The sequence below is a fragment of the Streptomyces sp. NPDC008092 genome (genome assembly GCF_042957285.1).
Taxonomy (GTDB): Bacteria; Actinomycetota; Actinomycetes; order Streptomycetales; family Streptomycetaceae; genus Streptomyces.
The window spans coordinates 1-227,963 of sequence record NZ_JBIBHY010000015.1 but is presented as its reverse complement, the minus strand read 5'-3'; the positions used below and the strand labels follow the sequence as shown (position 1 = coordinate 227,963).

Sequence of the window (227,963 nt, the reverse complement as noted above, 5' to 3'; positions counted from 1 at the left end):
TCCTTCCGTGAGACGCGGAGAATTTGTCTGCCATGGGCACGGGAACCTAGGGGCGCCGCCTGTGATTCACGTGTCACCGGACCGTGGTTTCGCAGGGTGCCGCGGCCCCGCCCCGGCCCCGGCCCGCGTGGCCCCGCCAACTTTCCTGCCCCGCACCAGGCTTGGATCCGCCATGTGCGGGGCAGAGCCCTCCTACCGGACAGCAGGCACCGGTCAGGGCTCGGCAAGAGGAGGGCGTCATGGACGGTCGGATCCGCGTACGCGTTGTTCGTCGGCCCGCTCCCCGCGGGCAGGAGATCGACCGCAGGACGCCTTCCGGGCGCATCCTGCCGTACTAGCACCGGCGCGCGGGCGGGCCGGTACGCGCCGTCCGCCCCCGCCCCCTTGCCCCTCCCCGCGCACCGACCCGCAGGCGATCACCGACGCCCACACCACCACGCGTCAGGCCGACGCCGAACCGGACCGGGACAGCCACGCCCCCGCCCTCCGCCCCGGCCGCGTCGCCGCCCGCCGCAACCGACCCCTGCCGCCGAGTTGGTCCGCGTGCACACCGGGAGCCGAGGGGACGACGTCGCGGTGCCGGCTCGCGCGCCGGGCCACCGGTCGGCCGCACCCGGCCGAGGCGCCCGTACCGCCAAGCGGGCCTTGGCAACCCCCGTTGACCTGGTCATTCGTTTCGCGGTGCAGCGCCGCGGGCACATGTCGTCAACGTGGTCCCGGCCACGGGCCCAGGAGGAGGGCGCGGCAGTGCTTGACCAGGTACGGACCGCGAGCGGGCGGCGGTTGAGGGTGGAGGTCTCGGGTGATCCTCAGGGGCGGCCGGTGTTTCTCCTGCACGGCACGCCCGGCAGCCGGGTGGGTCCGCGGCCCCGGCCCGTGCTTCTTCACCAGCGGAAGGTCAGACTCATCAGCTTCGACCGCCCCGGATACGGCGGTTCGGATCGCAGGGCCGGCCGACGGGTGGCGGATGCAGTCGAGGACGTGGCGGCGGTGGCGGACGCCCTCGAAGTGGACCGGTTCGCCGTGGCCGGCCGGTCCGGCGGCGGACCGCACGCCCTCGCCTGCGCCGCCCTGCTGCCGGACCGGGTGACGCGGGCGGCCGCCCTGGTGGGACTCGCGCCGCCGGACGCCGAAGGGCTCGACTGGTTCGCCGGGATGGCACCGTTCAACGTCCAGGAGCTCCGTACGGCCGCCACCGATCCGGAGCGGTACGCGGCCCGGATCGTCACGCGCTCGGCGGTCATCCGCCGCGACCCGGCGCGGATGCTGGAGGACCTGCGTTCGGACCTGACCGAGGAGGACCGGCGGATCGTCTCCGACAGCGGCACCCTGTCGATGCTGCTGCACAACTACCGTGAGGCGCTGCGCTCGCCGTACGGCTGGATCGACGACGTGTTCGCGCTGACCAGCCCGTGGGGCTTCGACCCGGCGCACATCGGGGTGCCGGTGCTGTTGTGGCACGGGGCGAAGGACAGGTTCTCGCCCGCCTCCCACTTCTCCTGGCTGGCCGCCCGCATTCCGCGGGCCGAGGCCGTGCTGGAGCCGGAGGCCGCCCACTTCGCGTCGCTGCGTGCCCTGCCCGGTGTGCTGGACTGGCTGCTGGCGAGCACGCTGACGGGCTGACGGGCTGACGGGCGGACGGCGCGGGACCTACGGCGTGCCGTCCGCCGCGTGCGCTCACACGGCGAGCGGCTCCAGGTCCCGGTACACCCTGCGTTCCTCCAGCGCGGAGCGGGTGATGCCGTTGCTCTCGCCGAGCTGGTGGCGCAGCCCCCGCAGCGTCCCGAGGGCCTCCTCGCGCAGCGTGCGGGCCTCGTCCAGGCGGCCGAGGGCGGCCAGCGTGAGGGCGCCGTTGCCGATGACGGCCAGGGTCTCGGGATGCTGGGCGCCGAGGGCGGCGCGCAGCGCGTCGGCACAGCGCCGCTCCCGCTCCCAGGCCTCCTCCGGCCGGCCGGTCCCGGCGAGCACGATCGCGTAGTTGGCGGAGCAGAACTGGGTGTGCGGGTGGTGGGCGCCGAGCAGACCGGTCATGCGGTCCAGCACCTTCAGGAACAGCTCCTCCGCCTGCTCCGCGGCACCGCAGCCCCACTGGAACACACCGAGGTTGTTCATCGCGGCCTGGGTGTACGGGTGCGCCTCGCCCGGCTTCTTCAGGTACTCGGCGAGCACCTTCCGGGCGACGTCGCGCGCGGCCTCGGGGTCCTCGGCCGCGAACAGGTCGGCGGCCAGGTTGAGTTCGCAGGCGAGGGAGTCCGGGGTGGAGACCGTGTACTGCTCCCGGTACCGGTCCAGGGTCGCGGAGGTCAGCCGCCGGGCGTCCTCCAGCCGGCCCGCCCTGCGCAGCGACACCGCGAGCGACTTCGCACACCGCAGGGTGCCGGGGAACTCCTTGCCCAGCAGCCGCTTGTGCTGGTCGTACGCCCGGGACAGCACGGTCACGGACTCGGTGTACCGGCCGACCTCGCGCAGGTCGCGGCCGAGGTTCTCCGCGGACGACAGGGTGTAGATGTGATCGGCGCCGTCGACCTGGGTGCGGCGGGCGAGGGTGCGTTCGTCGATCTGCCGGGCATCGGCGTACCGGCCGACCATGCGCAGCGCCAGGGCGAGGTTGTTGGCCGCTTTCAGCGTGCGCGGATGGGCCTCGTAGAAGAGGTCGCCGAAGCCGTCGTGCGCCTCCTTCGCGAGCTCCACCGCCCGGTCGTACTCGCCCAGTGCCGCGAGGTCGCTGGAGAGGCCGGAGGTGGTGATGAACGTGTGCGGGTGCCGGTCGCCGAGCAGCCGGCGCTGCCGCCTGAGCACGTCCTCGTCCAGCTTCCGCGCCTCGACGTACAGCCCCTGGGTGCGCAGTACGTTGGCGAGCTGGCAGCGCAGGTACAGGTACTGCTCGTCGTCCTCGCCGAGGGGTTCCTTCCAGTGGTCGAGGAGTTCCTCGGCGAGCCGCCGCGCCCGCGGGAGCTCGCCGCGCTTCCACAGGTAGCGGACGCGGTCGACGAGCAGCCGGCGCGGCTCCGGCTCGGTGCAGCTGCGGACGTCGGAGGCGGTCAGATGCGGCCAGATGATGTCGAACTGCGGCCAGTTCTCGCGGTTGTCGGTGGGTTCGTCGCCCTTGGGGCGGGCCCCTCTGAGGATCTCGTGCACCGCGTGCCGGGCCGTGCGCTGCTCCTCTTCCGGCATCCGGGAGCGGATCACCGCCTGCACGAGCCGGTGCACCTGGATCGAGCGGGAGATCTGGTCGACCTTGGCGAGGGCGAGCCGGCCGATCTCCCGCACCAGCCGGCCGACGAGCAGGCTCTCCGTCAGGCCCAGGGCGGTGAGCATCTCGTCGCTGTCGTAGAGCAGCTCGGAGGAGATCGGCTCGGCGGAGAGGAAGGCGCACAGCTGCAGCAGCCGTACCGAGGCGGGTGACCGTTCCTGCAGCCGCTCGATGGAGATGTTCCAGGTGGCGGCCACCGTACCGGGGTAGTCGGCGGGGTGGTTGAGCCCCATCACCGCGGCCGTCTCCTCGGTGAGGCGGTGCAGGTACTCGGCCGCCGGCATGGCGGTCTCGGCCAGCCAGGCCCCGGCCTGCTCTACCGCGAGCGGCAGGTCGCCGACGGCCTCCGCGACCCGGTCGGCCTCTGCCGGGCCGAGCCCCGGGGCGCGCCGGGACAGGTGGTCGACGCTCTCCTGCCGCCGGAAGACGTCGACCGGGAGCGTCTCGCCCTTGTCCGACCACGCCTGGTTCCGCGAGGTGACCAGGATGTGCCCGCCGCCCGCGGTGGGCAGGTACCCGGCGAGGCCGTCCGGGTCGTCGGCGTTGTCGAAGACGAGGAGCCACCGGTTGGTGGGGTTGCCCCGGGAGAGCATGCGCACGGTCTCCCTGCTGGCCAGTGCCATGTCCTCGCCGCCGGGCGCGCCGATGCGGGAGCCGAGTTCGGCGAGCGCGGCCACCACGTTGTCGATGTTCTCGGCCGGCACCCACCACACCAGGTCGTAGTCCGCCTTGAAGCGGTGCACGTACTCCAGCGCGATCTGCGTCTTGCCGACCCCGCCCATGCCGAACAGCGCCTGGGGCCGGGGCAGTACGGCGGTCATGCCGCTGCACAGCTGTTCCCGCACCCTGTCGAGGAGGTGACCCCGCCCGGTGAAGGCGCTGTTGCGCTGCGGCACGTTCCAGTGGGCCGGGACGTGGCCGGGGAACCGGGGCGCCGCCGGTCCGCCCCTCGGCACCTGCCGGGGCAGTTCGAGCGCGCCGAGCAGCGCCTCCTCGCAGCCGGCCTCGTCGAGTCCGTACAGGTCGACGAGGCCGGCCCGGCGCTGGTACGAGTCCGGCGGCCGGCCCTCGTCCACCCGCACCGGCACCAGCGGTCCCGGTGGCCCGTCACCGTCACCGTCACCGTCGGCGACCGGGCCGGGCAGGCTCCCGTCGTGCCGGGAGGCGTACAGCGCCTCGGACCACAGGAGCAGGGCGCGGGTGCCGGGGGCGGGAGCGCCGGGCGGTCCGGTGACCAGGTCGTGCAGTGTCACGGTGCAGCCCGCCCGCTTCAGCAGCGACTCGATCCAGTCGGCCCACATCCGGTTCTCCGCCGCGTGGACGACCGTCACCCGCATGCCGCTGTCCTGCGGCCGGCGCCGGATGAACGCGTCCCGGCTGCGCAGCCGCACCGGTTCCGGGATCGGCGGCAGCGCGGTGACCTCGTTGCCGGACACGAACGCGGTGAGCCTCTCGTAGGCGGACAGCAGCGACCCGGGGTCGCCCTTCCTGTCCCCGACGACGGCGAGGGTCTCTTCGTACGAGTAGTAGGGCTTGTACGGTACTTCGACGGCATTCCAGTAGGCGGTGACCTCCTCGGTGCTCAGCCGCTCCCCTCGCGGTCCGGTCGGGAGGCCGGCGAACTTCCGCCGGGCCGCCGCGCGGCCCGCCTCCGCCTTGTCCTCCTCCTCGTCGTCCACGCGCATCGGCACGGGCAGCACCCGGATACGCCGCTTGCGGTGTTCGTCGCCGACGCTGTACGCGACGTCGGCGGCGCCGTCCAGGGACTGGTCGTTGAACGTGAAGCAGTCGACGAGGACGTCGGGCATCTGCAGGGTGCAGATGTCGGCGGTGTCCGACCGCCCGGTGCGCGAGTCGATCAGGACGTAGTCGTACGAACGTTTCATGCTGTCGCGCAGCGCCTCCAGGAACATGCCGCCGCCGAGGCGGTCGTAGAAGTTGTCCCAGTCCAGGAAGGAGGCCGTGCCCGCGTAGGCCGGGAACTGGCGGCCCGCGGAGAGGAAGTCGAGCGAGCCGCCGCGCTCGAATCCGAGTCCCTGCCGCTCGGGGGCGAGCGAGACGGCATGCTGCTCCACGTCCGCGAACTCCAGGTGCCAGGGCCCCGTGCGGTCGATTCCGTCCGTCGCTGCCCAGGCGTAGTCCTGAAGGATGTTGACGATGCCCCCGGTGGCGGTGAGCACGTCGGGATCCAGGAACGGGTGGAAGAAGCGGTCCAGTCCCGGGGCTTCGAGGTCCCAGTCCACGGCGAGGACGCGTTTGCCGTTGGCGGCGAGAATCCAGGCCACGTTGGCCAGCGCCATGGTCCGTCCGGTGCCGCCCTTGTACGAGTAGAAGGTGATGATGCGTCCGTCCTCCGAGGCAGTCATGCCTCTCCTCCGGGTGCGTCTTTCGGGTCTGGGCGGGGCGGGCGGTAGGGGTCGGCCAGAACAGGCCTGGGTATGTGCGGGCCCGGGGGCAGCCGGACCTCCTGGCTCTTCAGGAACTGCCGGGTCGTGTAGGCCACGAGTCCGGGCAGTACCTTCGTGAAGGACGTCAGTGTGGGTACGCCGTTGACGGCATACCGGTAGTCGCTGCGCCGCACCCGGTCGAGGACGGCCGGCATCACCCGCTCCAGTTCCTCCGCGAGCCGGCGTCCCTCCTCCCCGTGGTTCTGCAGGTCCGTCCGGCAGCGCGGCACGATCGCGTTCACCCACGGACGGGACCAGGCGTCGAACATCTTCAGCCTGTTCCGGTGTCTCTCGTCGGTCAGCGCCCACTGGTCCATGAGGAGGATGCCGGGCTGCGTGTCCCCCGGCTCGCCCGACTCCTGCGGCTCGTCGCCGGGATTCTCGTCGTCGAGGGCGACGACCGTCACCCGGTAGTCCAGGGAGCGGATCAGTTCCTCGGCATGCGAGGACAGCGCTCGTGTCGACTCGGTGTGGTACGGGTTCCAGTCCAGCGCGTCGTCGCCGTAGGGCTGGGCGTCGCGGTGCCGCGGGACGGAGTCACGGGTCGGCGCGGCCACGGTCAGCCGGATGCGCCGGGGCCCCGTGCCGCGCGGTTTGAAGGCGCTCGGCGTGCTCTCGTAGTCCCGGGGGCGTCCGGGAGGCAGCCGGGACTCCCGGGCCGCCTGCACGATGCGCTCGGCGAGGCCGAACACGGTCTCGTCGTACTCGTCACGCAGCCGGCTGAGCTTGATCAGCCCGTAGATCCCGTTGCTGAGGTACCGCCCGCCCGACGACACGTCCTCGACATGGATGTGCCGTACGGAGTCCGGGAGTTCGCGCATGTCGACGCGTGTCCACAGGGCGGGTACGACGGCTGGGACGGTGGCCGTCCCGGTGGTCCTGGCGTTCAGTATCCGCTCGTGGAACGCGTACCATTCGCGGCCGCACATCTCGCTGGAGAAGTAGCGCGGCGAGAACAGCGGTACGAACACCCGGCAGGCGGCGAGGTTCTCGCTCAGCTTCTCGGGCCAGCCCTCACCCGAACGCATCTGCCGGTCCATGAAGCCGGCGGGCGACCCGGCGGGCAGGTCGGTGAGCGCCATGATGTGGCTGCACAGGTCGTTGAACAGGACGCGCACCCAGTGGTCCGGATCCCCGCTCTCCGGGCCCCACGGCGGAGTGTGCGCGTACGAAAGGAAGAAATAGGGCCGGTTGTCCGGGGTCCGGTCCGCCACGCGATCCGCTGTGCCCACAAGCCCCCCTGCCGGCCGTCGGACCGATGGACCGCCCCGCCGACGGTTGCTCTACGGCCGAACCAACAATGTGCCCGAAGCCACACCCCGGAGTTGGCTGCTTTCAGGTCAAAGGTCGGCGATATCCGGACATCTGGATCTTCGCGTGCGCGACCAGGTCCCGCATGGCGCACAGCACGACGGGCTTCGCCCCCCACTCGGCCTCGGCGAGCAGTTCGCGCGGCAGCCGCGAGCCGATCTCCCCGAAGTCGCTGTCGTCCAGGGAGAGGTCCCGGTACGAGACCCAGTTCCCCTGCGCGTTCACCACGCACCGGTACGTGCGCCGGGGCGGCCTCGGCCGCATCAGGTACTCGGCGTAGTGGAACGCGCTGCACACCTCGAACCCGACCCGCAGCAGCAGGATCTGGGCGCCGGCGGCGTACAGCCTCGCCATCGGGGAGAGCCGGCCCAGGTGGCTGCGCATCGGGTGCCGGCGCAGCAACCTCCCTGCCGCGGGCCCGAGTCCGGCGAAGGAGGTCTGCGGATGCGTGCTGCGCACCGCGCCGGGCGTCGACCGCACGCACTCGGCGAGCGCCCCCATCGTCGGGCACCCGGTGGTGTCCGGTTCGAACGGCGGCATCGCCCCGCGGTACGCGGCCGCCTCGGCTTCGCTCAGGCCCGCGACGGCCTCCCGGTGGGCCCGGGAGGTGTCGGAGTTCTCCGGCGTGAACGCGGGCACGATCAGGGTGCCCTCGGGACCGAGCGCGGCCAGCAGTTCGTCCCGGACGAGTTCCGGGCCGGCCCCGCTGCCGCTCAGCGAGGCGTGCACCATCAGCACCCCGCCCCGCCGGACACCCAACGAGCCCAGTACGCGTCCCAGTTCCGTCGATTCGCTCATGACCCCTCGCCCGTACTCGTCCACTGTGACCACATGCGGGCCACCAACACGGCCCCGGTCGGCGTCAGTTCGGACTCCGGCAGCAGGGTGAGGGCGGTGAGCGCGCGTGCCGCCTCCTCCCGGGCCCGCCGTCCCAGCTCTTCGTCCGCCCGGTCCAGCAGGGCGCCGGCCGGGCTGCCCGGCCGGTGCAGGTCGGCCGTCTCGCGCAACGCGGTGCGGCGGGCCCGGCGGCCGATGCGCGGGAGTTCCCGGGCGAACTCCTCGGGGGTCACGTCGACCGCCACGCCCAGCGCCCCGAAGCCGTGGCCGCCCAGCACCAGACCGCTGCCCGCCGCCAGCGGGGTGAGGACGGTGGGCCGGAACGCGTCCGGGTCGGCGTACCGGTCCGGTGCTTGCCCGGCCGCCAACTCGTAGGCCCGGGCCATCCGTTCGGCGAACCCGCCGCACTCCTGCGGTGAAGCCACGGGGAAGGGATAGCAGTCGCGGTAGGGGTCGGCGTCGTCGATCAGCGGGCCGTCCCGGACCGGCAGCCGGCCGACGGGGCGCCAGCGCGCGGAGACGGACACCTCGCCGGGGCGCACCCAGCTCCCACCGGACCCGCGGTCCTCGCGTACCCGGAAGGCGTCCGGTGCCACGGTGACCTCGACGCGGCCGGGGGCGTCCAGGCGGTAGGTGCCCCAGGTGGGCAGGTGCAGCCGGGTGCCGGGCTGGTCCCAGGAGAGCGTGGCCGGTGACCCTGCCCGCAGGGCCGCCGCGATGGCCAGCGCCATGAACCGGGCCGTGTCGGCGGGGCCGCGCAGGGAGCGCTGGAGGCTCGTGCGCACGTAGGGATGCGCGAGGACCTCGTCCAGCCCCGGGGCGGTGCCGGGGCCGGCGTCCAGGGCGAGCAGCAGCCGCCAGGCGTCCGCCCAGTCCGGCTCGGCCGCCGGCTGCTCCTGGGCCCGGCGCAGCAGCACCCGGTCCAGCTCCAGCTGGGCCCAGGAGAGATGCGCCGACCCCAGGACCGCGGGTGAGAACGTGCGGTCGGTCACCCGGTCGGCGATCCCCTCGACCAGGGAGCGCAGGTCGCCGCAGAAGACACTGGGGTTGTCGAAGCCGTTCCCCGAGCGGTACCGGTGCCCGTACAGGCCGCCGCCGCAGGACCGCACCACCGGGCAGCTGCGGCAGGTGTCGCTGAGTCCGTCGACACCCTGCTGCCGGGCCTGCACACCGGGGTGCGCGGCGAACTCCGCGAAACCGTGCCGGAAGACGTCGTAACCCGTCTCCGGGGCGCCGGCGTAGGCGGTCTTCAGCCAGTCGGCCTGCTCGAAGGTGCCGTCCGTCTCGATCACGGCGAGGTCGCTGGGCGCCAGCCCCAGCGACTCGGTCAGGGGCGGCCCGCCGTGCAGCGTGCTCAGCACCGAGTCGAAGGTCCGCACCGGCATCGGGCGGCCCTGCTGCTCCCAGCGGTCGAAGACCGCGAGCAGCCAGTCGGCATACGGTGTGGTCGTCCCGGCCGGGTTGGGCGGCGGGCGGTCCCAGGTGGAGTGCGGGAGCAGGTAGTCGATCCGCGGCGGGGCCAGTTCGGTGAGGGCGTCGTGCACGGCGACCGGGTCGTTCGCCACGTCCACCGTGCACAGCACTCCGCTGAACAGGTCGCGGTACTCGGGTTCCTGGAGCAGCCGGATGCCGCGGACCACGCGGTCGTGGCTGCTGCGGCCCCTGCGGTCGAGCCGGTGCCGGTCGTTGGCCGCACGGTCGCCGTCGAGCGACACACCGACCCGGACCCCGAACTCCCGGCAGACGTCCAGGTGCCGCCGGTTCAGGGTGACCGCGTTGGTGTGCATGCGCAGGTCGAGCGCGGTCAACGGGGAGAGGGTGCGGGTGAGTTCCGCGCAGATGTCCCGCAGCCGGGCCGGCCCGACCAGCAGCGGCTCGCCGCCGTGCAGGATCACTGAGACGGACTCGACGGCCCGGGATCCGACGTGCTCGGCCAGCCGGGCGGCGACGGCGCGCACGGTCTCCGGGCGGATGAAGGTCGGGCGGTTCCGCCAGCTCCGGTCGGCGTGCTGATACACGTAACAGTGGTCACAGAGCAGATCACACCTGCTGTGGATCTTGAGGACCAGCTGTCTCAGAGGCGGGTCTTCGGGCGACTGGCTCGTCACCGGAGGGAGTTTGTCAGACTCCCCGCGCCCGAGGCGCCCCAAAACACTTTACCGGTGGGCGCATTGATGCCCATCGACGCACGGACGCGGGCGCGGGCGGCACGCCTGCCCGGCGGGCGCACCCACGTCCGTGCGAACGTTCCCGTGTCGTCCTTCAGGTCAGATCGCCGAGTCGAACGTCACCGTGGCCGGACGGCGGACGCCGAAGTCGATCACGCGGCGTGCGGCGTTCGCCGCGGCGACCCCGAACGGGTCGATGGCCGTCAGCGGTTTGCGCGGTGCGACCGGTTCTGCGGGCTGAACGGCGTGCCTCTTGGGCGTGTTGCTGGGGTTCATGATTCTCATGGCTCCCGTTCGCGTGCATGGAACCGAGTCCGGTCCCGATGGTGCGGAACCTACACCAGGAATGCCCGGCGGCCCTCTTGTGCACGGGGCTGCTTTCCCCACTCATTGTGTTCTTAGGCCATCTTGTCGGGGGGCGCGCAAGTCTTCGAGAGCGCGCGGCGAATTCGGGGGGCGTTCAAATGGGGGCCGCTACCACTCCTGTACCGGGCACCACACTGGGCGAACAGGACCTGCCGCCACTGTTCCGGATGAGCGACCAGTGGGCGCTACGCCACCAGAGCGACTCGTTCCGGGCGGTGCGTACGCATCTGATCCTGCTTCTGCTGGCCACCACGGCCGCCGTCCTGACCGAGCAGGCGTCGGGCCACGTCATGACGGTGCTCGCCGCCGTGCTCTACGGGCTGACGATAGCCCTCGGTCTGAGCACCTCGCGGCGCCGGTCCCGCGCCCACTGGCAGGCGCACCGGGCGGCCGCCGAGCTGCTCAAGTCGCTGGCCTGGGAGTACATGGTGCACGGCGGCGCCCTCCACTCCCAAGTCGCCGATCCGGACGCGGTGTTCGCCGAGCGGCTTGAGCAACGCCTGCGCGAGCTGCGCAAATGCGGCTGGGAGGACTCCCGTGACCCCGCGGAACGGGGGAAGGGGCAGATAACGCCGCGGATGCGCGCGGAGCGGGCCAAGTCCTACGCGGCCCGCCGGGACCTGTACCTGCGCGACCGGCTCCTGGAGCAGGCGGTCTGGTACAAGAACCGGGCCGTCCGCGCGCACCGCGCCGCCGCCCGCTGGTCCTCCGTCACCGCGGCGCTGACCCTGTGCGCCCTCGCGGCCGCCCTGCTGCGGACCGTCGGCATGCTCGGCGGCGCCGACCTGGCCGGGCTGCTCAGCGCGGCCGCCGCGGCCGGTGTCGCCTGGCAGGAGGTCCGCCGGCACGGTCCGCTGACGCAGGCCCACTCCCTCATCGAACAGGATCTGGAGACCACCCGGATCGCCATGACCACGACGGTGACGGAGGCGGGCTGGGCCGAGGCGGTGGAGGAGGCGGAGCGCCTGATGTCCCCGGCGCACACGGAGTGGCTGGTGCGCTTCGGCACCTGAGCCGGGTCCGCCGCGCCCCGTCAGTCGCGCAGCGCCCCGTCCGGCCACAGCACGGTCACCGGCACCCCGATGCGCCGCGCGTAGGCCACCACGTCACCGGTGCCGCCCAGACCGCGTGCCGGACGGCCGTCCCACACGGCGACCAGCTCGTCGGAGCGCTCCGCGATCCACTGGCCCGCCGCGAAGTACGCCTGCTCGTGGGTGGGCTGGACCGGGAGCTCGACCCGGTGGGCGCAGCGCTGCAGGATCCTGCGGTACGACGCCCGCGCCGCGTCGTCGCCCAGGTGGGCCTCGTAGTCCATGCCCGGGATCACGGCCGTCACCGGGACGCCCTGCGCCAGGGCGAGGTCCGCGAACAGCTGGTCCGTGCCGGCCGCGAGGCAGCTGAGCGCCTCCAGTGCCACGTCGGTACGGCTGAGCTGCCGCTGCAGCGCGGAGCGCACGAAGGGCAGGACGGACGGCGGGATCGCACGGTGTCCGGTCACGCCGATACGGGTGACCGTGAGACTGGGGACCGCTGCCGCTTTGGCCGGGCGGTCGGCGATATTGACTGTCACGGAGCGTCCCCTTCCGTCACCATCGGTGAGTCCACCCTAATCGAGGGGCGCCAAGGTGCGCAGGGGGCGCGTCGGTTCACGTCGGTGCCCGGGCGCGGGGAGCGGGGTGTTCCCTGTGTTCAGGCGGCCAGCGGGTCCAGCACCAGCGGCTCGATCCGGCCCTCCAGCATCGCCCCGATGCCCTGGACGGCGCACACGTCCGGCCGCTCCGCGATGTGCACCGGCATGCCGGTGGCCTCCCGCAGCAACTGGTCGAAGCCGGGCAGCAGCGCCGAGCCGCCGACCATCATGATGCCCCGGTCGGCGAGATCGGCGACCAGGTCGGGCGGGCAGTCGCGGAGCACCTTGCCGATCCCGTCCAGGACGGACATGAGGGGCGTCTGGATGGCGTCCCGGACGGCCGCGGTGTCGACCCGCACGCTTCGGGCCAGCCCGGTGGCCACGTCCCGCCCGTGGATCTCGGTGGAGGCCGGGCCGTACGGGGTGAGGCCGTTGCCGTCCAGGGCCAGCTGCAGGGGCCGCACCGACTGGTTCGGCAGCATCAGCGCGTGCTCGTGCCGCAGGTGCTGCACGATCGCTTGGTCGACGGCCTCCCCGCCGACGGGCATCCGCTCGGCGCACACGATCGACCCGAGGGAGAGCACGGCGACCTGCGTCGCGGCGGCCCCGCAGACGAGGATCATGCTCGCTTCCGGCCGCTCGACCGGCAGCCCGCACCCCACCGCCGCGGCGATCAGCGTGTCGACCAGCTCCACCCGTCGCGCCCCCAGCCCCACCAGCGTCTCGATGGTCGCCCGCTGGGCCAGCGGGTCGGCGTCGTGCAGGGTGCAGGCCGCCGCCCGCAGCCGGGGCTTGCGGCGCAGCGACCGGCGGATCTTGTCGCCGAGCAGCTGGCGCAGCATGCGCTGGGCGATCTCGATGTCGACGATGGTCCCGCCGGAGACGGGCCGCACGACGCGGATGTAGTCGGGGGTACGGCCCGTCATCTTCTCCGCGAACTCGCCGACCGCGATCAGGGCGCCGGTGCGCGTGTTCATCGCGGCGACGGAAGGCTGGTCGACGACCAGGCCCATGCCCTTCACGTACACCCGGGTGCGGGAGGCCCCCAGATCGACGGCGAAATGGCAGCGGCGCAACTGCTCCAGACTGACGGTCACGGCAGATCCTCCCGGTGCGCGGGCCGTGTGGGGTGACACCGCCGGTCGGCGGCCTGCTTCGCATCCTCCGGGGGATCGGAGCGGCGCGCCTGCGGGGAGGGGCCGGGCGGGGCGCGGCTGAATGGGGGGTTTCGCGCCCGATCGGCCGCCCGGGAGGTCGGTCGGCGGCCCGGCAGGTCAGTCCGGCGGTGCGGGTGCCGCGAGGCCGTCCGGGCAGTGGCCCACGATGCCCCGCACCACCCCCAGCTCCACCAGGTCCTGGGGCCGGATGCGCAGCTGGCCGGCGGTGGTCTCGGTCTCCTCCGGGGGGCGTTTCAGGATCGCCGCCGCCAGTTCCGGGGCGATGACGGAGAAGTAGCTGTCCGGGGTGGCCCACGTGTCGCCCGGCGCGGCCAGGGCGAGCGCGCCGCCCGAGCCGCCCTCCCCGATGACGAGGGTGGTGATCGGCGTCCGGGCCGCCGCGACCTCGCCGAACAGCTCCGCGATCGCGGCGCCCGCGCCCTGCCGCTCGGCCTCGGCGTCGTTGGCGGCGCCCGGGGTGTCGACGAGGGTCAGCACGGGGATCCCCAGCCGGTCCGCGAGCCGTATCAGGCGGGCGGCGGTGCGGTACCCGGCGGGCCTGGTCGCCGTCCCGGTCTGCGCCGCGAAGGCGACCGAACGGCCGTCCCGCTCGCCGAAGCCGCAGAGCATCCCGCCCGGGTCCGCGCCGCCGCACCGGTCGCCGACGAGGGCGACCCGGCGGGTGAAGTACGCGTCCAGGTAGGCCTCGGCCCGCGGGCGGTGCGGGGCGCGGGCGCGGGTGACGGCCTCCCAGCCGGTGGCGGGCAGCGCGCTGCCGCCGAGGGCGAGCGGCGGGTCGGCGGGTGTCGGGGCGGGCGCGGTCAGCAGCCGCAGCCACAGCCCGAGCGAGGCCTTCAGCTCCGCCAGGGGCACCACGGCGTCGGCCGCCCCCGCCGCGAACTGCGCCTCGGCCGTGTACGCGGCCGGGTCGGCGTCCGGCGGCCGGACCCGGGAGCCGGCGAAGCCCACCTGGGCACCGGGCAGCGCCAGGACCACGTCGGCGCCGGCGCCCAGGGTGGCCCAGCCGCCGCCGGTCGTCGGGTCGCGCAGGACCGCGACCTGCGGCAGCCCCGCCTCCCGGGTGAGCGCCGACTGGCGGGCCACGCGCTGCAGCTGGGACAGGGCGAGCATGCCCTCCTGCATCCGGCTGCCGCCGGTGGCGACCAGCGGCACGACCGGGAGCCGGTGGGCGCGGGCGTGGACGTAGGCCGCCTCCAGCCGGTCCCCGGTCCGCTCGCCCAGCGAGCCGCCGAGGAAGCCGAACTCGAAGGCGACCAGCACGGCGGCCGTGCCCTCGACCCGCGCGGTGCCGACGACCACGGACTCCTCCTCGCCGGTGCGCTCGGCGGCGCGGGCGCGCGCGGCGTCGTACCCCTGCCAGCCGAGCGGGCCGTCGGGCGGCGACCGCCGCGCCGGGTGCGGGAGTTCGGCGAAGGTGCCGGGGTCGGCGACGAGGCCGAGGACCCGGCGGGCCGAGAGCCGCGCGGGCGTCGATCCGGGCGCCGGCTCAGACACCGAGGGACCGCTTCATGATCTTCCCCATGTCGTTGCGGGGGAGGGCCTCCAGGTAGTGGACGACACGCGGCCGCTTGTGCGGGGCGAGCCGCCCGGCGACGTGGTCCGCCAGCTCCTTCGCGGACGGCGGCGCCTGCGGGTCGGCCGGCACGATCCAGGCGACGATCCGCTCGCCAAGGTCCGCGTCCGGCTCCCCGGTGACCGCGGCCTCCCGCACCCCCGGATGCTCCAGCAGCGCGTTCTCGATCTCCCCGGCCCCGATCTTGTAACCCCCGCTCTTGATCAGGTCGGTGGCCTTGCGCCCGACGATCCGCACATAGCCGTCCGGCTCCCGCACCGCCATGTCCCCGGTGCGGAACCAGCCGTCGGCGGTGAAGGCGGCGGCGGTCGCGTCGGGCCGGTTGAGGTACTCGGTGAACAGGTTCGGGCCGCGCACCTGGATCTCGCCGACGGTCTCCCCGTCGTACGCCGCGATCGCCGTCCCGTCCTCCTCCACCAGCCGCAGCTCCACCCCCGGCAGCGGCACCCCCACGGTCCCCGCCCGGGCCTCGCCGTCGGCCCTGACGCTGGTGTTCATCAGGGTCTCCGTCATGCCGTACCGCTCGACGACCCGCCGCCCGGTCGCCGCCGCGATCCGCTCGTGGTCGTGGACGGGCAGCGCGGCCGAGCCGGAGACCAGCAGCCGGGCCCGGCCGAGCGCCTTCGCCAGCCCGGGGTCGCCGGGCAGGGCCTCGGCGATGCGGTGGTACATGGTCGGGACGCCGAAGAGCATGGTCGCCCCGTCGTTCAGCTCGCGCGCGACCCCGTCGGTGTCGAACCGCCCGAGGTGCCGGACCGATCCGCCGCGCCGCAGCGGCCCGAGGATCCCCAGCACGAGGCCGTGCACATGGAACAGCGGCAGGCCGTGGACGAGGACGTCCTCCCCGGTCCACTGCCAGGCGTCGGCGAGCGCGTCCAGGGTGGCGGCGAGCGCCCGGCGCGGGATGACGGCGCCCTTGGGCGGGCCCGTGGTGCCGGAGGTGTAGACGACGAGGGCGGGGTCGGACTCGGCGGTGCGGTCCTCGGGCAGCGGCCCCACGGCCGCCGCGTCCACGTCGATCCGCTCCAACCCGGCGAGCGCGGCGGGGAGTTCGGCGCCGGGCGCGGCCAGGACGGCGGACGGCGCGCTGTCGGCGAGGATGTGCGCGAGTTCCTTCCCGCCGGACCTGGGGTTGAGCGGCACGGCCGCCCGCCCGGCGAGCAGGGTGCCGACGACGGCCACCGCCGTCTCCAGCTCCGGCGTCGCCCACACCGCGACCCGCTCGGCCTCCCCGACCCGGCCGGCGAGGGCGCCGGCCGCGGCGGCGAGCTGCCCGTACGTCAACGACCGTGCCCCGAACCGCAGGGCGACCCTCCCGCGGCCCCCGTCCGGGGGGACCCCCATCTCGCTGCGCTCGCCCGGACCGTTCACCAGCGCCGGAAACAGAAACGACACGCGACGACTCCTCACCGGTCGGAACCTCGACAGCCTCTTCCTACACCAGCCGCCACCCTCCGGGGGCACCCCACTCGCGCTCCGCACCACGACCTTGATCACACCGCCGGGCCGTCACAGCCGCCGGGTCCCGACGACCGCACACAGATCGGGCGCGAGCCGCACCTCCACCGCCCGCAGCGCGGGATGCTCCAGCCAGTGCAGCCGCGCCCGGTCGACGTCCCCGCCGAACCGGGGCGGCCACCGGCCGGACGGGGTGAAGTCGTCGACGACGACGGTGCCGCCGGGCACCAGCAGCCGCTCGACGTCGGCCGCCGGGTCCCCGGGCACCTTCCCCTGCCCGCCCCCGTCGAGCACGAGCAGATCGAAGGGCCCGTACGCCGCGATGTCCTGCCACTCCCCGTGGACCACGGCGGTCTCCGGCCGGTCGTGGAACACCCCGGCGGCCGCCCGGGCCCGCTCCGGCTCCCGCTCCACACTGACGAGCCGCACACCGTCCCGGGCCCCCGACGCGAGCCATGCGAGCCCCACCCCCATCCCGGTCCCGGTCTCCCCGATCCGCCCGCCGGGCCCGCCGACCCCGCCGGCCAGCAGCTGGAGCAGCCGCCCCTGCTCGGGCCGGCACGAGTAGGGGAACGACCGGGACCGGGCGGCGTCGAGGGCACGCCGGACGAGGGGAGGAAGACCGGCGAGGCCGGTGTAGGCGTCGGTGCCGTCGAGTGTCATGGCGCACTTTCTACCGGGCCGGGCGGAGCCCGCTCGTGCCGAGCCTCCTGTCCGGCTGATCCGGCCGAGCCTCCTATCCGGCTGATCCGGCTGATCCGGCTGATCCGGCTGATCCGGCTGATCCGGGTGGGCCGGTGGGTGACACGACGTCGGCCACCACCGCGCTCACGTTGTCGGCCCCGCCCGCCGCATTGGCCGCCTCGGCGAGCACCCGTACCGCGTCCTCCGGCTCGCCCCCGCCCAGCAGCTCCCGGATCCGCTCGTCGGAGACCTCCCGGGTCAGCCCGTCCGAGCAGACCAGGTAGCGGTCGCCTGCCCGCGCCTCGTGCAGTTTCAGGTCCGGGGTGTCGGCGGCGCCTCCCAGGGCCTTCGCCAGCAGCATCCGCTGCGGATGACTGCCGGCCTCCTCCGGCGTCAGCCGGCCCTCGTCGATCAGCGCCTGCACCACACTGTGGTCGTGGGTGATCCGGAACAGCTCCCCGTCCCGCAGCAGATACGCCCGCGAGTCCCCGATGTGCACGAGGGCCAGCCGGGACCCGGTCCACAGCAGCGCGGTGAGTGTCGTACCCACGTCCGCACTGCCCTCCGCCACCCCCTGTACGGCCTCGGCCGCCGAACGCACCGCGTCCTCCAGGAGGTTCAGCACGTTCCCCGCCGAAAGCTCCGTGTCCTCCAGGGGCTTGAGCGCCGCCACGGCGGCGGCACTGGCCGACGCCCCGGCCGGCCCGCACCCGTCGGCGACGGCCAGCAGCCGGCGCCCCGCGTACGCGGTGTCCTGGTTGGACGGCCGGACGTGCCCCCGGTCCGAGTGGGCGGCATAACGCAGTTCCAGCATGTTCGTCGTATCCCTTCTCGATTCTCCGGACAGGTGGTCGACGAGGAACACGGCCAGGTCCCGCCGTACGGCGGTGTCCGCCTCCACGCGGGCCCAGTACGCCCGTATCTCCCGGGCGGCCCGGTCGGCCGGCAGCGCGCACACCTCGCGGATCCGCGCCAGCGGCATGCCGAGCCGCCGCAGCCAGGCCACCAGCCGGGCGCGTTCCAGCTGTGCGCTCGCGTAGTACCGGTAGCCGGTCTCCGGGTCGACCCGGGCGGGCTTCAGCAGATCCAGCTCGTCGTACAGCCGCAACGCCTTCGGCGACAGCCGGCAGGCCTTCGCGAAGGCTCCGATGGTCAGCAACTCCATGCCGCCTCCATGCCGCTCCCATGCCGTCGCCATGCCGTCTCCGTACCGGTCGGACCTCGCGTTCCCCGACGTCCGCCACCGATGCTGGGGCTTCACCGAGGGGGAAGGTCAACAGTGTTCCCGGGTTAGCCTGCCGGAGGACGGAACGCCGACGCCGACAGCCAAGGGAGCCCCGCCGTGCCCCGCATAGCCCTCGCCACCTACGACCCCGGCACGGAACCGAGCAAGGACCGGGACCTGCCGGTGCTGCTGGAGGCGCTGACCGCCGCGGGGGCGGAAGCCGTCGCCCGGCCGTGGGACGACCCCGAGGCCGAGTGGGGCGGGCACGACCTGGTCGTCATCCGTTCGACCTGGGACTACGCCTGGCGGACGGACGAGTTCCTGCCGTGGGTGGAGCGGGTGGGGAAGGCGACCCGGATCGCGAACCCGGCCGAGGTCGTGCGCTGGAACACCGACAAGCGGTATCTCGGCGACCTCGCGGCGGCCGGTGTGCCGGTGGTGCCGACCCGGTACCTGGCCCCCGGCGACCCGACCGCCGGACTGCCCGCCGACCGCGACTTCGTCGTCAAGCCCACCTACGGCGCCGGCGCCCGGTTCGCCGCCCGCTACACGCCGGGCGAGCACGGGACGGCCGTACGGCACCTGGCCCGGATGCACGAGGAGGGGCTGACCGCGATGGTCCAGCCCTACGTCTCCGGGATCGACGTCAGCGGCGAGCGGGCGCTGCAGTTCTTCGGCGGGCGGCTGCTGCACGCCAGCCGCAAGCGGGCCGTGCTCACGCCGGGCACGGCGTACGACGCGGACAAGGTCGCCCACCCGGACCTGGCGGTCTGGACCCCGACTCCGGCCGAACTCGCCGTGGCGGAGCGCGCGTTGGCCGCCGTACCGGACGCGCCGGAGCTGCTGTACGCCCGGGTGGACCTGGTCGACGGCGCGGACGGGCGGCCGCAGGTGATGGAGCTGGAGCTGGTCGAGCCGAACCTCTTCCTGTTCCTGCACCCGGGATCGGTGGCCGGGGTGGCGGAGGCGATCATCGGCGCGGCTCGTCGATGACCGCGGTGCGCTGCAGCAGGCCCCAGGTGAACTCGGCGACCACCTGACGGCCGTCGGGCACCTGGAAGGTGAGCCCCCAGCGGGTCGGGGCCGTGCCCTCCAGGGGGCGGGCCGGGGCGAAGGCGCGGGCGGCCTCGTCGACCGTGCAGGACCAGGGGGTGAGGTCGTCGTAGCTCTCCAGTCTCGGGGCGGGGGCGCCGGGGGCGCGGACCAGCCACTCGTTCCAGACCGCGCCGCCGGGGCCGACCATGACCTCGAAGCACAGGGTCGGCCACAGCGGGAGCGGCCACTGCCAGGCCGCGCACTCCAGGTCGCCGACGGTGCGCTTGGTCTCCCGTTCGGGCGGTCCGAGGACGGAGCGGTAGCGGGCCGCCGCCGAGCGGGACCGGGGCGAGCGGGCCATCGCCTGCCAGCGCTTGTTGGCCTCCCGCATGTCCGCGATCGAGGCGCCCAGCGTGCGCCGGGCGTCCTCCACCAGGTCCGGGTTGTGGTCGGCCATGCGGCGCAGCAGCACCAGCTGGAAGTCCAGTTGCATGCACCCATCGTGCATGTGCCGGTACTCGGCTGGTTCCCGGCCATTGCCCACGGAATCCCCGATGGTTAGCCTGTGTTCGTCATGCCGATCGCCTGTTGATATCTCGAACGGCTCCGCTGCTGAGACGCGCGCCGCACCGATATCCGGCGCCTAGACCCAAGGGAGGGGGCCGGACGTGGGACGCCTCGTGCCTGCCGTGACCCGGGCTCTCGACATTCTTGAGCTCTTCCTGGACGGGGACGGGACTCTCTCCGCCCCCGACATAGTGCGCAGACTCCAGCTGCCGCGGACCACCGTGCACGAGCTGGTGACCACGCTCTCCGCCCGGTCGTACATCGTGCCCGTACCCGGACAGCCCGGACGTTACCGGCTCGGTGTCCGTCCGTACCAGCTCGGCAGCCGGTACGCCGAGCAGCTCGACCTCGCCGCCGAGGGCCAGCAGGTCGCCCGGTCCGTCGCCGAGACCTGCGACGAGACCGTCCACGTGGCGATCCTCGAAGGCACCGACGTCATCTACATCGCCAAGGTCGACTCCACGCACGCGGTCCGCATGGTCTCCGCCGCCGGCCGCCGGCTGCCCGCCCACTGCACCTCGGTCGGCAAGATGCTGCTGGCCTCGCTGCCGGAGCCGGAGCTGACCGCGCGCATCCCGGACGACGCCGACCTCGTCGCGATGACCCCGAACAGCATCACCGAGCCGGGCGCGCTGCGCGAGGCCCTCACGGAGATCCGCGCCCGCGGCATCGCCGTGGAGAGCCGCGAGTCCAACCCGGACGTCTCCTGCGTCGCCGCGCCGGTCCGCGACCGCACCGGCCAGGTCGTCGCGGCGCTGTCCATCTCCGTCCCGATGATCCGCTGGAGCGACGAGCGCCGCGTCGAACTGGAGCAGCTCGCGGCCAAGGGCGCCGCCGAACTCTCCGAGCGCCTCGGCCACCGGAGCGTGGCATGACGACGAAGGCGACGAAGGCGACGAAGGTGACGACGGCGTACGAGGTCGCGGTCGCCACGGAGGCGACGCTCGGCGAGGGCCCCACCTGGGACCCGGCCACCGGCCGCCTGATATGGATCGACGTCCTCGGATCACGGATCCACACGTACGACCCGGCCACCGGGCGCCGCACGATCCGCACGACGGACCAGCACGTCGGCGCGGTCAAACCGCGCGCGGGCGGCGGCCTGGTCCTCAACCTCCGGGACGGCGTCGGCCTCCTCGACCCCGACGACACGTTCCGCTGGCTGCACCGCGAGCCGGTCCCGGGCCGCCGCGCCAACGACGCGGCCGTCGCCCCCGACGGCTCCCTGTGGGCCGGCACGATGCGCTACGACGAGGCGACCGGGGGCGGCACGCTCTCCCGGGTGTCGCCCGACGGCACGGCGACGACGCTGCTGCCGGACGTCACGGTCAGCAACGGCATCGGCTGGAGCCCGGACGGCCGCCGCGTCTACTACGTCGACACGCCGACCCGCCGGGTGGACGTCTTCGACTGCGCCGACGGACTCCCGGTCGGCCGCCGCCCGTTGGTGACGATCGAGGAGGAGGCCGGCTTCCCGGACGGCCTGACGGTCGACGCGGACGGCTGTGTGTGGGTGGCGCTGTGGGGCGGGGCGGCGGTGCGCCGCTACACGCCTGACGGCGAGCTGGACCGGGTGATCAACCTGCCGGCCACGCTCACGACGGCCTGCGCGTTCGGCGGCGCCGACCTCACCGACCTGTACGTCACGACGGCGCGGGTGGGCCTCGACCGCCCGCACCCGACGGCGGGTTCACTGCTGGTCGTCCCGGACGCGGGCAAGGGCGTCGCCCAACCTGCCTTCCAGGGCTGACCGACCTTTCGACAGCGCCCTGTCAGGGGCGCTGGGGTACCCCCAGCGCCCCTGACGGGCCGCTCAGCTCGCGGTCTTGTCCAGCTCGTCCAGGACCTTTCGTTCCGTCGGGGTCAGCGGCGGCCCCGCGAGCGGCGGCAGCAGCGGGCCGTTGAGCGCGGCCAGGATCGCGGTGGGGTGCAGCAGCCGTGCCGGGCCCGTTTCCAGGCTGCTCACGTCCCACAGGGCCGCCGCCGCCCGGTAGGAACCCGTCGCTGCCTTCAGCAGGCGGCGCGAGTAGCGGGTGACCAGGCGGTCCGTCGCGTTCGGCGTGCCGCCGCGGGTCTCGGGGTACCAGACGTCCTGGCCCACCGCCGTGGCCCAGGGGCCCTCCACGACGGTGGCGACCCCGCGCTGCACGCGGCGGGACAGGCCGGGCGCGGTGAGGCCGGAGCGGTCCAGTTCGCGGGAGAGGGTCCGGGCGCCCTGGGCCGCCACCGACATGCCCTGCCCGTAGGCCGGGTTGAAGGTGGCCAGGGCGTCACCGAGGACGACGAGGCCCTCCGGCCAGGTCCGGGCCTTCTCCAGGTAGCGGCGGGCGTTGTGCGTGCTGTGGCTGGTGTGGATGCCGGTCAGGGGTTCGGCGCCGGAGACGAGGCGGGCGAGGATGGGGTCCGGCAGCGTGCGGATGTACTCCAGGAAGCCCTCCGGGTCGGCCGGCGGTTCGCCGCCCCGGGTGCCGGCCAGGCTGACCATCCAGCGGTCGCCCTCGATGGGCAGGACCATGCCGCTGCGGCCCGGCCGCGACGCGTACGGGTCGGCGTGCAGCACCGTGAGGGGGAAGTGCTCGGCGCCCTCGGGCCTGCGGTAGATCCGGGTCGCGTTGACGAGGCCGGAGTCGACGGTCCGTTCGGGGATGCCGGTCACCCCGAACTCCTCCAGCCAGCGCACGACACGCGAGCCGCGACCACTGGCGTCGACCACGAAGTCCGCGTCGAGCACCGTCTCCCCGGCGGCGGCCGATGCGGTGGCCGATGTGGTGGCCGTGGTCCCGGTCGAGGCCTCGGCCGCGGCGCCGGTCGCGGCCTTCGAGGAGATGCGGACGCCCGTCACGCGGTGCGCGGTGCCGGTCAGGGACAGGGCCTGTGCCGTGCGGATCTCAGTCCTGGAGTGGGCGGCGAGCACCTCCGTGCGGACCACCCAGTCCAGCAGCGCCCGGCTGCAGGTGATCATCCGGGGGCCGTCCTGCTGCCAACGGCGCATCCAGCCTTCCGGCGTCAGCGCCAACATGCCCGAGCCGAGGGGTATCTCGTGGGCGCCGGCGGAGAGCAGCCGCTCGCGCATGCTCACGCCGGGCACGAGGTCCTCCATGGCGGCCAGACCGCCGGACATCAGCAGATGGGCGTGGCGGCCCTGCGGGAGACCCCTGCGGTGCTCGGGCCCGTCGGGCAGCTCGTCCCGGTCCAGTACGACCACTTCGTCCACGTGGCCGGACAGCGCGGCCGCGGCCAGCATGCCGGCCAGTCCGGCACCGATGACGACAGCTCTCCGCGGCATGGGGCTCCTTGGGTCCGTTCAGGGGTGTGCGGTCGGGGGACTGCGGTGCGGACGGGCGGGTCGAATGCCCGTGTTCCAGAGGGCGTTCACCCCGGGGTGGCCCTCACCGTATCCTCCGGCACCGCGGCGGTGCGGCGTGACCGGGTGAGCGCCCGCGCCAGCTCGACCAGCCCGCCCGTGCCGGCCACCTCCGTGGCGTGGAGCCGGTACGTGCTCGGGGTGGTCCGGGGCTCCTCGTGGGCGGCCGCGCGGCGGGCCGCGTCGCTCACCATGGCAGCCTCGGCCGCGACGCGGGCCTCGTGCGCGGAGCGGCCCTCGTGCAGGGCGGCGTCCCGGGCGCGCTCGCGCACCCCGTCGTCGAAGTAGGGGGCCAGCGCCAGCAGGCCGTCGTGGATGGAGACCTCCCGCCAGTGCAGGCGTACCCGGGGCGGCTGCCAGACGGCGATCGGAGGCTTCGGCGCGAGGGAGGCGAACCGCACCTCCGACCACAACGGGCCGAGGCCGCGCAGGTCGTCGAGGTCGCGCCGGCAGGCCCGCGCCGCCGGCAGCAGCCTCGGCAGGACGAAGCCCACCGAACACGCCAGGGCGCCCAGCGAGGCCATCGGCGGGGCGACACCGGTGGACAGGAAGTCGAGGTCGTGACCGGACCAACGGGCCACGAGCGCGGTGTACTTGGCAAGCTGGAAGCCCACCACGTCCAGCAGCGTCCCGGCCAGGATCAGCCGCAGCCCGGTCCTGAGCAGGCCGGTGACCTCACGGCCCCAGGCGACGCAGACGGCGCACATCACCAGGGTGGCCGCGCTGTGCCCGAGCAGGTAGAGCACGATCATCTCGCGCATGTACGGCGTGTTCGCGTAGTAGGTGTCGAGGTCGGTGAGCCGCTCGGTGCCCGGGCCGGCCAGCGCGAACAGCACGACGATGGCGACGATCAGCGCGCCGTAGGCGGCCATGCTGCGCAGCACCAGGCAGCGGATCCGGGCCGGGGGTCCGCCCCGCCAGTTGATCAGCAGGACGAGCAGGGAGCAGCTGTACGCCGAGAGCATCCCGTAGGTGAGGGGGGCGCCGAAGTTCGTGATCCCCGTCAGGCGGTTGACGGCGGACAGGGTCAGCGGGGCCGAGCAGACGAAGACCAGGGCGCCCAGGACGATCGCCGCGCAGGTGGACACGGTCAGCGGGTTGCGCGGGGCCGTCAGGGGGCTGCGGAGCAGGACGAGGCAGGAGAGCCCGAAGACGGCGCCCGCGAGGTACACCACGAGACTCATGCCCGCGAACTCCCTTCCGTCGTACCGGTGCGGAGCCGGGCGGCCGCGACGAGCGGGGACAGCGCGACGGCGTCGGCCACCCGTACGAGCAGGGCGGGAGCGGGGGTCCGGTCCGCGAACCGGTCCGGTCCGGCGGCGGGCGCGAGCCGGTGGCCCGGGTCGCGCTCCTCCACCACGGCCGCGGCGATCACCGTCGCCCACGCGGTGGCCTCGGCCCACTCCTGGTCGTCCGTGGTCCGGGCCGCGGTCTCCAGCGTCCGTTCGTACAGGCCCCGGTCGAGGAACGCGTCCAGGTGGCCGAGCGCGTTGTGGATGCTCGTCTGCCGCCACACCAGCCGGGTGGTGGCGGAGGACCAGCGCGGCCGGGGCAGCCGCAGCGCGCGCCGGGTGAGGAGTTCGTCCAGTTCCCGTTCCAGCGGCTCCAGGCGGGCGAAGGTCCGCCGTGCCCGCCACCGCTGGGTCAGCCGGGGCCCGGTCAGCGGGGTCAGCACGCCGACGACGGTGAGCAGCGCGCTGACTCCGGCGGCGGCCGGCGACACGGTCGTGCTGACCCATGACCAGTCGAGGCCGCACCAGCGCGCGACCACGGCGGCGAGCTTGGGCAGGCTGTACCCGGCGCCGCACAGCGAGCCGACGCCCAGCACGACCAGGCCCGCCCGCAGCCAGCCGTGCACCTGCCGGGCCCAGCGCAGCGACGACACCGTGGTGACGCTGACGGCGGCGAGGTGCCCGGCCAGGTACAGCACGATCATCTCGGCGATGAACGGGGTGGTCGCGTAGTAGGTGTCCAGGTCGGTGCGGCGCTCCACGGGCGTGTGGCCCAGCGCGAACATCACCGCGATGCCGACGAGGACCAAGGCGTAGCCCGTGATCCAGCGGCGGGCCGTGCGGTGCACGTTCGGTCCGCCGCGCCAGTAGACGATCAGGACCTGGGAGGAGGCGCTGTACGCGGTGATCGACGCGTAGGTCAGCGGGGCGGCGAGGTTCGGGACGCCGCTGAGCCGGTTGACGGCCCCGACGGTGGGCGGGGCCCCGAGGAAGAAGCAGGTGCCGGCCAGGCCCAGCACCACGCAGATGACACGCAGGTAGGGGTCGCGCCAGTGACGTATCAGGTCGGGGGCCTTCACCAGCAGGCCCAGCCACAGCAGAGCGCAGCTGACGTAGTTGATCAGGCCGTTCATCTTCCCGGTCCGTCTCCTGATCCGCTTCCTGATCCGCTTCCCGATCCGCCTCCCGGACCGTTTCCGGGGCCGCTGCCCGGACCGCCGCTCGTGCCGCGGTAGTTGAGGGCGGCGCCGATGCGCCCGGCGAGGCCCTGGTCGCCGTCCCCGGCCGCCGTGCCGTCCCGGGCGGCGGAGCCCGCAGCGGCCTCCAGCCAGGGGCGCAGCCGCCCGCTCATCAACATGCCGAAGCGGTCGGCCTCCTGCTCGTCGGCGAGGCTGAAGTCGGTGCGTGCGGCGACGGGCCGGGGGCTGCCGTCGGCGGCCGGCGCGGGCGAGGGGTGGGCGTCGCGCTGGTGCATGTGCCACACCTCGTGGCAGAAGATCACGATCTGGTGCCAGACGGCGGCCCGTCTGTCCACGACGACGACGTCGTACGTGTCGCCCTCCAGCCACAGCCCGCTCGCGGTGTGGGGCGGGAACACCTCGCGCCGGACGACGACTTCACGTCCCCGCCAGCGGCAGACGGAGTCGACCAGCGCGTCGAACAGGGCCTCGGGGTCGGCGGGGACCGGAACGCGCATGGGCTCGACGAGGGCGCCGGCGAGCCGGCGCATCTCCTTCTTCGTGCGCACCGCTGCAATATGCCAGGACATAAGCCGCCTCAGCCACCTCACCGTCGACGCGGCAGGAAGGAACCGGCCGCCTCCGCCGAACGGACCACATCTGCCGAACGGTCCGCCTCCGCCGAACGGGCCGCCTCCGCCGTACCGGCAGCTTCCGCAGCCCCGGCCGCCTCCGCCGCACCGGCCTCCTCCGGCCGGGGCGGGCCCGCCGCCACGCGTACCGCGTCGATCACGTCGGGATGGCGCAACTCCCGTGAGACCGCCCCGATCTCCCGGAGCAGCTCCGTCGTGTCGGGGTGGCTCGCCGCACCGTCACGGTGCGCGGGGCGCTCCCCGTCGGCCACGGCATCCAGGATCGCCACCGCCGCGGCGAGCGCCCTCGCCCGGGCCGGCGGGAACCCCAGCCGCAGTGCCGCGCGGTACGCCCGGGTGCGCAGTCCGTCGTCGAGGTGCCGGGCGAGCGGGAGCAGCACGTCGCGGATGTACGTCTCCCGCCGGACCAGGCGCAGTTCGGGGGTGGCCCGGAGCAGGAACAGGAAGGGGAGGCCGTCGCCGTCGACGGTCCGCAGCAGCCGGTACAGCGGCCGCAGTTCGCGGTGGGCGAGCCGCACCCGTCGGCGGTCGTGCAGGTACTGGCCGGCGTGCGGCAGGATGAAGCCGACGGCGATCAGGATGGCGGACAGACAGGCCACCGGCGGGGCGACGTCCGTGCTCAGCCGGTCCAGGTCGTGCCCGGTCCAACGGGCCGTCACGGCGGTGAACTTGGCGAGGTCGAAGACGAGGTTCAGGCCGTAGCCGACCGCCAGGAACGTCAGCCCGCAGCGCAGCCGGGTGCCGAGGCCGTCGGCGCGCACCCAGTTCCACACGAGCGACGAGGTGATCGCCACGGCCACCGTGTGGGCGAGCAGGTAGAGCAGGATCTCCTCGCGCATGAATGGCGTGTTGGCGTAGTACGTGTCGAGGTCCCGCAGCCGCTCCACGGGCACGTCCGCGAGGGCGAACAGCACCCACAGCGCCACGATCACGCCCGAGTAGACGGAGATCACCCAGCGCCTGGCGCGCCGGGTCGCGGCCGAGCGGTCGGCCGGGCCGCCCCGCCAGGCGATGATCAGCAGCAGTCCCGAGCCGCTGAACGCGGTCAGCAGCGAGTAGACCCAGGGCGCCGAGATGTTGGGAACGCCCGTGACCCGGTTGGTCCAGGCGATCGTGGACGGCGTCACGGACACGAACACGGCGCAGGCGAGCAGCAGCAGCCCGCCGACCGCGCGCAGCAGCGGGTCGTGCCAGAGCCGCAGGATGGTCGGAAGCCTGAGCACGAGGGCGGCGACGAGGATCGCGGTGGGGATCCACACGAACGACGTGTACAGCTCGCCGAGGAAGTTCATCACCACGTCGTGCGCTCCCCCTTTCCCCGCCGTCCGCCGCACAGCCGGTCCGAGGTTACGCGCCCGGAACTGGCCCCGTCATGTCCTCCGATGGCCGTTGTGGGACCGGGAACGACTGCTGTGTCCGGAAATCGCCGTCGCGAAAGCAGGGAGAGGGCGCGGACCGAAATCCGTTGAAGCCTGTTCAACCCATTGACGCGCAAGCGCTTCGATTTTACGGTCCCGTTCGAAGTTACGAGCGCTATACGAGATTTCGAACATCTTGGGACTTCTACAGTAAGGGCAGGGCATGGGACGACCTGGCCTGAACCGCAGGCAACTACTGGGCACGGCAGGGGGGCTGGCGGTCGCGGGCAGCCTCGGCTTCGCCGCGCTCGGGACCGGCGCCGACGCGCTCGCCTCCGGCGCGGACACCCGGGTGCGCTACTGGAACCTCTTCAGCGGCGGCGACGGCGCCAACATGATCGCGATGCTGGACGCCTTCCGCGGCGAACACCCCGGCATCGACGTGAAGGACTCCACCCTCCAGTGGGGCAACCCCTTCTACACCAAACTCGCCATGGCCGCCGCCGGCAACCGCGCCCCCGAGCTCGGCGTCATGCACATGGGCCGGGTGGCCGGCTTCTCCCCGGGCCGCCTCCTCGACCCGTGGGACCTGGACCTCCTCGCCAAGTACGGCGTCCGCAAGGCCGACTACAGCCCCGCGCTGTGGAACCGCGGTGTCATCGACGGCAGGCTCTACGCCCTCCCGCTCGACATCCACGTACAGCTCTGCTTCTACCGCAGGGACGTCCTGAGGAAGGCCGGCCTGCTCGGCGACGACGGCCTGATGGTCCCGGTCACCTCCACCGACGAGTGGTTCGACGTCCTGAAGAAGGCCAGGGCGGTCCAGAAGAAGGGCCTGCAGACCATCGGCCTGTGGACCAACGACCAGAACTTCCAGTGGTGGTTCTTCGTCGCCTTCTACACCCAGCTCGGCGGCACGTGGTTCGACGCCGGCGACACCGAGGTCCTCTTCGACACCGACAAGGCCACCGAGGTCCTGGAGTTCTTCCGCAAACACGTCACCGACGGATACGTCATCCCGGGCGCGCCGACCGGCGAACAGTTCGTCAACGGCGCCCCCTTCACCTGGGAGGGCAACTGGTCGGTGCCCGTCTTCTCCGGCGCCGGGCTGGACTACGGCGCGACCCCGCTGCCGCCCGTCTTCGGACAGCAGGCCACGCACGCCGAGTCGCACTCCTTCGTGCTGCCACACCAGTCGGACCGCGGCGGCGCCACGAACGAGGCCGCGCACGAACTGGCCGCGTACGTCGTCACCCACGCCCTCCAGTGGGCGGCCGGCGGCCACATCCCCGCGTACACGCCGACGCTCTCCACCGCCGCCTACAAGAAGCTCACCCCGCAGCGCGAGTACGTCTCCGCGATGTACCACCAGGCCACCGAGCCGAAGGTGTGGTTCGCGGGCTCCACCGGCGTCCTCGCCCAGGACCTCGGCCCGCTGGTCGTCTCCTCGACGACGGGCTCGGCCGAGCCGTCCGCCGTCGCGCGGACGATGCGGAAACACCTCGTCAAGCTCCTCGCCTCGAAGAACCCGATGGACGGCAGGACCGCCGCACAGGGAGGTACCGCCGCATGACGACCAGTGCAGGGACCGTCGCCGCACCGGTACGGGCGCGGACCGCCGCCGCCTCCGCGACCGTCCGCCGCAGGCAGGGCTTCCAGCACGGGGGCTGGTTCGTCGCCCCGTTCCTGGCGCTCTTCACGCTGTTCGTCCTCTGGCCGCTGCTGCGCGGCGTCTACCTCAGCCTCACCGACGCCAACATCTCCGGCGACGGCGCGAACTTCATCGGCCTCGACAACTACCGCGAGGCGCTGCACGACCGGGCGATGTGGGACGCGCTCGGGCACAGCGCCTACTTCACGCTGCTCGTCGTCCCGTCCATCACGGTGCTCGCCTTCCTGCTCGCGATGCTCGCCCACCACATCGAGCGCGGCAAGTGGCTGTGGCGCCTGTGCTTCTTCGCCCCCTTCCTGCTGCCCTCCACGGTCGCCGGCAACATGTGGCAGTGGCTGTTCACCCAGGGCATCGGCCTCTTCGACGAGACCTTCGGACTCACCACCCCCTGGCTGACCGACAAGTCGTACGCGATGCTCGCCATCGTCATCGAGACCCTGTGGTGGACGGTCGGCTTCTCCTTCCTCCTCTACCTCGCCGCCCTCCAGGGCATACCCGGCCACCTCTACGAGGCCGCCAAACTGGACGGCGCGAACGCCTGGCACCGGACGGTCCACATCACCCTGCCGATGCTGCGCCACATCACCGGCCTGGTGATCGCGCTCCAGGCCCTCGCCTCGCTGCAGCTCTTCGACCAGGCGGTCGTGATGATGGACTTCGGCCCCGGCCCCGAACTCGCCACCCGCGGCTTCGTCCAGTACACCCTCGAACAGGGCTTCACCAGCTACCGCGTGGGCTACGCCTCCGCGATGTCCGTCATCTTCTTCGTGATCATCGCGGCCGTCGCCCTCGGACGGACGGCGCTGCTGCGCAACCGTGCGGAGGGCACCCGATGAGCACCCCCCAGCCGCGCCCGAGGCCCCGCCGCAGGCCGTGGACGCCGAGCCAGATCGTCCTGACCCTCCTCGGCGCCGCCGTCTCCGCCGTCTTCGTGGCGCCGATCGCCGCGGCCCTGTTCACCTCGCTCAAGTCCGAGGCCGAGGCCGCCGAGATCCCGCCGCACTGGCTGCCCAAGGCATGGACCGGCCAGGCCTGGAAGGCGCTGTGGGCGACCGGCAACATCACGAACTGGTTCGTCAACTCGCTCGTGGTGTCGATCCTGGTGACCGCTGTCGTGGTCACCGTCGCCGCCCTCGCCGGATACGGCTTCGCCCGCACCGAGTTCAGGGGCCGGGCCGTCCTGATGGGCCTGGTGATGACGGGCCTGATGATCTCCCCGGCGGTCCTCGGCGTCCCCCTGTTCACCACCGTCCAGCAGCTGGGCATGGTCGACACCTACTGGGGCATGATCCTGCCGCAGTGCGCTCCCGCGGCCATGGTCTACATCCTCTACAAGTTCTTCCAGGGCATCCCGCGCGAACTGGAGGAGGCCGCCTTCATCGACGGCGCCGGCCGCTGGCGGATCTTCCTCACCGTCGTCGTCCCGCTCTCCCGCCCCTCCCTCGCCGCGGTCGGCATCTTCACCTTCATCGCCTCGTGGAACAACTTCCTGTGGCCGTACCTGGTGACCAACGACCCCGACCTGATGACCATGCCCAACGGCATCGCGACCGTCATGAACTCCTACGGCATCCAGTGGGCCCAGCTCATGGCCGGCGGCCTCATGGCGGGCCTGCCGCTGATCGTCGTCTTCGTCTTCTTCCAGCGGCAGATCGTGGCGGGCGTCGCCCACACGGGATTGGCGGGCCAGTGAGAGCACGCAGAGCACGCAGAGCGCTGACGGCCGTGGCGGCCGCCGTCTTCCTGGCCTTCCTCCCCAACACGGCCCAGGCGGCGGAGAGTTACCCCGACCCGCAGCCCGTCACCGGCCAGCAGGTCATCCACGACCCCACCGTCATCCGCCTCAAGTCCGGCGGCTACGTGGCCTATTCGACGGGCGGCGTCATCGGCGCCCGCACCTCGAAGGACCGCGTGCAGTGGGACGACGCGGGCAACGCCTTCGCGACGCCGCCGAACTGGTGGTACGACTACAACCCCACCGGCGACCCCTGGGCACCGGACATCTCCTACCGCGCCGGCCGCTACTGGCTCTACTATGCGGTCTCCTCCTGGGGCACCAACCACAGCGCGACAGGTGTGGCCACGTCCCCCACCGGCCTCCCCGGCAGCTGGACCGACCACGGCCCCGCGTTCACCTCCGACACGACCGACTCCTGGAACGCCATCGACCCGGCGGTCATCCGGGCCGACGGCAAGCTGTGGATGGCGTTCGGCTCGTACTGGACGGGCATCCGCATGGTCCGGCTCGACCCGCACACAGGCAAGGCGGTCCCCGGCACGACGGTCGAACACCTGGCGACCCGCCCGGACACCCCGTACGCGGTGGAGGGCGCCTACATCGTCCACCACGGCCGCTACTACTACCTCTTCGCCTCCTACGACGCCTGCTGCGCCGGGGTGGACTCCACCTACAAGATCAGGGTCGGCCGTTCGACGTCGGTGACCGGCCCCTACGCGGACAGCACGGGCACCCCGATGCTGGAGGGCGGCGGGGACCTGCTGCTGGCGAGCCACGGCAGGTTCGTCGGTCCGGGCGGCGAGTCGGTCTTCAGGGACAGGGGCAGGGACGTCCTCGCGTACCACTACTACGACGCGGACGACGCCGGCACGCCGAAGCTGGGCCTGAACACCCTCTACTGGACAGAAGACAGCTGGCCTACCCTTTAGCAAGCGCTTTCCGAAAGGATCCCATGAGCACCCGCACCGCCCGCTTCACCCTCGACCCCGCCTTCACCGTCGGCGAAGTCGACCCCCGCCTCTTCGGCTCCTTCGTCGAGCACCTGGGCCGCTGCGTCTACACCGGCATCTTCGAACCCGGCCACCCCGAGGCCGACGCCGAAGGCCTGCGCACCGACGTCCTCGGCCTGGTCCGCGAACTCGGTGTCACCACCCTGCGCTACCCCGGCGGCAACTTCGTCTCCGGCTACAAGTGGGAGGACTCGGTCGGCCCGGTCGAGGACCGCCCCCGCCGCCTCGACCTCGCCTGGCGGTCGACGGAGACCAACCGGTTCGGCCTCTCCGAGTACATCGCCTTCCTGAAGAAGGTCGGCCCGCAGGCCGAGCCCATGATGGCGATCAACCTCGGCACGCGAGGCGTGGCGGAGGCCCTGGAACTCCAGGAGTACGCCAACCAGCCCTCCGGCACCGCCCTGTCCGACCTGCGCGCCGCCCACGGCGACAAGGACCCCTTCGGCATCAGGCTCTGGTGCCTGGGCAACGAGATGGACGGCCCCTGGCAGACCGGCCACAAGACCGCCGCGGAGTACGGCCGCGTCGCCGCCGAGACCGCCCGCGCCATGCGCCAGATGGACCCGTCCGTGGAACTGGTCGCCTGCGGTTCCTCCAGCCAGTCCATGCCGACCTTCGCCGAGTGGGAGGCGACGGTCCTCGCGGAGACGTACGACCTGGTCGACTACATCTCCCTGCACGCCTACTACGAGCCCCAGGACGGCGATCTCGACTCCTTCCTGGCCTCCGCCGTCGACATGGAGTCCTTCATCGAGAACGTGGTCGCCACCTGCGACCACGTGGGCGCCAGGCTGAAGTCCCCGAAGAAGATCAACCTCTCCTTCGACGAGTGGAACGTCTGGTACACGTCGAGGTGGCACGAGATCGAGAACTCCGACGCGCGGGACTGGCCCGAGGCCCCCCGCCTCCTGGAGGACAACTACAGCGTCCTGGACGCCGTGGTCTTCGGCTCCCTCCTCATCGCCCTGCTCCGCCACGCCGACCGCGTCACGGTCGCCTGCCTGGCCCAGCTGGTCAACGTCATCGCCCCGATCATGACCGAGCCCGGCGGCCCGGCCTGGCGCCAGACGACGTTCTTCCCCTTCGCCCAGGCCTCCCGTCACGGCCGGGGCCAGGTCCTGGACGTACGCGTGGACTCGCCGACGTACGACACGAAGAAGTACGGCGAGACCGACCTGCTGCACGCCACGGCGGTCAGGGCCGAGGACGGCACGGTCACCGTCTTCGCCGTGAACCGCAGCCGGACGGAGCCGCTGCCGCTGGAGGTCGCCCTGAGCGGCCTCGGTCTGACGTCCGTGGCGGAGCACAACGTCCTGTCCGACGCGGACCCGGACGCCCGCAACACCCTGGAGGAACCCGAGCGGGTGACTCCTCATCCGGCCGAGGGCACATCCCTCAGCGACGGCACTCTGAGCGCCGTCCTCGAACCCCTCTCCTGGAATGTGATCCGACTGACCTAGGGGTCAACGCGTCCCTTGGGGGCGCGGGGAACTGCGCGACCAGCCCCCACCGGCCCGCAGTCAACGGCCGGGGGAGTCCACCGCAGTCAGTGGAACTCCTCCGACCGCACTCCCCAGCAACTCCAGCCGCACAACCCCCGGCCCGAACTCGCTCGTCCCGTCCGAAAGCACAGCCAGCGCCAGCGTGTTCGCCCCCCGGGTCCGCAGAATCCCGTTCGGCAGCACGAACGTGTGCTGCGGCCCCACGTCGTTGACGTACTGCCCGAGGTTCCACCCGTTCAGGAAGATCTGCACCCGGTAGGCCCGCGCCGGATCGTCCTCCAGCACCAGCCCCACCGACGCGTCCACCCCGCCCGGCACGGACAGCCGGAACCCGGTCCGGTACCAGGTGACCCCCATCCCCTTGTCGGAGCGGGGAAGCACGGCCGGCTCCCACCCGCCGTCCGCGAACCCGGGCAGGTGCCACCCCTCCCGCTCCCCGTACAGCCCGCCGTTGTTCTGCGGTCCCCGCACCGGATCCGGGGCGGCGGCCCCCTGGATCCGCCAGCTCACCTTCGGCGAGACCCCCTTGAAGGAGACGGCGGTCAGTCCGCGTGCCACCTTGTGGGTGTCCAGCGACCCGCCGTCCATGTCGTGCTGCATCCGCCGCACCAGCACGGACAGCACGTGCCCCGGCTTCTTCCGCTGCTTCTTCTTGAGCTTCTTCCTCAGCCCGTCGGCGGAGAACTCGGCCGTGGCCGCCCAGCTCCCCTTCCGTACCGTCTTCGCGTCCGGCACCGGCATCCGGTGCGAGCCCAGCGGCACCCCGTCCAGCCAGGCCATCAGCATGCCCTGGGTGCCCGTGCTGTAGGCGAGGGCGACCGACTCCAGGTCCTCGATGCTGCCCTCCACCCGCCCCCGGTACCAGACGTCCCCGTAGTGGAAGCCGTAGTCGTCGGCGAAGAGCACCGGCTGACCCGCCGGGACGGCCGTGGTGCTGAACGACGTCTTCCGGTCGGCGGCCGGCCACGCCGAGTCGTCGAAGCCGGTCGCGGCCTCGGGGTTCTCGGCCTTCCGCCGCCAGCCGGTGAGCACCGGCAGCGCCGGCCGCGGTGCCGCCGGCATCTGTGCCAGGGCGACCAGGCTCTCCGAGGTGGTCACCCGGGTCGGTACCGGCTGCCCGTTCCAGGTGACCGAGGCGATGCCGCGGGGCCCCCAGACCTCCACGCCGCTCGACCCGACGATGTCCCCGGTGAGCCGGACGGCCGACCCGTCGAGCTTCGCGTGGCGCAGCAGCGCCGGGCCGTAGACCAGGAGCGTGCCGGACGGGGTGTCGTACGGGAACAGCCGTACGGAGGTCGCGTCGTCGGCGAAGAGGAGGAGCAGCGGGGTGTCGGACTCGCCGCGCTGCACCAGGACCCGGGTGAGTCCGCCCTGCCCGAGCGGTGCGGTGACGTGCAGGACGCCCTGGTCGTAGACCCAGGCCGCCTCGGCGTCGAGGCGCTGGACCAGCGGCTCGGCCGGGCACTCCAGGACGAGGTGTGCCATCTCGCCGTAGCGGCCGGTGAACAGGGCGATGTCCTGGCGTCCCGCGGTGAGCACGAACATCGGCTGGGCCGTGCAGTAGCGCAGCTTCCGCCTGCCGAGGGAGAGGCCGGTGGTGACGAGCCGGGCGTCGTGGGCCGCGACGGTCAGCTCGACGTCGTCGCCGTCGGCGGTCCGGAGCGTGGAGGTGACCTCCTCGGCGCCGTCGTTGCGCAGGACGTAGACGTGCGCCTGGGTGTCGGGGTTGGTGAGGTGGTACGTCTTCAGGCCGTCCAGGTGGACGTCGGCCGCGCGGTCCAGCTTGGCGAAGTCCGGGACGCGTTGCAGGAGGTGGCCGAGCTGGTGCATCGGCGCGATCTTCGTGGTGACGTTGCGGGCCTCGTCGATGGCGGCGCCGTAGTCGTACGACGTGTAGACGACCGGTGCCGGCAGCCAGCCCCAGGTGGTGCCGCCGTAGGTCATGTAGACGTTGTGGAGGGTGAGGCCGTTGGCGAGGTTGGTGAGGTAGAAGCGGCGTTCGTAGGCCGCGTCCCGGGTGCGCCGGGACTCCGCGTACCCCTTGCCGCCGAACTCGACGCCGCCCCACGGGTCGAACCAGCCGCCCCCGTACTCCGGGACGAACCCGGGCGTGCGCGGGCTCGCGGTCGCGCCGCCCTTGAGGCCGCCGATCCCGAAGTGGCCCCAGTCCGGCGGGGGCTGGGAGGGCGAGGGGTAGCCGTCGAAGCCGTACAGCCACTTGCCCCGCTCGCCGCCCGTGTCGAAGGAGCCGGGGATCCAGTAGCCGTTGCGGCCCTTGTCGTTGTGGAAGAGGGGGACGTCGATGCCGTCGGCCCGCACCTTCCGGTAGAGGTGGGACATGTAGGCGGGGCCGCTCGGGTCGGTGACGTGGCCGTCGTACTCGTTCTCGATCTGGTAGAGGAGGACGGTTCCGCCGCCGTCCGTGTGCTGGTGGCGGCGGACGATGCGGTTGACGGCCGTCAGCCACTGGTCGACGTGGCCGAGGTAGGTCGGGTCGGTGCCCCGGGCGGCGCCCTCGGTGGCGGTGAGCCAGCCGGGGAAGCCGCCGGCGTCGACCTCGGCGTTGATGTAGGGGCCGGGGCGGAGGATCACGTACAGCCCGGTCTCGGCCGCCGTGCGGAGGAAGAGATCGAGGTCGCGTACGCCGGTGAAGTCGTACGTCCCGGGCGCGGCGGAGTGGTAGTTCCACGCCACGTAGATGCTGACGGTGTTGTAGCCGTGCGCCCGCATCTTCTCCAGGACGTCCCGCCACAGGGACGGGCTCGGGAGGCGGAAGGGGTGCAGCTCGCCGGACCAGACCACCAGCCGCCGCCCGTCCACGACGAGGGAGTAGTGGTCGTAGCCGATGGTGTGCCGCTGCCCGTCGGCTCCCGGCGCGGCCGGTGCCGGGCCGGTCGGCACGCTGCGTGCCGCGTAGGCCGCGGGCGCCCCGGGGCCGCCGCTGCCGCCCAGGGCGAAGCCGAGCGCGGTCGAGCCGGCGAGGGCACTGAAGGTACGTCTGCTGAGCGCCAAGGGATCCTCCCGGGCGATCTTACGGGGCGCGGGTGCGGCCATTGTCCACGGGAGGACGCCCCACAATGGACGCATGAGGATCTCGGCACGAGCGGATTACGCGGTACGGGCGGTACTGGAGCTCGCCGTACGGCAGGGCGAGGGCCCCGTGAAGGCGGAGGAGATCGCCGGCGCCCAGGACATCCCGCACAAGTTCCTGGAGGGCATTCTGGGTGACCTCCGGCGCGCCGGGATCGTCGACAGCCGGCGTGGCGGGGGCGGCGGCTACCGGCTGGCGCGGGAGGCGTCCGCGATCACGGTGGCCGACCTGATCCGCGCGGTGGACGGCCCGATCGTCTCGGTGCGCGGCGAACGCCCGACGGGTCTGGCCTACACCGGCACCGCCCAGCCGCTGCTGCCCCTGTGGATCGCGCTGCGCGCCAACGTCCGCAGGATCCTCGAAGGCGTCACGGTGGCGGACATCGCGGCGGACGCCCTGCCGGAGCCGGTACGGGCGCTGGCGGCGGAACCGGCGGCCTGGGAGAACCCCTGAGCCGTGGGAGAGGTGTGAAATCCGGGACTGTGAATGGCCGGAGTTCGCCCTGACCGGTTCGCGTGGGGGTTCCTACGATTCGAGCGCCCCGGCCTTCACAGGAAACTCACAGTTCCTTCAAAAGTGAACTCTCCAAAAGTGAACTACGGACGGCCGCGGGTGCAACCCCCCACTCGATCACCGAACCGGAGAAACCATGGGATCCAGGAGACACGGACTCCTGCTCGGCGGAGCGCTCACCGCGCTGCTCACCGCCGGGCTGCCCGCTCAGGCCCAGGCCTCGTCGTCGCCCGTCTTCGACGACCCGCCGCCGGACAAGATCGTCATCAACGTCGCCACGGTGAACGGCTCCGGCTGTCCGCAGGGGACCACGGCGGTCGCCGTGTCCGAGGACAACGAGGCCTTCACCGTCACCTACAGCGCCTACCTCGCGCAGGCCGGCGGCAACTCCGACCCCACCGCCTTCCGGCGCAACTGCCAGCTCAACCTCGTCGTCCACGTGCCGGGCGGCTTCACCTACGCCATCGCCAGCGCCGACTACCGCGGCTTCGCCTCGCTCCAGCCCGGCGCCGCCGGCACCCAGCGCGCCTCGTACTACTTCCAGGGCTCCTCGAACACCGCCTCCGCCAACCACCCCTTCACCGGCCCCTACAACGACAACTGGCAGGCCACCGACACCACCGACTGGGCCCAGCTGGTCTGGGCGCCCTGCGGGGTCCAGCGCAACTTCAACATCAACACCGAGCTGCGGGTGAGCGCCGGCAGCGCGAACCCCGGCAAGGTCAGCTTCATGACCATGGACTCCACCGACGGCGAGATCAGCACCGTCTACCACCTGGCCTGGAAGCAGTGCCCGGCCAAGTAGCCCGGCACGCCGGCCGGGCAGCCGATGGCGGGTGCCCGGCCGGTCACAGGCTCCCGGGCCGGACCAGACCGGTCCGCTTGACCCCGCTCAGGATCGGCGTGACCTCCATCGTGGAGACGTGTTCCAGGGCGCCGACCGTGTCGCTCAGGAAGCGGTAGAGCGCGTCGAGGTCGGTCGCCGCGACGGCCACGAGCAGGTTGGCCGAGCCGGTGGTGGCCGAGGCGAACCGCACCTGCGGATGGCGGCTCAGCCGCCGGCCGGTCTCCTCCAGACGGCCGGGGGCGACCGTCATCCACAGCAGCGCCTCGGTGCGGATGCCGAGCCGGGCGAGATCGACCTCGGTCGCGAGCCTGAGGACCAGGCCGCCCGCCAGCGCCGCCAGGCGCCGGCGGGCGGTCAGCGCGCTGATGTCGGCGCGGCGGCCGAGCTCCGTGTAGGAGGCCCGCCCGTCCTCGACCAGCCCGGCGACCAGCTGGTGGTCGGCGGGGGTGAGCGCGGGGCGCGGACCGGCCTCCGGCAGGTCCGGGCGCAGACTGGCCAGCTCGTCCTCCGTCAGCAGGCCGCCGCTCCAGTCGAAACCGGCCGGGAAGACCCGCAGCAGCGCGTGCGAGGTCCACGACTGCACCGCCGCGGTGGCCGGCAGGTCGCGCAGCAGCAGGTTGTTGCGCGCGTCCGGCCCGTCCAGGAACAGGATCGTGCAGATCTCGTCGCCGCCGCCGAGCACGTCCACCCAGACCGTGTCGGGGCGGCGGGCCAGGGTGGCGGCGATGGCGCTGATCCGGTTGGGCTTGCACCGGATGCGCAGGGTCAGCGGGATCAGGTCGGGGAAGCACACCGGGTTGCGGACGGCCGTGGCCCGCAGCGTGCCGTCGTGGTAGAGCGGCGCCGCCCGCCGCACCACGGTCCGCTCCGAGATCCCGAGGACCCGGCCGACCGTGCGCCAGGAGGCACGCGGGGAGGCCAGCATCGCGGCGGCGATCCGGCTGTCGGTCTCGTCCAGGCGATGACGTGCTTTCTCCATATCCATGGATGATATGGCGCGACTTCTCGATTGCCGGCCAGCTTTCTGGCTCATCTCCGCACCCCCGGTGAGGATCGGTGACATCGCATCGGTGACATCGCAACCGAACCGAGAGAGGTGAGCATCATGGCGGACATCGAGAACCCGGTCGTGGCCACGGAGCGGGGCAGGGTCCAGGGGATCGCGGCAGGCGGGGCGGTCTCCTTCCGGGGCATCCCGTACGCCGCTTCGCCGGTCGGCGAGCTGCGGTTCGCCGCGCCGCGGCCGCACCCGGGCTGGACGGGGGTCCGGCAGGCGGTGCAGGCCGGGCCGTCCGTTCCGCAGGGTCCGTCCCGCCTGGAGCAGGTGATGGGACACCGGGAGCCCGACTGGGACGAGGACGGCAGCCTCACCGTCAACGTCTTCGCGCCACGCGGGGCCCTGACCGACGGCACGCCCCGCCCGGTCCTCGTCTGGTGGCACGGCGGCGGCTTCACCAGCGGCTCCGGCGGCTGGGACTGGTACGACGGCGGCCGCCTCGCCGCCGTCGGCGACCTCGTGGTCGTCACCGCCAACTACCGGGTGGGGCCCCTGGGTTACCTCTACCTCCCGGAGATCGGCGCCGCCAACCTCGGCCCCCAGGACCAGGCCGCCGTGCTGCGCTGGGTGCGGGACAACATCGCCTCCTTCGGCGGCGACCCGCGCGAGGTCACCGTCGGCGGCCAGTCGGCCGGCGCCTACTCCGCCCTGTCCCTGGCGCTCGACCCGCAGACCTCCGGCCTCGTCTCCCAGGTGCTCGTGCAGAGCGGCCCCTTCGGCCTCGCCCCGCAGGACCCCGGGGACGCGGCCGCCAACGCCGAGGCCTACCTGCGCCTGCTCGGCGTCCCGTCCGGCACCGGCACCGCGAAGGCCCTGCGCGCCCTGCCCGCCGGACAGCTGCTGTCCGCCTACCGGCAGCTGGCGGTCCAGGCGGCCCGCCCCGGCAACGCCGCCCCGCCGATGTACCCGGTGCTCGGCGGCCCCGGCATGCCCCGCACCTGGCAGCGGGCGCTCGCCGACGGCGCCCTGGAGGGCAAGCCGCTGCTCATCGGCACCACCGCCGACGAGGCCACGTCCTTCTTCGCCTTCGACCCGGCCGTCCGGCACCTCACCCCCACCGGCGCCCTGGACCTCCTGTCCACCCAGGCCGGCGACCAGGCCCAGGCGATCTACGACGCGTACGCCGCCCGGCTCCCGCAGGCCACCCCCGCGCAGATCTTCACCGCCATCGGCACGGACACCCTCTTCCGCGACGGCTCGCTGGAGATCGCCGACCACCACGCGGCCGGCGGCAACGCGACCCACGTCTACGAGTTCGACTACCGTCCGGCCGAGGACCCGCACGCCCTCGGCGCCGCCCACTGCGCCGAACTACCCTTCCTCTTCAACACGTTCGACGCCTACCCGGACAGCCCGATGCTCGGCAGGGTCGGGGACGCCCAGCGCGCCCTGGGCCACGAGTTCGCCGCCGCCGTCGCCGAGTTCGTCAGGACCGGCACGGTCCACGACTGGCTCCCGTACGCCCCCGGGACGGCCGCCCGCGTCCGCCACTTCGGCTGAACCGGGACGACCGGGCCCGCTCAGACCCTGTCGGCCGCCGTGGCCCGGAACGTGTTCCGGTAGGCCTGCGGGGAGACGCCGATCGCCGCGTGCAGGTGCTGCCGCAGCGACGTGCCCGTGGCGAAGCCGACCTCGGCGGCGATCCGGTCGACCGACAGCTCGCTCGTCTCCAGGAGGTCGCGGGCCCGCCGTACCCGCTGCTGGATCAGCCAGCGCCCGGGACTCGTCCCCGTCTCCTCCTGGAACCGGCGGGCGAAGGTGCGCCGGCTCATCCGGGCATGGTCGGCCAGCTCCCGCAGCGCGAGCGGCCGTTCCAGGTTCTCCAGGGCCCACGCCCGGGTGGCCGCCGTGCCCGTGGCGCCCTCGTCCGGCACCGGCAGCTCGATGTACTGTGCCTGGCCGCCGTCCCGCCACGGCGGTACGACACACTGCCGGGCCACGCTGTTGGCGACCGCGCTGCCGTGGTCGGAGCGCACGATGTGCAGGCACACGTCGACACCGGAGGCCGCCCCGGCCGAGGTCAGCACGTCGCCGTCGTCGATGAACAGCACGTCCGGATCCAGCGCCACCCGCGGGAACATCCGCCGGAACCGCGGCGCCAGCGCCCAGTGCGTCGTCGCCGGGCGCCCGTCGAGCATCCCGGCCGCCGCGAGCGCGAACGCCCCCGTGCAGATGGAGACGATCCGGGCCCCGGGCCGGATCCGCGCCAGCGCGGCGGCGACGGGCCCGGGCAGCTCCTCCGCGATCCGCGCCATGTCGTACGGCGGTACGACCACCGTGTCCGCACGCTCCAGCGCCTCGGGCCCGTGCCCGACGGTGATGGTGAAGTCGGCGTTGGTCGCCACCGTACGGTCCTCGCTCGCCGCGCAGGTCACCACGTCGTAGGCGCCGGGCACACAGGTGAAGACCCGGTTCGGGATCCCCAGCTCGAAGGGGTAGACCCCGTCGAGGGCGAGCACGACGACCCGGTGCGGGCGGGTGGGCAGGAAGTCGATGTCGGCGGACATGGCACGATTCTATCGCCTACGCACTATCCTGCCAGCGGACGGTGACCCTACCTCGCGGGGGCGTGATGAAGCTGCTGCTCACCGATTCCGGTGTCAGGAACGCAAGCATGACGGCGGCGCTGGTCGACCTCCTCGGCAAACCGGTCGCCGAGGCCGACGCCCTCTGCATCCCCACCGCCGGGTACGGCGGCCCGTACGGGGATCCGGCCGGCCCGTGGCGCTTCATCAGCGGACAGTCGCCCAGCCCCATGACCGGGCTGGGGTGGCGGTCGGTGGGCGTGCTGGAGCTCACCGCACTGCCCGGCATCGACAGGGAGCGCTGGGTCTCCTGGGTCCGGGCGGCCGACGCCCTGCTGGTGAACGGCGGCGACGCGCTGTACCTGTGCCACTGGATGCGGGAGTCCGGACTGGCCGACCTCCTCCCGTCACTCCCCGACACGGTCTACGTGGGCCTCAGCGCCGGGAGCATGGCGCTGACCCCCCGCGTAGGCGAGTTCTTCGTCGGCTGGGAACCGCCCGCCGGCGGCGACAGCGCGCTGGGAGTCGTCGACTTCTCCCTCTTCCCGCACCTGGGCAGCCCGGAGAACACCATGGCCGAGGCGGAACGGTGGGCCGCCGGGATGGACGGTCCGGCGTACGCCATCGACGCCCAGACCGCCATCAAGGTGACCGACGACGGCGTCGAGGTCGTCTCCGAGGGGAACTGGCGGCTGTTCGAACCGGGGGTGTGAACGCGGGATCTCGACCCGCGGCGCCGAGATCAGGACAGCCGTCGGGAGGACGTGTGTCCGGCCGGGGTCCGGCAGTTGATCAAGAACTGCGCACCCCGCTCGCCGATGACAACTGTCCGCATGCGCGTCATCTCCCGGCCGGCGCGGGGGCTTGGGGAAGGCAGAGCCGGAAGCACGCTCCGAGGGTCCGGGGGGTGAGGGTGAGGGTGCCTCCGTGGCGGTGGGCCAGGTCGCGGGCGATGGCGAGGCCCAGGCCGGTGCCGCCGTGGTCGCGGGAGCGGGCGTCGTCGAGCCGGACGAAGCGTTCGAAGATGCGCTCGGCGTCCTCGGCGGGCACGCCCGGTCCGTCGTCGTGCACCGTGAGGACGATCCAGGCGTCCTGGATGCGGACGGTGATCTGGATGCGGTGGGCGGCGTGCCGGGCGGCGTTGTCGACGAGGTTGCGCAGGAGCCGTTCGTATGCGTCGGGGTTCCCGTGTGCGTGTGCGGGGGCGGTGCTGTCGCAGGTGAGGGTCAACGGCCCGTCGGCGAGCGGGTATTGCTCGGTCAGCCGGGAGGCGAGGGCCGCCAGGTCGACGAGTTCGGGACCCGCTGGGGGAGTGCGGGTGTCGAGGCGGGCCAGGAGCAGCAGGTCTTCGGCGAGCGCCTGGAGGCGGCGGGTCTGGCGCGCGGCGGTGGTGGCCGCGGCGGGCCAGTCGGTGCGGTCCGGGTAGGCGAGCGCGACCTCCAGGCTGGCCAGCAGGGTGGTGAGGGGGCTGCGCAGTTCGTGGGCGGCGTCCGCGACGAAGCGGCGTTGCCGGGCGGCCGCGTCGTCGAGGCGTTGGAGGGTGGTGTTGATGGTGGTGGCCAGGGCGGTGATCTCGTGTCCCGTGGCGGGGACGGTGACGCGCTCGCGGGGGTCGTGCGCGGTGACCGAGGCGGTGAGGACGCGGATGGCCTCGACCGGCCGCAGCGCGACGCGGACGGCGAAGTAGGTGGCGGCGGCGATCAGTACGAGGCCGACGAGCCCGGCGCGCAGCAGCAGGTGGTCGGTGGTCGTGGCGATGGCCTCGGCGGTGTTGGGGAGCACCACCACGTAGACCCGCAGCGCGGCGTCGGCGGTGACGCCCAGAGCGGCGGCTTCGGCGCTGCTCAGTTCACCGGCCCGGATGTCGGCCGTGACGACCTGCTGGGTCCCGCCGGCCACGGAGAGCTTGTCACTGGGGTCGTAGTCGGGGTTCGCGGGCAGGCGGACGCTGGTGATGATCTCGGCCCGCAGGGCTTTCGGCGGGGCGGGCATCACGTGGTGGGTGCCGGGATCGAAGTCGTCCATGCCTCCGCCGTAGGCGACAGCGGTGCGCCGGCCGGTGGCGACGACCTCGTACGGCACGGTGCTGGTGGAGTCGGGGACGACACCCTGGCGCAACTGATCGCAGAGGGACCAGAGTTGTTCCTTCGCCTGGTCTTCGGCGATCTGCGTGCTCCGGTGGTAGAGATCGTGGTGCAGCCACCAGCCGATGCCGAGCAGGATGACGGCGGCGGTCAAGGCGGCGGCCAGCGCCGTGCGGGCCCGTACCGAACGCGGCCACCAGCGGCGTCGCGGCTCAGTCGCGGTCACGGTCGTCCACCAGCCGGTAGCCGGAACCCCGTACGGTCTGCAGGGACTGCCGGTCGAACGCGGCGTCCACCTTCTTGCGCAGCGCGCTGACGCGCGCCTCCACCAGGTTGGGATCCCATGCCTCGTCGGGCCACGCGTGATACAGCAGATCCGCTTTGGAGACCGCCTGGCCCGCCCGGCGGGCCAGCAGTTCGAGGACGGCGAACTCCCGGGGCGTGAGGTCCACCCGGGTCCCGGCCCGGCGGCAGACCCGGCCGGCGACGTCCAGCGAGAGGTCGCCCACGGCAAGGACGGGCGGGACGACCGTGGCGGCTCGTCTGACCAGGGCCCGCAGCCGTGCGACGAGCACCAGGTAGGAGAAGGGCTTGGCCAGGTAGTCGTCGGCCCCCGTGTCCAGGGCCTCGGCCTGGTCCCACTCCCCGTCCTTGGCGGTGAGTACCAGGATGGGGGTCGCGTTGCCCTCCCGGCGCAACTGGGCGCAGACCTTGTAGCCGTTGAGTCCGGGCAGCATCAAGTCCAGTACGACCAGGGCGTATTCACCGGTCCGGGCCATCCACAGTCCCTGCCTGCCGTCATGGGCGAGGTCCACGCTGTAGCCCTCGGCGGTCAGACCGGTGTGCAGGGTCCGGGCCAGGTCCACCTCGTCTTCGACCACCAGGATGCGCATGCGGTGCAGCCTCGCACAGCGCCGGCCCGCCTTCCTGATCGGCCGGTCAGGTCGGGTCAGCGTCCGGTCAACGAGGTCCCGGCACGGTGACGGAGTTCCCTCGCCCCTGCTGAAAGGCCCTGTCACCGATGTCCGTTGCCGCACGCGTCCCCACCGTGGCCAGGGCGGAATCCCCTCCCGTACCCGCCCGTCGGCCGTCACCGAGCCCGGCCCGAGTCGTCGTCATCGCACCCCTGTCGCTGACCCTCGCTCTCGGGCTCTGGGGCATCCGCAGGCAGAACACCATGTGGGGGGACGAGTCCGTCACCTTTCAACTCGCGCACCGCGATCTTTCGCAGATATGGCACACTGCCCAGCACGTCGATCTGGTCCATGCCCTCTACTACGCCGTGATGCACGAGATCTTCGGTCTCCTCGGCGGCGGGCTGCTGACGCTGCGGCTGCCGTCCGTGCTGGCGATGTCCCTGGCGGCGAGCGGAGTCGGGCTGCTGGGGCTGCGCCTGGCGGGACCCCGTGCCGGGCTGCTGGCCGGGCTGGTGTTCGCGCTCCTTCCCCAGGTGCAGAAGTACGCCCAGGAAGGCCGCTCGTACGCCATGGTCTGCGCCCTGGTCACCTGGGCCACGTATGCGCTCGTGACCGGCGTCCCGCATCGCGCCCGGTGGCGGTGGGCGGTCTACGGCTCCACCATGCTGCTGGCCTGTCTGCTCCATGAGTTCGCGGTCCTCGCCCTGGTCGCACACGGCGTCACCCTGGTCGTCTCCCGTGTTCCACGACCGGTCCTGAAGGCGTGGAGCGCGGCTGCCGCGGGCGTCGTGGCCGGGCTGTTGCCGCTGGCGATCCGCAGTGCGGGGCAGTCGGAGCAGGTGTCCTGGATCAGCGGACCGGTGCGGCTTGGCTATTTCCTGGTAGCGGCGGTCGTGGGCGTGCTGTGTGCCCGAGTGCCCCTGGGGACGAGGGGGCCCGTGCGGCTTTCCGCGCTGGCCGTGCCGATTCTCGTGCTCCCCGGCCTGCTGCTGCTCATCGCCTCACTGGCCAAGCCCCTTTTCGTCGACCGGTACGTGCTCTACGGCAACATCGGGATCGCCCTGCTGCTGGGCGCCTGGCTGGATCACTTCCACCGGCGGCAGCGGTCTTCCCGCACCGAGTGGATCGCGGCGGTCGCCGTACTGGCCGCGCTCGTCCCGACGAGCGTTTCGCTGCGGACGCCACAGAGCCGGAGCAATGACGTCACCGCCATCGCCGCCGCCGTACGCGAGGATGGCCGCCCCGGCGACGGGCTGCTCTATCTCCCCGGCCAGCACCGGGCCTGGACCGCGGCCAACCCCGAGGACACCCGTTCTCTGACCGATCTCGCCCTGGCACAGGACCCCGTTTCGTCGGACACACTCGCAGGCGTCGAGCTTCCCGCCCGGGCCATCGCGGCACGCATGCTGGAATTCGACCGGATCGTCGTGGTCCGCGCCCCGGCGGGTGCGCACGCGCCGACCGACCCGCGGGAGGAGGCGAAGACAAGCACCCTGCGGCGCCACTTCCGCGCGTACCGGACAACCCGTGTCAACGGGGCGCGAGTCACCGTCTACGTCCGGGACGGCCGTTTCAGAGAGGCTTGCCCAGGCGGATCCGGGTGTCGCAGCCGAGATCCTGGTGGTGTGTGGCGGAGCCCTGCCGGTACGTGAAGCGGCAGTCGGTCAGGTCCCCGTGCACGGCTGCGGTCACCTTGACCCGGGCCTCGTAGTAGAGGTCCGACTGGCTGTGCGCCGCGACCCGGATCGGACCGGTCCTGACGTCGTCCGTGGCGGTGACAGGTGACGACCCGATGAGGTAACCGCCGGAGCCGGCACTGTCCTCCACCCGGTAACCCGTGACGCGCAGCCCGGCCGGCACATGGACGATCTCCGCGTCGAGGACGGTGAGAGGCTTCCCCGTTTTGTTCGACAACGGCGGCATGGCCACCCAGTACTCGTCGCCGACCTGGGCGTGGTCGTACCCGGCGACACCGGCCGCTTGCGAACTGCCGTCCAGGGCCGTGTCCCCGCCACCGGAGCACGAGGTGAGGAGGCCGACCGTCAGGAGGGCGAACAGGGCCCGTCTTCGATGTCTCATGCGGCGATCATCGCACCGCCGACGTGGGTGATGATGGGCAGGTGGCAAGGGGGGAAGCAGTGCTTGATCCGGTCCGGTACGCACGGGCGCTCGGCGGTGCCTTCGCGCTCCTCGCCGCCTTGTCCGGGTGCGCGGGGAACGCGGTACCGTGCGCCGGTGTCGGTGTGGTGGCCCACGTCGACGTGCTCCTCGCGCAGGACGGCTACGACGGTCTCGCCGGCGCCTCCGTCCGACTCTGCGCGCACGACAGGTGCGTCGAGGACCGGATACCGGCCGAGGACGTCACGAGCGTCAGCCTGCCGCTGCCGGACGACATCGGCCCCGACCTCGGCACGGTCCGCTTCCAGGTCACCCGCAAGGGCAGCACGAAGCCCCTCATCGACGCGTCCGCCGACAAGAGGCTCAGCCACCAGTCCGACGGCTGTGGCGGCGGCGCCTACAACGGGGCACTCGCCTTCACCAAGGAGGACGGCCTCACCGCCACGATTCCCAAGGCCGTGTCGGACGCCTGGGCCAAGCAGATCAGGACGGCCGCTTCCCGGCGTGCGTGAGGAAGCCGGCCCACGCGGTGGGGGGAGAGGGGCAACTGGGGCCCGCTTGCACCTCGACGAGGACGGCCGGATCAGCTCCGTCACGGTCTTCCTGGACCGGGCACCCGAGGGGTTCGACCCCGCGGCGCACAACTGGACCGGCCCTACGCCTCGCGCCCTAGTCCCGCCGCCGGATGTGACCGGGAGCGTCCCGGCATAGCCTCGCCGCATGGCATCAGTTGACTCTCGCCCAGGCGAACCCCGAAGCCAGGAGCAGCGCAAGCGCGAGGCCCTGGAGCGGCTCGCGCGGGACAACGACGTATGGGTCGCCACGGCCGACGGCACCGGTGAGCCGTGCCTCGTTCCGCTCGCCTTCTGGTGGGACGGCGAGAGCGTGTGGCTGGCCACCCGCGACACCAACCCGACCGGGCGCAACCTCCGCGCCTCGGGCCGGGTCCGGCTCTCCTTCGGCCATACCCGGGACGTGGTCCTGGTCCACGGCACCGCGCGCATGCTGACCCGCGAGGAGCTGCCGGCCGGGGTGGGCGACGCCTTCGCCGCCAAGGACGGCTGGGACCCGCGCGAGGACCACCCGTCGTACGTCTTCTTCCAGGTCACCCCACAGGTGCTGCAAGCATGGGGAACGGTACCGGAGTTGGCCGGCCGGACCCTGATGCGCGACGGGGAGTGGCTGGTCTAGCAGTTCACCCGGAGGCCCGCCGGTGCGCACGCCCGTTGGAGAAGGACCGTGGGGCCACCCGCTTCTCCGGCCAGTGTCGTGCTTCCGCGCACCGAGTAAAGGGCGCTGCGCGTCGCCTTCGGCGATGGGCCTACGGCCCACCCTTGACTAGGCGCGCTCCAGCACGGGAGAGAAGCGTGCGGGCGGCCGGAGAGGAACGGGGGGCCGACCGGGGTGTTCCCACCCGTAGGCCAAGTACGCACCGGGGCAGGGGACGCGACTGCGCCTCGCCAGCACGCCGGGCGGGCATAGCGGCGAACGGCCGGTGGGGGAGGGGCGGGCGGCGGATGATCGGTGATTCGGAGGATTCGTGCCATCCGCGGCCCGATCCATCCCCGCTTCACCTGGCAAACCTCAACTGGCGAGCATCCCCTGCCTGGCACATTTCCTCCAATCACCGCTCCGGAAGGTGCGGGAGGGGGTGGGGCCGGTGCGGAGCTGATGGCTCCGGCCTCGGCTCTGGCCAGGGTCGTCGGCCACCCCCACCCACCACCGGCCGTTCGCCGCTTGGCCGTCCCGGCGTGCTGGCGAGGCGCGGTCGCGCCCCTTCACGCCGGATGCGTGCGCAGCCGACCGTGGGGCCTGTCTGCCTGAGCCGGCCACTTTCTTCGGGCTGCCCGCTCGCTTCTACCCCGTGCCGGAGCGAGCTGTGTCAAGGGTGGGCCGCAGGCCCATCGCCGCAGGCGACGCGCAGCGCCCTTGACTCGGGTCGCGGAGGCACGACCATGAAGGAGAAGCGGGCGGCCCCACGGTCACTTTCCGGCGTGCGTGAGGAAGTTGGCCCAGGCGGCGGGGGAGAGGGCGAGCTGGGGGCCCCGGCGGTTCTTGGAGTCGCGGATGTGGATGGTGGTGAGGCAGGGGGCGACCTCGACGCAGTCGCCGTCGCTTCCGCTGTAGCTCGACTTGTGCCAGGAGAGGGCGACTTCGATGCAGTTGTCGCCGGATCCGCTGCTGTAGCTGCTCTTGAACCAGGCCAAGCCGGACATGCTCATAGGTCCCCTCGCATCCGTTGCAGCAGGCTCACGGAGTCCTGGATGGTGAGAGCCTGTGAACGAATCCTGGCATACCTGCCCTGCAGCACGCTGACCACTTGCGGGTTGGCGATCATCTGGCCGTTCTCCTGCCCTTCGCTGTAGCCGAACCACTTGTGTTCGGGAGTCTCCAGCAGGGCGATTGGCCCGTGCAGCCCGGCGTGTGACCTCTGAATCAGCGGCATGACCTGGATCTCGATGTTCCGCAACTGGGCCATTTCCAGCAGGCGTTCGATGACCTTGCGCGTCACCTCCGCTCCGCCGGTCTGGCGCAGGAGTGCGTGCTCTTCCAGGATGAAGCTGAAGGCGGTGTTCGGCCGTTCCCGCAGCTGGAGTTGCCGTTCGGCTCGTGCCGTCCAACTGACCTCGATCTGCTCGTCGGACAGCGGGGGAAGCTCGTCGGTAAATAGCTGCCGGGCGTAAGCCTCTGTCTGCAACAGCCCCGGGACCATCCTGCACTCGTAGTTGAACAGGCTGATCGCAGACTTCTCCATCCGCGCCCACCGCCGAAACCAAGCCGCCAACCCCGGCTGCCGGGCCACATGCCCCGCCGCCCGCCGTAAGGCCCCCGTGTTGCCCAGGGCCTCCTCCGCCGCCTCCACGAAGGACTCGTCCGGCATGCGGCGGCCCAGCTCCACCGACGCCACCGTGTGTTTCGAGAACCGCACCCGTTCGCCGAACTCCTCCCTGCTCAGCCCCGCGTGTTCGCGCAGGGCCTGGACCACCGCCCCGAAGGTCCGCAGACTGTCCGACGACTCCGGCTCCGCTCCATCGCCCACGTAGGCCACCTCCCGACCTCATGGTGACGGCGAGTCACCGGTACGGTCCAGTCCGTGACCGTGTACGCGGGACCGGCGTACGCGGCTCTCACCTGGAGAACTGCTGGTGCCGGGCGGGATATTGGCGGCATGGACGCTCCCCCCACCACCGTCACCGTCAGTCGAACACTCGCCCAGCGGCTCAGTGGCACCCCGCGGGGTGCCCGGCTCGCGCGGCATCTCGCCGTTGCCCAACTCCACGCGTGGGGTGGCCGGTTCGCGGCGGCGGAGGTGATCGACAGGGTGGAGGTGATCGTCGCCGAGCTGGCTGCCAACGCCGTGACGCACGGGCGCGTGCCCGGGCGGGACTTCGAGCTGCGGCTCTCGGTGGTGACGGGGAGCGTGCGGGTCGAGGTCACCGACACCCGGGCCGAACGGCGGCCGCCCGGCCCCCGGGACGTACGGCCGAGTGGACCGCTGGACGCCGGTGGGCGCGGGCTCGTGCTCGTGGCCGCGCTGGCCGATCGGTGGGAGGTGCTGGAACGGGACTGCGACGGCGCACCGGGCAAGACCGTACGGGCCGAGGTGGACCTGCCGCTTCGTCGCAGACCCTGAGCGGGCCCCGGGGGAGGTGCCCCCGGGGCCCGGGCGTCGTCAGGTGGAGACGCCCAGGGTGAGCGTGCCGGTGTAGCCGGCGGTGGTGGAGCCGGTGACGGTCATGAGGCCGGACGTGGCGCCCCCGTCGTCGTAGATCGAGTCCTGCGCGAGGGTGGTGCGGGTGGTCGTGTTGGTCGAGTAGGGCGAGACCTTGGCGACCGCCGTGGTGATGGTCTCGTTGATGAAGAGCTGGCCGGTGTGCACGGTCGTACCGCCGGTGAAGGAGCCGTTGGACGTCAGGGTGACGCCGGTGTGGACCTTCACGTGGATGTGGATGCAGCGGCCCCGGTACCAGCCCGGGTAGATGGTGGTGATGTTGGCGACGCCGCTGGAGTTGGTGAGGACGCCGCCGCGCAGGAAGGTGCCGTCGTCGGCCTCGCTGTGGCCGTTGTTGCCGACGTAGCCGGAGTACTCGCCGAGCGCGTCGGTGTGCCAGACCTCGACGAGGGCGTTGGGGATGACGGTGCAGGCGGAGTTGACGACGGTGAGGGCCAGCTTGAGGGAGATGCCGGCCTTGCCCTCGGTGATGTCGGTGCGGACCAGCGCGCCGTCGAGGTAGTAGGGGCCCTCGGTCAGTTCCTCCGTGAGGGTGCAGACCGCCGCCGCGGCGGCCGGCTGGAGGGCGGGGGCGGCGGCTGCCGCGGGGGCCTCGGTCGAGAGCGCTGCGCCTACGGCCAGGGCAGCGGCGGTCGTCCCGGTGGCGACGAGTACGGTACGGCGCCCGACGGAGCGGGCGTCATCTGAGGTGTCTGTCATGGACACGGCACCGTAGGAACGGCACCTGAAGGCCAGCTGTCAGTTTCGCAAAGTGGGCAGCCGTCAAGTCCGGAGTTGAGACAGCCGAATCGGCCGCAGTGTTCGGCATCGCGGACAATGTGTGGGCAAAGGGGCCATTAGGGTAGTTCGCCGCGACCAGGGCACCCCTTGACCGGCGAGGGCTCGCGGGAATCGGCGCGGGATCCGGGTCTAATCGCGGCGGAGAACCGAGCCTTGTCCCGCAGTGCTGGAGGAACATTTCCATGGGTGCCACCCCGCTCCTGCCGACGCCGTCCGGTCCCTACCTGGGCAAAGGGCTGCTCCCCGCCGACTTCTATTCCTTCGAGGAACTGCTGACGGACAGCGAGCGGGAGAAGATCGAGCGCGTCCGCGAATTCCTCGCCACGCAGGCGGCTCCCCTCGTCGACGACTACTGGGCCCGGGCCGAGTTCCCCTTTCAGCTGGTGGCGGGATTCGGCGGGCTCGGGCTCGTGGACTGGGCGGACCCGGACTCGGCGGAATCCAAGCCGAGCAATCTCCTCTCGGGATTCCTCGCGCTGGAATTCGCGCACGCCGACGCGTCCTTGGCGACCTTCTCCGGCGTGCACACCGGGCTCGCCATGGGCTCGATCCTCGCCTGCGGCTCCGAGGAGCAGAAGCGGCGGTGGCTGCCGGCGATGAGCCGCTTCGAGAAGATCGGAGCCTTCGGGCTGACCGAGCCGCACGGCGGTTCCGACGTGGCCGGCGGCCTGCGGACGACCGCGCGCCGGGACGGCGACGGCTGGGTCCTCGACGGGGCCAAGCGGTGGATCGGCAACGCGACCTTCGCCGACCTGGTCGTGATCTGGGCACGGGACACCGAGACCAACCACGTGCTGGGCTTCGTCGTGGAGAAGGACACCCCCGGGTTCACCGCGACGAAGATCGAGAACAAGATGGCGCTGCGGATCGTGCAGAACGCCGACATCGTGCTCGACGGCTGCCGCGTTCCGGAGGCCAACCGGCTGCAGAACGCGAACTCGTTCAAGGACACCGCGGGCATCCTGCGCCAGACGCGCAGCGGGGTGGCCTGGCAGGCCGTGGGGACGATGTTCGGCGCCTACGAGATCGCGTTGCAGTACGCGAAGGAGCGCGAGCAGTTCGGGCGGCCCATCGGAGGCTTCCAGCTCGTCCAGGACCTGCTGGTGAAGATGCTCGGCAACGCCACGGCCTCGTGCGGGATGGTGACGCGCCTGGCCCAGCTGCAGGACGCCGGGATCTTCAAGGACGAGCACTCTGCCCTGGCGAAGGCGTACTGCACCGTGCGGATGCGGGAGAGCGTCGGGTGGGCCCGGGAGCTGCTGGCCGGCAACGGCATCATCCTCGACTACAAGGTCGGCCGCTTCGTCGCCGACGCCGAGGCCCTCTACTCGTACGAGGGCACGCGGGAGATCCAGACCCTGATCGTGGGACGCGCCGTCACCGACGGCCTCAGCGCCTTCGTGAAGTGACGGCGATGGCCACCGAATCCGTGAACCCCGAATCCTCGGCCGTCGAATCCGTCTTCACCGGCCTGAAGGTCCTCGACGCGTCCTCGTTCATCGCCGCACCGGCCGCGGCCACCGTGCTCTCCGACTTCGGAGCGGACGTCATCAAGATCGAGCCGCCGGGGACCGGCGACCCCCAGCGGCGGCTGAGTTCCGTGCCGCCCAGTCCGCAGGCGGAGGCGAACTACAGCTGGCACCTCGCCAACCGCAACAAGCGCGGCATGGCGCTGGACCTGAAGTCGCCGGCGGCCGTCGAGGTCCTCAAGCGGCTCGTCGAGTGGGCCGACGTGGTCATCACCAACTTCCCGCACGGCACGCGCGAGAAGCTGCACCTCGGCTACGAGGAGGTCTCGTGCTGGAACCCGAGGGTCGTCTACGCCGACCTCACCGGCTTCGGGGACAGCGGCCCCGACGCCCGGCAGCCGGGCTTCGACCTGACCGCCTACTGGTCGCGCAGCGGCCTGCTGGCCTCCACCCGCGACGCGGGCGCCCCGCCGACCGTGCCGGTCTGGGGCAGCGGCGACTACACGACGGCGATCGCCGTCTACGCGGCGATCACGACCGCGCTCTACCGCCGCGAGCGGACGGGGCAGGGGGCCGACGTCGGGACGTCACTGCTCGCCGCGGGCGTCTGGGCCACCGGCACCCTGGTGGCCGCCGCCCTCGCCGACGGCACACCCTTCGAGCTGCACGACCGGAAGGCACCGGCGAACCCGCTGAACAACCCCTACCGGACCGCGGACGGCGAGTGGCTGATGCTGGTCGCCTCACCCGCGCGCTGGCAGGGGCTGGCACGCGCCGTCGGACACCCCGAACTGCTCGACGATCCCCGGTTCTCCGGACTGGAGGGCCTGGTCGAGCACTCCACCGAGCTGGCCGAGCTGCTCGACACCGCGTTCCGCTCGCGGCCCTTCGCCCACTGGAAGGAGGCGCTGGACCGGGAACGCATCACGTACAGCCTCATCCAGACACCGGAAGAGGCCGCGCGGGACCCGCAGTTGCGGGAGAACGGCATCGTCGTGCCGCTGGCCGGAGTCAGCGGGCTGGCGGAGACCGTCGGCAGCCCGGTCAACCTCCGAGGGGTGCCGAAGGTGCCGGCGAGACGGGCGCCGGAGCTGGGCGAGCACAACGACGAGATCCTCGCCGAGCTGGGATTCGGCCCCGCGGAGATCGCCGGACTGCACGCCACGGGAGCGGTCCCCGAAGCCCCGGGAGCGGAGCCGCCGCCGCGCTGAGCACGGCCGGGGCGGGGGCGCGGGCCGGAACGTCCGCCCCCGCTCCGTCTCCTCTCCGCCCCCGCTCCGTCTCTTCATCTCCGCTTCGCCCGGAAATCATCCGGGCGAAGCGGTCCGGCCGGTCGGCGTTCTCCGGGTGGCACAGGGGCCGTTGGTAGCGTCCTCGTATCCCGTGCCGTTCGACCGAGAGAGACCTGATGTCCCCGACGATCCGCAGGGCCGTGATCCCCGCCGCCGGACTGGGCTCCCGCCTGCTGCCCCTGACCAAGGCCACGCCGAAGGAGATGCTCCCCGTCGGTGACAAGCCGGTGATCGAGCACACCGTGCGGGAGCTGGTGGACTCCGGGATCACCGACATCACCATCGTCGTCTCGGGCGGGAAGAGCCTGATCCAGGACCACTTCCGGCCCAACCCCGCGCTCGTCGAGCAGCTGCGCCACGACGGGAAGACCGCCTACGCGGACGCCGTCGAGGAGGTCGCCGAGCTCGCCCGCAAGGGGCACATCACCTACCTCGACCAGTACGGCCCGTACGGCAACGGCACGCCCGTGCTGAACGCCGCCCGCTCCTTCGGCGACGAGCCCGTCCTCGTGCTCTGGCCCGACGACGTGTTCGTCGCCGAGGTGCCCCGCGCCCAGCAGCTGATCCGCGCCTACGAGCAGACCGGCTGCCCGGTGCTGGCCCTGCTCCCGATGGACCCCGCCGACTCCCAGCGCTACGGCGTGCCCATCGTCAAAGAGGATCTTGGCGACGGCCAGTTGCGCATCACCGGCCTGGTGGAGAAGCCCGCGCCGGCCGACGCGCCGTCGCCGTACGCGGCCATCGGCGGCTACGTCGTCACCCCCGGCATCATCGACGAACTGCGCGAGCAGACCCGCCGCTGGTACGAACACCGCACCGGCGAGGTGTACCTGACCGACGCCATCAACGCCTACGCCAGCAGCCGGGCCGTGTACGGGCAGGTCATCCAGGGCCGTTGGTACGACACCGGCAACCCGGCCGACTACCTGGTCGCGCAGATGGCCTTCGCCCTCGCCCACCCCGAGTACGGGCCCGTGCTGCGCGGTCTGGTCAGCAAGCTCGACGAGAGCGAGAGCGCGGGCGAAAGCGTGGGTGGGAGCGTGGGCGAGGTGCTGGGGGACGTGCAGCGTACGGTATGATCGTTACAGAGCTGGTCGCCGTAACTCGCGGTGGCTGGTGCTGCGTTGGTGGTCCAAGGAAAGACGCCCCGCTTCCTGCGGGGAAATGCAGGTGCAAGGCCTGCCCGGCGCTCGATCCGGTGCCCGTTCGCATTCGATGCGGACGGGCACCGTGCCGTTTCCCCCTGCCTCTTGGCAGCTCTCGTCACCCCAGGCAACCCTTTAGGGGTAATTAGTCCGCTTCTTCCCCTTATGTAAGGGATGCGGCTGATATGAACCTTCTGGACAGAGGGCAACTCCAGGGGCGGGGAATGACAACAGCACAGGTCGGTGTAGTGATCCTCGGCGCCGGCCCGGCAGGGCTCGTACTGGGGAACCTGCTGCTGGACCGCGGCATCGACTGCGTGATCCTGGAGCGGCGCGACCGCGCCGCGGTGGAGGGCAGGGCCCGGGCCGGATTCCTCGCGGCCCACTCCGTGCGCGTGCTGACGGAACACGGCCTGGCAGCCGGCCTGCTGGCCCGCGGAAAGACCCACACCACCTGCCTGTTCCGCAGCGACCGCGGCGAATTCACCCTGGACTACGGCAAGTTGGGCCTCGGTGAGCCGCACACCGTCTACCCGCAGCAGGAACTCGTACGGGACCTGATCGCCGAGTACCTGCGGCGCGGCGGGGAGATCCGGTTCGGCGCCGAGGCGGCGGAAGTGGCCGAGGAGGCCCCGGCGGCCCGGGTACGGGTGCGGGTGCACGGCGGCGCGGACGTCACCGGGCGGTACGTCGCCGGCTGCGACGGGCACCGGGGGACCGGCCGCCCCGCACTGACGGCCCGCGGCACCCGGACCGCCCGCCGCGACCACGGGGTCTCCTGGCTGGCCGTGCTGGTCGCGGCCCCGCCCAGCCTGGAAGCCGTCGGATACGCCCTGCACGAGCGCGGGTTCGCCGGCCACATGGCACGGACGGACACCGTCACCCGGTACTACCTGCAGTGCCCGCGCGGCACCGCTCCCGCCGACTGGAGCGAGGACCGGATCTGGACGGAGCTGGCGACCCGGCTGCGGACCGCCGAGTTCGGGCCGCTGCGCGACGGCCCCGTCCTGGAGAAGGCGGTCGTCGACCTGCGCTCCGACGTCCTGGAGTCCCCGGGCACCGGACGGCTGTGGCTGGCCGGCGACGCCGCCGGACTCATCAGCCCCTCGGCGGCCAAGGGCGCCAATCTCGCCGTTCTCCAGGCCGAGTTGCTGGCCCGCGCCCTCGAAACGGCGCTGGCACACGGCGACGCAACCGGCCTCGCCCGGTACGCCGCCGACTGCCTGCCCCACGTCTGGCGGGCCCACGAGTTCTCGCACTGGATGAGCGGCCTGCTGCACGGCCCGGCCGGCCAGGACGACGAGGCCCGCTACGGGCGTGCGCTGCAGTACGCCCGCCTGGAGAGCCTGCGCACCTCCCGCGCCCACCAGGACTTCTTCGCCGAGAACTACACCGGCATCTGACCCCCGGGGCCGGCCCGGCCGTCCCCGGTTCTCCCTGCCCCACGATCATCGGGAACACTTCATGAACCTCTCCGTCGTACAGGCATGTCTGACGGAAACCGACCTGGACCGGATCCGGCGCGCGGCCGACCACGTCCGCGACCACGACACGGACCAGGTCCTCGCCGGGCTGCTGCCCGGTCTGACGGCCGACGAGCGGGCCGACGCCGCCCGCCACCTCGGCTACGACCACACCGCCGTACTGGTCTTCCCGGCCTCCCTGGACGGGCTCCGCGACGAACTGCGGAGCGCCGGCCTCGACCCGGGCCCCGTCACCCCGAGCGTGGTGGTGCGCGGGCGGCTGGCCCGGCGTTACGGCGCGGCCGTCGCCGACGGCGCGGTCGGGATCGTGCACGTGCCGGTGGCCGGGCGGACCGTGGAGATCTTCGCGCTGCCCGTGCCGCCCGGCTCCCCGCTGGAGACGGTCGCCGCCGACGAGCGGGCCAACGGCCACGAGTCGCACCACGCCTTCGCCGTGACGGCGCCGGGCCGGGTGATCCCCGCCGGACTGCGCACCCTGCTGACGGAACGCGGCGGCGCGGTCCCGGACGGCGGCGGCTACAACAACCACGAGAACGTCACCGTCCTCTACTTCCGCACCACCGGCCACCGCCGCTTCGAACTCCGCCTCCCCGGCCGCCAGGAACCCCTCCCCGACCCCACCCTCGCCCTCCTCCGCGTCATGACCGGCGCCTGGGCCACCCAGGCCGTCCGCACCATGGCCGAACTGGGCATCGCCGACCACCTCGCCGCCCGCCCCGCCCTGGACACCACCACCCTCGCCACCCTCACCGGCACCGACCCCGACGCCCTGCACCGCCTCCTGCGCTACCTCGCCACCCTGGGCCTGCTCACCTCGTCCCCCGACGGCACCCACCACCTCACCGCTCTCGGCGAACCCCTGCGCACGAGCACGGACCACTCCCTGCACCCCCTCGCACTGCTCTACGGCGGCCCGTTCTACGACTCCTTCGCCGGGCTCCCGTACGCCGTCAGCACTGGGAAGGAAGCTTTCGCCCACCGCCACGGCGAGCACCACTTCCGCTACTTCGCCGCCCGCCCCGAACTCGGCGACCTCTTCCACCGGTCGATGGCGGCGAGCGCGGAGATGTTCACACCGGTACCGGACCTCGTCGACTTCTCCGCCGCCCGCCGCGTGGTCGACGTCGGCGGCGGCAACGGCGCCCTGCTCGGCCGCGTCCTCCGCGCCCACGGCCACCTGGAGGGGGTGCTGCTGGAACGCCCGGAGGCAGAGGAGGCGGCCCGGTCGGAACTGGCCGACGTGACGGGCCGCTACTCCTTCGTCGCCGGGGACTTCACGGAGTCCGTCCCCTCCGGCGGCGACATCTATCTGCTGTCCCGCGTCCTGCACGACTGGGACGACGAACGCTGCCTGACCATCCTGCGCCGCTGCGCGGAGGCGATGCGCGCGGGCGCCGAACTCCTCGTCGTGGAACGCCTGCTGCCCAGCGACACGGCCGCGGCCTGGGACATCCACATGCTGTGCAACGTGGGCGGCAGAGAGAGGGAGCAGGCCCACTACGGGCGCCTGCTGGAGCAGGCAGGCCTCAGGCAGCTGACCTGCCACACGTTGCCTCTGGGAGCGTCGCTTCTGCACGCCGTGCGAGGCTGACCGCTCCGCCTGCGGGCCGGTGGGGGCTGGTCGCGCAGTTCCCCGCGCCCCTTACGGGGCGTCAGGCCAGGCGGCCCTGAAAGGGGCGCGGGGAACTGCGCGACCAGCCACGGCGGCGCCGCACCCGGCAACGCGCCCACCGCCTACGGCGACTAACCGGCCTGCCCCATGCCCGCCGCGTTCGGCCAGCTCTGGGCGTTCGGCCAGCCGGTGGCCGGGGCGGGGGCCAGGTTCGGGACCGGCGGGGCGGGCGCCGTCATGCCTCGGACCTGCGCCGCCGTCAGGCCGCCGCGCGCCGGCACCCCGGGCGGCGTGGGCCCGGCCGGCATGGGCGCGGGCGCCGGGGCCGGAGCGGGGGCCTGCATCTGCATGGGCATCGGGGCCGGAGCGGGCGCCGGGGCCATCGGCATGGTCATCACCGGTGCCATCATCGGCTGCTGCTGGGGCTGCTGCATCTGCATGGCTGCCGCCGGCATCGGCATCCCGACGCCGCCCTGCTGCGCGGCGACGGGGAGCGGCATGCCGACGCCGGCGGCGGGAGCGGCGGCGAGTCCCGGAACGGGCCCCGCGCCGACGGCCTGCGCGAGCTGGATGCCCGCCCCGTTGGTCTCGCTCACCAGCCGGTCCACCGCCGCCGTACCCGAGCTGTAGCTGGTCCCATTGCCCAGCTCGGGCACGGCGGCTCCCCTCCTGGTCCCGTAGAGCACCTGTTCCATGGCGGACACCAGGCGACGCACGTCCACCTCGGGGCGCACCACGAGACGCAGGAAGCGGCTGGAAGACCCGATCTTGTTGCCGCACTCGCGGACCAGGATCCGGTGCTCGGTGAGCATCCGGTCCCGCACCACGGTGCCCTCGGCGCCGACGGGAAGGCGCACGAAGAGGAAGTTCCCCTGCGAGGGGTAGACCGTCAGGCCGGGCAGGGTGGCGAGCTGGCTGGCCATCTCCAGGCGGTCCTTGCGGACCTGGAGCAGGCTCTGCGCGTACTCGGCGCCGTGCTCCTTGAGCATGAAGACGACGTACTCGGCGAACGCGTTGAGGTTCCACTTGGGCAGCATCGAGCGGACCTTGCCGGCCAGGGCGGGGTTGGCGACCATGTAGCCGAACCGGATGCCGTGCAGGCCGAAGTTCTTGCCGAGGCTGCGCAGCACGATGACGTTCGGCCGGAGCATCGCCTCCTGGACGACGCTGGGCTCGGCCTCGGCGTCGGCGAACTCCAGGAACGACTCGTCGATGACGACCAGGTCCAGGTCGGCCATGGCGTCCATGAACTGCACCAGCGCCTGCTTGTGCAGGAAGCCGCCGTCGGGGTTGTTGGGGTTGCAGATGACGGCGACCCTGGTGCCCCGCTTGCGGATGAACTCGGCGTACTGCGCGAGGTCGAGCGCGAAGCCGTTGGACTCCTGGAGCGGGAACATGTCGACGCGCTTGCCGGTCTCCATCGGCTGGTCGGTCCAGCGGCCGAAGGTGGGGACGGGGATGGCGAGGGACTCGCGGACCAGCAGGTGGTCGATCCAGGTGATCAGCTCGGTGGAGCCGTTGCCCATGGCCACGGCCTGCGGCGGGAGCTGGAGGAGCTGGCACAGCTCGGCGGTGATGGTGTCGGCGCTGCTCGGGTAGAAGGTGATGATGTCCTTCAGCCGGGCCGCCATCGTTTCCATCATGGCCGGGGTGGGGAAGTAGGGGTTACAGGGGATGCAGAAGTCGACTGGGCCGGTTCCGTCGCCTCCCTCGCGTGCCAGCGCCGCCATCGACGGGCTGTGAGCGCCGCTGCGGAACAACGAGGTGACGTTGCCGGCCATTTAACCTCCGTATGAGGCGGGCCCGATGGGGACGTCCGGGCCCGTCGTCTTGGGCGGCCCGCGCGGGGGAGCACGGGCCGCCCTTGAGTACGGGGACGGGAGCGGCGCTGTTCAACCCGTGTGAAAAAAGTGTGAGTTTACGTTTCTTCCCCGACGTGGGCGTGACCAGCCCCTTACCGGCCACGCCCACGCGTCTCAGGCGTCGAACGTGTGGACCGTCCGCGTCCGGTAGACCTGCCCCGGCCGGAGCACCGTCGACGGGAAATTGGCGTGGTTCGGCGAGTCGGGGAAGTGCTGTGTCTCCAGGCACAGCGCGTCACCCTGCCGGTAGGTCCGACCGCCCGTCCCCGTCAGCGTGCCGTCGAGGAAGTTGCCGGAGTAGAACTGCAGCCCCGGCTGGTCGGTGGCGATCTTCAGCGTGCGGCCGGAGCGCGGGTCGCGCAGCGTGGCCACGTGCTCGGGCTTCGCGGTGATGCCCTTGTCCAGGGCCCAGTTGTGGTCGAAGCCCTTGGCCTGCACCTGCTGGACGTGCCCGGCGCGGATGTCCCGCCCGATCGTCTTCGTCTCGCGGAAGTCGAACGGGGTGCCGCGGACGGTGGCCAGCTCACCGGTGGGGATCAGCCCGGAGTCCGTCGGCGTGTACTTGCCCGCGGCGATGGTCAGCTCGTGGTCCTCGATGGTCCCGCTGCCCTCGCCGGCCAGGTTCCAGTAGACGTGGCTGGTGAGGTTGACCACCGTGGCCTTGTCGGTGGTGGCCTCGTAGTCGATGATCCACTCGCCGCGCCTGGTGAGGGTGTACGTCACCTTCACCTTGAGCGTGCCGGGGTAGCCCATCTCGCCGTCGACGCTGGTGTAGTGCAGGTGCAGCCCGACGTCCGAGCCCTTCACGAACGGCTCGACGTCCCAGACGTGCTTGTCGAAGCCCTGGGTGCCGCCGTGCAGGCTGTTCACGCCGTCGTTGACGGAGAGCTGGTAGCTCTTGCCGTCGAGGGTGAACTGGCCCTTGGCGATGCGGTTGCCGTAGCGGCCGATCAGGGCGCCGAAGTACGGGGTCTTGGCGACGTAGTCGTCGATGTTGTCGAAGCCCAGGGAGACGTTGGCGTAGTGGCCTCGGCGGTCCGGGATCTCCAGGGTCTGGACGACGCCGCCCCAGTTGAGGACCTTCAGCCGGGTGCCGCCGTTCTCCAGCGACCAGCGGTAGATCTTCGTGCCGTCGGCGAGTTTCCCGAAGGACTCCTTCACCGGCTTCCTGCCTCCCGAGGCGGCCTCGGCGGTGCCTGTGCCGAGGGTGGTGGCGGCGATACCCGCCGCCGCGGCTCCTGCGATGACCGTGCGTCTGTTCAGTTCCATGTGCGGCTCCCACAAAGGTGGGGCCCCGCCTTCCGGCGGGGCCCGAGCTGACTTACGAACCGGACTTGCGCTTGTTCCACACGTCGAAGCCGACCGCCGCGAGGAGGGCGAGGCCCTTGATGACCTGTTGCCAGTCGGTGCCGACGCTGAGGAGGTTCATGCCGTTGTTCAGCACGCCGAGGACGAGGCCGCCGATGATGGCACCGAGGATGGTGCCGACACCGCCGCTCATGGAGGCGCCGCCGATGAACGAGGAGGCGATCGCCTCCAGTTCGAAGCCGTCGCCAGCCTTCGGCGAGGCCGCGTTCAGCCGGGCCGCTACCACCAGGCCGGCCAGGGCCGCGAGCACGCCCATGTTCAGGAAGACGTAGAAGGAGACCTTCTTGTCCTTGACGCCGGACAGCTTGGCCGCCGGCAGGTTGCCGCCGATCGCGTAGATGTGCCGGCCGAAGACCGCGTTGCGCATCACGTAGCCGTAGCCGACGACCAGCGCGCCCAGGACGATCAGGATGATCGGCGCACCCTTGTAGCTGGCGAGCAGCATGGTCAGGACGAGGATCGCGGCGACCAGTGCGGTCAGCTTCAGCAGGAAGAGCCGGGTGGGCGGCACCTCCAGGGCGAACTCCTGCTGGCGGCGCCGGTCCCGGAACTCCTGCCAGACCACGGCGGCGATCAGCACGATCCCCAGCAGCAGCGTGATGTTGTGGTAGTTGGTGTCCGGGCCCACCTCGGGGAGGAAGCCGTTGCCGAGGTTCTGCAGCCCGTTCGGGAACGGGCCGATCGTCTGGCCCTGGAGCAGGATCTCGGTGAGGCCGCGGAAGAGCAGCATCCCGGCGAGGGTGACGATGAACGACGGTATGCCGAGATAGGCGATCAGGAACCCTTGGAGGGAGCCGGCCACCGCGCCCATCAGCAGGCAGAGGATCAGCGCGACCGGCCACGGCACGCCGTGGTTGACCGTCAGGACGGCCGCGAAGGCGCCCACGAACGCGGTCAGCGAGCCGACCGACAGGTCGATGTGCCCGGCGATGATCACCATCATCATGCCGATGGCCAGGATCAGGATGTAGCTGTTCTGCAGGACCAGGTTGGAGACGTTGCGCGGCAGCAGCAGGTCGCCGTCGGTCCACACCGCGAACAGGGCGACGATCAGGCCGAGCGCGATCAGCATGCCGTACTGGCGCATGTTGCGGCGCAGCCCGTCCAGGACCAGCCGGAGCAGGTTCCCGTCGGCGGCCGATCCGCTCCCGCCCGGCGGCGCGGGCGCCGGGCTCTTGGCGGTGACATCCGTGCTCATCGCGTTACCTCTTTGTCCTTCGCCTTGTCTTTCGTCATATGGCGCATCAGCACTTCCTGCGTGGCCTCGGCCCGGGGCACCTCACCGGTCAGGCGGCCCGCGGCCATGGTGTAGATGCGGTCGCACATGCCGAGCAGTTCGGGCAGTTCGGAGGAGATGAAGACGACCGCCTTGCCCTGGGCGGCGAGCTGGTCGATGACCGTGTAGATCTCGTACTTGGCGCCGACGTCGATGCCGCGGGTCGGCTCGTCGAGGATCAGCACGTCCGGGCCCGCGAAGATCCACTTGCTGAGGACGACCTTCTGCTGGTTGCCGCCCGACAGCTTGCCCACCGGTTCGAAGACCGTCGGCGCCTTGATGTTCATGGACGTGCGGTAGCCCTCGGAGACCTGCCGCTCCTCGTGCTCGTCCACGATCCCGCGCCGCGCGACCTTGTTCAGCGCGGTCAGCGAGATGTTGCGGTTGATGGTGTCGATGAGGTTGAGGCCGTAGTGCTTGCGGTCCTCGGTGACGTACGCGATGCCGTGTCCGACCGCCTCGGCGACCGACTTGGTACGGATCTCCGTGCCGTCCTTGCGGACCGTGCCGCCGGCGTAGCGGCCGTAGGTCCGCCCGAAGACGCTCATCGCGAGTTCGGTGCGGCCGGCGCCCATCAGCCCCGCGATGCCGACGATCTCGCCGCGCCGGACGTGGATCGACACGTCGTCGACGACCTTGCGCTCCTGGTCGATCGGGTGCCGCACGGTCCAGTTGCGGATCTCCAGGGCCGGCGCCGCGTCCTTCTCGCCCTCGTAGGAGGTGCGTTCGGGGAAGCGGTGGTCGAGGTCGCGGCCGACCATGCCGGCGATGATCCGCTCCTCCGTGGTCTCCTTCGACTTCACGTCGAGGGTCTCGATGGAGTGGCCGTCCCGGATGATCGTCACCGAGTCGGCGACCTTGCGGATCTCGTTGAGCTTGTGCGAGATGATGATCGAGGTGATGCCCTGGTTCTTCAGCTCCAGGATGAGATCGAGGAGTTTGCCGCTGTCCTCGTCGTTCAGCGCCGCCGTCGGCTCGTCCAGGATGAGCAGCTTCACCTTCTTCGACAGCGCCTTGGCGATCTCCACCAGCTGCTGCTTGCCCACGCCGATGTCGGTGACGCGGGTCTCCGGGTGGTCGTCCAGACCCACCCGGCGCAGCAGTTCGGTGGCGTGCCGCAGGGTCTCCCGCCAGTCGATGAACCCGCCCCTGGCGTGTTCGTTGCCGAGGAAGATGTTCTCCGCCAGCGAGAGGTACGGCGACAGCGCCAGCTCCTGGTGGATGATGACGATGCCGCGCTGCTCGCTCGCCCGGATGTCACCGAACTTGCACAGCTCGCCCTCGAAGAGGATGTCCCCCTCGTAACTGCCGTGCGGGTGGACGCCGGAGAGGACCTTCATCAGGGTCGACTTGCCGGCGCCGTTCTCCCCGCAGATGGCGTGGACCTCGCCCTGGCGGACGGTCAGCGTGACGTCCGACAGCGCCTTGACGCCGGGAAAGGTCTTGACGATCGAGCGCATTTCCAGGACGGGTCCCGCCATGGTCGTGCCTTCCAATCAGTAGGACAACTAGTGGGGGACCGGGATCACTTGAGCTCGGCGTCGGTGTAGTAGCCGCCCTTGACGAGGACTTCCTCGTAGTTGGACTTGTCGACGCTCACCGGCTGCAGCAGGTATGCCGGGACGACCTTGGAGCCGTTGTCGTACGTCTTGGTGTCGTTCGTCTCCGGCGTCTTCTTGTTCAGGACGTCGTCGACCATGGTCGCGGCGACCTTGGCGAGCTGCCGGGTGTCCTTGTAGACGGTCTGCGTCTGCTCGCCCGCGATGATCGACTTCACCGAGGCCAGCTCGGCGTCCTGGCCGGTGATGACGGGCAGCGGCTGGCTGCCGGAGCCGTAGCCGTCCGACTTCAGCGCGGCGATGATGCCGATCGAGATGCCGTCGTACGGCGAGAGCACCGCGTCGACCTTGGCGGACTTGTAGGAGGAGGTGAGGATGTCCTCCATCCGCGACTGGGCGGTCGCGCCGTCCCAGCGCAGGGTGGTGACCTTGTTCAGCGCGGTCTGGCCGGACTTGACCACCAGCTGCTTCTTGTCGATGTACGGCTGGAGCACGCTCATCGCGCCCTGGAAGAAGTACTTGGTGTTGTTGTCGTCGTTGGAGCCGGCGAACAGCTCGATGTTGAACGGGCCCTTCTTGCCGCTGTCCAGGCCCAGCTTGTGCACGATGTACGTGCCCTGCTCGACACCGACCTTCGTGTTGTCGAAGGACGCGTAGTAGTCGACGTTCTTGGTGCCGAGGATCAGCCGGTCGTAGGCGATGACCGGGATGTTGGCGTCCGCGGCCTCCTGGAGCACGTTGTTCAGGGACTTGTTGTCGATGGCCGCGATGATCAGGCCCTTGACGCCCTGCGTGATCAGGTTCTCGATCTGCGAGACCTGCTGGTCCGGGTCGTCCTCGCCGTAGACCAGCTTGGTCTTGTAGCCCTTGGACTCCAGGTCCTTGACGACGTTCTTGCCGTCCGCGATCCAACGCTCGGAGGACTTGGTCGGCATCGCGATGCCGATCGTGCCGCCCTTGGCACTGCCCCCCTCCTCCTTGCTGCCGCCCTCACTGCTCTGCCCGCACGCGGACAGCGTCAGAGCGAGCGAGGCGGCCCCGGCTATGAGGGTGAGGGCGCTTCTACGAGTGCGCATGGTGATCGTCCCTGTTCTTCTCGTCGTTGAGATGCGTAAGGCAAGGTTTTGAAGCGCCCCGAGGGGCAGCGCCCCGTAAGGGGCGCGGGGGACTGCGCGACCAGCCACCGACGTCCCGCAGTCCCCGACGTTCATCAGGCGGAACCCTCGACGGGGAACCGGTGCAGAGAACCCGGCAGCCGAGACCCCAGCGGAGCCATGTCCCCGTCCGCCCCGTGCCGGGCGAGCAGGTCCAGCGCGAGCCGCCCCCTCCGCACCCGCTCCCGCGCGGTGTCCAGGGTCACGTCCCGCAGATGCGTGCCCCACGGGTAGATGCCGGGCGCCTTGGACAGCCCGAACTTCAGGTAGATCGGCGCACCGCGCCGGATCAGCTCGGCGACCTCGTACATCCGGATGTAGCCGCCGAGGTCGTCGGGAGCCTCGATGTACATGTCCATGGGGGTGCCGGACACCCGGCGGATCTCGGTGAGGTGATCGAGCGTCAGGTCGCTCGGCACGTTGATGGAGTCGGCGCCGAGGTGCTCGAAGACGGAGTACGAGGCCGGGTTGACGGGACCGACCAGCGCCGAGACCTTCAGGGTCGTGTCGGCCGGGATGATCCCCGCCTGCCGGGCCCGGTGCAGCGTCCACAGCACGCCCTCGTCGGCGACCAGCAGGCACTTGACGCCCAGCTCCGTCGCCCGGACCGCGTCCTCGACGCACCCGGCGACCGCGTCGTGGCCGCGGGCACGCAGTCCGGCCCCCCGCGAGTCGGAGCGCACCGAGCCGCCGATGTCCCAGGTGCCGCGCGGCCCGGTGAACAGGCAGAGCTCGATGTCCCGTTCGTTCGTCGCGTCGACCATCTCGGTGATCTCGGCGTCGGTGAGCATCCACACGCCGCTGCCCTGGCTGATCCGGTGGATCGGCACGTCCAGCCGCGAGGACTCCTTGAGGACGACGGCCAGCGCCTCGGGACCCTCGCAGGAGGGGATCTCGGTGCGCCACTTGCCGCCGCCCGGGAAGCTGTGGGCGGAGGCGTCGGCGGGATCGAGGGCGGGCGCGCCCAGGCCGAGGGCGGCGAGCGCCTGCTCACCGGGTCGGCGGGCCGCCGTAACGGAAGCGTCGGTCGTCACAAGCTGTCCTTCGTGTTCGGTATTTCGGACAAGGTTCGCGGCTCGGGGCAGAAAAAGGCTTTGGTGGTACGCCGGCCACGGCGAGGTCAGGGCACGCCGCGGCCGGCGTACGACTAGGGGCGGAGCAGCACCTTGCCCACCTTCGGATCACCGGCCCCCACCAGCTCGATGGCGTGCGGGAACTCGGTCAGCGGCAGCTCGTGCGTGACCAGCGGCAACGGGTCGAGGAGTCCGGCCGCGAAGACGCGGACCGTGTGCGCCCAGGCGTCCGGCGGCGCCCCGAAGACGGTGTGCACCTCCAGTTGCCGTACGACGAGGTCGGTCGGGTCCAGGCCGTCGGCGCCGGCGGCCGGGATCCCGGTCAGGACCAGGCGTCCGCCGCGCCTGAGCAGGGAGGCGGCGGTGCGCGCGGCGGACGCGGACCCGGCGGTCTCGATGACGACGTCGAAGTCGTCGGGCAGTTCCTGGTCCCTGGTGCGGAAGTCGGTGGCCCCGAACGACCGGGAGAGCGCCTCACGGTCGTTCCGGGTCCCCACCACCAGCAGCTCGCCCGGCGAGATCGCGCGCAGGAACTGCACGGCGAACATGCCCAGGGTGCCGGTGCCGACCACCGCGACCCGCTCGCCCGGCTGGGCGTTGCCCTTGAGCGCGGCGGCCGCGATGCAGGCGGCGGGCTCCAGGAGCGCGGCCGCCGTGAGGTCGGCGTCGTCCGGCAGGGCGTGCAGCAGGCGGGCCGGGAGGGTGAGGGTGGCGGCCATGGCGCCCGGCTGGGTGAAGCCGGTCTCCTCGTAGCCGTCGGTGCACAGGGTGGTCTCCCCGGCGTGACAGCGGTCGCAGACCTGGCAGTTGCGGAACCCCTCGCCGACCACCTTGCGGCCGACGAGCGAGGCGGGCACGCCGGCGCCGACCGCCCGTACCGTCCCCGACCACTCGTGGCCGGGCGTGAGCGGGTAGCGCACGTACCCCTCGGGCCGGTTCCCCTGGTACACCTCGCGGTCGCTTCCGCAAATCCCGACCGCGTGCACGGCCACCAGCGCCTCGCCGGGACCGGGCTCGCGGGGCGTGTGCTCCTCGACCCGGTGCGCCCCCGGCGCCTCGACGACGACCTGCGAACCGGAGACGGCGGCCGGGCTCACTTCGTGCCCTTCGGCTTGCGCTGCTCCCAGCCCTCGGCCCACAGGTCGAACCGGGCCTGCTGCTGCGGGAACTCGGCGGCCGCGTCGGCGTCGAACTCGACCCCGAGCCCCGGCGCGTCCGACAGGTGGAAGTACCCGTCCACGACCTCCGGCGCGCCCTTGACGACCTTCTTGATCTCGGCGTCGGCGAAGTCGTTGAAGTGCTCCAGGATCTTGAAGTTCGGGGAGGTGAACCCGACCTGGAGGGAGGCGGCGGTCAGCACGGACCCGCCGACGTTGTGCGGGGCGACCAGGACGTAGTGGGTCTCGGCGGTCGCGGCGAGCTTGCGGGTCTCCCAGATTCCACCGATATGGCCGACGTCCGGCTGGATGACGTCCACGGCCTGGCTCTCGAAGAGCTCGCGGAACTCGATGCGGTCGTGGATGCGCTCGCCGGTGGCGACCGGGATGTCCACCTTGGCGGCGACCTTCTCCAGCGCCTTCAGGTTCTCCGGCGGGCAGGGCTCCTCCAGCCAGGCCGGCTTGAAGGGCGCGAGTTCGTGCGCGAGCCGGACAGCGGTGGCGGGCGAGAAGCGGCCGTGCATCTCCAGCATCAGCTCGGCGTCCGGCCCGATGGCGTCCCGCACGGCCTCGATGAGCGACACGGCGTACAGGGTCTGCTCGTGGTCCAGCTCGAAGTGCCCGGTGCCGAACGGGTCGATCTTCAGCGCCTTGTACCCGCGCTCCATCACCCCCTGGGCGGCCTTGTGGTAGGCCTCCGGCGTCCGCTCGGTGGTGTACCAGCCGTTGGCGTACGCCTTGACCTTGTCGGTCACCTTCCCGCCGAGCAGCTGCCACACCGGCACGCCCAGCGCCTTGCCCTTGATGTCCCAGCAGGCCATCTCGACGACGGCGATGCCGGACATGACGATCTCACCCGCCCGGCCGTAGTCGCCGTACTTCATCCGGCGTACCAGGTCTTCCACCGCGAACGGGTCCGAACCGAGAATGTGGTTGGCCTCGGCCTCCCGGAGATAGCCGATCAGCGCGTCGGTGTGACCGAGCATCCGGGTCTCGCCGACTCCCGTGATCCCTTCGTCGGTGTGCACCTGGACGTACGTCAGGTTGCGCCACGGCGTCCCGACCACGTGTGTGCTGATTCCGGTGATGCGCACGGCAGTTGCCCCTCAGCTGTTCGAGATTTCGTCACACGTTCGAAATGCTGGCGTGACAGTAAGGACGGGGCGGTAGGGGTGTCAATGGGTCGAACAGGTAACGGTTTCGGCAAGGCTTGCGATAGGTTTTTCGGTCCCCCACAGAACCTTCACAGGGCTGGCTGGTTAAGTGACTCGTGGGGAACTTAGTCTTCCCGCGTCATGGACTACTGCCACCCGTGCCGACGGCACCTCAACGGCGCCCTCGCCTGCCCGGGGTGCGGCACCGCCGCCGAAACGCTACGCGCGTCAGCGCCGCAAGCGGCCACCCACGAACCGGTTACGCCCGGTGAAACGCCGTACACGGAAGCGGAGTTCACCGAGGGCGGGTACGACCCCGGTCCGGCCGGCGACGAGGACGCCGAGGACGGCGAGGGCGGCGAACCGCCGGCGGGCGGCCGGGCCGACCGGCGGCGGGCGGCGCGCGGGCGTGGCGGCCGGAGCCGGGTGCAGGCCGCCGAGAGCCTCGCCGAGGACCCCGAGGAGCCGTCCGGCCCCGACGGGAGCCGTCGCGACCGCAAGGCCGCGGCCCATCGCCGGCGGCGCCGCAGGGTCCTGCTGGTGGCCGCGGCGTGCGTCCTGGCGGCGGGCGGCCTGAGCCTCGCCGAACTCGGCACGGACGCCATACCGTTCACGACCCCCGACACGGCCGCGGGCGGCGGCAGCACGACCGACGGCGGTACGTCGACCTCCTCCCCGGGCGCGACGGCCCAGCCCCTGGACGACACCTCCGGCGCGACGGGCACGACGAGTTCCGCCTCGGCCGACCCTTCCGCGTCTCCGTCCCCCTCCGCCTCGAAGGACAAGGCGTCCGGCTCCCCGTCGGCGTCCCCGAAGGGCACGTCGGCCCAGTCGGCGACGACGGGTTCGGGCACGGTCACCTCCCCGGCGACGACCCCGGCGACCACGGCCGCCTCGACCCCGACGGCGGACCCGACGACATCGGACCCGACCCCGGACCCGTCGCCGAGCCAGACCTGCAACCGGTTCCTGTGGTGGTGCACGTAGCCCCGTAAGGGGCGTGGGGAACTACGCGACCAGCCCCCACCGGCCGGCACCCGAACGACTACCAAAGCAAATCCTGCAAAGATGTCACATTCGCCGAGCCTGCTCCGTCATCGGTGTGTACCCACTGAAGGACACACAGGGAGCACACCATGGAAGCCCGTCTGAACGTCTTCGCCAGCCCCGTCGCGAACAAGCTCGTCAAGCACTTCGTCGCCGCAGGCGCGGTCACCGCGGAAGCAGGCGTACCCGCGGCCACCCTGGAACTCGTGAAGATCCGCGCCAGCCAGATCAACGGCTGCGGCTACTGCCTCGACATGCACACCAAGGACGCGGCGGCCGCCGGCGAGACCCAGCAGCGCCTCCACATGGTCGGCGCCTGGCGCGAGGCCACCGTGTTCACCGAGGCCGAGCGCGCCGCCCTGGAGCTGGCCGAGCAGGGCACCCGCATCGCCGACGCGGCGGGCGGCGTGCCGGACCAGGTCTGGGAGAACGCCGCCAAGCACTACGACGACGACCAGCTCATCGCGCTCGTCGCGACCATCGCCGTCATCAACGCCTTCAACCGGCTGAACGTCACCTTGCAGATCCCGGCCGGCGACTACCGCCCCGGCCAGTTCGCGTAACCCCCTCAGAGGGCCGGCGCCGGTCGGTGCCGGCCCCCTAGGCGTCCAGCATCCTGCGCAGCAGGTCCCGCAGCGACAGCCGCTCCTCGTCCGACAGCCCCGCCAGCGGCTCGCGCGCGAAGCGCAGCCCCTCGCGCAGGTCGCGGGCGACCCGGCGGCCCTCGTCCGTCGCCGCGGCCAGCTTCACCCGCCGGTCGGCCGGGTCGGGCCGCCGCTCCACGAGCCCGCGCGCCTCCAGCCGGTCCACGATCCCGGTCACGTTGGACGGCTCGCACTTCAGCTTCTGCGCCAGCTTCCGCATCGGCAGCGGCTCCAGCGACAGCAGGCTGAGCAGCCGCGCCTGCGCCCCGGTGAGCGTGTGCTCGCCCGCAGCCTCCTCGTAGTCCGCGTAGAAACGGGCCACGACGTCCCCGATGAGCTCGACGACCTCCAGGGTCAGGGCGTCGGGGCGGCGGGTCTGCGCGGGGGTGGACCGTGTGGAGGACATGCACTCCAGGGTACCGCGTTACTTGACATCCTGAAATATTCAGGAGCATGGTTGTTTCAGGTACTGAAGTAATTTCGGAAAGGCGCATGTCATGATCAACCGCGAGTGGCACCTCCAGAGCCGTCCCGTCGGCTGGCCGAAGCCCGAGGACTTCGCCCTGGTCGAGACGGAGGTGCCCACGCCGGGCGAGGGGCAGGTGCTCGTGCGGAACAAGTACCTCTCCGTCGACCCGTACATGCGCGGCCGAATGAGTGCCGCGAAGTCGTACGTCGCCCCCTTCGAGCTGGGCAAGGTCATGCAGGGCGGCGCGGTCGGCGAGGTCGTCGAGTCGAACGCCGAGGGCATCGCGGCCGGCGACCACGTCCTGCACTTCCTCGGCTGGCGCGAGTACGCGGTCGTGGACGCGAAGAACGCGGTCAAGGTCGACGCCGGCGCCGCGCCCCTGTCGACCTACCTCGGCGTCCTCGGCATGACCGGCCTCACCGCCTACGCGGGCCTGCTGCGCACCGCCTCCTTCAAGGAGGGCGACTCCGTCTTCGTCTCCGGCGCGGCCGGCGCGGTCGGCAGCCAGGTCGGCCAGATCGCCAAGCTCAAGGGTGCCTCGCGGGTGATCGGCTCGGCCGGCTCCGACGAGAAGGTCAAGCTGCTGGTCGAGGAGTACGGCTTCGACGCCGCCTTCAACTACCGGAGCGGCCCGGTCAGCGAGCAGCTCCGCGCCGCCGCGCCCGACGGTGTGGACGTCTACTTCGACAACGTCGGCGGCGACCACCTGGAAGCGGCGATCGGCCAGCTGAACCGGGACGGCCGGATCGCGGTCTGCGGCATGATCTCCGTCTACAACAGCACCGAGCCCGTCCCCGGCCCGAAGAACCTCGCCCGTCTCATCCAGACCCGCGGCCGGATCGAGGGCTTCCTGGTCGGCGACCACTACGACCTGCAGCCGCAGTTCGTCGCCGAGGTCGGCCCGTGGGTGGCCTCCGGGCAGCTGAAGTACGGCGAGACGGTCGTCGAGGGCATCGAGAACAACGTGGAGGCGTTCCTCGGGGTCCTGCGCGGCGACAACACCGGCAAGATGATCGTCAAGCTGTAGGCCTGTCCGGGTCCGTCCTTCCGGGTCTGTCCTTCCGGGTCTGTCTGAGCTTTCCGGCATGCGGTAACTTCTTTCCGAAACCGCCGTCGATCGTGGGCGCGAGTCGCGGCGGACCGAGGAGAGAAGAAACCGCATGCCCATTCAGCAGTCCGACGTCCTCTACACCGCCGTCGCCACCGCCGAGAACGGCCGCGACGGCCGGGTCGCCACCGACGACGGCCAGCTCGACGTCGTCGTCAACCCGCCGAAGGAGCTGGGCGGCAGCGGGGCCGGGACCAACCCGGAGCAGCTGTTCGCCGCCGGGTACAGCGCGTGCTTCCAGGGGGCGCTGGCGGTCGTCGCCCGGCAGGCCGGGATCGACGTGACCGGGTCCCGGGTGACCGCGAAGGTGGGGCTCGGGAAGAACGAGGAGGGGTTCGGGATCATCGTCGAGATCGCGGCGGAGATTCCGGGCGTCGAGGAGGGGGTTGCCCGTGAGCTGGTCGAGAAGGCGCACGGGGTCTGCCCTTATTCGAAGGCGACTCGGGGGAACATCGGCGTGACGTTGGTCTGACGTCCGTCGTTGCGTTGTGTGGAGGCCGCACCCTTGGACGTGGGGTGCGGTCTCTCGTCTGCCGGGTGCGGATTCGATGCCGGGTGCGGGCGGTGTGTGGTTGCTCGCGCAGTTCCTCCCCCAGCCTTCGGCCGGGGGTACCCCCAGCGCCCCTAAAGGGGCGCGTTTCAGTCGGTCAGAGCTGCCAGGTGCACCGCCCTCGCCAGTCGGTCGTTCTCCGGGGCCGCTCCGCCCGGGAACGCGAACCGGCGCCGGGTGTAGCCGTAGGCGACCCCGCTCCGCGGGTCCGCGAAGGCCTGGGAGCCCGCTGCCCCGCTGTGGCCGATGGTGCCCGCGCCGAGGAACGGGTGCCAGGTGTCCGCGGTCGCCTGGAAGCCGAGGCCGTACGACTTGTGGGCGCGGGCCACCAGGTCGTACCCCACCGAGTGGAACTGGCCGAACTCCGCCACCGTGTCCTGCTTCAGCAGCGGGGCCTCGCCGTCGACCTCGCTGAGCAGGGCCGCGTACATCCCGGCCAGGCCGCGCGCGGACGCCACCCCGCCGAAGGAGGCCGGGCCCTTGGCGCGCACCAGCCGGTCGTTCGGGAGGGCCGTCAGGTCCGTGGGCTCGGCCGTGTGCCGGTTGAAGGCGATCCCGGCGAGGGTCTGCGGGCCGGACGGGACGGAGTCGAGCAGGGCCTGCTGCTCGGGTGTCGGCCGCATCGGCTGTGTCGTCCGGAAGCGCGGCTCGTGCGCGGCCGGCAGGCCCAGGAAGAAGCCGAGGCCGTACGGCGCCCGGACCCGCTCCTCGTAGACGTCCTGGAGGGTACGGCCGGTCGCGCGCCGCACCACCTCGCCGGTGAGGGCCCCGATGACGAGGGCGTGGTAGCCGAAGGCCGTGCCCGGACGCCAGAACGGCCGCTGGTCGGCGAGGCGTTCGGCCATCGCGCGGTCGTCGGCCAGCTCCTGTGGGCCGAACCCGGTGTCGGTGCCGACCAGACCCGCCCGGTGCGCCAGCAGGTCCCGCAGGGTCAGCGTGCCCTTGCCCTCCGCGCCGAACTCCGGCCAGTAGTAGGTGACTTTACGGTCCAGCTCCAGCGTGCCGTCCTGCACCAGCAGCGCCACGACCAGGTGCGCCGCCCCCTTGGTGGACGAGAACACGCCGTACAGGGAGTCCCCGCCGGCCTCCTCGCCCGCCCACAGGTCGACGACCCGCCGGCCGTGCACGTACGCACACAACTGCCCCTCGTAGTCGGCCGGTTCGCCGGCGACGAAGGCGGCGAACTCGTCGCGCACCGCCTCGAAGCCCGCCGCGACCGTGCCCTGGACGGTGATCTCCTGCGTCATCCGTTCTCCTCAACCGAGCCGCCGCGGGGCAGCTCCCACTGTGAACAACGCCCTACCCACCTGGGCGACCTGCCCTTCCTGGGATCGGTACGGCGAGATGTACCTGTTCGACTCAACCGGGGCATGCTGTGGGCGGACACACCGTGGAGATACCCCACAGCGGCGGGAGGGCCCCGGCCCATGGCGACGATTCCCTCACTTCCCGGCAGGGCGGACGTGCTGCGCATGGCCCGCAGCACCACCGACATCACCGGCCAGCTCCTGGACACCGCCCAGAACCTCACGAAGATCGCCGTCAACACCCTGGACCCGCGCGAGGGCTCGGCCCCCGAACTGCTGCGCGTCCTGCGCCGGACGACCGCGGAGCTGGCCGAGGCCAGTGCCGCGCCCGGGGCGCAGGAGGCCTTCTACCGCGTCGTGGAGACCCTCACCCGGCTCGGCACCAGCGGCGCCCCGCTGGCCGTGCACCCGGTGGCCGAACCGCTGCTGACGGCCCTCAGGGACAGCCTGCTGCCGCTGCTGGACGCGGTGGAGCCGGCGGTGGAGGAGTTCGCGGCGGCGCTCCGCGAACTGACCGGGGCGCTGTCCCCGCTGCTGCCGGCCGCCGCGGGCGGGGCGGCCGGCGTCCTGCTGGCCCTCACCCCGCTGCTGCGCACCGCGGCCGAGGTCCTCCGGGACTCCGCCCCCGAACTCCACCGCATCGCCGACGCCGTCACCTCCGCGGTGGCCCCGCTGCTGCCCGTCCAGGTGGCCCTGGCCGAGCGCGCGACCGCGGCGGGCGCGGGCGTGGTCCGGGCCGCGCTGCCGCCGCTGGCCGACCTGACGGAGGCGGCGGCGAAGACGGCCAGGGCGGCGGGCCCGGCCCTGATCGCCGCCGAGGAACTCGCCGTGACCGGGCTCGAACGCCTCCAGCCCCTCCTGCTGACCTCCGCCGCCCGCGCGGGCCGGGTGGCCCGGGCCACGGCGGTACGGGTGTCGGCGGCGGTCAGCCCGGCGGCCGACCGGGGCGTGGTGGTGGCGGTGACCCCCGCGTAGCGCTCCGCTGCGGTGGCCGTACTTGCGCCGTCGTTCGTCTGCGGCGCCGTCGTGGCTGGTCGCGCAGTTCCTCCCCCAGCCTTCGGCCGGGGGTACCCCCAGCGCCCCTTCGGAGAGCTGACCGGGGCCCGGTAAAGTTTTCGTCATGCGTGATCTCGGGGTGGGGTTCGGTTATCTCCTCAAGGGCCAGCGGTGGGTCGGGCGGCACGGTCGGCAGTTCGGGTTCGGGCTGCTGCCCGGTCTGATCACCCTCGTCCTCTACGCGGCGGCCCTGGTCGCCCTCGCGATATGGGGAGAGGACTTCGTCGCCTGGGCCACCCCGTTCGCCGACGACTGGTCCAGCCCCTGGCTCGGCCTCTTCCGCGGCTTCCTCACCGCCGTCCTGTTCGCCCTCGGCCTCCTGCTCGCCGTCCTCACCTTCACCGCGGTGACGCTGCTGGTCGGCCAGCCGTTCTACGAGAACCTCTCCGAGAAGGTCGACGCGGACGTCTCGCCCGACGGCACCGCGCCGGAGTCCGGGCTGCCGTTCTGGCGCGAGCTGTGGATCTCCGCCCGGGACAGCCTGCGCGTCCTGCTCCGGGCCGGCCTGTGGGGCGTCCTGCTCTTCGCCCTCGGCTTCCTGCCCTTCGTCGGGCAGACCGTCGTACCGGTCGTCGGCTTCTTCGTGACCGGCTTCTTCCTCACCGAGGAACTCGCCGCCGTCGCCCTCCAGCGCCGGGGCGTCGACCTGCGCGCCCGGCTCGCCCTGCTGCGGTCCCGGAAGACCCTGGTGTGGGGCTTCGGCACCCCGCTGGGCCTGGCCTTCCTGGTCCCGTTCGTCGCGGTGTTCCTGATGCCGGGCGCGGTCGCCGGCGCCACCCTCCTCGCCCGCGACCTGCTGGGCGAGGAGACGGCGGCGGAGGACGACCGCGCGGACGAACCCGTCAGTTCCTGAAGCTCGCGTCCGCCGCGACGGTCACGATCGCCCGCACCTGGTCGATGATGTCCACCCGGTTCCGCACGAACTCCGGGTCGGTCACCTGCGTCGTGTTCCCGGCACCGAACTGCAGCACCGGCGTGTGCACATGCCCGCCGGGCAGGGTGTCGTGCAGCCCGAGCCGGTCGCGCAGCAGCGTGGCCCGGTAGGCGATCTCGTTGGACAGGTAGTCCCCGCCGCCCCCGGCCCGCGCGGTGGACCCGGCCGTCGGCCCGTCCGCCCGTACGACGGGATCGCCGCCGCCGGCCGGGATCTCGGTCACCTCGGTGTGGTCGTACACCGGGAAGCGCCCCGTGTCCGCCGCCGTGATCGCCGCGTACGGGAGGGTGGTGGTCGTCCACTGCGGCTGCGCGGCCGGGTCGGCGACCGGGACGGTCCCGGTCCGGCTGATGTTCTCGTTGTCCGGGAACCCGCCCCGCCAGGCGCCGTTCGTCCGCTCCACGTCGAACCGCCCGACCCGCCCCTGGCTCACGGTCGTGAACAGGTCCACCTTCGGCAGGTGCGGCCGCAGGGTCCGCTCCACCGTGCCCGCCGCGAAGTCGTCCCACCGCACCGGGAACACGGCCGTCTCCACCCGCGCGGGCCCCTCGTCGGTCTCGATCACGGTCCCGTCGAGGGCCAGCGCGCTCGCCCCGGAGGGATTGGAGATGCGGATGTCCCGGTCGAGCGTGAACGGGTCGAACCCGGTGACCAGGATCCGCCGCACACCCCTGCCCGGGTAGCGGATGTCGGTCTGTCCCCGCGAGGTCCGCTCCAGCTCGTCCAGCAGCGCCGCCCGCTGCCGCTCGCTCACCGCGAACCCGGGCTCCCAGGTGCGCACCTGGCGCGTCATCCCGAGCCGGGCCCAGTACAGCGGCCGGTCGTCGTCCCGGCTCAGGTCGCCCCCGGCGGGCCCGCGCCCCTGCGCCCGGTCCACGGCCCGCCGCCACAGCGCCGACCCCTGCCGGGCCACGGCCTGCCGGGCCTGCGCGAAGGAGCGGGCGTCCGCCAGCGCCCGGGCGAAGCCGGGGGCGACGTCGTCGAACCCGGACCGCCGGAGTATCTCCTGCGGCACCGCCTGGTCGAGCCGCTGTTCCTCGACGGTGGGGGAGGGGGCGGTGGCGGCGTGCGCGGCGGTGGGGACGAGCGCCCCGGCCAGCAGCACGATGCCGAGAACGGCCGTCCGAACACGTGGGGAAGTCAAGGGAGTTGGCCCTCCGTCGCAGTGGGGTGCGTGGTGCCGGTCGGGCGCAGTATCGCGTGTGGGCCGCGAAGTGGTCTACGCCATGGGCCGCCACGGAACCGTGGGCGTTTGTGAAGGGTTCGTACGAGATCGCTGCGACGCGCCCGATGACCGGCCGTCTCCGCACAGCCGCGGTTAAGGTCGGGGGCGGGACGCGTCCCCCTTGAGCAGCCCCGGTCCGGGACCTGACCCCTGGACCGGGGCTTGCGTGTCACGTGCCGGTGGCGTCACCGAGCGGCGTTCAGTCCCGCACCCCGAAGCCGTACACCGTCTCCGAGCGGTAGGTCCCGCCCGGGTCCAGCCGGGTGCTCGGGAAGTCGGCGCGGTTGGGGGAGTCCGGGAAGTGCTGGGTCTCCAGGGCGACGCCGTCGCCGGGGGCGAAGGGGCCGGTCAGGTGCTCGGCGGTGTAGAGCTGGATGCCGGGTTCGGTGGTGGCCACGGTGAGGGTGCGGCCGGACGCCGGGTCGTACAGCTCGGCGATCTCCACCGGAGTCTGCGTCACCCCCTTGTCGAGGACGAGGTTGTGGTCGTAGCCGGAGCCCACCTTGCGGGCCGTACGGAAGTCGAACCGGGTGCCGGAGACGTCCGCCGGCTCCCCCGCGGGAATCAGGTCCCCGTCCACGGGGGTGTAGCGCGAGGCCGCGATCCGCAGCTCGTGGCCGCCCGCGTTCCCGGAGCCCGCCAGGTTGAAGTAGCTGTGGTTGGTGAGGTTCACGACGGTCGGCGCGTCGGTGACCGCCTCGTAGGAGATGTGCAGCGCGCCCGCTTCGTCCAGCACGTACGTCACGGCGACCTCCAGCCGCCCCGGGAACCCCTCCTCCCCGTGCGGGCTCACCCGGGTCAGCCGCACCCCGTGCTCGACGGCCGCCGCCTCCCACACCCGCTTGTCGAAGCCGCGGGCGCCGCCGTGCAGGGAGTTGGGCGCGTTGTTCGGCTCCAGGGCGTAGGTCACGCCGTCCAGCGGGAAGCGGGCGTGCGCGATGCGGTTGGCGTACCGGCCGACCAGGGCGCCCAGGTAGGGCCCCGGGTTCTCCAGGTAGCCGTCCAGACCGGCGAACCCCAGCACCACGTCCGCCGTCCGCTCCCCCCAGCGGTCCGGGACCTCGACCGACTGCACGATCCCGCCGTACGACAGCACCCGCACCCGGGTCCCCGCACGCTCCAGCGTCCAGCGGTGCACCTCGGTGCCGTCGGGAAGCGTGCCGAAAAGTTCGTTCATGGGGAAACCCTAAGCCAAGGGTCTAGTCCACCGGGTCCTTCGCGGTGACGGCCCGGTAGGCGATGGCGGCGAGTCTGGACTGGCCGTCGGTGCTCGGGTGGAACCAGTCCCAGTGACTCAGCTGATCGGTCCCGAACCGGTACGCGTACACCGCCCCGCCGTCGAAACGGCACCGCCGGTCCTTGGCACAGACCTCCTCCAGCACCTTGTTGTACTCCTCGACGCGCTGCTGGACCTTGTCCCGGCGCGCGGTCGCCGCGCTGGTCAGATCGTCCGCGTCGGACAGCATGGAAGGGCAGATGCCCAGCTTCCACACCTGCTTGCCCAGCGGGTTGGTCCGCCCCTCGGACCACAGCCGCTTCAGGTTCGGCACACTCGCCACGTACACCTGCGTCTTCGGCAGCGCCTTGCGCAGGGTGCCCAGCGCGTCCTCGAACCCGCTGCGGAAGTCCGCCACCGAGGTCATCGCCCGCACCGACGTACGACAGGCGTCGTTCGCCCCCACCATCACCGTCACCAACTGCGGCCTGCGTACCGCCGCGTCGGCCATCTGCCCCGGCAGGTCGGCCATCCGGGCGCCGGTCTCCGCGTAGTTCCAGCTGTGGTCGGCCGCCTTCGCCCGCCCCAGCAGCCGCACCGCCAGGCTGTCCACCTGGTCGCTGGTGCCGGTCGCCCAGGACACCTCCGGGCAGTCCGAGAGCACCGTGCAGGCGTCGAAGCCCCGGGTGATGGAGTCGCCGACGGCCGCGATCGAGGCCGGGCTGCGGTCCCACACCTGCACGGTCCGCGCGGCCCGCGTCCTCTCGCTCCCGGTCGCGCCGGAGGAACCCCCCAGCACATCGCACCCGGCCACCCCCAGCGCGGCGGTGACGGCGACGGCGCCTGCCAGGGCACGCGAACGCCGGCGTCGCTGCTTGCGCATACCCGGTCGGTCCTCTCCGTTTGCCCGATCGTCCCCCGTAATGACAACGCACGGGAGTTCCCGCCCCGCGCCCTGCAACGGACGACCCCCGTACAAGCGTCCCCCTGGGTGAATGGCGGGGGTTTCCTGGCTGTGGGACCGACGGTACGTCACACTCCTTGCGCCACCGCACGGTAGCCTCGCCATCAACGCGGCCGTCGTGTCACTGCCGCCAGCCAGCCAGCAAGATGTCCGCTCAGCCCGGAGGTTCCGGTGACGACACGTGGAGTTCTGTACGTGCACTCCGCGCCCCGCGCGCTGTGCCCGCACGTCGAGTGGGCCGTCGCCGGGGTGCTGGGCACGCGCGTCAACCTCGACTGGATCCGCCAGCCGGCCGCCCCCGGCACCTGGCGCTCCGAGTTCTCCTGGCAGGGCGAGGTCGGTACGGCCTCCAAACTCGCCTCCGCGCTGCGCGGCTGGCACCTGCTCCGCTTCGAGGTCACCGCCGAGCCCTGCGCGAAGGCCGAGGGCGAGCGCTACAGCTGCACCCCCGACCTCGGCATCTTCCACGCGGTCACCGGAATCCACGGCGACATCCTCATCCCCGAGGACCGCCTGAGGGCCGCCCTGACCCGCTCACAGCGCGGTGAGACGGCCCTGGAGGCCGAGATCGCCAAACTCCTCGGCAAGCCCTGGGACGACGAACTGGAGCCGTTCCGCTACGCGGGCGAGGGCGCGCCGGTCCGCTGGCTCCACCAGGTGGTCTGAGCGCCGTCGGAAGTGCCGCGAAATGCCGTCGGGCGACTGCGGCGCCGTCGTGGCTTGTCGCGCAGTTCCCCGCGCCCCTGAAGGGGCGCTCGCCCCTGGTCTTTTAGGGGCGCGGGGAACTGCGCGAGAAGTCCCCACCGGCCGTCGGCCGACAACGAAACGCACTGTGGCCCGAACTCCATTCAACGGAGTCCGGGCCACAAGCCTTGGCGCAACGTTTCTCACACGGTCCTGAACGCCAGGACCACGTTGTGGCCGCCGAAGCCGAACGAGTCGTTCAGCACGGCGATCCTGCCCTCGGGCAGCTGACGGGCCTCGCCCCGCACCACGTCCGCGTTGACCTCGGGGTCGAGGTCGTCGAGGTTGATGGTCGGCGGAGCCGTCCGGTTCACCAGCGCCAGGATCGACGCGACGGTCTCGATACCACCGGCACCGCCCAGCAGGTGACCGGTCATCGACTTGGTCGCGGAGATCGCCATGTGGTCGACGTCGTCGCCGAACACCTTCCGCAGCGCCTTGATCTCGGCCACGTCACCCTGCGGCGTCGACGTCGCGTGCGCGTTGACGTGCACGATCTCGGCCGGCTTCAGATCCGTGTTGTCGAGCAGGTTCTGCAGCGCGTGCGCGATCCCGTTGCCCGACGGCTCCGGCTGCGTGATGTGGTGCGCGTCCGCCGAGATGCCCTGGCCGACCGCCTCGGCGTAGATCCGCGCCCCGCGCGCCTTCGCGTGCTCCTCGGACTCCAGGACGATCACGCCCGCGCCCTCGCCGAGGACGAAGCCGTCACGGCCGGAGTCGTAGGGACGCGACGCACCCTCGGGGTCGTCGTTGTTCTTGGACATCGCCATCATGTTGCCGAACGCCACGATGGGCAGCGGGTGGATCGCCGCCTCGGTGCCGCCGGCCACGACGACGTCCGCACGGCCGGTGCGGATCATCTCGATGGCGTACCCGATGGCCTCGGCGCCGGAGGCGCAGGCCGACACGGGCGTGTGCACACCGGCCCGCGCACCCAGCTCGATACCGACGTTGGCGGCCGGCGAGTTGGGCATCAGCATCGGCACGGTGTGCGGGGAGACACGGCGTACGCCCTTCTCCTTGAGCACGTCGTACTGGTCCAGCAGGGTCGTCACACCGCCGATGCCGGAGGCGATGACGGCGCCGACCCGGTCGGGGTTGGCGGACGCGTCCTCACCGGCCTTGGCGGTGAAACCGGCGTCCTTCCAGGCCTCCTTGGCGGCGATCAGCGCGAACTGCGCCGACCGGTCCAGCTTGCGGGCCTGCGGGCGGGGGATGATCTCGCCCGGTTCGACGGCGATCTGCGCCGCGATACGGACGGGCAGCTCGGCCGCCCAGTCCTGCTCCAGGAGGCGGACGCCGGACTTGCCGGCGATCAGCGCCTCCCAGAACGAAGCTGCGTCGCCACCCAGCGGTGTGGTTGCGCCGATACCGGTGACGACCACGGTGCGATTGGTCGGGCTCACGGGAATTCTTTCTCCAACGGATACGGGATTCGACGGCGCCACCGCCGGGTGGCGGGGCATTGCAGCCGGAGGCTAGTTAACTGCCTCAGGCCTGGTGCTTGAGGATGTAGGCGGTCGCGTCGCCGACGGTCTTGAGGTTCTTGACGTCCTCGTCCGGGATCTTGACGTCGAAGCGCTCTTCGGCGGCGACGACGACCTCGACCATGGACAGCGAGTCGACGTCCAGGTCGTCGGTGAAGGACTTGTCCAGCTGGACGTCCTCAACCGGGATGCCGGCGATCTCGTTCACGATCTCGGCGAGACCTTCGACGATCTCTTCCTGAGTGGCGGCCATGTCAGGCGCTCCTTCTTAGATGTTCCAGACGGTTGCTGCGTACTGCGGACGGCGACCCCTACCGGATGCATGATCCGGCACGGAGTGCCTAGGGGAGGGTAACGACAGTGGCGGCGTAGACGAGACCCGCCCCGAACCCGATGACGAGTGCGGTGTCGCCGCTCTTCGCCTCACCGGTCGCCAGGAGCCGCTCCATTGCGAGCGGGATCGAGGCGGCCGAGGTGTTGCCGGTGGTGCGGATGTCACGGGCGACCGTGACGTGCTCCGGCAGCTTGAGAGTCTTCACCATCGAGTCGATGATCCGCACATTGGCCTGGTGCGGGATGAAGACGTCCAGGTCGTCCGCGCTGATCCCGGCCGCGTCCAGCGCCTGCTGGGCGACCTTCGCCATCTCGAACACGGCCCAGCGGAACACCGCCTGGCCCTCCTGCGTGATCGCCGGGAACTTGATGTTGCCCTGGCTGTCGACCGGCAGCCCGGACCTGTCGCCGAAGTGGAAACGGTCCCAGGGGACGGTCTGCTTGATGGTCTCCGACTTGTCGCCCTCGGAGCCCCACACCGTCGGGCCGATCGCCGGCTCCTGCGAGGGGCCGACCACGACCGCGCCCGCGCCGTCGCCGAACAGGAAGGCGGTGGCCCGGTCCTCCAGGTCGGTGAGGTCGCTGAGCCGCTCCACGCCGATGACGAGCACGTACTCGGCGGAGCCCTCCACCACCATGCCCTTGGCGAGCGTGAGGCCGTAGCCGAAGCCCGCGCAGCCGGCGGAGATGTCGAAGGCGGCGGCCTTGTTCGTGCCCAGCTTGTCGGCGATCTCGGTGGCGACGGCCGGGGTCTGGCTGAAGTGCGAGACGGTCGAGACGACCACGGCGCCGATCTGCTCGGCGGAGATGCCCGCGTCCGCGATCGCCTTGCCGGAGGCCTCGATGGACATCGCGGCCACGGTCTCGTCCGGGCCTGCCCAGTGCCGGGTCTCGATGCCGGAGCGCGACCGGATCCATTCGTCGGACGAGTCGATCGTCTCCAGGATCACCTCGTTGGGCACCACGCGGGTCGGGCGGTAGCCGCCGACCCCGAGGATGCGCGCGTACGGAGCACCCTTGCTGGGCTTGATCTTCGACATCGCAGTGGGCTCCTAATTCAGCTGTGCTCGGCGATGAGCTCGCGGGCCGCGTCGAGGTCGTCGGGGGTCTTCAGGGCCAGCGTCTTCACGCCGGGCAGGGCGCGCTTGGCCAGGCCGGTCAGGGTGCCGCCCGGGCACACCTCCAGGAGGGCGGTGACGCCGAGCTCCTTGAAGGTCTCCATGCACAGGTCCCAGCGGACCGGGTTGGCGACCTGGCCGACCAGGCGGTCCACGATCTCCGCGCCGGTGGCGACGGCCTGCCCGTCCTTGTTCGAGACGTAGGTGAACTTCGGGTCGAGCGGCGCGAGTTCCCCGGCCGCCTCGGCCAGCTCCGCCACCGCGGGGCCCATGTGGTGCGTGTGGAAGGCGCCGGCGACCTTGAGGGCGACGACCTTGCGGACGCCCTCGGGCTTGTCCTCGTTCAGCGCGGCGAGCTGCTCCAGGGTGCCCGCGGCGACGATCTGCCCCGCGCCGTTGATGTTCGCCGGGGTCAGACCGAGCTTCTCCAGGTGCGCGAGGGAGACCTCCGGGTCGCCGCCGAGCAGCGCCGACATGCCGGTCTCGGTGATCGCGGCGGCCTCGGCCATCGCGAGCCCGCGCCTGCGTACGAGGGTCAGCGCGGCGGTCTCGTCCAGGACGCCCGCGAAGGCGGCGGCGGTGATCTCACCGACGCTGTGCCCGGCGACCGCGCCCGGCGCGATGCCGGCGATGTCACCGAGTGCCGCGCCGGAGACGAGTCCGGCGGCGACCAGCAGCGGCTGCGCGATCGCGGTGTCGCGGATCTCGTCCGCGTCGGCGTGCGTGCCGTAGTGCACCAGGTCGAGACCGATGGCGTCCGACCAGGCACGCAGACGGTCCTCGACACCGGGAAGGTCGAGCCAGGGGGTCAGGAAGCCAGGGGTCTGGGCGCCCTGGCCGGGAGCGACGAGTACGAGCACTCTCACACTCTCTCTTGGGGACGGCCACGGCCGCCCGTGGGGACAGGGACGAAGAACACGAGGGGGTTTTGTAGGCCCCCGACAAAATCCTATGACTGGGGATCTCCATCGACCAGACGCCCCAGGATCAGCGCGATCCGCAGTGTGAAGGCGGATCGTACATCGGACGGCGACCATCCGGTGACGTCAGTCACACGTCGGAGCCGGTAGCGCACGGTGTTCGGGTGGACGAAGAGCATCCGGGCCGCACCCTCCAGGCTGCTCGCCTGCTCCAGATATACGCTCAGTGTTTCCAGCAGCGCCGAACCGGCTTCTTCCAGCGGTCTGTAGATCTCCTCCACCAACTGCTCGCGCGCGCTCGGATCGCCCGCGATGGCGCGCTCCGGGAGGAGATCGTCCGCCAGTACCGGGCGCGGCGCGTCCTGCCAGGCGGAACAGGCCTTGAGCCCCGCGGCGGCGGCCTGCGCCGACCGGGTGGCCGCCAGCAGGTCCGGCACCACGGGACCCGCCACGACCGGCCCCGCGGCGTACGGCCCGATCAGCGACTTGGCCACGGCCAGCGGATTGTCGTTGCCGCCCGCGATGACGACGAGGCGGTCCCCGAGCACCCCGGTCAGCACCTGCAGCTTGGCGTGCCGGGACGCCCGCCGGATCGCCTCGACGGTCAGTTCGCTGTCCCCGTCGGGCGCGGTCCCGAGCACCACGCACACATGGTCGGGCGAGTTCCAGCCGAGCGCCGCGGCCCGGCTCACCGCCCCCTCGTCCGCCTCCCCGCTGAGCACCGCGTTGACGACGAGCGACTCCAGCCGCGCGTCCCAGGCACCGCGTGCCTCGGCGGCCTGGGCGTACACCTGGGCGGTGGCGAAGGCGATCTCACGGGCGTACACGAGCAGCGCCTCGCGCAGGATGCTCTCGTCGCCCGGCGCCGCGACCTCGTCGATCGCGCTCTCCATGACCTCGATGGTGGTCCGCACCATCTCCACGGTCTGCCGCAGCGTGATCGCCCGGGTCAGTTCCCGCGGCGCGGTCCCGAACACGTCCGTCGAGATCGCCTGCGGGGCGTCCGGGTGCCGGAACCACTCGGTGAAGGCCGCGATGCCCGCCTGGGCGACGAGCCCGATCCAGGAGCGGTTCTCCGGGGGCATGGCCCGATACCACGACAGGGTCTCGTCCATGCGTGCGATGGCCTGGGCGGCGAGGCTGCCGGACGACTTCTCCAGCCGCTTCAGGGTCGCGGAGTGCGGGTGGACCGGATGAGCCGAGGGGTCGGACTTGCGCGTTACGGGTTCGGGCACGGGGACAAGACTGCCTTATCCGGGCGGGCGCCTGCGCCGCCGGGTGCCGACTGCGGTCTACCGTGGTGCCGTGATGGACGTACGGCGCGCGGCGCAGCGCTACCCGGGAGGCGACCCGGCGACCGGCATCGAGTCGTCGCACGCCTTCTCCTTCGGCCCGCACTACGACCCCGACAACCTGCGCTTCGGGGCGGTCCTCGCCTGCAACGAGGAGCACCTGGCGCCGGGCGCCGGCTTCGACGAGCATCCGCACAGCCACACCGAGATCGTGACGTGGGTGGTCGAGGGCGAGCTCACGCACCGCGACTCGGCGGGCCACGAGACGGTGGTCCGGCACGGCGACGTCCAGCGCCTCAGCTCGGCGGGGGGCGTCCGCCACGTGGAGCGCAACGACGGGGAGCTGCCCCTGACCTTCGTCCAGATGTGGCTGGCCCCGGTGCGACCCGGCGGCGAACCCTCCTACGACATCGTCCGCGGCATCGCCGACTCGACCCCGTACGCGGTCCCGGAGGCCGGGGCGATGCTGCACGTGCGCCGCCTGGGGGCGGGGGAGCGGACGGCGGTGCCGGACGGGGCGTACGTGTACGTGCACGTGGTGCGGGGCGAAGTGCGGCTGGACGGGGTGGAGCTGGGGCCGGGGGACTCCGTACGGATCACCGGCGCGAAGGACCTGGAGGCGTCGGGGATCACGGACGTGGAGCTGCTGATGTGGGAAATGGCCGGGTAGCGACGGTCGTTGTCCGGCCGCGGCCCGGCGGGGGCTGGTCGCGCAGTTCCCCGCGCCCCTAAAAGATCTAACCGCGGGCAGGCGTGCCGCAGGGCGGCACGGGTGGGCGCGGCGGCACCCTGCAAGCGCCGGTAAGCGTCCCCACCCCCCCGGCCGCAGCGCGCCTCAGCCGCGCAGCTCCGCCAGGACCGCGTCCGTGAACACCGGCCACGCCTCGACCGCCCAGGGCCCGAACGCCCGGTCCGTCAGGGCGACACACGCCAGCCCCGCCTCCGGGTCCACCCACAGGAACGTCCCCGCCTGCCCGAAGTGCCCGAACGTCCGCGGTGAGGACGAAGCCCCCGTCCAGTGCGGCGACTTGGAGTCGCGGATCTCGAACCCCAGCCCCCAGTCGTTCGGGTTCTGGTGCCCGTACCCCGGCAGCACGCCCTTCGTCCCCGGGTAGTGGACGGTCAGCGTCGCCTCCGCCACCGTCCGCGGATCCAGCAGCCGCGGCGCCTGCAGCTCCGCCGCGAACCGCAGCAGGTCCGACACCGAGGACACGCCGTCCTTCGCCGGTGAGCCGTCCAGCACCGTCGACGTCATGCCCAGCGGCTCCAGCACCGCCTGCCGCGCGTACTCGGCGAACGGCATCTCCGTCGCCTTCGCGACATGCTCCCCGAGCACCTCGAACCCGGCGTTGGAGTACAGCCGCCGCTCCCCGGGCGGCGCCGTCACCCGGTGCTCGTCGAAGGCCAGCCCCGAGGTGTGCGCGAGCAGGTGCCGTACCGTCGCCCCCTCCGGCCCCGCCGGCTCGTCGAGCTCGACCGCCCCCTCCTCGTACGCGACCAGCACCGCGTAGGCCGCGAGCGGCTTGGTGACGGAGGCCAGCGGGAAGCGGTGTCCGACCGGCCCGTGCGTACCGAGGACCGTCCCGTCGGTGCGTACGACGCCCGCCGCGGCGGTGCGGACGGGCCAGCTGTCGATCGTCGCGAGGCTGTTCAAGGACATGCCCACGACCCTAAGCGGCTCAGAGCCGCAGGGTCATCGTGGGGTCCTGCTTGTGGACGAAGCCGAGGGCGGCGTAGAGGGGCTCGGCCTCGGCGGACGCGGTCAGCATGACCTGTGCCGCACCCCGCTCGCGGAACCAGGCCAGCAGCTCCGCCATGCACGCGCGCGCGTACCCGCGCCGGCGGGCGTCCGGGTCGGTGGCCACGCTGAAGACGTACCCGGAGCGGCCGTGCGGGTTGTGCGCCTTCCCGATCCGGTAGTCGACGGTCCCGGCGACCAGCGCCGCCAGCGCCCCCGGCCGGTCCGGATGGTCGACGACGAACGCCGCGAAGTCCCCGTCCGGCTCGCGAAGCCGCTCCTCCAGCGCCGGGCGCGCCTCGGCGTGCCATCCTGTGGAGCTGTCCCCGCCGGGCAGCGCGTCGATCATCACCTGGCGCAGTCGCAGCACTTCCGCCGCGTCCTCGGCCGTGGCACGGCGTACGAGACTCATGCCCCGCACGCTAGTCACCGCCCCGCCCGCCCGTCGCGCGTATTTCTTACCGGGTTCCGCTTGCTTCGAGTGCACTCGAAGGTCATAGCGTGGGCCCATGACGGTGATGCAGACCACGACCGCGGCCCCCACCGAGCAGTCCGACAGCGCCCCCGCCGAGATCTGTTCCGCCCCGCCCCGGCGGCATCCGCGTCCCGAGGGCCAGGACCGCTACACGATCAGCGAGGTCGTCGCCTTCACCGGCCTGACCGCCCACACCCTGCGCTGGTACGAGCGGATCGGCCTGATGTCCCACATCGACCGCTCCCACACCGGCCAGCGCCGCTACACCAACCGCGACCTGGACTGGCTGGACTTCGTGACCAAGCTCCGCCTGACCGGCATGCCGGTGGCCGACATGGTCCGCTACGCGGAACTGGTGAGGGAGGGCGAGACGACCTATCCCGAGCGCCGCGAGCTGCTGGAGCAGACGAGGAGGGACGTCGTGTCGAGGATCGCCGAGCTGCACGACACCCTGTCCGTGCTGGACCGCAAGATCAGCTTCTACGAGACGGGCGGCAGCTGAAACGCGCCCCCTTGGGGGCGCTGGGGGAGGAACTGCGCGACCAGCCAGCCCCCACCGGCCGGCAGCCGGGGAACCACCCTCACAACTCGGCCAGCAACTCCGCCTTCTTCGCGGCGAACTCCTCGTCGGTGACCAGCCCCGCCCGATGCAGCTCCCCCAGATGCCGGATCCGCTCGGCGATGTCGGCGGGGTCCCGCCGCCCCGCCGGCGCCTGCACCGCGGCGGCCCCCTTCGCACGCACCGCCTCCAGGACCGCCGCCGCGAACGGCAGCGACTCGTGCACCGGGCCGTACCCCAGCCCGAACACCACGGTCGCCGGATCCTGGTCCGCCGGGACCGCCGGGACCGCCCCCGCGAGGTCCCGCCGCAGCAGCCGCAGATGCCCCTCGAAGACCTCCGGCGACCGCCACTCCACCCCCGCCAGGTCGGCGATCGCGAAGCTCTGGTCGCCGGCCTTCCACTTCGCCGTGGACGCGCCCGTCCACGACCACCGGAAGTGCACGGCCCTGCCGTCGAAGCTCGCCTTCCCGTCGTACGCCTTGAACTGCCGGGGTCCCTCGGGCGCGGCGACCAGAAACCTCTCCGCCGGGCCGGACGCGGTGAGCTGCGGTCGCAGTTCGTCGGCGTAGTACTCGGCGAGGGTCGCCCGCTCGGCCGGGACCACCAGGCGGTACGGGTCGCTGCCGTCCTTCAGCTGCCCGGCCGCCGCATCGAGGAGCGGGTCGGCACCAGGGCGCGGCTCGGCCTTCAGCACGACCGTGCCCCGCTTTCCCGGCGTGAGCGTCACGCCCTCCAGCGCGGCCAGCGGCACCCGGCGTTCACCCAGGCTCTGGAACAGCTTGGGTGTTCGAATCCCCCGTTCGTAACGGATGAGCACGGAGTCGGACTCGAACTCCCAGGCGGCATGAAATCCGGCCAGTACGTCACCCATGCGGCTCATCGTATGCGGCACGTGCTTCTCAGTCCCATCCCCGCGCATACCGCACTTCCTGCTGTCTCTACGCGCGTCCGTCCGCCAACGTGCCGGACAAACCTGCCCGGCACCCGTCATCGTCGTGGGCGCAGGTCACCGCGCCGTATGCGCCGACCCCGACGTCCGCGAGGTTGCGCAGGCTGTCCGTGCCCGGCTCGAAGTAGCCGGCGTGGCCCTTGGCGTCGTGCGCCGACAGCACCCGGGCGCCGAAGGAGGAGGAGACGGGGTCGGCGCCGTGGCCGAGTCCGCCGAACTCCAGATAGGGAACGTCCTGGATCCAGTCGGAGGCGTCCCGCATCGCCCACACCCGGGCCGCGGTGTCCAGGTGCGAGGCGTTCTCCACCCGCATCCCGGGGCTCGCGGCCACCGCTATGTCGGCCACCCGGTCCGGCATGGCGTGCGCGGCCACCCCGCAGACCACCGAGCCGTAGCTGTGGCAGAACATCGACACCGGCGCCTCGCCGGGCAGCGCCCGCAGCAGCGCGTTGAGGCGTACGGCACCCTGCTCGGCGGCCGTGCCCGTCGCGGCGCCCACACCGAGCCCGTCGGGCGCGGTGTAGTCGGCCCAGGCGATCACCGCCGTACGGGTCGAGGGACTCGCCGTGCGCTCCGCCCGGTACAGCGCCTTGGCCATGCCGACGGGCGCGCTGTACTGGCGGTTCGTCTTCTGGAACGTGAGCAGGTCGGTGTCGACACCGGGGACGACGACGGAGATCCGCTCGGCCTTCGTGAGGTCGCCGAACACCTCGGCGACCCGGCCGCTGCCGTCCGGGTCGAAGGCGAGGATCTGCCGGCCCTTCGCCATCAGCGCCTCGTAGCGGTGCATACGACGGCCGGCGTCCTGCTGCCCGGCCGCGCTGAGCCGTGGGTCGTGCATGCGTTTCTTCTCGACAACGCGCTGCTGGTCGAGGGCGATGTCGTTGGCGCGGTAGCGCAGTTCGACCGGGGCGCCGTTCATGTTGCCCACGGCGAGCGGGTAACGGTGCACGAGCCGGTCGCGCTCCTGCGCGGTGAGCGACGCGAAGAACCGGGTGAGGAGCGCGGGCGACGCCTTCGGGTCCGGCAGGTGCAGGCCGTGCACGCTGCCGTGCTCCCACTTGGTGAGAGAGGCCTGCAGCGCGGTGGTCTCCCGGTGTGCGCGCAGGACGGTCCAGCCGGTGGTCGCGAGCATCACGAACACGACGGCCAGGGCAAGCAGCGCGCGCCAGACGTTGAGGGGCGGGGAGGTGTCGAAGGAAGTCACTGGGAGGACACACTAGGAGAACGAAGGGGTCTCGCGGTAACTGAGTGACAGTTATCACGTTTCGGCAAACGTGAGGTCCGTCTCGGCCCTGTGTGATGGGGAGTCAGCTCTCGCGCCAGTGCCCGGTGAGCGCCGGTCCCACCTGATCGAGGTACGACGCGGTGAGTTCGCGGATCGCCGTGACGCTGAAGTCGTCGCCGACCGACCAGTGCCGCTCGGTGACCCGGACGACCGCGCCGAAGACGGCGACCACGAGCCGGGGCCGGGGGTCGGTGTCCGGGTCGACACCCTCCCGCTCGGCGACGATCCGCGCGATCTCCTCCTCCGTCTCCGCCTGGCGCCGTAGGCGGGCGGCGAACAGGGCCGGGGTCGCCTCGATCATCTTGTACGTGCGCAGGAACAGCTCGACCGGCACGTACCGCTCGATGGCCTCCTCGATGGTGTCCCAGCTGTCCATGACCGACCGGCGCAGCGCCTCCAGCGGGGGCTCCTCCGGCGGGCGGCGGCGCACCGCCTCGACGTAGTGCTCCTCGGTGAGCCGCGGCACGAAGAACACCACCTCCTCCTTGCTGGCGAAGTAGCGGAAGAAGGTGCGCTGTGAGACGTCGACGCAGGCGGCGATCTCGTCGACGGTGGTGTGCTCGTACCCCTGGGTCACGAACAGTTCGAGCGCGGACCGCAGCAGCGTGTCCCGGGTGCGCTGTTTCTTGCGTTCGCGCAGCGTTTCCATACCTGACAGTTACTGACTAGTGAAATTGTTTGTCAACTGTCAGTGGCTGTCATTAGCCTCGAACGTATGACTAGTCAGACCACGATCGACACGGCGGGGTCGGGGGACAGGGCGCCGGCAGCCCTCCCGGACCGGCCGCCGGCCGCCGGCCTGCGCGGCCATCCCTGGTTCACCCTGATCACCGTCGCCGTCGGGGTCATGATGGTCGCCCTCGACGGCACCATCGTGGCCATCGCCAACCCCGCGATCCAGAAGGACCTCGGCGCCACCTTCGCCCAGGTCCAGTGGATCACCAACGGCTACTTCCTCGCCCTCGCGGTCGCCCTGATCACCGCGGGCAAGCTCGGCGACCGCTTCGGCCACCGGCAGACGTTCCTGATCGGCGTCGTCGGCTTCGCCGCGGCCTCCGGGGCCATCGGCCTCTCCGACAGCATCGGCCTGGTCGTCACCTTCCGCGTCTTCCAGGGCCTGTTCGGCGCGCTGCTGATGCCGGCCGCGCTCGGCCTGCTGCGGGCCACCTTCCCGGCCGAGAAGCTCAACATGGCGATCGGCATCTGGGGCATGGTCATCGGCGCCTCCACCGCGGGCGGCCCGATCCTCGGCGGTGTGCTGGTCCAGCACGTCAGCTGGCAGTCGGTGTTCTTCATCAACGTGCCGGTCGGCGCGGTCGCGCTGGTCCTCGGCGTGACGATCCTGCGCGACCACCGCGCCGCCCTCGGGCGGAGCCCGGAAAACGGATACAGCGCCCCGCGCTCCTTCGACCTGCTCGGCATCGCCCTGCTCTCCGGCGCCATGTTCTGCCTGGTCTGGGCGCTCATCAAGGCGCCGAGCTGGGGCTGGGGCGACGGCAAGACCTGGACGTTCATCGCCGCGTCCGTCCTCGGCTTCGCCCTCTTCTCCTTCTGGGAGACGAAGGTCAAGGAGCCGCTGATCCCGCTCGGCCTGTTCCGTTCGGTCCCGCTCTCGGCGGGCGTCGTGCTCATGGTCCTGATGGCCATCGCCTTCATGGGCGGCCTGTTCTTCGTGACGTTCTACCTCCAGAACGTGCACGGCATGGACCCGGTCGACGCCGGTCTCCACCTCCTCCCGCTCACCGGCATGATAATCGTCGGCTCCCCGCTGGCCGGCGCGGCGATCACCAGGCTCGGCCCGCGCATCCCGCTGGCCGGCGGCATGGCGGCCACCGCGATCGCCATGTACGGCATGTCCACGCTGAAGGCGGACACCGGCAGCGCGCTGATGTCCCTCTGGTTCGCGCTGCTCGGCCTCGGCCTCGCGCCGGTCATGGTCGGCGCCACCGAGGTCATCGTCGGCAACGCGCCGATGGAGCTCTCCGGTGTGGCGGGCGGCCTCCAGCAGGCCGCGATGCAGATCGGCGGCAGCCTCGGTACCGCCGTGCTCGGCGCCGTGATGGCCTCCAAGGTCGACAGCGACCTGCCGGGCAACTGGGCCGACGCGGGCCTGCCGAAGCTGACCGACGCGCAGCTGGCGCAGGCCTCGGAAGCCGTCCAGGTCGGGGTCGCGCCGGTCGCCGAGGGCACGCCCGCGGAGATCGCCGCGAAGATCTCCGGCGTCGCCCACGACACGTTCATCTCCGGCATGAGCCTGGCCTCGCTCGTCGCGGCGGGGGTGGCGGCGGTCGCGATCCTGGTCGCGCTGTTCACGAAGCGCGGCGAGCACGCGGACGCGGGTGCGGGCGTGGGCCACATCTAGCGCAACGCGCCGGGCCGATATGTCCGGTTTCTGTGGGCGAAGTTCCCCTATCAGGGTGACTCCGCTAAAGATTCCTCGCCCTCGGCAGGCGCCGCAGGTGACAGTGGGTCAAGTCCTCCGCAGGGCACGGGAGGACAGCAGGGCCGCGGCGCGCTGCCGGAGGGGGGCAGCGCGTCCGCCTACGGCGGTGGGGCCGAAGGGGGGCTTGGGCCGGGTCGTTCGGCTGCGGGCCGGTGGGGGCTGGCCGCGCAGTTCCCCGCGCCCCTTACGGGGCTCCTAGTTGCGGGCAGTCGTGCCTCCCCCAGTGCCCGAAAGGCCTGGGGGGACTTCCAGGCGGCACGGGTGGGCGCAGCGGCACCCGGCAAGCGCTGGTGAGCGCAACGCCGTTACCTCAGGCCCCACCTCCTCGCGCAACGCAACCACCTCCGCGCGCAGCGCCCGCACTTCCTCGGTCAGCATCCCGATCGCCTCCGTCTGCCGCCGCTCCTCCACGTCGTCCTTCTCGAACCGCGCGATGAACCACGTCGCGATGTTCGCCGTCACCACACCCAGCAGGGCGATTCCCGAGAGCATCAGGCCCACCGCGATCATCCGGCCCAGCCCGGTCGTCGGCGCGTGGTCCCCGTATCCCACCGTCGTCATCGTGGTGAACGACCACCACAGCGCGTCACCCAGCGTCCGGATGTTCCCGTTCGGCGAGTCGCGTTCCACCGACAGCACGGCCAGCGACCCGAACATGAGCAGGCCGACGACCGCGCCGACGACATACGTCGTCAGCCGGATCTGCGAGGCCATCCGCGCCCGCCGCCCCACCAGCATCAGCGTCGCGACGAGCCGCAGCAGCCGCAGCGGCTGGAGCAGCGGCAGCACCACCGCGCACAGGTCTATCCAGTGCGTCCGCACGAACTCCTTGCGCCGGGGCGCGAGGGCCAGCCGTATCAGGTAGTCCACGGCGAAGGAGCCCCACACCACCCATTCCGTCACCGTGCACGCGGCGGTCAGGACATGCCCCGCGGAACCGTCCACGATCGGCAGCGCGTAGGCGGCGGCGAAGACCACCGCGAGCGCCAGCAAGGGCCGTTGGGTGACCTGCTCCCAACGGGCCTGTGCGGGCTGTTCCTTCATGTGCGCATCGTAGGCAACATCCGCGCCCCGAAGGGGCGCGGGGAACCGCGCGACCAGCCCCCGCCGGCCCGCAGCTCCCCACCACCTGTCGGCCGAAGCCGAGCGCAGCGGCTACGCGTCGCCGCCCGCCGCGCCCGGGTGCGCCGCCGTGACGTCCAGCAGCTGGTACCGGTCGATGGCCTGCTTGAGCACCGAGCGGTCGAGCTTGCCCTCGCGGGCCAGTTCGGTCAGCACCGCGACCACGATCGACTGCGCGTCGATGTGGAAGAAGCGGCGCGCCGCGCCCCGCGTGTCGGCGAAGCCGAACCCGTCGGCGCCCAGCGACTGGTACGTGCCCGGCACCCAGCGTGCGATCTGGTCCGGAACCGAGCGCATCCAGTCGGACACCGCCACGAACGGACCCTCGGCGCCGCTCAGCTTCTGCGTCACCCACGGCACCCGCTGCTCCTCCTCCGGATGCAGCAGGTTGTGCTCCTCGCAAGCCACGGCCTCGCGCCGCAGCTCGTTCCAGGAGGTGGCGGACCAGACGTCGGCCTTCACGTTCCAGTCCTCGGCGAGGATCTTCTGGGCCTCGATCGCCCAGGGGACCGCCACGCCCGACGCCATGACCTGCGCCGGGACCGTGCCCGCCGTGGCCGCGCTGATCCGGTGGACGCCCTTGAGGATGCCCTCGACGTCGACGTCGGCCGGCTCGGCAGGGTGCTGGATCGGCTCGTTGTAGACGGTCAGGTAGTAGAAGACGTCCTCGCCGTGCGGGTGCTCGGCGTCGCCGCCGTACATGCGGCGCAGGCCGTCCTGGACGATGTGCGCGATCTCGTACGAGTACGCCGGGTCGTAGGCGACGCAGGCGGGGTTCGTCGAGGCCAGCAGCTGGGAGTGGCCGTCCGCGTGCTGGAGGCCCTCGCCGGTCAGGGTCGTACGGCCGGCGGTCGCGCCCAGGACGAAACCGCGCGCCAGCTGGTCGGCCATCTGCCAGAACTGGTCGCCGGTGCGCTGGAAACCGAACATCGAGTAGAAGACGTAGACCGGGATGAGCGGCTCGCCGTGCGTGGCGTAGGCCGAGCCCGCCGCGATCAGGGAGGCCGTGCAGCCGGCCTCGGAGATGCCGTCGTGCAGCATCTGGCCGGTCGGTGACTCCTTGTAGGCGAGGAGGAGGTCGCGGTCGACGGCCTCGTACTGCTGGCCGAGCGGGTTGTAGATCTTCGCGCTCGGGAAGAAGGAGTCCATGCCGAAGGTGCGGTACTCGTCCGGCGCGATCAGTACGAAGCGGCGGCCGAGCTCCTTGTCCCGCATGAGGTCCTTGAGGAGGCGCACGAAGGCCATGGTGGTCGCGATGGACTGCTGGCCGGTGCCCTTCTTCACGGTCGCGTACGTCTTGTCGTCCGGCAGGGCGAGCGGCTGGGACCGTACGACGCGGGTCGGGACGTAGCCGCCGAGCCCCTTGCGCCGGTCGTGCATGTACTGGATCTCCTCCGAGTTCCGGCCCGGGTGGTAGTACGGCGGCAGGCCGGATTCCAGCTCCTTGTCGGAGATCGGCAGGTGCAGGCGGTCCCGGAAGCCCTTGAGGTCGGCGACCGTCAGCTTCTTCATCTGGTGCGTGGCGTTGCGGCCCTCGAAGTTCGGGCCCAGCGTCCAGCCCTTGATCGTCTTGGCCAGGATGACCGTCGGCTGGCCCCGGTGCTCGGTGGCCGCCTTGAACGCCGCGTAGATCTTGCGGTGGTCGTGGCCGCCGCGGCCCAGGTGCAGGATCTGGTCGTCGCTCATGTGCTCGACCATGGCGCGCAGCCGCTGGTCGTCGCCGAAGAAGTGGTCGCGGATGTACGCGCCGGACTCGGTGGCGTAGGTCTGGAACTGACCGTCGGGGGTCGTGTTCATCTTGTTGACCAGGACGCCGTCGCGGTCCTGGGCGAGCAGCGGGTCCCAGGTGCGGTCCCAGACCAGCTTGATCACGTTCCAGCCGGCGCCCCGGAAGACCGACTCCAGCTCCTGGATGATCTTGCCGTTGCCGCGCACCGGGCCGTCGAGCCGCTGCAGGTTGCAGTTGACGACGAAGGTCAGGTTGTCCAGGCCCTCGCGGGCGGCGATGGACAGCTGGCCGAGCGACTCCGGCTCGTCCATCTCGCCGTCGCCGAGGAACGCCCAGACGTGCGACTTGGAGGTGTCGGCGATCCCGCGCGCGTGCATGTAGCGGTTCATCCGCGCCTGGTAGATCGCGCCGATCGGGCCGAGGCCCATCGACACCGTCGGGAACTCCCAGAAGTCCGGCATCGAGCGCGGGTGCGGGTAGCTGGAGAGGCCGTCCGGGTACTTCGACTTCTCCTGGCGGAAGCCGTCCAGCTGGGTCTCACTGAGCCGGTCGAGCAGGAACGCGCGCGCGTAGATGCCGGGGGAGGCGTGCCCCTGGAAGAAGACCTGGTCACCGCCGAGGCCGTCGTCCTTGCCCCGGAAGAAGTGGTTGAAGCCGACGTCGTAGAGGGAGGCCGAGGACGCGAAGGTGGCGATGTGGCCGCCGACGCCGATGCCCGGGCGCTGGGCGCGGGAGACCATCACCGCGGCGTTCCAGCGGGTCGCGTTCAGGACCTTGCGCTCGATCTCCTCGTTGCCCGGGAAGAACGGCTCGGCCCGGGTCGGGATCGTGTTGACGTAGTCCGTGCTGCGCATCTCGGGCACCGCGACGCGCCGCTCGCGGGCGCGCTCGATCAGGCGGAGCATCAGATAGCGGGCCCGCTCCCGGCCGCGCTCGTCCACGGCGGCGTCGAGCGAGTCGAGCCACTCCTGGGTTTCCTCGGGGTCGAAGTCAGGAACCTGACTCGGAAGGCCGCCAATGATGATCGGGTTGCGATCGGATCCGGAAGCCACGCTGTTCCTTACCTGTCAGAGGGGCACTGATTCCCTGTTATCGCTGTTTTCCCTGTTTGTACTGTTCGCACTGTTTTCCTGCGCTTGGCCTGCACCGCTGTCCATCGTCCACCCCGGGGCAGCGCACGTCATCTCTACCGTGAGGTAACTCGCGACCGGCCAAAACGCAACGATACGCCCGGGGTGTGACGCGCTTGGCAAACTCGTTCGACCGCCGTATGTGAGGATGATTCCGAAAGCGGCATAGCGGGCAAAAGGGAGTGGTGTGTGTCACGCCCGTCCGCGATACGGTGCCGGGAGTTGCGGCGACACGGCCGGGATCGTCACCGTTTCGGCGGTCCGAACGGCCGGGTACTTGCGCGATCCGTCCCGCCCGTGTGGACTACGGCCAATGCTTCGCGCACGCGCGTGGCTGAGTTCATCACCAAGACATGATCAGGAGGCAACCCGTGAGCGCGACCGCGGACCACGCGGAGGAGCGGACCACCCCTGCCGTCAGGCTGGGGTTCCAGCCAGACCAGGTGGTCCAGGAGATCGGCTACGACGACGACGTCGACCAGGAGCTCCGCGAGTCCATCGAAGAGACCATCGGCAACGAGCTGATGGACGAGGACTACGACGACGTGGCAGACGCCGTGGTGCTCTGGTTCCGTGAGGATGACGGCGACCTGACGGACGCGCTGGTCGACGCCCTCGGCTTCCTCGAAGAAGGTGGCTCGATCCTGCTGCTGACGCCGAAGACCGGCCGCGACGGCTACGTCGAGCCGAGCGACATCGGCGAGGCGGTCACGACCGCCGGCCTTTCGCAGACCAAGAGCGTCAGCGTGGGCAAGGACTGGAACGGAAGCCGGCTGAACACGCCGAAGGCCGCCGCCAAGAAGCGCTGAGCCGCACCGGTGGACGGACCGGGCGCCGGTCCGTCCACCGGTCCTGCCGTGATCGCCGCGCAGGAGCCGCCGCATAGGGTGTCCTCACCCGAACAGACCCTTACGAAGGGATGCAGCGATGGCGATCCAGGTCGGCGACAAGGCGCCCGACTTCGAGCTCAAGGACAACCACGGCCGGGCCGTGAAGCTGTCCGACTTCCGCGGCGAGAAGAACGTGGTGCTGCTCTTCTACCCGTTCGCCTTCACGGGTGTGTGCACCGGTGAGCTGTGCGAGCTGCGCGACAACCTGCCGAAGTTCGAGGACCGCGACACCCAGCTGCTGGCGGTCTCCAACGACTCCATCCACACCCTGCGCGTCTTCGCCGAGCAGGAGGGCTTGGAGTACCCGCTGCTGAGCGACTTCTGGCCGCACGGCGAGACCTCCCGCGCCTACGGCGTCTTCGACGAGGCCAAGGGCTGCGCCGTGCGCGGCACCTTCGTCATCGACAAGGAGGGCGTCGTGCGCTGGACCGTGGTCAACGGCCTGCCGGACGCCCGCGACCTGAACGAGTACGTGACGGCGCTCGACGCGCTGTGACCCCTAGGGGTCCGCATGGCCGACACCCCGTGATTCTTAGGGGTCCAGGGCCTGCGTGCGGCGGGAACCCGTCACTAGGATCGAGTCGTTGATCCGGTATCCGTAGCACGACGGGGCTCCCCGCCCCTGGACACACATGGGAGGACTCGTGGGAGTCAGCCTCAGCAAGGGCGGCAACGTATCGCTGACGAAGGAGGCCCCCGGCCTGACCGCGGTCCTCGTCGGTCTGGGCTGGGACGTCCGGACCACCACCGGCACCGACTTCGACCTGGACGCCAGCGCACTGCTGCTGAACTCGGCGGGCAAGGTCGCCAGCGACCAGAACTTCGTCTTCTTCAACAACCTCAAGAGCCCCGACGGCTCGGTCGAGCACACCGGTGACAACCTCACCGGTGAGGGCGAGGGCGACGACGAGGTGATCAAGGTCAGCCTGGCCACGGTCCCCGCCGACGTCGACAAGATCGTCTTCCCGGTGTCGATCTACGACGCCGACAACCGCCAGCAGTCCTTCGGCCAGGTCCGCAACGCGTTCATCCGCGTCGTCAACCAGGCCGGCGGCGCCGAGATTGCCCGCTACGACCTGTCCGAGGACGCCTCGACCGAGACCGCGATGGTCTTCGGCGAGCTGTACCGCAACGGCGCGGAGTGGAAGTTCCGCGCCATCGGCCAGGGCTACGCCTCCGGCCTGCGCGGCATCGCCCAGGACTTCGGCGTCAACGTCTGAGCCAGGTGAACGCCCCGGGGCGTTCGAAAGTCCGCTCTGTCCGGCGCCGCACCGTTTACGGTCGGCGCCGGACGTGCAGGACAACCGGAGAAACACCGCTAGGGGAGGACCAGCATCATGGGCGTCACGCTCGCCAAGGGGGGCAATGTCTCCCTCTCGAAGGCCGCACCGAACCTCACCAACGTCATGATCGGACTCGGCTGGGACGCCCGCTCCACCACCGGCGCCCCCTTCGACCTGGACGCCAGCGCACTGCTGTGCCAGGGCGGGCGGGTCCTCGGCGACGAGTGGTTCGTGTTCTACAACCAGCTCAAGAGCCCGGAGGGCTCCGTGGAGCACACCGGCGACAACCTCACCGGTGAGGGCGAGGGGGACGACGAATCGATTCTGGTCGACCTGCCCAAGGTGCCGGCCACCTGCGACAAGATCGTGTTCCCGGTCTCGATCCACATGGCCGACGAGCGCGGCCAGACCTTCGGCCAGGTCTCCAACGCCTTCATCCGGGTCGTCAACCAGGCCGACGGCCAGGAGCTCGCCCGCTACGACCTGTCCGAGGACGCCTCCACCGAGACCGCCATGATCTTCGGCGAGCTCTACCGCTACCAGGGCGAGTGGAAGTTCCGGGCCGTCGGCCAGGGCTACGCCTCGGGTCTGCGCGGCATCGCGCTCGACTTCGGTGTGAACGTCTCGTAGCACCCCTCGGTCCGGATGTAGGGCCCGCCCCGCCCGCAGGACACCGGCGCCCTCTACACTTCGTGGTCAACAGTAGGTAAAGCCGAGTACGGCGCGAGCGAGACCCGTACACACAAGATTGGGTAGCCAGTGCTTCTGAAAACCTTCGGCTGGTCGTTCGCGATCACCGCGCTCGGCCTGGTCGCCGCGGTCTTCTACGGGGGGTGGGAGGCCTTCGGCATCGTGGCGATCCTCGCCGTCCTGGAGATCTCCCTGTCGTTCGACAACGCGGTCGTCAACGCCGGAATCCTGAAGAAGATGAACGCCTTCTGGCAGAAGATCTTCCTCACCGTCGGCGTCCTCATCGCGGTCTTCGGCATGCGGCTGGTCTTCCCGGTCGTCATCGTCGCGGTGACCGCCAAGATGGGCCCCATCGAGGCCGTCGACCTCGCGCTCAACAACAAGGACCGCTACCAGGAACTGGTCACCGACGCCCACCCGGCGATCGCCGCCTTCGGCGGTATGTTCCTGCTGATGATCTTCCTCGACTTCATCTTCGAGGACCGCGACATCCAGTGGCTGCGCTGGATCGAGCGCCCGCTCGCCAAGCTCGGCAAGGTCGACATGCTGGCGGTCTGCATCGCCCTGATCGTCCTGCTGATCACCTCCTTCACCTTCGCCACCCACGCCCACCAGCACGGCGGCGGCCACACCGACAAGGCGCAGACGGTCCTGATCGCCGGTATCGCCGGCCTGATCACGTACATGATCGTCGGTGGCCTCTCCGGCTTCTTCGAGGACCGCCTCGAAGCCGAGGAGGAACGCGAGCACGAGGAGGAGGAAGAGGCCGAACGCAGCGGCAAGAAGAAGTCGCCGGTGCTGCTGGCAGGCCAGGCCGCGTTCTTCATGTTCCTCTACCTGGAGGTCCTGGACGCGTCGTTCTCCTTCGACGGCGTGATCGGCGCCTTCGCCATCACCAACGACATCGTGCTCATGGCCCTGGGCCTCGGCATCGGCGCCATGTACGTCCGTTCGCTCACCGTGTACCTGGTCCGCCAGGGCACCCTGGACGACTACGTCTACCTGGAGCACGGCGCCCACTACGCCATCGGCGCGCTGGCCGTGATCCTCATGGTCACCATCCAGTACCAGATCAACGAGGTCATCACCGGTCTCGTCGGCGTCGTCCTGATCGGCTGGTCGTTCTGGTCCTCCGTACGACGCAACCAGCGGCTCGCGGAAGCCGAGGGAAACGCGGGATCGAACGACAAGACTGAGGTCCCGTCCGGGGTCTGACCCGGCACGCCGGGCCGAAAACGGAGGGTGTGACACCCTCCTCGACGAGGAACGCTCTGTTCAGGGCGGCCGACCCGGTCGGCCGCCCTGAGGCGTTGACAGGAGCTACTGGGGGCGGGAATGGGTTTCTTCGACGGGCTGCTGGGCGGGAAGGCGGCCGAGTTCGACTCGGGCAGCGCCGCGTCCAACTCCATCGAGCTCACCAGGCGGCACCAGCAGGTGTCCCTCACCAAGCAGGGCGCGGCCACCGGCAACCTGCGGATCAACCTGAGCTGGCGGATGCGGACGTCCGACTTCGACGGCGAACAGCGCACGAGCCTGCTGCGGCACCCCTTCAAGGCGCTCAGGCCGCCGGAGGTGATCGGGCACGGGCAGAGCATGGTCAACGTCGACCTCGACCTCGGAGCGCTCTACGAGCTGGCCGACGGGACGAAGGGCGTCGTCCAGCCGCTGGGCGGGCTGCTCGGGGACGTGAACGCACCGCCGTACGTCAAGCTCAGCGGCGACGACCGGTTCGGGTCGGCGTCCGGCGAGACGATGTACGTCAACCTCGACCACCGGGAAGACATCAAGCGGCTGCTGGTCTTCGTGTACATCTACGACCAGACGCCGGCGTTCGACCGCACCCACGCGATCGTCACGCTGTACCCGAGCAACGGGCCGCGCATCGAGATAGGCCTCGACGAACGGCATCCGCAGGCCCGGTCGTGTGCGGTGGTGATGATCGAGAACGTGAAGGGCGAGCTGCTCGTCCGGCGCGAGGTGAAGTTCGTGTACGGGTTCCAGGGGGAGCTGGACCGGTTGTACGGGTGGGGGTTGCAGTGGGGGCGGGGCTACAAGACGAAGGCGGAGCGGTAGGGACGGTCACCGCCCGACGAACTGCGGCCCCTGCGGAGGCAGCCTGAAGTCCGAGTTCGGGATCGTCGCCACCGGGATCGGGGCCGGCGGGGGATAGCCGTAGCCCGACTGGGGCTGCTGCTGGGTGTACGCGGGCTGCGGGTAGCCGTAGGCCGACGGCTGGGCCGGTGAGGCCGGCTGCGGGTAGCCGTAGGCCGGCTGGGTGGGGACCGAGGTCGGCTGCTCGGGCGGGAGCGGGAGGGACGCCGAGGGCTCCTCCATCGACTCGGACTCGTCCACCGAGATGCCGAAGTCCGTGGCCAGGCCCTTGAGGCCGTTGCTGTAGCCCTCGCCGAGGGCGCGGAACTTCCAGCCCTCGCCCCTGCGGTACAGCTCTCCGCAGATCAGGGCCGTCTCGGCGCCGGTCTCCGGCTTGATGTCGAAATGAGCCAGGGCCTCGGCGTCGGGCGCGGCGGCGTCGTACAGCAGGATGCGCAGGGCGGGTACGTGTTCGAACGGGACGCCGTCCGCCGATGCGACCAGGAGGATTCGGCCGACGTTGGACTCGACACCGGGGAGATCTGTCTGGATCGTGTCGGTGAGGCCCTCGGCCACCCGCTTCTTGCCGAGCCGCCAGACCTTCCCGGAGGGGTGCCGGGGCTGGTTGTAGAAGACGAAGTCCTCGTCGGAGCGCACACGTCCGTCGGGGCCGAGGAGCAGCGCCGAGGCGTCGACGTCCGGAACCCCCTGCCCGGGCGTCCAGCGCAGCACGGCCCGGACCGTGGTGGCTTCCACGGGGACGTTCGACCCCTTCAGCATCGCGTGCGTCATGCGGTCATCCTGCCCTCTCGGTCCTGGTCACGACAATGCGGGGTGCCTCGCGGCCGACACAGGCGGGTTACCTGAAATTCATGCCCTGCGGGAACCCCCGACATGGCTTTGTACGTACTATTACCGGCCACCCTTTACCAATTTCACAGGCTCGGCCCACGCCACGGGGGAGTTCTATGCGTCATTTCGGGCACATCGCACCTGAGGTGCGGCAGCGCCTCTTCCACCAGGAGCCGTGCGAGTTCACCGCCGACTCCCCGGCCCGGCTGCTCTCCGCGGCCCTGGGCGCCACGCTGTACAGCCCGGCCACCCGGCCGCGGCTGGCCGACGACATCGTCAAACAGGCGGCACTCGGCGTGGTCTCGATGGTGCTGTGCCTGGAGGACTCCATCGGCGACGAGGACGTGGAGGCGGGCGAGGAGAACCTCGTCAGGCAGTTCGCGGACCTGGCCGAGCGGGAGCGGGCAGGCGTGGAGCTGCCGCTGCTCTTCATCCGGGTGCGGGAGCCGGAGCAGATCTCCGACCTGGTGCGGCGGCTGGGCGCGAGCGTGTCGCTGCTGTCCGGATTCGTGTTCCCGAAGTTCACCGAGGAGCGCGGCATCCCCTTCCTGCAGGCCCTGGACGGCGCCACGCTGCGCAGCGGCCGCCGGCTCTTCGGCATGCCGGTCCTGGAGACGCCCGAGCTGATGTACCGGGAGACGCGCGTGGACGCCCTGGAGGGCATCGCCCGCGCCGTCGACAAGTACCGCGACAAGGTGCTGGCGCTGCGCCTCGGGGTCACCGACTTCTGCTCCTCCTACGGGCTGCGCCGGGCCCCCGACATGACCGCCTACGACGTGCAGATCATCGCCTCCGTCATCGCCGACGTGGTGAACATGCTCGGAAGGGCCGACGGCACCGGGTTCACGGTGACCGGACCGGTCTGGGAGTACTTCCGGGTCCCCGAGCGCATGTTCAAGCCGATGCTGCGGACCAGCCCCTTCCTGGAGGAGCAGGCCGTGGAACTGCGCAACCGGCTCATCGAGCACGCCATGGACGGCCTGCTGAGAGAGATCTCCCTAGACCAGGCCAACGGGCTGCTCGGCAAGACCTGCATCCACCCGTCCCACGTCATCCCCGTGCACGCGCTGTCCGTCGTCAGTCACGAGGAGTTCTCCGACGCCCAGGACATCCTGCGGCCGGAACGCGGCGGCGGGGGTGTACTTCGCTCGGCCTACACGAACAAGATGAACGAGGTGAAGCCGCACCGCGCCTGGGCCGAGCGGACCATGCTCCGCGCCGAGGTGTTCGGCGTGGCCAACGAGGACGTCGGCTTCGTGGAGCTGCTCGCCGCCGGGATACCGGGTTGACGGGCGCTACGGGACGACACAGGGAACGTATGAACATCGCAGCGAACAACGGGGTCTGGTCCGGCAGCTGGGTCGCCGAGCGGCTCGGCGTCGAACTCGTGGGGGACGACGGCCTGACGGCCCTCCTCGGCCTCGCCCTGCGCCGCAACCCCAGACGGGCCCACCTCCTGGTCTCCAACGTGCTCGGCAAGCACGTGCCGCAGTCGCCGGCGGTCGTCTACGGGCACGGCTTCGCCCTCGGCCGGCGGGTGCGGGACCTGCTCGGTGAGCGGGAGGCCCGGCAGTCCGTCGTCCTCGGCTACGCAGAGACGGCCACCGGCCTCGGCCACGCGGTGGCGGACGGGGTCGGCCTCGCCCCGTACCTGCACTCCACGCGCCGCCCGGTCGCCGGGGTGACCCCGGCCGGCGGCTTCGAGGAGTCCCACTCCCACGCGACCTCGCATCTGCTGCTCCCCGAGGACCCGGCCCTGCTGGCCGGCGACGGCCCCCTGGTCCTGGTCGACGACGAGTTCTCCACGGGCAACACGGTCCTGAACACGATCAGGGACCTGCACGCCCGTTATCCGCGGAAACGTTACGTCGTGGTGGCGTTGGTCGATATGCGGTCCCCGGCGGACGCGGGTCGTTTGACCGACTTCGCGCGGGAGATCGACGCGCGGGTGGATCTTGTGGCGGCGGCTTCCGGCACTGTGAAGCTGCCGGAGGGCGTACTCGAAAAGGGCCAGGAGCTGGTTGCGCGGTACGAAGAGAGTGCCGCGTCAGGTGTTTCGTCGTCCGCGGCAGCGTCGGGGCCGGTCGCGCAGTTCCCCGCGCCCCTTGAGGGCGTTGCCCTCGAAGCCGACGACCGGTTCACCCACCCAGGGGCGCGGGGCTGTGTCGAATCTGCGGCTACCGCCGCGCGGGCGCGAACGGCCCCCACCGGCCCGCACCCGGACGACGACCGGACCACCTCCCACCGCAGCCACCTCACCCGCGTCGACCTGCACTGGCCCCCCGGCCTCCCCGACGGCGGACGGCACGGCTTCACCCCCGCTCACCGGGTACGCCTCGAATCGGCCCTCCCCCTCATCGCGGCGCGGGTCGCCGAGGCACTCCCCGCCGACGCCCGCCGGGTGCTCACGCTCGGCTTCGAAGAGCTGATGTACACCCCCCTCAGGGTCGCCCGCGAGCTGGAGGCCCTGGTCACCGCCGAGGTGCGGTACTCCACCACCACCCGCTCACCCGTCCTGGCCGTCGACGACCCCGGCTACGCCATCCGCAGCCGCCTCGTCTTCCCGGCCCACGACAACCCCGCCGACGGCCCCGGCGAGCGCTACGCGTACAACGTCGCGGGCGCCGGCTTCGACGCCGTCGTCCTGTTCGTCGACTCGGTGGGCGACACCCCCGAACTGCACGCCCCGGACGGCCTCCTCGACCGGCTCGGCGCGCATGCCCCGCACGTCCTGCTCGCGGTTGTACCGTCGTACGTCCCCCCGCTGACCGAAGAGAGCCCCGCCATGCTGCCCGAGCCCCTCCGCGGCCCCGCCTTCTCCTCGTACCCGCCGGAGGACGTCGGCTGGCTGCTCCAGGACCTCTCGGACGTCACGCTGGAGGCGCCGACCGAGGAGCGCGAGGAGGCGATCCAGAGCGGCGGCGCGCACTACGCCGAGTCGCTGCCCGTGGAGTACCAGCCGAGCGAGCAGTACCAGGCGCTGTTCCACGCCGCGCTGGAGACCTCGGCCGCACGCATCGCGCAGGCGGTCGGGGTGGTCACCGAGACCGTGCTGGCCGAGCGGTCACCGCGGCCGGTGCTGGTGTCGCTGGCGCGGGCCGGCACCCCGGTGGGCGTGCTGATGCGCCGCTGGGCGCAGTTCCGCTACGGCCTCGACCTGCCGCACTACGCGGTGTCGATCGTGCGCGGCCGCGGCATCGACGCCAACGCGCTGCGCTGGCTGGCCGCCCACCACGACCCGCGGGACGTCGTGTTCGTCGACGGGTGGACCGGGAAGGGCGCGATCACCCGGGAACTGGCCGACGCGGTCGCGGAGTTCGAGGCGCGGGCGGGCGTCTCCGGGTTCGACCCGGAGATCGCGGTGCTCGCCGACCCCGGGTCGTGCGTGCGGACGTACGGCACCCGGGAGGACTTCCTGATCCCCTCCGCGTGCCTCAACTCGACCGTCTCCGGGCTGATCTCACGGACCGTGCTGCGCGCGGACCTGGTCGGTCCGGACGACTTCCACGGCGCGAAGTTCTACCGCGAGCTGGCCGGCGCCGACGTGTCGGTGGCCTTCCTCGACGCGGTCGCGGCGCGGTTCGCCGACGTGGCCGACACCGCGGACGCGGCCGTCAAGGAGCTGGCCGTCGCCGACCGCACCCCGACCTGGGAGGGCTGGGCGGCCGTGGAGCGGATCAGCGAGGAGTACGGCATCCACGACGTGAACCTCGTCAAGCCGGGCGTCGGCGAGACCACCCGGGTGCTGCTGCGCCGGGTGCCCTGGAAGATCCTGGCGCGCGCCGGGGCGGGGGCCGACCTCGACCATGTGCGGCTGCTCGCGGAGCAGAGAGGGGTACCGGTGGAGGAGGTCGGCGAACTGCCGTACACCTGTGTCGGGTTGATCCACCCCAAGTACACGCGCGGGGCGACCGGCGCCGACGGCCGGGCGGTGAACGTCTGATGGCGGTGCTCGTCGCGAGCGACCTCGACCGCACGCTCATCTACTCGGCGGGTGCCCTGGCGCTGACGATGCCGGACGCGCGGGCGCCCCGGCTGCTCTGCGTCGAGGTGCACGAGGCCAGGCCGCTGTCGTATCTGACGGAGACGGCCGGGCAGTTGCTGACCGAGCTGGGGGACGCGGCCGTCTTCGTGCCGACGACCACCCGGACCCGTAAGCAGTACGAGCGGATCAACCTGCCGGGGCCCGCGCCGCGGTACGCCATCTGCGCCAACGGCGGGCATCTGCTGGTCGACGGGGTGTCCGACGCGGACTGGCACGGGCAGGTGCTCTCGCGGCTGGCCGACGAGTGCGCGCCGCTGGACGAGGTACGGGCGTATCTGGCGGAGCACGCCGACCCGGTGTGGCTGCGCAAGCAGCGGGTCGCCGAGGACCTGTTCGCCTATCTCGTCGTGGAGCGCGAGCTGCTGCCCGAGGAGTGGGTGAAGAGCCTCGCGGTGTGGGCGGAGAACCGCGGCTGGACGGTGTCGCTGCAGGGGCGGAAGATCTACGCCGTGCCGAAGCCGCTGACGAAGAGCGCGGCCATGCGGGAGGTCGCGCGCCGGACCGGCGCCGAGTTGACGCTGGCCGCCGGTGACTCCCTGCTCGACGCCGACCTGTTGCTGGCCGCGGACCGCGGCTGGCGGCCGGGGCACGGGGAGTTGGCCGACGCCGGGTGGACCGGGCCGGCCATCACCGCGCTGCCGGAGCGGGGAGTGCTCGCGGGCGAGCGAATCCTGCGCGAATTCCTGAAGACGGCCCGCGAGGCGGGTTAGCCGCAGCAGCCGCCGCCGCAACAGCCCCCGCCGGAACCGGCGGGGGCACCGGAGCCGGCGGCGGACGCGGTGGCCGTACCGCCCACCGCCACCGTCGACAGCAGCTTTACCGTGTCCTGATGTCCTTCCGGGCATGCTGCGGGAGCCGATGACTCGGCCATGGGGCGGGACAGTTCGAATGTGTCGCCGCAGGTGCGGCAGCGGTACTCGTAGCGGGGCATGAGGGACAGGCTAGCGGCAGCGATGCGGGAGTGACGGGCATCACTGCACCTCAGAATTTCATGAGTGTTCCTTTCTGTCCGATACTTGTGCGGAGATATTGAAAAGATCGCTGATAATTTGAGCTGGCCGCGAGGAGCCGAAAGACCGGGGGAAGAGGGGGGCTCGTAGCGCCGTGCTCGTCGCGGCCCTGCCACCCGTCGTGTCTACCCGCGCGCGCAAGACCGAGTGCGAGGGGAGACGCAGTCGTGACGGACGCAACGGAGCGGACGGGCGACCCGGAGAAGGGCCATGACCAGGCCGGATCCCGGGATCGAAAGCCGTTCGAGCCGGACGCGACGCTGCATCTGAAGGTCGACGGCCTGCGCGCGGAGCATGCTCTGTGGCAGAAGGGCGACGACGCTCAGCGTGCGCAGGAGGTCGCACGGCAGAAGGCGGAGGCTCTGTGGAACGAGCTGCACGCCCTGCGGGCAGCGGACGCCGACGCCGCGAAGGCGGGCGAGAGCAAGGGGGGCGTCCCGGAGCCCCGTGAGGGAGCCCGGCGGAACAAGCCGGACCTGCCGGTGCACGACGAGACCCTGCTGCTGAAGGTGGACGCCCTGCGGGCGGACGTCACGATGCAGATCCGGGTGCCCGAACAGCGGCAGCCCGAGCCGGAGCCGACGGCCTCCGGCGGCCGTGCCGAGCGGCGCCGCAGCGCCCGCCCGACACCGCGGGAACGCGTACTGGAGGCAGTGGCGGGGTTCCGGGCTCTCGTGGGGCCCCGACTCGCGCCGCTGGCGCCGTACGCGCGGAAGCTGCGCCCGCTGTACCCGCGGCCCGGCCGGACCGGCTGGCGGCGCTGGATGCCGTCCTGGCGGCAGTGGCTGGGGGCCTGGCTGGGGGGCATCGGGCTGACCGGCCTGTTCCTCGTGGTCGCCTACGCGTCGACGGATATACCCTCCAACCTCAACACGTACGCCACACAGCAGGACAACGTGTACTTCTGGTCCGACGGGACGCCGATGGCCCGGACCGGCTGGGTGCAGCGGCAGGACATGCCGCTCAAGGACATACCCGTGGACGTGCGCTGGGCGGTGCTCGCGGCGGAGAACGAGAGCTTCTACACCGACCCCGGCATCTCGATGAAAGGCATAGCCCGGGCCCTCTACCGCACGGTCGGCGAGGGGGACACCGAGGGCGGTTCCACCATCACCCAGCAATACGTGAAAAACGTCTACCTGACGCAGAACCAGACGATAAGCCGCAAGTTCACCGAGGCGATGATCTCCCTCAAGCTCGACAACAAGATGAGCAAGGACCAGATCCTGGAGGGCTACCTCAACACCAGCTGGTTCGGCCGGGGCACCTACGGCATCCAGCGCGCCTCCCAGGCCTACTACGGCAAGGACGTCAGCCAGCTGAACGTCAGCCAGGCCGCCGTGCTCGCCTCGCTCCTCAAGGGCGCCGGGCTCTACGACCCGACGCTCAGCAAGGCCAACCACAAGCGGGCGGTGGAGCGCTGGTCCTGGATCCTCGACCGGATGGTCAAGATCGGCAAGCTGTCGCCGGCCGAGCGCGCCAAGTACACGAAGTTCCCCGAGCCGATCGCGACCAACAAGGTGTACGACACCGGTAGTCAGAGCGACTACCTGGTGGAGCTGGCCCAGCAGTACGCCAAGAAGTCCGCCCACATCTCGGACAAGCAGTTCGACCTGGGCGGATACCAGATCTACACGACCTTCGACCGGAAGAAGGAGACCACCCTCACCAAGGCCGTGACCAAGGCCCGCAAGGACGCCAAGGCGAGCGACCCCAAGAACGCCGCGGCCGCCCACTACGGCGCCGCCTCGGTCTCGACCGACGGGCGGATCGTCGCCGTCTACGGCGGACCCGACCACCGGACCCAGGGCTACAACGAGTCCAACGCCACCACCGTCCCGGCCGGCAGCGCCTTCCTGCCCTTCGTCTACGCGGCCGGGCTGCAGAACGGCGTCCACAAGGAACGCGGCGCCGCCACCACCGACGTCCTGCCCGAAACGCTGTACGACGGCGACGACAAGGTCCCGGTCACCACACCCGACGGACCGTACTGGGACCGCAGCGGCAAGAAGGTCTACGCGAAGAACGACGACGACAAGTCCTACGGGCAGATCAGCCTGGCCGGCGCCCTCGCCCAGTCGGTGAACACGCCGTTCATGCAACTCGGCATGGACACCGGACTCGACAAGGTGCGCGCCACCGCGGTGGCCTCCGGACTGCTCTCCGAGAGCATGGGCCCCCAGGTGCCGGCGCTGTCCATGGGCAGCTCCACACCGAGCGCGATCCGGATGGCGAGCGGATACGCCACGTTCGCGGCCGGCGGCGACCACACCGAGCCGTACTCGGTCTCCAAGATCACCCGCAACGGCCGCCGGGTCGTCATGGACACCTCCCGGCCGACCCGCGCGGTCCGTGACGACGTCGCCGAGGACGTCGAGCAGGCACTCACCGAATCGTTCCGCCTGGCCCACCCGACCACCGCGCTCACCGACGCGGCGGCCGGAAAGGCCGGCAGCACCTACGCCAGCGGCAAGGACACCGCCGCCTGGTACACCGGCACGCTCTCGAACGTGACGACGTCGGTCGTCGTATACCGCATCGACCTGAACAAGTCCCTGGAGCCGCTGCCGCTCAAGGGAATCGCCGGAACCGGCACCGACAACGTTCCGTACACGGTCTGGGCACAGGCCATGGGCCTCGACTGACCCCCGAGGCCACGAAGCTCCCCACGCCACCCACCCGCAGAATGAGCCGAGCATGAAGCCCCGCACGAAGCCGACAACCGGCGGCCACCGCCGCAAGGCGCCCGCCCGTGACCGCCGTCCAGCCCGCCCGGAGGTCATGACCCTGGCCGCCTTCCTGGTCGTGGCCTCCCTCGTCGCGGGCTACCTGGTGCTCACCAGACAGGACGACACCGCGCCCACCGCCGCGGGGACCACCAAGGCCTCCCCGTCCGCGTCGGCCTCACCGAAGTGGGACGGCAAGACCAAGATCCTCGGCGACGGCTCGACCTCGTACACCGGGCCGCAGAAGGGCCAGTTGAAGCCCGTCAAGCTCAAGCCGGGAGAGAAGCCGCCCCAGTTCGTCGTCTTCTCCTGGGACGGCGCGCTGGAGGGCTCCGACCATCTCTTCTCGCACTACCGGGAGATGGCCAAGGAGTACAACGCCCACATGACCTTCTTCCTCACCGGCATCTACCTGCTGCCCAAGAGCAAGAAGACCCTCTACACCGGCCCGATGCACCAGCCCGGCGACGCCGCCATCGACTACGCCACCGACGAGCACATCCGCACCACCCTGGAACAGCTCCGCGAGGCCTACAACGACGGCAACGAGATCGGCACCCACTTCAACGGCCACTTCTGCGAGAAGAAAGGCGGCGGCGACTGGAGTGTCGAGCAGTGGAAGAGCGAGATCGACCAGTTCTACAAGTTCGTCGAGAACTGGAAGACCAACACCGGCTTCAAGGACATCCCCGCCCTGCCCTTCGACTTCAAGCAGGAGGTCGTCGGCGGCCGCGCCCCCTGCCTGGAGGGCCAGCCCAACCTGCTGAAAGCCCTGCAGAAGTACGGCTACAACTGGAAGTACGACGCCAGCTCCCCCGGCGACTTCCAGATCTGGCCCTCCAAGAAGGACGGCCTGTGGAACTTCCCGCTGGAGATGCTCCCCTACCCGGGCGGTGACTACCAGGGCCTCTCCATGGACTTCAACTTCCTCTACAACCAGTCCAACGGCGAGACCGACGGCGACCCCGCAAAGTACGCCGAATGGGAACAGCAGACCGTCGAGTCCTACATGGACGGCTTCAACCGCGTCTACTACGGCAGCCGCGCCCCGCTGTTCATCGGCAACCACTTCGAGGACTGGAACGGCGGCATCTACATGAAGGCCATCGACCAGGTCATCCCGAAGATATGCACCAAGAAGGGCGTCAAGTGCGTCTCCTTCAAGGAACTCTCCGACTGGATGGACGCCCAGGACCCGGCCACCCTGGCCCGGCTGCGCACCCTGGACCCCGCCCAGGCGCCGTCCGACTGGTCCGACATCGTGAAGTGAGCGTCGTACCGGCCCCTGGTGGCCGGTTCAAGTCGACGCGGCAGCAAGCGGATTCCAATCCTGCAACCCCCTTCACAGGAGTCACACACGCCGTGCGAAGATGCCGTCGCCCGGTAGAGGTGTACCGGCGTAGAGGGGAACATCATTGAAATCCAGAAAACTGAGCCGTAAGCGCAGCCGTGCGGCCATAGTCACGGCGGCGGCCGCCTCGGTCGTCGCCGGCGTCGCCCTCGTGCCCAACTGGAGCGCGGGCGCGGCCGTCGTCGACGACCCGACCGTGGACGCCGCGACCAAGGCGACCTTCCAGAAGCTGGCCGACGCGGTCTTCACCGACCGCACCCAGGCCCTCGTGCAGGGTGCCTCGCAGAAGAAGCAGACGTCCCGCTTCTCCGGCGGCGTCAAGCTCTCCAGCACCCAGTCGCGCGACGAGAACGCGGCGCTGACCCAGCTGCGCGGCCGCCAGAGCAGCATCGCCAAGGCCGGCGAGACGTACAGCGCCGGCAGCACCCAGGTCACGCTCGACGCGACCCGCGTGACCGGCCGCACCGCCAAGGCCGACGTCACCGAGACGACGACGCTGACCTACACGAAGGCCGCCAGCGGGACGCCGAAGACCACCGGCTTCCAGGCCCACCACGAGCTGACCTTCAAGGCCGACCGGCAGGGCACCTGGCAGCTGACGAACATCCAGGACACCGACGACGGCGGCCTCGCCGTCAACACGCTGTCCAAGCCCTCGGTCAAGGCGCCCGCCACCGGTGACGACGGCAACACCACGCCGAACGCCCCGCGCGCGGCCACCACGCGCAACCCCACGCCCGTGCCGAAGACCCTCACCGGCGGCACGTACGACTACAAGGCGATGGCGACCTACGCCGAGACGTACTGGAACAACTACAACACGGCCTACCCGAACTACAACAACGAGACGGCCGGCGGCGACTGCACCAACTTCGTCAGCCAGTCGCTCAAGGCCGGCGGCTGGAAGCACGTCCCGGGCTACGTCTACGACTACACGAAGTGGTTCGGCACCGCCGACATCCAGTCGGACTCGTTCGTCGGCGTCAACGAGTGGTCCTGGTTCGCCCAGAACTCCAAGCGGACCACCCCGCTCGCCAACGTCTTCCAGGCGCAGGTCGGTGACGTGATCCAGATGGACTTCGACCGGGACGGGTCGAAGGACCACACGATGATCGTCACGTACGTGGCCAACGGCATCCCGTATGTGACATACCACTCCAACAACACCTACCGCAGGTCGCTGGCGAGTCTCGTCGCGTCGTACCCGAACGCGTACTACTACGCCTACCGCACCTGATCACCGGTACCGGCACCGCCGTCGGCAGCCGTGAGGGCCCGCTGCTCCGCCTCGGGGTGGCGGGCCCGCCAGTACGGGTTGTCGTGCGGCAGGTTCGTACTGACCCTGCCGTACATCCCGAACACCATCAGCACGAGACCGACCACGAAACTGAACAGCACGTTCTGGATCTTGAAGGCCAGGAAGTCCGAATCCGTGTCCAGCAGGCCCAGGAACAGGAAGCCGTTCAGGATGAACAGCACACCGAGGACCATGTTCAGCGTGGACGCGAAGTTCCCGCCGATCACCATCCCGACGAACAGCAGCAGCCCGACACAGATCGACAGCACGCTCAGCGCGCCGTTGGTGTTCAGGCCGATCGCGGTGTTCCCGCCCGTGTCGAAGAAACCGATGTTGTTGGTCAGCCCGAGGATCCCGAAGGCCAGCAGGAACAGGCCCATCAGCCCCGCCCCGACCCGGTAGACCCGGTTCAGGCGGTGATCGACGGGCAGCGCCTCGTCGAAAATGATCCGCGGCCGCGACATCCCCGAGTGCGCCGTGTGTGAGGCCATCTCCGCCTCCCCATCTGGATTGCGGGTCGCCTCCCAATATCCGCCTGCGCCGACAGGACGGCAAACGGCCCAAGGACCACGGCTCAAGGACCGCGGCTCACGGTTTGGGGCTCACGGGTGACCCGTGCCCCGGTCCTCCCGGATCTGCGCCACCGTCCGCGCCACCGACCGCCGCACCGCCTCCGTCTCCGTCAGGAAGTGCCAGTAGTCGGGATGCCGCCCCTCCAGCGTCCCCACCGCCCGGTCCAGCCGCGCCACCGCGTCGTCCAGCGGCCGCGCGTGCCGCGGATCCGGGCTGGACCGCCCGGCCATCGCCAGCCGCTGCGCGTCCCGGATCGCGAACCGCGTCCGCTCGATCTCCGCCTGCGGATCCTTCTGCACGGCGTTCAGCCGGTTCAGCCGGTCACCGGCGGCCGACACCGCCTCGTCCGTACTGTTGAGCAGCGCCCGCGCGGTCGACAGCAGCGACGTGGCCTCCGCCCACCGCTGCCCGTCCCGCGCCGCCTGCGCCTCCCGCAGCTTCACCTCGGCCTGCCGCACGTTCTCCCCCGCCTGCTGCGGCACCTGCTGCAGATCCTGCCAGCAGGCCGCCGAGAACCGCCGCCGCAGCTCGCTCAGCACCGGGTCCACCTGCCCGGCCCTGGTCGTCAGAGCCTGCGCCCGCGTCCGCAGGCTCACCAGCCGGTGATCGATCTCCGCCGCCTGCTCCGGCAGCCGCTCCGCCTCGACCCGGATCGCCTCGGCCTCCCGCTGCACCCGCCCGGCCCGCTCCAGCGTCGCCTGCACACCGTGCTGCCCCGCACCCTGGTTGAGCCTGGTCAGCTCCGGAGCCAACGCGGCCAGCCGGGCCGCCAGCTCATCGGCTCTGAGCTGCGTCTTCCGCACCGCGTCGAGCGCGTTGCTGGCCGCCAGCAGCGCCTGCCGGGCCCGCTCCACGGCGGGCGCCAGCCGCGCCAGCTGCGTCTCGGCCTTGCCGAGCAACGGCCCGAGCGACTCCCCGAACCGGTCCAGCTCCCCCTTGACCCGCACCAGCTCGTCCTTGGCCCCGGAGATCTCCCCGCGCGCCCGCGCCGCCGCGGCGGCCTCCAGGTCGTCCCGGTCCAGGTCGTAGGCGTCGATGGCCTGGATGTACCGGTTGCTCACCTCGTCGATCCGCCGCCCCAGCGCCTCGAAGTCGGAGACGGCACGACGGGCCGCCGGCGAGTCGTCGACGGCGGAGATGGTCTCTATCGAGATCCGCAGGTCCCGCTGGGCGGTGTCCAGCTCGTAGAACGCGGTCGCCGCCGCGTCCTTGGCCGCCTGCGCCTCCGCCCGCTGACCCTCCGCCCGCCCCCCGAACCACCGCCGCGTCCCGCCACCGGCGAACGCCCCGGGCACCACCAGCACCGCCAGCAACGGCAGGCTCACCAGACCGAGAACATCCCGAAGCGGCGTGCGCCGGGCCCGTACGGGAGGCGGGTACGACTGCTCGGATACCGCCGAAGTCGCCGATGTCCCCGTCACTTCTCCCTCTCCCGTACCACGCTGCGCCCCGTGTCCTGGCGGTCGCTCCAATTCTCCCACCCGTGAAAGACGAACACACGGGCCGGTCAGTTCACGGTCAGGGCGACCGGCCGGGGACGGTTCGGGCGACCGGCCTGGGGCGGTACACGCGATCGGCCCGGATACGGGTTTGCAGGACAGCGTCCCTGGCAATGTAGGCTGTCGACTCGTCTCGGGTGCGTAGCTCAGGGGTAGAGCGCCTGCCTTACAAGCAGGATGTCGGCGGTTCGAAACCGTCCGCGCCCACGTGAACAGAGGACCCCGGCCGATCCGGCCGGGGTCCTCTGGTGTTCTCAGCCCTTCTCGTGCGCGTGCTTGAGCCGGCTTCGGGCGTCCATGCGGTCCGGTGCCGTGACCTCCGCCCAGAAGCGGTGGCCGCTGACGAACACCGCGAGTTCGTGCTCGCGGCGGCGCAGTTTCTCCACCTCGGCCTGCTCGTCCTCGGTCCAGCCCGGGGAGGCGGGGCGCTCCACCTTGCGCCAGCCGCCCTGGTCGCTGAATCCGTCCAGCGGCTCGACCGACCAGGGGAGCCGCTTCAGCAGGGCCGACAGCTCGGCCCGGACCTGATGCAGCTCCTCCTGACCGGCGAGGAGGTCACTCGGAAAGTCATAGGTCGCAGCCACGCGGCAATGGTACGCCTGTTCGATTTTAGGTGGCGAGTTTGTTCGTGGGGTTCATGCGTTCGATGCGCGGTGCCGTCGGTCACGTCGTCACGCGCCGCCCCAGAGGTCGATCACCACCACCAGGCAGCCCCCGGTGACCAGCCCCTGCACCACCGCCGTGACCCACATCCGGGCGCTCCACGCCGCCGCCGCGATGATCCCCGCACACAGGGCGAGGCCTCCCAGGCAGGCCGGTGGGACCCATGCCGCCCCGCGCGTGCCGAGCGTCAGAACGGCCAGGGCCCCGAGCAGCGCGACCGCCTCGAACACCACCATGGCCCCGGCCGCGACCACGTCCCCGGCCCACTTCACGTACCGTCTGACTCCGCCGTCCACCGCGGCAGCGTCTCCCGGAGCCCCGGACTCCGGCGGTCCCGTCCTGATACCGATACCGGACCGGGACTCGGCCGGCGGGTGGAGGTCCTCTCCATCGACCCGTGGGTGGTGGTGATCGACTCGGTGCCGGAGGAGCCTTGAGGCATGGGATCACTGCACTCGGGACTTGTCGCTCTCACCGGTGTCTGCGTCCTGGTCTTCGTCGTGGCCTGGATCGCGGGTGCTGTCTACTTCGGCCTGAAGAGACAGGCCGGTGTGCGCGGTTGGGTGCGCGGGCTGCGCCGTACGCTGCCCCGCCGGGTGCTGCTGGTCGCCGGAGCCTGGCTGTTCTCCTGGCTGGTTGGGCACACCGCCGGGTTCTGGCACCGCCTGCAGTACTGGCAGCCCGAACTCGCCCTCCTGGGCGCCCTGCTCGCCGTCACCGCCACCGCGCTGCTGCTGTGGGCCCGCTGGGTCCTGGGCACGATGTGGTCCGGCGTGCCGACGGTCCAGGAGCACCACGAACTGCGTACCGACGGGCCCTACCGGCTGGTTCGCCATCCCATCTACACCGGCCTGCTCGGACTGGTCGTCGGCGCCATGCTGGCCTGCGGCTTCGGCGTCTGGACAGCGGTCCTGGCGGTCGCCGTCCCGTGGCTGCTGAGCCGGGTACGGGCCGAGGACGCGCTCATGGCCGGCCGGTTCGGCGCCGCCTACGACGCCTACCGGGCGCGCGTCCCGGCGCTCATACCGTGGACCCGGCCGGCACGGGTCCGCCCCGGCCATGGAGAAGCGAGCGGCAGCCCGGGGTAGATCCCGCTACGGCCGGTGTGGCACGAGGCGGATGGTCAGGTAGGTCTCGCCCGGGCCCGGGGCGCGGTTCCAGGGGCGGGTGCGGAGAGTGTGCAGGCGGCCCTGGGTGAGTGCGAAGCGGGGGAGGCGGACGCCGAATTCGGTTGCGAGGGCCTCCAGGACGCGGCGCTCGTGCTGCCGGTGTTCGTCGGGGCCGTCCGGCGGGAAGCGGAGGAACTCCGGGACGGGACCCCGGTGTTCGGTCGTGGTGCCGCGGACGGTGACGCCGTACCGTTCCTCGCCGTTCTCGGCGACGGAGAGGTGGAAGAAGCCGGGGCGGTGGTCGCGGGGCGGGGCGCTCCACACCGTGACCGTGCGGGTGTCCCGGGAGGCGGCCAGGCCAGGGGAGACGAAGCGCCGTTCGTCGACGTTCCAGTACGACCGTGCCTCGAACGCGAAGCTCCAGTCGGGGCCCGCCCGGCCGACGGCGGCCAGTGCCGTGTCCGCCCATGGCGGGACGTGATCACCGGCGCGGAAGCGCATCGGGGCGCTCTGCGGCGTCGTCGGGGCGTGGAGGGCGGTGGGTTCGCCGGCGGCGGCGATGCGGGACGGCAAGTCGGCCGGTGCCACACCCTCCACGAGGACGAAGCGGTACGAGGTGCGCGAGGTGCCGGGGGTCTCGTCGGCCAGCCAGGCCAGGCCCGGGGGGTCCAGGTCGGCGGTGGGTGGCGGGGTGTCGCCGGGCTGTCCGGCGCGGGGTGTGGCGAGGAGTTCCCGGCCGCGGTCCGGTGTGATCAGCGGGCCGAGGAGCGGGTCGGCGCACAGGCCCACCGGGGCGAGGTGCTCGGGGCTGAGCGGCCGCCACTCGGGCAGGGCGGCGCGCAAGGTGTGCCAGGCCGCGTCCGTGTCGCCCCAGCGGGCCAGTTCCCGGGCCTCCTCGACGGCCCGGCCGAAGACGCCCTCGGCGGTGTAGCGGTAGGTGCCCTCCCTTATCTGCCGCAGAACCTCGTCAGCCGCTGCGCGCACCGTGTCGGAGGCACCCGGAAGCTGGTGGGCCGCCAGACCGCCGTCCCGGTGCGTGCGGGCGTGCTCGGCCGCCAGCACGGGCACGATCTCCGCGGCGTACACCGGGTCGGCCGCCAGGCCGCGGAAGGACACCAGGTACGTCTCCCCGAGCAGCCGGCGGATCTGGTCGTGCAGTCCCCGCGCGCGTGGTCTGCCGAAGGCGACGGCGTCCGACAACGTCGCCGCCGCCTGCTGGTACCTGCCGCCCAGCGCGTCGAGCCGCGCGGCCGCCACGGACGCGTCCAGGGCCCGTGTCGTCGCGTTGTCGAAGACCGGCCCGCCCTGCTCCGAGCGGCCCGCCCGCAGCTGGTGGAACTGGCGGTACATCGTCTCCATGAACGTGCGGAACGATCCGTACCGGGTGGGTACGTCCGCGTGCCACGGAGCCCACGTGTACACGGCCCACTCGCCCGCGTCGTCCACGTCCCCCGGGTCCAGCAGGACGTAGAGGGCGTCCGACTCGACGTCGAGTTGCAGTGCCCGCCCCCACATCCCGGCGAGGAGTTCGTCCTCGGGGGTGGGGGCGTCGTCCAGTTCCCCGGGGAAGTACTCGGACAGGCCCGCCGCGTCCTCGTGCCACCGGGCCTGGGCGGTGCCGGCGAGCACCCAGACGAAACCGCCCGCGTGCCGCCAGCCGTCGCTCACCGCGAGGAACGACCGGTACGACGGCGGCAGCCGGTGCCCGAGCCGCTCCTCCAGCGCCTGTATCCGCTCCTCCGGCGCGGGCGGGAACCCCAGCCAGCGCGTTCGCACCGGCTCCTCGTCCCGTGCCTGCGGGTCCCCGTCCTGCGCGTCCGCCCACTCCTGGCTCCAGCGCACCAGGAGGGACCGCCAGTCCTCGCTCGTGTCCGTCATGCCGGTGATCCTGGCAGCCGCCACTGACAACGGCCCGGCCCGCGGGCTGAGAAGCTGGGGGGCAGGATCGTGTTCCCGCCGGGCGGGAGAGCGGAGTGAGGACAGGATGAGCGGGCAGCGGCAGCCGGCGTTCGTGAAGGTGTGCGGGCTCACCCAGGAGCAGCAGGTCGACTGGGCCGTCGAGCTGGGGTACGACGCCGTGGGGATCGTCGTGACGCCGAAGAGCAAGCGGTACTGCCCGCCGGAACGGGCCGTGGCGCTGGCCGGATACGCCCGGGGGCGGATCCCGGTCTTCGCGGTGGCCCTGACCCTCGCCGAGACGGCGGCCGTCGCCGGGCACGTCGACGTCATCCAGATCTACGAGCCGGCCGACATCCCGAACCTCGCCCTCGCCTCCGGCACCCCGCCCGAGAGGCCGGAGGCGCTGCGGTACTTCTTCTACGACGCCAGCGCGGGCAGCGGCGTGTTCGCGGACATCCCCGGCTGGGTCGGCGAGGTGCCGGGGAAGGTGGTGATCGCCGGCGGTCTCGACGAGCACAACGTGGCCGGTGTCATCGAGGAGTTCGGGCCCTACGGCGTAGACGTCTCCAGCAGCGTCGAGACCGCGCCGGGGGTCAAGAGCCGCGAGAAGATGGCCGCCTTCGTCGCCGCCGCCCGCACCCCCGGACGCGCTCCCGGGCGCGGCAGCCGCTAGCGGCCGGCCTCGCGCAGCTCCCTGACGATGCGGGCCGTCACCGGTACGGGGACGCAGTGCCGGTCCGCCGCGCGCAGCAACGCGCCCCCGATCGCGTCGAGTTCGAGGGGGCGGCCGGTCTCCGCGTCACGCTGCATCGAGGACTTGGTGGCGGGCGGGAAGGCGTCGTACCGGGCCAGGGCCTGGGCCGGGTCGACGGGGGCGCCGCAGGCGCGGCTGACGGCTGCCGTCTCCGCCACGAGGGAGGCCAGTTCCTCGCGGTGCCGGGTGCGGGCCTCGCCGAGGGGGAGGGCGTAGCGGGTGGTGAGGAGGGCGAACGGGGCGAGGAACGCCATCTTCGCCCAGAGGGCGGTGGTCTCGTCGTCCAGGACGCGGGTGGCCGGGCCGGCCGCGGTCAGGGCTTCGGCCAGGGTTTCCAGGCGGGGGCGGGGGACCTTGGCGCCGGTGAGGTCGATCTCCGCGAAGGGGCTGGTGTGTTCGATCACGCCGGGGGCCGTGCGGGTCGACTCGACGCGGATCACGGACGGGGCCACGCGGTCGGGGGCGTAGCGGGCGCGCAGCAGCGCGGGGTGTTCCACGCCGTTCAGGAACGGGACGAGGAGGGCGTCGCCGAGGGCCGTGGGCGGGATCCGGGTGAGGGCCGCGTCCAGGGCGGTGGCCTTGACGGCGACCAGGCAGGCGTCGACGGGTTCGCGGAGGACGGTGTCGGCGTCGACGGGGGCCGTGACGTCGCCGAACCGGGCGCTGCGGACCTGGATTCCGTCGGTACGGAGCGTGTGTGCCGTCTCCTCGCCCGCGAGGCAGAGGACGCGGTGGCCGGCGCGGGAGAGCAGGGCGGCGAGCAGTCCGCCGACGCCGCCGGGGCCGAGAACGGCGACGGTGAGGCGGGGGATCGGTGCGTTCGGGGTGTTCGGCATGGAGTTGTCCTCTCGTCGGTCGGCCCCGGGAGCGGTGGCCGCCTCTGGAAGATCCTCGCAGGAAGGGAGGGGTCTGCGGGAGACTGGGGACATGTGCCGGAGCATCAAGACCCTGCGTCCGCCTCAGCTGGCCGAGGAGGCCACCGAGGAGGAGATCCGAGCTGCCGCGTTGCAGTACGTGCGGAAGGTGTCCGGGTTCCGGGCGCCGGCCGCGCACAACCGGGAGGTGTTCGAGCGGGCGGTGGACGCGGTCGCGGAGGCCACCGCCGCGTTGCTGGGGGGACTGGAGGTGCGGGGGCAGTCGGCTGTGGGCGGGGGTTGAGGCGGTGACGGGAGAGACGGTGACGAGGGGCGGTGCGGGTTACGCCGGCCGGCGTCTTCGCATCAGGTACCCCGCGCCCGCGCCCGCGCCGAACAGCGCCGCCACCGACACCGCCGTCGCCATCCAGGTCGCGCCCAGCCACTGGGCGCCCAGCCAGCCGAGGGCGACGCTGTAGACCGCCCAGGTCAGGCCGGCCAGGGCGGACCAGGGGAGGAAGTCGCGGACGCTGCGGTGGGTCGCGCCGGCACCCAGGGAGACGATCGAGCGGCCGGCCGGGGCGAAACGGGCCAGGACGACCAGCGCGCCGCCGCCGCGGGACAGGGCCTCGCCGAGACGTTCCTGCGCGCTGCTCAGCCGTCGCGAGCGGGCGATCGCGCGGTCCAGGCGGGCTCCGCCGCGCCGGGCCAGCCGGAAGGCGAACAGGTCGCCGAGGACCGACGCGGTGGCCGCGCAGAGGGTCAGCGCCAGGATGTCCGGCAGGGCGTGCGGCGGGACCTGTCCGGCCGACGCGCCGGTACCCGCCGCCGCTGCGGTGGCCGCGGTGATGACCAGCACCCCGCTCGGCAGGACCGGCAGGAACACATCAAGCAGCACGGAGAGGGCCACCATGGCGTATATCCAGGGCCCGGCCTCCAGCGACCCCATGCTTTCCCACACGACGGTTCCCCCGTGATTGTCCTGTTGCGCCCCCCGACGACAGCCATACAGCGTACGCGGGGGGTGTGACAGGAGTGTCACGGGGGGCTCGTATGTTCGGCAAAGGGTTATCGGAGAACGGTCATGCGTGTGCCATGCGGCGTCATACGCCGACCGGCGTGTACCGGTCGGCGGCGGTCGGCCGTTCCGGGGCCGGCGGCTCCGTCCGCGGTTCCGCTCCGGCGGCCGCCGCCGTCCGCAGCACCGCCCGCGCTATCGCGTCCGCGTCCGACAGGGTCACCGAGTCCACGCCCGGCCGGGCTCCCGCCGCGGTCACCCAGTGCACGCCCTCGGTGGGTACCCCGAAGGCGAACCGGCGCGGGTGCGGGCGGCCGTGGCGGTCGAGGAGGCGGTACGGGCGCGGTGTGACGTCGACGCCGCCGGTCTCGTGGCCGTCCACCACGTGCGGGCGGCACGCGCCCGCCCGGAGCAGGCCGGCCAGCAGATCGTCGGCGGTCCGGCGCAGGTCGGGCTCCGGGAGACGGGCCTCGACGACGGTGGTCACGCGGACCTCCGAACCGGGGACCGCGGGGGAGCGGGCCACCCAGGCGCCGCCCGCGCCGTCCCCGCCGCCCGCGCCGCCCGTGTGGTCCAGGTCCACCTCCACCCCGGGGCCGAGCACCTCCACCACGCCCGCCGCCAGCAGCGCGGCCAGCTCCTCGATACGGCGGCGGGGCGGGCCGATGGACAGGAACGCGTTCAGCGGGGTGTACCAGCCGTCCAGGTGGGCCCGCCGGGAGGCGCCGGCCAGGCCGCCGTGGTCGACGATCAGCCGTATCTCGTTGCGCAGGTCGCGCAGCACGTCCAGGGCCGCCTTGAGCGGGCCGCGCACGTTGCCGAGGGCGGCCTGTGCCGCGTCCGCGCGCAGATACCCCAGCAGCCAGGCCCGCCACTGCGCCGGATCGGCGAACTTCCGTTCCCCGTAGGGACGCTGGAGGCGTTCCCAGGACCAGCGGTCCGGCTCCGGCACGCCGTGGGCGTCGAGTACGGCGCTCTCCGCGGGCCGGCCGTCGGCCGCGAGGAAGCGCGCGGTGAGCTCCGGGTCGCCGGTCAGGACGGCGTAGTAGACCGTCTCCACCTCCTTCGCGACCAGCGGCCAGATCTCCGCGAGGAAGTCGGGCGCGGCGCCGGAGTCCGCGCGTTCGCGGAAGCCCGCGATCACCTCGGGGGTGAGCAGGCGCGGGCTGTGGCGGCCGTACGGGCCCTTCGCGTTGTCGCCGCGTGCCTGGTAGGGGACGCCGCGCCGGGAGCCCGCGTACAGGCGGGGTTCGCGGCCGGAGGGGGTGTAGCGCAGGGAGCCGTCCGGGGTGCGGGTGAAGCGGCCGCCCCGGCCGGTGGTCAGCAGGGCGAGGTGGTCGAAGAAGTTGAGGCCGAGGCCGCGCAGCAGCACCGGTTCGCCGGGTGCGAGCGGGGTGAGGTCGACGTCGGCCGGGTTGGCGGGCGGGACGTACCGGAGGCCGTGCCGGGCGGCGTGGGCGGAGAGCCGGCGTTCCGCGGCGAACGGCGTCGCTGGGAGGTGCCCCTGGGCCAGCACCACCGCCGCCAGGCCGGGCAGGGTGCGGCCGTCGTCGAGAGTGAGCGTCTGGTGACGGCCGTCGGGGTCGTCGTCGAGCCGTACGGCGCGGGTGCGGTGGGTCTCGACGCGGACGGCCGCCGGTGCCCGGGCGACCGTCCGCGCGAACACCCACTCCAGGTAGCGGCCGTAGTGGGCGCGGGTCGGGTAGTCGTCGGGGCCCAGCCCGTCGCCGCCGGTACCGGCCGTGGCGCCCGTACCGGCCGCCCATGTGTGCAGGCTGGGGCCGGGCCGGACGGGGCCCGCGCAGGCCACGCTGTCGTCGGTGAACAGGGTGACCTGGCTGGCCACGGTGTTCATCAGCAGTTCCGCCGACTGCGTCGTACGCCAGACCCTGCCGGGGCCCGGTGCGGCCGGGTCGATCACGTGGACGGTGAGACGCCGTCCCGGGGGCAGCAGTTCGGGGGCGGAGGCGCAGAGGCGTTCCAGGACGCTGGTGCCGCGCGGGCCGGCGCCGACCAGGGCGACGGAGACCGGCACGGACTCGTGGACCGGTTCCTGGAAGGACTCCTGGACGGACTTCTGGGGGGACTCCTGGGGGGAGGAGGACAACGACGTGACTCCCGGGCGAGTGGGGGCGCAGGGCGGTGACACCGTCCGCACGGGATCAGGAAGCGGACGGTCCGCCTCATCATGCCGTCGCGGTCAACGGATGCCAACGCGCGCCCCACACCCCACAGTTGTCACAAAGCTGTGCTCATCGGGTGGTGAGGACGGACTCCGTCACGGTCGTGAGGGTCCCGTCCCGCCGGGCCCGTTCCAGCCGCAGCCGGGCCGAACGGCCGTGCAGCGTCAGCGTCATGAGCTGGTTGCCGAACCACGGCCCGCCCCTCTTCCGCCACGTCACCGGCGGCCGCGCGCACCGCCCGTGCCGGGTCAGCCGCCGTCCGAGGAACCGGGCCAGGGCGCTCCAGCCGAACCGGAAGCCGGCCCGGATCGTCGGCGGCACGGAGTTGTGGACGGGGGAGCAGGTGAGTTGCAGCACCCGGGAGTCGGGCGCGGTCCCGGCGGGCCACGCGGGCTCGGCGACGTAGGCGTGATGGACGTCTCCGGAGAGTACGCAGACGGAGGCGGGCGCCCCGGGCCCGGAGCCGGTGCGGGCGAACAGGCCGGCCAGTTCGGCGAAGGAGGCGGGGAAGGCCGCCCAGTGCTCCAGGTCGGCCGCGCGGCGCAGCCGTTCCCCGAACTCCGCCCAGCGGGGCCCGCGTTCGCCCCGGCACAGGGCCGCGTCCCAGGTCTCGACGTCGTGTATGAGATGCGGGAGCAGCCAGGGCAGCGAGGTGCCGACGAGGAGATGGTCGTACGACTCCCGGTCGGCCAGGGCCTGTTCGCGCAGCCACGCGGCCTCGCCGGGGTCGAGCATGGCGCGGTTCCGCTCGTCCAGGACCCGGGCCGCCCGGGTGTCCACCATCAGCAGCCGCACCCGCCCGAAGTCCCGCCGGTAACTCCACCGCACGGCGGCCGGATCGGCGTCGGCCCCGGCGGCGAAGGCGCGCAGCTCGTCCGTGCCGTCCGGTGCGTCGCACACGGCCGCGTACAGCGGGTCGGCGGCCAGTTCGACCGGGGAGAGGTTGCCCAGGTGCTGGTGGACCCAGTACGACATCAGCCCGCTCAGCAGCCGCTCCTGCCACCAGGGCGTGGCGCGCAGGTCGGCCAGCCAGGCCGCGGAGGTGTTCCAGTCGTCGATGACGTCGTGGTCGTCGAAGATCATGCAACTGGGCACGGTGGAGAGCAGCCAGCGCACCTCCGGGTCGAGCCAGGACTCGTAGTAGAGGCGGGTGTACTCCTCGTAGTCCGCGACCTCGGCGCCGGGCGGGTCCGCGAGGTCGCGGCGGGCGGCCAGCCAGCGCCGGGTCGCCGCCGAGGTCTCGTCGGCGTACACCTGGTCGCCCAGCAGCAGGAGGACGTCCGGCCGTTCGCCACCGGCGGCGATGCGGGCGGCGAGGCTGTCGAGGGCGTCGGGGCCGACCGGGTCGTGGCCGTCGGCGGGCGGAGCGGCCCAGCGGCAGGAGCCGAAGACGACGCGGAGGGCGTCGCCGGCGGCCGGGGCGCGGATCACCGGGGGCGGGAACGGGGAGCCGGGCGACGGCCACACGTGCGCGCCGTCCAGGAGGACGTCGTACGACGGCGAGGTGCCCGGGGTCAGCCCGGTGACCGGGACGAGGGCGTAGTGGTGACCGGCCACCTGGAAGGTGCGCGCGGTGCCGCCGGCGCCGTCCGAGCAGCGCACCTCGGCGGTGCACGGACGGCTCGCCTCGACCCAGACGGTCGCCGACGAGCCGTCGGTGTACCTCAGCAGCGGTCCCAGGCGCAGTCCGGCCACGATCGCCCCGCCCTCTTCCTCGGTCGGTTCGCCTCTGTCGCCCCGTACGGTACGGAACGACGGAGGACGGCGGGGAGGTTCCGACGCGGGAAAGGGGGCCGGAAAGCGGGCGGTGCGTGGCCGGAACGCGGGGAGCGGGACGCCGCGGCGGCCGGCCGGTTCAGCAGGCGGAGAGGTAGCTGGTGAGCGCGCTCTTCTCGGCGGAGTCCACGGAGAGGCCGTAGTAGTACTTCACCTGCACCCAGGCGCGGACGTAGGTGCAGCGGTAGGAGGTGAGGGACGGCATCCACGTGGCCGGGTCCTGGTCGCCCTTGGACTGGTTCACGTTGTCCGTGACGGCGAGGAGCTGCGGGCGGGTGACGTCGTTGGCGAAGGCCTCGCGCTGGGCGGTGGTCCAGTTGCGGGCACCGGAGTCCCAGGCCTCGGCCAGCGGCACGAGGTGGTCGATGTCGACGTCGGAGGCGGCGGTCCAGGTGGCGCCGTCGTACGGGGAGTACCAGGAGCCGCTGGTGGCGGTGCAGGCGGAGTTGGTGACGACGTTCGTACCGTCGCGCTTGAGGATCCACTCACGGGTGTTGCAGGTGCCGCTGATGGTGTCCCAGGTCGGGAACAGGTCGCGCGCGTAGCCGGTCCTGACCTCGGTCGCCACGGTGAGGGAGGCGAGGTAGGTGCGGGCGGTGGACGCGCTGACCGGGGTGGGGAGGGCGGCGGAAGCGGTCGGGGAGTTGAACAGGGCGGCGGAGGCTATGAGTCCGGTGAAGGCCGCGAGTATGCTGAGGCGTCGACGCGCGTAGAACTTCGGCATGCGAACTCCCTTGTGGGGTGGGGGTGTTGGAGCGCGAGCGAGGGAATGCTCGCGCTGCCGTGTTGCCGATGGGTGAGCGTTCGGTAAGAAACTAGTGACGTGTTCATGACACGACAAGGTGTGCGACGTGACTCACAGGTGGGGGCACCGGCCTTGGGATCGGTGGCGTGGTCACGTAGTCTTGACGGCGTTGAAGGGGAGTAGCTCTTCGCCGGACCGTCGACATACTGCTCAGCTCGTCTGAGCCGGCGCCCGGAGGCGGACCTCGGCCATCTCGGTCATGAGGCCGCCAGCGAGACCTTCGGCAAGCAGTGCACGCCCGTGCCGTACGGCACGGGTGACCGTGTGCGCTGCCGTGCCGAGGTGCTCGTCCGCGAAGTGCGGTGTTCTCGGTGGGGTGGCCCGACCGATTGAGGACCCTTGATCAGCATCACCGTGACGGCGATCGTCTTCGGCGTCATCTTCCTCGCCGAACTCCCCGACAAGACCGCGCTCGCCGGTCTCGTCCTGGGCACGCGCTACCGGGCGTCGTACGTCTTCGCCGGTGTCGCCGCCGCCTTCCTCCTGCACGTCGTGCTCGCCGTCGCGGCCGGCAGCGTCCTGACCCTGCTCCCGCAGCAGATCGTGCACGCGCTGACCGGCGTGCTCTTCCTCGGCGGCGCGGCCGTGCTCCTGATGAAGAAGGACGAGGAGGACGAGGAGATCCGCAAGCCGGCCGACCAGTCCTTCTGGAAGGTCGCCGGCACCGGGTTCATGCTCATCCTGGTCGCCGAGTTCGGGGACCTCACGCAGATCATGACGGCGAACCTCGCGGCGCGCTACGACGACCCGATCTCCGTCGGCCTCGGTGCCGTGCTCGGCCTGTGGGCGGTGGCCGGGCTCGGCATCGTCGGCGGCAAGGCGCTCATGAAGAAGGTGCCGCTGCGGCTGATCACGCAGATCGCGGCGGTGCTGATGCTGGCGCTGGGCGTGTGGAGCCTCTGGGAGGCGGTCGCGGCCTGACCGGGTCGCGCTCTCGGCCGCTGCGGGCCGCTCCGGGCCGTTCCGGGGTCACTCCGGGCCGCTCCCGTTCGCCCGCGTGAGCTGAAGAGTGGGTGAACGGTCGGCGAAGGAGGTGGCGGGATCGGCCCTCTGTTTTGTACCGTGGAGGAACAAAGTGGCTCCCGTCCGTTTTCCCTGACCGGCGGACGGGGCCGCCTTGTTCTTCCCGGCCTGCTTTCGGCCTGTGTATAGGAGCTGCCCGATGACGGCCACCGTCCTCACCGCCCGCGCCCTCCTGCTCGACATGGACGGCACCCTCGTCAACTCCGACGCCGTCGTCGAGCGCATCTGGCGGCGCTGGTCCGAGCGGCACGGGCTGGACGGCGACGAGGTCATGAAGGTGGTGCACGGGCGCCAGGGCCATGCGTCCATGGCCGTGCTGCTGCCGGACCGGCCGATGAAGCAGAACCTCGCGGACAACGCGCGCATGCTGGCGGAGGAGACGGCCGACGTGGAGGGCGTGGTGGAGGTCCCCGGCGCCGCGGCCTTCCTCGCCTCCCTCCAGGGGCTGCCGCACGCGCTGGTGACCTCGGCGGACGTGGCGCTGTCCACGGTACGGATGGCTGCCGCCGGGCTGCCGCTGCCCGCGGTGCGGGTGACCGCGGAGTCGGTGGGCGCCAGCAAGCCGGACCCCGAGGGCTTTCTGAAGGGGGCGGCGGAGCTGGGGGTCGCTCCGGCGGACTGCGTGGTGTTCGAGGACTCGGGCGCGGGGATCGCGGCGGGGCGGGCGGCGGGGATGCGGGTCGTCGGCGTCGGGGCGCGGGCCGGGGTGCACGGGCCGGATGCGGTGGTGCGGGACCTGACGGGGGTGCGGGTGGAGGCAGTGGGGGACGGGTGGCTTCGGGTGACCGTCGGCGGAGCCTGAGGCCGGGGGTAGGGACGCTCACCGGCGCTTGCCGGGTGCCGCCGCGCCCACCCGTGCCGCCCCAGCGGCACGACTGCCCGCAACTGGGGAGCTGACAAGGGGCGGCTGGGCAGCGCCCCGTCAGGGGCGCGGGGAACTGCGCGGCCAGCCCCCGCGCGCCCGCGGTCACAACACCACCGCAGCCCACCACCACAACCGTCCCGACCAGCACCACTCGATCGGCCTGCCCGGCAGCGCCCCCCTCGGCCCGCCCCCTACGGCTCCGTCGTCTCCGACTCCAGTGCCGCCCGCGTAGCCGCCCCGTACACCCCCGGCTCGTCCGTCAGGATCCCCCGCGCCAGCTGGTACGTGCGCACCGCGTCCTCCGTCCTGCTGTCGTAGTGGCCGTCGGCCGTCCCCGTGTAGAGGTTCAGCTGGGCCAGCCGCTGCTGGAGTTCCGTGACCTCCGCGCCGGTGTCGCCGGGGCGCAGGACCGGTGCCGAGGTGGGCCGTGCGGAGGCCGCCGCGCCTGCTGTCGTCGCCGACTCGGTGGGTGTCGCCGAGCGGGAGGGCGTCGGGGACGGGGTCGCACTGGATGGCGCGGGGGAGGACGGGGAGCGCGACGCGCTCGGGCTCGCCGGGCCGGACGGTGTCGCCGGGGGCGCGGATCCCGGCGAGGTGGCCGGTGCCGCGGCCGAGGGCGACGCCGTGCTCGGGGTCACGTCCGGGACGCTCTGCCGTACGTCCGCCGGTGCCGCCCCGTCCCTCGTCGGCGTCACGTGCGTGAACACTCCGCTCGCGAACCCCGCCACCGCGAGGATCCCGAGCACCGCCCCGGCGGCCGCCAGGATCAGGGGCCACCGGGGACGCCGGCGAGGCTCTTCCGGGTCTGCTTCGGGGACGTCACCGGGTACCGTCCGCAGCGGCACGGTCGCCTCGGCCGTGACCGGTGCGGCCGGCGGCGCCACCACCGGCAGCGGCGCGGTCTCCCCGCTGCCGTCCGGATCGCCCGTGGCCGCCGTGTCCGCCGCGTCCGCCTCGATGGCGACGTACGGCCGTATCCGCAGCGGGTCGAAGTCCTCGGCCGCCGCCTGTTCGGCCGTACGCGCGTCGCGCAACGCGTCGGCGGTCCGCCGGTTGCAGTCGCAGGAGGGGGAGCCGTCCGGCCCCTTCGGTGTCCCGCACTCCGGGCACTGGTGGCCCCCGCTCCCCGTCGTGTCCGTCACGGCGTTCGTCCCTCCCCTCACGAGCCTCCCCCTCACGAACTCCACAGATTATGCAGAGCACCCACACGTACGTTCGCCCGAATCCCTCGTCTCACAGACACCGAAAAGGACTCGACGGGCCATACCGGGTGGCAGCGTCCACGATGGAAGATGGCCGAAAGCCCCGGGAGGTCTCCATGGCCGTGGAAACGACGCACACTCCGGCGAAGGACGCGGAGCGCGTACCCGGCAATGTTCTGGTCCCGATCGGCGCACTGCTGCTCGGGCTGCTGCTGGCCGCGCTCGACCAGACGATCGTGTCGACGGCCCTGCCGACCATCGTCAGCGACCTCGGAGGGCTGGAGCACCTGTCCTGGGTGGTCACCGCCTACCTGCTGGCCTCCACCGCCGCCACCCCGCTGTGGGGCAAGCTCGGCGACCTGTACGGGCGCAAGCGGCTCTTCCAGCTCGCGATCGTGATCTTCCTCGTCGGGTCGGCGCTGTGCGGGATGGCCCAGAACATGGGCGAGCTGATCGGCTTCCGCGCCCTGCAGGGGCTGGGCGGCGGTGGGCTGATGGTGCTGTCGATGGCGATCGTGGGGGACATCGTGCCGCCCCGCGACCGCGGCCGTTACCAGGGGTTGTTCGGCGCCGTGTTCGGCACGACCAGCGTGCTCGGACCGCTGCTCGGCGGGCTGCTCACCGAGCAGCTGAGCTGGCGCTGGGTGTTCTACGTCAACCTGCCCGTCGGCGTGGTCGCACTCGCCGTGATCGCCGCCGCGCTGCACATCCCGCGCCGGACCGCCCACCACGTCATCGACTACCTCGGCACCTTCCTGATCGCCGCCGTCGCCACCTGCCTGGTGCTGGTGGCCTCGCTGGGCGGGACGACCTGGGCGTGGGGCTCGCCGCAGATCATCGGGCTGGCGGTCGCCGGGGCCGTTCTCGCCGTCGCCTTCGTGGCCGTCGAGGGGCGGGCCGCCGAACCCGTACTGCCGCTCAAGCTCTTCGGCATCCGCACCTTCACGCTCGCCGCCGTGATCAGCTTCATCGTCGGGTTCGCGATGTTCGGCGCGATGACCTATCTGCCGACCTTCCTCCAGGTCGTGCAGGGCATATCGCCGACCCTGTCGGGCGTGCACATGCTGCCGATGGTGATCGGTCTGCTGCTGTCGTCGACCCTTTCCGGGCAGATCGTCAGCCGTACCGGGCGCTGGAAGGTGTTCCCGGTCGCCGGCACCGGCGTGACCACCATCGGGCTGCTGCTCCTGCACCGGCTCGACGAGCACAGCTCGACGGCCCAGATGAGCGCCTACTTCTTCGTCTTCGGCCTGGGCCTCGGGCTGGTCATGCAGGTGCTGGTGCTGATCGTGCAGAACTCCGTCTCGTACGAGGACCTCGGCGTCGCCACCTCCGGCGCGACCTTCTTCCGCTCCATCGGGGCCTCCTTCGGCGTCGCCATCTTCGGTTCCGTCTTCGCGGGCCGCCTCGCCGACAAGCTCGCCGACGCCTTCCGGGGCGTCCGGCTCCCGCCCGGCGCCACCCCGGACGCCCTCAAGGCCGACCCGCGCGGCATCGCCGCCCTGCCGCCCGCGCTGCGGCCGGCGGCCCTGCACGCGTACGCGTCCTCGATCACCGACGTCTTCCTCTACGCCGCCCCGGTCGCCCTCATCGGGTTCGTCCTCGCCTGGTTCCTCAAGGAGGACCGGCTGCGCGGCTCGGTCACCGCGCCGGACGCCTCCGAGACCATCCCGCCCAACCCGGTCCAGCGGTCGTCGTACGACGAGTGCTGCCGGGCGCTGTCCCTGCTCGGCACCCGGGAGGGGCGCCGGGAGATCTACCGGAAGATCAACACCCGGGCCGGGTACGCCGACCTGCTGCCCGCCTCCGGCTGGCTGCTGCTGCGGATCCGGAAGTACGGCTCGGTGGAGCCGGGGCGGCTCGCCGAGCGCGGCCCCGTCCCGATGGGCGTCGTCCTGGCCGGCGCCCGCCAGCTGGAGGAGCGGCACCTCGCCGACCGCCTGGGCCTCGGCCTGTCCCTCACCGGGCAGGGCCGCGAGGTCGCCGACCGGCTCGCCAAGGCCCGTGAGGACTCACTCGCCGACCTCCTCGGCGACTGGTGGAGCCCGGACCGGCCCACCGACCTGGACCGGCTGGTACGGGAGCTGACCGACGAACTCTGCGGCACCGAACGTGAACAGCCGCAGAACCCGGCGGCACGCGGGATCAGCTGACGAGTTCCTTGCGGAACCAGTGCTCGGCGTAGACGTCGTCGTTGTGCGGCCCGGTCTCCGTGTAGCCGAGCCGCGCGTACAGGGCGCGCGCCTCGGCCAGGTCGGTCCGGGTGTCCAGGACGATCCGGGCGGCCCCGAGGGCACGGGCGGCGTCCTCGGCCGCCGCGACGAGCAGCGCGGCACCGCCCCGGCCGCGCAGCGGCTCGCTCACGAAGACCCGGGTGAGTTCGGCGGTGGCCGGGTCCAGGAGCCGTACGCCGGCGCTGCCGGCCGGCTCACCGCCGTACCGCGCGATCAGCAACCGGCCGGTGGGCGGGGCCAGTTCGGAGCCCGGCCGGGCGGCGATCCCCCGTTCCAGCTCGGCCGGGTCGGTGCGGCGGCCCTCGTGGCGCAGGTACCAGCGGTCGCTGACCTCCGTGTAGTACGCCCGCCACAGGGCGCGGGCGGCGGCGGAGTCCGGCTGTTCCGGGGCGATCGTCCAGAAGGTCATGGACCGTAATCCCAGAAGGATCTCGCCCGCCCGCGCAACCGGATATGCGCGGCCCCGGGAGGGCTGGTTCACCGGTGGGTGCCGGTGCCGGTGCCGGTTCCGATGCCGCTTACGGATCCGGTTCCGACGCCGCCTACGGTTCCGGATCCGGTTCCGCCGCGGCCGCCGCCGCCCGGCGCTCCCGCCACTCGCGTACGACCTCCTCGACGTCGTACGGCTTCTTGCCCAGCGGGGGCCCGGGCGGCGGCTTGAACATCATGTCGCGGATCCTGACGTTGACATCCGTGATGATCTCGCGGACGATCCGCTCCGAAGGCGCCGCGTAGGCGGCCGTCAGCGCGTCCTCGGCCTCCTTGCGCAGGGCGAGCGACGGCGGCAGCATCGCCAGGCCCTCCCGGGCCAACTTCCGCTTGACCCACCACAGTTCGTCGTACGACGTGTCCTGGCCGTCGGGCAACAGCTTGCCGGCGCCCGGCAGTTGATCGAACTCACCGCGCCGCTGGGCGTCTTGGATCTGCTTGTCGACCCAGGACTCGAACGGCACCCCGGGTGGCTTTCGCTCGGTCATGACTCCATTGTGCCGGACGCGGCCCGGCCGGGCGTTTTATCATGCGCCGGAGATCCACGAAGGATTCAGGAACCGCGCAGGGGGAACGCACGTGCTCGAACTCACCATGGCCTCCGTGTCCGGAGAAGCGGGCGAGACGGCCGGCATGCTCATGGCCGACGCGCCCAGCGACCCGGGTGCCGTGCTGCGGGTGGGCCGCGACGCCGCCGCCTGCCGGCTCACCACGCCCGACGACTGGCTGTTCGTCTCCCGGGTGCACCTGGAGTTCCTGTGCGGGCCCGAGGGCGGCTGGCAGGTCACCTGGCTGCGCGGCTCCCAGGCCGAGCCGTCCTCCGAGGTGCTGCTGAAGGTCGGGGAGTACGCCCAGGCCATTACGTACGGCGGGACCGTCGCGCTGCCCCGGGGCGGCTCCGGCGAGATCGTCGTCCGCGACCGCACCGCCCCGCGCAGCGTCAACGTGGGCTTCTACCACGAGGGTTGAGCCACGCCCTCGCGGTGATCCGGCCGGGTCAGTCGAGGACCCGGGCCAGCGCGAAGCCGTCGTAGCCCTTGCTGCCGACCGTCTGGATCGCCGTGCCGGTCAGCCTCGGGTGGGCCGCGATCAGCTCGATCGCGGCGCGGGTGCCGACCACGTCCGGCTCGGCGCTCTCGGCGTCGACGACCCGGCCGCCCCGCACCACGTTGTCGACGATGATCAGGCTGCCGGTGCGGGTCAGCCGGAGCGCCCACTCCACGTAGTGCGGGTTGTTGGCCTTGTCGGCGTCGATGAAGACCAGGTCGAAGGGGGCCGGGTTCTCGTCGGCGAGCTTGGGCAGCGACTCCAGGGCGGGCCCGACCCGCACCTCGACGATCTTCTCCAGACCCGCGCGGGCGATGTTGCGGACCGCGACCTCGGCGTGCCGGGCGCTGTACTCCAGCGAGATCAGCCTGCCGTCGGCGGGCAGCGCCCGGGCCAGCCAGATGGTGCTGTAGCCACCGAGGGTGCCGATCTCCAGGATGTGCCTGGCGTCCTGGATCTGGGCGAGGAGCTGGAGCAGCTTGCCCTGGTTGGCGGTGACGTTGGCGTGCGGGAGCTCGTTCGCCTCGCTCTCCCGCAGGGTCGCCTGGAGCGACTCGTCGTCCGGTGACAGATGGCTGGTGAAGTAGAAGTCGACGTCGTCCCAGAGCTGAGAGCCGCTCATGCGTCCGCTGCCTTTCGCCTATGCAGATGGCTGTCCGGTGGTGACAGCTACCTGGATAGCACTACTGAGGCGGCGGACGCGCCGGTGATCCACCGCCCCGGTGCCGCACGGAACTCAGCCGATCGGCGCAGGCGGCGTCGGTGGCTCCGTGGGTGCCGGCGGCTGTGCGGGAGGCTGTGCGGGAGGGGGCGGTGGGGCCGGGTGGCGGGAGCGGCGTACGGCCGTGAGCGCGGTGACCGTGACGACCAGCACCAGCGCCGCGCCGACCGTCAGCAGCCACGCCGGGATCCCGGCCACCTCGCGCAGCCGGTCCTCGTAGACGACCTGCTGGACCGGGGTGTCCGAGGCCGCCCGCCGCAGCACGTGGTCGGCGGAGATCCGGGACGGGTACGGGAACTCCTGGCCGATCGCCGTCAGGTACGGGGTGCCGGCGGCCAGTTCGCCCAGCTCGCCCGTCGGGTGGCCGAGCCGGCCGGCGTAGACGACCCGGGGGCGTTCGCCGCCGATCGCCGAACGCGGCTCCATGCGGTGCGCGGCGAGGACGTACAGGCCGAGCGACTGCGGGGTGGCCGCGAGCCTGGACAGCCGCATCGGGTAGACCGGGCGGTCGCTGGCGAAGGCGAGGTGGAGCGGGTCGAGGGCGCCGTGCAGTGTGGTGTCGGAGGTCTGGGGCGCGAGCCGGACCGCTACGTACTCCCAGTGGTCCGCGACGTAGGGCTGGAGCGCGGTGTCCAGGCGGGGCGGGACGGGGAAGCCGTTGCTGCGCAGCCAGCCGTCCAGGGCGCCGGAGTCGGTGGCGGTCAGCTGGGCCACGTCGAACGGGCCGAGCCGCTGGCGGTCGACCACGCCGACGCGCGGGGCGGAGGCGCGCGCGCCGGGCGGGCCGGGGGAGGTGGCGCTGCCGGTGGTGAGGGGCCAGTCGCCGTCCTCGGGCCAGAAGTGGTGGCGGGTGCGGTGCGCCGGGGCGGTGAGGGTGTGCAGCTGGTCGAAGAGGGCCGGGTCGGCGAGGGCGACGGTGGCGCGGTGCGGGACGGGCATGATCCAGGCGGCGCGGTCGGCGTCGCCGTCGACCGTCAGACGCATCACGATCTGTTCGCGGGTGCCGTCCCAGCGCAGTACGGACTCCTCGCGGCCGACCGTGACCTGCTGGGCGGCGTCGGGGACGAGGGCGCCGCAGGCGCAGGCGAAGGCGGGGGCGGCGAGCCAGCCGAGCTGGATGCCGGTGAGGATGAGGAGGACCGCGAGTAGACGTGTCCGTCGGCGGGGTCGCCGCTGGCCGGTCATGAACAGGTGCCCTCCGCCCTACCGCCGATCAGGACTACAGACGGTATAGCGGAGGGCGTCGTACCTGGAGCCGTTCCGGACAGCCACCGTCTGTCTGCCGACGGTACGGGCCGACGGGGCGGATTGTTCGAACGGTGCAGGTGGGTGGGGGGTTTTGCGCAGTTCCCCGCGCCCCTGAAGGGGCGCTCCTACCGAGGCGCCTCGACAGAAGGCGCCGAGCCCGGCAGGGGCTTGCCCGCCGTCTCCGCCATGCGCCATACCGCGAAGCCGCCGATCACCGCCGCCGCCATCATGTAGTACGCGGGCATCATCATGTTCCCCGTCGCTCCGATCAGGGCCGTGACCACCAGTGGGGTCGTGCCGCCGAACAGGGACACCGACACGTTGAAGCCGATCGACAGGGAGCCGTAGCGGACCCGGGTGGGGAAGAGGGCCGGGAGGGCGGCCGGCATCGCCGCGGTGAAGCAGACCAGGAGGAGGCCCAGGGCGCCCATGCCGAGGGCGACCGCGAGCAGGCTGCCCTGGCGGATCAGGAGGAGGGCGGGGACGGAGAGGAGCAGGAAGCCCGCGCAGCCCGCCGCGATCACCGGGCGGCGGCCGACGCGGTCGGTCAGGGCTCCGGCGAACGGCTGGACGATCATCATCAGCGTCATCACGCCGAGGACGACCAGCAGACCGTGCGTCTCGTCGTACTTCAGCTCACTGGTGAGGTAGCTCGGCATGTACGACAGCAGCATGTAGTCGGTGACGTTGAAGACCAGCACCAGGGCCATGCACAGGAGCAGGGCCGGCCACTGGCCGGTGATCATCTCGCGGAGCGGGACCTTCGGGCGGGACGACTCCGCCTTCTCGACCTCCGCGGCGAACGCCGGGGTCTCCTCCAGGCGCATCCGCAGGTAGAGGCCGATGATGCCCATCGGGCCCGCGATCAGGAAGGGGATGCGCCAGCCCCAGGAGGTCAGGTCGTCCGTGGACAGCAGGGCCGTCATCAGGGTCACCAGGCCGGCGCCGCCGATGTAGCCCGCCAGCGTGCCGAACTCCAGCCAGCTGCCGAAGAAGCCGCGCCTCTTGTCCGGCGCGTACTCGGCGATGAACGTGGACGCGCCCGCGTACTCGCCGCCGGTGGAGAAGCCCTGGACCAGGCGGGCGGCGAGGAGCAGGAGCGGGGCGCCGACGCCGATCGTCGCGTAGGACGGGATCAGGCCGATCGCGAAGGTGCCCGCGGCCATCATGATCATGGTGACGGCGAGGACCTTCTGGCGGCCCACGCGGTCGCCGAGCGGGCCGAAGACCATGCCGCCGAGCGGGCGGACCAGGAAGGCCGCGGCGAAGGCGCCGAACGTGGACAGCAGCTGGGCGGTCGGGTTGCCCGACGGGAAGAAGACCTTGCCCAGGGTCACCGCGATGTAGCTGTAGACGCCGAAGTCGAACCACTCCATGGCGTTGCCGAGCGCGGCCGCCTTCACGGCGCGCTTCACCAGCGCGGGGTCGGTGACGGTCGGGGCGGTGGCGGTGGCCGTACGGGGGCCGGGGAGCCGGTGGGACGGGGTGACTGCTGTGGCGGTCGCCAAAACGGGGCTCGCCTACCTTTCGTGGGGGACAGGGGGCGCGGCCCGTACGGCGGTGGACGGGACGAAAAGCGACGATAGGAGTACTTGAGGGCGTTACGTCGCGTACGCGTTTACCTGCATAGTGCAGCCAAACGCGGTGTACGCAGGGACGTCTGCCCGCTCCCGCAGGGGTATGCGCGTTGCGCACTGTGATCCTTGTCGCGCTGGGCGATGTCAACCCCACCCCCGGGGCACTGTCGTCTTCCGGACAAAAGGCGGACGGACGTCAGGTGAAGTGGGGGTTGCCTGCGTCTCTGCCCAGTGGTGATGGGAGCCTCGTAGGGTTCTCGGAGCGATCGAGCGGACCAGCAGGTGTGCGTAACGGGGCGGGAGGCCGGCGAGGCGTGGCGAATGTGGAACACAGCGGGCGGGCAGCGGACGCGTTCGGCGGGGCGGCGGCGGGGGCGCGGTTCCGGATGGTCCGGCTCGCCCTGTGGGCGGTGGCCGCGATCCTCGTCGTACGGCAGCTGGCCGTGGTCCTCGCCACCCCGAGCGGGGAACGGCTGACGGACCTGGAGACCTGGGTCGGCCCGGACGGCGTGCTGCACGTCAAGGGCTCCCTGTACGACTCGACGCAGTTCACCGGCACCCCCTTCGGCGGGCTGGTGCTCAAGCCGCTCACCAGGGCCGCCGAGCAGGCCCTCGGCTGGGGCTGGACCTTCGGCACGCTGCTGCTGGTGGTCGCCCTCGGCCTGGTCGCCGCCCGCGCGCTGCCCCAGCCGGTGAGCCGCCGCACCTCGCTGCTGGCCGCACCGGTCGCGATCAGCCTGCTGATGCTCTCGCTGCCGGTCCGCAACACCCTCTGGCTCGGCCAGACCAGCATCATCCCGGTCCTGCTGGTGCTGCTCGGCTGCTTCGCCGCCCGCGGGCAGCGCGACAGCGGAGTCTGCATCGGCCTGGCCGCCGCCCTCCAGCCGGCCCTGCTGCTCTTCGCCCCGCTGCTGTGGTTCACCGGCCGCCGCCGGGCCGCCGTCGCCACCGGCGCGACCTTCGCGGTGTGCACGGCGCTGGCCTGGGCGGCGATGCCGCACGACTCGTACACCTACTGGATCCACCACATGGCCGGCGCCGGCCTCGGCGGCGAGGCGGACGCGCTCGCCAACCAGTCGCTGCACGGCGCGCTGCTGCGGTTCGGGCTGAGCGGCCCGCTGGAGATCGCCCTGTTCCTGACGCTCGGCGCGGCCGTGGCCGTCGTCGCGCTGCGCCGCGCGGTGCGCTACGCCCGCGACGGGCAGCTGCTGCTCGCGGTCGCGATCACCGGCTGCGCGGTGGTCGCGGTGTCACCGGCCGCCTGGCAGCACCAGCTGCTGTGGGTGCTGCTCGCGGTGGTCGGCCGGGCCGGGCGGCGCGCCGCCGACCGGACCGTGTGGCCGGCCGTGGTCGTCCTCGTGATGACGCTGCCGGCCAAGGCGATGCTGCCGAACCAGGCGCTCTTCGTGCCCGTGCGCGACAACACGATCCTGCTCGCCGCCCTGGCCGCGGCCACGGTCGTCCCCTTCCTGTCCCGCACCGCCCCGGAGTTCGTCCGGCCGGTCCCGACGGACTACGCCGAGCCGGTCCCGGCCCGCTTCCGGCAGGTCCCGCTGGCTCCCTCGCTGCGCCGGGTGCTGACCCGCCCCAACCTCTTCCTCGAACTCGTCGCGATGCGGCTGGTCTACTTCGCCTACCAGCAGATACGGCTCGCCGCCGCCGGGGACGGCAACGGCACCTCCGGGCGGGCCCGGGCCGAACACCACGGGCGCCAGATCCACGACATCGAGCGGTTCCTGCACATCGACATCGAGCACTGGGCCAACCACACCGTGTACGGCATCGGCTGGCTGCGGAGCTTCCTCGACTTCTACTACGAGTCCTTCCACTTCGTCGTCCCGCTGACCGTCCTCGCCGTCCTCTACGTCCGCCGCCCGGTCGACTACCGCTGGGCCCGCACCGCCCTCGGCTTCGCCACCGCGTTCGCCCTGATCGGCTTCTGGCTCTACCCGCTGGCCCCGCCCCGCCTGATGCCGGGCCTCGGCATCATCGACACGGTGCACGGCCCGCAGGACTTCGCCAAGCCGGACTACGGCACCCTCACCCAGCTGACCAACCAGTACGCGGCGATGCCCTCGCTGCACTTCGGCTGGTCGCTGTGGTGCGGGATCGTGATCGCCGTCGTCGCCCCGAAGTGGTGGCTCAAGGCCTTCGGCCTGGTCCACCCCCTCTTCACGGTCTCGGCGATCATCGGCACCGGCAACCACTGGGTGCTGGACGCGGTGGGCGGCGCGGCCGTGGTCGGGGCGGGGTTCGGGGTGGGGTATCTGCTGCAGGGGCCGAGGGCTGCAGCGCCCCGAAGGGGCGCGGGGAACTGCGCGACCAGCCACGACGGCGCCGCGGACGAACGGCGGCCCGTTGCGGCAGTTCCAGCTGACCGCTCACAGCCGCCGTCCGGAGCCGCTCCTACAGCCGCTGGATGATCGTCCCGGTCGCCAGGCCGCCGCCCGCGCACATGGTGACGAGGGCGAACTCCTTGTCGGTGCGCTCCAGTTCGTGCAGGGCGGTGGTGATGAGGCGGGCGCCGGTGGCGCCCACCGGGTGACCCAGGGCGATCGCGCCGCCGTTGACGTTGACCTTGTCCAGGTTCTGCTCGAAGACCCGGGCCCAGCTGAGCACCACCGACGCGAACGCCTCGTTGATCTCGACGAGGTCGATGTCCTTCAGGGTCATGCCGGCCTTGCCGAGCACGGCGCGGGTCGCGTCGATCGGGCCGTCGAGGTGGAAGTGCGGGTCGGCGCCGACCAGCGCCTGGGCGACGATCCGGGCCCGGGGGCGGAGCTTGAGGGCGCGGGCCATGCGCTTGGACGCCCACATGATGGCGGCGGCGCCGTCGGAGATCTGCGAGGAGTTGCCGGCCGTGTGGACCGCCGTCGGCATCACCGGCTTCAGGCCCGCCAGCGCCTCGGCCGACGTGTCCCGCAGCCCCTCGTCCCGGTCGACCAGGCGCCACATGCCCTGCCCCGCGTGCTGCTCCTCCTCCGTCGTCGGCACCTGGACGGCGAAGGTCTCGCGCTTGAAGCGCTCCTCGGCCCAGGCGTGCGCCGCCCGCTCCTGCGAGAGCACCCCGAGCGCGTCGACGTCCTCCCTGGTCAGGCCCCGGTTGCGGGCGATGCGCTCGGCGGCCTCGAACTGGTTGGGCAGGTCGACGTTCCACTCGTCGGGGAACGGCTTGCCCGGCCCGTGCTTGGAGCCCGAGCCCAGCGGCACCCGCGACATCGCCTCGACCCCGCAGCTGATCCCGACGTCGATGACCCCGGCGGCGACCATGTTGGCGGTCATGTGCGAGGCCTGCTGCGAGGAGCCGCACTGGCAGTCGACGGTGGTGGCCGCGGTCTCGTAGGGCAGCCCCATGGTCAGCCAGGCGGTACGCGCGGGATTCATGGACTGCTCGCCGGCGTGGGTCACCGTGCCGCCGACGATCTGCTCGACCGCGTCGGCGGGGATGCCGGTGCGGCCGAGGAGTTCACGGTAGGTCTCGCCCAGGAGGTAGGCGGGATGCAGGTTGGCGAGCGCGCCGCCGCGCTTGCCGATGGGGGTGCGTACGGCTTCGACGATCACGGGTTCCGCGGCCATGGGGGCTCGGTCCTCTCCTCGGTCACCCGCGCGGCGCAGGGGCGTCCCGGCCCGGCCCGCCACGCAGAACTAGAACGCGTACTAGTTCTGGGTGCAGTCTGCTGACAGTCCGTCCACAACCGCAAGAGGGGTGCATGCAATTGGGGTGACCGTGCCCCTTGCGAGTTGTAGAACCCGTTATTACCTTCACGGCAACCGGCATTTCTGATGGTCCGTCAGAACGGCTGTCGGAGCGACCGCCGGAACGCCGGCACATCCAGGTCCGTACACGGTGGGAGTGAGTCGCCATGCCCTGTCCCGCGCTGCCCGACGGGTTCGACCTCACCGACCCCGATCTGCTCCATCACCGGGTGCCGCTCCCGGAGTTCGCCCAGCTGCGCCAGGCCGAACCGGTCCGCTGGATCGAACAGCCGCACGGCCTCGCCGGGTTCGCGGACGACGGCTACTGGGCCGTCACCCGGCACGCGGACGTCAAGTACGTCTCCACGCACCCCGAGCTCTTCTCGTCCTGGCTCAACACGGCGATCATCCGCTTCGGCGAGCACATGCAGCGGGACGCGATCGACGCCCAGCGGCTGATCCTGCTGAACATGGACCCGCCCGAGCACACCCGGGTCCGCCAGATCATCCAGCGCGGCTTCACCCCGCGCTCCATCCGCGCCCTGGAGGAGCGGCTGCGCGATCGCGCCGGGGCGATCGTCGAGGCGGCCCGCGCCCACTCCGGCCCCTTCGACTTCGTCACCGAGGTCGCCTGCGAGCTCCCCCTCCAGGCGATCGCGGAACTGATCGGCATCCCGCAGGACGACCGGGCCAAGATCTTCGACTGGTCCAACAAGATGATCTCGTACGACGACCCGGAGTACGCGATCACCGAGGAGGTGGGCGCCGAGTCCGCCACCGAGCTGATCGCCTACGCGATGAACATGGCGGCCGACCGCAAGCAGTGCCCGGCCAAGGACATCGTCTCCACGCTGGTCGCCGCCGAGGACGAGGGCAACCTCGGCTCCGACGAGTTCGGCTTCTTCGTGCTGATGCTCGCGGTGGCCGGCAACGAGACCACCCGCAACGCCATCACCCACGGCATGCACGCGTTCCTGACCCACCCCGACGCCTGGGACCTCTACAAGCGCGAGCGCCCGGCGACCGCCGCCGAGGAGATCGTCCGCTGGGCCACCCCGGTCAACTCCTTCCAGCGCACCGCCACCCAGGACACCGAGCTGGGCGGCAGGTTGATCCGCAAGGGCGACCGGGTCGGCGTCTTCTACGCCTCCGCCAACCACGACCCCGAGGTCTTCACCGACCCCGACTCCTTCGACATCACCCGCGACCCCAACCCCCACCTCGGCTTCGGCGGCGGCGGCCCCCACTACTGCCTCGGCAAGTCCCTCGCCGTCCTCGAAATCGACCTGATCTTCAACGCGATCGCCGACGCGATGCCGGACCTGCGCCTGACCGGCGACCCGGACCGGCTCCGCTCGGCATGGATCAACGGGGTGAAACACCTCCGGGTCACCACGTCGTAGACCGCCTTCGCCACCCCCCCTCGGACCCGGGCCGACGGCTCCCGGCGCCGCCGGCCCGTCCCGAGGGAGGCAGGAGCACCCCCTCCCTACGCCCCGTTCCTGCCTCCCCCGAGACACCGGTCACCGCCCCCTCCGGCGGTGTCCGGACATACGTCGGCACCCTCGCCCAGGAGAAGGGGCGAGGGTGCCGGGGTTCAGGGGCGCGCGGCGCCGGGGATCAGCGGCGGGTGCGCGGCTCGGCCGCGATCGACCGCGGGTGCGCGCGGGTCGGCCGGCTCAGTACCAGCCGTTGGCCTGCCAGAAGCTCCAGGCGGCGGTCGGGCTGCCGTAGCGGGAGTTCATGTAGTCCAGACCCCACTTGATCTGGGTGGCGGGGTTGGACTTCCAGTCGGAGCCGGCGGACGCCATCTTCGAACCGGGCAGGGCCTGGACCAGGCCGTAGGCGCCGGAAGAGGAGTTGGTGGCGGAGGGGTTCCAGCCGCTCTCGTGCGAGACGATCTTGCTGAAGGCGTTGAACTGCGCGGCGTCCGGAATCATCTTGTGCGCGATCGACTGGGCGGAGGAGGCCGACGTGGTGGCGGCCTGGGCGGGCGCCGCGGTCAGGGCCAGGCCGGCGGCGGCAGCGGCCACGGCGGCGGTGGTGAGGGCCTTCTTCGGGGAAGCGATGCGGCGGATGAAGGAGACGGACACGGAGAACCTCGTTCGTCGGGGACAGGGAGTCGCCGTGTGCTCCGGAACCACCCGTGGGGGCTGTCCGTGTGCGTCGGCGCCGCGGCCCGCTGGGGGCTCGTGGTGCCTGGCGACGTCGTCCAGACAAGCAGGCCGGAAAGCCGTCCGCAATCACCCCTTTTACTAGTGGTGGTCGCATAGGCGGGTTTGGTCCGTTGTGTGGCGTGGCTCTCAAACCGCAGGTCAATGGGGATGGCAAAACGGACATAGCAGAAAAGTCTGACTACTGTTCCGGATCGTAGGTGACGTGCGTCATGTGGGGTGCTTCACCGGTCCCGTCACCGGACGCGTACGACGCCTCACGTCCCGGGGCCGTCGAATGTGACCGCGGTCTCGAAGGCGGCCCGCCGGGTGGCCCGGCGCAGCGCCCGCAGCAGCGCCGGACCGAGGAGAAGGGTGAGGACGACCGTGCACAGGGCCCGGCCCAGGTTCCAGCCCATGGCGGTGGCCAGACTGTAGGCGAGGAAGCGGGCCAGGTTGGCGGCGGGCCCGGCGTGCGGGTCGAAGGCGAGGTTCGAGGCGGTGCCCGCCAGCAGCGGCCACCCGGCCAGGTCCACGACCAGGCCGTAGGCGAACGCGGCCAGGAAGCCGTACCCCGCCAGCAGCGCCAGCTCACCGCGGCCGCGCAGCCGCCCGGCGCCCGGCAGCAGGCCGGCCCCCATCGTGAACCAGCCCATCGCCAGCATCTGGAACGGCAGCCACGGCCCCACCCCGCCGGTGAGCAGCGCCGACGCGAACATGGTGAGCGAGCCCAGGGTGAACCCGAAGCCCGGCCCGAGGACCCGCCCGCTCAGCACCATCAGGAAGAACATCGGCTCGATCCCGGCGGTGCCGGCGCCGACCGGCCGCAGCGCCGCCCCGGTCGCGGCCAGCACGCCCAGCATCGCCACCGCCTTCGGGCCCAGCCCCGACTCGGCGATCGTCGCCGCGAGCACGGCGACCAGCAGCACCAGCAGACCCGCGAAGAGCCAGGGCGCGTCCTGGGCGTGCGAGGCGATCCGGGAGGAGGGCGGGGCGAGGAAGGGCCAGCCGACGGCGACCACCCCGACGGCACTGACGAGGAGCAGGGCCGCCAGGGAGCGGGGGCCGAGCCGCACCGGGCCGCTCATGCCAGGGCCTCGCGGACCTGGGCCACGGTGAGCCACCGCTGCGGGGCGAGGATCTTCGTCACCTGCGGTGCGAAGGACGGCGAGGAGACGACGATGTCGTCGGTCGGCCCGTCCGCGATGACCTCGCCCTCCGCGAGCAGCACCACCCGGTGCGCGAGCTCCGCGGCCAGCTCCACGTCGTGCGTGGCCAGCACGATCGCGTGCCCGTCGGCGGCGAGCCCGCGCACCACGCCCACCAGCCGGGCCTTCGCCGCGTAGTCCAGGCCCCGGGTCGGCTCGTCGAGCAGGAGCAGCGGCGGCCGGGCGGTGAGCACGACGGCCAGCGCGAGGGCGAGCCGCTGCCCCTCGGAGAGATCACGCGGGTGCGTGTCGTCCGCGACCCCGGGAAGCAGCTCGGACACCAGCCCGCGGCAGGTCCCCGCCGCCGCCCCCGCGTCCCGGTCGGCGGCCGCGCACTCGGCACCGACCGTGTCGGAGTACAGCAGGTCACGGGGTTCCTGCGGGACCAGCCCGACGAGGCGCACGAGGTCGCGCGGGCGCGTGCGGTGCGGGACCGCGCCGCCGACCCGCACCGTGCCGGAACCCGGCTCGACGAGCCCGACCAGGGCGCCCAGCAGCGTGGACTTCCCGGCGCCGTTGCGCCCCATGAGCGCGACGGTCTCCCCGGCGGCGACGGTGAGACCGACCCCCCGCAGCGCGTCCACCCGGCCCCGGCGGACGCCGAGGGAGCGGACCTCGGCGAGTGGAACCGCGGGGCCGGCCGTGGGATCGGCCGCGGGACCGGCTGTGGGATCGGCCGCGGGACCGGCTGTGGGACCGGCCGCGGGACCGGCTGTGGGACCGGCCGCGGGCCGTGGCTCCGGAACCCGCCCGGCGAGGCGCTCCCGCAGCCCGCCCGCCGCCACCCGGCGCCGGGCGTCCCGCACGGTCATCGGCAGCGGCGACCACCCCGCCAGCCGCCCCAGCTCCACCACCGGCGGACACACCGGCGACACGGCCATCACCTCGGCGGGCGTCCCGCACACCGGTGCCGCCCCGTCCCCCGGCAGCAGCACGACCCGGTCGGCGTACTGCACGACCCGCTCCAGCCGGTGCTCGGCCAGCAGCACCGTCGTCCCCAGGTCGTGCACCAGCCGCTGGAGCACGGCCAGCACCTCCTCGGCGGCGGCCGGGTCGAGGGCGGAGGTCGGCTCGTCCAGCACCAGGACCGCGGGATGCGGGGTCAGCACCGACCCGATCGCGACCCGCTGCCGCTGCCCGCCCGAGAGCGTGGCGATCGCCCGGTTCCGCAGCTCGGCGAGCCCCAGCAGATCGAGCGTCTCCTCCACCCGCCGCCGCATCACCGCCGGGGCGATCCCCAACGACTCCATCCCGTAGGCGAGTTCGTCCTCCACCGTGTCGGTCACGAAGTGGGCGAGCGGATCCTGGCCCACCGTGCCGACGACGTCGGCGAGTTCGCGGGGCCGGTGGGTACGGGTGTCCCGCCCCGCGACCGTCACCCGGCCGCGCAGGGTGCCGCCGGTGAAGTGCGGCACGAGCCCGCTCACGGAGTTGAGGACCGTCGACTTGCCGGTGCCGGACGGGCCGACCAGGAGGACCAGTTCGCCCTCCGGCACCTCGAAGTCGACACCCTGCACGGCGGGCCGGGCCGCGCCGTCGTAGGTGACGGACACGTCCTCGAAGCGGATCACGACGGCTCCTCCTCGGAATCCCCGGGAACGATCAGGGCGGGCAGCAGGCCGAGCAGCACGGCGGCCGCGGGCCAGAGCGGAAGGGCGGGGGCGACCAGCGGTACGACGCCGGGCTGCAGGGCCGCCGGATCGCGGACGGACGCCAGGGTGAGCAGGGCGGCGACGGCGGCGCCCGCCCCGGACACCAGCCAGGCCCGCGCGTCCCAGGGGTCCGGCCGGTACCGGGTGCGCGGCGAACGCCGGCCGCCGAGCCGCAGCCCCGCCAGCGCGGCGGCCACCCCCGCAAGCAGAAGAGGCAGTCCGTAGCCGCCGCCCTCGGTGGTGAGCAGCCCGTACAGCCCCGCGCAGACGCCGAGCAGACCGCCGAGGGTGAGCGCGGCCGTGGTACGGCGGACCCGGTCCGGGACGTCGGCGCTGCGGCCGTACCCGCGCGCGTCCATCGCGGCGGCCAGGGCGACCGAACGCTCCAACGCGCCCTCCAGGACCGGGAGTCCGACCTGGAGCAGGCCGCGGACGCCGGAGTCGGGCCGGCCGCGCAGCCGCCGGGCGGCCCGCAGCCGCTGCACGTCGGCCACCAGGTGCGGTGCGAAGGTGAGCGCGACGACCACGGCCACGCCCAGCTCGTACAGGGCGCCGGGCAGGGACTTGAGCAGCCGGGCCGGGTTGGCGAGCGCGTTCGCGGCACCGACGCAGATGAGGAGGGTGGCGATCCGGAGCCCGTCGTAGAGCGCGAAGACGAGTGCCTCGGCCGTGACCTTCCCGCCGAGGCGGATGCCCTGGGCCCAGTGCGGGAGCGGGACTTCGGGGAGGGTGACGAGGGTGTGCGCGCCGGGCACGGGGGAGCCCAGCACGACGGTGAACGCGAGGCGCACCAGGAGCACGGCGAGAGCGAGCCTGGCGAAGGCGCCGTAGGAACGCGCCCACGGGGCGGACCGGCTGCGGCAGACGGCCACGACGTACGCGGTGACCGTGATGAGCAGGGCGAGCAGAAGGGGGTTCGTGGTCCGCGACGCGGCAACACCGAGAGACAGCGACCAGAGCCACCAGGCACCGGGGTGCACGGGGGAGCGGCGCTGGTACCGCGGCACGGGGTGTTTCACTCGCCCACGCCCACGGCGTGCCGCCGCGCCCACCCGTGCCGCCCCAGCGGCACGGACGCGCCCCGTAAGGGGCGCGGGGAACTGCGCGGCCCGCCCCCACCGGCCCGCACTGTGACGCTCACGCATTCCTTCGCCGCCGTGCCTGCCAGAAAGCGCCCGCGGCGAGGACCACGACAACTCCCGCCCCCGCCACCAGTCCGAGCGACGGCCCGCCGTCCGACGTACCCCCGGCCACCCTCGCCGCCACCTTCTCCCCGCACCCCCGCGACGGATACCCCCCGATCGCGCACAACAACGCGTTCGTGTCGTACCGCAGCGGCTTCGCCACCGTCGCCAGTGCCTCCGCCGTCGTCGCGTCGTCGGACACCACCGCGCAGGCCGTCCGCCGCGCGGGCGGGCTCTCGCCCGAGGGCGCGTCCGCCGGCGTGCCGAAGTCGAGGACCAGCCCCACCCGCTTCCGGCCCCCGACGGCGGGCGTGTCCGCGCAGATCGTCCCGAAGTCCGCCGTGCCGCGCGGGCGCGACGCGTCCCCCGAGTCCTCGCTCACCGCGAAGCGGAAGCCCTCGACCGAGCCGTCGGCGGGCCGCGCGGTCGACGGGCCCTGCGTGGCGTACGTCCAGCGCGCGCCGTCCCGCTCCCAGAAGGACCAGTAGCGGTAGCCGGTGGCCGCCGCCGGCCCGGTGGCCGTCGCGCACAGCGCCAGCGCGGCCAGGAGCAGCAGCGCCGCCCGGCGGACCGCGGTCACAGCTGCCGCTGCTTGCGGCGGCCGCTGAACAGGAAACCGATGCCGATGCCGGCGACGAGCCCGGTGCCGACGATCCACCACACGCTGTTGCCCGACTTCTTCGCGGTCTTCTTCCCGGTCTGCTGCGCGGCGGCGGCCTGCGGCGCCGGGCCCGTCGCGTTCAGCGCCGTCACCAGGTTCGTGCCGCCGAAGTGACGCGGGTCCGCGCCCATCGCGTGCGCGGCGAGGATCAGTTCGGCGTAGGCCGCGGGCCCGCTCTGCCCGGCCCAGGGCGCGGCGTGCGTCTCCAGCCAGGCGTACGGCTGCTTCGCCTGCCCGGTCCAGCCCTGCGCGGCCAGCGCGACGACCGCGTCGGCGGTGTTGCCGTAGTCCGGCTGGGGTGCGGCGCCGGCGAGCGCGGAGACGAGGTGGCCGGTCCCGGACATCGCGCCCGCCAGGTACGCGGCGCCGTTGCGGGCCACCTCCTCCCGGGTGAGGGCCCGGTCGGAGCCGGCGCAGGCGGGGCCCTTCGCCGGGGCCTTCCCGGCCGTCGTCACGAACCCCTTGCCGAGGGCTCCGAGCACCCCGGCCGCGGTCGCGTCCGCGTTGGCGGCCAGCTTCCCCTTCTGGTCCGGCTGGTAGGCGAGGGCACCGCCGCCGTCCTCGGCGCAGGGGAGGGACCACTTGGCGAGGAGGTCGTACGGCGACCGTTCCGCGCTCGCGTCGGCCGCCGCGAGCGCCCCGACGACCACGCCGGTGGAGTTGGTGTCGCTGGGCGAGCCCGGGGTGTAGCCCCAGCCGCCGTCCTTGTTCTGCTGCGACTTCAGCCAGGTCACCGCCCTGCCCGCGGCGGCGTCGTGCCCGCCGACCGCCTTCAGCGCCTGCACGGCGGCGGCCGTGCTGTTCGTGTCGACGGCCACCTTGGCGTCACAGGCCGCCGTCGGCTCGGCGCGGAACGCGGCGAACGCGCCGTTCGCGCACTGCTGCCCGGCCAGCCAGTCCACCGCCTTCACGGCCGGGGTCACCCCCACCGCGCGCTGGGCCAGCAGGGCGAGGGACTGGCGCCAGACGCCGTCGAACTTCGGGTCCGCACTGCCGTACAGCCCCGACGGGAGTACGGCCGACGCGGACGGCGAGGGGGAGGCGGCGGCGGTCGCCGCCGGCGTGGCGGTACCGATGACGGCGGTGGCGGCCAGTACCCCGGCGGTGCGGCGGAGGACGGTCATGGTCGGCGGGTGCCTCTCCCTGCGGGGAGCCGGGCAGCACGGGACACCCCGGCGGCTCGGCTCCGTAAACCTCGACGGTGCCGTGCGACGACGGGTGCCGGCGCACTTGAGCCGATCAACGTCCGGGCGGGGCGGTCCGGCTCGCCACTTGAGGGAGTGGCTCACGGATTGGGGTCTCCCCGGTTCGAGCGAAGCCGAGAATCGGGGAAGGGTCAGCGCCGGAATTGCACCGGCTTCCCCCCGTACGGGTGATGACGACCCGGCTACTTTACCGGCCGCCCGCGGGAAGCTGAGAGGGGGCTGTGCGGAGACCGTTTCGTTATGGTCATGCCATGACGGGGAGGCTGCTCGGGTCGGGGCGTTCGGCCGACGTGTACGAGATCGACGAGGCGTGGGTGCTGCGCCGGGCCCGGGACGGCCGGGGGGACGCGGCCGCCGAGGGCGCGGTGATGGCGTACGTACGCGAGCACGGGTACCCGGCGCCCCGGGTGCGGCCGTCCGGGTCCCGTACCGATCTGGTGATGGAGCGGCTGTCCGGGCCGACCATGCTGGCGGCGCTGCTGGCGGGGGAGACGGACGCGGCGGAGAGCGGCGCGCTGCTCGCCGCGCTGCTGCGGCGGCTGCACGCCGTGCCCGGCCGGGACCCGGCCGACCCCGGCGCCCGGGTCCTCCACCTCGACCTGCATCCGGACAACGTGATCCTGGCCCCCGACGGCCCCCAGGTCATCGACTGGACCAACGCCGGGGACGGGCCGCCCGGACTCGACTGGGGCATGTCCGCGGTGATCCTCGCCCAAGCGGCCCTCGGCGAGTACCCGTTGGCCCACGACCTGCTGGCGGCCCTGCTCGCCGATCCGGGCGGCCTGACCGGGGAGGGGCTGGCGGAGGCCCTGCGCCGGCGGGCGGCCGACCCGGCGATGAGCCGGGGCGAGGTCGAGGTGCTCGGTGCGGCGGAGCGGTTGATCCGGACGATCGCCTTCTAGGCCTGGGCCGGGCGCCGGCTACCCCCGCGTGAAACCGTGGCTGCGCTCCACCTTCGCCACGTGCAGGGTGTAGCTCTCGTACCACTCGGCCCGCCCGCGCTTCTGTGCCGCGCGGTGCTCGGCGTCGGTCCGCCACCGGGTGAGCGCGTCCGCGTCGCGGAAGTACCCGACGGTGATCCCCAGCCCGCCGGGGGTCTGCGCGTGGTCCATCCCCAGGTACCCGGGGATGTCCTTCACCAGGTCCTCCATGCGTGCGTTGGTCTCGGGGTAGCCGCTCTGGTCCGCGGTGCGCACCGAGGTGAACACGGCCACGAAGTAAGGGGGTTCAAAGGCCTCGACGGGCGTGACAGGCGCTTCCGGGTGATTGCTCATGGCGGCACCGTAGGGCGGGACGCGCCCGGCGATCCAGTGTCTTTCCCGAACGGGAGGCGCACGGGATCCAACTCTTGACCGAAGTCGCCGGAGGCTAGGCCGCGTTCGCGAGCGGGGCGATGCCCGCCGACAGGTGGCGGGCCATCCGGCGCAGCGCGCCGTGGCAGTCGGCCGGGGTCTCGCCGACCGCCACCCAGAGGGCCAGCCGGTCGGCGGCGGTGGCGTGCGGGCCCGCGGTGACGTGGCTGCCGGTGTGCCGGGTGAGGAGCATGCGGTCGGCGCCGGGTTCGTCGGCGGCGTCGGGGGAGAGGTCCAGGTGGTCGAGGCGGCCGGTGGCGGCCGGGTAGGCGAACTGCACCGCGGCCGCCCGCTGCCGCGTGGGCGTCGTGTCGGCCGCCTCGCCGGTGGCCAGGGCGGCCGCGGCCCGGGCGAGGTCGACGCCGGTGGCCCGCCTGACGAGGAGCGGGATCAGGTCGCCCGGGAGATGCGGGGCGACGTCGGTGACCCGGGGGCCGCGGTCGGTGAGGGCGAGGCCGATGTGCAGGACACCCCGGTCGATGCCGAGGGCGTGCACGGTGCGGTCGACGGCCAGGCGCAGGAAACGGTTGTGCAGCAGGCCGTCGTGGGCGTGCACGGTGTGCCGCAGCGGCTGCCGGGCGGGCGCCGGGCCCAGGGTCGTACGGGTGATGGCGGCGATGCGGATCTCGCCGTCGAGGACGACCGTCTCGGCCGAGACGCGGGGCGCGCCCGGGTCGGCGGCGGGAACCGTGTGAGCGGCCAGCAGGGCGTGCAGCGAGGGCGGGTCGGTACAGGCTTCGGCCGCGGCGAGGGAGGGGCCGGGCAGCCCCAACTGCCCGGCGATCCTCGCGGCGGCGACCGCGTACTCGCCCGAGTAGGTCAGCACGCCGCGGACCCGGTGCCGGGCCGCGAACCGTACCACCGCCGACGCCGTGGCGCCGCCTTTGCCGGGGTCCGCCGCGAGGTGACCGGCCAGGCACGGCTGTGCCCAGGCGGGCGGCGCGGCGTCCACCAGCAGCACCGGGCGGGCCGAGGCGATACGCGTCAGCACGAACTCGTCGTATGCGCACCGGAGGCCGGCGCCGAGGAGCAGGACGGGCTGCGGCATCGGTTCGCCTCACCTTCTGGGGAGGAGGCGGGGCGACTGGTCGCCCCGGGTGCCGCTCCCCCATCGGCGGCACCCGGGGCGGGTCTGTTCGACCGTGGCCTGGTGACGTGATCCTTTCCTGTCGGTCCGTCATATGTCAACGATTGCTGCCCTCTTGCGCAGTGGTCCTTGTCATGTCTGGTGGCCGGGACCGGTGATTCGATAGCCTCGCGTCTGCCCGGCCCCGCTCGGCCGGCCGACCGATCACGCGCGTCCAGGGGGACCTTGGTGAGTGACGCCCATGCCCCGCTGACCGGCGTACTGGAGCGGCTCGGGGAGCTGACCGGACGGCCCGGACGGCTCTGCGAGGTCCTGGACGTGGCCGATCTGTCGTACCGCACCGGCATCCCGGTCGGGGTGGTCGCGGAACTCCTCGCGGGCGGGCCCGCGCCCGAGGGCGGGCTCGCCGAACGGGTCCGGCAGCGGCTGGACTTCATCCGCGAGCACCGGCGCAGGCCCGACGGCAAGCGGTACTCGCTGGGCGAGCTCGCGACGATCGCCGGCACCAGCAGGCAGTGGCTGAGCGAGTGGCGCAAGAGCGGGCTGCCGAGCCTCGAACACACCGACCGGCTGCGGCGGTTCTTCGGCCTTCCGCCCGGCTTCTTCACCGCCGACGAGCCGGAGGCGCTGTGCGAGGCGCTCCAGCCGGTGCTCCAGGGCCTCCAGGCCCAGGCCGACCCGCTCTCCCGGCTCCGCGAGAGCGGCCTGGTCCGGCTCGCCGCCCGCGCACCGCAGATGAACCCCCGGCAGCTCGCCACGCTCGCCGACCTGGCAGAGATGATCATCAGCTCCGAGAGTGCCGCCAACTGAGCGCCGAGCAGGCCGTTTCACGACTTCGAGGATGCCGAATGCCGTTAGGAATGCCGTCCGGAAACACGACCGCCGGCGAGGACGACGACGCATGAGCCCGAGACGATCGCCCAAGCGGTTCCTCGCCCAGCTCGTCCGGGACACCGCCCGCACGCTGGAGCCGCCGACGGACCCCGAGAGCTTCCTGCACGCGCTGTGCGTGACGCTCAGCCCGACGCTGGACCGCCCGGTCAGACTCAGGTTCGTCGCCTTCCCGCCTGGGCTCGACGTCTCCGGGATCACCCTCGCCAAGGACGACGAGTACATCGTCGTCGTCGAGGAACGGGCCTCCGGCGCCCACAAGTTCGTGATCGCCGGGCACGAGATCGGCCACATCCACTACGGCACGCTGGACGTCCACTACCAGGCCGGCACGCCCGCCGCCGCGCGCCGGCTGCTGGCCCGCGCCGACGAGGACGTCCCCTGGGACCGGGTCGTCGCCCTCGCCACCCGCTCGCCCGCCGCCCCGGCCGCGCAGGCCGAGTGGGAGGCCGAGGAGTGCGGGCTGCGGCTCGCCGCCAAGTTCCGCAGGGTCGTGGGTCCGTACGCGGCGACCGGCCGGCCCTCCCAGGACACCCTGACCGACCGCCTCTCGTCCTCGCTGGGCAACATCGGCGGCCCGTGATGCCCGGGGACCGGAACTGGCACTGGGACATGGCGGGTTCCTTCGCCGCCTACGCGATCCCGGCGGTGCTGCTGGCCGTGGCCTTCGTGATCAAACTGCCGCTGCTCAGACGCGCCTGGCAGGACCCGATCCTGCGCGCCACCGCACTGCTGCTCGGCATCGGCGCGATCGTCTTCGCCTCCCTCCCGCCGGGCAACCTGCACCGCATCAACGAACTCACCGGCGTGCCCAACTTCGCCGGGGTGTGGGTGTATTCGCTGCTGACGGCCTACTGCGGCGCCTGCCTCTGGCTGATCATCACCTGGCGCGAGCCGCCGTCCGCCGCCCGGCGCCGCAGGACCCGCCTGGTGTGGACCGCGTACGCCGTCATCATCGTCGGCCTCTGGGTGACCTTCGCCCTCGGCGACCACCACGTCGAACGGCTCCGCGACCTGGACACGTACTACGCCAACACCCCCTGGATGCGCGAGCACACCATGCTCTACCTCCTCGCGCACATGGTGTCGGCCGTGGTCGCGGCGGGCATCCTGTGGGCCTGGTTCCAGGAGATCGCCGACCGGTGGCTGCGCCGGGCCGTGGTCTGCCTCCAGGTCGCCTACGCGCTCGGCTTCGTCTTCGACGTCGCCAAGGTGGCCGCGATCGCGGCCCGTTGGGCGGGCCGCGACTGGGACTACCTCTCCACGTACGTCGCCCCGCCGTTCGCCATCGTCGAGGCGTTCCTGGTCGCGGTCGGCTTCATCGCCGGCCAGGCCGGACCGTACTGGGACGAACACCGAAGCCTGCGGCGCACCCACCGCCGCCTGGAGCCGTTGTGGCGGGCGATGCTGACGGTGGGCGCCGCACCGGCACCGGCCACCGGCCGCGTCTCGGGCGCCGAACTCCGGCTGGAACTGCGCAGGGCGGCGATCAACGACGGCCTGCTCAGGCTCGCTCCCCACCTGAGCGGGGAGCGGCGGGAGCGGGTCCGGCACGCGGCGCTGGCCGAGGGCCACACCGGGTCCGCCGCACGGGGGATCGCCGGGGCGGTGGACATCCTGGTCGCGGTGGACGCGCTGCGGGCCGCGGGCGAGGGCACGACGGCGGCTCGCACCCCGCACGCCCCGCCGCGTCAGGACACCCCGCGTCACCATGCCCCCGCAGACGTCCCCGACGGCGATCTGGAGTCCGTGGCGTACGCGCTGCGGGTCCACTCGCAGGTCATAGCGGCGTTCCGTCGGCAGGAGGCCGCCGCGGAAGGCTTCCGCAGCCATGTCTGACGGAGCGGCCGCAGTGGGCCGTCGTGCCGCGACGGTCGTCGACGGCAGCACCGCCGGACTGCGCACCGCCCCGGTCCTCGCCACCCGCTTCGACGAGGCGACGGTCCGTTCGTCCCCGGCATCGTCCGGAACGTCTTCTTCGGGGGACGGAAGGGGCCGTCGGAGGCGGGCCGTTGGAGGCGGTGCCGCTGTCGGTCGCGGAACGGGACGCGGCCGGGCCAGAGGGCAGGGGGCCGCTTCAGGGGCTCGTTTCGACCGCCACGTACGTGACCGGCTCGCTCCCCGCCACCGCCTCCGCCCGCCCCAGCTTCACCAGGCGCCGCAGATGGGCCTCGGCCTCCGAGACGGCGATGTTCCGGGAGCCGTAGGGGATCTGCTCCCAGGGCCGGTTCCACTCCATCTGCACCGCCAACTGCCAGGGCGTGAGCGGCTGCTGGAGGAGCGAGAGCAGGCCGGCGAGGCGTTCCTCGTGGTGGGCCAGCAGTTCCCGTACCCGTCCCGGTGCGTCGGTGAAGGCGTACTGGTGGGCCGGGAGGACCTCGGCGGGGGCGAGGCGGCCCACGCGTTCCAGGGAGTCGAGGTAGTCGCCGAGCGGGTCGGTGACGGTCGCGTCGTCGGGGTCCTCGTAGAGGCCGATGTGCGGGGTTATCTCGGGGAGCAGGTGGTCGCCGGAGAACAGCCTTCCGTGGCCCCGGAGTCGGGCGGGGTGCTCCTCCTCCAGGTGCAGGCAGACGTGGCCGGGGGTGTGCCCAGGCGTCCAGACGGCACGCAGCCGGCGGCCGGGCAGGCCGAGGAGTTCGCCGGGCAGGATCTCGCGGTCGGGGAGGGCGGGGGCCAGGCCGGGCGGGGTGCTCCGGCGGCGGGGCCCGTTGCGCAGCGGCGCCACGTGCTCGTCCGGCGCCCCGGCGGCCGTCAGCTTCGCCGCCATGTACGTGAACCAGCGCTCCGGCCGGGTCTCCCGGGCCCGCCGCACGATCGCCGCGTCGGCCGCGTGCATCGCGATCCAGGCGCCGGACGCCTCGCGCACCTTCCCCGACAGCCCGTGATGGTCGGGATGGTGATGGGTGATGACGACCCCGTGCACCTCGCCGACGCCCGTCCCGCACGCCGCCAGCCCCGCCGCCAGCACGTCCCACGACCCGGGATCGTCCCACCCGGTGTCGACCAGCACCGGCCCCCGGTCGGTGTCCACCACGTACACCAGCGTGTACCCGAGCGGGTTGTCCGGAATGGGGACGGCGACGGACCGCACACCCCCACCGAGATCCCGCACCGCCACGCCCGCTTCCGTACCCGGTCCCGCGCCCGCTCCCGACTCCGCGCCCGGCTCCGCTCCAGCCGACCCGCCCAGACCGTCCGCCATCAGCCTTCCTCCGCCCCCGCCGGTACCGCCGGCCCCACGGCCACTGCCCACTATAACCAGAGCTGATGATCCGTCAGATAGTGGGCCGGAAGGCAGCCGGCCGACGACGGGCGGTGCGGTCACCGGCCGGGGCCGCCGCATATTGGTTTGCCGTCGGCCGGACCGGCCCGATAGGAAGCCTGCATGCTGAGAGGCGACACGGTCGGGCTCAGGGCCCGGCACGAAGAGGACATCCCGGTCCTGCGGGCCGAGCTCTACAACGACGTGGTCAACTCCTCGCGGGCCGACAGCCGGCCGTGGCGGCCGCTCTCGCCGAGCGCGGAGGACTCGCGGCTCACGGTGGACCACACGGACGAGGCGAGCGTCAAGTTCTCCGTGGTGGAACTGGCGGGCGGCACACTGGTCGGCACCGCGACGCTGTGGGGCATCGACAACCACAACCGCGGCGCGCACATCGGGCTCGGGCTGCTGCCCTCCGCCCGCGGCAAGGGCTACGGCACCGACGTGGTCGCGGTGCTCTGCCACTACGGCTTCGCCGTGCGCGGACTGCACCGGCTGCAGATCGAGACGCTGGCGGACAACGCCGCGATGCTCCGGGCCGCCGAGCGCAACGGCTTCGTCCGCGAGGGCGTGCTGCGCTCCTCGGCCTGGGTGATGGGCGAGTTCCTGGACGAGGTGCAGCTCGGGCTGCTGGCCGAGGAGTGGCGGGCCGACCCGGAGGCCTGAGCCCGGGCCCGGCCGGGGCACGCATCCGGTGGTGAGGAACGGACGGTTCGCGTACGGCACTTCGGCCCGGTGGCCGCCGCCGTCCCGTCCGGCGGCCACCGCCGCGGGACCGGGCCGCACCCTCGCCGCCCGGACCGCCGCGGGACTGGGTCGCACCCTCGCCGCCCGGACCGCCGCGGGACCGGGTCGCACCCTCGCCGCCCGGACCGCCGCGGGACCGGGCCGCGCCCTCGCCGCCCGGACCGCCGCCGGACCGGGTCGCACCCTCGCCGCCCGGACCCGCACGCCCGATATTCCGGTGCCGCCGCACCGGCCCGGTGGCACAGTGCCGGGCATGGTGACTTCCCCGCTGCTGCGACAGCTCGCCCGCACCCGCCGCTTCACCCTCGGCGCACCCGCCCGTTTCACCGTGGCGCCGGACGGTGCCTGGGTGCTCTTCCTGCGGAGCCGGGCCGGGGACGACCCGGTCGGGTGCCTGTGGACGCTCGACCCGGCGACCGGCGCGGAGCGGATGCTGGCCGACCCCGCCGTACTGCTCGGCGACGCCGTCGACGAGGTGCCGGAGGAGGAACGCGTCCGGCGCGAGCGCGCCAGGCAGCGGGCCGCCGGGATCACCGACTACGCCACCGACGCGGCCGCCCGGGTGGCCGCGTTCGCGCTCTCCGGACAGCTGTGGATGGTGGACACGGGCTCCGGCGCCGTGCGCCGGCTGCCCGCCGAGCAGCCGGTGGTGGACCCGCGCCCGTCCCCGGACGGCCGGCACGTCGCCTACGTCTCGGGCGGTGCGCTCCGGGTGATCGGCGCCGACGGCGACGGCGACCGGGCGGTGGCCGCGCCCGGACCGGCGGAAGGCCCGGACGTCTTCTTCGGCCTGCCGGAGCATGCGGCGAGCGAGTCGATGAACCGCCACCGGGCCTACTGGTGGGCACCGGACGGGGAGCGGCTGCTGACCACCCGGGTGGACAACCGGGAGGTCGGGCTGTGGTACCTCGCCGATCCGGCCGACCCCGCCAAGCCGCCCCGGACGATGCGTTACCCGCGGGTCGGTACCGCCAACGCCGACGTCACGCTCTGGATCGCCGACCTGGCGGGCAACCGCACCGAGGTCCGCTGGGACCGGGCCGGCTTCGAGTACCTGCCGGTGGCCGGCTGGGACGGGCACGGCCCGTTCGCCGCCGTGCTCAGCCGGGACCAGCGCAGCGTGCGGGTACTGGCCGTCGACCCGGCGGACGGTGCGACCGGCCTGCTGGCCGAGCGGCACGACGAGCGCTGGGTGGAGCTGCTGGTGCCCGGAGTGCCCGCGCGGACGGCCGGCGGCCGGCTCGTCGACTACCTCGACCGGGACGGGACCCGGCACCTGGGCGTCGACGGCACGCCGGTCACGCCGGACGGGCTGCAGCTGCACGAGGTGCTCGCGGTGGACGGCGAGACGGTGTTCTTCACGGCGGCCGCGGAACCCACCGAGCGCCACGTGTGGAGCTACCGTCCGGACCGGGGCCTGCACCGGCTGACCGAGCGGCCGGGCGTGCACTCCGGCGCCTTCGGCGGCGGCACGTTCGTCCGCAGCACCCGCACGCCGGAGCTGCCGGGCTCGCACACCACCGTGCACCGGCTGACCGGGGACGGGCGGCCGGAGCCGGACGGCCCCGCCCCCGTCGAGATCGCCTCGCACGCCCAGCGGCCGCTGCTGCACCTGCGGGCCGAGTCGGCCGTCGTCGGGCCGCGCGCACTGCGCACCCGCCTCTTCCTGCCGTCCTGGCACCGGGCCGGTGACGCCCCGCTGCCGGTGCTGGTCGACCCCTACGGCGGCCCCGCCATGCAGAAGGTGCTGGCCGAACAGGCCTCGCACGACTTCGTCTCGCAGTGGTTCGCCGAACAGGGCTTCGCGGTGCTGGTGACGGACGGTGCGGGCACGCCCGGACGCGGGCCGCGCTGGGAGAAGGAGATCTACGGCGACCTGATCGGCCCGACCCTGGACGACCAGGTCGCCGCGCTGCACGCGACGGCCGAGCGCCACCCGGAGCTGGACCTCGGCCGGGTCGGCATCCGGGGCTGGTCGTTCGGCGGGATTCTGGCCGCCGCCGCGGTGCTGCGCCGGCCCGACGTCTTCCACGCCGCGGTGTCCGGCGCCCCGCTCACCGACCAGCGGCTCTACGACGCCTGCTGGAAGGAGCGCTTCCTCGGCCTGCCCGACCGGTACCCGGAGCACTACGAGCGGTCTTCGCTGCTCGCCGACGCCCCGAAGCTCAGCCGCCCGCTGCTGCTGGTGCACGGACTGGCGGACGACAACGTCTTCGTGGCGAGCACGCTGCAGCTGTCCGCCGCTCTGCTGGCCGCCGGGAAGCCGCACGAGGTGCTGCCGCTGAGCGGGATGACGCACGCCGCGCCGTCCGACGACACGTTCGCCCGGCTGGTGGAGCACCAACTGGAGTTCCTCCGACGGCACTTGACCGTCTGACCGCGCGCCGCGGGGATGTCGAAAGCGCTGGTGGGAGCCTATTCGGCCCTGCCCCTGGCTTAGTTCAACTAGAACTGGTATCAGTTCTGAAACATCGTCAGGAAGGGTGGCGGGGCGCCATGACCGAGTTCCTGGAACACGGACAGCTCTTCATCGGCGGGGAGTTGACCGATCCCCTGGGCAAGGACGTCATCGAGGTGGTCTCGCCGCACACCGAGGAGGTCTTCGGCCGGGTGCCGCATGCCTCGCGGGCGGACGTGGATCGGGCGGTCGCGGTGGCGCGGCAGGCCTTCGACGAGGGGCCCTGGCCGCGGATGACGCTCGACGAGCGGATCGAGGTCGTCACCCGGATCAAGGACGCCATCGCCGTGCGGCACGAGGAGATCGCCCGGGTGATCTCCTCCGAGAACGGTTCGCCGTACTCCTGGAGCGTCCTCGCGCAGGCGCTGGGCGCGATGATGGTGTGGGACGCGGCGATCAGGGTCGCGCGCGACTTCACGTACGAGGAGACGCGCGACGGCGTGCTGGGGAGGATCCTGGTGCGGCGGGAGCCGGTCGGGGTGGTGGCGGCCGTGGTGCCGTGGAACGTGCCCCAGTTCGTGGCCGCCGCCAAGCTCGCCCCCGCGCTGCTCACCGGCTGCACGGTGGTGCTCAAGCCGTCCCCGGAGTCGCCGCTGGACGCGTACATCCTGGGCGAGATCACCAAGGAGGCCGGGCTGCCGGAGGGCGTGCTGTCGATCCTCCCGGCGGACCGCGAGGTCAGTGAGTACCTGGTGTCCCACCCGGGCGTCGACAAGGTCTCCTTCACCGGCTCGGTCGCGGCGGGCAAGCGCGTGATGGAGGTCGCCGCGAAGAACCTCACCCGGGTGACCCTGGAACTCGGCGGCAAGTCGGCGGCCGTCGTGCTGCCGGACGCGGACGTGGCGGCCGCCGTCGCCGGCATCGTCCCGGCGGCCTGGATGAACAACGGCCAGGCGTGCGTCGCCCAGACCCGCATCCTCGTCCCGCGCTCGCGCTACGACGAGTTCGCCGACGCCTTCGCGGCCGCGGCGAGCGCCCTGAAGGTCGGCGACCCGCTGGACCCGGCGACCCAGGTGGGCCCGCTGGTCGCGCGCCGCCAGCAGCAGCGCAACCTCGACTACATCCGCATCGGCCAGGAGGAGGGCGCGAAGATCCTGACGGGCGGCGGCCGTCCCCCCGGTCTGGACAGGGGCTGGTACGTCGAGCCCACCCTCTTCGGCGACGTCGACAACTCCATGCGGATCGCCCGCGAGGAGATCTTCGGCCCGGTGATCTGCCTCCTCCCCTACGGCGACGAGTCGGAGGCCCTGAAGATCGCGAACGACTCGGACTACGGGCTGAGCGGCAGCGTGTGGACGGCGGACGTGGCGCACGGCATCGAGGTCGCGCGGCAGGTCCGTACCGGGACCTACTCCGTCAACACCTTCAGCCTCGACATGCTGGGCCCCTTCGGCGGCTACAAGAACTCCGGTCTGGGGCGGGAGTTCGGCCCGGAGGGATACAGCGAGTTCCTCGAACACAAGATGATCCACCTCCCGGCCGGCTGGGAGGGGTGAGGAGCCGCCATGGGCGACCGCTGGCTCGTCGAGGTCGACCGGTCGATCTGCATCGGCTCGGCCCAGTGCGTCCACCGCGCCACCGGGGCCTTCCGCCTCGACTCCGCCATGCAGTCCCACCCCGTCGCCCCGGAGACGGACGCCAGCGGAAGGGTCCTCGACGCGGCGGAGAACTGCCCGGTGGAGGCGATCACCATCACCCTGCTGGACAGCGGGGATCCGGTGTTCCCGCCGGAGGACTGACGCCTTCGGAGGACTGGCGCCTTCGGAGGACCAAGGCCTTCGGTGGACTACCGCCTTTCCAGGGCGGCGAACAGGCCGCGGGTGCGGGTGCCGTCCGGCTGCTGCCAGGCGCCGCTGACCTGGCCGGCCGCGCCGTCGGGTGCCGTCGAACCGGCGGTCAGCACGCGCCGCAGCCGCAGCACCAGGCCGGAGCCGTCCGGTACGGCGAACTCGGTGCTCTCGTCGGTGTCGACGAGGGCGCCGAGGCCGGGGACGGGGCCCGCGCCGGTCCAGGAACGCTCGACCTCGCGGTCGGGGGTGTCGGTGATGCTCTGTGCCTGGGCCTCGGCGCGGCCCTCGATCAGGGCGAGCAACCCGGCGGTCAGGACCGGGTCGTGGCAGCCGTCGTAGACCCAGCGGGTGCCGAGGACCCCGTGCTCCATGGTGCCGACGAGCGCGGGTTCGGCTCCGGGCAGCGGGGCGCCGCGGTAGGTGAGCGGTACGAGGTAGGCCGCCGGGCCGTCCGTGCTCCCGGTGACCACCATGAACTCGATCCCGACCTCGCCCGCCGGGTCGTCGAGCCGGAATCCGCCGGCCTTCACCAACTCCGGCGCGGCGGGGCCGTGGTACCAGGGGCGGGTGGGGAGCCAGCCGGCGAGGAGTTCGACCTTGGTGGGCCTGAGGGTGGTGTGGTGGATGAGTGCCATGGGGGTGATTCTGCGTTCGGACGGGGCGCCCCGCCAGGCGGTTTCCGCCCCGGCTGCCACGAAATCCTGCCGCCGTCCTGGGGTACGCTCCTGCGGTCCGGCGGACCGAACAGGGTGGGAAACGTGCGCAAGTCCGAGGCCGAGGGCCTGATCAGCGAGGCCTACCGGGCGTGGGAGGCCGAGGAGTGGCTGACCGCGGCCGGGCTCTTCGAGCAGGTCCTCGCGCGGTTCCCGGACGAGGAGCGGAGCGCGGTGTGGTGGTACGACGCCGCGCTCGCCCACAAGTTCCTGCGCAACTGGGCGAAGGCCTACGCGCTGGGCCGCGAGGCCGCCGCCCGGGCGCCGCGCGGGGAGGGCGACCCGGCGTTCTGGAACCTCGGCATCGCGGCCACCATCCAGGGCGACTGGGCCACCGCCCGGGACGCCTGGGCGGGCTTCGGCATCGACCTCCCGGCCGGGGAGGGCGAGATCGAGGGGCGGTTCGGGGCGGCCTGCGTACGGCTCGACACCGGCGGGGAGCGCGAGGTCGTCTGGATCGACCGGCTCTGTCCCACCCGGGGCAGGGTGATGAACGTGCCGGTCACCGCCGGGCGGCGGTTCGGCGAGGTCGTCGTGCACGACGGTGAGCCCAAGGGACACCGGGTGGTGGACGGCCGGGAGTTCCCCGTCTTCGACGAACTGCTCCTCTTCCGCGCCTCCGGGCTGCCGACCCTGGAGGTGACGGTCAGCGCCGGCGAGGTCGCCGACCTGGACGCGCTGATCGCCCTCTTCACCGAGCACGACTTCGGTGCGGAGGCCGCCAGCAGCCTGGAGGTGCTCTGCTCCTGCTGCAGCGAGGGCACCCACGAGCAGCGGCGCCAGGCCCACGCGGGCGCCCAGCGGGTCTCCCTGGCGGCCCCGGAGCCGGAGGCCCGGCGGCTGCTGGAGCGGTGGGCCGGGGAGAGCGCCGCCGGGCGCAGCTGGAGCGGGCTGGAGCCGGTGGGGTAGCCGGCGGCAGGACGGCGGTGGTCGGCGGCGGCGGGCTGCCGAGCGGTCACGTCCGATTACGTCCGGTCACATTCGGAAAAGTCCAAAAAATCCCCCATTGGGGGGTTCTCATTTGCTCTGCACGTTCTATTCTGGAAGCAGCCTACGAGGCGAGTGAGGGAGTCCGAGCGGAGTAGCCGACTCAGGCGTGACGCAGATGCAGAAGCATCCGCCGGTGCCGACGTCGACGGTCGGGCTGAGAGGCCGGAAGGCAGCAGTAGGGCCGGACGGCGACCCCCAACACCTGATCCGGACCATGCCGGCGAAGGGAACCCGTCTCGTAGGTCTTCGCATGCCCTGCGGCGCCTGCGGCTCCTACGGCCTCCCCTCCGGCTCCGTCAGGTCGATCAGGCGGCACACCGTCTCGATGTCGATCTTCACCTGGGCGATGGAGGCGCGGCCCGAGAGCCAGGTGATCAGCGCCGAGTGCCAGGTGTGCTCGATCACCCGGACGGCGGACAGCTGGGCCGGGGTGGGGTCGGTCAGGCCCATCGCGTCCAGGATGATCGCCGTCGTCTGCCGGGAGACCTGGTCCACCTCGGGTGAGACGCTGCGGTCGGCGAAGGTGAGGGCGCGGACCATCGCGTCGGCCAGGTGCGGCTCGCGCTGCAGGGCGCGGAAGGCCCGCATCAGGGTCTCGGCGACCCGCTCGGACGCCGTCTCGCCCGCAGGCGGCTTCTTGCGCAGCGTGCCGTGCATGTGCTCCAGCTGGTCCTGCATGGTCGCGACCAGCAGGTGCACCTTGGACGGAAAGTAGCGGTAGAGAGTGCCCAGGGCCACCTGGGAGGACTCGGCGACCTCCCGCATCTGCACCGCGTCGAAACCGCCCCGGCTGGCCAGCTGGGCGCTCGCGTGCAGGATCCGGCGGCGCCGGGCCTCCTGCCGCTCGGTGAGCGGCGGGGTGGCCGATCTGGCGCCGATGTCCACCTTGGCTTCCGCAGGCATGGGTCCCGTCCGTGACAGTCGGTGAGGGCAGTGCTCAGGGCGAGTGATCAGACAGCATGGCAGGGGTTCCCGCCGTGGCGCGAATCACCCGATCCACTGCTCACTCGGCCCCTACCTGCCGGTAGATTCAGAGCCTCTTGAACGATCAAGTCTGAAACTTGTTCTAGATTAGCGTCCCGGCGTAATCTCACGGGAAAGTGCAGGGAGAAGGGGGCCCAGAGTGACCGCTGAGGCCAGGCGGACGGGTGCCGACGAGGAACCCGCCGCCGACGGCGAGCGACCGCTCGACATCGCGCTCCTCACCTATAAAGGGAACCCGTTCTGCGGCGGCCAGGGTGTCTACGTACGGCACCTGTCGCGCGAGCTGGCCCGGCTCGGGCACCGGGTCGAGGTGATCGGCTCGCAGCCGTACCCCGTCCTGGACGAGGGATACCCGGGCCTCACCCTCACCGAGCTGCCCAGCCTCGACCTGTACCGCTCCCCGGACCCGTTCCGGACGCCCGGTCGGGACGAGTACCGGGACTGGGTCGACGCCCTTGAGGTGGCCACCATGTGGACCGGCGGCTTCCCCGAACCGCTGACCTTCTCGCTGCGCGCCCGCCGCCATCTGCGCGCCCGCGCCGGTGAGTTCGACGTCGTCCACGACAACCAGACCCTGGGCTACGGCCTGCTGGGCGACATCGGTGCCCCCCTGGTCACCACCATCCACCACCCCATCACCGTCGACCGGCAGCTGGAGCTGGACGCCGCCGAGGGCTGGAAACGGCGCTACTCCGTACGGCGCTGGTACGCCTTCACCCGGATGCAGAAGCGGGTCGCCCGCCGGCTGCCCTCCGTGCTCACCGTCTCCGGCACCTCCCGCCAGGAGATCGTCGACCACCTCGGCGTCCGCGAGGACCGCGTCCACGTCGTCCACATCGGCGCCGACACCGATCTCTTCGCGCCGAATCCCGCCATTCCCCAGGTGCCCGGCAGGATCGTCACCACCTCCAGCGCGGACGTGCCCCTCAAGGGGCTCGTGTACCTCGTGGAGGCCCTCGCCAAGGTACGGACCGAGCACCCCGCCGCCCACCTCGTCGTCGTCGGCAAGCGGCCCACCGAAGGGCCCGTCGCGCAGGCGATGGAACGTTACGGCCTCCACGGCGCCGTCGAGTTCGTGAAGGGCATCTCCGACGCCGAACTCGTCGACCTGGTCCGCTCGGCCGAGGTTGCCTGCGTGCCGTCGCTCTACGAGGGCTTCTCGCTGCCCGCCGCCGAGGCCATGGCGACCGGCACCCCGCTGGTCGCCACCACCGGCGGCGCGATCCCCGAGGTCGCCGGGCGCGACGGGGAGACCTGCCTGGCCGTACCGCCGGGCGACGCGGGCGCGCTGGCGGCCGGGCTGAGCCGGCTGCTCGGCGATCCGGAGCTGCGGCTGCGGCTCGGTCGGGCGGGCCGTGAGCGGGTGCTGCGGCACTACACCTGGGCGCGCGCCGCGCAGGGCACGGTGGCCCGCTACCGCGAGGCGATTGACCGCGCCGCGGGCGGCACGGATGCCGCCGTGTCCGGCCCCGCCACGCCCCGCAGTCCCGGCCGCTCCGCGGCCTCAGCTGGTGTTCGTCACGAGAGTGAAAGCAGGGCCACGTGCTGACCGTCGACTTCTCCCGGTTCCCGCTCGCGCCGGGCGACCGCGTCCTGGACCTCGGCTGCGGGGCCGGCCGGCACGCCTTCGAGTGCTACCGGCGCGGCGCGCAGGTCGTGGCCCTCGACCAGAACGCCGGGGAAATCCGCGAGGTCGCCAAGTGGTTCGCGGCGATGGCGGAGGCCGGCGAGGCCCCGGCGGGCGCGACGGCCACCGCGATGGAGGGCGACGCCCTGGCCCTGCCCTTCCCCGACGAGTCCTTCGACGTCGTCATCATCTCCGAGGTGATGGAGCACATCCCCGACGACAAGGGCGTGCTCGCCGAGATGGTGCGGGTGCTGAAGCCCGGCGGCCGCATCGCCGTCACCGTGCCGCGCTACGGCCCCGAGAAGGTCTGCTGGGCGCTCTCCGACGCCTACCACGAGGTCGAGGGCGGCCACATCCGCATCTACAAGGCCGACGAACTGGTCGGGAAGATCAGGGAAGCCGGCCTGCGGCCCTACGGCAGCCACCACGCGCACGCGCTGCACTCGCCGTACTGGTGGCTGAAGTGCGCGTTCGGCGTCGACAACGACAAGGCGCTGCCGGTGCGGGCGTACCACAAGCTGCTGGTCTGGGACATCATGAAGAAGCCGCTGGCCACGCGCGTCGCCGAGCAGGCGCTGAACCCGGTCATGGGCAAGAGCTTCGTCGTCTACGCCACCAAGCCGCACCTGCCCGCGGTCTCCGACGAGGCCGGGGTGGCCGCCAAGTGACCACCCCCCGGACAGAACACCTCGTCCTGCCCGGGGTCCTCACCGCCGAGCAGGCCGCCGCGACCGTCCGCGGCATCCTCGCCGTGCAGCGGGAGGACGGCGCGATCCCGTGGTTCCGGGGCCACCACCTCGACCCCTGGGACCACACCGAGGCAGCGATGGCGCTGGACGCGGCCGGGGAGCACGCGGCCGCCGAGCGGGCCTACCGCTGGCTGGCCCGGCACCAGAACGAGGACGGCTCCTGGTACGCGGCCTACGCCGACGGCGCGCACGACGACGTCACCGACCGTGCCCGCGAGTCCAACTTCGTCGCGTACATAGCCGTCGGCGTCTGGCACCACTACCTGTCCACCGGCGACGACACGTTCCTCGACCGGATGTGGCCCGCCGTCTACGCGGCCGTCGAGTGGGTGCTGCGCCTGCAGCAGCCGGGCGGCGAGATCGGCTGGCGCCGCGAGGACGACGGCACGCCCACCGACGAGGCGCTGCTGACCGGGAGTTCGTCCATCCACCACGCGCTGCGCTGCGCGCTCGCCATCGCCGAGCAGCGCGAGGAGCCGCAGCCCGACTGGGAGTTGGCCGTGGGCGCGCTGCGGCACGCGATACGCCGGCACCCGGAGCGGTTCCTGGACAAGGACCGGTACTCGATGGACTGGTACTACCCGGTCCTCGGCGGGGCGCTGACCGGTGCGGAGGCGGGCGCGCGGATCGAGAAGGACTGGGAGCGGTTCGTCGTGCCCGGGTTCGGGGTGCGGTGCGTCGTGCCCAACCCGTGGGTGACGGGCGGGGAGTCGGCCGAGCTGGCGCTGGCACTGTGGGCGGTGGGGGAGTCCGACCGGGCGCTGGAGGTCCTCCAGTCCATCCAGCATCTACGGGACGCCGAGTCGGGGCTGTACTGGACCGGGTACGTCTTCGAGGACGACGCGGTGTGGCCGCGGGAGCTGACGACGTGGACGGCGGGGTCGCTGCTGCTGGCGGTGGCCGCGCTGGGCGGGCACGACGCGACCTGTGCCGTTTTCGGGGGCGGGGAGCTTCCTGCCGGGCTTGAGGTGGACTGCTGCGCCTAGCGGGGTGGGGGGTTCTGTGGTACGGCGGGTGCGGGTCCGTCGTGGTTGCTCGCGCAGTTCCTCCCCCAGCGCCCCTGAAAGGGCGCTTTCACCGACGTCAGTGGCGGTGCATCCGGTTGGCGATCGCGTGGCCGACGAACAGGTAGACCACCGCGGCCAGGCCGTAACCGGCCACCACTCGCGCCCATGCCTTGTGGAAGGTGAACAGGTCGTGTGACCAGCCGGCGAGCCAGTCGGCCGCGTTGTGGACGAACTGGACCAGGCTGTTCGCCCGGTTCGCGTCCAACAGGTACATCAGGATCCAGAGGCCCAGGATGAGGGCCATGACGTCGGCGACGATCGCGACGACCCTACCGGCCTGATTGGCACCGCGTTCAGAGGACATACCCTGCGGCTTGCCGCTGAACGGTCCTTGAAACCTGAACGGCGTTCCCCCGAGTGGCGAGGTGCCGCCATCTGGGTGAGGCTGCCGGAGGAAGCAACCCGCTCGGGGAGGAAACCGAGACACACGGGAGGACCCCGTGCCCGTACCGATACGGCGCCTCGTCGTCACGCTCACCCTCTGCTGCGCGCTGGTCGCCGGCGTCACCGCCTGCGCCGGCAGCACCCGGAGCAAGTCCGTCGACACCGGCATAGTGGCGGCCCCGGTGGCCGACACGCCCAGTCCGAGTACGCCCGCGGAGAGGCAGAAGCTCGCCAAGACGCGGTTCGTCGCCAACGCGGGTCTCGCCGCCGGCGCGACCTACCAGTGGATCGTGAAACCGTGGAAGGCGGGCAAGTTCAAGAAGGGCGCCCACGGCCGCACCTTCACCCTGATCAAGGCCGCTGCCGCGGGTGGGTTCGCCTACAACCGGCTCAAGGCCGCCAAGCGGAACGCCGAGGGCGACCCGCTGCTCTCCAAGGCCGTCGCACCGCTCGCCGCGGCGATCGACGGACTCAAGGATCTGCCCTCCAAGCTCCGCAAGGGCGACCCGAACGCGGCGAGTTCGTTCGAGGACGTCATCAACAGCGTGAAGGACGCGGGTAAGAGTGCCGGAGCCCCGGTCACCAACCAGGTGCCGAAGGCGTCCCAACTCACCCAGTGACGAACGCAGTTGGGAGAAGACGGCGCCGGTGTGCCGTTCGCCCCGTGTTCGGCCGGAGTTGACGCTTCCGGCGGGGACTGTTCGAGGCGGTGCCCGATGATCCTGCCCCCGGAGAGGCAGGAGCTCAGGTGTCCGACTCCAGACCCGTCACCGCCGGCGAGCCCCGGCTCGGCATAGGCCGAAGACCCCGGCGCCACTTCCCCCGCCACGTCCTGCTCGCCCTTCCCCTGGCCCTCGCCGGCCCGCTCTCCCTGCTGCTGCCCGCCGACGTGCCCCGGCCCTACCGGAGCGTGGTCACCATCGAGGCCAAGATGGCCTCCAAGTCGGACTTCTTCAAGGACCGCGAGGTCCAGCGGCTGCTGCTCAGGCACGGCATCCGGGTGGACATCCACCGCCTCGGCTCCCGGGGCATCGCCACCCAGTCCCTCAAGGGCATGGACGTCGTCTTCCCGTCCGGCCAGCCCGCCGCGAAGATGATCCTCGACCGGCAGCAGGGCATGAGCGCGAAGTCCGCCCGCCCCTTCGTCACCCCGCTGGTCCTCGCGACCTTCCGGGACTACGCCGAGACCCTCGTCAGGGCCGGGGTGGCCACACCGCAGCCGGGCTCGGACGCGGACCGCACCCTCTACTACGACCTCGACATGCGGCGCTTCATGGGCCTGCTCGACGGCAAGGACGACCCGAGGAGCCGCAAGGACGGCTCCGGCCGCAAGGCCGACACCTGGAACGGCATCGGCTACCACGAGGTCAGCGGCCGCAGCAACAGCGGCCGGGTGCTGGTGCGCACCTCCAGCGTCTGCGAGTCCAACTCGGCCGGCACCTATCTGAGCATCCTGGCCTTCGTCGCCGGCGGGAACACCACCCCCGGCACCGCGGACACCGGCGACCCCGAACGCGCCGTACGCGGACTCGCCGAGAAGATCAGGCCCCTGATCGACCTCCAGGGCATGTGGGCCGACGAACAGGCCGACAGCTACTTCTCCGACCTGGGCGAGAGCATCGCACCCGTCTCGGTGATCTACGAACACCAGTACCTCGCCCACCAGATCGAGTACCACGACAGGCACCACCGCCAGGACACCGACCGTGTCCTGCTCTATCCCACCCCCTACGCCCTCACCGAACCCCAGCTGATCTCCCTGAGCCCCGAGGGCGACCGGCTCACCGAGCTGATGCAGAACGACCCCGGACTGCGCGACCGCGCCGTGGAACTCGGCTTCCGGGTACGGGTCAGCGGCGAGGACGGCACCAGCGAGCGGCTCAACGCCTATCTGCGCGACCACGGCATCCAGGTGCCCCGGCAGAACGACGACGAGACCAAGGTGTACGAGCCCGCCCTGGACGTCCTGGAGGAGATCATCACCTACGTGGGGGACTGCCCGCCCCCGGTCCGGGACGACGAATGAGCCGGTACCGGCGGGCGGTTCGCACCGCCTGTCTGGCCCTGGCCCTCCTCCTGCCCGCCGCCCTCACCACGGCGTGCGGCGGAAACGGCGAGGACGGCGAGGACCGGGTCACCCTGCGGGTCCTCGCCAGCCCCGAACTCGCCGACATGGCACCGCTGCTGGACGAACTGGCGGCCGACACCGGGGTCCGCCTCGACATGACGTACGAGGCCACCGCCGATCTCGCCGACCTCGTAGGGCAGCCGGCCGACGGGACGTCGTCGTACGACCTCGCCTGGCCGGTCTCGGACCGGTCGTTCCTGCTGCGGTTGCAGGCGTCCGGGAAGAGCGCGGCGCGTCCCGAGTCGACGCCGATCATGCGCTCCCCGGTCGTGGTCGGGCTCACCCCCTCGGTCGCCGGGCGACTCCGCAAGGGGGTGCCCGGTGGCCGGCTGACCTGGGCGGACATCGCGGACGCGGCCGCCCGCGGGATCGTCCGGTTCGGGATGGCCGACCCGCGGCGCAGCGACACCGGGCGGGCCGCCCTGGTCGGCGTGGCCACGGCCGCCGCGGATACCGGCAGCGCGCTGCGCGCACAGGACGTCTCCTGCGACCGGCTGCGCGGCTTCCGGTCCGGCCAGACCCTGACCGGCGCCAGTTCGCGCGACCTGCTGGCCGGCTACCCGGCCCACCGGGACCGGGCCGACGCCCTGATCGCCCACGAGTCCGAACTGCTCGCCCTGAACGCCACGAAGAAGCTGCCCGAGCCGCTGGAGATCGTCCACCCCGACGACGGGATGGTGCTCTCCGACTTCCCGCTGCTGCTCCTCGACCCGGCGCAACGGGAGGCGTACCGCAAGGCGGTGGACTGGCTGCTCGGCGCCGGCGCGCAGCGGAAGCTGATGGAGACGACCTACCGGCGGCCGGTCAGCCCGGACGTCACCCCGGCACCCGCCCTGCGCACCTCCGTCGGCAACGCGCTGTCCTTCCCCGACCGCCTCGCCGTCGTCGAGCAACTGGTCGACGACTACGGCGATCCCGCCGACCCGACCGCCGACCAGGTGGTGTTCGTGCTGGACTTCTCCACCTCGATGCGCGGCCGGCGGATCGCCGAACTGCGCGCCGCCTTCGCCGGGCTGAGCGGTGCGGACACGTCCGCCGGCGGCAAGTTCATCCGGTTCTACCGCGGGGAGCGGCTCACCGTCGTCCGCTTCGGCGGGCATGTCCTTCAGGAGCGCACGGTGACCGTTCGCGGCGACGCTGACCTGCGCGCCCTCGACCGGGTGGTCGCCGACGGCGGCTTCGACGACGCCACCGCCGTGTGGTCGGCGCTCGACCGCGGCTACCGGATCGCCGCCGACGCCGTGCGCGCCAGGCCCGAACGGCCGGTGGCGATCGTCCTGATGACCGACGGGGAGAGCAACTCGGGCCTGCCCTACGAGGAGTTCCGGCGGCGGTACGACGCGCTCGGCGACGCGGCCAAGGCGGTGCCGACGTTCGCCGTCCCGTTCGGAGAGGCCGACGCCGGCGCCCTGGAGCGGGCCGCCGCGGCCACCGGGGGCCATATGGTCGACGCCGGGCTCTCCTCCCTCTCCGAGGCGTTCAAGGAGATCCGTGGCTGCCGTTGACAGCGAGTGGTGGGGTGCGTGGGGGTGGCCGTGGGCCCTCCTGTGGACACTGACGGCCCTGGGCTGGGCGGTCCTCGCCGGGTACGGCGTGACGGTCCTCGTCCGTCGGCAACGCGGCCGCGGGGGCGGGCGGACCGTCCACGGCCTGTGCTTCTACCTGCACGAGCAGCGGGTGATGGACCTCTTCCAGAGCGGCGGCTTCGCGGTGGCCCTGGAGCAGGAGGTCGCCGACCGCACCAACGTCACCACCGGGTTCGGCCTCAAGGGCCGGCTCGGCCTCGGGGACGGGAGCGCGACCCAGGACATCACCCGGGAACGCGTCACGACGTACGTCAGGCAGAACACCCCGATCACGGTGATCAGGCTGCTCATGGACACCATGCGCAAGGAGGACGTGGTCGTGGACGCCGACCTGCTCGCCGACCGGCTCGTGCCCAACCGGGCGCTCGGCGAGCGGCTGCGGGAGCGGCGGGCCGAGCGGGTCGCGCTGAGCGACGTGATGCCGGAGTTCGTCTGGGTCACCGGCCGCTTCACCGCCCGCAGGCTGGGCGACCGCACCCTCGTGCTGCGGGCCGGCTACGGGGTCGCCCCGGACGAGCCCGCCCACGTCAGGATGGTCTGCTCGGTCGCCGGGGTCCGCGAGGAGTTCCGGGACGAGGAGTACCCGGACGGCGTCGAGTTCCAGGCCCGCTGCCTGGGCAAGGTGCGCAGCTGGAACCGCCAGGCCCGGGAGCTGACCCTGGACCCGCTCGCCGTCTTCCGCTGAACCGCCGACGCCGTACGGCTAGGAGTTGAGTTCGGCCAGCACCCGCAGGGTGTGCGGGTCCGGTGCCAGGGCCAGCAGGTCGGTCACCGGGCCCTTGCGCCACAACTCCAACCGCTCGGCGATGCGTTGGCGCGGGCCGACCAGCGAGATCTCGTCGGCGAACGCGTCCGGCACCGCCAGCACGGCCTCTTCGCGCCGCCCGGACAGGAACAGCTCCTGGATCCGCCGGGCCTCCTCCTCGTACCCCATGCGGGCCATGAGGTCGGCGTGGAAGTTGCGGGCGGCGTGGCCCATGCCGCCGATGTAGAAGCCGAGCATGGCCTTCACGGGAAGGAGCCCGGCCGTCACGTCGTCGCATACCTTGACCTGGGCCATGGGGGCGACCAGGAAGCCCTCCGGGAGGTCGGCGACCGCCGGGCCGTACACCTCGGGCCGGCTCGGCGCCCAGTACAGCGGCAGCCAGCCGTCGGCGATCCGGACCGTCTGGGCGACGTTCCTCGGCCCCTCGGCACCGAGCAGCACCGGCAGGCCGGGACGGAGCGGGTGAGTGATCGGCTTCAGCGGCTTGCCGAGGCCGGTCGCGTCCGGCCCCCGGTAGGGGAGGGGGTGGAAGCGACCGTCCAGTGCCACCGGTCCCTCCCGGCGCAGCACCTGCCGTACGACGTCCACGTACTCCCGCGTCGCGGTCAGCGGCGACTTCGGGAACGGGCGGCCGTACCAGCCCTCGACGACCTGCGGCCCGGACAGCCCGAGACCGAGCAGCATCCGGCCCCCGGAGAGGTGGTCAAGGGTCAGCGCGTGCATCGCGGTGGTGGTGGGCGACCGGGCCGCCATCTGGGCAACGGCCGTACCCAGCCTGATCGTCGAGGTCTGCGCGGCGATCCAGGTGAGCGGGGTGAAGGCGTCCGAGCCCCAGGACTCCGCCGTCCACACCGAGTCGTACCCGAGCCGCTCCGCCTCCCGCGCCAGCGGCACGTGGTCGGGGGAGGGGCCGCGCCCCCAGTAGCCGAGTGCCAACCCGAGCCGCATGGCCGCCTCCTGACGTGACGTCAGACAATTGCCGGGCGACTGTACGACAACGGCCCCTCACCCGGAAGGGCAAGGGGCCGTACGTGCGGGGCCGTTCAGCCGCGCTGGATCCCGGAGGTGTCCTGCAGCACGCCGCGGCGGCCGTCCTGGGTCTGCGCCACCAGTGCCGCACCCCGCTGCTCGACCGCCAAGTACCAGGTGCCGGGCGCCAGTTCGGCGATCGGCGCGGTCGAGCCGTCCTCGGCGAACAGCGGCCGCGACACCGGTACGGCGAACCAGAACGGCGAGAAGTCGGGGGCCGGCGGCTGCTGCGCGGCGGCCGGGGGCTGCTGGTGGCCGAAGGGCTGACCGGTCCCCGGCTGCGCGCCGTAGGGCTGGCCGGGCTGCGGGGCGGCGGCACCGGGGTAGCCGTAACCGCCGGGGGGCTGGGCGCCGTAGGGCTGCGGGGCCTGCGGCTTGGGGGCCGGGACCAGGGCCGCCTGCAGGGCCGGGACCAGCGGGGTGGCGATCGCGGCCGCGGCCAGGACCAGCGTCGCGATCAGGCCGAGGATCAGGCCGGAACCCGCACCGACGTCGGCGCCGCCCAACTGGTCGGAGAACGCGCCCAGCGGGTCGATGGTCGACCAGAACGAGGTCCACAGGGAGAACACCGTGAGACCGACGCCGATCTGGCCCAGGTCGAGCCCGACGAACTTGAACGGCTGCGGCAGCGCGCGGGCGAGGACGATCAGGACCGCGCCGGCGATGCCGCCGACGTACATGCTCATCACCAGGCCGAGGTTGTCCCAGGCGTTCGGGCCGGACTTGTCGAACGTGTCGAGGAACGACGCGATGAACAGCAATACCGCTGCTCCGATCACCGCGCCGTCGCCTCTAGTGAGGGAGCGGATATTCACTTCAGGTCCTTCGTGGGTCGTCTCGTCGGCAGAGGAGGCGTCGCGGGGGTGTGCCCCTCATCGTAGGAATCGATCGTAGGAATCCTAGGAAGGACACTATCGTCCGAACGATCAGGGTGTCCGCCCGGAGGGGCCCGCCGATGCCTACCCGCGCAGGAAACTCACGATTCCCTCAAACATCCCCTGCGCCGCCTTCTGCCGCCAGGCCCCGCTGGTCAGCAGCGCCGCGTCCTTGCTGTCGCGCATGTTGCCGCACTCGATGAACACCTTGGGAACCGTTGACAGATTGAGACCGCCGAGGTCCTTGCGGACGTCGAGACCGGTGCCGTTTCCCACGTAGTTGGACGGCGCGCTGCCCGTGACCTTCGCGAAGTCGCTCTCGATGTGCTCGCCGAGGGCGCGGGAGGAGTCGAGGATCGGGCGGGTGTCGGCGGCACCGGAGTGCACGGAGGCCGGGAGGATGACATGGAAGCCGCGGTCGCCCTCGGGCGCTCCGTCGGCGTGGATGGAGATGGCCGCGTCGGCGTGCGCGGCGTTGCCGATCTCCGCCCGCTCGGTCACGCACGGCCCCCAGGCCGGCCGGTCCCCGTCGTGCGTCATCTTCACCGTGGCGCCCTGCTTCTCCAGCAGCGCCCGCAGCCGGTGCGCGACGTCGAGGGTGAAGCGGGCCTCGGTGTACCCGGCGTTGGTGGAGGTGCCCGTGGTGTCGCACTCCTTCCAGTTCGTCCCGATGTCCACCTGCTGGTTGATCTCGGACGTGTGCTGGAAGTTCCCCGGGTTGTGCCCCGGGTCGATGACGACGACCTTGCCCTGCAGCGGCCGGGCCGCGCTCGGGCTCGGGCTCGCCCCCGGCACCTTGGCGTCGTCGCCCGGTGCCGCGGCCGCCGACTTGGGCGTCACCGCGGCCGCCTGCCCGGCACCGCTCCCGCCGGTGCTCCCGCCGGGCTTGCCGACACCCTCGTACACCACCCATCCGAGCAGCGCACCGGGCACCAGCGCGGCAAGACCGACGGCGAGCGGCGCCCGCCGGAACCGGCGCTGCTGCGGGGGATCGAATTCCGGGCCTGTGTACGACACGTCTGCGACTCTAACCGCGTCCTCAGATCCCTGCCCCCGTTCGCCGCAGGACGCGCAGCGAGTCGTGGGCCGAGACCTCCGTGAAGGCGCCCGACTCCAGGGCGCGGAGGTAGACGCGGTAAGGGGCCTGGCCGGTGAACTCGTCCTTCGGGTCCGGGAAGACGTCGTGGATCAGAAGGAGGCCGCCTTGGGCCACATGGGGGGCCCAGCCCTCGTAGTCGGCGGTGGCGTGCTCGTCGGTGTGGCCGCCGTCGACGAAGACGAAGCCGAGCGGGGAGTTCCAGAACGCGGCGACCTGCGGGGACCGGCCGACGACGGCGACGACGTGGTCCTCCAGGCCGGCCCGGTGCAGGGTGCGCCGGAAGGCCGGCAGCGTGTCCATCAGCCCGATCTCCGGGTCGACCGTCTCCGGGTCGTGGTAGTCCCAGCCCGGCTGCTGCTCCTCGCTGCCCCGGTGGTGATCGACGGTGAGCGCGGTGACCCCGGCCGCGCGGGCCGCGTCGGCGAGCAGGATCGTCGAGCGCCCGCAGTACGTCCCGACCTCAAGCAACGGCAGGCCGAGCCGCCCCGCCTCGACGGCGGCCGCGTACAGCGCGAGTCCCTCGCCGACGGGCATGAACCCCTTCGCCGCCTCGAACGCGGCCAGGATCTCGGGCTTGGGGGCTGCCGTGGTCATGGACTTCCTCTCGCTCGTCACCCGTACCTCGTTCGTACGGCTGTCCGGGCGTCCATGCTGCCGCACCCGCTCCGCCGGCCGGCCGACCGGGGTGCGCGGCGGCGGCGCGGGCACTCCCCGGGGGCTGGCTCTCAAGTGCACTCCAACACCTACACTGACGCCGCCAACCGACCCCACCTGTGACGGAGCACCGGCATGCGCTATCGCGTCCTCGGCAAGACCGGCATCGAGGTCAGCACCCACTGCCTGGGCACGATGATGTTCGGAGGCATCGGCAACCCCGACCACGAGGACGGAGCCCGCATCGTCAACGCGGCGCTCGACGCCGGCATCAACTTCGTGGACACCGCCGACATGTACTCGGCCGGTGAGTGCGAGGAGATCGTCGGCAAGGCGCTCAAGGGCCGGCGCGACGACGTGGTGCTCGCCACGAAGGTGCACTTTCCGCTGGGGGAGGGCCGCAACCGCAGCGGCAACTCGCGCCGCTGGATCCTCAAGGCCGTCGAGGACAGCCTGCGGCGGCTGGACACCGACTGGATCGACCTCTACCAGGTGCACCGCCCCGACCACACCACCGACATCGAGGAGACGCTGTCCGTCCTCGGCGACCTGGTGACGGCGGGGAAGATCCGGGCGTTCGGCTGCTCCACGTTCCCCGCCGAGGACCTCGTCGAGGCGCACCACGTGGCGGAGCGGCGCGGGCTGATGCGGATGCGTACGGAGCAGCCGCCGTACTCGCTTCTCGCCCGCGGCATCGAACGGGCCGTGCTGCCCACCGCGCAGCGCCTCGGCATGGGCGTGCTGACCTGGTCGCCGCTCGCCTCCGGATTCCTCTCCGGCGCCCACCGCGAGGGCCGTCCGGTCGACCTCACCACGGGCCGGGCCAAACTCTCCCCGCAGCGCTTCGACCCCGCCGCCCCCGGCAACGCCGCGAAGTACGCGGCCGTCGAGCGGTTCGTCGCCCTCGCCGAGGAGGCGGGCTGCACCCTGCCGGAGCTGGCCGTCGCCTTCCCGCTGGTGCACCCGGCCGTGACCTCGGTGATCATCGGCCCGCGCACCATGGACCAGCTCACCGCGCTGCTCAAGGGCGCCGAACTGGTCCTCGACGACGCGGTGCTCGACCGCGTCGACGAGATCGTGGCCCCCGGCACCGACCTCTACCGGGCCGACGGCGTCTGGCAGCCACCGTCCCTCACCGACGCGTCCGCCCGCAGGCGCCCGACGGGGGAGCGCGCGGCGGCGGACTGACGAGCGCCCCTCCAGGGGCGCGGGGAACTGCGCGACCGGCCACGACGGCGCCGCAGTCGGCAGTCGGCAGATCGCGGCACGCCCCGGCGGAGCGCGCGGGCCCCGCAGCAAGAGGGGGGAGCGCGGCGGCGGACCGACGCCGGTTCGGGAGCGCCCCGTCAGGGGCGCGGGGAACTGCGCGACCAGCCACGACGGCGCCGCAGTCGGCAGACTGGCCCAGCGCGGCACGCCCCGGCGGAGCGCCGGGTGCCGAAGCAAGCGAGGGGCGGCCGCAACGTACTCACGGCCGCCCCCCACGGAGTGCTACGCGCTGACCGTCTCCCCGGGCAGCGCCAGGTCCAGGTCGACCGCGCGGTCGTCCCCGGCGTGGGTCGCCGACGAGGCGAGCGGGCCGTGGCCGGCCGCCTTCGCGGCCAGCACGTACGCCCCTTCGGCCGGCACCGCGAGCGCGTACGTGCCGTCCTCGGCGGACAGCGTGGCCCCCGCCTGTCGCCCCCGCCGGTCGATCAGGGTCACCTTGGCACGGGCCACCGGCACGCCGGTGGCGTCCACGACGCGGCCGCGGAAGCCGCGCAGCACCTCCTCGGCGCCCGCGAGCACGGCGTCCTCCTCGCTGCTCGCCCGCAGCTGCGTGTGCAGGGCGACCTCGGCCGGCCGGCCCCGCTTCGGCAGCAGCAGGGCGAGCACCAGGCCCACCGCGACCGCGCCCGTGGCGATCAGGAACGAGACCCGGAAGCCGTGCATGGTCGGGACGGCGACACCGCCCACGTGGTTCGCCGTGTTGGCCAGCACCATGCCGATGACGGCGCTCGACACGGACGTACCGATGGACCGCATCAGCGTGTTGAGGCCGTTCGCCGCGCCGGTCTCCGAGGCCGGGACCGCGCCGACGATCAGGGCCGGGAGCGAGGAGTAGGCGAGACCGATGCCGGCGCCGAGGACGACCGCGATGACCAGGCTCTGCCAGGCCGCGCTCATCAGGCCGAGGCCGCCGCCGTAGCCGATGCCGATGATCACCATGCCGAGGATCAGGGTGGTCTTGGGGCCGTACTTGGCGGACAGACGGGCGTAGACGGGGGCCGTGAACATCATCGTCAGGCCCAGCGGGGCGACCAGCAGACCGGCGTTGACCATCGACTGGCCGAGGCCGTAGCCGGTGGCCTTCGGGAGCTGGAGCAGCTGCGGCAGGACCAGCGAGACGACGTAGAAGCTGACGCCGACCATGATCGAGGCGAGGTTGGTGAAGAGGACCGCCGGGCGGGCGGTGGTGCGCAGGTCGACCAGCGGGGCCGAGTGGCGCAGTTCGAAGACGCCCCACAGGAGGAGGACGGCCACCGAGGCGGCGAACAGGCCCAGCGTGGTGCCGGACGACCAGCCCCAGTCGCTGCCCTTGGTGATGGGCAGCAGGAGCAGCACCAGACCGGCCGACAGGCCGATCGCGCCGGCCACGTCGAAGGAGCCCTCCGCGCGCATCGGGGATTCCGGTACGACGAGGAAGGTCAGGGCTATGGAGAGCACGCCGAGGCCGGCGGCGCCGTAGAACAGGGCGTGCCAGTCCATGTGCTGCGCGACCAGGGCCGCGGCGGGCAGCGCGAGGCCGCCGCCGACGCCGATCGAGGAGCTCATCAGCGCCATCGCCGAGCCGAGCTTCTCGCGCGGCAGCATGTCGCGCATCAGGCCGATGCCCAGCGGGATCGCGCCCATGGCGAAGCCCTGGAGGGTCCGGCCCGCGATCATCGTGAGCAGGTCGCTGGTGAGGGCGCTGACCAGCGCGCCGACCACCATCACGGCGAGACTCAGGACCAGCATCCGCCGCTTGCCGTAGAGGTCGCCGAGGCGGCCCATGATCGGGGTGGCCACGGCGCCCGACAGCAGCGTCGAGGTCAGGACCCAGGTGGCGTTGCTGGGTTCGGTGCCCAGCAGCTGCGGAAGGTCCTTGATGACCGGAACGAGCAGGGTCTGCATCACCGCGACCACGATGCCCGCGAAGGCGAGGACCGGGACCACGGCCCCGCTCGCGCCCCGGGTGGGCTGGTCGGTCGTGTGCGTCATGGGGTGGGGCCTCCGGGCCGAGAGAGTGACGGGAAGTACGGCATGCGTGCGGGATAAGTGCACGGTAAACCTCGTATGCACAGGCAACTATTCCGTTGCTTCGAGCTGCTAACGAATCCTTGACCGTCCCATGGGTTTCTGATCCGCCGTCATGTCTGGTCTGTTTGTGGAACGTGTTCTAGTCTCCCGCGTCATGGCTGCTGTGAAGGCGTATGTCGCCGGGGTCGGGATGACCAAGTTCGAGAAGCCCGAAAGCCGTGACTGGCAGTACTGGGACATGGTCCGGGAGGCCGGCGGCTCCGCGCTCGCCGACGCGGGGATCTCGTACCGCGAGGTGGAACAGGTTCCTGTCGGCTACTGCTTCCAGCCCTCCACCGCCGGTCAGCGCGCCGCCTATGAACTAGGTCTCACCGGCGTCCCCGTCTACAACGTCAACAACAACTGCGCCACCGGCGCGACCGCCCTGATGCTCGCCCGGCAGCTCGTCGAGGGCGGGGCGGCCGACTGCGTCCTGGCCCTCGGCTTCGAGAAGATGAAGAGGGGCGCGCTCGGGAGCGGGGCCGACGGCGGCGACTTCTCGACCTCCCCCGTCGCCCGGCACTACGGCGTCATGGCCGCCCGGCACGGCTTCGAGGCGACCCCGCCCACCGCGCAGATCTTCGGCGACGCGGCCCGCGAGCACATGGAGCGGTACGGCACCACCGAGGCGCAGCTCGCCGCCGTGGCCGCCAAGAACCACCGGCACTCCGCGGACAACCCGTACGCCCAGTTCCAGGACGTGTACGACGTCGCGGACATCCTCGCCGCCCGCACCGTCCACCGCCCGCTCACCAAACTCCAGTGCTCGCCCACCTCCGACGGCGCGGCGGCGGCCGTGGTCGTCTCCGAACGGTTCGCCGAACGGCGCGGGCTCACCGGGCTCGTCGAGATCGCCGCGCAGGCGATGACGACCGACACCGAGGAGTCCTTCGCGTCCGGCTCGTGCATCGACGTCGTCGGACAGCCGATGTCCCGGGCCGCGGCCCGGCAGGTGTACGACCGCGCGGGGCTCGGCATCGAGGACGTCGACGTGGTCGAACTGCACGACTGCTTCTCGGTCAACGAGCTGCTGACCTACGAGGCGCTCGGCATGTGCGCCGTCGGCGAGTCGGGCAAGCTCGTGGAGTCCGGTGCGACCACGTACGGCGGGCGCTGGGTGGTGAACCCCTCCGGCGGGCTCATCTCCAAGGGGCATCCGCTGGGCGCGACCGGGCTCGCGCAGACCGCCGAACTGGTCTGGCAGCTGCGCGGCACGGCCGGCGACCGGCAGGTGCCCGGCGCCCGGGTGGGGCTCGCGCACAACATCGGACTGGGCGGGGCGGCGGTGGTGACGCTGTTCCGGACGGCGGCGTAGGCCGTAGGAGCGGGCCGTACGACCGGGGACCTAGGGCCGGGCGGGCCGAAAAGCCGATACAAGGACCGTAGCCGGGTTGGGAGCATGACACTCATGCTCGAAGCCGCGGACGACCCACGAATATCCCGCCGTACTGTCGGCGATGTTCTGCGTTTGACATCCTCCCCCTCTCAAAAGAGGACGATTCCAACCCAGGTGGGTTGAGGTTCACGGGCGCTCGAACGGCCGATGGCCGCTGTCACCCCTCCGGCACCGGCTGATTGCCGGGGGCGAGGGATCCCGCCCTGTCCTGCCGCGACGGCCTTCCGCACCAGCACCGGGCTACTGCTGGCCGGGGCGGTGCTGATGCTGCTGTGGCTGCCGCGCCGCAGGGCTGTCGCGCGGTAGGCCGGAAGGCCGGAAGGCCGCCGCGAAGCAGGCCGAAGAATTCCGGTACGGCGGGCAACGTTCCGGGCGGCTCGTGGACTCCTTCTTACATCTAGGAGGTGCCCATGGGGGAGCGGAAGGACGCTCGGAACGAGGAGTTCCAGAGCTTCATGATCGGCCGCTGGCCGCGGCTGATGCGTACGGCATTTCTCCTCACGGGGGAGCAGCACGCCGCAGAGGACCTGGTCCAGTCGACGCTCGAACAGGTCTTCGTCGCCTGGCGGAAGGTCGGCTCGGCCGACGACCCGGAGGCGTACGTGCGGCGCGTGATGATCAACGCGCACGCGCGCAGGCACCGAAGGAAACTCAAGGAGTTCCTCGCACCGAAGGACGACTCGGGCCTGGTGCGGGAGGTGCCGGACACGGGGGACCGGATCGCCCAGGCCGACGACCGCAGCGCCCTGCTCAAGGCGCTCGCCCAGCTGCCGCCACGGCAGCGGGAGGCGGTGGTGCTGCGCTACTGGGAGGACCTGACGGAGACCCAGGCGGCACAGGCGATGGGCTGTTCGGCCGGCACGGTCAAGAGCAATGCGGCCAAGGGGATCGCGAAACTCCGTGCCATACCGGGACTGGCCGACATGGTGACGCAGGGAGGGCGCAAGTGATGAGCGGGAACCGGGAGAACCACGGCATGACACAGACGGAGTCGGACATCGCCCTCCTCCTCGCGGACGCCGCGGACGAGGTCGAGATCGGTATAGCCCCCGTCCAGTCGGTGCTGCGCGGCGGGCGCCGGCGCCGGGCCCGTCGGTGGGCGGCGGCCGCGGCGGTGGTGGTGCTGGGCGGATCGGCGGGAGCCACGCTGGCGTTCGCGGGGCTGCCCGGGGAGCACCACCGGGCACAGGTTGCGGCACCACCGGCCTCTGCCGAGGCGCGGCATGTGTACGAGCCGCAGCGGACCGACCTGGCCCGGGGGACCTATCAGGGCAAGGAGTGGAGCGTCGGCGTCCAGGTGTGGGGAGCGCCGCGCAACGAGACCGAGGCGGCCCGGCAGTTCGACCGCATGGCCGAACTGGGACTGAAGCCGGCGGACGCCCGCACGCCCGCCGACCTGATCGGCAAGGTCTCGTACTTCGCGACCCGCGGCTGGGGCGAGGACCGTCCGCAGCAGGTGATGTTCAACACGGTCAAGCAGTTCGAGCAGTACTCGGGCACGGACATGGAGTCCATCGCGACCCGCCTGGGAATCGGCGGCGAGAGCTCCGGACGACTGGTGATCGGCATGGTCGCCAAGACCGCCCGGGAGGTCACCTGCCACTGGAAGGACGGCACGACGACCGTGGCCGTGCCGACCGTCGGGTTCTCCAGCCATGACTCGGGATCGGCGATCCGCGTGGTCGACGGCTTCCGGGGGGCCAACTGGTTCGTGTGCACGGCGCCGGCCGGCACGTCCTACGCGTCGGCGGAGGTGACGAAGTAGGCGAGTGGGGAGGTCACAGCCACCCCTGCTGCCGGGCCTCCCGTACCGCCTCCGCGCGGTTGCGGGTGCCGGTCTTGCCGATCGCGGCGGAGAGGTAGTTGCGGACCGTCGACTCCGACAGATGCAGCTTCGCCGCGATGTCGGCGACGGTCGCGCCGTCCACCGACGCCTTCAGCACGTCGCACTCGCGGGCGGTGAGCGGGTTCGGCCCGGCGCTGAGCGCGGCGGTGGCGAGCGCCGGGTCGACGACGGTCTCCCCGGTGAGCACCCGCCGGATCGCCTGGGCCAGTTCCTCGACCGGCCCGTCCTTGACGAGGAACCCGGCCGCCCCGGCATCCATCGCCCGGCGCAGATAGCCCGGCCGGCCGAAGGTGGTGAGGATCAGCACCCGGCAGTCCGGCGCCTGTTCACGCAGCTCCGCCGCCGCGTCCAGGCCGCTCATGCCCGGCAGTTCGATGTCGAGGAGGGCCACGTCCGGCCGGTGGACCAGCGCGGCGTCCGTGATCGCGTCGCCCGTCCCGACCTGGGCGACCACCTCGATGTCCGGTTCCATCCCGAGCAGTAAGGCGAGAGCCCCGCGCATCATCCCCTGGTCCTCGGCGAGCAGCACCCTGATGGACTTGGCGGGCCGGTGGCTCCGGGGCATCTCGTTCGCAGGCTCGTACACAGCCCAAGCGTAGCCCCGGGCCCCGCCATTAAAGAGTGGTTATTGTTCCGCGCCGCAGGTCTTGACGGCGGTTGACCGTGCTCAAACAATCACCTCTGCAATTCCCCGAATGGCCGGCGAACGGTCGGTATTTCGACAGCTGAATAGGTTCGGTATTTCGGTCGAACGATGTTCGGTATACCGACCGTGAACCCGCACCGCCCTACGAGGAACCGAAGAAGAGGTGCACCGTGTTCTCAGTGTCCCTGCGAGCCCTGCGCTCATGTCCGCCGCGAGCCAGGAGAGCGGTGCTGTCCGTGCTCGCCGCGTTCGCGACCGTCGCCGCGCTCGTCGTCGGGGCCGGCGCCCCCGAGGCGTCCGCCGCGAGTTCGCTGCCCTGTGACGTCTACGCCGCCGCCGGCACCCCGTGCGTCGCCGCGCACAGCATGGTCCGGGCGCTGTACTCGTCGTACAGCGGCTCCCTCTACCGGGTGCAGCGCGCCTCGGACGGCGCCACCGCCGACATCGGCCTGCTGGCCACCGGCGGCTACGCCGACGCGGCCGCGCAGAACTCCTTCTGCGCCGCTACGACCTGCATCGTCACCAGGATCTACGACCAGTCCAGCAAGCACAACGACCTCACGGTCGAGGGCGCCGGCGGGGCCGGCGCGGCCGATGTCGGGGCCCCGGCGGACGCGCTGCCGGTGACCGTCGGCGGGCACCAGGTCTACGGCCTGGAGATCTCGGCCGGCATGGGCTACCGGGACAACTCGACCTCGGGTGTGGCCACCAACGGCGCCGCCGAGGGGATGTACATGGTCACCTCCGGCACCCACGTGAACGGCAGTTGCTGCTTCGACTACGGCAACGCCGAGACCAACAACAAGGACACCGGCAACGGCCACATGGACGCCATCAACTTCGGCACCGAGTGCTGGTTCTCGCCCTGCTACGGTTCCGGCCCGTGGGTCCAGGCGGACCTGGAGAACGGGCTGTTCGAGTCCAACCTCGGCTACAGCACCAACTCGTCCAACACGGGCACCGGCGCGATACCGTTCGTCACCGCGTTGCTGAAGAACAACGGGCAGGATCATTTCGCACTGAAATGGGGAAACGCGCAATCGGGCGGTCTCACCACCACCTATTCCGGCGGTGAGCCGAGCACCAGCAGCGGTTACTCGCCGATGCACCAGGAGGGCGCGATCGTCCTCGGCACCGGCGGCGACAACAGCAACGGCTCCATCGGCTCGTTCTTCGAGGGCGTGATGACCTCCGGCATCCCGACCGACGCCGCCGACGACGCCGTGCAGTCCAACATCGTCTCCGTCGGCTACGGCGGCGCGACCGGCTCCACCGGCACGCTCAACTCCGCCTCGGAGATCTCCCTGCAGGCCACCACGTCCTGCTGCACCACCGACTTCGTCCGCCACCAGAACAATGCCGGCGTGCTGTCGGCCATCACCTCCAGCAGCTCCGCCTTGGACAAGAGCGACGCCACCTGGATCGTCCGCCCCGGCCTCGCGGACAGCTCCTGCGTCTCCTTCGAGTCGCGCAACTATCCCGGCGACTACCTGCGCCACTACAACTTCAAGATCTACCGGCAGCCCATGGACGGCACCACGACATTCAGACAGGACGCCACTTTCTGTCCGACGACCGGCAAGAGCGGCACGGGCACGTCCTTCGCCTCGTACAACTACCCGACGAAATACCTGCGCCACTACAACTACAACCTGTACATAGCGAGCGACGGCGGCTCCAACGCCTGGGACAGCGCCACGTCCTGGACCGCCGACGTCAGCTGGGCCGTCAGCTCGCCCTGGGCGCCGTAGCGGCCACCGGGGCCAGCAGTTCCAGCGCCTCGGTGGGAAGTTCCGCGGTGACCGTGAAGCCGCCGCGCGGCGCCGGGCCGGCCTTCAGGGAGCCGCCCGCCGCCGCGAGGCGCTCGGTCAGCCCCTTCAGGCCGGTGCCGCCGATGCCCTCCCGGCAGGGCTCGGCGGCCACCGTGCCCGGGCCGTCGTCGGTGACCGTCAGCCGGGCCCGCCCGGCGGCGCTGTCGACGGTGATCTCGCAGCGCGCGGCGTCGCTGTGCCGGACCACGTTGGTGACCGCCTCGCGCACCACCCAGCCGAGCAGGGTCTCGGTCTGCGGGGCGAGCGGCGCCCCCGACTGCCGGACCACCGGCTCGACGCCCGCCGCCTTGAGGGCCGAGCGGGCCCGGGCGAGATCGGCGGCCAGGCTGCCCTCCCGGTAGCCGGTCACCGCCTCGCGGATCTCGGTCAGTGCCTGCCGGCCGACCGACTCGATGTCGGAGATCTGCGACAGTGCCGCGTCCAGGTCGCGGGGCGCGACCCGCCGGGCCGCCTCCGACTTCACGACGATCACCGAGAGGGTGTGCCCGAGCAGGTCGTGCAGGTCCCGGGAGAAGCGCAGCCGCTCCTTCTCCACCGCCCGCCGGGCCAGCTCCTCGCGGGCGGCGCGCAGCTCCCGCACGGCCTCGGAGAGGGAGAGGATCGCGGCGGTGATCATCGTCGACAGGAAGGTGCCGTAGGCGACGGTGACGGCGTCGGAGCCGTCCCGGTACCAGGAGACAGCGCCCGCGAAGCAGGCGAGCAGGATCCCGGCGCGGCCCAGCCAGGGCCCGCGGAGCACCGCGCCGGTGGCGAGGCCCAGCAGCGGGAAGAACATCAGCCAGTTGCCGCCGTAGCCGAGGGCCAGGCCGGTGGTGAGCAGGCCCATCAGCAGCAGGGCGACGCGGGTGGAGCGGGCCTCCCGGGCCTCCTTGTGGAAGGAGCGGAAGGTCACGTAGACGTAGAGGGAGTTGAAGGCGAGCAGGCCGATCGCGCCGATCCACGGGTTGGCCGTCCTGCCCTGGAGCAGGTTGGAGAGGGAGCCCAGCCCCAGCAACAACCAGGGGAGCAGGGCGAAGCCGGAGGGCGGCGGCCCCGCGTGGTCGGGCACCTCGCCGTTCTTCCGCGCCGACCTCCGCTGCTCCTTGAAGCGGGCCATCTCCTCCCGCCACTGGGCGCGCGCCGTCCGCCACCCGTCCGCCTGGCACTTCACCTGCTGCCACCACGTCATGCCGCTCTTCCCCCGATCCGCGCAGATCTTCTCTGCTCTGTTCCGGCCTGTTCCGGCCTGTTCTGGTCTGTTCTGGTTCTGTTTCGGTCGGCCGTACTGTCCGGCGTTACGACCCTACGAAAGGCGGCGCCGGTTCGGCAGAGGCGGATGTACGGCCGCGGGCAGGACAAATGTCCTGGTCCGGCACCGCCGCATCTGACACGACGTCAGGAGCCTTCACAAGTGCGGAGCGCTGGGCTATACAAGGTGCGCTGGAATGGAACGCGTTCTAGATCTGCACCCGTGGACGACCTCGGTGCGGCCGACGGTGCGGACGGCCGTGCCGAGGTCTTGAGACACCTCAGGAGCCGTATGCCCATCGACGCCGACAAGGCCCTCGCCGCCGAACCCAGGTCCGGGGAGATCCGCTGGGAGCGCCGGGACGTCCAGCTCTACCACCTCGGCATCGGCGCGGGCCGCCCCGCCACCGACCCCGACGAGCTCCGCTACACCCTGGAGAGCCGGCTGCACGTCCTGCCCAGCTTCGCCACCGTCGCGGGCGCCGGCTCGCCCGGGGTGATCAGCGGACTGGCCATGCCCGGCGTCGACGTCGACCTCGCCAAGGTGCTGCACGGCGGCCAGTCCCTCACCCTGCACCGCCCCATCCCGGCCGCGGGCACCGCCACCGCCACCGGCCGCATCGCCGCCGTATACGACAAGGGCAAGGCGGCCGTCCTGGTGATGCGCACCGACGTCGCGGACGCCGACGGCCCGCTGTGGACCAACGACGCGCAGATCTTCGTACGAGGAGAAGGCGGCTGGGGCGGCGACCGCGGCCCCTCGGCCCGGCTCGACCCGCCCGCGGGCGAGCCCGACCGGACCGTCGAGCGGCCGGTCCGCGAGGACCAGGCCCTGCTCTACCGCCTCTCCGGCGACTACAACCCGCTGCACGCCGACCCCGACTTCGCCAAGCGCGCCGGCTTCGACCGGCCCATCCTGCACGGGCTGTGCACCTACGGCATGACGCTCAAGGCGGTCGTGGACACGCTGCTCGGCGGGGACGTGAGCCGGGTGCGGTCGTACGGGACCCGGTTCGCGGGCGTGGTGTACCCGGGGGAGACGCTGCGCATCCGCATGTGGCGGAGCGACGGACAGGTCCGGGTCGCCGTCAGCGCCGTCGAGCGGGAGGACGCGCCCGTCCTCGCCGACACGATCGTCGAACACTCTTGATCAGTAGAGCAGCTGAGCAGTTGAGGGGAGCCGCACCATGCGCGCAGCCGTACTGCACGAGATCGGCCAGGAGAAGCTGGACGTCCTCGACGACGTCGAGGCGGTGGGATTCGGGCCCGGCAGGGTGCGGATCCGGGTGCGCGCCACGGGGCTGTGCCACTCGGACCTGTCGGCGATGAGCGGGGTGCTGCCGCAGCCGGGACCGTTCGTGCCGGGCCACGAGGGCGCGGGCGAGGTCCTGGAGGTGGGGGAGGGCGTCACCCGGGTCAAGCCCGGCGACCGGGTGGTCGTCTGCTGGCTGCCGGCCTGCGGCGCCTGTCCCGCCTGCCGGCGCGGGCAGACCGAACTCTGTCTCGCCGGGTTCATGAACGCCGGCACCCCCAACTTCCGGCGCCCCGGAGGAGACGTCTTCGGCTTCGCGGGCACCGGCACCTTCACCGAGGAGGTCGTGGTCGACGCCGGGTGCGCGGTGCCGATCCCGGACGACGTGCCCTTCGACATCGCCGCGCTGATCGGCTGCGGGGTCACCACCGGACTCGGCGCGGCCCTCAACACGGCCGACGTGGAGGCCGGTTCGTCGGTCGCCGTGATCGGCTGCGGCGGCGTCGGGATCTCGGCGATCCAGGGGGCGCGGCTCAAGGGCGCGGCCGAGATCGTCGCCGTCGACCCGGTCGAGTCGCGGCGCGAGTCGGCGCTCAGGTTCGGGGCGACGAGGGCGGTCTCGCCCGACGAACTCCCCGGCGCCAAGCAGGAGGTGACCGCCGGCGAGGGTTTCGACTACGTCTTCGAGGTCGTCGGCAAGTCCGCCACCGCCCGGACCGCGTACGAGAACACCCGGCGCGGCGGCACCCTCGTGGTCGTCGGCGCGGGCGCCATGGACGACTTCCTCCAGCTCAACATGTTCGAGCTGTTCTTCGACGAGAAGCGGATCCTGCCGTCCATGTACGGCGGCGGCGACGTGGTCCGCTCCTACGAACGGACGATCGCCCTGTGGCGGGCGGGCCGGATCGACCTGGAGGGCCTGATCACCCACCGCGTGCCGCTGGCCGACATCAACGAGGCCCTGGACCAGATGCGCACGGGCACCGCCCTGCGTACCTGCATAGAGATCTGAGGGGCCGCCGCATGCCGGGGCAAGGGCAGGACAGGCCGCTCGACGGGCTCAGTGCGATCGTCACCGGCGCCGGCCGTGGTCTCGGCCGGGCCGAGGCACTCGAACTGGCCCGGCTGGGCGCGGCCGTCGTCGTCAACGACTTCGGCCAGCCGGGCCGGGACGGGACGGGGGCGGCCTCCGCGGCCCCCGCCGAACAGGTCGCCGAGGAGATCCGCGCGGCAGGCGGCCGGGCCGTCGCCCACACCGGAGACATCGCCGACTTCTCCCAGGCGAGAGACCTTCTCGCACTCGCGACAGCCCATTACGGGAAGCTGGACATCCTCGTCAACAACGCCGGGATCCTGCGGGACCGCATGGTCTTCTCGATGACCGAGGACGAGTGGGACTCGGTGATCAGGGTCCACCTCAAGGGCCACTTCAACACCACCCGCTTCGCCGCCGCGCACTGGCGGGACCGGTCGAAGGCGGCGGGGGGCGCGAAGGTCTACGGCCGGATCGTGAACACCTCCTCCGAGGCCTTCCTCGCCGGCTCCGCGGGCCAGCCCAACTACGCGGCCGCGAAGGGCGGCATCGTCGGCCTGACCACCTCCACCGCGCTCGCCCTCGCCAAGTACGGCGTCACCGCCAACGCGATCTGCCCGCGCGCCCGCACCCGGATGACCGAGGACGTCTTCGCCGGCTTCGAACAGCCCGCCGAGGGCCTCGACCCCCTCGCCCCCGAGCACGTCGCCCCGCTCGTCGGCTACCTGGCCTCCCCGGCCGCCGAACGGATCAACGGCCAGCTGCTCGTCGTGCACGGCGGCATGGTCGCGATCGTCGAACGGCCCCGTGTCCAGGCCAGGTTCGACAGCAAACAGGACACCTTCGACTACGCCGAACTCGACGCCGCGCTCACGCCGCACTATGCGGAGCGGGAGACGGGGGAGACGTTCGCGGCGGCGGAGGTGCTGGGGCTGAAGCGGGGGTGACGTGAGCGGTCGCCCTCGATTCCTCGCTCCTTGCGGCTGAGTCCGGCCACGGCGCGGGGTCCGGCCGGCGGCAGAGAAAAGGGGCCCACCGGTCACCCGGTGGGCCCCTCCCTCCTACCTACCGTCAGGCAGCCGCCTCGACCGGCTCCGGCTTGCGGTGCCGGCCGCTGGGGGCCGTCTCGCTGTCCTGCCCCGAGACATGGCCGCGGTGCTTGCCGTGGCCGTCCGTTTCCTGAAGGTCGGCGGACAGCGGCTGGGACGTGCTGGCGTCGCTCATCGGAAGAATTCACCCCGTCAACATGATCTTTCTACAGCGCGGTGAGTTTATCGGGCACACCACGGGGCGAATCCAGGCGGGCACGCCGACCGCTGCTAGTTCGTTACAAGCCGCGCCAATGGGGCCTGCTGGAGCGGCACCGGCCGGGCCACGACAGGTCCCGGGGGATCCGGTTCCGCAGACTCCCCGGGCGTACCCGACGCCCCGGCAGCCGCGCCGTCATGAACCGGATCCCCCGGGCCCGCGTCCCCCGGCCCCCCGTGTTCCCCCGTCTCCCCCCAGGGCACCGCCACCGCCGCCACACCGCACGGGACCTCCCCCGTGGCGTACGGCAGTCGCAGCACCCCGTCCTGCGTCCACACCCCGGCGCCCGTCAACCACCCCTCGGGCGCCGGGAGATGGCACATCCTGCGCGCTCTGGGCCGCCAGGCCCCCACCCAGCTGCCGAGCGGACCGTCGATCCGCAGCGCCACCCCGCAGCCCTCCGGCACCAGCACCTGTCCCGGCTGGGCGGCGAACGGCGTCACCACGCAGTCCGGGCACTCCGGCACCCGCAGGCTCTCCGGGAAGCGCACCGGCAGCGTGGAGCCGAGGACACCCCAGCCCAACCGTTCCTGCCCGGGGCTGGGCGCGTCCGAGCCGACCAGGATCAGGCCGCTGTCCGGGTCGGCGAGCAGCAGCCGGTCGTCGCTGTCCGCCGCGATCTGCAGCAGCGGCGACACCTCGCCGCCCCGCTCCAGGTCGACCACGACCGCTTTGGTCCGCCCGCCCAGCTCCCGGTCCAGGGCCAGCATCCGCCCGGCCCGGTCCAGCCAGACCCCGCCCGAACACCGCCCCGGCACCACCGCGAGCCGCTCTGGACCGAAGGCCCCGCCCGCCACCAGCCACACCGCGGACGAGCGCGGCCCCACGGCGAGCGCGTACGCGTGCGCACCCCCCGGCGCCGGCGGCAGCAGCCGCAGCGAGGCACCCTCGTCCGGGCACTCCACCGCGCCCAGCGGCAGCTCACCGGTGCCGGGACCGGTCGGATAGAGGAGGGCGAAGTGGTGCCGCCCGTCCACCAGGCGGCGGATGAGCACCCGCCCGTCGCCCAGCGGCTGCACCTCCGTGCCCGGCTCCTCCGGCTGGTTGCCGGGGAGCGGTACGGCGTAGGGCTCGGGGCCGTCCAGCGTCCACCGCTCCGGGAAGCAGGAACCATCCTGCTGGGCCAGCCGGGCCGCGTACGCCCCGTCCACCGTGATGGTGCAGCCCGCCCGCGGCGCGCTGTCGTCCGCGTCCGCTGCCGAGGGTTCGATCGCACAGGCCGTCATCGTTCGGTCACCTCCGGCCACGAAGCTAGTTTTCGCACGCACAGGCGGGGGACCGGCCGACGGCGGCTTCACACATACGGGTGCACACTCGGCGATTCGCCTGAGGAAACGGGGACGGGTGTGCTGGGCGTTGCCTCCGGCAGGCGAGCAGGTACGGCCCCGCGGAACAGGCAGGTAGCCTTTTCCCCGTGCCCCGTCTGTCAGAAGTCATCGCCGCGCTGGAGAACCTGTGGCCCGCCGAGCGGGCCGAGTCCTGGGACGCGGTCGGTACGGTCGTGGGCGATCCGGACCAGGAGGTCACGCGGGTCCTCTTCGCCGTCGACCCCGTCCAGGACATCGTCGACGAGGCGGTGAAGCTCGGCGCCGACCTGCTCGTCACCCACCACCCGCTCTACCTGCGCGGTACGACGACGGTCGCGGCCACCCACTTCAAGGGCCGGGCCGTGCACACCCTGATCAAGAACGACATCGCGCTGCACGTCGCCCACACCAACGCCGACACCGCCGACCCGGGCGTCTCCGACGCGCTCGCCGGCGCCCTGGACCTGCGCGTCGTACGCCCCCTGGTCCCGGACCCGACGGACCCGGAGGGCCGCCGGGGCCTCGGCCGTGTCTGCGAGCTGGACCACCCCGTCACCGTCCGGGAGCTGGCGGAACGGGCCGCGGTCCGCCTCCCCGCCACCGCCCAGGGCATCCGCGTCGCCGGCGACCCCGAGGCCCTCGTCCGCACGATCGCCGTCAGCGGCGGCTCCGGCGACAGCCTCTTCGACGTCGTGCGCGCCGCCGGGGTGGACGCCTTCCTCACCGCCGACCTGCGCCACCACCCGGCCTCCGAAGCGGTGGCCCAGAGCCCCCTCGCGCTGCTCGACGCGGCGCACTGGGCCACCGAATGGCCCTGGTGCGAGCTGGCCGCGACCCAGCTCGACGAGATCTCCGACCGCCACGGCTGGGACCTGCGCGTGCACGTCTCCAGGACGGTCACCGACCCCTGGACCAGCCACTCACCGTCCCTTGGAGCCCCCAACTGAACGCAGCGCCCGCCGACCAGATCCGACTCCTCGACGTCCAGGCCCTGGACGTACGCCTCCAGCAGCTGGCGCACAAGCGGAAGTCGCTGCCCGAGCACGCCGAGATCGAGTCGCTGACCAAGGACCTCACCCAGCTGCGCGACCTGCTCGTGGCCGCGCAGACCGAGGAGAGCGACACCGCCCGCGAGCAGACCAAGGCCGAGCAGGACGTGGACCAGGTGCGCCAGCGCGCCGCCCGCGACCAGCAGCGCCTGGACTCCGGCGCGGTCACCTCCCCGAAGGACCTGGAGAACCTCCAGAAGGAGATCGTCTCCCTCGCCAAGCGCCAGGGCGATCTGGAGGACGTCGTCCTGGAGGTCATGGAGCGCCGGGAGTCCACGCAGGAGCGGGTCGCCGAGCTGACCGAGCGGACCGGCGCGGTCCAGGGCCGGATCGACGAGGCGACCGGCCGCCGCAACGCCGCGTCCGGGGAGATCGACGCCGAGGCGGCGACGGTGACCAAGGAGCGCGAGGTCATCGCGGGCTCGGTCCCGGCGGACCTGCTGAAGCTCTACGACAAGCTGCGCGAGCAGCAGGGCGGCATCGGCGCGGCCAAGCTGTACGCCCGCACCTGCCAGGGCTGCCGCCAGGAGCTCGCCATCACCGAGCTGGCCGAGATCCGCTCGGCCGCACCCGACACAGTGGTGCGCTGCGAGAACTGCCGCCGCATCCTGGTGCGCACGGCCGAGTCGGGTCTTTAGGAACACCCAAGCAGGAACACCGAGCGGGAACACTCCAGCGGCAACACTCAAGGGGCGCACGTGGCAAGGGAGTTCATCGTCGAGGCGGACGGCGGCTCCCGGGGCAACCCGGGGCCGGCCGGCTACGGCGCGGTGGTCGTCGACGCGGCGACCGGCGAGACGCTGACCGAGGCGGCCGAGTACCTCGGCGTCGTCACCAACAACGTCGCCGAGTACCGGGGTCTGCTGGCCGGCCTGCGCGCGGCCCGCGACCTCGACCCCGCCGCGACCGTCCGCGTCCGCATGGACTCCAAGCTGGTCGTCGAGCAGATGTCCGGCCGCTGGAAGATCAAGCACCCGGACATGAAGCCGCTGGCGGCGGAGGCGTCCCGGGTGTTCCCGGCGGCCCAGGTGACGTACGAGTGGATCCCGAGAGCCGAGAACAAGCACGCCGACCGCTTGGCGAACGAGGCGATGGACGCGGGCAAGCGGGGCGAGCAGTGGTCGGCCGCGGCGTCGACCGCGGAGCTGGATGCGCGGGCTGAGCGGTCGGGCGTGGCCGGTGATGCGGCGGCGGGCGCTGCGAAGGCGCGTACGGCACTGACGGCGCCCCGTAAGGGGCGCGGGGAACTGCGCGACCAGCCCCCACACACCGGCACTGTGACGACGACCGACGCACCCGGCGTCGACTCCCGCGCCGCGCGCAACGTAGCGACAGCGCCCGCGAGCAAGCCCACCGTCGGCTGGGCCTCGTCGCCGGACATGGGCGCCCCCGCCACCTTCGTCCTCCTCCGCCACGGCGAAACCCCCCTCACCCCCCAGAAACGCTTCTCCGGCAGCGGCGGCACCGACCCGGAACTCTCTCCCGTCGGCCTGGAGCAGGCGCAGCGCGCCGCCGAGGCCCTCGCCCGCCGCGGCACGATCGAGACGATCCTCGCCTCCCCCCTCACCCGCACCCGGCAGACCGCCGCGGCGGTGGCGGAGCGCCTCGGCCTCGACGTCACGATCGAGGAGGGCATCAAGGAGACGCACTTCGGCGCCTGGGAGGGCCTCACCTTCGGCGAGGTCCGCGAGCGCCACCCCGACGACCTGACGACCTGGCTGGCCGACCCGTCGGCCCACCCCACCGGCGGCGGCGAGAGCTTCGCCGAGACGGCGGAGCGCATCGCGGCCACCCGCGACAAGCTGATCGCGGCCTACGCGGGCCGCACCGTCCTGCTCGTCACGCACGTCACGCCGATCAAGACGTTCGTGCAACTCGCCCTCGGCGCCCCGCTCCAGTCCCTGTTCCGCATGGAACTGTCGGCCGCCTCGCTGTCGGCGGTGGCGTACTACGCGGACGGCAACGCGAGCGTGCGGCTCTTCAACGACACGTCCCACCTGCGTCCCTGAGCGAGGACCCGAGTCAGGACCCGAGCCCCGCCGCGGCCCGGGCCAGCTCCCGGACCCGGTCCCAGTCCCCGGCGGCGACCGCGTCCGCCGGGACCATCCAGGTGCCGCCGACGCAGCCGACGTTGGGGAGGGCGAGGTACTCCGGCGCGTTCTCCGGGCCGATCCCGCCCGTCGGGCAGAAGCGGGCCTGCGGCAGCGGACCGGCGAGCGACCTGAGATAGGCCGTGCCGCCCGCGGCCTGCGCCGGGAAGAACTTCATCTCCCGCACCCCGCGTTCGAGCAGCGCCACCACCTCCGAGGCGGTCGACACCCCCGGCAGGTACGGCACCCCGGACGCGGCCATCGCCGTCAGCAGCCCGTCCGTCCACCCGGGGCTGACCAGGAACCGGGCCCCCGCCGCGACGCACTCCGTCACCTGCGCGGGCGTGAGGACCGTACCCGCGCCGACCACCGCGTCCGGCACCGCGGCGGCGACGGCCCGGACGGCGTCGAGCGCGGCCGGCGTCCGCAGCGTCACCTCGATGACGGGCAGCCCGCCGTCCACCAGCGCCCGCGCCAGCGGCACGGCATCGGCGGCGTCCTCGATGACCACGACGGGCACGACGGGCGCGAGATCCAGCACGGAGGTGGGCATGACGAACATCCTGCCGAGCTGATGCAGCATGCGCAAAGAGCGTTGCGCATGCTGCAATACGACCTGCGGGTGCCTCAGTGGACCTCGTCCACCAGCACGTCCAGCGCCCACGCCTGCCCCGCCTTCGCGGGCGCCTCCGCCTCCACCTCGTATCCGAGGTCCCGCAACGCCTCCACCAGCTCACCCGGACCACCCGGCGCGATCCCGGCGGCCAGCAGACTCCGCACCATCCGCCCCTTCGTCGCCTTGTTGAAGTGGCTGACCACCTTCCGCGTCGGCGCGTGCAGCACCCGCACGGTCGCCGTCCGCCCGGCCACCTCGCCCTTCGGCTTCCACGCGGCCGCGTACGCCGCCGACCGCAGGTCCAGCACCAGCCCCGTCCCGGCCGCCTCCGGCAGCACCTCGGCCATCGGCCCGCGCCAGTGCGTGCCCAGCGCGCCGAGACCCGGCAGCCGCACACCCATCGAGCAGCGGTACGACGGGATCCGGTCCGTCACCCGGACCGCGCCCCACAGCCCCGAGAAGACCAGCAGCGACCGCGCGGCCCGCCGCTTCGCGGCCGCGTCCAGGGAGGCCAGGCCCAGGGCGTCGTACAGCACCCCGGTGTAGATCTCCCCGGCAGGCCGCGCGCCCGCCGTCCGCAGCGCCGCGTTCTTCGCGACCTCGCCGCGCAGCCCCTCGCTCAGCCCGAGCACCTCGCGCGCCTTCTCCTCGTCGCCGGCGCACAGGTCGGCCAGTTCGGCGAGGACCGCCTCGCGCGCCGCCGCGAGCCCCGGCAGGGACAGCGACTCCGGCTTCAGCGGGGCACCACGCCCCGAGGACGCCTTGCCCTCCGAGGGCGGCAGCAGGACCAGCACGGGTACTCCTCTTCACCGACGACTGTTCACCGACGACTCTTCGCCGACGGCATTCATCGACAGCATTCACCGACGACGATCACCGATGACGTTCACCGGCGACGTTCACCGGCGTTCATCATCAACGCTTCGCGCCAGCGTAAGACGCCTGAGCGGTGCGATGTGACTACGCTCGTCCTATGCCCAGCCGCCACATCCGTGTCAAGGGTGCTCCCGAGGCTCCCCTCCGGGCCGCGCTCGCCGCCCTCCGGGCCGACCTCGGCGTCCCCGAGACCTTCCGGTCCGAGGTCCTCGCGGAGGCCGAGAGCACCGCCAGGTTCCCGGCCGTGCCCGGACACGACGCGACCGACATCCCCTTCTTCACGGTCGACCCGCCCACCGCCGAGGACCTGGACCAGGCGATGCACCTGTCCCGGCACGACGGCGGCTACCGCGTCCGGTACGCCATCGCCGACGTCGCCGCCTTCGTCGTACCCGGCGGCGCGCTGGACTCCGAGGCGCACCACCGCGTGACCACGCTCTACTTCCCGGACGAGAAGGTCCCCCTGCACCCGGCCGTGCTGAGCGAGGGCGCCGCCAGCCTGCTGCCCGGCCAGACCACCCCGGCCGTGCTCTGGACCATCGACCTCGACGGGGACGGGCGGACCGTGGCCGCCGACGTCCGCCGGGCCCTCGTCCGCAGCCGGGCCAAACTCGACTACGCGGGCGTGCAGAAACGGATCGACGAGGGGACCGCCGAGGAACCCGTCGCCCTGCTCAGGGAGATCGGCGAGGCCCGCGAACGCCTGGAGGTGGCGCGCGGCGGGATCTCCCTCAACGTGCCGGAACAGGAGATCGTCGAGTACGACCACACCTACGAGCTGACCTACCGCGCACCGCTGCCCGCCGACGCCTGGAACGCCCAGATCTCGCTGCTCACCGGCATGGCCGCGGCCGACCTGATGCTGGCCCACGGCACCGGCGTCCTCCGCACCCTCCCGACCGCCCCCGACGGCGCCGTCGCCCGCCTGCGCCGCACCGCGCACGCGCTGCGCATCGAGTGGCCGCACCATGTCTCGTACGCCGCGCTGATCCGCTCCCTGAACCCGCGCCGCCCCCGGCACGCGGCCTTCCTTCAGGAGTGCACCACGCTGCTGCGCGGTGCCGGCTACACGGTCTTCCGGGACGGTGTCCTCCCCGCGAACACCACCCACGCGGCCGTCGCCGCCCCCTACGCCCACTGCACCGCGCCCCTGCGCCGCCTGGCCGACCGCTACGCCTCGGAGCTGTGCCTGGCGGCGGCCGCGGGCGAGGAGCCGCCCGACTGGGTGCTGATGGCGCTGGACACGCTCCCCAAGCAGATGGCCGAAGGGGCGCGGCGCTCGGGCACGGTGGAGCGGGAGTGCGTCGACATCGTGGAGGCGGCCCTGCTCAAGGACCGGGTCGGGGAGGTCTTCGACGGGTGCGTGGTGGAGGTGGAGCCGCGCCGGCCGACCGTGGGCAAGGTGCTGCTGCAGCAGCCCGCCGTCATAGGCCGGATCGAGGCCGACGATCCTCTTCCGCTGGGCGAACGGCTGCCGGTGCGGCTGACCGAGGCCGATCCGGGGACGACGAAGGTGCGGTTCGCGCCTGCGTGACGTGCCCTTCGGTGTGGTGCAGTGCCGCGGTGAGCCGTCGTACGAGACCGGTGGCGTCGTCGGCGTGGAACCGGACGACGCGCACCTCCTGCCGGCGGCCCAGCAGGCCGAAGTGGGCGACGGGCCCGGCCAGTTCGAGGGTCACCGAGGTCTGCGAGCCGACGGGCACGTCGAGTTCGCCGGCCTTCTTCTCGTGCCGGTAGCGCGTCTCGCGCCGTACGGCCGTGATCGCGTCCAGCGGTATCCGCAGGTCCAGCCGGACACCGCCCCGGACGTGCAGCGCGTCCGGGGTCAGCAGGTGCGGGTGGACCACGGCGGCCGCGTGCAGGCCGACGACGAAGAGGACCGTGTAGACGTCCAGGACGAGGACGACGAGGTGCACGGACGGCCGGCCGCGCAGCAGGACCGACATGCCGATCGTCTCGGTCACGCAGACGAACGCGAGCCCGAAGACCATGGCGCCCTGCCCCCGGGCGTATCCGAAGCGCACCCCCGTCCCGCTGGTCCGCCGGGCGGCCCACAGCACCAGACTCGCCAGCAGCCGCGCCTCGTGCCGGAGCACGGCACACACCGCCCTCACGGCCGTTGCCCGCTGACGATGTCCAGGGCCCGGCGGATCGCCGCGGCCTGGGCCGGGGCGAGGTCGGCGTAGAGGGCGCGCAGGAAGCCGTCCTCGTGGTCGACGGCGCCGTCGGGGACCGCGTCCCGGGGGATGCAGCCGGCCAGCACCCGGGCGGCCTCGGCCACCCGCGGGTCGCCGGGGCCGGCGTCGGCGAGCGCGTCGAGCAGCGCGTAGGCCTCGTTCGCGCGAGCCGTGGCCTGCAGCGACCCGGCGATGGCGGCGGCGAGGGACATCAGCCGCTCCCGGGCCGCCGGGTCGGCCACCGTGTCCAGCAGGGCGAACACCTCACGGTCCCTGGCCGCCATCGGGGAGTCGGCGAGCCGCGGGGCCGTCTCGGCGAACAGGGCGGCCAGTTCGGGCGAGACGGGCCCTTCGGCGGGCAGTTCCCCCGCGTCCAGCAGGGCCCGCAGCCGCTGCCGGCGCCCCCGGATCCCCGCCTCCTGCCGGGCGAGGTCCTCGTCGAGTTCGGTGAGCACCTCGACGAGGTCCTTGCCGGCGTCGTCCGCGAGCACGTCCCGCACCTCGGCGAGCCCGAGCCCCAGTTCGGTCAGCCGCCGGATCCGGGCGAGGACGACGGCGTGCCGGAGGGTGTAGTCCCGGTACCCGTTCGCGAGCCGCTCGGGTTCGGGGAGCAGGCCCTGGTGGTGGTAGTGCCGCACCGTGCGCGTGGTGACGCCGACGGCGGCGGCGAGTTCTCCGATCCGCATGGGACCAGTAGAGACGTTGACGTCGCGGCAGGGTCAAGCCGCCGGGCTGAGGGCTCCCATGGGCTCAGGCGGCGACGAACCAGCGGGTCAGGACGGCGTCGAGGTCGTCTCCCTGGTCGCTCCCGTCCGCGGCCCAGGCGACGAACCCGTCGGGCCGTACCAGCAGCCCGGTCAGCCCCGGCCGCCCCGGGCAGACCGCGGTGACGACGTCCACCCGGTCGCCGTACCCCTCCGCGCGGGCGCGCAGCTTCGGGTCGTCGGCGAGGTCGAGCAGCACGGCACGGCCGTCGTGCAGGCGGTCGCCGAGCCGGGTGCCGTCGGAGAGCTCCAGGTCCGGGGCGCTCCGCCCGGTCAGCGGGTGGTCGCCGGGCAGGTCGTAGTGCTGCCAGACACCGGAGATCTGCTTGACGAGGTACGTCGTACCGGTCGCCGTCAGCGCGAGATCGGTGACCACCCGGCGCAGGGCGCGGGCGTGCCGGTCCGGGCGCATCACGGCGATCTGGGCGCGGGTCCAGTCGAGCACCCAGGCGCCGATCGGGTGCCGTTCGGCGGTGTAGCTGTCGAGCAGGGAGCCGGGGGCCGTCCCGCGCACCACGGCGGCCAGCTTCCAGCCGAGGTTCATGGCGTCGCCGAGCCCGAGGCTGAGCCCCTGCCCGCCGAACGGCGAGTGCACGTGCGCCGCGTCCCCCGCGAGCAGCACCCGGCCCTTGCGGTAGCCGCTCGCCTGCCGGGCGTTGTCGGTGAACCGGGTCGAGGAGTGCACCTCGTGGATGGTCACCTCGGCCACCCCCGACACCCGGCGCAGGGCGGCCTGCAGCTCCCCGGCGGTGACGTGCGCGATGGAGGTCCCCCCGCGCGAGCGAAGCCGAGCGTGGGGGAGGTCGGCGGGCGGCCCGTCGAACTCGACGGTGAGGATCCGGCCGGGGAAGGGACCGTTGACGTACGTCCCCACGTCGGTGGTGTTCCACCCGGTCCCCAGCCGCTCGCCCCCGCTCATCTCGACGACCGCCTGGTAGCCGGTGATCTCCGGCTCGGTCCCGGGGAAGTCGAACCCGGCGAGCTTGCGCACGGTGCTCCGGCCGCCGTCGCATCCCACCAGCCAGCCGGCCCGGACGTCCTCGCCGCTCCCGAGACGTACGGCGACTCCCTCGTCGCCGGCGTCGAAACCGGTCAGCTCCACGCCCCGGCGCACCTCGACGCCGAGCCGCTCGGCGCGGGCGCCCAGGATCCGCTCCAGCTCCACCTGCGGCACACCGAGGCCGACGCCGTCGGCGGGGCCGATGTCGGCGAAGGCCGGGTCGGAGTCGTCGAACAGGTCGCCGCGCATCATGATCCCGGCGAAGTGCCCGGCGAACTTCGGGGGAGTCCGGGGCGCGTCGGCGCCCTGTGGCCCCTCCCGGTCCCCGAGGAAGGCCCGCATCCGCCACCGGTTCCGCTCCCAGGCCGCCGCGAGGTCGGGCAGCAGCCCGCGCCGGTAGAGGCTCACCGCGCCGGCCGTGTTGATCCCGCCCGCCTTGATGGTCTCGTCCACCTTGGCCAGCCGCTCCACGACCAGCACGCTCGCGCCGCCGAGCCGCAGCTCACAGGCGAGGAAGAGCCCGACGGGCCCGCCGCCGGCCACCACCACGTCGTAGGCCATGCCGTTGTTGCCGCTCTTGCTGTCTTCAGTCTTCATGCGCTCGCTCATGACTTCACTGTAGTCACTAAAACTTTCGAGCGGCTATAGTTTTCTCGTGATCGATGAAAACAGGCCGGGCGGGCCGGGGGAGTCCCTGCGGGAGCGCAAGAAGCGGGAGACGCGGCAGCGGATCTCCAACGTGGCGACGGTGATGTTCCGGGAGCACGGCTTCGACCGGGTGACGGTCGCGGAGGTCGCGCGGGCGGCCGGGGTGTCGGCGATGACCGTCTTCAACTACTTCCCGCGCAAGGAGGACCTGTTCCTCGACCGCATCCCGGAGGCCGTCGCGGCCTTCGCCGGTGCGGTGCGGGACCGCGCGCCCGGTGAGCCCCCGCTCGCGGCGCTGCGCCGTCTGGCCTTCCGGTTCATCGACGCGCGGCATCCGCTGGGCGGTGTGGGCGAGAACTTCGGGGGCTTCTGGCCGGTCGTCGCCGACTCGCCGGCGCTGCGGGCCCGTGCCCGTGAGGCGGTCGAGGAGGTGGAGCGGGCGCTGGCCGGGGCGCTCGCCGAGGCCGGGCTCGCCGACCCGGACCTGGTGGCGGCGGTGACCGTGGCCGCGTACCGCTCGGTGTGCGTCGCCTCCGTGAGCCGTCAGCTGGCGGGCGACCCGTTCGCGGAGATCGTCGAGGACCACCGGGAGCGGATGGGGGCGGCGTTCGACGCGCTGGAGCGAATGGTGCGGTAGCCGGCCCGCCCTTGACGGCTAACACCGTTAGCCTTACGGTGGTGGCTAACGACGTTAGCCGAATTGCCTCTGGAGGTAACCATGACCAGCACCATGACCGGCACCACGAACGTCACCCCCGCCCTCCGCACCGCCACCGCGGTGGCCCGCCGCACGGCCTGGCTGGCCGGCGCCATGTTCTGGACGGCCTTCGCGATCCTGGAGGGCGTGCACCACGGCTGGCTCGCCGGCGCCCTGGCCCTGCTCTTCCTGATCCTCCCGGACCTCACCTTCCTGGTCGCCCTCGACGAGGCGCCGAGGATGGCCAAGGGGCAACTGCCGCCCCGCGCGGTGCCGTACTACAACGCGATGCACCGGGCACTGGTCCCGCTGGGGCTGCTCGCGGCCTACGCGGTGCAGCCCTTCTTCTCCTGGCCCCCGGCGTTCGCCGCGCTCTGCGGCTGGCTGGCCCACATCTCGTACGATCGCGCCTTCGGGTACGGACTGCGGACGAAGGAGGGTTTCCAGCGTGACTGACGCGACTGGCAGGACGGACAGGACCGGCAGGGCCCACGTGCCTGACGCACCCGACGTGCCTGACGTACAGGACGTGCCTGACGTGCCCGACCGGCTGACGGCGAGGGCGCGGGAGATCGTGGCGGCGGCCCGGGAGCTGCTGGAGGAGTCCGGCCCCGCCGTCCTCACCATGCGCACCCTCGCCGACCGCCTCGGCATCAAGGCACCGTCGCTCTACAAGCACTTCCCCGACAAGCACGCCGTGGAGGTCGAACTCGTCGCGCAGATGCTGGAGGAGTCGGCCGCGGCCCTGGAGGCGGCGGCGTCCCGCACCCCCGGCTCCCTGGAGGCGCTGGCCGGCGCGTACCGCACGTACGCCCTGGCCCACCCCCACCTCTACTGCCTGGCCAACGAACGCCCCCTCCCGCGTGCCGCGCTGCCCGCCGGCCTGGAGGACCGGGCGGCCGCGCCCCTGCTGCGGGCCTGCGGCGGCGACCTGGACCTGGCCCGCGCCACCTGGGCGTTCGCCCACGGCATGGTGGTCCTGGAGATCCACGGCCGTTTCCCGGCGGACGCCGACCTGGACGCGGCATGGAAACGGGGCCTGAAGTCGTTGCACCCTTAGCGCAAGGGGGTGCCGAAGGTGGCTGAACACGCACGGTGGACAAGAACACGGCTGGGCCGCTGCGGCCCGCCGCTCGACATGCTGACGGCCCGCTTCGACAAACACGTGTACGCCCCGCACACGCACGCCGAGTTCTCGATCGGGGTGTGCGTAGGCGGGTCCGAGGTGATCGCCTACCGTGGCGGCCGCATCCGCACCGGCCCCGGCGGGATCATCGTCCTGGCCCCCGGCGAGATGCACACCGGCGGCCCGGCCACCCCGGACGAGGGCTACGCCTACCGCGCCCTGTACGCGGACCCGGCCCTGCTGGCGGACGGCACGCTGGACGCCGTACCGCACTTCCGGAACCCGGTCGTGTACGACCCGGAACTGGTCGCGGCCCTCCGCCAGGCCCACACCGACCTGGCCGCCTGCCCGGACCCGCTGGAGGCCGAGACCCGCCTCCCCTGGCTGCTGACGGCCCTGTCCCGCCGCCACTCCACGGCACGATCGGCGCGGGACGAGATCCCCGGCGCGCACGGCATATCCCTCCTCGTCCGGGACCGCCTCGCCGACGAGCTCACCGCCCCGCCGGCCCTCGCCGACCTGGCGGCCGACCTGGGCCTCTCCCGCTACCAGCTGCTGCGCGCCTTCCGTACGACGATGGGCGTCCCGCCGTACGCCTGGCTCGCCCAGTACCGGGTGGACCGCGCCCGCCGCCTGCTGGAGGCGGGCCTGCGCCCCGCCGAGGCGGCCACGGCGGTGGGCTTCGCGGACCAGGCGCACCTGACCCGCTGGTTCCGCCGGGTGCTGGGGGTGACCCCGGCGGCCTACCGCAACAGCGTTCAAGACGCGGCACGGTACTGACAGCGATGCTCGGTCCATGACTGCACGCGGCTGGTTCCTGTTCTCCCTCATGGGAGTGATCTGGGGCATCCCCTATCTGATGATCAAGGTGGCGGTGGACGAGGTGTCCCCGTCGACGGTGGTGTTCGCGCGGTGCGCGGTGGGCGCCCTGCTCCTCCTCCCCCTGGCGATCCGCCAGGGCGGCCTGTGGCTGACCCTGCGCACCCACTGGCGCCCGATGCTGGCCTTCGCGTGCATAGAGATCATGGGCCCGTGGTTCACGCTCACCGACGCGGAACGCCACCTGTCCAGCTCGACGGCGGGCCTGCTGATAGCGGGCGTCCCGATCGTCGGCGTGGCGGCGGCGCGCTACTTCGGCGGCGAGCGCGAGCACCTGGGCGTACGACGGATCACCGGCCTCCTGATCGGCCTGGCCGGCGTGGCCGTCCTCACCATCCCCCACCTCACCGGCGGCGACGCCCGCTCGCTGGGCGAGGTCCTCCTCACGGTCATCGGCTACGCGACGGCCCCCCTGATAGCGGCCCGCCGCCTGAAGGACGTCCCGACGCTGCAGCTGATAGCACCGTGCCTGACCCTGGCGACCCTGGTCTACGCCCCCGCGGCGGCCGCGACCTGGCCCTCCTCCCTCCCCTCGACGAACGCCCTGCTCTCCCTCCTCGCCCTGGGCGTCCTCTGCACGGCGGTGGCCTTCGTGGCCTTCCTGGAACTGATCAAGGAGATCGGCCCGACCCGCTCGACGGTCATCACGTACGTCAACCCCGCGGTGGCGGTCGCGGCGGGTGCCCTCTTCCTGGGCGAGAGCTTCACCCCGACGATCGCGGTGTCGTTCGCGCTGATCCTGGCGGGTTCGGTGCTGGCGACGGCGTCCTCGGCACCGAAGAGGCCGGCGCGCCCGGTAACATGGTCGACACGGCAGACGAGCCGGGCGGACGGCCGCGTGGAGTCCCCTTGACGGGGGGCTTCCCGAGGAACGTCCGGGCTCCACAGGGCAGGGTGGTGGCTAACGGCCACCCGAGGCGACTCGCGGGACAGTGCCACAGAAAGCAAACCGCCCAGCGCTCAGGCGCTGGGTAAGGGTGAAACGGTGGTGTAAGAGACCACCAGTGCCCAGGGCGACCTGGGCAGCTAGGTAAACCCCACCCGGAGCAAGGTCAAGAGGAAGCACCCCGGTGCTTCTGCGGGGACGTTCGAGGGCTGCCCGCCCGAGCCCCCGGGTAGACCGCACGAGGCCGGTGGCAACACCGGCCCTAGATGGATGGCCGTCACCCCGGCTCCCGCGAGGGACCGGGGCACAGAACCCGGCGTACAGCCCGACTCGTCTGCCGCCACCTGCGGCTTTGCCCTGGAAAGGGCCTCCGACCTGCGTCGGAGGCCCTTTCCGATCTTTCGGGGCCTTGCCGTGTTACGCGGCGGAAAGTCCCTCGGAAGTCCCTCAGACAGCGCTGAAAGTCCCTGAAAAGTCCCTGAAGTAGAGGAGCTGTAAGGCCTCTGAACTGGTCGTTCGTGACAGCCGCCGAACTATGACGCTGGAGTCGCTGGCATCGGAGTTGTGGCTCGGCAGGACCACGTGGCGGCGTGGGCCGTCGTGTCGGTTCGTGCGCTCCATTCGGCGCGAGTTGCAGTGAGCCGGTTTACATCGTGCGAAGCTCTTCGAGCTGTCCGGCCACTGTTTCGATGAACGGCGTTGACGCGATTATCGATCGCCGTCAGCGGTCGTGGCCCGGACACCTGAAGGTGAGGGTGGGATGTTCCGGCTGCGCACGGTGAGTACGTCCCGGCAGCCCCGCATCCCGGGGCGTGGGGCCAGTCGCACCGTGCGCTCCTCGGTGCCGCAGACATGGTCCAGGACACGCATGCCCGTGATATCACCAGGTCTCCAGCACCAGCTGTTGCGCATCGGGGTGGATTCAGTTGGTGTGGCCGGTTACCGCGGGAACATCGGTCTTGTCGGCGTTGGCGAAGAGAAGAGTGGGCTTGGCCAGAATGTCGCGTCCGGCTTCGCTCTTGTAGATCTCGTCGACGCTGCCGAAGCGCGCAGCGGTGTTGTCGAGGCCGAGCAGGTCGGCGGCCTGACGGACCGATGCTTCGTCCGGGCCTCCGATCTCGATGAAGGTGGAGGCGCTCGCGCGCCCGGACGGCGAGGTTGGGCGGGAGGGGAAGTTCGAGGGTCCTGCGTCCCTTGGGGAGCGAGAAGCACGGGTGCCCTGACAGTGCCGAAGACCCGATCGAGGTCGACCTGGTGCTTGCGGGCACCGGTGGCCCTCACAACCAGGGCTTCCGCGAGTTCTTCGGCGGAACCGCAGGAGGCATGGCAGGAGACGATCTGAATAAGGCCTCCGCTGTAATCCGGATTCCCTCGGACGAGCTGGGCCATCTGCTCGGGTTGGGTGGTGATGAAGTCGAAACGGAAATTCACCCGCCTCATAGCAGACTGCCGTTGCGATACGGTGCGATGCAGGCACCAGCGGGCGGTCCGCTATGGAGAGTCAGGCGGGCGATGCGTCAGTTAGAAAAGACCTTCGACAAGAAGACTGGTCTGTCCGCCACTGTTGCTCATCCGGTTTGAGGTGTGTGAACACTGTTCCTCCCGCTCCGTGGTGACTTCAGACCAAAAGCAGAGGCGCGCCTGTCGAACAATTCTCAGGATTTCGAGATTGCTCCGGTGGTGCAGTTGGTGGGTGTGAAAAAAGGATAGCGGTTCCCGGTTCCCGTAGGTAATCCGGGCACCGGGAACCGCTTCGGGTTTCGAGAGCTCTAGCTCCCTGCCATGCCCATCCGGGGCTGGGCGTTTTCCCTCGTCAGGTCCTCGCTTTTCCTACAGCTCGCACCACTCGCCCAGCTCCTCAAGTGTTCTTTCCTGGGTGAAATTCCGCACGGTATCCCACGCGTTGTCGACGCTCAGTGCGAAATCACCTGTAAATTCCGTCAGGTCGTCCAAGATTGGGACCTCTGCTGACGTATCAGATGGAAGGGCCCCATCCCCAACGAGAAGGGACACGCTCTCTTCGTCGATGAAGAGATGGATTACCGCGTAATCATCCCGGAAGCCCAGGGTGAGCTGAGGGAACGGTCTCTCCGGAAACCGAACTTCAAGATACCCCTGGCCGCGTGAACGTAGTTGGTTGAAGTTACTTGCCAAATCGGGTAGTTCCGAGATTCTCTCGCCTGGGGTGAATCTTCCGGATTCCGGTGACGTCATCGACCACACGACGCTCATCTTTGCGCCTCCAAGATCTCCGGCGTCACCTAAGGCCACGCCTTAAACACCTGCGCGCCGGCTTGTGGCCCCCTCCGTGAGATCAGGGACAGCCGACAGCCACAGTCTGGCTGCCGGGGCCCGGCAAGAGTCGCACGCAGAGCCCGTGCGCAGGCTGAAACACGATGCCCGGCGCGGACGTCCACTAGGAACGCCTGCGCCGGGCACAGTTGCCAACTTCCGGGTTACGGAAAGGCCCCGGCGTTCGCATGGGGCATCCACATTCCGGCGCCTTCGCCTTCAGTGAGTGGCGTCGACCGGATCCTCGGCAACGATCGAGTCGCGTGTCACCTCGAAGGCGGCCTCTGCTTCCGGGTCACGTTCCATCATGCGTTCCCAGAAATCTCCTGCGATCCATTCCCTCGGCCCCATGCTCAGCCCGCCTCGCCGATAGATCTCCACACTCCACTGGGAAGGGATAACGTCAGACACCTGCTCAAAGAACTTTCCGCTGTACAGGCCGGCGAGGTCGCTTGGCGAGTGCTCGATTCGCAGAGAGGAGGAACCGTCACTCCGTACATGGAGTTCGAGTACCGTGTATTCCTGTCCCGGAATGAAGTGGTATCTGCCGTCGACGGGGTCGGGTGGGGCATCCGGGGCGCCCAGATAACGAACTCTCACCTTCTCTGTCCTCCGCCCAGCTTTACCTTGTAGTCGTAGTAGTAAATTTCTCCGCTCACTTCATTTCTGTAGAAGTGGATGTCGAATGTTCCCTCGCGTCCCGGGATGTTGAGGCGCGGAGTGGCGTATTTACCCCACTGGTCTATACCGCCGTGTTCCTCGAAGTACTCCCTCAAGTGAGTGTTTCCCATCTTGGAGCCCTCTTGGATCTTCGTGGAACGTGCAATGGTTTCGGTGGTGAGGTCCCCATCCTTGGTGAACATCTTGGCAGCTGCGGCTGCATCGGCCTCGTACTCTAGCTGCTTCCCAAGACGGACCCCGTTGGCGGCGTTTGACGCGCCCCCATATGCGGCGCCGGACGGCATGTGACGCCAACGGCGAACTCCTGATCCGCCGCGGCCCGACGAAGACCGTCCTCTACCTGGCCGGTCAGGAACTCCACTACGACACGGCCGCGAACAAGTTCACTCCTGTACTGCCGTACGGGCAGCGGCGGATGTCGCCGCCTGCGGACACGTACAGGGAGGTGGATGAACAGAGGGGGCGGTCCTCGGGATGGAGGTGCATGGTCCGAAGCCTTGTCAGGTACTCCAGGAACCTTGGCGTGAGGTGGAAGTAGCGGCCCAGGTGGGTGGTGTCGGCTCTCTGCTGGTCGAGGTAGCTGTGGACGGTGTGACCGGCGCGCCGCCGCCCCGCGTCGTCGAGGGCGACGGGGCTGAGCTGGATCTCGACCCCTGCTGCGGCGGCACGTTGGTAGATGTCCTGGCTCTCCTGGTCGCTGAGCTTCCAGTACGTGAGGTGAAGGACCTGCCGCTGTGCGGGGACCTGCTTCAGCGTCGCGATGGCCGAGGCTACGGATCGCGTCGTGAGGCCGAGTTCCATGGCGCCGGCCGAGTCCGCGGAGACGGTGACGTTCGCGAGCAGGTGGGCCAGGCCGGCCAGACGGTCTACGTCCTCGGGATCGCGGGCGGAAGTGACCACGGACACCGGCAAGCCGAACTGGTGGGCAAGTCGAACCAGTTGCCGTAGCTCGGGGTGGTGCGCGGGTTCGCCCCCGGTGAGACAGATCCCCTCGACGCCGATCTCCTTCAACCGGGACAGGGTCCGGGTGTAGGTGGAGACGTCCAGGAACCCGTGCGCGCGGTCGGCGCGGAAGCAGAACCCGCAGGCGATCCTGCAGTGGCCCGCAGTGCTGACCAGTGCGGTCCGATACCGCTTGCGAGGTGGCGCGCTCGGCGCTTCGGAGTGCGCAACAACCGCGCTCACTGGAGCCCCGTACTGTCCCATACGGCGATCTCCACCGTGCTCTGGTAGAAGGCGCACATCTGTGGGTCCGGGCGGTCCCCCGCGATCAGGAGCTGTTCGTTGCGGGAGGGACCGCCGCAGATCGCGAGGGCCGGGCACTCGCCGCACTCGGGGACCGGGGCGATCTCTTTGGCGATGCCGCCCAACAGCGCCGGGTCGGCCCGTAACTCCTCAAGGGTGTGCAGGAAGGTCGGCTCGGTGAAGTTGATGTCGCACAGGCTTATGCGGCTGCCGGGCAGCAGGGCGGCGTTGAGCGTGCGGTCGCTCTGTATGTGGTCGAAGAGCATGGGGCGGCGCCGGTCGAGAGCCTGGAACGCCCGGTCGAGGACGGAGAACATCATCCCGCCTCGGCCGAGGGCGACCAGGCGCGCCTGGTACAGCTCCTCGGCGAGTTCTGCGCCGTCGACAGTCCAGCGGCCGCCGGCGGGAATGGGCGTGTTGGCGTAGATGAACTTCAGGCTGAGCTCGTCGATGATCCATTTGACGGTCTCGGCCAGGCGCCCGATGTTCGCGGGCGTGGGGGTGAGATTGCAGCCCACGTGGATGCCGTCTGCATTGAGGAGCTGGCCTACGTTGCGCCGGATGCGGTCGTCGGCCGACTGTCCGCCCAGCAGTCTCCGGTGCTCGGAGTTGACCGACGGTGGGCCGTCGATGGATATCCCGACGCCGTAGCGGTAGCGGGAGAAGTGATCGATCATGGCGTCGGTGATTCGGGCGCCGTTGGTGACGACGGTGCGGCGCACGCGCTGTACGCCGTACTGCTCGGCGAGGGCATCCGCGAGTTCGTCCCCGCGCTGCATCAGGTCGAACCGGGTCGTCGGTTCGCCCCCGAACCACTGGATGGCCACCTCGTCCTGGCCGGCGTTGGTCTCGAAGAGGTAGGTCAGGCCGTCAGCGAGTTCCCGCTCTGTCATGTCCGGCTTGCCGGTGTTCGTGTCGACGAAGCAGTAGCTGCACTTCATGTTGCAGGCGTCGGTGAGGACGACCCGGAGACCGCTGATCCGTACGGGTAAGGGCTCCAGACCCAGTCTCCGGAGTCGGTTGCGGAGTGCTTCGCGCTGGTCGCGGTCGGGACCGTCCGGCGAGAAGCCGAGCTCGGCGAGAGCTGTGTGCGTCGCGGTCGGGGGAACCGCGGAGAGATCGGTGACCTCCCCGCGGTCGAGGTACACGCTGTCCAGCGTGACCGGGTCGAGGAGGGCGACCTCGCCGTCCCGGTCGTACCGGATGTACTTCCCCCACAGAAGCTGCGAGGAGGCCACTGGTGTTACGCGGCTTCCTCTTCCAGGATGCCGCGCTCGGCCATCAGCTCGCGGACGAGTTCCTCCCCCGTGGCCTGCAGCTGTGCCGAGGCCTCCGGGGAGCCGCCGTCCGCGAGGACGATCACGCCCGGAAGGGTGGGGTTCGCGGCGATGATCGTGATGCCGGCGGGCTCGGTGCTGACCACCATGATCGCGTTCTCGACGGGCACCCAGTGCGTGTTGTCCTTCAACGCCTCCAGGATCTCGGCCTGCTTGGCCTGGAAGGCATCGCGCTCGCCCATCCAGACCCCCGCCTTGCTCTTGGAGTCGACGACGTCGGCGTAGATCAGGTGATCGCCCTTGGTGCGCCGGGGAGTCGGCATGACCCTCTCCTTTCCCGTGCTCGGCTTGTGTCGGCTTCGGTGGTGCCAGTGCACAACGAGAGGTGTGCGGGGAGCAGCCTTCCGGGTCGCGGGGCGGACTGCACATCGCGTCGGTGATATAACCCGGGTGATATTTGGTCGGGGCTCGCGCCAGGTAGACCGCGCGTCAGTGTCCCGGTGGGAGTGGTGAGGTCAGGCGGCGCCCGAGCGCGCGTTCCAGCGGGGTGTCGGCCTCGCTGCGGCCCCGTAGTTGGGACTCCCAAACCTCGACGATCACACCGAGGCCACAGCGCTGGGCCTCGTCAGCCGCCGAAACCGTCCTCGGCAGCGGTCTAGGTACTGTCAGCCGGGCTGGGCCTTGCCCACCCATCAGTCACGGTCGGGGACGGAGAGCAGGACCAGCCTCTCGGTCTATTCACGACCTCTGCCCCGCTTCTCCTTCGGCACCTAGTTCTTACCTTTTGAGTGGGTCTTCTGGAAAGAATCACCCAAGATCGCAACTATCGGCCCACCACGCGTAGTCCCTGCTCAGGGCCTTGCGCGTGGAGAGAATGTCTTTTTTGTCGCCCTCGTGAAGGTGGTGGAGTTCAGGTGCTCACACCGTTTATTTAGCCCCTCTTTGCTGTTGCTTGAAGCGGTGTGTGCTGGCGCTAATGGCCCCATGTGAGGGCGATGTAAAGATCTGCTGCTCATCGCTTCACGCCAGCAGAAAGATCACGGGGTTCGTCCGTGCGCAGCAGATCCAAGTCCGGCAGACCGGGCAGTTCCGGTTTCCGTATACGTGGGACAGGCCTGGTGGCCGCCATCGCTCTAGTCGCAGAAGCGACCTTGACCCTCGCCAGCACCGGCACGGCTGTCGCCCTCCCGGTGACCGCTACGACGTCGGCCGCCACGTCGGCGGACGCAACCTACGGGGCCGCAGAAGCGAACGACCCTGCCTCCGCTCTCCTGGCGGCCCGCTTGCAGAACAGGAAGATCGAGGTGTTGTCGGAGCGCACGGGCGCCTCCACCACCTACGCGCTGCCGGACGGCAGCATGCAGACTGAGGACTACGCCGGTCCCGTCCGCGTGAAGCAGAACGGCGACTGGCACGACATCGACACTGACCTCTCCGACACCGGCCCGGACCTGGAACCCCAGGTGGCCGCGGCGGACATCGCCGTGTCGGACGGCGGTGACACCGACCTCGCCTCCGTCACCAAGGGCAGCGACTCCTTCGGCCTGGGCTGGGCGGACAAGCTCCCCACCCCGACCGTCAAGGACGGCACCGCCTCCTACGACCTCGGCGACGGCCAGACCCTGTCGGCGACGGCGCTGGCGCAGGGCTTCTCGGAGAACATCACGCTGGACAGCCGGCCGTCCGACAAGACGGTCAGCTACCGGATACCGCTGCACCTCAAGGGCCTGACCCTGTCCCAGGCCGACTCGGGCCACCTCCTGCTGAAGGACGATGACGGCAAGCTGGTGGCCGAGGCGCCCGCGCCGATGATGTGGGACGCGTCCAAAGACCCGGCCTCCGGTGAGTCCGCCCACGAGGAGCAGGTCTCGACGAAGATCGAGACCGCCGACGACGGCTCCCAGACCCTCGTCCTCACTCCGGACGCCGACTTCCTCGACACGGCCACCTACCCGGTGACCGTCGACCCCACCTCCACCCTCGCCGTCACCACCGACACCTGGGTGCAGACCCCGGACTACCCCGACTCCCAGGTCTCCTCGCAGGAGCTGAAGTCGGGCACGTACGACAGCGGCACGGATGTGGCCCGCGCCTACCTGAAGTTCGACGTCTCGAAGTTCACCGGCACGCACATCACGTCCGCGACGATGAAGTTGTACAACTACTACTCCTCCACCTGCTCCACCTCAGGCGCCGCGACCCAGGCCCGCCGGATCACCTCCACCTGGTCCTCGTCCTCGGTGACCTGGTCCGCCCAGCCGTCGACGACGACGACCGGCATGGCGACCAACACCGGCCACTGGGGCTACAGCTCCTCCTGCCCGGCCGCCTGGTCGAACTGGAACATGCAGTCCATCGTGCAGGCGTGGGCGGACGGTTCCACGAACTACGGCATCCAGCTGCGCAGCGCCGACGAGACGGATGCGACCACCTGGCGCCGTTTCCGGTCCGCGAACTACACCACCTCCGGGTACGCCCCGCAGCTGGTCGTCACCTACAACTCCTACCCGGCCAAGCCGACGTCCGTCGCCGTGTCCCCGTCCGCGGTCAACGCCTACAACGGCAAGCGGTACGTGACGACGTACACCCCGACTCTGTCCGCGAAGGTCTCCGACCCAGACGGCTCCACCGTCAAGGCTCAGTTCGAGATCACCAACGACCCGGCCTACTCGGGCGAGACGTCGTACTCCTACACCGCCACCTCGTCCTCCGTCTCCTCCGGAGGCACCGCCACCCTGGCCGTCCCGAGCGCGAGCCAGCTGGCAGCCTCGCACCTGCGGCTGCGAGTACGCGGTTACGACGGCACGGACTACGGCGCCTGGTCCTCGTACCTCTACTTCGTGCCGAACGTGGCCAAGCCCGCCGCGCCCACGATCACCTGTTCCCCGTACTCCTCGGGGGGCTGGACGGACAAGTCGGGCAGCGGCGCAACCTGCACGCTGTCCACGACCTCCACTGACGGCGCCGGCTACCAGTGGGGCCTGGACGACAAGACCGTCCCCAACAGCGCTCTGGACACCACCGACGGCACTGGCGGCCAGTCGCAGACCATCACCGTGAAGCCGGGCAACGGCTGGCACACCCTGTACGCCCGGACCATCGACTCCGGCGGCAACATCTCCACCTCCACCACGTCCTACGCCTTCGGCGTCGGCAAGGCGGGGCTCACCTCTCCGGTCACGGGTGACACCACGCACGACGACGTGACCCTGTCAGCCACCCAGTCCGGTGCGTTCACCGGGGTGACGTACCAGTACCGGATCGGCGCCGCCGATCCGTACGGCTGGCAGCCGATTCCCGCGAACTACGTGACCAGGAAGGACGGGACGGCGCTCTCCTCCTGGCCGTTCTCCTTCTCTTCGTCCGGCAACCCGGACGGCCTCACCTGGGCGGCGACCGACCAGATCTCCGACGACGGTCCGGTACAGGTGAGGGCGCTGTTCACCGACGGCACCAACACCTACGGCACCGACGCGGCCACCGTCACCGTCGACCGCAAGGCCGCCAACGCCCCCAGCGGCGCGGTTGGTCCGGGCTCGGTCAACCTGCTCACCGGTGACTTCGGTCTGTCGGCCACGGACGCCTCCGCGTTCGGCGCGACCGTGACCCGCGCGTTCTCCTCCCGCAACCCGCAGGGCGCCGCCGCACAGGACGGGCAGGTCGCCATTTTCGGACCGAACTGGACTTCGGGCGTCACCGCGCCGACATCCGACTGGACCTACCTCAAGGAGACGTCAAGCACGTCGGTGTCGCTGCTCGACTCAAGAGGGGCGGCCACCGGCTTCACCCTGCTCGACGCGACCGTCGGCACCTGGACCCCGCAGCCAGGTTCGGAGGATCTGACTCTGACCGGCTCCCCGTCCGGCAGTTCCTTCGTCCTGAAGGACACCGCCGACGGCACGGTCTCCACCTTCACCAAGCCGAACGGGAATTCCACCACCTGGCAGCTGGCCACCACCGCCACGGCCGCCGACGACTCGGCAAGCACCACCACCGTGGTCTCCAACGCGGTGCCGGTCTCCGGAGGCAGCGAGTTCCTGGCCGAACCCGAGTACGTCATCACACCCACCAGCGCAGTCTCCGCAACTGCCTGCAAGGCCGACCCGAGCACGAAGGGCTGCCGGGTCCTGGAGTACGTCTACGCCCCCGCGACCACCGCGACCTCCTCGGCGCTCGGTGACTACGCGGGACAGGTCAGCCAGATCAAGCTGTGGGCCACCGCCCCCGGTGGCTCGGCCGCGACCGCGACGGTCGTCGCCCAGTACGCGTACGACACCTCGGGCCGGCTCCGCGAGACCTGGGACCCGCGTCTGGACACCCCGCTGAAGACGGCGTACACCTACGACAGCGCGGGCCGGATCGCCACGCTCACTCCGCCCGGACAGCTGCCCTGGACCTTCGCCTACGACGCGGGCAGCGGCAAGCTGCTGTCCGCCTCCCGCCCCACGCTGAAGCCCGGCACCACGGCGACCACGGACGGCACGGCAACCACGAGCGTCGTCTACAACGTGCCGATCTCCGGCTCGGCAGCTCCCTACGACCTGTCCACTACCGCTACCGCCAAGTGGGGCCAGACCGACAACCCCACCGTCGGCACCGCGGTTTTCCCGCCGACCTCCGTGCCTGCCGGTAACGACGGCGGCTCCCTGGGCTCGGGCGACTACGCCAAGGCCACCGTCACCTACCTGGACGAGGCCGGTCTCGGCGTCGACACGGCCACCCCGGGCGGTCGTATCACCACCGCCGAGTACGACGCGATGGGCAACACCGTCCGTGAGCTGACCGCCGCCAACCGCGAGCTGGCACTCTCGACCACCACCAGCGACGACCCGCTGCTGGCCGGTGCCCTGGCGAACACCGCGAGCAGCGCGGACGCGGCCGGACTGCTGTCCACCGTCACTGACTACACGACGGCAGACGACGGCTCCGAGCAGCTGGCCGACGTCTACGGCCCGCTGCACACCATCACCCTCCAGCACACCCTCTCCGGCGGCACCGGCGCCGCCGACCTGGCGGTGGGCACCGAGACCCTCGCCCGTACTCACACCTCCTACGCCTACGACGAGAACCGGCCCAGCGACGCGGTCGTCTCCGACGAGCAGACATCCACGACCACCGGCGCCACCGTGGCCGGCTACCCGGCCGACGCCGACCGGCACACCACAGCCACTACGTACGACTGGACCGTCGGCCTGCCTCTGAGCACGGTCACCGACCCCAGCGGCCTGGCCGCCACCACCGGCTACGGCTACGACAGCGACGGACACCTGACCAAGGAGATCCAGTCGGGCTCCACAGGCAGCGACGCCAAGACGACGCTGACCACGTACTACTCGGCGACCGGCAGCGGCGACTGCCAGGGGAGCCCCGAATGGGCCGGCCTCGTCTGTCGCACCGCACCGGCTGCGGCCATCACCGGCGGGGGCTCCAACCCCACCGAACTGCCGACCAAGACGTACACGTACGACCGGTACGGCCAGATCCACACCCTCACGGAGATCGCGAACTCCACCACCCGCACCACGACCTACACCCGTGACGCGATCGGCCGTGTGCTCACGCAGTCCGTCTCCGGCGGTACCGGAACGGCCACCCCCGACGTCACCTACACCTACGACACCACCACAGGCGCCCTGGCCAAGCAGACCTCGAACGGGACGACCATCACGGCCACCCAGGACGAGCTCGGCCGCCAGGTGACATACGACGACGGCACCGGCGACACCACGACGACGGCGTACGACAGCTCCGACCGCCCCGTCACTGTCACCGACTCCGCCCCCTCCACCACCACCTACACCTACGACGCCACCACCGGCCTGCCCGCCACGGTCACCGACTCCGTCGCCGGCACCTTCACCGCCACCGGCCACGACGCGGACGGCAACCTCACCGCCGAGACCCTCCCCGGCGGCTACACCCTCACCCAGTCCTACGACCCCGCGGGCCACGAAACCGCCCGCACCTACACCGACTCCGGCAGCACGCCCGTGCTGACCGACACGGCCGACTACACGGCCGGCGGCCTGCGGGCCAGCCACAGCGAGAACAACGGCACCACCACGACGAGCACCTACACCTACGACAACGCCGACCGCCTCACCCAGGCCGCCGACGACACCGGTAACTCCTGCACGACCCGCTCCTACACGTTCGCCTCCGCCACCAGCTGGGACCGCACGAAGCTCGCCACGGACTCCAGCTCCACGGACTGCGCCGACACCACGGCCCCAACCACCACGACGGCGGCCCACACCTACGACAGCGCCGACCGCGTCAGCGACACCGGCTACACCTACGACGCCTTCGGCCGCACCACCGCCACCCCCGACGGCACCACGCTCGCCTACTACTCCAACGACCTGGTCCGCCAGGAGACCACCGCGACCACCCGGCAGACCTGGAGTCTGGACGGACTCCAGCGCCTGGCGAGCTGGACCACGCAGACCCTCTCCGGAGGCACCTGGACCGCCACGGCGACGAAGACCAACCACTACGCCGACAGCACGGACCTGCCGGCGTGGACCGCCGAGGACACCTCGGGGACGATCACGCGCGACGTGGAGGACCTCACCGGATCACTCGCCGCCACCACGGACGCCACGGGCAACACGGTCCTGCAACTGTCCGACCTGCACGGCGACGTCACCGTCCAGCTGACCCTCGCCTCCACCACGGTCACCAGCCACGGCTACGACGAGTTCGGTAACGCCACCACGACCGCTCGCTACGGCTGGCTCGGGAGCCACCAGCGCTCCGCGGAGACCCCCACCGGCCTGCTGCTCATGGGCGTCCGCTTGTACAGCGCGGCCGACGGCAGGTTCCTGCAGACCGACCCGGTCCCCGGCGGCAGCCAAAACGCCTACGACTACGCGGGACAGAACCCCGTGAACACGTCAGATGTCATGGGGACGAGCTTCAAGTACAAGAACGACGGCTGGCAGTGCGGTCACGCCGGCTGTGTGCACCTGACCCGCAGGTGCGCGGAGCCAAGCGGTCACTGCTCCCTCTACTTTGCTGTGAAGCTCACCGGCCACTGGCGCTCGGCGTACCGCGTCGTCCTGTCCTTCACGATCCTGGTGGAGGGCCACACGGTGAGTCCGTGGCACGAGTACGGCCACCCCGAGCCTGGCAACTACCTCTGGCACCCATCATGGGGCGAGCACGAAGACGACAGCCTACGCGGGCGCTACCGCTACGACCTGGTCTTCATCGGCCATGTGGAGGGCTACTCCACCGTGGAGTTCGACGTGACGGGCGATGTGATCATGCCCGGCGGGAAGTCGTACACCCTGTACGGCTACGGGAAATGGGACTAGTGAGGCCGTGATGGCTCTGAGAACGCAAAGAACGTACGTCATGGCCAGCAACGGCCTTGGCGACTTCGTGGCCGTTGCACTGACCCGGCCGCACGACGGAGGTCCCCAGGTGTCCACCGTCGTGCTGGTCGGCGACGAGGGACGGACCGTGCGCGAGATGGTCGGTGCCCGGGCGGGAGGGGAGAAAGGTGTCGTACACCTGACCCCCGCCCTGCTCGGGGAGCTCCCGCCGGACCTTGATTGGGTCCGGGCGGCGGAGGGAACACCGCTGAATCTGATGCTGCTGGATGCGGAGTTGCCGACCGAGGCCGCCCATGAGGCACTGGCCGCACTACTGCGGGAGCACGGCAACCCGGGCGTCGAGGTGGTGTCGGTCGGCGGACCATACCGCTGCCCCTGCGGGGCGGCGCCGCGGCTCATGCCACCCGGCAGTTCCGGGGACGCCGTGGAGGCGCTGCTGCCGCTGCTGGACGACGTCACCGTCTGTCTCGTGGGCGCTGGGGACGGCTCCGCCGAAGCCGCCACAGATTACTGGGAGTTCGTGTCCGGGCTCGCCTCGGCCCGGGAATCGAGCATCGAGGGAGCCACCGCTCGCGAGTTTGCCACCGTCGTCGTGCAGGACTGCTCGGACGTCCTGTCGCTGGCCTGCGCGGGAGCGCTGGGGTTTGAGGGGGACGTGGCGACCTTTCCCGACGGCGAGATCATGCGGGCGGACCGGACTTCGGCCGGGGTGGTCCGGTTCTCGGCCGCGGACGAGCCCTTGGCTCTGGCGCCACATCAGTGCCCTGCAGGTACGGAACCCAGACAGCCGCGACACTCGGGCGCGCCTGAGCATGGACCGGACGCGGTGACCTGGCGGCGGTTGGCGCAGACGATGGGGATAACCGGCCCGGATGCGGTCGCACGAGCTGCGGACAGACTGCTGAGTTCGGGAGAGAAGCTGGTCGCCTTCCCCGTCCACAGAGTGTGAAGCACGCTCTTGGCAAAGACAGATGGGCCCGCCCCTGGGAGCCAGGGGCGGGCCCATCTGCGCCCTCGCGATGGTACTGAGCGCGGTAGCCATAAAGGGCGCGCTCGCGGTGACGCTGAGCGGAAACTGCTCAGCTGGCGCTGGCACAATGTGGCTTGAGCCAGTTGGCCGGTGAACCAGCGCCGCATGCGGGTGGGCTGGTGATCATGAAGTTTGATGACGTTCTCGTCTTCGCTCACTCCGAGAAGGAGGACACTGCCATCGAGAAGGAGACGTTCGGGAATTACACCCGCGACCGATTCCCGAAAGCCCCGGGTCAGGCCGCATTCCAGGAGGCCGTTTCTCTCCCGTCCATGAGCGTTGCGACTCGGTGTGAAAGCTGCTCTCCGGCCGCCTCGTCCCCTCGATCCGCGCGTCGTATGAAGGCGCCGAGGGTGTGCAGGTCCCGAATCGCTCGCAGGACGGGCAGTCCATCCCACTGCCGGATGTCGTATCCGTACCGACGGCTGAATTCGTCGAGGTCTGCGGCAGTGCGCCCGAACCGGACCCCTTGGAAGGTGTTGGCCAGGTCGATCTCACGGGGGCCGGACGCAGCCTCGTCCCAGTCGCCGAGCCGCACGCCGTCACCACTCCAGAGCGTGTTTCCCGGATAGGCGTCACCGTGGATGTGACCCTGGCCCAGAGGGAAGTCGAGCTTGCCGTAGCTGTCCAGAAGCTCCTCCCGCCGCGCAGACAACCACTCACGCTCGGCCGGGGGCAGGTGGCAGCTCGACTCCACGGAGCTCTTGAACGAGGTGAGGGGCTGAAACCGGGGAAGCGGGATCGGCGGCGCCGGCAAGGAGTGGAGTTCACGTAGCAGGACGCCCAAGGAGCCAGCCGTTGGCCCGCTGCCTCCTGGCTGTGGGTAATGGCGCCAGAACGTCACCGCATGCGGATCATAGACGAGCGGCTGGGGGAGATCCGCGGGCTCCGTCGCCGGGAAGCCGTTCGCGACGAGCCAGCGGGTCAGCGACACCGCCGTATCGAGACGTGTCCGCTGGGAGACGGGGCTGACGCGTACCACGATGCCTTCGTCGGCGAGGAGGAACACGGACGTGGCGTGCTCGTGGAGTCGGGTGAGTGAGTGGTCTGCCAGGCCTGACGCTCGGCAGGCCATGTGGGCGGCGGACTCGGGAGAGACCGTCGTCGTCATGGGGCAAGGACCTTCGTTCGGGTGTCTATCGCCTGGTAGCCGCGAGCCGCGTCGGCGAGTTCACGCGCGACGGGGTTCCGGGCGAACCGTGGTTGCTCCAACAGCCTAGCCACTGACTGCACGTCGCCGAGTTGCCGTATGCGTCGGTCCGCCGGCAGATCCAGGACGGGCCGAAGCTGCTCTCCGGCTCCCTCGATCTCCCCTGCGGTGATGCGCGCTGTCGCGATGTCGAGGCGCGCCAGGGCCTCATCGCCGTACGACCGTTGCTCGGGAGGGCCGGCCTCGTAGAGTTCGATCGCCGTGGTCGCGTGCTGCTCGGCAAGTCGGTGTTCCCCAAGGAGTGCGAAGGTGCCGCCGATGTAGTAGTGCTGCTTCGCCTCTGGGAACGTGAGCAGGCCTCCGAACCGGGTCAGCGCGTCTGGAGCCCCATGCCGGTCCCGGGCCCGTTTGAGTTCCTCGACGGCGGCCGTGGCAGTCCGGCGGTCGCCGATCCGCGCCGCCGCCCGGGCCTCGATCGCCGCGATCCGGATGCGGGTTTCTCCACCAGGGGACAGCAGGGCCGCCTGCCGTGTGTAGTCGAGAGCTGTCTGCCTTCGTGATGACCACTCGGCGATCAGGGCGGCCGTGCCTTTTACCCAGGCCCGCAGGTCGTTGTGATCGGACTGTTCGGCGAACGTCCAGGCCGTCTGCAACTGTGCGACGGCGGCGTCCTCGTCGCCCAGGTTCTGCGACGCGTGAGCGAGCAGCAGGGAGCTGGTGCCGGCGAGCAGGAGGAGGCTTCTGGTCTGGCCGAGAGGCTGGCGGCCGTTCAACAGGCCGAAGAGATGATCGCGTGTGGACACGAGGTCCGCGAAGATCCGGTGCAGCGGTGCGTGGACGTAGTCGCCGGCGATCCCGGCGAGGGCGGCCTCGATCCCTTCGAGTTCCACTTCACTCACGTTGCTCTTCGTGATGTCGCTCGCGAAGTTCAGGGACTGCGCGGCGGCCTGGGCCGCCAACTGGTTCAGGTCGGTGGCCTCGGTCACGCCGGGCGACACGTCGACGGGCGTCCTTCCGATCTGTGCGGGGACGGAGACGTCGTACGTCCCCTGTTCGCGAAAAGGCGGAGCCAGTAGGGCGTCCGGCGTTCCGATGCCTTCGAGGAACCGCGCGACCTTGTCGAGGTTCGTGAGACGACGGCTGCCAGCTTCGAGCATCGACAGGAAGCCCTGGCTCAGGCCTGCCATGGACGCCATGTCTTCTTGCCGAAGACCGGCTCTCTCCCGGATGAGTCGGCTTGCACGGCCGAAGTCCCAGGCCGCGATGGCTGTTTGGATGTCGCGGTCGGTCCACACCGCGTCCGGGATGCCGGGGACCGGTTGCGGTTCCCACTCCTTGGTACGGGCGCATGCCGCGCACCGTTCGTCAAGGTTGTACTGGCTCAACCGGCGCCTCTCCTGGTACACCGCGGATGTCAGCTACTCGCCCTACGGCGAGGCCCTGCGTACCGTCACCGGCCCCGAGCCCTACCGGGTCTGGACCACCAACTTCATCGACGATCGCACCGGCCGGCTCCAGCGCACGGTCAGCGACCGGGAGACCGCCGGCCCGCATCGACTGGCCGACACCCGCTACTCGTACGACACGGTCGGTAACGTCACCTCCGAGGCCACCGGCATGGCCGGTACGACATCGACGGTCTGGGACACCCAGTGTTTCACCTACGACGCGATGGGCGAACTGGTCCACGCCTGGACCTCGAACATCACGCCCGGCACCAGTGGCACCGGCTGCAAGGCCGCCACCGGCACCGGCTGGGGCTACCGCAGCGACGGACAGCGCTCCTCCGGCCCCGTCGCCAACGCCCCGGACAGCCAGAGCGATGCCACGGCACCCGACGACGCTCTGAAGACGTCACTGGCGAACGCCGCCCCGGACACCAGCACCGTCGCGACGGGCACCGGTACGGCCTACTGGGACTCGTTCACCTTCGACGCCATCGGCAACCGGGCCACCCAGACCCAGCACGCCACGGCGAGCGGTCTGGACACGGCCCAGGACGTCACGCGTACCTACGGCTACGGCAAGTCGGTCACCGGCAACGGCACCAGCCAGTCGACTCTCACCCAGCCGCACACCCTCACCAGCGTCACCAGCGCGAAGGGCGGAATCGCCGGCGGTGCCCAGACCTACGACTACGACGCGTCGGGCAACACCACGACCCGGCCGGGTGCCACCCAGGACCAGTCCCTGACCTGGACCGCCGAGGAGAAGCTCGACACCGCGACCACGGAAGGCAACACCACCCGGTACGTCTACGACGCCGACGGCAATCGCATCCTTCAGCACTCCTCCTCCGGCACCACGCTCTATCTGGGCGAGACCGAGATCACGACCGACGGCTCCGGTACACCGGTCAACGCCGTTCGCACCTACTCCCAGGACGGTGCCCCGACCGTCGTCCGTACCACCAACGGCTCGGCCACGGGTCACAGACTCAGCTGCCTGCTCACCGACCAGCTGGGCACCGCGACCATCGCGGTTGACCTGGGCAAGGACCAGACGGTCACCCGCCGTGCCTACAAACCCTACGGCGAGTCCCGCGGTACCAAGCCTTCCAGCTGGCCCGACCGGCACACATACCTTGGTGTCGGCATCGACGACACCAACACCGGGCTCACCCATCTCGGAGCCCGTGAATACGACCAGAACACCGGCCGCTTCATCTCCGCCGACCCGGTCCTCGACATCGCGGACCCGCTCCAGATGAACGGATATGCCTACGCCAACAACAGCCCCGTCACACGCAGCGACCCCACAGGCCTTGAAAGCTGCGGGCCCGCGAACTACAGCTGCACCAAGGACACGATCGACTCCATCAACCACACCGGCGGCGGTGACACGGGCGGTGGCACCGACACCGGCTCCAAGGGGAAGGACAAGCAGGGCAAGACCGTCCTCCGCAACAAGGGGAAGTCCAATCTGGGAACGGCCTGCACCAGCGCGGCCATGGGCGCGATGAAGAACCCCCACGACGTGGCGGTCTGCAAGACCGGAGAAGCGGCCGCGGAGTGGGCGAAGGCCCACAACGTGGACGGTTACGTCACCGTGGACATCGGGGAGGGGTCGAAGGCCGCCAATCACGTCCCCGGAGGCCACCGCAAGGAAGACGGCAAGGACGGGGAAGCCGACGTCATCCTGTGGGCCAAGGGCCGGGTGTACATCTGGGAGGTCAAGCCCAATCCCGGAAAGGGAAAGGACGACACGTACGCCTTCCGGGACGGACCGGACCAGCTCGCGAACTACGTGACCAAACTGAGAACCTATTTGCGCGGCCAGGGTGACAAGCGGGCGGTTCAGAACGGTCCTTCGATCGCCCGCAAGGAATTCACCTGGACCCGGTACAGGGGCGCGGTGTGGTCCAGGGGTGACTTGCCAGGAATGCGCTTCTACGGCCTACACGACGACGATGACGACGAACCCACACCGCGGCCGAGCCCTGGTCCGACCGAGGCTCCCACGTCGAAGCCGACGCGGACCCCGACGTCCGAACCCACTCCGTCCGCGACCGGAACCTACGGCCCGAGTTCACCCGATACTGACTACAGCGGCGAAGTCGCCGTGGTCGGCGGGGCCGTGACGTTCACTTCCATCGTGGTGGGCGTGGGGAACGTTTTGTCCAAGGGGCCAGCCTGCCTCTTGGGCGGCATGTGCTGAGGAGCTTCGGACGACGGGGGTGCCGCCCACGTATGGTGGGCGGCACCCCGGAGGATCGAAGTCGTGTGAGAAGGATGGACGATGCATGGACGTGTACGTCGAGGCGACCCTCGATCCGCTCGGTGCGGCCGAACGGGGAGCAGCCGCGGCCGATTGGTTCGAGAAGGCGCTTTCCGGGCCGCTCGCCGAACTCGCGTACCAGGAGGAGCGCACTGAACACGGTGTGCACTCCGGGACTTCCATTCGGCAGTCCGAGGGGAGCCGGCGTCTCCGTCTCTCCCACCTCGGACGGAATCGCGCGCGGCTGAAGGACGAACTGGAGAAGAGCCCGGACTTGGTCGTCACGGAGTTCTACGGTGACGACGTTCTTGGCCGGGTGCAGTCCTCCTACTTTCCGGTGGAGGGGGATTGGTCCAAGCTCGTCGTCGCGCTCCAGGCAGGACCCGCGCGCCTCGCCGATCCCACGTACTGCACAGGACTCGTGGAATTCCTCGCGCAGGCACTCGACGCCCTCGATCCGGCATTTGCCCGCATTGAGCGGGACGTGTTCTCGGACTGGTCCAACATCGAGGCTGTCCTCAGCCGTGACCTCGACGAGTCCCTTCCTGAGGACCGGGAGTTCCTGCGCGGCTATGCCTGGGTGACGGTATGCCCCGGGGAGTTGGCGCAGCGCCTGGGCGGCGCAGCGGCATTGTCCGCTTCCGGGGCGTTCCACCGAGTCGTTCCGCTCGGGGCAGGCGGGGTGTTGCTGCAAGCTTCGGAGACGGTGTCCGGGTACACGGACGAAGTCATGGAACGGGTGTTCACCGCGCTCGCCCCGGTGCTGCCCGAGGGCGAACCCCAGGCGGATCCAGCCCATCCCACCATGCGCTTCGTGCCTCGGGACGCCGGCCGGGCGCACTGAGTCTGTTCCAACCTCTCGCTTGGACCGGGCAGTTGGCCCGGCAGGCGGATGAGGCCTCCGGTAGACGGGTTCGCGACCAGGAGAATTGTTTCCACCGGAAGCGTCGCGTCCCGGTCGACCCGTCCGGCACCGGCGTGGCCGGCTCCGCCCTTCGACGCGTGGTGGAGAGGCTGATGCTCAGGCGAGCCGCTGCGACGGTGCGCCTGAGCAGTCCCGCGCTCTCTCCGGCTGATCAGCCGCCCAGCCGTCGGGTGAACTCCTGTGCCAGTTCGTCACCCGCTGCCGAGACCGTGCTGGTGACCAGTGGGCCGAGGAGGAAATGCCGTACCGCGTCGGCGAGAGGGGGGAGGCGGCGCCGGAACCAGCCCTGGACGTGCTCCATCGTCGCCAGGTCGGGTACGTCGGCGGCGACGGCCTCCTCCAGTTCGTCGAGTTTGGCCAGGGCGTCGGCCGCGACGCTTGCGTCGAGCCCCGCGGTCTCGATGAGGTCGCGAAGTCCGGCGATGGCCGTCGTCAGGTCCGCCCTGTCCGCGACCGGTTCCGTCGCCGGTGCAGCGGTGGTCGTGGTCTGGTGTTGTTCGGCGGTGACGTGGTGGCCGACCGAGATCTGGCCGGTCGCGTCCCGGCCGACACGGATGGTGACGTTCTTGCCGCCCGGAGGCTGCTCATGCTGCATGGACTGGTTCCTCAGTGCTGGGGCCGAACAGGCCCGCTGGTCCTCAATTGCCGTCGGTGGTGAGGGCTTCGCACACGCCGGTGCCTGACGCATCCTCAAGGTCGTGCGCGGTGGTGACGCACATGGAGAGCGGCAGGTGCTGCCCGCTCTGGGCGTCACTGCTCTTCTGCCACGTCTTGAAGGCGGTGATCCGTTTGTCTGTCATCGTGAACGTGCAGGTGGCGGAGCGCCGGCCTTCGTCGCACCCGTACCAGACCGGCGTGGTGTCATAGGCCTCGGGCTGGCCGAACCGAAGAGATTTGTACGGGTCGGGTCCGTCGATCACCGCGGTCAGCCGGACGCTGTCGCCGACGGCCAGCCGGAACGGACCACAGGCGGTCGACCTGCTGCTGTCGGGCGTGGCATGGGCATCGAAGGTGTCGTGGAAACACTTGCCTGCCGCACCGGTGACCGTCACCCGCCAGTTGCTGGGCATCGAGATCATGTAGGGATAGGTGACCGGTTTCGCGTCCGAGGGGTTCGAACTCCCACAGGAGGCACGGCCGCTCGCGTCCTCGGAGCTGTCGGTGGAGACACACACCGTCTTGGCCTTGTCGGCGGTGATCGTGCACGAGGAAGCCGCCGGGCCCTCTTCGCACCCCCAGTAGAGGATTCTGGTGCCGACCGGCAAGGTCCCGGCCGGGTCCACGGACACCGGTCCCTTGCGACCCTTGGCCGTCTTCACCACGGTCGTGCAGTCCGTGCCGGACGCGTCCTGGCGGCAGCCTGCCTGTGGTGTGCCGGGCATGGTGACCCTCAGGGCCGAGGTGACGACGTGGACCTTGACCGGCACGGTGTCCCCGCCGCCACTGTGCAGCCCGAGCACGGTGCCGCCGGCGACGGTGGCCGCAAGACCGCCGCCCAGGACCACTTTGGCGCCGATGCCCAGTTTCGAAGCGGCCGCCTTGGCGGTGGTTGCCGGACCATGGCCGTGGACCTGGGCCTGGCCGGAGGACGAGGCGGGACCGTGACCCGTGGTGTGCCCGCCGCCGTGCGGGCCGACGTCGGTCGGAAGAGAGCCGGGCTGACACAGGGACGTGCCGTGCTCGGCCGCGTGCACCCCGCCCTGGTTGCCGAGCTCGTGCCACAGCGTGGCCGCCAGGGCGAGTGCCGCCGCGGCGGCGACGCGCTTCCCTGTCACCAGCCGGCGGATGCCGTCCTCATGGGTGAAGTAGGCGATCAGAGGGCGGTCACCCGCCTTCCGCGCCGCTGCGCCGCCCTGCTCCAGGATGCGGCCCCAGGCGCCCATCCGCAGCGAGAGCGCGGCACCGGGTGCGGCGGCCCGGGCCAGCCGTGCACCGGGTGCCGGGTGTCCTGCCGCCGAGACCGCACCGACCACGCCCGCGACCAGTTCGGCCGCTGCCGCGAGGTCGGCCGGGGTCCGCTCCGGGGCGGCCGCCCAGTGCCGCAGGCGTTCGCACAGAGTCATCAACTCGTCCACGTCCGCCTCGGACCCGGCACCGGTCTCGCGCGGCACACCTGGCGCCCACCGGTAGCCGTGGTCCGTCTCCACAGCCAGGCCGGCCGCCACCAACCGGTCGCAGACGTCGCGCATGTCGTCCAGGCCACGCGCCGTGTCAAGTTCGCCGTTCGTCCGCTGAGGAAGGAGTACCGACAGGAGTCCCGGGCCAGTGCCCCCATCGCCGGCCAGTGCCAGGATCCGCCTGACCGCGCGCTCCCGCACGGAAAGCCGCTCGACGACCAGCGGCAGCAGTTCCGAGACCTGCGCCGGGCGGGGCAGCGGACCCCCGGACCGGTAGGCCACCGCGGCTGCGGCGAGCAGTTGCAGCGGGGCACCCTCGGTCAGCCGCCACAAGGCCTTCGCGGCCGGTAGCTCGTCGGTGTCGAGATCCCGCGCCAGGGTCCGTTCCAACAGCTCAACGGAGTCCGCCTGCCCGAGTCCGCCCAAGCGCCTGGCAAGGCCCTCGCCCCACAGGGTGCGCTCCGTGGCCGTCATCAAGTAAGTGGCGGACGGGGCGGCGTCGAGAAGTTCGTCCAATTCCGCTGCCGGACAGCCGACATCGTCCAGGAGAAGTCGCAACTCGTGCCCCGCCATGAGGGCACGCAGTTCCGCCCGGCCCGGCCGGTAGCCGGGCGCCTCGTAGCATGCTTCGAAGATGTCCTGCAGCACGTCGCCGAGCTCGCGACCTGTCGCGGACAGGAAGACAACCCGCTGCCCGTCCTCGGCCATCCGATGCGCCACCCTGCGCAGCAGCGTGCTCTTGCCGATCCCGGCGGCCCCGTGCAGCTGCACCGGGCTGCCTCGGTCCACCATCCGGACGACGTCGGCCGTCTCGTCCTCCCGCCCGACGAGGCCCAGGGCCGGGCGAGGCAGCAGCGTCACGTCCTCCCGTGGAACCGGAGTGGGCAACTGGTCCGACTGCACCACGGTGACGGTGGAATAACTGCCCGCCACCTGGATCACATGGTGTCCGACCGCGATCTGCCCGCTGACATCCCGGCCGACTTCGATACCTATCGCGCCAGTCATTCCGCCCCCCTGTTCCCTCATCGGCGTTCCCGTCCAGGGAATCCACTCGGGGCGGAAAGCCTCCCGCGTGCAGCACGACGGGAACAGGGCGCGCGGAGGCGCCTGCCGGGCGCCTCCGCGCAACGCACCACTCCTCATACGCGGGCGCAGCACCTTGGCGTTGGCAGGGGAGACACGGCACGACGTCTGCCGCCGCCACTGCGATCACTCGTACGACTGCCAGTGCCGCCAGGTACCCTCAAAAACATCGTCAACGCGGCCCGACGGGCTTCCGCTCCACCTCGGTGGAGTCTCGAAGGACATGCCCCCACCCGCACGAGTCATTTCGTGCTGCCTGGGGGAATTCCTTGCTGTTCCGCGCGTCCGCGAAAACGGTCGCCGTCATGGCACTCGACGGTTCGCTGTTCCTGCACCTCACCGACAAGTTCGTCCACATGCACGGCTATCGGCCCGGCGCCTCGGAGGTGCGTTCCTGGGAGCGCAGCATCCCCGTCCTGGCCGCCGCACTCAACGACGCCGGCCTCGGCGACGTGGAGGTCATGCTGGAGTACTCGCTCCCCCTGAACAGCAAGCGTGCGGACGTCGTGCTCGCCGGAGTCCACCCGGTCACGGGCGAACCGTCGTACGTCGTGGTGGAGCTGAAGCAGTGGAGCCAGGCGCTGCCCCACGAGGACGATCCCACCCTGTGTCATGTCGACCCCTACGCCCGCCCTGTCCTCAACCCCATCGAGCAGGTGCGCCGGTACTGCCAATACCTCGTGAACTTCAACGGGGCGGTGTCCGATCACGGGCACCGAGTGGCCGGAGTGGCGTTCCTGCACAACGCCACGGAGTTCGGCGTGACCGGACTGCGGGAGATCGAGCGCGATGGCAGTGGCCTGCTCTTCACCGCTGAACGCCGCGGCGCCTTGGTCGACCACCTTCGCACGAGGCTGAGCGACAAGCACCCGGGGGCGCGGGCGGCGGACGAACTCCTCGCAGGCGCCAGAGTGCCGTCGAAGCAGCTCATGTCCGTGGCCGCTGAGGAGGTGCGAGACCGTACGCAGTTCGTCCTCCTCGACGAGCAGCAGGTCGCCTACCGCATGGTGCTCAACGCAGTGGAGAAGGCGAAGTACGCCGATCGCAAGGAGGTCGTCATCGTCACGGGCGGTCCCGGCACCGGCAAGAGCGTCATCGCTCTCCAGCTGCTCGGCGAACTCTACCGACGTGGGGTCCCAGCCCTGCACGCCACCGGCTCGCAGTCGTTCACGAAGACGATGAGGAAAGTCGCCGGAGACCGCAAGCGGGAAGTCCAAGACCTGTTCAAGTACTTCAACAGCTTCATGACGGCCGAGAAGAACAGCCTGGGCGCCCTGATCTGCGACGAGGCACACCGGATCCGGGAGACCTCGGCCAACCGCTTCACGCGCGCCGCGAACCGTACCGGCAGGGCCCAGATCGACGAACTCATCGACGTCGCCTACGTGCCCGTCTTCTTCCTCGACGAGCACCAGGTCGTCCGTCCCGGCGAGATGGGCACGGTGGCCGAGATCAAGGCGGCAGCGGCGAAGCGGGGGATCCCCTGTCATGTCGTCCCATTGGACAGCCAGTTCCGCTGCGGCGGCAGTGACGCGTACCTGCGCTGGGTGGTCCGCCTCCTCGGTCTGGAAACGGGCGGGCCGGTCGTGTGGGAACCCGACGGCCGTATGCAGTTGCTGGTCGCCGACAGCCCGCAGGAGATGGAAGCCTTCCTCGAAGCCCGCCGGGCCGATGACTACGGTGCTCGAATGTCCGCCGGCTACTGCTGGCGCTGGTCTCCGGAACCCAAGCCCGGCGACCCGCTCCCGCCCGACGTGGTCATCGGTGACTGGTCCCGTCCCTGGAACCTGCGTGGAGACCGCTCCGTGTCCGGCGCGCCCCCGGCCGCCCTGTGGGCCACCGACCCGGCGGGCTTCGGACAGATCGGCTGTGTCTACACCGCCCAGGGTTTCGAGTACGACTGGTCCGGCGTGATCATCGGACCCGACCTGGTGTGGCGCGGCGACCGCTGGGTGACGGACCGCACGGCGTCCAAGGATCCGGTCTTCAAGAAGTCCACTCCTGACACCGACGTGGACCGCCTGATCCGTAACACGTACAAAGTGCTGCTGACTCGCGGCATGGTCGGCACGATCGTGTACTCGACTGACCCCGAGACGCGACAGAAGCTGCGGCAGCTTGCGGGTGGACCGGCGAGGGAAGCCGTGCCGGTCTGACGGGTCGGTCGCGTGCGTTCAGACGTCGTCAGAAACCCAGACGGGTGGATTCCGTTGGGTTTCGCGCAGAAAGCGGTCGATGTCGAATCCGTGCTCGCTCAGCCGGTATTGAGCCGTGTCCAAGTGGTGGTCTTCGAAGAGATGCCGGTACCACGGCAGGAGGACGAACGCCTCTACGCTCAGCTCAAGGCGACCGGCTTCCCACAGTGTGGTGAAACCGTCCGAGGCGTTGCCGCCGCGCAGGAGCTGCTTGGCGGCCCCGACGCCGCCCAGCTCACTCAGCATCTGTCCTGCCCCTGACCTGGCACCTGTGTCGGAATGAAGGGTCTCACCACGGCCGCCTTCGTGAGGCGAGGAACAGAACGTCGAGCCCCCGGCGGCAGGTGCCCTGGTGGATCAAGAGTCCGGGTCGTCGAACAAGGGCTCCTGCGCGGTGGGCGGGGAGTACGACGTCACCTTGGGCCTCTTCTTCGAGCTGCGGTTACGGACACGTGTGGTACGAGCACGAGGCGTTTCCTCGCCTGTCTCAAGCCCCATCACGACGCTGTAGGGCCTTCCCCCGTGAAGGTGGGCACGCGGTTATTGATCACGCGGCGAGCGTGAGTTTAGCGGTGTGGTGTCGGTGTTCGTATTCGTTGGGGCTG

Annotated in this window: 198 protein-coding genes, 1 tRNA gene, 1 other RNA gene and 3 pseudogenes; 95 read left to right on the top strand and 108 right to left on the bottom strand. The window is 71.7% G+C overall.

Features of this window, described 5'->3' with window-relative positions:
* Positions 1–699: 699 nt before the first annotated feature.
* Positions 700–1,623: an alpha/beta fold hydrolase gene (locus ACFZB3_RS39200; protein ID WP_391385254.1), complete on the top strand. Its 924-nt coding sequence runs from the start codon at positions 700–702 to the stop codon at positions 1,621–1,623.
* Between the two features lie 54 nt (positions 1,624–1,677).
* On the opposite strand, the gene fxsT is transcribed toward ACFZB3_RS39200, so the two are convergent.
* The 5 genes from fxsT to ACFZB3_RS39175 form a co-directional block, all read right to left on the bottom strand.
* Complete coding sequence (gene fxsT / locus ACFZB3_RS39195) at positions 1,678–5,619, bottom strand: FxSxx-COOH system tetratricopeptide repeat protein (protein WP_391385250.1); 3,942 nt, start codon at positions 5,617–5,619, stop codon at positions 1,678–1,680.
* On the bottom strand, positions 5,616–6,914 hold the full coding sequence (locus ACFZB3_RS39190) for a TIR-like protein FxsC (RefSeq protein WP_391385247.1): 1,299 nt from the start codon (positions 6,912–6,914) through the stop codon (positions 5,616–5,618). The genes fxsT and ACFZB3_RS39190 overlap by 4 nt, the downstream gene beginning before the upstream one ends.
* 121 nt (positions 6,915–7,035) lie before the next feature.
* On the bottom strand, positions 7,036–7,809 hold the full coding sequence (locus tag ACFZB3_RS39185; protein ID WP_391385244.1) for an AAC(3) family N-acetyltransferase: 774 nt from the start codon (positions 7,807–7,809) through the stop codon (positions 7,036–7,038).
* Complete coding sequence (fxsBH, locus tag ACFZB3_RS39180; protein ID WP_391385241.1) at positions 7,806–9,956, bottom strand: radical SAM/SPASM protein FxsBH, inactivated beta-hydroxylase extension form; 2,151 nt, start codon at positions 9,954–9,956, stop codon at positions 7,806–7,808. Before fxsBH ends, ACFZB3_RS39185 begins: the two co-directional genes overlap by 4 nt.
* 159 nt (positions 9,957–10,115) lie before the next feature.
* The gene (locus ACFZB3_RS39175; RefSeq protein WP_391385238.1) at positions 10,116–10,292 is read right to left on the bottom strand and encodes a hypothetical protein; all 177 of its coding nucleotides are present in this window, start codon (positions 10,290–10,292) and stop codon (positions 10,116–10,118) included.
* A gap of 188 nt (positions 10,293–10,480) precedes the next feature.
* On the opposite strand from ACFZB3_RS39175, the gene ACFZB3_RS39170 reads away from it, so the two are divergent.
* The gene (locus ACFZB3_RS39170; protein WP_391385235.1) at positions 10,481–11,395 is read left to right on the top strand and encodes a DUF4231 domain-containing protein; all 915 of its coding nucleotides are present in this window, start codon (positions 10,481–10,483) and stop codon (positions 11,393–11,395) included.
* Between the two features lie 20 nt (positions 11,396–11,415).
* Here the strand turns inward: ACFZB3_RS39170 and ACFZB3_RS39165 are convergent, their stop codons facing one another.
* The 6 genes from ACFZB3_RS39165 to ACFZB3_RS39140 all read right to left on the bottom strand — a co-directional run bounded on the left by ACFZB3_RS39165 (position 11,416) and on the right by ACFZB3_RS39140 (position 18,070).
* Positions 11,416–11,952, bottom strand: coding sequence for a hypothetical protein (locus ACFZB3_RS39165; RefSeq protein ID WP_391385232.1), 537 nt, complete (start codon positions 11,950–11,952; stop codon positions 11,416–11,418).
* A 119-nt stretch (positions 11,953–12,071) separates the two neighbouring features.
* Positions 12,072–13,109: a rod shape-determining protein gene (locus ACFZB3_RS39160; RefSeq protein ID WP_391385229.1), complete on the bottom strand. Its 1,038-nt coding sequence runs from the start codon at positions 13,107–13,109 to the stop codon at positions 12,072–12,074.
* A 177-nt stretch (positions 13,110–13,286) separates the two neighbouring features.
* The gene (locus tag ACFZB3_RS39155; RefSeq protein WP_391385225.1) at positions 13,287–14,684 is read right to left on the bottom strand and encodes a carboxyl transferase domain-containing protein; all 1,398 of its coding nucleotides are present in this window, start codon (positions 14,682–14,684) and stop codon (positions 13,287–13,289) included.
* A complete protein-coding gene (locus tag ACFZB3_RS39150) occupies positions 14,677–16,158 on the bottom strand; it encodes an AMP-binding protein (protein WP_391385222.1) in 1,482 nt (493 codons plus the stop codon). Before ACFZB3_RS39150 ends, ACFZB3_RS39155 begins: the two co-directional genes overlap by 8 nt.
* 114 nt (positions 16,159–16,272) lie before the next feature.
* Complete coding sequence (locus ACFZB3_RS39145; protein WP_391385219.1) at positions 16,273–16,884, bottom strand: class I SAM-dependent methyltransferase; 612 nt, start codon at positions 16,882–16,884, stop codon at positions 16,273–16,275.
* A 73-nt stretch (positions 16,885–16,957) separates the two neighbouring features.
* Positions 16,958–18,070, bottom strand: a complete 1,113-nt coding sequence (locus tag ACFZB3_RS39140) for a MerR family transcriptional regulator (RefSeq protein WP_391385216.1) — start codon at positions 18,068–18,070, stop codon at positions 16,958–16,960.
* A gap of 177 nt (positions 18,071–18,247) precedes the next feature.
* Between ACFZB3_RS39140 and ACFZB3_RS39135 the strand changes: the two genes are divergently transcribed.
* Positions 18,248–19,123: a RimK family alpha-L-glutamate ligase gene (locus tag ACFZB3_RS39135; protein ID WP_391385213.1), complete on the top strand. Its 876-nt coding sequence runs from the start codon at positions 18,248–18,250 to the stop codon at positions 19,121–19,123.
* Here the strand turns inward: ACFZB3_RS39135 and ACFZB3_RS39130 are convergent.
* The gene (locus ACFZB3_RS39130) at positions 19,101–19,658 is read right to left on the bottom strand and encodes a hypothetical protein (RefSeq protein WP_391385211.1); all 558 of its coding nucleotides are present in this window, start codon (positions 19,656–19,658) and stop codon (positions 19,101–19,103) included. The genes ACFZB3_RS39135 and ACFZB3_RS39130 overlap by 23 nt on opposite strands.
* A 175-nt stretch (positions 19,659–19,833) precedes the next feature.
* Between ACFZB3_RS39130 and ACFZB3_RS39125 the strand changes: the two genes are divergently transcribed.
* Both ACFZB3_RS39125 and ACFZB3_RS39120 read left to right on the top strand, forming a co-directional pair.
* Complete coding sequence (locus ACFZB3_RS39125; RefSeq protein ID WP_391385208.1) at positions 19,834–20,607, top strand: IclR family transcriptional regulator C-terminal domain-containing protein; 774 nt, start codon at positions 19,834–19,836, stop codon at positions 20,605–20,607.
* Positions 20,604–21,482, top strand: a complete 879-nt coding sequence (locus ACFZB3_RS39120) for an SMP-30/gluconolactonase/LRE family protein (RefSeq protein WP_391385205.1) — start codon at positions 20,604–20,606, stop codon at positions 21,480–21,482. The genes ACFZB3_RS39125 and ACFZB3_RS39120 overlap by 4 nt, the downstream gene beginning before the upstream one ends.
* Positions 21,483–21,545: 63 nt before the next feature.
* Here the strand turns inward: ACFZB3_RS39120 and ACFZB3_RS39115 are convergent, their stop codons facing one another.
* The 5 genes and pseudogenes from ACFZB3_RS39115 to ACFZB3_RS39095 form a co-directional block, all read right to left on the bottom strand.
* The gene (locus tag ACFZB3_RS39115; RefSeq protein ID WP_391385202.1) at positions 21,546–23,018 is read right to left on the bottom strand and encodes an FAD-dependent monooxygenase; all 1,473 of its coding nucleotides are present in this window, start codon (positions 23,016–23,018) and stop codon (positions 21,546–21,548) included.
* An 86-nt stretch (positions 23,019–23,104) separates the two neighbouring features.
* Positions 23,105–24,280, bottom strand: a complete 1,176-nt coding sequence (locus ACFZB3_RS39110; protein WP_391385199.1) for an MAB_1171c family putative transporter — start codon at positions 24,278–24,280, stop codon at positions 23,105–23,107.
* A complete protein-coding gene (locus tag ACFZB3_RS39105; protein ID WP_391385196.1) occupies positions 24,277–25,461 on the bottom strand; it encodes an MAB_1171c family putative transporter in 1,185 nt (394 codons plus the stop codon). Before ACFZB3_RS39105 ends, ACFZB3_RS39110 begins: the two co-directional genes overlap by 4 nt.
* Before the next feature lie 89 nt (positions 25,462–25,550).
* Positions 25,551–26,057, bottom strand: a pseudogene (locus ACFZB3_RS39100) (toxin); the annotation flags it as partial.
* A gap of 56 nt (positions 26,058–26,113) precedes the next feature.
* A complete protein-coding gene (locus tag ACFZB3_RS39095; RefSeq protein ID WP_391385559.1) occupies positions 26,114–27,451 on the bottom strand; it encodes an MAB_1171c family putative transporter in 1,338 nt (445 codons plus the stop codon).
* Positions 27,452–27,740: 289 nt separating this feature from the next.
* Here ACFZB3_RS39095 and ACFZB3_RS39090 point away from each other — a divergent pair, with 289 nt between their 5' ends.
* From ACFZB3_RS39090 to ACFZB3_RS39070, 5 genes are read left to right on the top strand one after another with little or no spacing between them, the layout of a single operon-like run.
* Positions 27,741–29,090, top strand: a complete 1,350-nt coding sequence (locus tag ACFZB3_RS39090) for an extracellular solute-binding protein (protein WP_391385192.1) — start codon at positions 27,741–27,743, stop codon at positions 29,088–29,090.
* Positions 29,087–30,025, top strand: coding sequence for an ABC transporter permease subunit (locus ACFZB3_RS39085; protein ID WP_391385188.1), 939 nt, complete (start codon positions 29,087–29,089; stop codon positions 30,023–30,025). The genes ACFZB3_RS39090 and ACFZB3_RS39085 overlap by 4 nt, the downstream gene beginning before the upstream one ends.
* Complete coding sequence (locus ACFZB3_RS39080) at positions 30,022–30,882, top strand: ABC transporter permease subunit (RefSeq protein WP_391385185.1); 861 nt, start codon at positions 30,022–30,024, stop codon at positions 30,880–30,882. Before ACFZB3_RS39085 ends, ACFZB3_RS39080 begins: the two co-directional genes overlap by 4 nt.
* Positions 30,879–31,856, top strand: a complete 978-nt coding sequence (locus ACFZB3_RS39075; protein ID WP_391385182.1) for a family 43 glycosylhydrolase — start codon at positions 30,879–30,881, stop codon at positions 31,854–31,856. The genes ACFZB3_RS39080 and ACFZB3_RS39075 overlap by 4 nt, the downstream gene beginning before the upstream one ends.
* Positions 31,857–31,879: 23 nt before the next feature.
* Positions 31,880–33,397 carry an alpha-L-arabinofuranosidase C-terminal domain-containing protein gene (locus tag ACFZB3_RS39070; RefSeq protein ID WP_391385180.1) on the top strand — a complete coding sequence of 506 codons (1,518 nt, stop codon included), beginning with the start codon at positions 31,880–31,882 and terminating at the stop codon, positions 33,395–33,397.
* Positions 33,398–33,457: 60 nt separating this feature from the next.
* On the opposite strand, the gene ACFZB3_RS39065 is transcribed toward ACFZB3_RS39070, so the two are convergent.
* Positions 33,458–36,451, bottom strand: coding sequence for a beta-galactosidase (locus ACFZB3_RS39065; protein ID WP_391385177.1), 2,994 nt, complete (start codon positions 36,449–36,451; stop codon positions 33,458–33,460).
* Positions 36,452–36,524: 73 nt separating this feature from the next.
* Here ACFZB3_RS39065 and ACFZB3_RS39060 point away from each other — a divergent pair, with 73 nt between their 5' ends.
* Both ACFZB3_RS39060 and ACFZB3_RS39055 read left to right on the top strand, forming a co-directional pair.
* Complete coding sequence (locus ACFZB3_RS39060; protein WP_093503415.1) at positions 36,525–36,983, top strand: Rrf2 family transcriptional regulator; 459 nt, start codon at positions 36,525–36,527, stop codon at positions 36,981–36,983.
* A 196-nt stretch (positions 36,984–37,179) separates the two neighbouring features.
* The gene (locus ACFZB3_RS39055; RefSeq protein ID WP_391385174.1) at positions 37,180–37,848 is read left to right on the top strand and encodes a DUF4360 domain-containing protein; all 669 of its coding nucleotides are present in this window, start codon (positions 37,180–37,182) and stop codon (positions 37,846–37,848) included.
* 43 nt (positions 37,849–37,891) lie between these two features.
* Here the strand turns inward: ACFZB3_RS39055 and ACFZB3_RS39050 are convergent, their stop codons facing one another.
* A complete protein-coding gene (locus ACFZB3_RS39050) occupies positions 37,892–38,869 on the bottom strand; it encodes an Lrp/AsnC ligand binding domain-containing protein (protein ID WP_391385171.1) in 978 nt (325 codons plus the stop codon).
* A gap of 126 nt (positions 38,870–38,995) precedes the next feature.
* Between ACFZB3_RS39050 and ACFZB3_RS39045 the strand changes: the two genes are divergently transcribed.
* Positions 38,996–40,447: a carboxylesterase family protein gene (locus tag ACFZB3_RS39045; protein WP_391385168.1), complete on the top strand. Its 1,452-nt coding sequence runs from the start codon at positions 38,996–38,998 to the stop codon at positions 40,445–40,447.
* 20 nt (positions 40,448–40,467) lie between these two features.
* Here the strand turns inward: ACFZB3_RS39045 and ACFZB3_RS39040 are convergent, their stop codons facing one another.
* Positions 40,468–41,454 carry a helix-turn-helix domain-containing protein gene (locus tag ACFZB3_RS39040; RefSeq protein ID WP_391385165.1) on the bottom strand — a complete coding sequence of 329 codons (987 nt, stop codon included), beginning with the start codon at positions 41,452–41,454 and terminating at the stop codon, positions 40,468–40,470.
* 107 nt (positions 41,455–41,561) lie between these two features.
* Here ACFZB3_RS39040 and ACFZB3_RS39035 point away from each other — a divergent pair, with 107 nt between their 5' ends.
* Complete coding sequence (locus tag ACFZB3_RS39035) at positions 41,562–42,185, top strand: Type 1 glutamine amidotransferase-like domain-containing protein (RefSeq protein WP_391385162.1); 624 nt, start codon at positions 41,562–41,564, stop codon at positions 42,183–42,185.
* A 127-nt stretch (positions 42,186–42,312) separates the two neighbouring features.
* On the opposite strand, the gene ACFZB3_RS39030 is transcribed toward ACFZB3_RS39035, so the two are convergent.
* Positions 42,313–43,782, bottom strand: coding sequence for an ATP-binding protein (locus ACFZB3_RS39030; protein WP_391385159.1), 1,470 nt, complete (start codon positions 43,780–43,782; stop codon positions 42,313–42,315).
* Positions 43,769–44,449, bottom strand: a complete 681-nt coding sequence (locus ACFZB3_RS39025) for a response regulator (protein ID WP_391385156.1) — start codon at positions 44,447–44,449, stop codon at positions 43,769–43,771. The genes ACFZB3_RS39030 and ACFZB3_RS39025 overlap by 14 nt, the downstream gene beginning before the upstream one ends.
* A 128-nt stretch (positions 44,450–44,577) precedes the next feature.
* On the opposite strand from ACFZB3_RS39025, the gene ACFZB3_RS39020 reads away from it, so the two are divergent.
* A complete protein-coding gene (locus ACFZB3_RS39020; protein ID WP_391385152.1) occupies positions 44,578–46,125 on the top strand; it encodes a hypothetical protein in 1,548 nt (515 codons plus the stop codon).
* Here the strand turns inward: ACFZB3_RS39020 and ACFZB3_RS39015 are convergent.
* A complete protein-coding gene (locus tag ACFZB3_RS39015; RefSeq protein ID WP_391385149.1) occupies positions 46,046–46,552 on the bottom strand; it encodes a hypothetical protein in 507 nt (168 codons plus the stop codon). The genes ACFZB3_RS39020 and ACFZB3_RS39015 overlap by 80 nt on opposite strands.
* Before the next feature lie 59 nt (positions 46,553–46,611).
* Here ACFZB3_RS39015 and ACFZB3_RS39010 point away from each other — a divergent pair, with 59 nt between their 5' ends.
* The gene (locus ACFZB3_RS39010) at positions 46,612–47,103 is read left to right on the top strand and encodes a hypothetical protein (protein WP_391385146.1); all 492 of its coding nucleotides are present in this window, start codon (positions 46,612–46,614) and stop codon (positions 47,101–47,103) included.
* Between the two features lie 208 nt (positions 47,104–47,311).
* A complete protein-coding gene (locus ACFZB3_RS39005; protein WP_391385143.1) occupies positions 47,312–47,782 on the top strand; it encodes a pyridoxamine 5'-phosphate oxidase family protein in 471 nt (156 codons plus the stop codon).
* A gap of 791 nt (positions 47,783–48,573) precedes the next feature.
* On the opposite strand, the gene ACFZB3_RS39000 is transcribed toward ACFZB3_RS39005, so the two are convergent.
* Positions 48,574–48,813 (bottom strand): DUF397 domain-containing protein, encoded by a 240-nt coding sequence (locus ACFZB3_RS39000; protein ID WP_391385140.1) that lies wholly within the window; start codon positions 48,811–48,813, stop codon positions 48,574–48,576.
* On the bottom strand, positions 48,810–49,631 hold the full coding sequence (locus ACFZB3_RS38995; protein ID WP_391385138.1) for a Scr1 family TA system antitoxin-like transcriptional regulator: 822 nt from the start codon (positions 49,629–49,631) through the stop codon (positions 48,810–48,812). Before ACFZB3_RS38995 ends, ACFZB3_RS39000 begins: the two co-directional genes overlap by 4 nt.
* 129 nt (positions 49,632–49,760) lie before the next feature.
* Between ACFZB3_RS38995 and ACFZB3_RS38990 the strand changes: the two genes are divergently transcribed.
* The gene (locus tag ACFZB3_RS38990) at positions 49,761–50,225 is read left to right on the top strand and encodes an ATP-binding protein (RefSeq protein WP_391385135.1); all 465 of its coding nucleotides are present in this window, start codon (positions 49,761–49,763) and stop codon (positions 50,223–50,225) included.
* 39 nt (positions 50,226–50,264) lie between these two features.
* Here ACFZB3_RS38990 and ACFZB3_RS38985 read toward each other — a convergent pair whose 3' ends face one another.
* Positions 50,265–51,023: an intradiol ring-cleavage dioxygenase gene (locus tag ACFZB3_RS38985; RefSeq protein WP_391385132.1), complete on the bottom strand. Its 759-nt coding sequence runs from the start codon at positions 51,021–51,023 to the stop codon at positions 50,265–50,267.
* Positions 51,024–51,286: 263 nt separating this feature from the next.
* Between ACFZB3_RS38985 and ACFZB3_RS38980 the strand changes: the two genes are divergently transcribed.
* From ACFZB3_RS38980 to ACFZB3_RS38960, 5 genes are all read left to right on the top strand, one after another.
* A complete protein-coding gene (locus ACFZB3_RS38980) occupies positions 51,287–52,513 on the top strand; it encodes an acyl-CoA dehydrogenase family protein (RefSeq protein WP_391385129.1) in 1,227 nt (408 codons plus the stop codon).
* Between the two features lie 5 nt (positions 52,514–52,518).
* A complete protein-coding gene (locus ACFZB3_RS38975; protein ID WP_391385126.1) occupies positions 52,519–53,784 on the top strand; it encodes a CoA transferase in 1,266 nt (421 codons plus the stop codon).
* A 197-nt stretch (positions 53,785–53,981) separates the two neighbouring features.
* Positions 53,982–54,944: a sugar phosphate nucleotidyltransferase gene (locus tag ACFZB3_RS38970; RefSeq protein ID WP_391385124.1), complete on the top strand. Its 963-nt coding sequence runs from the start codon at positions 53,982–53,984 to the stop codon at positions 54,942–54,944.
* Positions 54,945–55,234: 290 nt separating this feature from the next.
* Positions 55,235–56,413, top strand: coding sequence for a 4-hydroxybenzoate 3-monooxygenase (locus ACFZB3_RS38965; protein WP_391385122.1), 1,179 nt, complete (start codon positions 55,235–55,237; stop codon positions 56,411–56,413).
* Between the two features lie 61 nt (positions 56,414–56,474).
* On the top strand, positions 56,475–58,085 hold the full coding sequence (locus ACFZB3_RS38960) for a methyltransferase (RefSeq protein ID WP_391385119.1): 1,611 nt from the start codon (positions 56,475–56,477) through the stop codon (positions 58,083–58,085).
* Positions 58,086–58,237: 152 nt separating this feature from the next.
* Here the strand turns inward: ACFZB3_RS38960 and ACFZB3_RS38955 are convergent, their stop codons facing one another.
* From ACFZB3_RS38955 to ACFZB3_RS38920, 8 genes are all read right to left on the bottom strand, one after another.
* Positions 58,238–59,887, bottom strand: coding sequence for an aminotransferase class I/II-fold pyridoxal phosphate-dependent enzyme (locus ACFZB3_RS38955; RefSeq protein ID WP_391385116.1), 1,650 nt, complete (start codon positions 59,885–59,887; stop codon positions 58,238–58,240).
* A gap of 195 nt (positions 59,888–60,082) precedes the next feature.
* Entirely contained in the window at positions 60,083–61,237 is a 1,155-nt protein-coding gene (locus ACFZB3_RS38950) for a galactose-1-epimerase (RefSeq protein WP_391385113.1), read from the bottom strand.
* Positions 61,238–61,289: 52 nt separating this feature from the next.
* Positions 61,290–62,534: a multiple monosaccharide ABC transporter permease gene (gene mmsB / locus ACFZB3_RS38945; protein ID WP_391385110.1), complete on the bottom strand. Its 1,245-nt coding sequence runs from the start codon at positions 62,532–62,534 to the stop codon at positions 61,290–61,292.
* Positions 62,531–64,093, bottom strand: coding sequence for a multiple monosaccharide ABC transporter ATP-binding protein (gene mmsA, locus ACFZB3_RS38940; protein ID WP_391385106.1), 1,563 nt, complete (start codon positions 64,091–64,093; stop codon positions 62,531–62,533). Before mmsA ends, mmsB begins: the two co-directional genes overlap by 4 nt.
* Before the next feature lie 44 nt (positions 64,094–64,137).
* Complete coding sequence (chvE, locus tag ACFZB3_RS38935; protein ID WP_384050092.1) at positions 64,138–65,247, bottom strand: multiple monosaccharide ABC transporter substrate-binding protein; 1,110 nt, start codon at positions 65,245–65,247, stop codon at positions 64,138–64,140.
* A gap of 134 nt (positions 65,248–65,381) precedes the next feature.
* A complete protein-coding gene (locus ACFZB3_RS38930) occupies positions 65,382–66,359 on the bottom strand; it encodes a hypothetical protein (RefSeq protein WP_391385104.1) in 978 nt (325 codons plus the stop codon).
* Between the two features lie 113 nt (positions 66,360–66,472).
* The gene (locus tag ACFZB3_RS38925) at positions 66,473–67,495 is read right to left on the bottom strand and encodes an alcohol dehydrogenase catalytic domain-containing protein (RefSeq protein WP_391385101.1); all 1,023 of its coding nucleotides are present in this window, start codon (positions 67,493–67,495) and stop codon (positions 66,473–66,475) included.
* Positions 67,492–68,649, bottom strand: a complete 1,158-nt coding sequence (locus ACFZB3_RS38920; protein ID WP_391385098.1) for an enolase C-terminal domain-like protein — start codon at positions 68,647–68,649, stop codon at positions 67,492–67,494. The genes ACFZB3_RS38925 and ACFZB3_RS38920 overlap by 4 nt, the downstream gene beginning before the upstream one ends.
* Positions 68,650–68,850: 201 nt before the next feature.
* Between ACFZB3_RS38920 and ACFZB3_RS38915 the strand changes: the two genes are divergently transcribed.
* Positions 68,851–69,696 (top strand): hypothetical protein, encoded by an 846-nt coding sequence (locus ACFZB3_RS38915; protein ID WP_391385096.1) that lies wholly within the window; start codon positions 68,851–68,853, stop codon positions 69,694–69,696.
* A 149-nt stretch (positions 69,697–69,845) separates the two neighbouring features.
* On the top strand, positions 69,846–70,319 hold the full coding sequence (locus tag ACFZB3_RS38910) for a carboxymuconolactone decarboxylase family protein (protein ID WP_391385094.1): 474 nt from the start codon (positions 69,846–69,848) through the stop codon (positions 70,317–70,319).
* A gap of 37 nt (positions 70,320–70,356) precedes the next feature.
* Here the strand turns inward: ACFZB3_RS38910 and ACFZB3_RS38905 are convergent, their stop codons facing one another.
* Positions 70,357–70,806, bottom strand: a complete 450-nt coding sequence (locus ACFZB3_RS38905) for a MarR family transcriptional regulator (protein ID WP_362598700.1) — start codon at positions 70,804–70,806, stop codon at positions 70,357–70,359.
* Positions 70,807–70,897: 91 nt separating this feature from the next.
* Between ACFZB3_RS38905 and ACFZB3_RS38900 the strand changes: the two genes are divergently transcribed.
* Both ACFZB3_RS38900 and ACFZB3_RS38895 read left to right on the top strand, forming a co-directional pair.
* Positions 70,898–71,896: a zinc-binding dehydrogenase gene (locus tag ACFZB3_RS38900; protein ID WP_391385089.1), complete on the top strand. Its 999-nt coding sequence runs from the start codon at positions 70,898–70,900 to the stop codon at positions 71,894–71,896.
* A gap of 133 nt (positions 71,897–72,029) precedes the next feature.
* Positions 72,030–72,449 carry an Ohr family peroxiredoxin gene (locus ACFZB3_RS38895; RefSeq protein WP_391385086.1) on the top strand — a complete coding sequence of 140 codons (420 nt, stop codon included), beginning with the start codon at positions 72,030–72,032 and terminating at the stop codon, positions 72,447–72,449.
* A 167-nt stretch (positions 72,450–72,616) separates the two neighbouring features.
* Here the strand turns inward: ACFZB3_RS38895 and ACFZB3_RS38890 are convergent, their stop codons facing one another.
* Entirely contained in the window at positions 72,617–73,774 is a 1,158-nt protein-coding gene (locus ACFZB3_RS38890; RefSeq protein WP_391385083.1) for a serine hydrolase, read from the bottom strand.
* A gap of 180 nt (positions 73,775–73,954) precedes the next feature.
* Here ACFZB3_RS38890 and ACFZB3_RS38885 point away from each other — a divergent pair, with 180 nt between their 5' ends.
* Both ACFZB3_RS38885 and ACFZB3_RS38880 read left to right on the top strand, forming a co-directional pair.
* Positions 73,955–74,809: a hypothetical protein gene (locus ACFZB3_RS38885; protein WP_391385080.1), complete on the top strand. Its 855-nt coding sequence runs from the start codon at positions 73,955–73,957 to the stop codon at positions 74,807–74,809.
* 145 nt (positions 74,810–74,954) lie between these two features.
* Positions 74,955–75,743 carry an EI24 domain-containing protein gene (locus tag ACFZB3_RS38880; protein WP_391385078.1) on the top strand — a complete coding sequence of 263 codons (789 nt, stop codon included), beginning with the start codon at positions 74,955–74,957 and terminating at the stop codon, positions 75,741–75,743.
* Here ACFZB3_RS38880 and ACFZB3_RS38875 read toward each other — a convergent pair.
* The 3 genes from ACFZB3_RS38875 to ACFZB3_RS38865 form a co-directional block, all read right to left on the bottom strand.
* Positions 75,733–76,968 carry a pyroglutamyl peptidase gene (locus ACFZB3_RS38875; protein ID WP_391385075.1) on the bottom strand — a complete coding sequence of 412 codons (1,236 nt, stop codon included), beginning with the start codon at positions 76,966–76,968 and terminating at the stop codon, positions 75,733–75,735. The genes ACFZB3_RS38880 and ACFZB3_RS38875 overlap by 11 nt on opposite strands.
* 280 nt (positions 76,969–77,248) lie before the next feature.
* Positions 77,249–78,226, bottom strand: coding sequence for a galactose-1-epimerase (locus ACFZB3_RS38870; RefSeq protein ID WP_391385072.1), 978 nt, complete (start codon positions 78,224–78,226; stop codon positions 77,249–77,251).
* Positions 78,227–78,248: 22 nt separating this feature from the next.
* Positions 78,249–79,148, bottom strand: a complete 900-nt coding sequence (locus ACFZB3_RS38865) for an SGNH/GDSL hydrolase family protein (protein WP_391385069.1) — start codon at positions 79,146–79,148, stop codon at positions 78,249–78,251.
* A 252-nt stretch (positions 79,149–79,400) separates the two neighbouring features.
* Between ACFZB3_RS38865 and ACFZB3_RS38860 the strand changes: the two genes are divergently transcribed.
* Positions 79,401–79,895: a DUF3145 domain-containing protein gene (locus ACFZB3_RS38860; protein ID WP_093503479.1), complete on the top strand. Its 495-nt coding sequence runs from the start codon at positions 79,401–79,403 to the stop codon at positions 79,893–79,895.
* A 221-nt stretch (positions 79,896–80,116) separates the two neighbouring features.
* Here the strand turns inward: ACFZB3_RS38860 and fabF are convergent, their stop codons facing one another.
* The 5 genes from fabF to fasR form a co-directional block, all read right to left on the bottom strand.
* Positions 80,117–81,379 (bottom strand): beta-ketoacyl-ACP synthase II, encoded by a 1,263-nt coding sequence (gene fabF / locus ACFZB3_RS38855; RefSeq protein WP_391385065.1) that lies wholly within the window; start codon positions 81,377–81,379, stop codon positions 80,117–80,119.
* 85 nt (positions 81,380–81,464) lie between these two features.
* Entirely contained in the window at positions 81,465–81,713 is a 249-nt protein-coding gene (locus tag ACFZB3_RS38850) for an acyl carrier protein (RefSeq protein ID WP_391385063.1), read from the bottom strand.
* An 88-nt stretch (positions 81,714–81,801) separates the two neighbouring features.
* Complete coding sequence (locus ACFZB3_RS38845) at positions 81,802–82,833, bottom strand: beta-ketoacyl-ACP synthase 3 (RefSeq protein WP_391385060.1); 1,032 nt, start codon at positions 82,831–82,833, stop codon at positions 81,802–81,804.
* A 17-nt stretch (positions 82,834–82,850) separates the two neighbouring features.
* Entirely contained in the window at positions 82,851–83,771 is a 921-nt protein-coding gene (locus ACFZB3_RS38840) for an acyltransferase domain-containing protein (RefSeq protein ID WP_391385057.1), read from the bottom strand.
* A gap of 89 nt (positions 83,772–83,860) precedes the next feature.
* Positions 83,861–85,066, bottom strand: a complete 1,206-nt coding sequence (gene fasR, locus ACFZB3_RS38835; protein WP_391385054.1) for a fatty acid biosynthesis transcriptional regulator FasR — start codon at positions 85,064–85,066, stop codon at positions 83,861–83,863.
* Between the two features lie 73 nt (positions 85,067–85,139).
* Between fasR and ACFZB3_RS38830 the strand changes: the two genes are divergently transcribed.
* Entirely contained in the window at positions 85,140–85,793 is a 654-nt protein-coding gene (locus tag ACFZB3_RS38830; protein WP_391385556.1) for a pirin family protein, read from the top strand.
* 165 nt (positions 85,794–85,958) lie between these two features.
* On the opposite strand, the gene ACFZB3_RS38825 is transcribed toward ACFZB3_RS38830, so the two are convergent.
* Together ACFZB3_RS38825 and ACFZB3_RS38820 are read right to left on the bottom strand one after the other, a co-directional pair.
* Complete coding sequence (locus tag ACFZB3_RS38825) at positions 85,959–86,783, bottom strand: serine hydrolase (RefSeq protein WP_391385050.1); 825 nt, start codon at positions 86,781–86,783, stop codon at positions 85,959–85,961.
* A 19-nt stretch (positions 86,784–86,802) separates the two neighbouring features.
* Positions 86,803–87,273, bottom strand: coding sequence for a GNAT family N-acetyltransferase (locus ACFZB3_RS38820; RefSeq protein WP_391385044.1), 471 nt, complete (start codon positions 87,271–87,273; stop codon positions 86,803–86,805).
* A gap of 97 nt (positions 87,274–87,370) precedes the next feature.
* On the opposite strand from ACFZB3_RS38820, the gene ACFZB3_RS38815 reads away from it, so the two are divergent.
* Positions 87,371–87,838, top strand: coding sequence for a MerR family transcriptional regulator (locus tag ACFZB3_RS38815; protein ID WP_391385042.1), 468 nt, complete (start codon positions 87,371–87,373; stop codon positions 87,836–87,838).
* 79 nt (positions 87,839–87,917) lie between these two features.
* Here the strand turns inward: ACFZB3_RS38815 and ACFZB3_RS38810 are convergent, their stop codons facing one another.
* The 3 genes from ACFZB3_RS38810 to ACFZB3_RS38800 all read right to left on the bottom strand — a co-directional run bounded on the left by ACFZB3_RS38810 (position 87,918) and on the right by ACFZB3_RS38800 (position 90,784).
* Entirely contained in the window at positions 87,918–88,769 is an 852-nt protein-coding gene (locus ACFZB3_RS38810) for a DUF4429 domain-containing protein (protein ID WP_391385039.1), read from the bottom strand.
* Between the two features lie 67 nt (positions 88,770–88,836).
* On the bottom strand, positions 88,837–90,054 hold the full coding sequence (locus ACFZB3_RS38805; protein WP_391385036.1) for an alpha/beta hydrolase: 1,218 nt from the start codon (positions 90,052–90,054) through the stop codon (positions 88,837–88,839).
* A gap of 103 nt (positions 90,055–90,157) precedes the next feature.
* A complete protein-coding gene (locus tag ACFZB3_RS38800; RefSeq protein WP_391385033.1) occupies positions 90,158–90,784 on the bottom strand; it encodes a TetR family transcriptional regulator in 627 nt (208 codons plus the stop codon).
* 66 nt (positions 90,785–90,850) lie between these two features.
* Here ACFZB3_RS38800 and ACFZB3_RS38795 point away from each other — a divergent pair, with 66 nt between their 5' ends.
* Positions 90,851–92,497 (top strand): DHA2 family efflux MFS transporter permease subunit, encoded by a 1,647-nt coding sequence (locus ACFZB3_RS38795; protein ID WP_391385028.1) that lies wholly within the window; start codon positions 90,851–90,853, stop codon positions 92,495–92,497.
* A gap of 276 nt (positions 92,498–92,773) precedes the next feature.
* On the opposite strand, the gene ACFZB3_RS38790 is transcribed toward ACFZB3_RS38795, so the two are convergent.
* Positions 92,774–93,622, bottom strand: a complete 849-nt coding sequence (locus ACFZB3_RS38790; RefSeq protein WP_391385025.1) for an ion channel — start codon at positions 93,620–93,622, stop codon at positions 92,774–92,776.
* 111 nt (positions 93,623–93,733) lie between these two features.
* Positions 93,734–96,481 carry a pyruvate dehydrogenase (acetyl-transferring), homodimeric type gene (gene aceE, locus ACFZB3_RS38785; protein WP_391385022.1) on the bottom strand — a complete coding sequence of 916 codons (2,748 nt, stop codon included), beginning with the start codon at positions 96,479–96,481 and terminating at the stop codon, positions 93,734–93,736.
* A 449-nt stretch (positions 96,482–96,930) separates the two neighbouring features.
* Between aceE and ACFZB3_RS38780 the strand changes: the two genes are divergently transcribed.
* The 6 genes from ACFZB3_RS38780 to ACFZB3_RS38755 all read left to right on the top strand — a co-directional run bounded on the left by ACFZB3_RS38780 (position 96,931) and on the right by ACFZB3_RS38755 (position 101,495).
* Positions 96,931–97,368 (top strand): DUF3052 domain-containing protein, encoded by a 438-nt coding sequence (locus tag ACFZB3_RS38780; RefSeq protein WP_207921612.1) that lies wholly within the window; start codon positions 96,931–96,933, stop codon positions 97,366–97,368.
* Between the two features lie 118 nt (positions 97,369–97,486).
* Entirely contained in the window at positions 97,487–97,945 is a 459-nt protein-coding gene (locus tag ACFZB3_RS38775) for a peroxiredoxin (protein ID WP_388910645.1), read from the top strand.
* Positions 97,946–98,093: 148 nt separating this feature from the next.
* Positions 98,094–98,669, top strand: coding sequence for a TerD family protein (locus ACFZB3_RS38770; RefSeq protein WP_391385019.1), 576 nt, complete (start codon positions 98,094–98,096; stop codon positions 98,667–98,669).
* A 117-nt stretch (positions 98,670–98,786) separates the two neighbouring features.
* Positions 98,787–99,362: a TerD family protein gene (locus ACFZB3_RS38765; RefSeq protein ID WP_093503514.1), complete on the top strand. Its 576-nt coding sequence runs from the start codon at positions 98,787–98,789 to the stop codon at positions 99,360–99,362.
* Positions 99,363–99,491: 129 nt separating this feature from the next.
* Positions 99,492–100,637, top strand: a complete 1,146-nt coding sequence (locus tag ACFZB3_RS38760) for a DUF475 domain-containing protein (RefSeq protein ID WP_391385013.1) — start codon at positions 99,492–99,494, stop codon at positions 100,635–100,637.
* Positions 100,638–100,757: 120 nt separating this feature from the next.
* Positions 100,758–101,495, top strand: a complete 738-nt coding sequence (locus ACFZB3_RS38755; protein ID WP_391385011.1) for a Tellurium resistance — start codon at positions 100,758–100,760, stop codon at positions 101,493–101,495.
* 6 nt (positions 101,496–101,501) lie between these two features.
* Here the strand turns inward: ACFZB3_RS38755 and ACFZB3_RS38750 are convergent, their stop codons facing one another.
* Positions 101,502–102,305 (bottom strand): TerD family protein, encoded by an 804-nt coding sequence (locus ACFZB3_RS38750; RefSeq protein ID WP_391385009.1) that lies wholly within the window; start codon positions 102,303–102,305, stop codon positions 101,502–101,504.
* A gap of 176 nt (positions 102,306–102,481) precedes the next feature.
* On the opposite strand from ACFZB3_RS38750, the gene ACFZB3_RS38745 reads away from it, so the two are divergent.
* Genes ACFZB3_RS38745 through ACFZB3_RS38735 form a run of 3 tightly spaced genes read left to right on the top strand, consistent with a single transcriptional unit; the run spans position 102,482 to position 107,120 of the window.
* The gene (locus tag ACFZB3_RS38745) at positions 102,482–103,654 is read left to right on the top strand and encodes an HpcH/HpaI aldolase/citrate lyase family protein (RefSeq protein ID WP_391385005.1); all 1,173 of its coding nucleotides are present in this window, start codon (positions 102,482–102,484) and stop codon (positions 103,652–103,654) included.
* Positions 103,655–103,683: 29 nt separating this feature from the next.
* Positions 103,684–106,308, top strand: a complete 2,625-nt coding sequence (locus ACFZB3_RS38740; RefSeq protein WP_391385002.1) for a phosphoribosyltransferase domain-containing protein — start codon at positions 103,684–103,686, stop codon at positions 106,306–106,308.
* Positions 106,308–107,120: an HAD family hydrolase gene (locus tag ACFZB3_RS38735; protein ID WP_391384999.1), complete on the top strand. Its 813-nt coding sequence runs from the start codon at positions 106,308–106,310 to the stop codon at positions 107,118–107,120. Before ACFZB3_RS38740 ends, ACFZB3_RS38735 begins: the two co-directional genes overlap by 1 nt.
* Here ACFZB3_RS38735 and ACFZB3_RS38730 read toward each other — a convergent pair.
* A complete protein-coding gene (locus ACFZB3_RS38730; protein WP_391384996.1) occupies positions 107,117–107,341 on the bottom strand; it encodes an FmdB family zinc ribbon protein in 225 nt (74 codons plus the stop codon). The two genes, ACFZB3_RS38735 and ACFZB3_RS38730, sit on opposite strands and share 4 nt — an antisense overlap.
* A gap of 615 nt (positions 107,342–107,956) precedes the next feature.
* Here ACFZB3_RS38730 and ACFZB3_RS38725 point away from each other — a divergent pair.
* From ACFZB3_RS38725 to ACFZB3_RS38715, 3 genes are all read left to right on the top strand, one after another.
* Positions 107,957–110,065 (top strand): transglycosylase domain-containing protein, encoded by a 2,109-nt coding sequence (locus tag ACFZB3_RS38725; RefSeq protein ID WP_391385550.1) that lies wholly within the window; start codon positions 107,957–107,959, stop codon positions 110,063–110,065.
* 52 nt (positions 110,066–110,117) lie between these two features.
* Positions 110,118–111,416, top strand: coding sequence for a hypothetical protein (locus tag ACFZB3_RS38720; RefSeq protein WP_391384989.1), 1,299 nt, complete (start codon positions 110,118–110,120; stop codon positions 111,414–111,416).
* Positions 111,417–111,561: 145 nt separating this feature from the next.
* Positions 111,562–112,734, top strand: a complete 1,173-nt coding sequence (locus ACFZB3_RS38715) for an amidase domain-containing protein (RefSeq protein ID WP_391384986.1) — start codon at positions 111,562–111,564, stop codon at positions 112,732–112,734.
* Here ACFZB3_RS38715 and ACFZB3_RS38710 read toward each other — a convergent pair.
* Positions 112,722–113,285, bottom strand: coding sequence for a DUF4383 domain-containing protein (locus ACFZB3_RS38710; protein ID WP_391384983.1), 564 nt, complete (start codon positions 113,283–113,285; stop codon positions 112,722–112,724). The two genes, ACFZB3_RS38715 and ACFZB3_RS38710, sit on opposite strands and share 13 nt — an antisense overlap.
* A 111-nt stretch (positions 113,286–113,396) precedes the next feature.
* The gene (locus ACFZB3_RS38705) at positions 113,397–114,788 is read right to left on the bottom strand and encodes a hypothetical protein (RefSeq protein ID WP_391384978.1); all 1,392 of its coding nucleotides are present in this window, start codon (positions 114,786–114,788) and stop codon (positions 113,397–113,399) included.
* A 213-nt stretch (positions 114,789–115,001) separates the two neighbouring features.
* Here ACFZB3_RS38705 and ACFZB3_RS38700 point away from each other — a divergent pair.
* A tRNA-Val gene (locus ACFZB3_RS38700) sits at positions 115,002–115,073 on the top strand.
* A gap of 47 nt (positions 115,074–115,120) precedes the next feature.
* Here ACFZB3_RS38700 and ACFZB3_RS38695 read toward each other — a convergent pair.
* Complete coding sequence (locus tag ACFZB3_RS38695) at positions 115,121–115,450, bottom strand: hypothetical protein (protein WP_391384975.1); 330 nt, start codon at positions 115,448–115,450, stop codon at positions 115,121–115,123.
* A gap of 87 nt (positions 115,451–115,537) precedes the next feature.
* The gene (locus tag ACFZB3_RS38690; RefSeq protein ID WP_391384971.1) at positions 115,538–115,825 is read right to left on the bottom strand and encodes a hypothetical protein; all 288 of its coding nucleotides are present in this window, start codon (positions 115,823–115,825) and stop codon (positions 115,538–115,540) included.
* A gap of 144 nt (positions 115,826–115,969) precedes the next feature.
* Here ACFZB3_RS38690 and ACFZB3_RS38685 point away from each other — a divergent pair, with 144 nt between their 5' ends.
* Entirely contained in the window at positions 115,970–116,617 is a 648-nt protein-coding gene (locus tag ACFZB3_RS38685) for an isoprenylcysteine carboxylmethyltransferase family protein (protein ID WP_391384968.1), read from the top strand.
* A gap of 6 nt (positions 116,618–116,623) precedes the next feature.
* On the opposite strand, the gene ACFZB3_RS38680 is transcribed toward ACFZB3_RS38685, so the two are convergent.
* On the bottom strand, positions 116,624–118,516 hold the full coding sequence (locus tag ACFZB3_RS38680; protein WP_391384964.1) for an SMI1/KNR4 family protein: 1,893 nt from the start codon (positions 118,514–118,516) through the stop codon (positions 116,624–116,626).
* Between the two features lie 106 nt (positions 118,517–118,622).
* Between ACFZB3_RS38680 and ACFZB3_RS38675 the strand changes: the two genes are divergently transcribed.
* The gene (locus ACFZB3_RS38675) at positions 118,623–119,210 is read left to right on the top strand and encodes a hypothetical protein (protein WP_391384961.1); all 588 of its coding nucleotides are present in this window, start codon (positions 118,623–118,625) and stop codon (positions 119,208–119,210) included.
* Here ACFZB3_RS38675 and ACFZB3_RS38670 read toward each other — a convergent pair.
* Entirely contained in the window at positions 119,207–120,127 is a 921-nt protein-coding gene (locus tag ACFZB3_RS38670; RefSeq protein WP_391384958.1) for a 2-dehydropantoate 2-reductase, read from the bottom strand. The genes ACFZB3_RS38675 and ACFZB3_RS38670 overlap by 4 nt on opposite strands.
* A 91-nt stretch (positions 120,128–120,218) precedes the next feature.
* On the opposite strand from ACFZB3_RS38670, the gene ACFZB3_RS38665 reads away from it, so the two are divergent.
* Positions 120,219–120,449 carry a DUF2277 family protein gene (locus ACFZB3_RS38665; protein ID WP_391384955.1) on the top strand — a complete coding sequence of 77 codons (231 nt, stop codon included), beginning with the start codon at positions 120,219–120,221 and terminating at the stop codon, positions 120,447–120,449.
* Between the two features lie 39 nt (positions 120,450–120,488).
* Here ACFZB3_RS38665 and ACFZB3_RS38660 read toward each other — a convergent pair whose 3' ends face one another.
* The 4 genes from ACFZB3_RS38660 to ACFZB3_RS38645 all read right to left on the bottom strand — a co-directional run bounded on the left by ACFZB3_RS38660 (position 120,489) and on the right by ACFZB3_RS38645 (position 125,846).
* Positions 120,489–121,106, bottom strand: coding sequence for a VTT domain-containing protein (locus tag ACFZB3_RS38660; protein WP_391384952.1), 618 nt, complete (start codon positions 121,104–121,106; stop codon positions 120,489–120,491).
* A gap of 142 nt (positions 121,107–121,248) precedes the next feature.
* Positions 121,249–123,198: an FAD/NAD(P)-binding protein gene (locus ACFZB3_RS38655; protein WP_391385547.1), complete on the bottom strand. Its 1,950-nt coding sequence runs from the start codon at positions 123,196–123,198 to the stop codon at positions 121,249–121,251.
* 217 nt (positions 123,199–123,415) lie between these two features.
* Positions 123,416–125,041 carry an alkaline phosphatase D family protein gene (locus ACFZB3_RS38650; protein ID WP_391384949.1) on the bottom strand — a complete coding sequence of 542 codons (1,626 nt, stop codon included), beginning with the start codon at positions 125,039–125,041 and terminating at the stop codon, positions 123,416–123,418.
* A gap of 160 nt (positions 125,042–125,201) precedes the next feature.
* Positions 125,202–125,846, bottom strand: a complete 645-nt coding sequence (locus ACFZB3_RS38645; RefSeq protein ID WP_391384946.1) for a DUF1524 domain-containing protein — start codon at positions 125,844–125,846, stop codon at positions 125,202–125,204.
* A gap of 420 nt (positions 125,847–126,266) precedes the next feature.
* Between ACFZB3_RS38645 and ACFZB3_RS38640 the strand changes: the two genes are divergently transcribed.
* Complete coding sequence (locus ACFZB3_RS38640) at positions 126,267–126,848, top strand: TMEM165/GDT1 family protein (protein ID WP_391384943.1); 582 nt, start codon at positions 126,267–126,269, stop codon at positions 126,846–126,848.
* Between the two features lie 241 nt (positions 126,849–127,089).
* Entirely contained in the window at positions 127,090–127,752 is a 663-nt protein-coding gene (locus tag ACFZB3_RS38635; RefSeq protein ID WP_391384939.1) for an HAD-IA family hydrolase, read from the top strand.
* Positions 127,753–128,006: 254 nt separating this feature from the next.
* On the opposite strand, the gene ACFZB3_RS38630 is transcribed toward ACFZB3_RS38635, so the two are convergent.
* Positions 128,007–128,957 carry a peptidoglycan-binding protein gene (locus tag ACFZB3_RS38630; protein WP_391384937.1) on the bottom strand — a complete coding sequence of 317 codons (951 nt, stop codon included), beginning with the start codon at positions 128,955–128,957 and terminating at the stop codon, positions 128,007–128,009.
* 176 nt (positions 128,958–129,133) lie between these two features.
* Here ACFZB3_RS38630 and ACFZB3_RS38625 point away from each other — a divergent pair, with 176 nt between their 5' ends.
* A complete protein-coding gene (locus tag ACFZB3_RS38625) occupies positions 129,134–131,170 on the top strand; it encodes a DHA2 family efflux MFS transporter permease subunit (protein ID WP_391384935.1) in 2,037 nt (678 codons plus the stop codon).
* Here the strand turns inward: ACFZB3_RS38625 and ACFZB3_RS38620 are convergent.
* Positions 131,163–131,660: a GNAT family N-acetyltransferase gene (locus tag ACFZB3_RS38620; protein WP_391384932.1), complete on the bottom strand. Its 498-nt coding sequence runs from the start codon at positions 131,658–131,660 to the stop codon at positions 131,163–131,165. The two genes, ACFZB3_RS38625 and ACFZB3_RS38620, sit on opposite strands and share 8 nt — an antisense overlap.
* Positions 131,661–131,793: 133 nt before the next feature.
* Positions 131,794–132,228, bottom strand: a complete 435-nt coding sequence (locus tag ACFZB3_RS38615; RefSeq protein WP_391384929.1) for a DnaJ family domain-containing protein — start codon at positions 132,226–132,228, stop codon at positions 131,794–131,796.
* Positions 132,229–132,319: 91 nt separating this feature from the next.
* Between ACFZB3_RS38615 and ACFZB3_RS38610 the strand changes: the two genes are divergently transcribed.
* A complete protein-coding gene (locus ACFZB3_RS38610; RefSeq protein ID WP_391384926.1) occupies positions 132,320–132,709 on the top strand; it encodes a hypothetical protein in 390 nt (129 codons plus the stop codon).
* Between the two features lie 28 nt (positions 132,710–132,737).
* Here ACFZB3_RS38610 and ACFZB3_RS38605 read toward each other — a convergent pair whose 3' ends face one another.
* The 3 genes from ACFZB3_RS38605 to ACFZB3_RS38595 all read right to left on the bottom strand — a co-directional run bounded on the left by ACFZB3_RS38605 (position 132,738) and on the right by ACFZB3_RS38595 (position 136,264).
* Positions 132,738–133,409 carry a class I SAM-dependent methyltransferase gene (locus ACFZB3_RS38605; RefSeq protein WP_391384923.1) on the bottom strand — a complete coding sequence of 224 codons (672 nt, stop codon included), beginning with the start codon at positions 133,407–133,409 and terminating at the stop codon, positions 132,738–132,740.
* Positions 133,410–133,523: 114 nt separating this feature from the next.
* The gene (locus ACFZB3_RS38600; protein WP_391384920.1) at positions 133,524–134,693 is read right to left on the bottom strand and encodes a DUF2330 domain-containing protein; all 1,170 of its coding nucleotides are present in this window, start codon (positions 134,691–134,693) and stop codon (positions 133,524–133,526) included.
* A 188-nt stretch (positions 134,694–134,881) separates the two neighbouring features.
* Positions 134,882–136,264 carry an MFS transporter gene (locus tag ACFZB3_RS38595; RefSeq protein WP_391384917.1) on the bottom strand — a complete coding sequence of 461 codons (1,383 nt, stop codon included), beginning with the start codon at positions 136,262–136,264 and terminating at the stop codon, positions 134,882–134,884.
* Positions 136,265–136,647: 383 nt separating this feature from the next.
* On the opposite strand from ACFZB3_RS38595, the gene ACFZB3_RS38590 reads away from it, so the two are divergent.
* Positions 136,648–138,756, top strand: a complete 2,109-nt coding sequence (locus ACFZB3_RS38590; protein WP_391384914.1) for a phosphatase PAP2 family protein — start codon at positions 136,648–136,650, stop codon at positions 138,754–138,756.
* Here ACFZB3_RS38590 and ACFZB3_RS38585 read toward each other — a convergent pair.
* The gene (locus tag ACFZB3_RS38585; RefSeq protein ID WP_391384910.1) at positions 138,740–139,909 is read right to left on the bottom strand and encodes a steroid 3-ketoacyl-CoA thiolase; all 1,170 of its coding nucleotides are present in this window, start codon (positions 139,907–139,909) and stop codon (positions 138,740–138,742) included. The genes ACFZB3_RS38590 and ACFZB3_RS38585 overlap by 17 nt on opposite strands.
* A 287-nt stretch (positions 139,910–140,196) precedes the next feature.
* Here ACFZB3_RS38585 and ACFZB3_RS38580 point away from each other — a divergent pair, with 287 nt between their 5' ends.
* Positions 140,197–141,432 (top strand): cytochrome P450, encoded by a 1,236-nt coding sequence (locus ACFZB3_RS38580; protein ID WP_391384906.1) that lies wholly within the window; start codon positions 140,197–140,199, stop codon positions 141,430–141,432.
* Between the two features lie 276 nt (positions 141,433–141,708).
* On the opposite strand, the gene ACFZB3_RS38575 is transcribed toward ACFZB3_RS38580, so the two are convergent.
* From ACFZB3_RS38575 to ACFZB3_RS38550, 6 genes are all read right to left on the bottom strand, one after another.
* On the bottom strand, positions 141,709–142,122 hold the full coding sequence (locus ACFZB3_RS38575) for a transglycosylase SLT domain-containing protein (protein ID WP_391384903.1): 414 nt from the start codon (positions 142,120–142,122) through the stop codon (positions 141,709–141,711).
* Positions 142,123–142,460: 338 nt separating this feature from the next.
* Complete coding sequence (locus ACFZB3_RS38570; protein ID WP_391384900.1) at positions 142,461–143,270, bottom strand: ECF transporter S component; 810 nt, start codon at positions 143,268–143,270, stop codon at positions 142,461–142,463.
* A complete protein-coding gene (locus tag ACFZB3_RS38565; RefSeq protein WP_391384897.1) occupies positions 143,267–144,961 on the bottom strand; it encodes an ATP-binding cassette domain-containing protein in 1,695 nt (564 codons plus the stop codon). Before ACFZB3_RS38565 ends, ACFZB3_RS38570 begins: the two co-directional genes overlap by 4 nt.
* On the bottom strand, positions 144,958–146,187 hold the full coding sequence (locus ACFZB3_RS38560; protein ID WP_391384894.1) for a CbiQ family ECF transporter T component: 1,230 nt from the start codon (positions 146,185–146,187) through the stop codon (positions 144,958–144,960). Before ACFZB3_RS38560 ends, ACFZB3_RS38565 begins: the two co-directional genes overlap by 4 nt.
* A complete protein-coding gene (locus tag ACFZB3_RS38555) occupies positions 146,180–146,806 on the bottom strand; it encodes an SCO2322 family protein (RefSeq protein ID WP_391384891.1) in 627 nt (208 codons plus the stop codon). Before ACFZB3_RS38555 ends, ACFZB3_RS38560 begins: the two co-directional genes overlap by 8 nt.
* Positions 146,803–148,011, bottom strand: a complete 1,209-nt coding sequence (locus tag ACFZB3_RS38550) for a prenyltransferase/squalene oxidase repeat-containing protein (RefSeq protein WP_391384887.1) — start codon at positions 148,009–148,011, stop codon at positions 146,803–146,805. The genes ACFZB3_RS38555 and ACFZB3_RS38550 overlap by 4 nt, the downstream gene beginning before the upstream one ends.
* A 332-nt stretch (positions 148,012–148,343) precedes the next feature.
* On the opposite strand from ACFZB3_RS38550, the gene ACFZB3_RS38545 reads away from it, so the two are divergent.
* Positions 148,344–148,994 (top strand): phosphotransferase, encoded by a 651-nt coding sequence (locus ACFZB3_RS38545; protein ID WP_391384884.1) that lies wholly within the window; start codon positions 148,344–148,346, stop codon positions 148,992–148,994.
* A gap of 18 nt (positions 148,995–149,012) precedes the next feature.
* Here the strand turns inward: ACFZB3_RS38545 and ACFZB3_RS38540 are convergent, their stop codons facing one another.
* Complete coding sequence (locus ACFZB3_RS38540) at positions 149,013–149,366, bottom strand: antibiotic biosynthesis monooxygenase (RefSeq protein ID WP_391384882.1); 354 nt, start codon at positions 149,364–149,366, stop codon at positions 149,013–149,015.
* Positions 149,367–149,460: 94 nt separating this feature from the next.
* Positions 149,461–150,492 (bottom strand): hypothetical protein, encoded by a 1,032-nt coding sequence (locus tag ACFZB3_RS38535; protein ID WP_391384879.1) that lies wholly within the window; start codon positions 150,490–150,492, stop codon positions 149,461–149,463.
* A gap of 267 nt (positions 150,493–150,759) precedes the next feature.
* Between ACFZB3_RS38535 and ACFZB3_RS38530 the strand changes: the two genes are divergently transcribed.
* The 3 genes from ACFZB3_RS38530 (at position 150,760) to ACFZB3_RS38520 (ending at position 153,261) form a co-directional block, all read left to right on the top strand.
* Positions 150,760–151,341: a helix-turn-helix domain-containing protein gene (locus ACFZB3_RS38530; protein WP_391384876.1), complete on the top strand. Its 582-nt coding sequence runs from the start codon at positions 150,760–150,762 to the stop codon at positions 151,339–151,341.
* 91 nt (positions 151,342–151,432) lie between these two features.
* Positions 151,433–152,005: a hypothetical protein gene (locus ACFZB3_RS38525; protein WP_391384873.1), complete on the top strand. Its 573-nt coding sequence runs from the start codon at positions 151,433–151,435 to the stop codon at positions 152,003–152,005.
* Positions 152,005–153,261: an MAB_1171c family putative transporter gene (locus ACFZB3_RS38520; protein WP_391384870.1), complete on the top strand. Its 1,257-nt coding sequence runs from the start codon at positions 152,005–152,007 to the stop codon at positions 153,259–153,261. The genes ACFZB3_RS38525 and ACFZB3_RS38520 overlap by 1 nt, the downstream gene beginning before the upstream one ends.
* 238 nt (positions 153,262–153,499) lie before the next feature.
* Here ACFZB3_RS38520 and ACFZB3_RS38515 read toward each other — a convergent pair whose 3' ends face one another.
* Positions 153,500–154,624: an MBL fold metallo-hydrolase gene (locus ACFZB3_RS38515; RefSeq protein ID WP_391384867.1), complete on the bottom strand. Its 1,125-nt coding sequence runs from the start codon at positions 154,622–154,624 to the stop codon at positions 153,500–153,502.
* Between the two features lie 183 nt (positions 154,625–154,807).
* On the opposite strand from ACFZB3_RS38515, the gene ACFZB3_RS38510 reads away from it, so the two are divergent.
* From ACFZB3_RS38510 to ACFZB3_RS38495, 4 genes are all read left to right on the top strand, one after another.
* Positions 154,808–155,350, top strand: a complete 543-nt coding sequence (locus tag ACFZB3_RS38510; protein WP_391384862.1) for a GNAT family N-acetyltransferase — start codon at positions 154,808–154,810, stop codon at positions 155,348–155,350.
* A 334-nt stretch (positions 155,351–155,684) separates the two neighbouring features.
* On the top strand, positions 155,685–157,808 hold the full coding sequence (locus tag ACFZB3_RS38505; protein ID WP_391385544.1) for a prolyl oligopeptidase family serine peptidase: 2,124 nt from the start codon (positions 155,685–155,687) through the stop codon (positions 157,806–157,808).
* Between the two features lie 119 nt (positions 157,809–157,927).
* Entirely contained in the window at positions 157,928–159,385 is a 1,458-nt protein-coding gene (locus ACFZB3_RS38500) for an aldehyde dehydrogenase family protein (protein WP_391384859.1), read from the top strand.
* Between the two features lie 9 nt (positions 159,386–159,394).
* Positions 159,395–159,628 carry a ferredoxin gene (locus ACFZB3_RS38495; protein WP_391384856.1) on the top strand — a complete coding sequence of 78 codons (234 nt, stop codon included), beginning with the start codon at positions 159,395–159,397 and terminating at the stop codon, positions 159,626–159,628.
* 47 nt (positions 159,629–159,675) lie between these two features.
* On the opposite strand, the gene ACFZB3_RS38490 is transcribed toward ACFZB3_RS38495, so the two are convergent.
* Positions 159,676–160,314, bottom strand: a complete 639-nt coding sequence (locus ACFZB3_RS38490) for a 1,4-alpha-glucan branching protein (protein ID WP_391384853.1) — start codon at positions 160,312–160,314, stop codon at positions 159,676–159,678.
* A gap of 123 nt (positions 160,315–160,437) precedes the next feature.
* Here ACFZB3_RS38490 and ACFZB3_RS38485 point away from each other — a divergent pair, with 123 nt between their 5' ends.
* Positions 160,438–161,301, top strand: coding sequence for a tetratricopeptide repeat protein (locus ACFZB3_RS38485; protein WP_391384850.1), 864 nt, complete (start codon positions 160,438–160,440; stop codon positions 161,299–161,301).
* A 354-nt stretch (positions 161,302–161,655) separates the two neighbouring features.
* Here the strand turns inward: ACFZB3_RS38485 and ACFZB3_RS38480 are convergent, their stop codons facing one another.
* Positions 161,656–162,285, bottom strand: a complete 630-nt coding sequence (locus ACFZB3_RS38480) for a TetR family transcriptional regulator (protein WP_391384847.1) — start codon at positions 162,283–162,285, stop codon at positions 161,656–161,658.
* A gap of 220 nt (positions 162,286–162,505) precedes the next feature.
* On the opposite strand from ACFZB3_RS38480, the gene ACFZB3_RS38475 reads away from it, so the two are divergent.
* The 3 genes from ACFZB3_RS38475 to ACFZB3_RS38465 are packed head-to-tail and all read left to right on the top strand — an operon-like array spanning position 162,506 to position 165,728.
* Positions 162,506–163,915, top strand: coding sequence for a glycosyltransferase (locus tag ACFZB3_RS38475; RefSeq protein ID WP_391384844.1), 1,410 nt, complete (start codon positions 162,506–162,508; stop codon positions 163,913–163,915).
* Positions 163,909–164,661 carry a methyltransferase domain-containing protein gene (locus ACFZB3_RS38470; RefSeq protein ID WP_391384843.1) on the top strand — a complete coding sequence of 251 codons (753 nt, stop codon included), beginning with the start codon at positions 163,909–163,911 and terminating at the stop codon, positions 164,659–164,661. The genes ACFZB3_RS38475 and ACFZB3_RS38470 overlap by 7 nt, the downstream gene beginning before the upstream one ends.
* Positions 164,658–165,728 (top strand): prenyltransferase/squalene oxidase repeat-containing protein, encoded by a 1,071-nt coding sequence (locus tag ACFZB3_RS38465; RefSeq protein WP_391384840.1) that lies wholly within the window; start codon positions 164,658–164,660, stop codon positions 165,726–165,728. The genes ACFZB3_RS38470 and ACFZB3_RS38465 overlap by 4 nt, the downstream gene beginning before the upstream one ends.
* Before the next feature lie 97 nt (positions 165,729–165,825).
* Here ACFZB3_RS38465 and ACFZB3_RS38460 read toward each other — a convergent pair whose 3' ends face one another.
* Positions 165,826–166,113, bottom strand: coding sequence for a hypothetical protein (locus tag ACFZB3_RS38460; protein WP_391384837.1), 288 nt, complete (start codon positions 166,111–166,113; stop codon positions 165,826–165,828).
* A gap of 136 nt (positions 166,114–166,249) precedes the next feature.
* Between ACFZB3_RS38460 and ACFZB3_RS38455 the strand changes: the two genes are divergently transcribed.
* The 4 genes from ACFZB3_RS38455 to ACFZB3_RS38440 all read left to right on the top strand — a co-directional run bounded on the left by ACFZB3_RS38455 (position 166,250) and on the right by ACFZB3_RS38440 (position 170,592).
* Positions 166,250–166,813 (top strand): hypothetical protein, encoded by a 564-nt coding sequence (locus tag ACFZB3_RS38455; RefSeq protein WP_391384834.1) that lies wholly within the window; start codon positions 166,250–166,252, stop codon positions 166,811–166,813.
* Positions 166,814–166,941: 128 nt separating this feature from the next.
* Positions 166,942–168,219 carry a hypothetical protein gene (locus ACFZB3_RS38450; protein WP_391384831.1) on the top strand — a complete coding sequence of 426 codons (1,278 nt, stop codon included), beginning with the start codon at positions 166,942–166,944 and terminating at the stop codon, positions 168,217–168,219.
* The gene (locus tag ACFZB3_RS38445; RefSeq protein WP_391384828.1) at positions 168,216–169,826 is read left to right on the top strand and encodes a substrate-binding domain-containing protein; all 1,611 of its coding nucleotides are present in this window, start codon (positions 168,216–168,218) and stop codon (positions 169,824–169,826) included. Before ACFZB3_RS38450 ends, ACFZB3_RS38445 begins: the two co-directional genes overlap by 4 nt.
* Positions 169,813–170,592: a hypothetical protein gene (locus ACFZB3_RS38440; RefSeq protein ID WP_391384825.1), complete on the top strand. Its 780-nt coding sequence runs from the start codon at positions 169,813–169,815 to the stop codon at positions 170,590–170,592. The genes ACFZB3_RS38445 and ACFZB3_RS38440 overlap by 14 nt, the downstream gene beginning before the upstream one ends.
* Positions 170,593–170,610: 18 nt before the next feature.
* Here the strand turns inward: ACFZB3_RS38440 and ACFZB3_RS38435 are convergent, their stop codons facing one another.
* From ACFZB3_RS38435 to ACFZB3_RS38420, 4 genes are all read right to left on the bottom strand, one after another.
* Complete coding sequence (locus ACFZB3_RS38435; protein ID WP_391384822.1) at positions 170,611–171,621, bottom strand: LLM class F420-dependent oxidoreductase; 1,011 nt, start codon at positions 171,619–171,621, stop codon at positions 170,611–170,613.
* A 95-nt stretch (positions 171,622–171,716) separates the two neighbouring features.
* A complete protein-coding gene (locus ACFZB3_RS38430) occupies positions 171,717–172,517 on the bottom strand; it encodes a hypothetical protein (protein ID WP_391384819.1) in 801 nt (266 codons plus the stop codon).
* Positions 172,518–172,661: 144 nt separating this feature from the next.
* Positions 172,662–173,594 (bottom strand): N-acetylmuramoyl-L-alanine amidase, encoded by a 933-nt coding sequence (locus ACFZB3_RS38425; RefSeq protein WP_391384815.1) that lies wholly within the window; start codon positions 173,592–173,594, stop codon positions 172,662–172,664.
* Between the two features lie 22 nt (positions 173,595–173,616).
* Complete coding sequence (locus ACFZB3_RS38420) at positions 173,617–174,270, bottom strand: class I SAM-dependent methyltransferase (protein ID WP_391384812.1); 654 nt, start codon at positions 174,268–174,270, stop codon at positions 173,617–173,619.
* A gap of 195 nt (positions 174,271–174,465) precedes the next feature.
* Here ACFZB3_RS38420 and ACFZB3_RS38415 point away from each other — a divergent pair, with 195 nt between their 5' ends.
* On the top strand, positions 174,466–175,518 hold the full coding sequence (locus tag ACFZB3_RS38415) for an aldo/keto reductase (protein WP_391384809.1): 1,053 nt from the start codon (positions 174,466–174,468) through the stop codon (positions 175,516–175,518).
* Positions 175,519–175,821: 303 nt separating this feature from the next.
* On the opposite strand, the gene ACFZB3_RS38410 is transcribed toward ACFZB3_RS38415, so the two are convergent.
* Positions 175,822–177,570 (bottom strand): MFS transporter, encoded by a 1,749-nt coding sequence (locus ACFZB3_RS38410; RefSeq protein ID WP_391384806.1) that lies wholly within the window; start codon positions 177,568–177,570, stop codon positions 175,822–175,824.
* A 193-nt stretch (positions 177,571–177,763) separates the two neighbouring features.
* Here ACFZB3_RS38410 and ACFZB3_RS38405 point away from each other — a divergent pair, with 193 nt between their 5' ends.
* The 3 genes from ACFZB3_RS38405 (at position 177,764) to ACFZB3_RS38395 (ending at position 180,809) form a co-directional block, all read left to right on the top strand.
* On the top strand, positions 177,764–178,963 hold the full coding sequence (locus tag ACFZB3_RS38405; protein WP_391384803.1) for a beta-ketoacyl synthase N-terminal-like domain-containing protein: 1,200 nt from the start codon (positions 177,764–177,766) through the stop codon (positions 178,961–178,963).
* 491 nt (positions 178,964–179,454) lie between these two features.
* Positions 179,455–179,994: a SigE family RNA polymerase sigma factor gene (locus ACFZB3_RS38400; RefSeq protein ID WP_391384800.1), complete on the top strand. Its 540-nt coding sequence runs from the start codon at positions 179,455–179,457 to the stop codon at positions 179,992–179,994.
* Positions 179,995–180,020: 26 nt separating this feature from the next.
* Positions 180,021–180,809: a hypothetical protein gene (locus tag ACFZB3_RS38395; RefSeq protein WP_391384797.1), complete on the top strand. Its 789-nt coding sequence runs from the start codon at positions 180,021–180,023 to the stop codon at positions 180,807–180,809.
* Between the two features lie 13 nt (positions 180,810–180,822).
* On the opposite strand, the gene ACFZB3_RS38390 is transcribed toward ACFZB3_RS38395, so the two are convergent.
* Positions 180,823–181,455 carry a response regulator gene (locus tag ACFZB3_RS38390; RefSeq protein WP_391385541.1) on the bottom strand — a complete coding sequence of 211 codons (633 nt, stop codon included), beginning with the start codon at positions 181,453–181,455 and terminating at the stop codon, positions 180,823–180,825.
* A gap of 260 nt (positions 181,456–181,715) precedes the next feature.
* On the opposite strand from ACFZB3_RS38390, the gene ACFZB3_RS38385 reads away from it, so the two are divergent.
* A complete protein-coding gene (locus ACFZB3_RS38385) occupies positions 181,716–183,287 on the top strand; it encodes an arabinofuranosidase catalytic domain-containing protein (RefSeq protein WP_391384794.1) in 1,572 nt (523 codons plus the stop codon).
* Here the strand turns inward: ACFZB3_RS38385 and ACFZB3_RS38380 are convergent.
* Positions 183,265–184,536: a histidine kinase gene (locus tag ACFZB3_RS38380; protein ID WP_391384791.1), complete on the bottom strand. Its 1,272-nt coding sequence runs from the start codon at positions 184,534–184,536 to the stop codon at positions 183,265–183,267. The genes ACFZB3_RS38385 and ACFZB3_RS38380 overlap by 23 nt on opposite strands.
* A 351-nt stretch (positions 184,537–184,887) precedes the next feature.
* Between ACFZB3_RS38380 and ACFZB3_RS38375 the strand changes: the two genes are divergently transcribed.
* From ACFZB3_RS38375 to ACFZB3_RS38365, 3 genes are read left to right on the top strand one after another with little or no spacing between them, the layout of a single operon-like run.
* The gene (locus tag ACFZB3_RS38375) at positions 184,888–185,745 is read left to right on the top strand and encodes a MaoC/PaaZ C-terminal domain-containing protein (RefSeq protein WP_391384788.1); all 858 of its coding nucleotides are present in this window, start codon (positions 184,888–184,890) and stop codon (positions 185,743–185,745) included.
* Between the two features lie 37 nt (positions 185,746–185,782).
* Complete coding sequence (locus tag ACFZB3_RS38370; RefSeq protein WP_391384785.1) at positions 185,783–186,859, top strand: alcohol dehydrogenase catalytic domain-containing protein; 1,077 nt, start codon at positions 185,783–185,785, stop codon at positions 186,857–186,859.
* Between the two features lie 11 nt (positions 186,860–186,870).
* Positions 186,871–187,827: a 3-oxoacyl-ACP reductase gene (locus ACFZB3_RS38365; RefSeq protein WP_391384782.1), complete on the top strand. Its 957-nt coding sequence runs from the start codon at positions 186,871–186,873 to the stop codon at positions 187,825–187,827.
* A 124-nt stretch (positions 187,828–187,951) separates the two neighbouring features.
* Here ACFZB3_RS38365 and ACFZB3_RS38360 read toward each other — a convergent pair whose 3' ends face one another.
* Complete coding sequence (locus tag ACFZB3_RS38360; RefSeq protein ID WP_351709668.1) at positions 187,952–188,104, bottom strand: hypothetical protein; 153 nt, start codon at positions 188,102–188,104, stop codon at positions 187,952–187,954.
* Between the two features lie 95 nt (positions 188,105–188,199).
* Positions 188,200–189,414, bottom strand: a complete 1,215-nt coding sequence (locus ACFZB3_RS38355; protein ID WP_391384777.1) for a hypothetical protein — start codon at positions 189,412–189,414, stop codon at positions 188,200–188,202.
* Between the two features lie 188 nt (positions 189,415–189,602).
* Between ACFZB3_RS38355 and ACFZB3_RS38350 the strand changes: the two genes are divergently transcribed.
* The 3 genes from ACFZB3_RS38350 to ACFZB3_RS38340 are packed head-to-tail and all read left to right on the top strand — an operon-like array spanning position 189,603 to position 192,553.
* Positions 189,603–190,442: a Nif3-like dinuclear metal center hexameric protein gene (locus tag ACFZB3_RS38350; RefSeq protein WP_391384773.1), complete on the top strand. Its 840-nt coding sequence runs from the start codon at positions 189,603–189,605 to the stop codon at positions 190,440–190,442.
* The gene (locus tag ACFZB3_RS38345; RefSeq protein ID WP_391385539.1) at positions 190,439–191,182 is read left to right on the top strand and encodes a C4-type zinc ribbon domain-containing protein; all 744 of its coding nucleotides are present in this window, start codon (positions 190,439–190,441) and stop codon (positions 191,180–191,182) included. The genes ACFZB3_RS38350 and ACFZB3_RS38345 overlap by 4 nt, the downstream gene beginning before the upstream one ends.
* 60 nt (positions 191,183–191,242) lie before the next feature.
* A complete protein-coding gene (locus ACFZB3_RS38340; protein WP_391384769.1) occupies positions 191,243–192,553 on the top strand; it encodes a bifunctional RNase H/acid phosphatase in 1,311 nt (436 codons plus the stop codon).
* 13 nt (positions 192,554–192,566) lie between these two features.
* Here the strand turns inward: ACFZB3_RS38340 and eda are convergent, their stop codons facing one another.
* On the bottom strand, positions 192,567–193,217 hold the full coding sequence (gene eda, locus ACFZB3_RS38335) for a bifunctional 4-hydroxy-2-oxoglutarate aldolase/2-dehydro-3-deoxy-phosphogluconate aldolase (protein ID WP_391384766.1): 651 nt from the start codon (positions 193,215–193,217) through the stop codon (positions 192,567–192,569).
* A 44-nt stretch (positions 193,218–193,261) separates the two neighbouring features.
* Entirely contained in the window at positions 193,262–194,044 is a 783-nt protein-coding gene (gene yaaA / locus ACFZB3_RS38330) for a peroxide stress protein YaaA (protein ID WP_391384763.1), read from the bottom strand.
* A 179-nt stretch (positions 194,045–194,223) separates the two neighbouring features.
* On the opposite strand from yaaA, the gene ACFZB3_RS38325 reads away from it, so the two are divergent.
* Positions 194,224–195,660: an RNB domain-containing ribonuclease gene (locus ACFZB3_RS38325; RefSeq protein ID WP_391384759.1), complete on the top strand. Its 1,437-nt coding sequence runs from the start codon at positions 194,224–194,226 to the stop codon at positions 195,658–195,660.
* Here ACFZB3_RS38325 and ACFZB3_RS38320 read toward each other — a convergent pair.
* The 3 genes from ACFZB3_RS38320 to ACFZB3_RS38310 all read right to left on the bottom strand — a co-directional run bounded on the left by ACFZB3_RS38320 (position 195,551) and on the right by ACFZB3_RS38310 (position 198,628).
* The gene (locus ACFZB3_RS38320; protein ID WP_391384756.1) at positions 195,551–196,240 is read right to left on the bottom strand and encodes a hypothetical protein; all 690 of its coding nucleotides are present in this window, start codon (positions 196,238–196,240) and stop codon (positions 195,551–195,553) included. The genes ACFZB3_RS38325 and ACFZB3_RS38320 overlap by 110 nt on opposite strands.
* Positions 196,237–196,989: a MerR family transcriptional regulator gene (locus ACFZB3_RS38315; protein ID WP_391384753.1), complete on the bottom strand. Its 753-nt coding sequence runs from the start codon at positions 196,987–196,989 to the stop codon at positions 196,237–196,239. The genes ACFZB3_RS38320 and ACFZB3_RS38315 overlap by 4 nt, the downstream gene beginning before the upstream one ends.
* Before the next feature lie 64 nt (positions 196,990–197,053).
* The gene (locus tag ACFZB3_RS38310; protein WP_391385536.1) at positions 197,054–198,628 is read right to left on the bottom strand and encodes an FAD-dependent monooxygenase; all 1,575 of its coding nucleotides are present in this window, start codon (positions 198,626–198,628) and stop codon (positions 197,054–197,056) included.
* 97 nt (positions 198,629–198,725) lie between these two features.
* On the opposite strand from ACFZB3_RS38310, the gene ACFZB3_RS38305 reads away from it, so the two are divergent.
* The 6 genes and pseudogenes from ACFZB3_RS38305 to rnpB all read left to right on the top strand — a co-directional run bounded on the left by ACFZB3_RS38305 (position 198,726) and on the right by rnpB (position 202,640).
* Positions 198,726–199,352 (top strand): TetR family transcriptional regulator, encoded by a 627-nt coding sequence (locus tag ACFZB3_RS38305; RefSeq protein WP_391385533.1) that lies wholly within the window; start codon positions 198,726–198,728, stop codon positions 199,350–199,352.
* Positions 199,353–199,433: 81 nt separating this feature from the next.
* Positions 199,434–199,868, top strand: coding sequence for a DUF4260 family protein (locus ACFZB3_RS38300; RefSeq protein WP_391384751.1), 435 nt, complete (start codon positions 199,434–199,436; stop codon positions 199,866–199,868).
* 94 nt (positions 199,869–199,962) lie between these two features.
* Positions 199,963–200,472, top strand: a complete 510-nt coding sequence (locus ACFZB3_RS38295) for a WHG domain-containing protein (protein ID WP_391385530.1) — start codon at positions 199,963–199,965, stop codon at positions 200,470–200,472.
* A 78-nt stretch (positions 200,473–200,550) separates the two neighbouring features.
* Positions 200,551–201,318, top strand: a complete 768-nt coding sequence (locus ACFZB3_RS38290) for an AraC family ligand binding domain-containing protein (protein ID WP_391385527.1) — start codon at positions 200,551–200,553, stop codon at positions 201,316–201,318.
* A 16-nt stretch (positions 201,319–201,334) separates the two neighbouring features.
* A pseudogene (locus tag ACFZB3_RS38285) lies at positions 201,335–202,117 on the top strand (DMT family transporter); the annotation flags it as partial.
* A gap of 118 nt (positions 202,118–202,235) precedes the next feature.
* An RNA gene (rnpB, locus tag ACFZB3_RS38280) (RNase P RNA component class A) lies at positions 202,236–202,640 on the top strand.
* Positions 202,641–203,225: 585 nt separating this feature from the next.
* Here rnpB and ACFZB3_RS38275 read toward each other — a convergent pair.
* Positions 203,226–203,432 (bottom strand): annotated as a pseudogene (locus ACFZB3_RS38275) (hypothetical protein); the annotation flags it as partial.
* 65 nt (positions 203,433–203,497) lie between these two features.
* Between ACFZB3_RS38275 and ACFZB3_RS38270 the strand changes: the two are divergent.
* Positions 203,498–203,884, top strand: a complete 387-nt coding sequence (locus ACFZB3_RS38270) for a hypothetical protein (protein WP_391385567.1) — start codon at positions 203,498–203,500, stop codon at positions 203,882–203,884.
* Positions 203,885–204,133: 249 nt separating this feature from the next.
* Here ACFZB3_RS38270 and ACFZB3_RS38265 read toward each other — a convergent pair whose 3' ends face one another.
* The 6 genes from ACFZB3_RS38265 to ACFZB3_RS38240 form a co-directional block, all read right to left on the bottom strand.
* Positions 204,134–204,535 (bottom strand): hypothetical protein, encoded by a 402-nt coding sequence (locus ACFZB3_RS38265; RefSeq protein ID WP_391384748.1) that lies wholly within the window; start codon positions 204,533–204,535, stop codon positions 204,134–204,136.
* A 279-nt stretch (positions 204,536–204,814) separates the two neighbouring features.
* The gene (locus tag ACFZB3_RS38260) at positions 204,815–205,195 is read right to left on the bottom strand and encodes a hypothetical protein (protein WP_391384745.1); all 381 of its coding nucleotides are present in this window, start codon (positions 205,193–205,195) and stop codon (positions 204,815–204,817) included.
* Positions 205,192–205,560: a hypothetical protein gene (locus ACFZB3_RS38255; RefSeq protein WP_391384742.1), complete on the bottom strand. Its 369-nt coding sequence runs from the start codon at positions 205,558–205,560 to the stop codon at positions 205,192–205,194. Before ACFZB3_RS38255 ends, ACFZB3_RS38260 begins: the two co-directional genes overlap by 4 nt.
* 76 nt (positions 205,561–205,636) lie before the next feature.
* Positions 205,637–206,461, bottom strand: a complete 825-nt coding sequence (locus ACFZB3_RS38250; RefSeq protein WP_391384738.1) for a radical SAM protein — start codon at positions 206,459–206,461, stop codon at positions 205,637–205,639.
* Positions 206,458–207,759 carry a radical SAM protein gene (locus tag ACFZB3_RS38245; protein ID WP_391384736.1) on the bottom strand — a complete coding sequence of 434 codons (1,302 nt, stop codon included), beginning with the start codon at positions 207,757–207,759 and terminating at the stop codon, positions 206,458–206,460. Before ACFZB3_RS38245 ends, ACFZB3_RS38250 begins: the two co-directional genes overlap by 4 nt.
* A 5-nt stretch (positions 207,760–207,764) precedes the next feature.
* Entirely contained in the window at positions 207,765–208,121 is a 357-nt protein-coding gene (locus tag ACFZB3_RS38240) for a hypothetical protein (RefSeq protein WP_391384732.1), read from the bottom strand.
* A gap of 828 nt (positions 208,122–208,949) precedes the next feature.
* On the opposite strand from ACFZB3_RS38240, the gene ACFZB3_RS38235 reads away from it, so the two are divergent.
* Both ACFZB3_RS38235 and ACFZB3_RS38230 read left to right on the top strand, forming a co-directional pair.
* Positions 208,950–215,117: a DNRLRE domain-containing protein gene (locus ACFZB3_RS38235; protein WP_391384730.1), complete on the top strand. Its 6,168-nt coding sequence runs from the start codon at positions 208,950–208,952 to the stop codon at positions 215,115–215,117.
* 40 nt (positions 215,118–215,157) lie between these two features.
* Positions 215,158–216,087 carry a hypothetical protein gene (locus tag ACFZB3_RS38230; RefSeq protein ID WP_391384727.1) on the top strand — a complete coding sequence of 310 codons (930 nt, stop codon included), beginning with the start codon at positions 215,158–215,160 and terminating at the stop codon, positions 216,085–216,087.
* 316 nt (positions 216,088–216,403) lie between these two features.
* On the opposite strand, the gene ACFZB3_RS38225 is transcribed toward ACFZB3_RS38230, so the two are convergent.
* Positions 216,404–217,279 carry a phosphotransferase gene (locus ACFZB3_RS38225; protein WP_391384724.1) on the bottom strand — a complete coding sequence of 292 codons (876 nt, stop codon included), beginning with the start codon at positions 217,277–217,279 and terminating at the stop codon, positions 216,404–216,406.
* Positions 217,276–218,703 (bottom strand): helix-turn-helix domain-containing protein, encoded by a 1,428-nt coding sequence (locus ACFZB3_RS38220; RefSeq protein ID WP_391384720.1) that lies wholly within the window; start codon positions 218,701–218,703, stop codon positions 217,276–217,278. The genes ACFZB3_RS38225 and ACFZB3_RS38220 overlap by 4 nt, the downstream gene beginning before the upstream one ends.
* Between ACFZB3_RS38220 and ACFZB3_RS38215 the strand changes: the two genes are divergently transcribed.
* Positions 218,690–220,975 carry an RHS repeat-associated core domain-containing protein gene (locus tag ACFZB3_RS38215; protein WP_391384717.1) on the top strand — a complete coding sequence of 762 codons (2,286 nt, stop codon included), beginning with the start codon at positions 218,690–218,692 and terminating at the stop codon, positions 220,973–220,975. The genes ACFZB3_RS38220 and ACFZB3_RS38215 overlap by 14 nt on opposite strands.
* A gap of 85 nt (positions 220,976–221,060) precedes the next feature.
* The gene (locus ACFZB3_RS38210) at positions 221,061–221,879 is read left to right on the top strand and encodes a hypothetical protein (RefSeq protein WP_391384715.1); all 819 of its coding nucleotides are present in this window, start codon (positions 221,061–221,063) and stop codon (positions 221,877–221,879) included.
* A 232-nt stretch (positions 221,880–222,111) separates the two neighbouring features.
* Here ACFZB3_RS38210 and ACFZB3_RS38205 read toward each other — a convergent pair whose 3' ends face one another.
* Both ACFZB3_RS38205 and ACFZB3_RS38200 read right to left on the bottom strand, forming a co-directional pair.
* On the bottom strand, positions 222,112–222,555 hold the full coding sequence (locus tag ACFZB3_RS38205) for a hypothetical protein (protein WP_391384712.1): 444 nt from the start codon (positions 222,553–222,555) through the stop codon (positions 222,112–222,114).
* A 43-nt stretch (positions 222,556–222,598) separates the two neighbouring features.
* On the bottom strand, positions 222,599–225,085 hold the full coding sequence (locus ACFZB3_RS38200; protein ID WP_391384709.1) for an ATP-binding protein: 2,487 nt from the start codon (positions 225,083–225,085) through the stop codon (positions 222,599–222,601).
* Between the two features lie 347 nt (positions 225,086–225,432).
* On the opposite strand from ACFZB3_RS38200, the gene ACFZB3_RS38195 reads away from it, so the two are divergent.
* Positions 225,433–227,319, top strand: coding sequence for a DNA/RNA helicase domain-containing protein (locus ACFZB3_RS38195; protein WP_391384705.1), 1,887 nt, complete (start codon positions 225,433–225,435; stop codon positions 227,317–227,319).
* A gap of 18 nt (positions 227,320–227,337) precedes the next feature.
* Here the strand turns inward: ACFZB3_RS38195 and ACFZB3_RS38190 are convergent, their stop codons facing one another.
* Entirely contained in the window at positions 227,338–227,604 is a 267-nt protein-coding gene (locus ACFZB3_RS38190) for a hypothetical protein (protein WP_391384702.1), read from the bottom strand.
* Positions 227,605–227,963: the final 359 nt, after the last annotated feature.

Excerpts from the sequence above, each read along its gene's own strand:
- ACFZB3_RS38365 (WP_391384782.1), top strand. The coding sequence starts at position 186,871 with ATGCCGGGGCAAGGGCAGGACAGGCCGCTCGACGGGCTCAGTGCGATC.
- ACFZB3_RS38505 (WP_391385544.1), top strand. The coding sequence starts at position 155,685 with ATGGTGACTTCCCCGCTGCTGCGACAGCTCGCCCGCACCCGCCGCTTC.
- mmsB (WP_391385110.1), bottom strand. The coding sequence starts at position 62,534 with ATGAGCACGGATGTCACCGCCAAGAGCCCGGCGCCCGCGCCGCCGGGC.
- ACFZB3_RS39090 (WP_391385192.1), top strand. The coding sequence starts at position 27,741 with ATGGGACGACCTGGCCTGAACCGCAGGCAACTACTGGGCACGGCAGGG.
- ACFZB3_RS38490 (WP_391384853.1), bottom strand. The coding sequence starts at position 160,314 with ATGGCACTCATCCACCACACCACCCTCAGGCCCACCAAGGTCGAACTC.
- ACFZB3_RS38730 (WP_391384996.1), bottom strand. The coding sequence starts at position 107,341 with ATGCCCCGCTACGAGTACCGCTGCCGCACCTGCGGCGACACATTCGAA.
- ACFZB3_RS38815 (WP_391385042.1), top strand. The coding sequence starts at position 87,371 with ATGACGGTGATGCAGACCACGACCGCGGCCCCCACCGAGCAGTCCGAC.
- ACFZB3_RS39140 (WP_391385216.1), bottom strand. The coding sequence starts at position 18,070 with ATGGAGTTGCTGACCATCGGAGCCTTCGCGAAGGCCTGCCGGCTGTCG.
- ACFZB3_RS39070 (WP_391385180.1), top strand. The coding sequence starts at position 31,880 with ATGAGCACCCGCACCGCCCGCTTCACCCTCGACCCCGCCTTCACCGTC.
- ACFZB3_RS38955 (WP_391385116.1), bottom strand. The coding sequence starts at position 59,887 with ATGGCCGGCAACGTCACCTCGTTGTTCCGCAGCGGCGCTCACAGCCCG.
- ACFZB3_RS38680 (WP_391384964.1), bottom strand. The coding sequence starts at position 118,516 with ATGACGGACACGAGCGAGGACTGGCGGTCCCTCCTGGTGCGCTGGAGC.
- ACFZB3_RS38585 (WP_391384910.1), bottom strand. The coding sequence starts at position 139,909 with ATGGCCGCGGAACCCGTGATCGTCGAAGCCGTACGCACCCCCATCGGC.
- ACFZB3_RS38905 (WP_362598700.1), bottom strand. The coding sequence starts at position 70,806 with ATGTCCTCCACACGGTCCACCCCCGCGCAGACCCGCCGCCCCGACGCC.
- ACFZB3_RS39050 (WP_391385171.1), bottom strand. The coding sequence starts at position 38,869 with ATGGAGAAAGCACGTCATCGCCTGGACGAGACCGACAGCCGGATCGCC.
- ACFZB3_RS38240 (WP_391384732.1), bottom strand. The coding sequence starts at position 208,121 with ATGCCGACTCCCCGGCGCACCAAGGGCGATCACCTGATCTACGCCGAC.
- ACFZB3_RS38915 (WP_391385096.1), top strand. The coding sequence starts at position 68,851 with ATGGACTACTGCCACCCGTGCCGACGGCACCTCAACGGCGCCCTCGCC.
- ACFZB3_RS38850 (WP_391385063.1), bottom strand. The coding sequence starts at position 81,713 with ATGGCCGCCACTCAGGAAGAGATCGTCGAAGGTCTCGCCGAGATCGTG.
- ACFZB3_RS38265 (WP_391384748.1), bottom strand. The coding sequence starts at position 204,535 with ATGAGCGTCGTGTGGTCGATGACGTCACCGGAATCCGGAAGATTCACC.
- ACFZB3_RS39045 (WP_391385168.1), top strand. The coding sequence starts at position 38,996 with ATGGCGGACATCGAGAACCCGGTCGTGGCCACGGAGCGGGGCAGGGTC.
- ACFZB3_RS38410 (WP_391384806.1), bottom strand. The coding sequence starts at position 177,570 with ATGACGCACACGACCGACCAGCCCACCCGGGGCGCGAGCGGGGCCGTG.
- ACFZB3_RS38605 (WP_391384923.1), bottom strand. The coding sequence starts at position 133,409 with ATGAGCGGCTCTCAGCTCTGGGACGACGTCGACTTCTACTTCACCAGC.
- ACFZB3_RS38205 (WP_391384712.1), bottom strand. The coding sequence starts at position 222,555 with ATGCAGCATGAGCAGCCTCCGGGCGGCAAGAACGTCACCATCCGTGTC.
- ACFZB3_RS38435 (WP_391384822.1), bottom strand. The coding sequence starts at position 171,621 with ATGCGGCTCGGGTTGGCACTCGGCTACTGGGGGCGCGGCCCCTCCCCC.
- eda (WP_391384766.1), bottom strand. The coding sequence starts at position 193,217 with ATGCTGCATCAGCTCGGCAGGATGTTCGTCATGCCCACCTCCGTGCTG.
- ACFZB3_RS38820 (WP_391385044.1), bottom strand. The coding sequence starts at position 87,273 with ATGAGTCTCGTACGCCGTGCCACGGCCGAGGACGCGGCGGAAGTGCTG.
- ACFZB3_RS38395 (WP_391384797.1), top strand. The coding sequence starts at position 180,021 with ATGACACAGACGGAGTCGGACATCGCCCTCCTCCTCGCGGACGCCGCG.
- ACFZB3_RS39110 (WP_391385199.1), bottom strand. The coding sequence starts at position 24,280 with ATGAGTCTCGTGGTGTACCTCGCGGGCGCCGTCTTCGGGCTCTCCTGC.
- ACFZB3_RS39005 (WP_391385143.1), top strand. The coding sequence starts at position 47,312 with ATGGCATCAGTTGACTCTCGCCCAGGCGAACCCCGAAGCCAGGAGCAG.
- ACFZB3_RS38645 (WP_391384946.1), bottom strand. The coding sequence starts at position 125,846 with ATGCCGAAGTTCTACGCGCGTCGACGCCTCAGCATACTCGCGGCCTTC.
- ACFZB3_RS39095 (WP_391385559.1), bottom strand. The coding sequence starts at position 27,451 with ATGAACTTCCTCGGCGAGCTGTACACGTCGTTCGTGTGGATCCCCACC.
- ACFZB3_RS38535 (WP_391384879.1), bottom strand. The coding sequence starts at position 150,492 with ATGCCGCAGCCCGTCCTGCTCCTCGGCGCCGGCCTCCGGTGCGCATAC.
- ACFZB3_RS39200 (WP_391385254.1), top strand. The coding sequence starts at position 700 with ATGTCGTCAACGTGGTCCCGGCCACGGGCCCAGGAGGAGGGCGCGGCA.
- ACFZB3_RS38360 (WP_351709668.1), bottom strand. The coding sequence starts at position 188,104 with ATGAGCGACGCCAGCACGTCCCAGCCGCTGTCCGCCGACCTTCAGGAA.
- ACFZB3_RS39040 (WP_391385165.1), bottom strand. The coding sequence starts at position 41,454 with ATGTCCGCCGACATCGACTTCCTGCCCACCCGCCCGCACCGGGTCGTC.
- ACFZB3_RS38370 (WP_391384785.1), top strand. The coding sequence starts at position 185,783 with ATGCGCGCAGCCGTACTGCACGAGATCGGCCAGGAGAAGCTGGACGTC.
- ACFZB3_RS38390 (WP_391385541.1), bottom strand. The coding sequence starts at position 181,455 with ATGCCCCGGAGCCACCGGCCCGCCAAGTCCATCAGGGTGCTGCTCGCC.
- ACFZB3_RS39120 (WP_391385205.1), top strand. The coding sequence starts at position 20,604 with ATGACGACGAAGGCGACGAAGGCGACGAAGGTGACGACGGCGTACGAG.
- ACFZB3_RS38400 (WP_391384800.1), top strand. The coding sequence starts at position 179,455 with ATGGGGGAGCGGAAGGACGCTCGGAACGAGGAGTTCCAGAGCTTCATG.
- ACFZB3_RS38845 (WP_391385060.1), bottom strand. The coding sequence starts at position 82,833 with ATGTCGAAGATCAAGCCCAGCAAGGGTGCTCCGTACGCGCGCATCCTC.
- ACFZB3_RS38325 (WP_391384759.1), top strand. The coding sequence starts at position 194,224 with ATGCCCAGCCGCCACATCCGTGTCAAGGGTGCTCCCGAGGCTCCCCTC.
- ACFZB3_RS38895 (WP_391385086.1), top strand. The coding sequence starts at position 72,030 with ATGCCCATTCAGCAGTCCGACGTCCTCTACACCGCCGTCGCCACCGCC.
- ACFZB3_RS38420 (WP_391384812.1), bottom strand. The coding sequence starts at position 174,270 with ATGACCACGGCAGCCCCCAAGCCCGAGATCCTGGCCGCGTTCGAGGCG.
- ACFZB3_RS38580 (WP_391384906.1), top strand. The coding sequence starts at position 140,197 with ATGCCCTGTCCCGCGCTGCCCGACGGGTTCGACCTCACCGACCCCGAT.
- ACFZB3_RS39020 (WP_391385152.1), top strand. The coding sequence starts at position 44,578 with ATGTCCGTTGCCGCACGCGTCCCCACCGTGGCCAGGGCGGAATCCCCT.
- ACFZB3_RS38545 (WP_391384884.1), top strand. The coding sequence starts at position 148,344 with ATGACGGGGAGGCTGCTCGGGTCGGGGCGTTCGGCCGACGTGTACGAG.
- ACFZB3_RS38775 (WP_388910645.1), top strand. The coding sequence starts at position 97,487 with ATGGCGATCCAGGTCGGCGACAAGGCGCCCGACTTCGAGCTCAAGGAC.
- ACFZB3_RS38495 (WP_391384856.1), top strand. The coding sequence starts at position 159,395 with ATGGGCGACCGCTGGCTCGTCGAGGTCGACCGGTCGATCTGCATCGGC.
- ACFZB3_RS38315 (WP_391384753.1), bottom strand. The coding sequence starts at position 196,989 with ATGCGGATCGGAGAACTCGCCGCCGCCGTCGGCGTCACCACGCGCACG.
- ACFZB3_RS38520 (WP_391384870.1), top strand. The coding sequence starts at position 152,005 with ATGCCCGGGGACCGGAACTGGCACTGGGACATGGCGGGTTCCTTCGCC.
- ACFZB3_RS38710 (WP_391384983.1), bottom strand. The coding sequence starts at position 113,285 with ATGGCCTCACACACGGCGCACTCGGGGATGTCGCGGCCGCGGATCATT.
- ACFZB3_RS38355 (WP_391384777.1), bottom strand. The coding sequence starts at position 189,414 with ATGACGGCCTGTGCGATCGAACCCTCGGCAGCGGACGCGGACGACAGC.
- ACFZB3_RS38765 (WP_093503514.1), top strand. The coding sequence starts at position 98,787 with ATGGGCGTCACGCTCGCCAAGGGGGGCAATGTCTCCCTCTCGAAGGCC.
- ACFZB3_RS38755 (WP_391385011.1), top strand. The coding sequence starts at position 100,758 with ATGGGTTTCTTCGACGGGCTGCTGGGCGGGAAGGCGGCCGAGTTCGAC.
- ACFZB3_RS38290 (WP_391385527.1), top strand. The coding sequence starts at position 200,551 with ATGCTGACGGCCCGCTTCGACAAACACGTGTACGCCCCGCACACGCAC.
- ACFZB3_RS39055 (WP_391385174.1), top strand. The coding sequence starts at position 37,180 with ATGGGATCCAGGAGACACGGACTCCTGCTCGGCGGAGCGCTCACCGCG.
- ACFZB3_RS38210 (WP_391384715.1), top strand. The coding sequence starts at position 221,061 with ATGGACGTGTACGTCGAGGCGACCCTCGATCCGCTCGGTGCGGCCGAA.
- ACFZB3_RS39105 (WP_391385196.1), bottom strand. The coding sequence starts at position 25,461 with ATGAACGGCCTGATCAACTACGTCAGCTGCGCTCTGCTGTGGCTGGGC.
- ACFZB3_RS39170 (WP_391385235.1), top strand. The coding sequence starts at position 10,481 with ATGGGGGCCGCTACCACTCCTGTACCGGGCACCACACTGGGCGAACAG.
- ACFZB3_RS38225 (WP_391384724.1), bottom strand. The coding sequence starts at position 217,279 with ATGACGACGACGGTCTCTCCCGAGTCCGCCGCCCACATGGCCTGCCGA.
- ACFZB3_RS38965 (WP_391385122.1), top strand. The coding sequence starts at position 55,235 with ATGACAACAGCACAGGTCGGTGTAGTGATCCTCGGCGCCGGCCCGGCA.
- ACFZB3_RS38665 (WP_391384955.1), top strand. The coding sequence starts at position 120,219 with ATGTGCCGGAGCATCAAGACCCTGCGTCCGCCTCAGCTGGCCGAGGAG.
- ACFZB3_RS38635 (WP_391384939.1), top strand. The coding sequence starts at position 127,090 with ATGACGGCCACCGTCCTCACCGCCCGCGCCCTCCTGCTCGACATGGAC.
- chvE (WP_384050092.1), bottom strand. The coding sequence starts at position 65,247 with ATGCGCACTCGTAGAAGCGCCCTCACCCTCATAGCCGGGGCCGCCTCG.
- ACFZB3_RS38480 (WP_391384847.1), bottom strand. The coding sequence starts at position 162,285 with ATGCCTGCGGAAGCCAAGGTGGACATCGGCGCCAGATCGGCCACCCCG.
- ACFZB3_RS38515 (WP_391384867.1), bottom strand. The coding sequence starts at position 154,624 with ATGGCGGACGGTCTGGGCGGGTCGGCTGGAGCGGAGCCGGGCGCGGAG.
- ACFZB3_RS38885 (WP_391385080.1), top strand. The coding sequence starts at position 73,955 with ATGGCGACGATTCCCTCACTTCCCGGCAGGGCGGACGTGCTGCGCATG.
- ACFZB3_RS39000 (WP_391385140.1), bottom strand. The coding sequence starts at position 48,813 with ATGAGCATGTCCGGCTTGGCCTGGTTCAAGAGCAGCTACAGCAGCGGA.
- ACFZB3_RS38960 (WP_391385119.1), top strand. The coding sequence starts at position 56,475 with ATGAACCTCTCCGTCGTACAGGCATGTCTGACGGAAACCGACCTGGAC.
- ACFZB3_RS39085 (WP_391385188.1), top strand. The coding sequence starts at position 29,087 with ATGACGACCAGTGCAGGGACCGTCGCCGCACCGGTACGGGCGCGGACC.
- ACFZB3_RS38670 (WP_391384958.1), bottom strand. The coding sequence starts at position 120,127 with ATGCCGAACACCCCGAACGCACCGATCCCCCGCCTCACCGTCGCCGTT.
- ACFZB3_RS39025 (WP_391385156.1), bottom strand. The coding sequence starts at position 44,449 with ATGCGCATCCTGGTGGTCGAAGACGAGGTGGACCTGGCCCGGACCCTG.
- ACFZB3_RS38550 (WP_391384887.1), bottom strand. The coding sequence starts at position 148,011 with ATGACCGTCCTCCGCCGCACCGCCGGGGTACTGGCCGCCACCGCCGTC.
- ACFZB3_RS38255 (WP_391384742.1), bottom strand. The coding sequence starts at position 205,560 with ATGCCGTCCGGCGCCGCATATGGGGGCGCGTCAAACGCCGCCAACGGG.
- ACFZB3_RS38200 (WP_391384709.1), bottom strand. The coding sequence starts at position 225,085 with ATGACTGGCGCGATAGGTATCGAAGTCGGCCGGGATGTCAGCGGGCAG.
- ACFZB3_RS39175 (WP_391385238.1), bottom strand. The coding sequence starts at position 10,292 with ATGAACCCCAGCAACACGCCCAAGAGGCACGCCGTTCAGCCCGCAGAA.
- ACFZB3_RS38795 (WP_391385028.1), top strand. The coding sequence starts at position 90,851 with ATGACTAGTCAGACCACGATCGACACGGCGGGGTCGGGGGACAGGGCG.
- ACFZB3_RS38685 (WP_391384968.1), top strand. The coding sequence starts at position 115,970 with ATGGGATCACTGCACTCGGGACTTGTCGCTCTCACCGGTGTCTGCGTC.
- ACFZB3_RS38405 (WP_391384803.1), top strand. The coding sequence starts at position 177,764 with ATGGCTGCTGTGAAGGCGTATGTCGCCGGGGTCGGGATGACCAAGTTC.
- ACFZB3_RS38300 (WP_391384751.1), top strand. The coding sequence starts at position 199,434 with ATGACCAGCACCATGACCGGCACCACGAACGTCACCCCCGCCCTCCGC.
- ACFZB3_RS38975 (WP_391385126.1), top strand. The coding sequence starts at position 52,519 with ATGGCCACCGAATCCGTGAACCCCGAATCCTCGGCCGTCGAATCCGTC.
- ACFZB3_RS38870 (WP_391385072.1), bottom strand. The coding sequence starts at position 78,226 with ATGAACGAACTTTTCGGCACGCTTCCCGACGGCACCGAGGTGCACCGC.
- ACFZB3_RS38415 (WP_391384809.1), top strand. The coding sequence starts at position 174,466 with ATGCGCTATCGCGTCCTCGGCAAGACCGGCATCGAGGTCAGCACCCAC.
- ACFZB3_RS38615 (WP_391384929.1), bottom strand. The coding sequence starts at position 132,228 with ATGACCGAGCGAAAGCCACCCGGGGTGCCGTTCGAGTCCTGGGTCGAC.
- ACFZB3_RS38620 (WP_391384932.1), bottom strand. The coding sequence starts at position 131,660 with ATGACCTTCTGGACGATCGCCCCGGAACAGCCGGACTCCGCCGCCGCC.
- ACFZB3_RS38890 (WP_391385083.1), bottom strand. The coding sequence starts at position 73,774 with ATGACGCAGGAGATCACCGTCCAGGGCACGGTCGCGGCGGGCTTCGAG.
- ACFZB3_RS38460 (WP_391384837.1), bottom strand. The coding sequence starts at position 166,113 with ATGTCCTCTGAACGCGGTGCCAATCAGGCCGGTAGGGTCGTCGCGATC.
- ACFZB3_RS38510 (WP_391384862.1), top strand. The coding sequence starts at position 154,808 with ATGCTGAGAGGCGACACGGTCGGGCTCAGGGCCCGGCACGAAGAGGAC.
- ACFZB3_RS38740 (WP_391385002.1), top strand. The coding sequence starts at position 103,684 with ATGAACATCGCAGCGAACAACGGGGTCTGGTCCGGCAGCTGGGTCGCC.
- ACFZB3_RS38750 (WP_391385009.1), bottom strand. The coding sequence starts at position 102,305 with ATGACGCACGCGATGCTGAAGGGGTCGAACGTCCCCGTGGAAGCCACC.
- ACFZB3_RS38830 (WP_391385556.1), top strand. The coding sequence starts at position 85,140 with ATGGACGTACGGCGCGCGGCGCAGCGCTACCCGGGAGGCGACCCGGCG.
- ACFZB3_RS38910 (WP_391385094.1), top strand. The coding sequence starts at position 69,846 with ATGGAAGCCCGTCTGAACGTCTTCGCCAGCCCCGTCGCGAACAAGCTC.
- ACFZB3_RS38950 (WP_391385113.1), bottom strand. The coding sequence starts at position 61,237 with ATGGAACTGAACAGACGCACGGTCATCGCAGGAGCCGCGGCGGCGGGT.
- ACFZB3_RS38380 (WP_391384791.1), bottom strand. The coding sequence starts at position 184,536 with ATGACGTGGTGGCAGCAGGTGAAGTGCCAGGCGGACGGGTGGCGGACG.
- ACFZB3_RS38825 (WP_391385050.1), bottom strand. The coding sequence starts at position 86,783 with ATGTCCTTGAACAGCCTCGCGACGATCGACAGCTGGCCCGTCCGCACC.
- ACFZB3_RS39015 (WP_391385149.1), bottom strand. The coding sequence starts at position 46,552 with ATGAGACATCGAAGACGGGCCCTGTTCGCCCTCCTGACGGTCGGCCTC.
- ACFZB3_RS38980 (WP_391385129.1), top strand. The coding sequence starts at position 51,287 with ATGGGTGCCACCCCGCTCCTGCCGACGCCGTCCGGTCCCTACCTGGGC.
- ACFZB3_RS39080 (WP_391385185.1), top strand. The coding sequence starts at position 30,022 with ATGAGCACCCCCCAGCCGCGCCCGAGGCCCCGCCGCAGGCCGTGGACG.
- ACFZB3_RS38190 (WP_391384702.1), bottom strand. The coding sequence starts at position 227,604 with ATGCTGAGTGAGCTGGGCGGCGTCGGGGCCGCCAAGCAGCTCCTGCGC.
- ACFZB3_RS39115 (WP_391385202.1), bottom strand. The coding sequence starts at position 23,018 with ATGCCGCGGAGAGCTGTCGTCATCGGTGCCGGACTGGCCGGCATGCTG.
- ACFZB3_RS38375 (WP_391384788.1), top strand. The coding sequence starts at position 184,888 with ATGCCCATCGACGCCGACAAGGCCCTCGCCGCCGAACCCAGGTCCGGG.
- ACFZB3_RS39130 (WP_391385211.1), bottom strand. The coding sequence starts at position 19,658 with ATGCAACTGGACTTCCAGCTGGTGCTGCTGCGCCGCATGGCCGACCAC.
- ACFZB3_RS38600 (WP_391384920.1), bottom strand. The coding sequence starts at position 134,693 with ATGACCGGCCAGCGGCGACCCCGCCGACGGACACGTCTACTCGCGGTC.
- ACFZB3_RS38675 (WP_391384961.1), top strand. The coding sequence starts at position 118,623 with ATGAGCGGGCAGCGGCAGCCGGCGTTCGTGAAGGTGTGCGGGCTCACC.
- ACFZB3_RS38500 (WP_391384859.1), top strand. The coding sequence starts at position 157,928 with ATGACCGAGTTCCTGGAACACGGACAGCTCTTCATCGGCGGGGAGTTG.
- ACFZB3_RS38525 (WP_391384873.1), top strand. The coding sequence starts at position 151,433 with ATGAGCCCGAGACGATCGCCCAAGCGGTTCCTCGCCCAGCTCGTCCGG.
- ACFZB3_RS38560 (WP_391384894.1), bottom strand. The coding sequence starts at position 146,187 with ATGCGTGAGCGTCACAGTGCGGGCCGGTGGGGGCGGGCCGCGCAGTTC.
- ACFZB3_RS38230 (WP_391384727.1), top strand. The coding sequence starts at position 215,158 with ATGGCCAGCAACGGCCTTGGCGACTTCGTGGCCGTTGCACTGACCCGG.
- ACFZB3_RS38810 (WP_391385039.1), bottom strand. The coding sequence starts at position 88,769 with ATGGGTGACGTACTGGCCGGATTTCATGCCGCCTGGGAGTTCGAGTCC.
- ACFZB3_RS39185 (WP_391385244.1), bottom strand. The coding sequence starts at position 7,809 with ATGAGCGAATCGACGGAACTGGGACGCGTACTGGGCTCGTTGGGTGTC.
- ACFZB3_RS38735 (WP_391384999.1), top strand. The coding sequence starts at position 106,308 with ATGGCGGTGCTCGTCGCGAGCGACCTCGACCGCACGCTCATCTACTCG.
- ACFZB3_RS38880 (WP_391385078.1), top strand. The coding sequence starts at position 74,955 with ATGCGTGATCTCGGGGTGGGGTTCGGTTATCTCCTCAAGGGCCAGCGG.
- mmsA (WP_391385106.1), bottom strand. The coding sequence starts at position 64,093 with ATGGCGGGACCCGTCCTGGAAATGCGCTCGATCGTCAAGACCTTTCCC.
- ACFZB3_RS38625 (WP_391384935.1), top strand. The coding sequence starts at position 129,134 with ATGGCCGTGGAAACGACGCACACTCCGGCGAAGGACGCGGAGCGCGTA.
- ACFZB3_RS38445 (WP_391384828.1), top strand. The coding sequence starts at position 168,216 with ATGAGCCGGTACCGGCGGGCGGTTCGCACCGCCTGTCTGGCCCTGGCC.
- ACFZB3_RS39145 (WP_391385219.1), bottom strand. The coding sequence starts at position 16,884 with ATGACACTCGACGGCACCGACGCCTACACCGGCCTCGCCGGTCTTCCT.
- ACFZB3_RS39060 (WP_093503415.1), top strand. The coding sequence starts at position 36,525 with ATGAGGATCTCGGCACGAGCGGATTACGCGGTACGGGCGGTACTGGAG.
- ACFZB3_RS38900 (WP_391385089.1), top strand. The coding sequence starts at position 70,898 with ATGATCAACCGCGAGTGGCACCTCCAGAGCCGTCCCGTCGGCTGGCCG.
- ACFZB3_RS38790 (WP_391385025.1), bottom strand. The coding sequence starts at position 93,622 with ATGAAGGAACAGCCCGCACAGGCCCGTTGGGAGCAGGTCACCCAACGG.
- ACFZB3_RS38540 (WP_391384882.1), bottom strand. The coding sequence starts at position 149,366 with ATGAGCAATCACCCGGAAGCGCCTGTCACGCCCGTCGAGGCCTTTGAA.
- ACFZB3_RS38570 (WP_391384900.1), bottom strand. The coding sequence starts at position 143,270 with ATGAGCGGCCCGGTGCGGCTCGGCCCCCGCTCCCTGGCGGCCCTGCTC.
- ACFZB3_RS38745 (WP_391385005.1), top strand. The coding sequence starts at position 102,482 with ATGCGTCATTTCGGGCACATCGCACCTGAGGTGCGGCAGCGCCTCTTC.
- ACFZB3_RS38970 (WP_391385124.1), top strand. The coding sequence starts at position 53,982 with ATGTCCCCGACGATCCGCAGGGCCGTGATCCCCGCCGCCGGACTGGGC.
- ACFZB3_RS38310 (WP_391385536.1), bottom strand. The coding sequence starts at position 198,628 with ATGGCCTACGACGTGGTGGTGGCCGGCGGCGGGCCCGTCGGGCTCTTC.
- fxsT (WP_391385250.1), bottom strand. The coding sequence starts at position 5,619 with ATGACTGCCTCGGAGGACGGACGCATCATCACCTTCTACTCGTACAAG.
- ACFZB3_RS38725 (WP_391385550.1), top strand. The coding sequence starts at position 107,957 with ATGCAGATCCGGGTGCCCGAACAGCGGCAGCCCGAGCCGGAGCCGACG.
- ACFZB3_RS38800 (WP_391385033.1), bottom strand. The coding sequence starts at position 90,784 with ATGGAAACGCTGCGCGAACGCAAGAAACAGCGCACCCGGGACACGCTG.
- ACFZB3_RS38990 (WP_391385135.1), top strand. The coding sequence starts at position 49,761 with ATGGACGCTCCCCCCACCACCGTCACCGTCAGTCGAACACTCGCCCAG.
- ACFZB3_RS38865 (WP_391385069.1), bottom strand. The coding sequence starts at position 79,148 with ATGCGCAAGCAGCGACGCCGGCGTTCGCGTGCCCTGGCAGGCGCCGTC.
- ACFZB3_RS38720 (WP_391384989.1), top strand. The coding sequence starts at position 110,118 with ATGAAGCCCCGCACGAAGCCGACAACCGGCGGCCACCGCCGCAAGGCG.
- ACFZB3_RS39035 (WP_391385162.1), top strand. The coding sequence starts at position 41,562 with ATGACGGCGGCGCTGGTCGACCTCCTCGGCAAACCGGTCGCCGAGGCC.
- ACFZB3_RS38985 (WP_391385132.1), bottom strand. The coding sequence starts at position 51,023 with ATGACAGACACCTCAGATGACGCCCGCTCCGTCGGGCGCCGTACCGTA.